214 protein-coding genes, 3 pseudogenes and 2 riboswitches (2 of these 219 cut by a window edge) are annotated in these 225404 nt (G+C 69.8%); of the genes and pseudogenes, 94 read left to right on the forward strand and 123 right to left on the reverse strand.

The features are described 5' to 3' along the window. Together AC5Y2S_RS11460 and AC5Y2S_RS11465 are read left to right on the forward strand one after the other, a co-directional pair. Window positions 1-1075: the 3' portion of a GMC family oxidoreductase gene (locus AC5Y2S_RS11460; RefSeq protein WP_499956265.1), read on the forward strand. The gene continues 785 nt to the left of window position 1, outside the view; only the last 1075 of its 1860 coding nucleotides appear in the window; its start codon lies off the left edge, out of view; the stop codon is at window positions 1073-1075. A gap of 120 nt (window positions 1076-1195) precedes the next feature. Then, window positions 1196-1453 (forward strand): annotated as a pseudogene (locus AC5Y2S_RS11465) (NUDIX hydrolase); the annotation flags it as partial. On the opposite strand, the gene regX reads toward AC5Y2S_RS11465, so the two are convergent. The 6 genes from regX to AC5Y2S_RS11495 all read right to left on the reverse strand — a co-directional run bounded on the left by regX (window position 1450) and on the right by AC5Y2S_RS11495 (window position 7486). Further along, on the reverse strand, window positions 1450-2133 hold the full coding sequence (regX, locus tag AC5Y2S_RS11470; RefSeq protein ID WP_046187060.1) for a two-component sensory transduction protein RegX: 684 nt from the start codon (window positions 2131-2133) through the stop codon (window positions 1450-1452). The pseudogene AC5Y2S_RS11465 and the gene regX sit on opposite strands and share 4 nt — an antisense overlap. Next, window positions 2130-3350, reverse strand: coding sequence for a sensor histidine kinase (locus AC5Y2S_RS11475; protein WP_499956266.1), 1221 nt, complete (start codon window positions 3348-3350; stop codon window positions 2130-2132). Before AC5Y2S_RS11475 ends, regX begins: the two co-directional genes overlap by 4 nt. A gap of 149 nt (window positions 3351-3499) precedes the next feature. Continuing rightward, on the reverse strand, window positions 3500-4249 hold the full coding sequence (locus tag AC5Y2S_RS11480; protein WP_499903157.1) for a phosphoglyceromutase: 750 nt from the start codon (window positions 4247-4249) through the stop codon (window positions 3500-3502). Window positions 4250-4275: 26 nt separating this feature from the next. Next, window positions 4276-4794, reverse strand: a complete 519-nt coding sequence (locus AC5Y2S_RS11485; protein ID WP_499956267.1) for a type III secretion system chaperone family protein — start codon at window positions 4792-4794, stop codon at window positions 4276-4278. Then, window positions 4791-6122, reverse strand: coding sequence for a D-inositol-3-phosphate glycosyltransferase (gene mshA, locus AC5Y2S_RS11490; protein WP_499956268.1), 1332 nt, complete (start codon window positions 6120-6122; stop codon window positions 4791-4793). Before mshA ends, AC5Y2S_RS11485 begins: the two co-directional genes overlap by 4 nt. 53 nt (window positions 6123-6175) lie before the next feature. After that, the gene (locus AC5Y2S_RS11495; RefSeq protein WP_499956269.1) at window positions 6176-7486 is read right to left on the reverse strand and encodes an ROK family protein; all 1311 of its coding nucleotides are present in this window, start codon (window positions 7484-7486) and stop codon (window positions 6176-6178) included. Between the two features lie 173 nt (window positions 7487-7659). Here AC5Y2S_RS11495 and AC5Y2S_RS11500 point away from each other — a divergent pair, with 173 nt between their 5' ends. Further along, entirely contained in the window at window positions 7660-8409 is a 750-nt protein-coding gene (locus AC5Y2S_RS11500; RefSeq protein WP_499956270.1) for an SDR family oxidoreductase, read from the forward strand. Here AC5Y2S_RS11500 and AC5Y2S_RS11505 read toward each other — a convergent pair. Continuing rightward, complete coding sequence (locus tag AC5Y2S_RS11505) at window positions 8393-9751, reverse strand: L,D-transpeptidase (protein ID WP_499956271.1); 1359 nt, start codon at window positions 9749-9751, stop codon at window positions 8393-8395. The genes AC5Y2S_RS11500 and AC5Y2S_RS11505 overlap by 17 nt on opposite strands. Before the next feature lie 40 nt (window positions 9752-9791). After that, entirely contained in the window at window positions 9792-10889 is a 1098-nt protein-coding gene (locus tag AC5Y2S_RS11510) for a UDP-N-acetylmuramate dehydrogenase (protein WP_499956272.1), read from the reverse strand. Between the two features lie 26 nt (window positions 10890-10915). Between AC5Y2S_RS11510 and AC5Y2S_RS11515 the strand changes: the two genes are divergently transcribed. From AC5Y2S_RS11515 to AC5Y2S_RS11525, 3 genes are read left to right on the forward strand one after another with little or no spacing between them, the layout of a single operon-like run. After that, window positions 10916-11440 (forward strand): DUF2505 domain-containing protein, encoded by a 525-nt coding sequence (locus AC5Y2S_RS11515; RefSeq protein ID WP_499903150.1) that lies wholly within the window; start codon window positions 10916-10918, stop codon window positions 11438-11440. A 21-nt stretch (window positions 11441-11461) separates the two neighbouring features. Further along, entirely contained in the window at window positions 11462-12304 is an 843-nt protein-coding gene (locus tag AC5Y2S_RS11520) for a carbon-nitrogen hydrolase family protein (RefSeq protein ID WP_499956273.1), read from the forward strand. Further along, window positions 12301-13341, forward strand: a complete 1041-nt coding sequence (locus tag AC5Y2S_RS11525) for an LmeA family phospholipid-binding protein (RefSeq protein WP_499956274.1) — start codon at window positions 12301-12303, stop codon at window positions 13339-13341. Before AC5Y2S_RS11520 ends, AC5Y2S_RS11525 begins: the two co-directional genes overlap by 4 nt. Before the next feature lie 2 nt (window positions 13342-13343). Here AC5Y2S_RS11525 and deoC read toward each other — a convergent pair whose 3' ends face one another. The 6 genes from deoC to AC5Y2S_RS11555 form a co-directional block, all read right to left on the reverse strand. After that, on the reverse strand, window positions 13344-14027 hold the full coding sequence (deoC, locus tag AC5Y2S_RS11530; RefSeq protein ID WP_499956275.1) for a deoxyribose-phosphate aldolase: 684 nt from the start codon (window positions 14025-14027) through the stop codon (window positions 13344-13346). After that, the gene (locus tag AC5Y2S_RS11535) at window positions 14028-14447 is read right to left on the reverse strand and encodes a DUF2599 domain-containing protein (protein ID WP_499956276.1); all 420 of its coding nucleotides are present in this window, start codon (window positions 14445-14447) and stop codon (window positions 14028-14030) included. Window positions 14448-14451: 4 nt separating this feature from the next. Next, window positions 14452-14715 (reverse strand): DUF2516 family protein, encoded by a 264-nt coding sequence (locus AC5Y2S_RS11540; protein ID WP_499956531.1) that lies wholly within the window; start codon window positions 14713-14715, stop codon window positions 14452-14454. Window positions 14716-14816: 101 nt separating this feature from the next. After that, the gene (hbhA, locus tag AC5Y2S_RS11545; RefSeq protein ID WP_499956277.1) at window positions 14817-15410 is read right to left on the reverse strand and encodes a heparin-binding hemagglutinin HbhA; all 594 of its coding nucleotides are present in this window, start codon (window positions 15408-15410) and stop codon (window positions 14817-14819) included. Window positions 15411-15688: 278 nt separating this feature from the next. Further along, window positions 15689-16108: a helix-turn-helix domain-containing protein gene (locus AC5Y2S_RS11550; protein WP_499903143.1), complete on the reverse strand. Its 420-nt coding sequence runs from the start codon at window positions 16106-16108 to the stop codon at window positions 15689-15691. Window positions 16109-16191: 83 nt separating this feature from the next. Next, window positions 16192-17529, reverse strand: a complete 1338-nt coding sequence (locus tag AC5Y2S_RS11555) for a DUF445 domain-containing protein (RefSeq protein ID WP_499956278.1) — start codon at window positions 17527-17529, stop codon at window positions 16192-16194. A 133-nt stretch (window positions 17530-17662) separates the two neighbouring features. Between AC5Y2S_RS11555 and AC5Y2S_RS11560 the strand changes: the two genes are divergently transcribed. The 3 genes from AC5Y2S_RS11560 (at window position 17663) to pcaA (ending at window position 20397) form a co-directional block, all read left to right on the forward strand. Then, on the forward strand, window positions 17663-18364 hold the full coding sequence (locus tag AC5Y2S_RS11560; protein WP_499903141.1) for a TetR/AcrR family transcriptional regulator: 702 nt from the start codon (window positions 17663-17665) through the stop codon (window positions 18362-18364). Window positions 18365-18376: 12 nt separating this feature from the next. After that, window positions 18377-19390 (forward strand): prenyltransferase, encoded by a 1014-nt coding sequence (locus AC5Y2S_RS11565; protein WP_499956279.1) that lies wholly within the window; start codon window positions 18377-18379, stop codon window positions 19388-19390. Window positions 19391-19533: 143 nt separating this feature from the next. After that, window positions 19534-20397, forward strand: a complete 864-nt coding sequence (pcaA, locus tag AC5Y2S_RS11570; RefSeq protein WP_499956280.1) for a cyclopropane mycolic acid synthase PcaA — start codon at window positions 19534-19536, stop codon at window positions 20395-20397. Between the two features lie 49 nt (window positions 20398-20446). Here pcaA and AC5Y2S_RS11575 read toward each other — a convergent pair whose 3' ends face one another. The 4 genes from AC5Y2S_RS11575 to AC5Y2S_RS11590 form a co-directional block, all read right to left on the reverse strand. Beyond that, window positions 20447-21307 carry a cyclopropane mycolic acid synthase family methyltransferase gene (locus tag AC5Y2S_RS11575; RefSeq protein ID WP_499956281.1) on the reverse strand — a complete coding sequence of 287 codons (861 nt, stop codon included), beginning with the start codon at window positions 21305-21307 and terminating at the stop codon, window positions 20447-20449. 85 nt (window positions 21308-21392) lie between these two features. Beyond that, entirely contained in the window at window positions 21393-22256 is an 864-nt protein-coding gene (locus AC5Y2S_RS11580; protein ID WP_499956282.1) for a 3-hydroxybutyryl-CoA dehydrogenase, read from the reverse strand. A gap of 158 nt (window positions 22257-22414) precedes the next feature. Next, window positions 22415-23701 (reverse strand): isocitrate lyase, encoded by a 1287-nt coding sequence (gene aceA, locus AC5Y2S_RS11585; protein ID WP_499956283.1) that lies wholly within the window; start codon window positions 23699-23701, stop codon window positions 22415-22417. Between the two features lie 285 nt (window positions 23702-23986). Next, a complete protein-coding gene (locus AC5Y2S_RS11590; protein ID WP_499956284.1) occupies window positions 23987-24781 on the reverse strand; it encodes an acyl-ACP thioesterase domain-containing protein in 795 nt (264 codons plus the stop codon). Window positions 24782-24936: 155 nt separating this feature from the next. Between AC5Y2S_RS11590 and ramB the strand changes: the two genes are divergently transcribed. Together ramB and AC5Y2S_RS11600 are read left to right on the forward strand one after the other, a co-directional pair. Continuing rightward, the gene (gene ramB, locus AC5Y2S_RS11595; RefSeq protein ID WP_499956285.1) at window positions 24937-26352 is read left to right on the forward strand and encodes an acetate metabolism transcriptional regulator RamB; all 1416 of its coding nucleotides are present in this window, start codon (window positions 24937-24939) and stop codon (window positions 26350-26352) included. Next, the gene (locus AC5Y2S_RS11600; protein ID WP_499956286.1) at window positions 26349-26906 is read left to right on the forward strand and encodes a carboxymuconolactone decarboxylase family protein; all 558 of its coding nucleotides are present in this window, start codon (window positions 26349-26351) and stop codon (window positions 26904-26906) included. Before ramB ends, AC5Y2S_RS11600 begins: the two co-directional genes overlap by 4 nt. On the opposite strand, the gene AC5Y2S_RS11605 is transcribed toward AC5Y2S_RS11600, so the two are convergent. From AC5Y2S_RS11605 to adh, 6 genes are read right to left on the reverse strand one after another with little or no spacing between them, the layout of a single operon-like run. After that, window positions 26903-27178: a hypothetical protein gene (locus AC5Y2S_RS11605; protein ID WP_499956287.1), complete on the reverse strand. Its 276-nt coding sequence runs from the start codon at window positions 27176-27178 to the stop codon at window positions 26903-26905. The two genes, AC5Y2S_RS11600 and AC5Y2S_RS11605, sit on opposite strands and share 4 nt — an antisense overlap. Window positions 27179-27186: 8 nt before the next feature. Continuing rightward, on the reverse strand, window positions 27187-28593 hold the full coding sequence (lpdA, locus tag AC5Y2S_RS11610; RefSeq protein WP_499956288.1) for a dihydrolipoyl dehydrogenase: 1407 nt from the start codon (window positions 28591-28593) through the stop codon (window positions 27187-27189). An 18-nt stretch (window positions 28594-28611) separates the two neighbouring features. After that, a complete protein-coding gene (locus AC5Y2S_RS11615) occupies window positions 28612-29127 on the reverse strand; it encodes a hypothetical protein (protein WP_499956289.1) in 516 nt (171 codons plus the stop codon). Then, entirely contained in the window at window positions 29120-29398 is a 279-nt protein-coding gene (locus AC5Y2S_RS11620; protein ID WP_499956290.1) for a putative holin, read from the reverse strand. Before AC5Y2S_RS11620 ends, AC5Y2S_RS11615 begins: the two co-directional genes overlap by 8 nt. Window positions 29399-29417: 19 nt before the next feature. Continuing rightward, window positions 29418-29864, reverse strand: a complete 447-nt coding sequence (locus AC5Y2S_RS11625) for a DUF779 domain-containing protein (protein WP_499956291.1) — start codon at window positions 29862-29864, stop codon at window positions 29418-29420. Further along, window positions 29864-31387 (reverse strand): aldehyde dehydrogenase, encoded by a 1524-nt coding sequence (gene adh / locus AC5Y2S_RS11630; protein WP_499956292.1) that lies wholly within the window; start codon window positions 31385-31387, stop codon window positions 29864-29866. The genes AC5Y2S_RS11625 and adh overlap by 1 nt, the downstream gene beginning before the upstream one ends. 57 nt (window positions 31388-31444) lie before the next feature. Here adh and AC5Y2S_RS11635 point away from each other — a divergent pair, with 57 nt between their 5' ends. Beyond that, window positions 31445-33481 carry a prolyl oligopeptidase family serine peptidase gene (locus AC5Y2S_RS11635; RefSeq protein ID WP_499956293.1) on the forward strand — a complete coding sequence of 679 codons (2037 nt, stop codon included), beginning with the start codon at window positions 31445-31447 and terminating at the stop codon, window positions 33479-33481. Window positions 33482-33508: 27 nt separating this feature from the next. Then, window positions 33509-33751, forward strand: a complete 243-nt coding sequence (locus AC5Y2S_RS11640) for a hypothetical protein (protein WP_499878862.1) — start codon at window positions 33509-33511, stop codon at window positions 33749-33751. Here the strand turns inward: AC5Y2S_RS11640 and AC5Y2S_RS11645 are convergent. Then, window positions 33748-34995 (reverse strand): hypothetical protein, encoded by a 1248-nt coding sequence (locus tag AC5Y2S_RS11645; RefSeq protein ID WP_499956294.1) that lies wholly within the window; start codon window positions 34993-34995, stop codon window positions 33748-33750. The two genes, AC5Y2S_RS11640 and AC5Y2S_RS11645, sit on opposite strands and share 4 nt — an antisense overlap. Before the next feature lie 157 nt (window positions 34996-35152). Here AC5Y2S_RS11645 and AC5Y2S_RS11650 point away from each other — a divergent pair, with 157 nt between their 5' ends. From AC5Y2S_RS11650 to AC5Y2S_RS11665, 4 genes are all read left to right on the forward strand, one after another. After that, window positions 35153-35479: a hypothetical protein gene (locus tag AC5Y2S_RS11650; protein ID WP_499956295.1), complete on the forward strand. Its 327-nt coding sequence runs from the start codon at window positions 35153-35155 to the stop codon at window positions 35477-35479. Window positions 35480-35493: 14 nt separating this feature from the next. Then, window positions 35494-36408 carry a crotonase/enoyl-CoA hydratase family protein gene (locus AC5Y2S_RS11655; protein WP_499956296.1) on the forward strand — a complete coding sequence of 305 codons (915 nt, stop codon included), beginning with the start codon at window positions 35494-35496 and terminating at the stop codon, window positions 36406-36408. Window positions 36409-36473: 65 nt separating this feature from the next. After that, window positions 36474-36932, forward strand: coding sequence for a DUF5078 domain-containing protein (locus AC5Y2S_RS11660; RefSeq protein WP_067009291.1), 459 nt, complete (start codon window positions 36474-36476; stop codon window positions 36930-36932). 171 nt (window positions 36933-37103) lie between these two features. Continuing rightward, the gene (locus tag AC5Y2S_RS11665) at window positions 37104-37457 is read left to right on the forward strand and encodes a hypothetical protein (RefSeq protein WP_499956297.1); all 354 of its coding nucleotides are present in this window, start codon (window positions 37104-37106) and stop codon (window positions 37455-37457) included. Between the two features lie 57 nt (window positions 37458-37514). On the opposite strand, the gene AC5Y2S_RS11670 is transcribed toward AC5Y2S_RS11665, so the two are convergent. The 3 genes from AC5Y2S_RS11670 to AC5Y2S_RS11680 form a co-directional block, all read right to left on the reverse strand. Next, window positions 37515-40445 carry an MMPL/RND family transporter gene (locus AC5Y2S_RS11670; protein WP_499956298.1) on the reverse strand — a complete coding sequence of 977 codons (2931 nt, stop codon included), beginning with the start codon at window positions 40443-40445 and terminating at the stop codon, window positions 37515-37517. Continuing rightward, the gene (locus AC5Y2S_RS11675; protein ID WP_499956299.1) at window positions 40442-40957 is read right to left on the reverse strand and encodes an MmpS family transport accessory protein; all 516 of its coding nucleotides are present in this window, start codon (window positions 40955-40957) and stop codon (window positions 40442-40444) included. The genes AC5Y2S_RS11670 and AC5Y2S_RS11675 overlap by 4 nt, the downstream gene beginning before the upstream one ends. An 86-nt stretch (window positions 40958-41043) precedes the next feature. Then, the gene (locus AC5Y2S_RS11680; protein ID WP_499956300.1) at window positions 41044-41748 is read right to left on the reverse strand and encodes a TetR/AcrR family transcriptional regulator; all 705 of its coding nucleotides are present in this window, start codon (window positions 41746-41748) and stop codon (window positions 41044-41046) included. A gap of 286 nt (window positions 41749-42034) precedes the next feature. Between AC5Y2S_RS11680 and AC5Y2S_RS11685 the strand changes: the two genes are divergently transcribed. The 9 genes from AC5Y2S_RS11685 to AC5Y2S_RS11725 are packed head-to-tail and all read left to right on the forward strand — an operon-like array spanning window position 42035 to window position 52492. Further along, window positions 42035-42457, forward strand: a complete 423-nt coding sequence (locus tag AC5Y2S_RS11685; RefSeq protein WP_499956301.1) for an MmpS family transport accessory protein — start codon at window positions 42035-42037, stop codon at window positions 42455-42457. Further along, window positions 42454-45342, forward strand: coding sequence for an MMPL/RND family transporter (locus AC5Y2S_RS11690; protein WP_499956302.1), 2889 nt, complete (start codon window positions 42454-42456; stop codon window positions 45340-45342). Before AC5Y2S_RS11685 ends, AC5Y2S_RS11690 begins: the two co-directional genes overlap by 4 nt. A 31-nt stretch (window positions 45343-45373) precedes the next feature. Then, window positions 45374-47077, forward strand: a complete 1704-nt coding sequence (locus AC5Y2S_RS11695; RefSeq protein ID WP_499956303.1) for a cytochrome c biogenesis protein DipZ — start codon at window positions 45374-45376, stop codon at window positions 47075-47077. Between the two features lie 36 nt (window positions 47078-47113). After that, window positions 47114-48412: an NAD(P)/FAD-dependent oxidoreductase gene (locus AC5Y2S_RS11700; RefSeq protein WP_499956304.1), complete on the forward strand. Its 1299-nt coding sequence runs from the start codon at window positions 47114-47116 to the stop codon at window positions 48410-48412. Beyond that, complete coding sequence (locus tag AC5Y2S_RS11705; protein WP_499956305.1) at window positions 48406-49113, forward strand: DUF1365 domain-containing protein; 708 nt, start codon at window positions 48406-48408, stop codon at window positions 49111-49113. The genes AC5Y2S_RS11700 and AC5Y2S_RS11705 overlap by 7 nt, the downstream gene beginning before the upstream one ends. Next, a complete protein-coding gene (locus AC5Y2S_RS11710; RefSeq protein WP_499956306.1) occupies window positions 49110-50381 on the forward strand; it encodes a class I SAM-dependent methyltransferase in 1272 nt (423 codons plus the stop codon). The genes AC5Y2S_RS11705 and AC5Y2S_RS11710 overlap by 4 nt, the downstream gene beginning before the upstream one ends. Further along, on the forward strand, window positions 50378-51166 hold the full coding sequence (locus tag AC5Y2S_RS11715; RefSeq protein ID WP_499956307.1) for a DUF1295 domain-containing protein: 789 nt from the start codon (window positions 50378-50380) through the stop codon (window positions 51164-51166). Before AC5Y2S_RS11710 ends, AC5Y2S_RS11715 begins: the two co-directional genes overlap by 4 nt. Before the next feature lie 33 nt (window positions 51167-51199). Then, window positions 51200-51745, forward strand: coding sequence for a sigma-70 family RNA polymerase sigma factor (locus tag AC5Y2S_RS11720; RefSeq protein WP_499956308.1), 546 nt, complete (start codon window positions 51200-51202; stop codon window positions 51743-51745). Window positions 51746-51793: 48 nt separating this feature from the next. After that, a complete protein-coding gene (locus AC5Y2S_RS11725; RefSeq protein ID WP_499956309.1) occupies window positions 51794-52492 on the forward strand; it encodes an anti-sigma factor in 699 nt (232 codons plus the stop codon). Here AC5Y2S_RS11725 and AC5Y2S_RS11730 read toward each other — a convergent pair. The 3 genes from AC5Y2S_RS11730 to AC5Y2S_RS11740 are packed head-to-tail and all read right to left on the reverse strand — an operon-like array spanning window position 52489 to window position 54236. Beyond that, on the reverse strand, window positions 52489-53331 hold the full coding sequence (locus AC5Y2S_RS11730; RefSeq protein ID WP_499956310.1) for a hypothetical protein: 843 nt from the start codon (window positions 53329-53331) through the stop codon (window positions 52489-52491). The two genes, AC5Y2S_RS11725 and AC5Y2S_RS11730, sit on opposite strands and share 4 nt — an antisense overlap. Before the next feature lie 10 nt (window positions 53332-53341). Continuing rightward, complete coding sequence (locus AC5Y2S_RS11735) at window positions 53342-53857, reverse strand: mycothiol transferase (protein WP_499956311.1); 516 nt, start codon at window positions 53855-53857, stop codon at window positions 53342-53344. Between the two features lie 10 nt (window positions 53858-53867). Continuing rightward, window positions 53868-54236 (reverse strand): VOC family protein, encoded by a 369-nt coding sequence (locus AC5Y2S_RS11740; protein ID WP_499956312.1) that lies wholly within the window; start codon window positions 54234-54236, stop codon window positions 53868-53870. Window positions 54237-54283: 47 nt separating this feature from the next. Here AC5Y2S_RS11740 and AC5Y2S_RS11745 point away from each other — a divergent pair, with 47 nt between their 5' ends. The 3 genes from AC5Y2S_RS11745 to AC5Y2S_RS11755 are packed head-to-tail and all read left to right on the forward strand — an operon-like array spanning window position 54284 to window position 57870. Next, window positions 54284-56026 carry an N-acyl-D-amino-acid deacylase family protein gene (locus AC5Y2S_RS11745; protein ID WP_499956313.1) on the forward strand — a complete coding sequence of 581 codons (1743 nt, stop codon included), beginning with the start codon at window positions 54284-54286 and terminating at the stop codon, window positions 56024-56026. 38 nt (window positions 56027-56064) lie between these two features. Continuing rightward, window positions 56065-57453 carry a PPE family protein gene (locus AC5Y2S_RS11750; protein WP_499956314.1) on the forward strand — a complete coding sequence of 463 codons (1389 nt, stop codon included), beginning with the start codon at window positions 56065-56067 and terminating at the stop codon, window positions 57451-57453. Window positions 57454-57471: 18 nt separating this feature from the next. Continuing rightward, window positions 57472-57870, forward strand: coding sequence for a pyridoxamine 5'-phosphate oxidase family protein (locus AC5Y2S_RS11755; RefSeq protein ID WP_499956315.1), 399 nt, complete (start codon window positions 57472-57474; stop codon window positions 57868-57870). Between the two features lie 172 nt (window positions 57871-58042). Here the strand turns inward: AC5Y2S_RS11755 and groL are convergent, their stop codons facing one another. Both groL and AC5Y2S_RS11765 read right to left on the reverse strand, forming a co-directional pair. Then, window positions 58043-59668: a chaperonin GroEL gene (gene groL, locus AC5Y2S_RS11760; RefSeq protein ID WP_499956316.1), complete on the reverse strand. Its 1626-nt coding sequence runs from the start codon at window positions 59666-59668 to the stop codon at window positions 58043-58045. A 166-nt stretch (window positions 59669-59834) separates the two neighbouring features. After that, a complete protein-coding gene (locus AC5Y2S_RS11765) occupies window positions 59835-60401 on the reverse strand; it encodes a TetR/AcrR family transcriptional regulator (RefSeq protein ID WP_499903103.1) in 567 nt (188 codons plus the stop codon). Between the two features lie 104 nt (window positions 60402-60505). Between AC5Y2S_RS11765 and AC5Y2S_RS11770 the strand changes: the two genes are divergently transcribed. Then, a complete protein-coding gene (locus AC5Y2S_RS11770) occupies window positions 60506-61420 on the forward strand; it encodes an SDR family NAD(P)-dependent oxidoreductase (protein WP_499956317.1) in 915 nt (304 codons plus the stop codon). 18 nt (window positions 61421-61438) lie between these two features. Next, window positions 61439-61942 (forward strand): cupin domain-containing protein, encoded by a 504-nt coding sequence (locus tag AC5Y2S_RS11775; RefSeq protein WP_499956318.1) that lies wholly within the window; start codon window positions 61439-61441, stop codon window positions 61940-61942. On the opposite strand, the gene AC5Y2S_RS11780 is transcribed toward AC5Y2S_RS11775, so the two are convergent. The 3 genes from AC5Y2S_RS11780 to AC5Y2S_RS11790 form a co-directional block, all read right to left on the reverse strand. Beyond that, window positions 61939-62106, reverse strand: coding sequence for a hypothetical protein (locus tag AC5Y2S_RS11780; protein ID WP_499956319.1), 168 nt, complete (start codon window positions 62104-62106; stop codon window positions 61939-61941). The genes AC5Y2S_RS11775 and AC5Y2S_RS11780 overlap by 4 nt on opposite strands. Before the next feature lie 128 nt (window positions 62107-62234). Further along, a complete protein-coding gene (locus tag AC5Y2S_RS11785; RefSeq protein ID WP_499956320.1) occupies window positions 62235-63677 on the reverse strand; it encodes a flavin-containing monooxygenase in 1443 nt (480 codons plus the stop codon). Then, window positions 63668-64144 carry a VOC family protein gene (locus tag AC5Y2S_RS11790; protein WP_499956321.1) on the reverse strand — a complete coding sequence of 159 codons (477 nt, stop codon included), beginning with the start codon at window positions 64142-64144 and terminating at the stop codon, window positions 63668-63670. Before AC5Y2S_RS11790 ends, AC5Y2S_RS11785 begins: the two co-directional genes overlap by 10 nt. Before the next feature lie 53 nt (window positions 64145-64197). Between AC5Y2S_RS11790 and moeA the strand changes: the two genes are divergently transcribed. Genes moeA through AC5Y2S_RS11810 form a run of 4 tightly spaced genes read left to right on the forward strand, consistent with a single transcriptional unit; the run spans window position 64198 to window position 69176 of the window. Continuing rightward, complete coding sequence (gene moeA, locus AC5Y2S_RS11795) at window positions 64198-65403, forward strand: molybdopterin molybdotransferase MoeA (protein WP_499956322.1); 1206 nt, start codon at window positions 64198-64200, stop codon at window positions 65401-65403. Between the two features lie 25 nt (window positions 65404-65428). After that, window positions 65429-66151, forward strand: coding sequence for a phosphatidylserine decarboxylase (locus tag AC5Y2S_RS11800; protein WP_499903096.1), 723 nt, complete (start codon window positions 65429-65431; stop codon window positions 66149-66151). Then, a complete protein-coding gene (pssA, locus tag AC5Y2S_RS11805; protein WP_499903095.1) occupies window positions 66148-67011 on the forward strand; it encodes a CDP-diacylglycerol--serine O-phosphatidyltransferase in 864 nt (287 codons plus the stop codon). The genes AC5Y2S_RS11800 and pssA overlap by 4 nt, the downstream gene beginning before the upstream one ends. Then, window positions 67011-69176, forward strand: coding sequence for an AAA family ATPase (locus tag AC5Y2S_RS11810; protein ID WP_499956323.1), 2166 nt, complete (start codon window positions 67011-67013; stop codon window positions 69174-69176). Before pssA ends, AC5Y2S_RS11810 begins: the two co-directional genes overlap by 1 nt. On the opposite strand, the gene AC5Y2S_RS11815 is transcribed toward AC5Y2S_RS11810, so the two are convergent. Next, complete coding sequence (locus AC5Y2S_RS11815; protein WP_499956324.1) at window positions 69150-69746, reverse strand: TetR/AcrR family transcriptional regulator; 597 nt, start codon at window positions 69744-69746, stop codon at window positions 69150-69152. The two genes, AC5Y2S_RS11810 and AC5Y2S_RS11815, sit on opposite strands and share 27 nt — an antisense overlap. A gap of 21 nt (window positions 69747-69767) precedes the next feature. Between AC5Y2S_RS11815 and AC5Y2S_RS11820 the strand changes: the two genes are divergently transcribed. The 3 genes from AC5Y2S_RS11820 (at window position 69768) to AC5Y2S_RS11830 (ending at window position 73000) form a co-directional block, all read left to right on the forward strand. Next, window positions 69768-70550 (forward strand): DUF2867 domain-containing protein, encoded by a 783-nt coding sequence (locus tag AC5Y2S_RS11820; RefSeq protein ID WP_499956325.1) that lies wholly within the window; start codon window positions 69768-69770, stop codon window positions 70548-70550. 93 nt (window positions 70551-70643) lie between these two features. Then, on the forward strand, window positions 70644-72050 hold the full coding sequence (locus tag AC5Y2S_RS11825; RefSeq protein WP_499956326.1) for an MFS transporter: 1407 nt from the start codon (window positions 70644-70646) through the stop codon (window positions 72048-72050). Window positions 72051-72067: 17 nt separating this feature from the next. Next, window positions 72068-73000, forward strand: a complete 933-nt coding sequence (locus AC5Y2S_RS11830; protein ID WP_499956327.1) for an SDR family NAD(P)-dependent oxidoreductase — start codon at window positions 72068-72070, stop codon at window positions 72998-73000. A gap of 103 nt (window positions 73001-73103) precedes the next feature. Here AC5Y2S_RS11830 and AC5Y2S_RS11835 read toward each other — a convergent pair whose 3' ends face one another. Genes AC5Y2S_RS11835 through napA form a run of 6 tightly spaced genes read right to left on the reverse strand, consistent with a single transcriptional unit; the run spans window position 73104 to window position 77239 of the window. Next, window positions 73104-73922: an enoyl-CoA hydratase-related protein gene (locus tag AC5Y2S_RS11835; protein ID WP_499956328.1), complete on the reverse strand. Its 819-nt coding sequence runs from the start codon at window positions 73920-73922 to the stop codon at window positions 73104-73106. A gap of 11 nt (window positions 73923-73933) precedes the next feature. Further along, window positions 73934-74575, reverse strand: coding sequence for an LON peptidase substrate-binding domain-containing protein (locus AC5Y2S_RS11840; RefSeq protein WP_499956329.1), 642 nt, complete (start codon window positions 74573-74575; stop codon window positions 73934-73936). Continuing rightward, entirely contained in the window at window positions 74575-75705 is a 1131-nt protein-coding gene (locus AC5Y2S_RS11845) for a glutamate--cysteine ligase (RefSeq protein WP_499956330.1), read from the reverse strand. Before AC5Y2S_RS11845 ends, AC5Y2S_RS11840 begins: the two co-directional genes overlap by 1 nt. Next, window positions 75695-76387, reverse strand: coding sequence for a superoxide dismutase[Cu-Zn] (gene sodC, locus AC5Y2S_RS11850; RefSeq protein WP_499956331.1), 693 nt, complete (start codon window positions 76385-76387; stop codon window positions 75695-75697). Before sodC ends, AC5Y2S_RS11845 begins: the two co-directional genes overlap by 11 nt. A 47-nt stretch (window positions 76388-76434) precedes the next feature. Continuing rightward, window positions 76435-76911 (reverse strand): LytR C-terminal domain-containing protein, encoded by a 477-nt coding sequence (locus AC5Y2S_RS11855; protein ID WP_499956332.1) that lies wholly within the window; start codon window positions 76909-76911, stop codon window positions 76435-76437. 19 nt (window positions 76912-76930) lie between these two features. Continuing rightward, window positions 76931-77239: a nucleoid-associated protein NapA gene (gene napA / locus AC5Y2S_RS11860; RefSeq protein WP_066931013.1), complete on the reverse strand. Its 309-nt coding sequence runs from the start codon at window positions 77237-77239 to the stop codon at window positions 76931-76933. A gap of 205 nt (window positions 77240-77444) precedes the next feature. On the opposite strand from napA, the gene AC5Y2S_RS11865 reads away from it, so the two are divergent. The 5 genes and pseudogenes from AC5Y2S_RS11865 to AC5Y2S_RS11885 form a co-directional block, all read left to right on the forward strand. Continuing rightward, window positions 77445-78038 carry a peptide deformylase gene (locus tag AC5Y2S_RS11865; RefSeq protein WP_499956333.1) on the forward strand — a complete coding sequence of 198 codons (594 nt, stop codon included), beginning with the start codon at window positions 77445-77447 and terminating at the stop codon, window positions 78036-78038. Next, window positions 78038-78796 carry a GNAT family N-acetyltransferase, cg3035/Rv0428c family gene (locus AC5Y2S_RS11870; protein WP_499956334.1) on the forward strand — a complete coding sequence of 253 codons (759 nt, stop codon included), beginning with the start codon at window positions 78038-78040 and terminating at the stop codon, window positions 78794-78796. The genes AC5Y2S_RS11865 and AC5Y2S_RS11870 overlap by 1 nt, the downstream gene beginning before the upstream one ends. A gap of 17 nt (window positions 78797-78813) precedes the next feature. After that, window positions 78814-79620, forward strand: a complete 807-nt coding sequence (locus tag AC5Y2S_RS11875; RefSeq protein WP_499956532.1) for an exodeoxyribonuclease III — start codon at window positions 78814-78816, stop codon at window positions 79618-79620. Window positions 79621-79796: 176 nt separating this feature from the next. Next, window positions 79797-80237, forward strand: coding sequence for a hypothetical protein (locus AC5Y2S_RS11880; protein ID WP_499956335.1), 441 nt, complete (start codon window positions 79797-79799; stop codon window positions 80235-80237). Window positions 80238-82058: 1821 nt separating this feature from the next. Next, window positions 82059-84428: pseudogene (locus AC5Y2S_RS11885) on the forward strand (cation-translocating P-type ATPase); the annotation flags it as partial. Here the strand turns inward: AC5Y2S_RS11885 and AC5Y2S_RS11890 are convergent. Next, on the reverse strand, window positions 84394-84690 hold the full coding sequence (locus AC5Y2S_RS11890; protein ID WP_499956533.1) for an Rv1535 domain-containing protein: 297 nt from the start codon (window positions 84688-84690) through the stop codon (window positions 84394-84396). The pseudogene AC5Y2S_RS11885 and the gene AC5Y2S_RS11890 sit on opposite strands and share 35 nt — an antisense overlap. Before the next feature lie 63 nt (window positions 84691-84753). Here AC5Y2S_RS11890 and AC5Y2S_RS11895 point away from each other — a divergent pair, with 63 nt between their 5' ends. After that, on the forward strand, window positions 84754-85029 hold the full coding sequence (locus tag AC5Y2S_RS11895) for a hypothetical protein (protein WP_499956336.1): 276 nt from the start codon (window positions 84754-84756) through the stop codon (window positions 85027-85029). On the opposite strand, the gene AC5Y2S_RS11900 is transcribed toward AC5Y2S_RS11895, so the two are convergent. The 3 genes from AC5Y2S_RS11900 to AC5Y2S_RS11910 all read right to left on the reverse strand — a co-directional run bounded on the left by AC5Y2S_RS11900 (window position 85026) and on the right by AC5Y2S_RS11910 (window position 89934). Next, window positions 85026-88832: a SpoIIE family protein phosphatase gene (locus AC5Y2S_RS11900; RefSeq protein WP_499956337.1), complete on the reverse strand. Its 3807-nt coding sequence runs from the start codon at window positions 88830-88832 to the stop codon at window positions 85026-85028. The genes AC5Y2S_RS11895 and AC5Y2S_RS11900 overlap by 4 nt on opposite strands. After that, the gene (locus AC5Y2S_RS11905) at window positions 88829-89191 is read right to left on the reverse strand and encodes an STAS domain-containing protein (protein ID WP_499956534.1); all 363 of its coding nucleotides are present in this window, start codon (window positions 89189-89191) and stop codon (window positions 88829-88831) included. The genes AC5Y2S_RS11900 and AC5Y2S_RS11905 overlap by 4 nt, the downstream gene beginning before the upstream one ends. 101 nt (window positions 89192-89292) lie before the next feature. After that, complete coding sequence (locus tag AC5Y2S_RS11910; protein ID WP_499956535.1) at window positions 89293-89934, reverse strand: PAS and ANTAR domain-containing protein; 642 nt, start codon at window positions 89932-89934, stop codon at window positions 89293-89295. Window positions 89935-90041: 107 nt separating this feature from the next. Beyond that, window positions 90042-90152: riboswitch (TPP riboswitch) on the forward strand. Between AC5Y2S_RS11910 and thiC the strand changes: the two genes are divergently transcribed. From thiC to AC5Y2S_RS11935, 5 genes are all read left to right on the forward strand, one after another. After that, complete coding sequence (gene thiC / locus AC5Y2S_RS11915; RefSeq protein ID WP_499903076.1) at window positions 90143-91759, forward strand: phosphomethylpyrimidine synthase ThiC; 1617 nt, start codon at window positions 90143-90145, stop codon at window positions 91757-91759. (Overlaps the previous riboswitch by 10 nt.) After that, complete coding sequence (thiD, locus tag AC5Y2S_RS11920) at window positions 91756-92583, forward strand: bifunctional hydroxymethylpyrimidine kinase/phosphomethylpyrimidine kinase (protein ID WP_499956338.1); 828 nt, start codon at window positions 91756-91758, stop codon at window positions 92581-92583. The genes thiC and thiD overlap by 4 nt, the downstream gene beginning before the upstream one ends. Next, the gene (locus AC5Y2S_RS11925) at window positions 92580-93203 is read left to right on the forward strand and encodes an alpha/beta hydrolase family protein (protein ID WP_499956339.1); all 624 of its coding nucleotides are present in this window, start codon (window positions 92580-92582) and stop codon (window positions 93201-93203) included. Before thiD ends, AC5Y2S_RS11925 begins: the two co-directional genes overlap by 4 nt. Before the next feature lie 122 nt (window positions 93204-93325). Continuing rightward, window positions 93326-93760 carry a MarR family transcriptional regulator gene (locus tag AC5Y2S_RS11930; RefSeq protein WP_499956340.1) on the forward strand — a complete coding sequence of 145 codons (435 nt, stop codon included), beginning with the start codon at window positions 93326-93328 and terminating at the stop codon, window positions 93758-93760. A 20-nt stretch (window positions 93761-93780) separates the two neighbouring features. Continuing rightward, the gene (locus AC5Y2S_RS11935) at window positions 93781-94650 is read left to right on the forward strand and encodes an LLM class F420-dependent oxidoreductase (protein ID WP_499956341.1); all 870 of its coding nucleotides are present in this window, start codon (window positions 93781-93783) and stop codon (window positions 94648-94650) included. Between the two features lie 2 nt (window positions 94651-94652). On the opposite strand, the gene AC5Y2S_RS11940 is transcribed toward AC5Y2S_RS11935, so the two are convergent. From AC5Y2S_RS11940 to AC5Y2S_RS11965, 6 genes are all read right to left on the reverse strand, one after another. Beyond that, window positions 94653-96122: a neutral zinc metallopeptidase gene (locus AC5Y2S_RS11940; RefSeq protein WP_499956342.1), complete on the reverse strand. Its 1470-nt coding sequence runs from the start codon at window positions 96120-96122 to the stop codon at window positions 94653-94655. Between the two features lie 125 nt (window positions 96123-96247). Further along, complete coding sequence (locus AC5Y2S_RS11945; protein ID WP_499956343.1) at window positions 96248-97708, reverse strand: HNH endonuclease signature motif containing protein; 1461 nt, start codon at window positions 97706-97708, stop codon at window positions 96248-96250. 42 nt (window positions 97709-97750) lie between these two features. Beyond that, on the reverse strand, window positions 97751-99217 hold the full coding sequence (locus AC5Y2S_RS11950; protein ID WP_499956344.1) for a M28 family peptidase: 1467 nt from the start codon (window positions 99215-99217) through the stop codon (window positions 97751-97753). Continuing rightward, window positions 99214-100701: a M28 family metallopeptidase gene (locus AC5Y2S_RS11955; RefSeq protein WP_499956345.1), complete on the reverse strand. Its 1488-nt coding sequence runs from the start codon at window positions 100699-100701 to the stop codon at window positions 99214-99216. Before AC5Y2S_RS11955 ends, AC5Y2S_RS11950 begins: the two co-directional genes overlap by 4 nt. Beyond that, window positions 100694-101119 carry a DUF2752 domain-containing protein gene (locus AC5Y2S_RS11960; RefSeq protein ID WP_499956346.1) on the reverse strand — a complete coding sequence of 142 codons (426 nt, stop codon included), beginning with the start codon at window positions 101117-101119 and terminating at the stop codon, window positions 100694-100696. The genes AC5Y2S_RS11955 and AC5Y2S_RS11960 overlap by 8 nt, the downstream gene beginning before the upstream one ends. A gap of 15 nt (window positions 101120-101134) precedes the next feature. Further along, a complete protein-coding gene (locus AC5Y2S_RS11965; protein WP_499903066.1) occupies window positions 101135-101458 on the reverse strand; it encodes a CD225/dispanin family protein in 324 nt (107 codons plus the stop codon). A gap of 345 nt (window positions 101459-101803) precedes the next feature. Here AC5Y2S_RS11965 and AC5Y2S_RS11970 point away from each other — a divergent pair, with 345 nt between their 5' ends. Both AC5Y2S_RS11970 and AC5Y2S_RS11975 read left to right on the forward strand, forming a co-directional pair. After that, window positions 101804-102331, forward strand: a complete 528-nt coding sequence (locus AC5Y2S_RS11970; RefSeq protein WP_499956347.1) for a serine/threonine protein kinase — start codon at window positions 101804-101806, stop codon at window positions 102329-102331. 53 nt (window positions 102332-102384) lie between these two features. Beyond that, window positions 102385-102909, forward strand: a complete 525-nt coding sequence (locus tag AC5Y2S_RS11975; RefSeq protein WP_499956348.1) for a serine/threonine protein kinase — start codon at window positions 102385-102387, stop codon at window positions 102907-102909. Window positions 102910-102913: 4 nt separating this feature from the next. On the opposite strand, the gene AC5Y2S_RS11980 is transcribed toward AC5Y2S_RS11975, so the two are convergent. The 4 genes from AC5Y2S_RS11980 to thiO all read right to left on the reverse strand — a co-directional run bounded on the left by AC5Y2S_RS11980 (window position 102914) and on the right by thiO (window position 105630). Then, the gene (locus AC5Y2S_RS11980) at window positions 102914-103681 is read right to left on the reverse strand and encodes an SGNH/GDSL hydrolase family protein (RefSeq protein WP_499956349.1); all 768 of its coding nucleotides are present in this window, start codon (window positions 103679-103681) and stop codon (window positions 102914-102916) included. Continuing rightward, window positions 103678-104436, reverse strand: a complete 759-nt coding sequence (locus AC5Y2S_RS11985) for a thiazole synthase (protein ID WP_499956350.1) — start codon at window positions 104434-104436, stop codon at window positions 103678-103680. The genes AC5Y2S_RS11980 and AC5Y2S_RS11985 overlap by 4 nt, the downstream gene beginning before the upstream one ends. Beyond that, window positions 104429-104626 (reverse strand): sulfur carrier protein ThiS, encoded by a 198-nt coding sequence (gene thiS, locus AC5Y2S_RS11990; protein WP_499956351.1) that lies wholly within the window; start codon window positions 104624-104626, stop codon window positions 104429-104431. Before thiS ends, AC5Y2S_RS11985 begins: the two co-directional genes overlap by 8 nt. Next, window positions 104623-105630, reverse strand: a complete 1008-nt coding sequence (thiO, locus tag AC5Y2S_RS11995) for a glycine oxidase ThiO (protein WP_499956352.1) — start codon at window positions 105628-105630, stop codon at window positions 104623-104625. The genes thiS and thiO overlap by 4 nt, the downstream gene beginning before the upstream one ends. After that, window positions 105621-105731, reverse strand: a riboswitch (TPP riboswitch). (Overlaps the previous gene by 10 nt.) 28 nt (window positions 105732-105759) lie before the next feature. Here thiO and thiE point away from each other — a divergent pair. Next, window positions 105760-106428, forward strand: coding sequence for a thiamine phosphate synthase (thiE, locus tag AC5Y2S_RS12000; protein ID WP_499956353.1), 669 nt, complete (start codon window positions 105760-105762; stop codon window positions 106426-106428). On the opposite strand, the gene AC5Y2S_RS12005 is transcribed toward thiE, so the two are convergent. Further along, the gene (locus tag AC5Y2S_RS12005; RefSeq protein WP_499956354.1) at window positions 106400-107032 is read right to left on the reverse strand and encodes an NUDIX hydrolase; all 633 of its coding nucleotides are present in this window, start codon (window positions 107030-107032) and stop codon (window positions 106400-106402) included. The two genes, thiE and AC5Y2S_RS12005, sit on opposite strands and share 29 nt — an antisense overlap. 118 nt (window positions 107033-107150) lie before the next feature. On the opposite strand from AC5Y2S_RS12005, the gene glnX reads away from it, so the two are divergent. From glnX to AC5Y2S_RS12020, 3 genes are read left to right on the forward strand one after another with little or no spacing between them, the layout of a single operon-like run. Next, the gene (glnX, locus tag AC5Y2S_RS12010) at window positions 107151-108470 is read left to right on the forward strand and encodes a protein kinase G-activating protein GlnX (RefSeq protein ID WP_499903057.1); all 1320 of its coding nucleotides are present in this window, start codon (window positions 107151-107153) and stop codon (window positions 108468-108470) included. Then, on the forward strand, window positions 108467-109429 hold the full coding sequence (locus AC5Y2S_RS12015) for a glutamate ABC transporter substrate-binding protein (RefSeq protein WP_499956355.1): 963 nt from the start codon (window positions 108467-108469) through the stop codon (window positions 109427-109429). Before glnX ends, AC5Y2S_RS12015 begins: the two co-directional genes overlap by 4 nt. Then, window positions 109429-111681, forward strand: coding sequence for a serine/threonine-protein kinase PknG (locus AC5Y2S_RS12020; RefSeq protein ID WP_499956356.1), 2253 nt, complete (start codon window positions 109429-109431; stop codon window positions 111679-111681). The genes AC5Y2S_RS12015 and AC5Y2S_RS12020 overlap by 1 nt, the downstream gene beginning before the upstream one ends. Before the next feature lie 232 nt (window positions 111682-111913). On the opposite strand, the gene AC5Y2S_RS12025 is transcribed toward AC5Y2S_RS12020, so the two are convergent. Then, window positions 111914-112771, reverse strand: coding sequence for an endonuclease domain-containing protein (locus AC5Y2S_RS12025; RefSeq protein WP_499956357.1), 858 nt, complete (start codon window positions 112769-112771; stop codon window positions 111914-111916). A gap of 183 nt (window positions 112772-112954) precedes the next feature. Between AC5Y2S_RS12025 and AC5Y2S_RS12030 the strand changes: the two genes are divergently transcribed. After that, on the forward strand, window positions 112955-114271 hold the full coding sequence (locus AC5Y2S_RS12030) for a DUF1800 domain-containing protein (protein ID WP_499956358.1): 1317 nt from the start codon (window positions 112955-112957) through the stop codon (window positions 114269-114271). A gap of 8 nt (window positions 114272-114279) precedes the next feature. Further along, window positions 114280-115473, forward strand: coding sequence for a DUF1501 domain-containing protein (locus AC5Y2S_RS12035; protein WP_499956359.1), 1194 nt, complete (start codon window positions 114280-114282; stop codon window positions 115471-115473). Here AC5Y2S_RS12035 and AC5Y2S_RS12040 read toward each other — a convergent pair. Genes AC5Y2S_RS12040 through fgd form a run of 3 tightly spaced genes read right to left on the reverse strand, consistent with a single transcriptional unit; the run spans window position 115462 to window position 119687 of the window. Further along, window positions 115462-116619 (reverse strand): acetate kinase, encoded by a 1158-nt coding sequence (locus AC5Y2S_RS12040; protein ID WP_499956360.1) that lies wholly within the window; start codon window positions 116617-116619, stop codon window positions 115462-115464. The genes AC5Y2S_RS12035 and AC5Y2S_RS12040 overlap by 12 nt on opposite strands. Beyond that, window positions 116612-118684, reverse strand: coding sequence for a phosphate acetyltransferase (pta, locus tag AC5Y2S_RS12045; RefSeq protein ID WP_499956361.1), 2073 nt, complete (start codon window positions 118682-118684; stop codon window positions 116612-116614). The genes AC5Y2S_RS12040 and pta overlap by 8 nt, the downstream gene beginning before the upstream one ends. Then, window positions 118677-119687: a glucose-6-phosphate dehydrogenase (coenzyme-F420) gene (gene fgd / locus AC5Y2S_RS12050; RefSeq protein ID WP_499903047.1), complete on the reverse strand. Its 1011-nt coding sequence runs from the start codon at window positions 119685-119687 to the stop codon at window positions 118677-118679. The genes pta and fgd overlap by 8 nt, the downstream gene beginning before the upstream one ends. A gap of 29 nt (window positions 119688-119716) precedes the next feature. On the opposite strand from fgd, the gene AC5Y2S_RS12055 reads away from it, so the two are divergent. After that, complete coding sequence (locus AC5Y2S_RS12055) at window positions 119717-120454, forward strand: MBL fold metallo-hydrolase (protein WP_499956362.1); 738 nt, start codon at window positions 119717-119719, stop codon at window positions 120452-120454. A 16-nt stretch (window positions 120455-120470) separates the two neighbouring features. Here AC5Y2S_RS12055 and AC5Y2S_RS12060 read toward each other — a convergent pair whose 3' ends face one another. Continuing rightward, window positions 120471-121661, reverse strand: a complete 1191-nt coding sequence (locus tag AC5Y2S_RS12060) for an FAD-binding domain (RefSeq protein WP_499956363.1) — start codon at window positions 121659-121661, stop codon at window positions 120471-120473. A gap of 123 nt (window positions 121662-121784) precedes the next feature. On the opposite strand from AC5Y2S_RS12060, the gene AC5Y2S_RS12065 reads away from it, so the two are divergent. Next, window positions 121785-122210 (forward strand): nuclear transport factor 2 family protein, encoded by a 426-nt coding sequence (locus AC5Y2S_RS12065; RefSeq protein WP_499956364.1) that lies wholly within the window; start codon window positions 121785-121787, stop codon window positions 122208-122210. A gap of 6 nt (window positions 122211-122216) precedes the next feature. Here AC5Y2S_RS12065 and AC5Y2S_RS12070 read toward each other — a convergent pair whose 3' ends face one another. From AC5Y2S_RS12070 to AC5Y2S_RS12100, 7 genes are all read right to left on the reverse strand, one after another. After that, complete coding sequence (locus tag AC5Y2S_RS12070; protein ID WP_499956365.1) at window positions 122217-123551, reverse strand: NtaA/DmoA family FMN-dependent monooxygenase; 1335 nt, start codon at window positions 123549-123551, stop codon at window positions 122217-122219. Then, window positions 123548-124669 carry an LLM class flavin-dependent oxidoreductase gene (locus tag AC5Y2S_RS12075; protein WP_499956366.1) on the reverse strand — a complete coding sequence of 374 codons (1122 nt, stop codon included), beginning with the start codon at window positions 124667-124669 and terminating at the stop codon, window positions 123548-123550. The genes AC5Y2S_RS12070 and AC5Y2S_RS12075 overlap by 4 nt, the downstream gene beginning before the upstream one ends. Then, window positions 124666-125757, reverse strand: a complete 1092-nt coding sequence (locus AC5Y2S_RS12080; RefSeq protein ID WP_499956367.1) for an LLM class flavin-dependent oxidoreductase — start codon at window positions 125755-125757, stop codon at window positions 124666-124668. Before AC5Y2S_RS12080 ends, AC5Y2S_RS12075 begins: the two co-directional genes overlap by 4 nt. Further along, window positions 125754-126242: a GNAT family N-acetyltransferase gene (locus AC5Y2S_RS12085; RefSeq protein ID WP_499956368.1), complete on the reverse strand. Its 489-nt coding sequence runs from the start codon at window positions 126240-126242 to the stop codon at window positions 125754-125756. The genes AC5Y2S_RS12080 and AC5Y2S_RS12085 overlap by 4 nt, the downstream gene beginning before the upstream one ends. A 57-nt stretch (window positions 126243-126299) precedes the next feature. Then, window positions 126300-126890, reverse strand: a complete 591-nt coding sequence (locus AC5Y2S_RS12090) for a fasciclin domain-containing protein (protein WP_499956369.1) — start codon at window positions 126888-126890, stop codon at window positions 126300-126302. Window positions 126891-127019: 129 nt separating this feature from the next. Then, entirely contained in the window at window positions 127020-127913 is an 894-nt protein-coding gene (locus AC5Y2S_RS12095) for an SAM-dependent methyltransferase (RefSeq protein WP_499956370.1), read from the reverse strand. 7 nt (window positions 127914-127920) lie between these two features. After that, window positions 127921-128283, reverse strand: a complete 363-nt coding sequence (locus tag AC5Y2S_RS12100; protein ID WP_499956371.1) for a DUF3054 domain-containing protein — start codon at window positions 128281-128283, stop codon at window positions 127921-127923. 34 nt (window positions 128284-128317) lie between these two features. On the opposite strand from AC5Y2S_RS12100, the gene AC5Y2S_RS12105 reads away from it, so the two are divergent. Continuing rightward, window positions 128318-129502: an acyl-CoA dehydrogenase gene (locus tag AC5Y2S_RS12105; RefSeq protein WP_499956372.1), complete on the forward strand. Its 1185-nt coding sequence runs from the start codon at window positions 128318-128320 to the stop codon at window positions 129500-129502. Window positions 129503-129516: 14 nt separating this feature from the next. Continuing rightward, window positions 129517-130131, forward strand: coding sequence for a hypothetical protein (locus AC5Y2S_RS12110; protein ID WP_499956373.1), 615 nt, complete (start codon window positions 129517-129519; stop codon window positions 130129-130131). 8 nt (window positions 130132-130139) lie between these two features. On the opposite strand, the gene AC5Y2S_RS12115 is transcribed toward AC5Y2S_RS12110, so the two are convergent. Then, entirely contained in the window at window positions 130140-131516 is a 1377-nt protein-coding gene (locus AC5Y2S_RS12115) for an HNH endonuclease signature motif containing protein (protein ID WP_499956374.1), read from the reverse strand. A 76-nt stretch (window positions 131517-131592) separates the two neighbouring features. On the opposite strand from AC5Y2S_RS12115, the gene AC5Y2S_RS12120 reads away from it, so the two are divergent. Together AC5Y2S_RS12120 and AC5Y2S_RS12125 are read left to right on the forward strand one after the other, a co-directional pair. Continuing rightward, complete coding sequence (locus tag AC5Y2S_RS12120; protein WP_499956375.1) at window positions 131593-132972, forward strand: NAD(P)/FAD-dependent oxidoreductase; 1380 nt, start codon at window positions 131593-131595, stop codon at window positions 132970-132972. 117 nt (window positions 132973-133089) lie between these two features. Then, window positions 133090-134160, forward strand: a complete 1071-nt coding sequence (locus AC5Y2S_RS12125; protein ID WP_499956376.1) for a PE family protein — start codon at window positions 133090-133092, stop codon at window positions 134158-134160. On the opposite strand, the gene AC5Y2S_RS12130 is transcribed toward AC5Y2S_RS12125, so the two are convergent. From AC5Y2S_RS12130 to AC5Y2S_RS12150, 5 genes are read right to left on the reverse strand one after another with little or no spacing between them, the layout of a single operon-like run. Further along, window positions 134157-135377 carry an O-succinylhomoserine sulfhydrylase gene (locus tag AC5Y2S_RS12130; protein WP_499956377.1) on the reverse strand — a complete coding sequence of 407 codons (1221 nt, stop codon included), beginning with the start codon at window positions 135375-135377 and terminating at the stop codon, window positions 134157-134159. The two genes, AC5Y2S_RS12125 and AC5Y2S_RS12130, sit on opposite strands and share 4 nt — an antisense overlap. Next, the gene (locus AC5Y2S_RS12135; protein WP_499956378.1) at window positions 135374-135790 is read right to left on the reverse strand and encodes a rhodanese-like domain-containing protein; all 417 of its coding nucleotides are present in this window, start codon (window positions 135788-135790) and stop codon (window positions 135374-135376) included. The genes AC5Y2S_RS12130 and AC5Y2S_RS12135 overlap by 4 nt, the downstream gene beginning before the upstream one ends. Continuing rightward, window positions 135787-136968 carry a formate-dependent phosphoribosylglycinamide formyltransferase gene (gene purT, locus AC5Y2S_RS12140; protein ID WP_499956379.1) on the reverse strand — a complete coding sequence of 394 codons (1182 nt, stop codon included), beginning with the start codon at window positions 136966-136968 and terminating at the stop codon, window positions 135787-135789. The genes AC5Y2S_RS12135 and purT overlap by 4 nt, the downstream gene beginning before the upstream one ends. Before the next feature lie 29 nt (window positions 136969-136997). Further along, complete coding sequence (locus AC5Y2S_RS12145; RefSeq protein WP_499956380.1) at window positions 136998-137636, reverse strand: PaaI family thioesterase; 639 nt, start codon at window positions 137634-137636, stop codon at window positions 136998-137000. Continuing rightward, complete coding sequence (locus AC5Y2S_RS12150) at window positions 137633-138931, reverse strand: adenylosuccinate synthase (RefSeq protein WP_499956381.1); 1299 nt, start codon at window positions 138929-138931, stop codon at window positions 137633-137635. The genes AC5Y2S_RS12145 and AC5Y2S_RS12150 overlap by 4 nt, the downstream gene beginning before the upstream one ends. An 82-nt stretch (window positions 138932-139013) precedes the next feature. On the opposite strand from AC5Y2S_RS12150, the gene AC5Y2S_RS12155 reads away from it, so the two are divergent. Continuing rightward, a complete protein-coding gene (locus tag AC5Y2S_RS12155; RefSeq protein ID WP_499956382.1) occupies window positions 139014-139628 on the forward strand; it encodes a peptidase M50 in 615 nt (204 codons plus the stop codon). A 12-nt stretch (window positions 139629-139640) separates the two neighbouring features. On the opposite strand, the gene AC5Y2S_RS12160 is transcribed toward AC5Y2S_RS12155, so the two are convergent. Continuing rightward, a complete protein-coding gene (locus AC5Y2S_RS12160) occupies window positions 139641-139973 on the reverse strand; it encodes a hypothetical protein (protein ID WP_499956383.1) in 333 nt (110 codons plus the stop codon). 108 nt (window positions 139974-140081) lie between these two features. Between AC5Y2S_RS12160 and AC5Y2S_RS12165 the strand changes: the two genes are divergently transcribed. Further along, on the forward strand, window positions 140082-140858 hold the full coding sequence (locus AC5Y2S_RS12165) for a site-2 protease family protein (protein ID WP_499956384.1): 777 nt from the start codon (window positions 140082-140084) through the stop codon (window positions 140856-140858). Window positions 140859-140898: 40 nt separating this feature from the next. Next, complete coding sequence (locus AC5Y2S_RS12170; protein ID WP_499956385.1) at window positions 140899-141798, forward strand: cation diffusion facilitator family transporter; 900 nt, start codon at window positions 140899-140901, stop codon at window positions 141796-141798. On the opposite strand, the gene AC5Y2S_RS12175 is transcribed toward AC5Y2S_RS12170, so the two are convergent. Next, complete coding sequence (locus AC5Y2S_RS12175; protein WP_499878763.1) at window positions 141795-142208, reverse strand: DUF3151 domain-containing protein; 414 nt, start codon at window positions 142206-142208, stop codon at window positions 141795-141797. The two genes, AC5Y2S_RS12170 and AC5Y2S_RS12175, sit on opposite strands and share 4 nt — an antisense overlap. Before the next feature lie 47 nt (window positions 142209-142255). Between AC5Y2S_RS12175 and AC5Y2S_RS12180 the strand changes: the two genes are divergently transcribed. Next, window positions 142256-143029 carry an Rv0361 family membrane protein gene (locus AC5Y2S_RS12180; RefSeq protein ID WP_499956386.1) on the forward strand — a complete coding sequence of 258 codons (774 nt, stop codon included), beginning with the start codon at window positions 142256-142258 and terminating at the stop codon, window positions 143027-143029. 1 nt (window position 143030) lies between these two features. Here the strand turns inward: AC5Y2S_RS12180 and fbaA are convergent, their stop codons facing one another. Continuing rightward, window positions 143031-144062, reverse strand: a complete 1032-nt coding sequence (fbaA, locus tag AC5Y2S_RS12185; protein WP_499956387.1) for a class II fructose-bisphosphate aldolase — start codon at window positions 144060-144062, stop codon at window positions 143031-143033. Window positions 144063-144120: 58 nt separating this feature from the next. On the opposite strand from fbaA, the gene AC5Y2S_RS12190 reads away from it, so the two are divergent. Next, window positions 144121-144825 (forward strand): DedA family protein, encoded by a 705-nt coding sequence (locus AC5Y2S_RS12190; protein WP_499956388.1) that lies wholly within the window; start codon window positions 144121-144123, stop codon window positions 144823-144825. Here AC5Y2S_RS12190 and AC5Y2S_RS12195 read toward each other — a convergent pair. Further along, a complete protein-coding gene (locus AC5Y2S_RS12195; protein WP_499956389.1) occupies window positions 144784-146736 on the reverse strand; it encodes an acetoacetate--CoA ligase in 1953 nt (650 codons plus the stop codon). The genes AC5Y2S_RS12190 and AC5Y2S_RS12195 overlap by 42 nt on opposite strands. Then, window positions 146733-147854, reverse strand: coding sequence for a glycoside hydrolase family 76 protein (locus AC5Y2S_RS12200; RefSeq protein ID WP_499956390.1), 1122 nt, complete (start codon window positions 147852-147854; stop codon window positions 146733-146735). Before AC5Y2S_RS12200 ends, AC5Y2S_RS12195 begins: the two co-directional genes overlap by 4 nt. Before the next feature lie 46 nt (window positions 147855-147900). Here AC5Y2S_RS12200 and AC5Y2S_RS12205 point away from each other — a divergent pair, with 46 nt between their 5' ends. Continuing rightward, the gene (locus tag AC5Y2S_RS12205; protein WP_499956391.1) at window positions 147901-148374 is read left to right on the forward strand and encodes a (2Fe-2S)-binding protein; all 474 of its coding nucleotides are present in this window, start codon (window positions 147901-147903) and stop codon (window positions 148372-148374) included. After that, window positions 148367-150481, forward strand: coding sequence for a xanthine dehydrogenase family protein molybdopterin-binding subunit (locus AC5Y2S_RS12210; RefSeq protein ID WP_499956392.1), 2115 nt, complete (start codon window positions 148367-148369; stop codon window positions 150479-150481). Before AC5Y2S_RS12205 ends, AC5Y2S_RS12210 begins: the two co-directional genes overlap by 8 nt. On the opposite strand, the gene AC5Y2S_RS12215 is transcribed toward AC5Y2S_RS12210, so the two are convergent. Genes AC5Y2S_RS12215 through AC5Y2S_RS12255 form a run of 9 tightly spaced genes read right to left on the reverse strand, consistent with a single transcriptional unit; the run spans window position 150459 to window position 159604 of the window. Then, on the reverse strand, window positions 150459-151664 hold the full coding sequence (locus AC5Y2S_RS12215; RefSeq protein ID WP_499956393.1) for a vWA domain-containing protein: 1206 nt from the start codon (window positions 151662-151664) through the stop codon (window positions 150459-150461). The two genes, AC5Y2S_RS12210 and AC5Y2S_RS12215, sit on opposite strands and share 23 nt — an antisense overlap. Before the next feature lie 7 nt (window positions 151665-151671). Next, a complete protein-coding gene (locus AC5Y2S_RS12220) occupies window positions 151672-152313 on the reverse strand; it encodes an SRPBCC family protein (RefSeq protein WP_499956394.1) in 642 nt (213 codons plus the stop codon). Between the two features lie 13 nt (window positions 152314-152326). Then, window positions 152327-153196, reverse strand: a complete 870-nt coding sequence (locus AC5Y2S_RS12225) for an AAA family ATPase (protein WP_499956395.1) — start codon at window positions 153194-153196, stop codon at window positions 152327-152329. Further along, window positions 153193-153777 carry a nucleotidyltransferase family protein gene (locus AC5Y2S_RS12230; protein WP_499956396.1) on the reverse strand — a complete coding sequence of 195 codons (585 nt, stop codon included), beginning with the start codon at window positions 153775-153777 and terminating at the stop codon, window positions 153193-153195. The genes AC5Y2S_RS12225 and AC5Y2S_RS12230 overlap by 4 nt, the downstream gene beginning before the upstream one ends. After that, on the reverse strand, window positions 153774-154649 hold the full coding sequence (locus tag AC5Y2S_RS12235) for an XdhC family protein (RefSeq protein ID WP_499956397.1): 876 nt from the start codon (window positions 154647-154649) through the stop codon (window positions 153774-153776). The genes AC5Y2S_RS12230 and AC5Y2S_RS12235 overlap by 4 nt, the downstream gene beginning before the upstream one ends. Beyond that, window positions 154649-157048: an aerobic carbon-monoxide dehydrogenase large subunit gene (locus AC5Y2S_RS12240; RefSeq protein ID WP_499956398.1), complete on the reverse strand. Its 2400-nt coding sequence runs from the start codon at window positions 157046-157048 to the stop codon at window positions 154649-154651. Before AC5Y2S_RS12240 ends, AC5Y2S_RS12235 begins: the two co-directional genes overlap by 1 nt. After that, a complete protein-coding gene (locus AC5Y2S_RS12245) occupies window positions 157045-157521 on the reverse strand; it encodes a (2Fe-2S)-binding protein (RefSeq protein ID WP_499956399.1) in 477 nt (158 codons plus the stop codon). Before AC5Y2S_RS12245 ends, AC5Y2S_RS12240 begins: the two co-directional genes overlap by 4 nt. A 6-nt stretch (window positions 157522-157527) precedes the next feature. Continuing rightward, entirely contained in the window at window positions 157528-158403 is an 876-nt protein-coding gene (locus AC5Y2S_RS12250) for an FAD binding domain-containing protein (protein WP_499956400.1), read from the reverse strand. Between the two features lie 31 nt (window positions 158404-158434). Further along, window positions 158435-159604 (reverse strand): XdhC family protein, encoded by a 1170-nt coding sequence (locus tag AC5Y2S_RS12255; RefSeq protein ID WP_499956401.1) that lies wholly within the window; start codon window positions 159602-159604, stop codon window positions 158435-158437. Between the two features lie 22 nt (window positions 159605-159626). Between AC5Y2S_RS12255 and AC5Y2S_RS12260 the strand changes: the two genes are divergently transcribed. Then, entirely contained in the window at window positions 159627-160592 is a 966-nt protein-coding gene (locus AC5Y2S_RS12260; protein WP_499956402.1) for a LysR family transcriptional regulator, read from the forward strand. 81 nt (window positions 160593-160673) lie between these two features. On the opposite strand, the gene AC5Y2S_RS12265 is transcribed toward AC5Y2S_RS12260, so the two are convergent. From AC5Y2S_RS12265 to clpB, 6 genes are all read right to left on the reverse strand, one after another. Continuing rightward, window positions 160674-161318, reverse strand: coding sequence for a TrmH family RNA methyltransferase (locus AC5Y2S_RS12265; protein ID WP_499956403.1), 645 nt, complete (start codon window positions 161316-161318; stop codon window positions 160674-160676). Beyond that, window positions 161315-162214 carry a hypothetical protein gene (locus AC5Y2S_RS12270; protein WP_499956404.1) on the reverse strand — a complete coding sequence of 300 codons (900 nt, stop codon included), beginning with the start codon at window positions 162212-162214 and terminating at the stop codon, window positions 161315-161317. The genes AC5Y2S_RS12265 and AC5Y2S_RS12270 overlap by 4 nt, the downstream gene beginning before the upstream one ends. Before the next feature lie 12 nt (window positions 162215-162226). Beyond that, a complete protein-coding gene (gene pyrE, locus AC5Y2S_RS12275; RefSeq protein ID WP_499956405.1) occupies window positions 162227-162766 on the reverse strand; it encodes an orotate phosphoribosyltransferase in 540 nt (179 codons plus the stop codon). After that, a complete protein-coding gene (locus AC5Y2S_RS12280) occupies window positions 162753-163523 on the reverse strand; it encodes an SDR family NAD(P)-dependent oxidoreductase (RefSeq protein ID WP_499956406.1) in 771 nt (256 codons plus the stop codon). Before AC5Y2S_RS12280 ends, pyrE begins: the two co-directional genes overlap by 14 nt. Before the next feature lie 34 nt (window positions 163524-163557). Beyond that, window positions 163558-164406 (reverse strand): trehalose monomycolate transport factor TtfA, encoded by an 849-nt coding sequence (ttfA, locus tag AC5Y2S_RS12285; RefSeq protein ID WP_499903001.1) that lies wholly within the window; start codon window positions 164404-164406, stop codon window positions 163558-163560. A 155-nt stretch (window positions 164407-164561) separates the two neighbouring features. Further along, the gene (gene clpB, locus AC5Y2S_RS12290; RefSeq protein WP_499956407.1) at window positions 164562-167108 is read right to left on the reverse strand and encodes an ATP-dependent chaperone ClpB; all 2547 of its coding nucleotides are present in this window, start codon (window positions 167106-167108) and stop codon (window positions 164562-164564) included. A 144-nt stretch (window positions 167109-167252) separates the two neighbouring features. Here clpB and AC5Y2S_RS12295 point away from each other — a divergent pair, with 144 nt between their 5' ends. Beyond that, complete coding sequence (locus AC5Y2S_RS12295) at window positions 167253-168413, forward strand: FAD-binding oxidoreductase (protein WP_499956408.1); 1161 nt, start codon at window positions 167253-167255, stop codon at window positions 168411-168413. 13 nt (window positions 168414-168426) lie between these two features. After that, window positions 168427-169317 (forward strand): aldose 1-epimerase, encoded by an 891-nt coding sequence (locus tag AC5Y2S_RS12300; RefSeq protein WP_499956409.1) that lies wholly within the window; start codon window positions 168427-168429, stop codon window positions 169315-169317. Window positions 169318-169328: 11 nt separating this feature from the next. Here AC5Y2S_RS12300 and AC5Y2S_RS12305 read toward each other — a convergent pair whose 3' ends face one another. The 7 genes from AC5Y2S_RS12305 to AC5Y2S_RS12335 form a co-directional block, all read right to left on the reverse strand. After that, window positions 169329-169850 (reverse strand): hypothetical protein, encoded by a 522-nt coding sequence (locus AC5Y2S_RS12305; protein ID WP_499956410.1) that lies wholly within the window; start codon window positions 169848-169850, stop codon window positions 169329-169331. Window positions 169851-169873: 23 nt separating this feature from the next. Continuing rightward, entirely contained in the window at window positions 169874-171040 is a 1167-nt protein-coding gene (locus AC5Y2S_RS12310) for a PE family protein (protein WP_499956411.1), read from the reverse strand. Between the two features lie 76 nt (window positions 171041-171116). Continuing rightward, a complete protein-coding gene (locus AC5Y2S_RS12315; RefSeq protein WP_499902995.1) occupies window positions 171117-171509 on the reverse strand; it encodes a heat shock protein transcriptional repressor HspR in 393 nt (130 codons plus the stop codon). Next, the gene (dnaJ, locus tag AC5Y2S_RS12320; RefSeq protein ID WP_499902994.1) at window positions 171509-172690 is read right to left on the reverse strand and encodes a molecular chaperone DnaJ; all 1182 of its coding nucleotides are present in this window, start codon (window positions 172688-172690) and stop codon (window positions 171509-171511) included. Before dnaJ ends, AC5Y2S_RS12315 begins: the two co-directional genes overlap by 1 nt. 71 nt (window positions 172691-172761) lie before the next feature. Beyond that, window positions 172762-173415, reverse strand: coding sequence for a nucleotide exchange factor GrpE (gene grpE, locus AC5Y2S_RS12325; protein ID WP_499956412.1), 654 nt, complete (start codon window positions 173413-173415; stop codon window positions 172762-172764). Next, complete coding sequence (dnaK, locus tag AC5Y2S_RS12330; RefSeq protein WP_499956413.1) at window positions 173412-175286, reverse strand: molecular chaperone DnaK; 1875 nt, start codon at window positions 175284-175286, stop codon at window positions 173412-173414. Before dnaK ends, grpE begins: the two co-directional genes overlap by 4 nt. Window positions 175287-175539: 253 nt before the next feature. Beyond that, window positions 175540-176451 carry a LysR family transcriptional regulator gene (locus AC5Y2S_RS12335; protein WP_499956414.1) on the reverse strand — a complete coding sequence of 304 codons (912 nt, stop codon included), beginning with the start codon at window positions 176449-176451 and terminating at the stop codon, window positions 175540-175542. Window positions 176452-176579: 128 nt separating this feature from the next. Here AC5Y2S_RS12335 and AC5Y2S_RS12340 point away from each other — a divergent pair, with 128 nt between their 5' ends. From AC5Y2S_RS12340 to AC5Y2S_RS12350, 3 genes are all read left to right on the forward strand, one after another. Further along, a complete protein-coding gene (locus AC5Y2S_RS12340) occupies window positions 176580-178070 on the forward strand; it encodes an aldehyde dehydrogenase family protein (protein ID WP_499956415.1) in 1491 nt (496 codons plus the stop codon). Further along, window positions 178070-179020: an amidohydrolase family protein gene (locus AC5Y2S_RS12345; protein WP_499956416.1), complete on the forward strand. Its 951-nt coding sequence runs from the start codon at window positions 178070-178072 to the stop codon at window positions 179018-179020. Before AC5Y2S_RS12340 ends, AC5Y2S_RS12345 begins: the two co-directional genes overlap by 1 nt. A gap of 81 nt (window positions 179021-179101) precedes the next feature. Beyond that, window positions 179102-180556 carry an amino acid permease gene (locus AC5Y2S_RS12350; RefSeq protein WP_499956417.1) on the forward strand — a complete coding sequence of 485 codons (1455 nt, stop codon included), beginning with the start codon at window positions 179102-179104 and terminating at the stop codon, window positions 180554-180556. Here AC5Y2S_RS12350 and AC5Y2S_RS12355 read toward each other — a convergent pair. Continuing rightward, window positions 180535-181083, reverse strand: coding sequence for a nucleotidyltransferase family protein (locus AC5Y2S_RS12355; RefSeq protein WP_499956418.1), 549 nt, complete (start codon window positions 181081-181083; stop codon window positions 180535-180537). The genes AC5Y2S_RS12350 and AC5Y2S_RS12355 overlap by 22 nt on opposite strands. A gap of 52 nt (window positions 181084-181135) precedes the next feature. Between AC5Y2S_RS12355 and AC5Y2S_RS12360 the strand changes: the two genes are divergently transcribed. From AC5Y2S_RS12360 to lipY, 6 genes are all read left to right on the forward strand, one after another. After that, window positions 181136-183472 carry a xanthine dehydrogenase family protein molybdopterin-binding subunit gene (locus AC5Y2S_RS12360; protein ID WP_499956419.1) on the forward strand — a complete coding sequence of 779 codons (2337 nt, stop codon included), beginning with the start codon at window positions 181136-181138 and terminating at the stop codon, window positions 183470-183472. After that, on the forward strand, window positions 183469-184356 hold the full coding sequence (locus AC5Y2S_RS12365; protein ID WP_499956420.1) for an FAD binding domain-containing protein: 888 nt from the start codon (window positions 183469-183471) through the stop codon (window positions 184354-184356). Before AC5Y2S_RS12360 ends, AC5Y2S_RS12365 begins: the two co-directional genes overlap by 4 nt. Beyond that, entirely contained in the window at window positions 184349-184834 is a 486-nt protein-coding gene (locus AC5Y2S_RS12370) for a (2Fe-2S)-binding protein (RefSeq protein ID WP_499956421.1), read from the forward strand. Before AC5Y2S_RS12365 ends, AC5Y2S_RS12370 begins: the two co-directional genes overlap by 8 nt. A 134-nt stretch (window positions 184835-184968) precedes the next feature. Then, entirely contained in the window at window positions 184969-185541 is a 573-nt protein-coding gene (locus AC5Y2S_RS12375) for a hypothetical protein (RefSeq protein WP_499903288.1), read from the forward strand. Window positions 185542-185929: 388 nt separating this feature from the next. Continuing rightward, complete coding sequence (locus tag AC5Y2S_RS12380) at window positions 185930-187552, forward strand: hypothetical protein (RefSeq protein WP_499956422.1); 1623 nt, start codon at window positions 185930-185932, stop codon at window positions 187550-187552. Between the two features lie 186 nt (window positions 187553-187738). Further along, window positions 187739-189328, forward strand: coding sequence for a triacylglycerol lipase LipY (lipY, locus tag AC5Y2S_RS12385; protein ID WP_499956423.1), 1590 nt, complete (start codon window positions 187739-187741; stop codon window positions 189326-189328). Here lipY and AC5Y2S_RS12390 read toward each other — a convergent pair. Then, window positions 189325-189648 (reverse strand): WhiB family transcriptional regulator, encoded by a 324-nt coding sequence (locus AC5Y2S_RS12390; RefSeq protein WP_499956424.1) that lies wholly within the window; start codon window positions 189646-189648, stop codon window positions 189325-189327. The genes lipY and AC5Y2S_RS12390 overlap by 4 nt on opposite strands. Window positions 189649-189795: 147 nt before the next feature. Here AC5Y2S_RS12390 and AC5Y2S_RS12395 point away from each other — a divergent pair, with 147 nt between their 5' ends. The 4 genes from AC5Y2S_RS12395 (at window position 189796) to AC5Y2S_RS12410 (ending at window position 193919) form a co-directional block, all read left to right on the forward strand. Next, window positions 189796-190449: a response regulator gene (locus AC5Y2S_RS12395; protein WP_499956425.1), complete on the forward strand. Its 654-nt coding sequence runs from the start codon at window positions 189796-189798 to the stop codon at window positions 190447-190449. Between the two features lies 1 nt (window position 190450). Then, window positions 190451-191638, forward strand: coding sequence for a sensor histidine kinase (locus AC5Y2S_RS12400; RefSeq protein ID WP_499956426.1), 1188 nt, complete (start codon window positions 190451-190453; stop codon window positions 191636-191638). 69 nt (window positions 191639-191707) lie between these two features. Continuing rightward, window positions 191708-192238: a hypothetical protein gene (locus AC5Y2S_RS12405; protein ID WP_499956427.1), complete on the forward strand. Its 531-nt coding sequence runs from the start codon at window positions 191708-191710 to the stop codon at window positions 192236-192238. 10 nt (window positions 192239-192248) lie between these two features. After that, complete coding sequence (locus tag AC5Y2S_RS12410) at window positions 192249-193919, forward strand: Hsp70 family protein (RefSeq protein ID WP_499956428.1); 1671 nt, start codon at window positions 192249-192251, stop codon at window positions 193917-193919. Here AC5Y2S_RS12410 and iniC read toward each other — a convergent pair. The 3 genes from iniC to AC5Y2S_RS12425 all read right to left on the reverse strand — a co-directional run bounded on the left by iniC (window position 193916) and on the right by AC5Y2S_RS12425 (window position 198282). After that, window positions 193916-195430, reverse strand: coding sequence for an isoniazid-induced dynamin-like GTPase IniC (gene iniC, locus AC5Y2S_RS12415; RefSeq protein ID WP_499956429.1), 1515 nt, complete (start codon window positions 195428-195430; stop codon window positions 193916-193918). The two genes, AC5Y2S_RS12410 and iniC, sit on opposite strands and share 4 nt — an antisense overlap. Beyond that, entirely contained in the window at window positions 195427-197268 is a 1842-nt protein-coding gene (locus tag AC5Y2S_RS12420; protein WP_499956430.1) for a dynamin family protein, read from the reverse strand. The genes iniC and AC5Y2S_RS12420 overlap by 4 nt, the downstream gene beginning before the upstream one ends. A 105-nt stretch (window positions 197269-197373) precedes the next feature. Next, window positions 197374-198282, reverse strand: coding sequence for a hypothetical protein (locus AC5Y2S_RS12425; protein WP_499956541.1), 909 nt, complete (start codon window positions 198280-198282; stop codon window positions 197374-197376). A gap of 6 nt (window positions 198283-198288) precedes the next feature. On the opposite strand from AC5Y2S_RS12425, the gene AC5Y2S_RS12430 reads away from it, so the two are divergent. Further along, complete coding sequence (locus AC5Y2S_RS12430; protein WP_499956542.1) at window positions 198289-199200, forward strand: hypothetical protein; 912 nt, start codon at window positions 198289-198291, stop codon at window positions 199198-199200. A 92-nt stretch (window positions 199201-199292) separates the two neighbouring features. On the opposite strand, the gene AC5Y2S_RS12435 is transcribed toward AC5Y2S_RS12430, so the two are convergent. From AC5Y2S_RS12435 to AC5Y2S_RS12445, 3 genes and pseudogenes are all read right to left on the reverse strand, one after another. Beyond that, window positions 199293-199571, reverse strand: coding sequence for a hypothetical protein (locus tag AC5Y2S_RS12435; protein ID WP_499956543.1), 279 nt, complete (start codon window positions 199569-199571; stop codon window positions 199293-199295). A gap of 730 nt (window positions 199572-200301) precedes the next feature. Continuing rightward, window positions 200302-200514 (reverse strand): annotated as a pseudogene (locus tag AC5Y2S_RS12440) (IniB N-terminal domain-containing protein); the annotation flags it as partial. A 264-nt stretch (window positions 200515-200778) separates the two neighbouring features. Then, entirely contained in the window at window positions 200779-201318 is a 540-nt protein-coding gene (locus tag AC5Y2S_RS12445; RefSeq protein ID WP_499956431.1) for an Rv0340 family IniB-related protein, read from the reverse strand. 172 nt (window positions 201319-201490) lie between these two features. On the opposite strand from AC5Y2S_RS12445, the gene iniR reads away from it, so the two are divergent. Together iniR and AC5Y2S_RS12455 are read left to right on the forward strand one after the other, a co-directional pair. Further along, window positions 201491-203872, forward strand: coding sequence for an isoniazid response ATPase/transcriptional regulator IniR (iniR, locus tag AC5Y2S_RS12450; protein ID WP_499956432.1), 2382 nt, complete (start codon window positions 201491-201493; stop codon window positions 203870-203872). A gap of 124 nt (window positions 203873-203996) precedes the next feature. Then, on the forward strand, window positions 203997-206888 hold the full coding sequence (locus AC5Y2S_RS12455) for a heterodisulfide reductase-related iron-sulfur binding cluster (RefSeq protein ID WP_499956433.1): 2892 nt from the start codon (window positions 203997-203999) through the stop codon (window positions 206886-206888). An 8-nt stretch (window positions 206889-206896) separates the two neighbouring features. On the opposite strand, the gene AC5Y2S_RS12460 is transcribed toward AC5Y2S_RS12455, so the two are convergent. Together AC5Y2S_RS12460 and AC5Y2S_RS12465 are read right to left on the reverse strand one after the other, a co-directional pair. Next, a complete protein-coding gene (locus AC5Y2S_RS12460) occupies window positions 206897-207220 on the reverse strand; it encodes a type II toxin-antitoxin system PemK/MazF family toxin (protein ID WP_499956434.1) in 324 nt (107 codons plus the stop codon). Further along, a complete protein-coding gene (locus tag AC5Y2S_RS12465) occupies window positions 207217-207441 on the reverse strand; it encodes an antitoxin MazE-like protein (RefSeq protein WP_499956435.1) in 225 nt (74 codons plus the stop codon). Before AC5Y2S_RS12465 ends, AC5Y2S_RS12460 begins: the two co-directional genes overlap by 4 nt. Window positions 207442-207502: 61 nt before the next feature. Here AC5Y2S_RS12465 and AC5Y2S_RS12470 point away from each other — a divergent pair, with 61 nt between their 5' ends. The 3 genes from AC5Y2S_RS12470 to AC5Y2S_RS12480 all read left to right on the forward strand — a co-directional run bounded on the left by AC5Y2S_RS12470 (window position 207503) and on the right by AC5Y2S_RS12480 (window position 211876). Beyond that, complete coding sequence (locus tag AC5Y2S_RS12470) at window positions 207503-208792, forward strand: pyridoxal phosphate-dependent aminotransferase (protein ID WP_499956436.1); 1290 nt, start codon at window positions 207503-207505, stop codon at window positions 208790-208792. 156 nt (window positions 208793-208948) lie between these two features. Further along, complete coding sequence (locus AC5Y2S_RS12475) at window positions 208949-210544, forward strand: PE family protein (protein ID WP_499956437.1); 1596 nt, start codon at window positions 208949-208951, stop codon at window positions 210542-210544. 57 nt (window positions 210545-210601) lie between these two features. Beyond that, window positions 210602-211876 carry a YibE/F family protein gene (locus AC5Y2S_RS12480; protein WP_499956438.1) on the forward strand — a complete coding sequence of 425 codons (1275 nt, stop codon included), beginning with the start codon at window positions 210602-210604 and terminating at the stop codon, window positions 211874-211876. Here the strand turns inward: AC5Y2S_RS12480 and rfbA are convergent. The 3 genes from rfbA to AC5Y2S_RS12495 are packed head-to-tail and all read right to left on the reverse strand — an operon-like array spanning window position 211824 to window position 213869. Continuing rightward, entirely contained in the window at window positions 211824-212693 is an 870-nt protein-coding gene (gene rfbA / locus AC5Y2S_RS12485; protein ID WP_499956439.1) for a glucose-1-phosphate thymidylyltransferase RfbA, read from the reverse strand. The genes AC5Y2S_RS12480 and rfbA overlap by 53 nt on opposite strands. A gap of 23 nt (window positions 212694-212716) precedes the next feature. Continuing rightward, entirely contained in the window at window positions 212717-213085 is a 369-nt protein-coding gene (locus AC5Y2S_RS12490; RefSeq protein WP_499956440.1) for a nuclear transport factor 2 family protein, read from the reverse strand. Window positions 213086-213113: 28 nt separating this feature from the next. Next, entirely contained in the window at window positions 213114-213869 is a 756-nt protein-coding gene (locus tag AC5Y2S_RS12495; protein ID WP_499956441.1) for a maleylpyruvate isomerase family mycothiol-dependent enzyme, read from the reverse strand. Window positions 213870-213970: 101 nt separating this feature from the next. Here AC5Y2S_RS12495 and AC5Y2S_RS12500 point away from each other — a divergent pair, with 101 nt between their 5' ends. After that, window positions 213971-215566: a PE family protein gene (locus AC5Y2S_RS12500; protein ID WP_499956442.1), complete on the forward strand. Its 1596-nt coding sequence runs from the start codon at window positions 213971-213973 to the stop codon at window positions 215564-215566. A 7-nt stretch (window positions 215567-215573) separates the two neighbouring features. Here AC5Y2S_RS12500 and AC5Y2S_RS12505 read toward each other — a convergent pair whose 3' ends face one another. From AC5Y2S_RS12505 to AC5Y2S_RS12535, 7 genes are all read right to left on the reverse strand, one after another. Continuing rightward, a complete protein-coding gene (locus tag AC5Y2S_RS12505; protein ID WP_499956443.1) occupies window positions 215574-216899 on the reverse strand; it encodes a UDP-glucose dehydrogenase family protein in 1326 nt (441 codons plus the stop codon). Between the two features lie 89 nt (window positions 216900-216988). Further along, complete coding sequence (locus tag AC5Y2S_RS12510; protein WP_499956444.1) at window positions 216989-218464, reverse strand: DUF7159 family protein; 1476 nt, start codon at window positions 218462-218464, stop codon at window positions 216989-216991. A gap of 145 nt (window positions 218465-218609) precedes the next feature. Beyond that, the gene (locus tag AC5Y2S_RS12515; protein ID WP_499956445.1) at window positions 218610-219731 is read right to left on the reverse strand and encodes a DUF7159 family protein; all 1122 of its coding nucleotides are present in this window, start codon (window positions 219729-219731) and stop codon (window positions 218610-218612) included. A gap of 101 nt (window positions 219732-219832) precedes the next feature. Continuing rightward, window positions 219833-221281 (reverse strand): DUF7159 family protein, encoded by a 1449-nt coding sequence (locus AC5Y2S_RS12520; protein ID WP_499956446.1) that lies wholly within the window; start codon window positions 221279-221281, stop codon window positions 219833-219835. 269 nt (window positions 221282-221550) lie between these two features. After that, window positions 221551-223440, reverse strand: a complete 1890-nt coding sequence (locus AC5Y2S_RS12525) for a DUF7159 family protein (protein ID WP_499956536.1) — start codon at window positions 223438-223440, stop codon at window positions 221551-221553. Window positions 223441-223571: 131 nt separating this feature from the next. Further along, window positions 223572-224144: a dCTP deaminase gene (gene dcd / locus AC5Y2S_RS12530; RefSeq protein ID WP_499956447.1), complete on the reverse strand. Its 573-nt coding sequence runs from the start codon at window positions 224142-224144 to the stop codon at window positions 223572-223574. 41 nt (window positions 224145-224185) lie between these two features. Continuing rightward, window positions 224186-224821 (reverse strand): VldE C-terminal domain-containing protein, encoded by a 636-nt coding sequence (locus AC5Y2S_RS12535; RefSeq protein ID WP_499956448.1) that lies wholly within the window; start codon window positions 224819-224821, stop codon window positions 224186-224188. A 289-nt stretch (window positions 224822-225110) separates the two neighbouring features. Here AC5Y2S_RS12535 and AC5Y2S_RS12540 point away from each other — a divergent pair, with 289 nt between their 5' ends. Beyond that, on the forward strand, window positions 225111-225404 hold the 5' portion of the coding sequence (locus tag AC5Y2S_RS12540) for a DUF732 domain-containing protein (RefSeq protein WP_499902955.1). Its footprint extends 12 nt past the window's final position; 294 of the gene's 306 nt are visible here — the first part of the coding sequence; its start codon is at window positions 225111-225113; its stop codon lies off the right edge, out of view.

Consider the following 225404-nt stretch of genomic DNA (forward strand, 5'->3'; position numbering starts at 1 on the left):
GGCGCCGGTGCCGCTGGAGATCATGGGCCGCAACGGGCGTCTGCTGCTGGATTCCGCCGCGGCGCTGGGGTGGCGCGCGGCGCCCATCCCGCGCAACGCGCCGGGCTGCGAGGGCTGCTGCCAGTGCGCAATCGGCTGCCCGCGCAACGCCAAGTTCGGCGTGCACCTCAACGCGTTGCCGCAGGCGTGCGCGGCGGGGGCGCGGATCATCTCAGAGGCCCGCGTCGAGCGGGTGCTGCATCGGCAAGGGCGCGCTCGCGGGGTGCGCGCCCGCCGGCCCGACGGCACCGCGATCGATGTTCTTGCGGACACTGTGATCATCGCCGCAGGCGCCACCGAGACGCCGGGGCTGTTGCGGCGCAGCGGTTTTGGCGCGCATCCCCGCCTCGGGAGAAATCTCGCACTGCATCCGGCGATGATGCTGGCCGGGCGTTTCGACGACGATGTCGTCGCGTGGCACGGGGTGCTGCAAAGCGCGGCCGTCCACGAGTTCCACGAGTCCCATGGCGTGCTGATCGAAGCGACCTCCACGCCGCCGGGGATGGGCTCGATGGTCTATCCGGGCTACGGCGCCGAGCTGCTCGGCTGGCTGGACCGCGCGCCCCAGGTCGCGACGTTCGGCGCCATGGTGGCCGATCGGGGCGTCGGCTCGGTGTCCTCGGTGCGCGGCGAGACGCTGGTGCGCTACAACCTCGCCCGGACCGACGCGGCCAAGCTGATGGTCGCGATCGAGGCCATGGGCCGGCTGCTGTTCGCGGCGGGCGCCGTCGAGGTGCTGACGGGCCTGCCCGCCGCGCCGACGGTGACGTCGCTGCCCGCGCTGCGCGATGCGCTGGGCCGAAGCGACGCTCGCAGCCTGCACCTGGCCGCCTTTCACCCCACGGGTACCGCGGCCGCGGGCGCCGACGAGCAGCTGTGTCCGGTCGACGAAACGGGGCGCCTGCGCGGCGTGGATGGCGTGTGGGTCGCCGACGCGTCGATCCTGCCCAGCTGCCCGGAGGTGAACCCGCAGCTGTCGATCATGGGGCTGGCGCTGGGAGTTGCCGACGAGGTGGTCGGCGCCCGTGACAGTTGAGAGTGAACCCTGGGCTTCCATTGTGCGCGTACGGCTTTGACTGTGAAGATACGGCGGGATCCGGGCGATATATGCGCCCAGGATTCACACGCAAAGCCGAGGATTCACACACCCACACTCGGCGCGAGGGCAATCCGGCTCGCGTGGGTGCACGTGACCCGGCCAGCCGTGCACGCTAACGGCGACCTAGCCCAGTACCTGGATCACGTTTTCCGGATGCGCTGGCTAGCCGGCGAGCCGTAGGCCGCCGATGACGAGACCACCGAAGCGGGCTGGTTCGACCTCGACGAGCTGCCGCCGATGAGGGAGGACATGCGTCGGCGGATCACGCTGAGCGCAAGCGACGACGCCCCAACCGTTTTCGAGGCGGGCGGCTAGCCTTCGAGCTTGTATCCCAACCCGCGCACCGTGACCAGGTGCACCGGGTTGGCGGGGTCGGCCTCGATCTTCGAGCGCAGGCGCTTGACGTGCACGTCGAGTGTCTTGGTGTCACCAACGTAATCCGCACCCCACACCCGGTCGATCAACTGGCCTCGGGTCAGCACCCGCCCGCTGTTGCGCATCAGGTATTCGAGCAGGTCGAATTCCTTGAGCGGCAACGTGATCGTGTCACCGTTGACGGAGACGACGTGGCGCTCGACGTCCATGCGGACCGGCCCGGACTCCAGCACGCCATCGCTGATTTCGGAGTCGTCGTCGCCGCCACGGCGCAGCACCGCGCGGATCCGGGCGATCAACTCGCGCGCCGAATAGGGCTTCGTGACATAGTCATCCGCGCCCAACTCGAGGCCGACGACCTTGTCGATCTCGCTGTCCCGCGCCGTCACCATGATCACCGGCACGCTGGAACGGGCGCGCAGCTGCTTGCACACGTCGGTGCCGGACATGCCCGGCAGCATCAGATCGAGCAGCACGATGTCGGCGCCGCCGCGATCGAACTCGGCGAGCGCCGCGGGGCCGTCGGTTACCACGGTGGCCTCGAAGCCCTCCTTGCGCAGGAGGAATGCCAGAGGATCGGCCAGCGACTCCTCGTCCTCCACGATCAGCACACTGGTCATCGACTTAGTTCTTCCTCTCGTTGTGACCTGTTGGGCCGCACCTCGCGGCCCCGCGGTTGCTCGGGTTCCTCGTCGCCGTCTTTGTAGGCCGGAATCGAAAGCGTGAACGTCGATCCGGTTCCCGGCTTGCTCCACACGCCGATGCTGCCGTTGTGGTTGGCCGCAACGTGTTTGACGATCGCGAGCCCAAGCCCGCTGCCGCCGGTGGCCCGTGAACGCGCCTTGTCCCCCCGGAAGAACCGCTCGAAGACCCGTTCCTGGTCTTCCAGCGCGATCCCGATCCCGCGGTCGGTCACGGCGATCTCGATGTTGTCGCCACGGCGCCGACGGCTGATGGACACCGGCGAACCCGGGGGCGAATAGGCGATCGCGTTGGACACCAGGTTGGCCAGCGCGGTCACCAGCAGCGCTTCGTCGCCCAGCACCCGCAGGCCGCTGGGCGCGTCGGTCCGCACCTCGATATCGGCGTTTTCGGCGGCCACCTTGTGACGCGAAATCGCCTCCGACACAACGGTATCCACCTCGACGTCGGTGACGTTGGGCAACGGGTCGGCCCCTTGCAGCCGGGACAGCTCGATCAGCTCGGCGACCATGTCCCCCAACCGGTTGGCTTCCACCAGCACCTTTTCGGCGAAACGGCGAACCGTTTCGGAGTCGTCCGCGGAGGCCAGCAGGGCCTCGGCGAGCAGCGCCATGGCGCCCACCGGGGTCTTGAGCTCGTGGCTGACGTTGGCCACGAAATCGCGCCTGGTGGCCTCCATCCGGGCGTAGTCGGACTGGTCGTGGACGAAAACGACGGCGAACCGGCGGTCCTCTTCGCTCAGCAACCGTGCCTGCCCGTGCACCGACAGCCCGGAGCGGCCCGCCGCGCGTTTGGCCGGCCGCAGGTCGAACTCCACGTCGACGCCGGTGAGCGCCTGCTGCGCGGCCTGCCAGGCCTGGTCGTCGAGCTGCCGGTCGCGCACCAGGCCCAATTCCCTGGCCCGGTCGTTGAGATAGACGACGTCGCGGTGCGAATCCACCACCGCGGCTCCCAGCGGCATCAGCGCGACGATGCGTTGCAGCATCTGCGCGACGGTGATGCCCGTCCATTCGGTGGAGGATTGCTGACGGCGTTCGACCGCCCGCGGCGCCAGCCGGACCCCGGCCGCCACACCCACGGCCAGTGCCAGCACTGACAAGACCCCGGCCAGCAACAGCGCCGAGAACACACTCACAACAAAATCCTACAAATTTGGTGAACGCCGCCCTAGCGGAGCGCGGCCAAAATCGGACAAGTCACACCCTACGCATTAGGTGTTCCGCTTCCGTTTACGCGATGTTTGGCAAACAGGCCTTTAAAAGCTGCTGGTGGGCCCGGTGAAATTCAGCCGCGCCCCTGGCTGGCAACGGCGGCGGCCCCGGCTGCGGCCGCCTCCGGGTCCAGATAAGTTCCGCCCGGCAGCACCGGGCGCATGTCGGCGTCCAGGTCGTAGCGCAGCGGAATCCCGGTGGGGATGTTCAGCCCGACGATCTCGTCGTCGGACATTCCGTCCAGGTATTTGACCAGGGCGCGCAGCGAGTTGCCGTGCGCGACGATCAGCACCGTCTTGCCGGTCCGCAGGTCCGGGACGATGACGTCGGTGAAGTACGGCAGGAAACGGGCCACCACGTCGGCGAGGCATTCGGTCAGCGGCCCGCCGCCGATGTTGGCGTAGCGGGGGTCGGTGTCCTGGCTGAATTTGCTGCCCCGCTCGATCGGCGGCGGCGGCGTGTCGTAGCTGCGCCGCCAGGTCATGAACTGCTCCTCGCCGTAGCGCTCCTTGGTCTCGGCCTTGTTCAGGCCCTGCAGGGCGCCGTAGTGGCGTTCGTTGAGGCGCCAGCTGCGCCGCACCGGGATCCACAGCCGGTCGGCGGTGTCCAGGGCCAGGTGCGCGGTGGTGATCGCGCGACGCAGCAGCGAGGTGTAGAGCACGTCGGGCAGCAGCCCGTGTTCGGTCATCAGCTCGCCGCTGCGCACCGCCTCGGCCCGGCCCTTCTCGGTCAGCCCGACGTCGACCCAGCCCGTGAACAGGTTGAGGGCATTCCAGTCGCTCTCGCCGTGGCGGAGCAGCACCAGCGTGGCAGTGTCTCCCATGCCGGAAAGTCTCTCACGCGGCCGCCTCAGTCGTCGGAGTCGTCGTCTTCGTCAATCAAGTGGGCGAACGCGTGCAGGTTCTTCAGCGACTCCCCGCGCGACACCCGCCACTCCCACTCTTTCTGAATTGACGAGCGAAAACCCAGCTCCAGCAACGTATTAAAGTCCGAGTCCACCGCCTCGAGCACCTGGCCCAGCACGCGGTCGATCTCGTCGGCGTCGACCGACGCCAGCGACATGCGGCCCACCAGGTAGATGTCGCCGACGTTGTCGAGCGTGTACGCGACGCCGTAGAGTCGGCGATTGCGCCGGAGCAGGAACCGGTACACGCCCTCGTGGTTCTCGTCCGGCTTGCGGCACACGAACGCCTCAACGCGCACCGAATGCTCGCCGATGCTCAGGATGGTGTTGGTCTTGAGCTTGCGCTCCCCGGGCAGCTCCACCACCAGGCCCGGCAGCCCGCCGTGCGCCCCGGGGAATTCCGAGTAGGTCAGCCCGCTCGACCGCAGCGTGTGCTCGATCACGGCCTGCACGGTCGTGTTCATGCGTCCACCCCGCGGCGCGTGGTCCAGCGGCGGGGCTTGCGCATCGCCGCCCGGTCCCGGAATCGGCGCTGCCGCAGGGCGGTGAAGTCGCCGATCGCGCGCCGATAGCTGGCCAGCAGCGCGTCGGTGGTGTTCTCCCAGGAGAAGGTGGCCGCGTGCGCGGCGGCCGCGCGGCCCATCTCCTGCGCCCGCGGCATGGGCAGGCGCAGCAGGCGATCGAGGGCATCCGCCCAGTCACCGACGTCGTGCCCGGACACCAGGGCCCCGGAGATCCCGTCGCGCACCGCCACCGGCAGACCGCCGACGGCGGCGGCCACCACCGGAGTGCCGCACGCCTGCGCCTCGACGGCTACGAGCCCGAACGACTCCGAATAACTCGGCACCGCAACAAGATTCGCGGCCTGGAACAACGTGGCGAGGTCTGTGCGGGACTGCGGCGGCAGGAACGTCACCCGGTCGGTGATGCCGAGCTCGTCGGCCAGCCGAACCAGGCCGTCCGGGGAGGCCATCCCGCTGCCCGACGGGCCGCCGGCCACCACGATGCGCACCCCGGGCAGTTTCGCGGCGGCGCGCAGCACGATGTCGGGCGCCTTCAGCGGCTGGATCCGCCCGACGAAGGCCACCACGTCCTCGTCGAGCGGTAGGCCGAGCGCGGCCCGCGCGGCGCGGCGCTCCCCCGGCCGGAACACGTCCAGATCCACCCCGGGGTGGACCACGTCGATGCGCGCCGGATCGGCGTGATGAATCGAAATCAACTGCCGCGCTTCGTCTTCGGTGTTGACGATCAGCCGGTCCGCCTCGTCGACCACCTGCTGCTCGCCCACCGTGCGCAACGGCGGCTCGGGCGCATCCCCGTCCGCCAGGGCCGCGTTTTTCACCGCGGCGAGTGTGTGCGCGGTGTGCACCAGCGGCACCGCCCAGCGGTCCCGGGCCAGCCAGCCGACCTGCCCGGACAGCCAGTAGTGGGAGTGCACGATGTCGTAATAACCCGGCTCGTGCGACGCCTCGGCGCGCAGCACCGCGGCCGCGAACGCGCACAGCTGGGTCGGCAGGTCGTACTTGTCCAGGCCCTCGAACGGCCCCGCCACCACGTTGCGGACCAGCACGCCGGGCGCCACGTGGGCGACCGGCGGATCGGCCGACGCGGTGGCCCGGGTGAAGATCTCCACCTCGATGCCGCGGCGGGCCAGGTGCAGCGCGGTTTGCAGCACGTAGACGTTCATGCCGCCGGCGTCGCCGGTGCCCGGCTGGGCCAGCGGTGAGGTGTGCACCGCCAACACCGCAACCCGGCGCGGGCCGCTGCACCGGAGGACGTCGTCGTGCCGCACTCTCTCATCTTTACAGGACGGGCCCCCGCTCGACCCCAAGGGCGCTGTTCGCGCTAAGCGGACGACTCGTCCGCGGCGACCTCCCGCAGCCGGGAGTCCAGCGCCCCGGCGCGCCGCATCGCGCCGAGCGGGTCGGCGTACAACCCGCCCAGCGACACCGTCCCGGCCCCGGCCTCCTGCACCCGGTTGCCGAAGGCGGTGACGCGGATATCGCGCGGCGCCAGGACCGAGCTGGCGGCGAACGCCGCCGCCACGTGCTCCATCGCCTCGGGGTATTCGGTGAAGGCCTGGCCGCCGACCACCAGCTCGTCGGGGTTGAGCATGTCGCGCAGCAGGGCGACCGCCTCGCCGAGCACGCGGGCCCGCTCCGCCAGCAGCTCCCTGGCCTGCTGATTGCCGGCGCGGGCCACCCGCAGCAGGTCGGTCATCGCGGACGCGGACCCGCTGATGCGGGTCGCCGGGGCGACGCCGGGAAGGATCTTCAGCCGGCGGGCGGCGGCCAGGACCGCTTCGTCGCTCACGGTGGACTCCAGCTGGCCGGCGCCGCCGAGCAACTCGGAGTGGGCGGGCAGGGCCGCGATGGTGCCGGGCCCGCTGGTCGGGCAGTGCACCCGCCCACCGATCACCAACGCATAGCCCACCGTCTCGCGGGCGTAGACGTACAGGCTGGTCGGCGAGCTCGGCGCGAATCGCCGCAGGCCGAGCAGCAGCTCGGCGCCGGCCATGGCATCGACGTGCGAGGCCACCGAGACCGGCAGGCCGAGCGCGTCGGCCAGCACGGGCCCCACCGGCGCCTGCCGCCAGCCCAGTCTCGGGTGGTCGACGTGGCCGGTACCGCTGTCGACGGTGCCACCGATCGCCACCCCAACCCACAGCGCGCGGCGCCGGTGCCAGCGTCGCAGGTAGCGGCTGGCGCTCTCGGCCAGCGACGCGAGCGCGGGCCCGGCGGCGCTGAGCGGGGTCGGGGTCTCGACGGTGTCCAGCGTGCGGCCGAACAGGTCGGTCGCCACGATGCTGGTGGTGCGCGCGCCGATGTGGATGCCGAGCGTCACGAACGGCTCGTGGTTGATCTCCACCGGCACCCGTGGGCGTCCGATGGCGCCGGAGACGGCCAGGTCGGCGCGCTCGCGCAGCAGGCCGGCGTCGAGCAGCGCGATGACCTGCCGGTTAACCGTGGCGATGCTCAGCGATGTGACGCCGGCGATGACGTCACGGCCGACCGGCCCGCGCAGCCGGACGGCCCGGAAGACCGAAGCCGCGGCCGAATCGGAGATGTGCAGCGCCGGGGGCAGGATCTGGCGGTGCAACCGCAGGGGGGCCTTACGGCTGGGGGAATGTGTGTGGGTGAGAGTTGTCGAGCGCACGAGCGTCCTTTGTCCGAGTTCGAATGGCCGGCTTCGGCCACGCCTGAAAAGTCAGGAGCGGCAAAGTGCGCGGCAACAACACGCACTCGCCGCGCAAAGACACGCGGCGGTGTTGTCGAACAGGGCGCTGAGGTGCACTCCGAGAATTTAGCACGTTTATTAGAGTTATTCCGATGAACGGCAAAGGGGGGCAAAAACGGGTCGCGGTGGTCACCGGTGCGAGCTCCGGCATCGGCGAGGCAACCGCCAAAGTCCTTGCCGCCCTTGGCTTTCACGTGGTCGCCGTGGCACGCCGCGCGGAGCGGATCAACGCGCTGGCCGACGAGATCGGTGGGACGGGCATTGTGGCCGACGTCACAGACGGCGCCGCGGTGCAAGCGCTGGCGGACCGGCTCGGCCGGGTCGACGTGTTGATCAACAACGCCGGTGGCGCCCGGGGCCTCGAACCCGTCGCCGACGCCGACCTCGAGCACTGGCGGTGGATGTGGGAGACCAACGTGTTGGGCACGCTGCGGGTCACCCGCGCGCTGCTGCCCAAGCTGGTCGACTCCGGCGACGCCCTGATCGTCACAGTCACCTCGGTCGCGGCGCTGGAGACCTACGACGGCGGCGCCGGCTACACGGCGGCCAAACACGCCCAGGGTGCGCTGCACCGGACGCTGCGCGGTGAGTTACTCGGAAAACCGGTGCGGCTCACCGAGATTGCCCCGGGAGCGGTCGAAACCGAGTTCTCGCTGGTCCGTTTCGACGGCGACGAACAGCGCGCGGACGCGGTGTACACCGGGATAACGCCGCTGACGGCCGCCGACGTCGCCGAGGTGATCGGGTTCGTCGCCTCGCGCCCCTCCCACGTGGACCTGGACCTGATCGTGATGAAGCCGCGCGACCAGGCCAGCGCGACGCGGTTTAACCGCCGGGGCTAGGCGAGGTGGTGGTGGTCGTCGGCGTGCCCGACAGCGTCGGGGCGTTCGACGGGGTCACCGGCGCAGTCACCGGAATCTGAGTGGCCGGCGGGTGCGCCGTCGGGGGCGGCAGCGCCGACATCGCCACCCAGGTGTCCCAGTCCACGGCCCAGTCCCAGATGTCGCCGTCGGAGTAGGACAGCTGGATCGAGCTGCCGGTCACCTCGACCGGGTCGCCGTACATCGCGGTCGGGTAATACTCCGCGGCGTCCGCGGTCGACAGGTTGATGCAGCCGTTGGTGACGTTGCTGTTGCCCTGCGCGCCCGCGCTCGACGGGTTGGCGTGGATGAACTCGCCGTTGTTGGAGATCCGCACCGCCCAGCGCTCGTGGGCGTTGGTGTAGCCGGCCGCCGGGTTGGACATGTAGAAGTCGGCGTACTTCTCGGTGACCACGTGAATGCCGTTGCGGGTGACGTTGCGGGCCTTGTCGGCCTCGCCGTAGCTGCACGGGAAGTCCATGATGACGCCGGCGTCGGTGACGACCTGGATGCGGTGCGAGGAGACCTCGGCCTTGACGACCTGCTTGCGGCCGATCTGGAAGTGCAGCGAGATGTCGTCGGCGCCGAACGCGCCGTCCCCGAACGGCCGTCCGTAGAGCTTGGCGTCGACGTTGACGGTGGTGCCCGCCGGGTAGTACTCGCGGGGGCGCCAGTGTGCGCGCGCCCCCTGCGCCTCGTCGGGCAGCCAGGCCCAGCTGCCCTCGACCGGCGGCGTGGTGGTCACGGTGAGCGCCTTCTCGACGGAGGCCTTGTCGCTGATCGGCGCGTCGAACTGGATGATGATGGGCGCCGCGACCCCGACGGTCTGGCCGTCGGCCAGCTGGAAGGCCCCGCCGATCTTCTTGCTCGGCGCCACGGTGGTGAACTTGCCGCTCAGCGGGACCGCCTTGCCGTTGTGGCCGACGGCCGAACCGCTCCAGGTGTAGGTCGCGTCGTAGCCCAGCGGCTCGGTGGTCGTGTAGACCGTGCGGTCGGAGTTGAAGGACCCGGCGACCACCTTGCCCGACGAGTTCGTCAGCGCCACCTTCTGGAACCAGCCGTCGGTCACCTGGACGCTGATCGGCGAGATCGGAACCACGTCGGCGGCGGCGTCCGCCGGCTGGAACTTCAGCTGGGGCGCCGGCGGCTCCTTCTTGCTCTCGGCTTGCTTGGCCACGGTGCCGGCGCAGGCGGCCAACACGCTGGGGGCGAACACGCCGAGCCCGAGGGCCGCCAGGGCCAGGCGCCGGTTAACCGGCGGCGGGGAACTGGATGTGCTCACGACACCTAAAGATACCGGGAGAATAGACACCAACGGCGCCACGGCAATTCGGCGCCGACGTGCAGTGGCGGGAGATTAGCCGCTATAGCCTGCAGCCAAGCAGGACAGGCTCGGGTTTCAGTGTGATGCCAAACACAGCATGGACTCCGTCACGCACGGTTCGGGCCAGTGCGATGACGTCCTCCGCGGTGGCCCCGCCGCGGTTGGTCAGGGCGAGCGCGTGCTTGGTCGAAAGCCGGCAACGGGCCCCTTCATCCTGCGGATAGCCCTTGCCGAAGCCCGCCCGCTCCACCAGCCAACCGGCCGCCAGCTTGACCCCATCCGGCGCCGGATAGTGCGGAACCGGCCCCTCGACATCGCCGGCCAGCCGCTCGTAGGCCTCCGGTGCCACCACGGGGTTGGTGAAGAACGAACCCACGCTCCAGGTGTCGTGGTCGTTCGCATCGAGCACCATCCCCTTGCGTGACCGCAGCGTCAGCACCGCCTCGCGCACGGCGCCGGGGTCGGCGCGCTCGCCGCTGGCGACGTTCAACGCGGCCGTCAGCTCGCCGTAGCGCAACGGCGCGCTGCGGCCCGACGGATCCAGCGTGAACTCGACTTCCAGTGCCACCCAACGGATTTCGCCTCCCCGCTGGGAAGCCTTCTTGAAGACGCTGGTGCGGTACCCGAAGCCGAGCTCGTCGCCGGGCACCCAGCGCACCTCGCCGCTTTCGCGATCGAGTACCCGGACCCGGGTGATCGTGTCGGACACCTCCGCCCCGTAGGCGCCGACGTTCTGCACGGGCGTGGCGCCGGCCGACCCGGGGATGCCCGACAGGCACTCCAGGCCGCCCAAGCCGTGCTCGATCGACTTGACCACCACGTCGTCCCACACCGCACCGGCCTCGGCGCGGACCACGTTGCCGTCCACGGTGATGCCGTCGCCCGCCAGGCGCACCGCGGTCAGATCGGTCAACGTATCGGCGATGACCAGGTTGGACCCGCCAGCAAACACCAGCACCGGGGTCGCCCGGGCGTCCGAGTCCAACTGCCGCAATACCGCGACCGCCTGCTCGGTGCTGGCGCAGGTGATCAGGCGTCGCGCGACCGGCCCAACCCGCAAGGTGGTCAGCGGCGCCAGCGGCACCGTCTCATCGACACGCGCGCCGGCGAAGAGCGAACCGGCACCGCTCGTTTTCATGGCCCGTAACGGTAGCCTGGCCAGCTATGCCGCATTCATTCGAGTTGTCGGCCGAGTACGAGGAAAGCGTCGAAGAGGTGCATCGGGCTTTCCAGGAGGAGGGCTACTGGCGGGCCAGGCTGGCCGACATTCCCGTGGACGAAGCAAAGCTGGAGTCGATGCGGGTCGGCGGCGAGTCCGGACGGGACGGCACCGTCGAGGTGGTCACGCTGCAGGTGGTGCGCAGCCACAACCTGCACGCCGTCGTCAAGCAGCTGCACCGGGGCGACATCCGTATCAGGCGCAGGGAAACCTGGGGACCCCTCGTCGACGGCACCGCCATGGGCTCGATCGCGGTCAGCATCCTCGACACCCCGGTGCAGGTGTCCGGCCCGGGGGAACTGGCGCCGCTCGCCGACTCCGGCGGCGCCCGGCTGACCTGCCAAGTCACCGTCCAGGTGCGGATCCCGATCATCGGCGGCAAGGTGGAGCGGCTCATCGGCGCTCAGCTGGACGAGCTGGTCAGCCGGGAACAACGGTTGACCGCGGAGTGGATCGCCAAGAGCGCCTGAGCCGGGCCTAAGCTGGCGCCCATGCGAATCGCGCTGGCGCAGATCCTCAGTGGCAGCGACCCGGCGGCGAACCTCGAGCTGGTCCGCGAGCACACCCGCCGCGCCGCCGACGCCGGCGCGCGGCTGGTGGCTTTTCCCGAGGCGACCATGTGCCGATTCGGCGTCCCCCTGGCCCCGATCGCCGAGCCCGTCGACGGGCCCTGGGCGAACGGTGTGCGCGGGATCGCGACCGAGACCGGGATCACCGTGATCGCGGGCATGTTCAGCCCGGCCGGCGACGGACGCGTGAAGAACACGCTGATCGTGGCCGGGCCCGGCGCCCCCAACCGGCCGGACACCCACTACGACAAGATCCACCTGTACGACGCGTTCGGCTTCACCGAGTCGCGCACCGTCGCACCGGGCCACGACCCGGTGGTGGTCGAGGTCGACGACGTCCGGGTGGGATTGAGCGTTTGCTACGACGTCCGCTTCCCCGCGCTCTACACCGAGCTGGCCCGCCGCGGCGCCCAGCTGATCGTCGTCTGCGCGTCCTGGGGCTCCGGGCCGGGCAAGCTCGACCAGTGGACGCTGCTGGCCCGGGCCCGCGCGCTGGACTCGATGAGCTACGTCGCCGCGGTCGGTCAGGCCGATCCCGGCGAGGCCCTGACCAAGTCCGGGTCGGGCGCGGGCGCGCCGCTGGGGGTGGGCGGCAGCCTCGTCGTCTCACCGCTGGGCGAGGTGGTCGCCTCGGCCGGCGACGGCCCCCAGCTCGTGGTCGCCGACATCGACGTCGACCGGGTCGCCGCGGCCCGGGACAGCATCGCGGTGCTGCGCAACCGCTCCGACTTTGCTCAGGTGGATAGGGCAGAATCGGTTGGGTGACGAACCCACAGGGCCCACCAGGACCACCGAACGAGGGCCCGTCGACATGGGCGCGACCCGGCAACCAGGGCCCCTTCGGCCAACCCCCGACTGAGCGGCCGACCGAACGCATCAGCACCGGCGGCCCGGCGCAGCAGGCGCCGCCGCCGACCGCCGCGGGTCAGCAGACCGAGCAGTTGGCCGTCCCGCACCAGAACCCGCCGCGACCCCCCTACCCGCCGCCGCCCGTCCCGCCCGCGGGCCCGACGGAGAAGCTCGCCACCCCCGACGAAGAGCCGGCACCGGTGAAGAGAAAACGACGCCTCCTTCGCGACCCGCTGTCCATCGCGCTGATCTGCATCATCGTTTTCGCGCTCCTCATCGCCGCGCTGATCGGGGGCGAGCTGTACGTCCGTCACGAGGCGAACTCCAAAGTCGCCCAGGCGGTGGCGTGCGAGGTCAAGGACCAGGCCACCGCCTCCTTCGGCGTGACACCGCTGATGCTGTGGCAACACGCCACGAAGCACTACACCAACATCTCGGTGCAGACGGCCGGCAACAACATCCGCGACGCCAAGGGCATGAAGCTCAACCTCAACATCCGCGACGTCCGGCTCCAGTCGAGCGCCAACTCGAAAGGCACCATCGGCTCGCTGGACGCCAACATCACCTGGACCAATGACGGCATCAAGCAGTCGGTGCAGAACGCGATCCCGGTCCTGGGTCCGTTCGTCACCAACAGCGTGACCACTCACCCGGCCGACGGCACCATCGAGCTGAAGGGCATGCTCGACAACATCACGGCCAAGCCGGTGGTGTCCGGCACCGGGCTGCAATTGCAGATCGTCAGCTTCAACGCGCTGGGCTTCACCATGCCGAAGGAATCGGTGCAGTCGACGCTGGACGACTTCACCGCGCAATTCACCAAGAACTACCCGCTGGGCATCCACGCCGACAGTGTGCAGGTGACCGATACCGGTGTGACGGCCCACTTTTCGACGCAGAACGCCAGCATCCCGAACGACAACACCACCGACCCCTGTTTCGCCAACCTCTGAGGCTAGGCCCCGGCGAGCCCGTCGAGCACCGCGCGGGTTCCCGATAGACCGAGGCGGGTCGCGCCGGCCTCCAGCATCGCTAGCGCGTCGGCGGCGGTGCGAATGCCGCCGCTGGCCTTGACGCCCAGCCGCCCACCGACGGTCTCGGCCATCACGGCGACGGCATGCACCGACGCCCCGCCCGCCGGGTGAAAGCCGGTCGAGGTCTTGACGAAGTCGGCGCCGGCGTCCTCGGCGGCGCGGCACACGTCCGCCAGCGTGCCCACACCCGCCCGGGCCAGCAGCACCGCCGACTCGACGATGACTTTGAGCACCGCTAGCGGCACCGCGGCGCGCACCGCCTCGATATCGGATCGCACGGCGGCGACGTCGCCGGCCAGCGCGGCGCCCACGTCGATGACCATGTCGATCTCACCGGCGCCGGCCGCCACGGCGAGCGCGGCCTCGTGCGCCTTGACCGCCGGCACGTGCTTGCCCGACGGAAAGCCCGCCACCGCCGCCACCCGGACGCCGGGACCGGCGGCCTGCGACGCCACCGCGACCATCGACGGCGAGACACACACCGCGTAGACCCCGAGGTCGCCCGCCTCCGCGACCAGCGCGGCCACGTCGGCGCGGGTGGCCTCGGGTTTGAGCAAGGTGTGGTCGATCAGGGCCGCCAGCTGGGCCCGCGAGGGTCTCGCCACCTAGAAGCCTTCTTCCGGACCGCCGGGATTGCAGCCGGTGGCGAACATTTCGGCGTCGTCGACCACCGGGCGCCACGGCTCCAGGTTCCAGCTCGTCTTGCCCGGTTGTAAGAACTCGGCGAGCTGCCAGTGGCAGACGAACTGTGCGCGCATGCCGGGGGTGTCGGAGTCCGGCGACAGCGCGAGCACCTCGGCCCAGGCCTCGTCGGCCTGCGCCGCGGTGCCCGGTTGCCTGGCGGCCAGCCGCCCGGATGGGGTCGGGAAAACCCGCAGGCTGGACAGGCCCTGCCAGCGGGACCACTGGGTGTGGTCGACGAAAGGGGGTGACGGGGTGGCGTCGGCTCGAGCGACGGGCGCGGGGGCCGGCGGGACCAGCAAGGCGACCGAGACCAGTGCGGGGGCGGCCAGCAGGGCTCTCATCCCGCTAGCGCGACTTGCCCTGAATCTCGAGGAGTTTCGGCCGCACATCGACCAGATACACGCCGGCGGCGCAGGCGGAGATCGCCATGCCCAGCACGCCGAACACGAAGCTCAAGACGGACGAAAGTGCCACTGCCACGCCGAGGATCACCAACCACACCGGCTTGGTCAGCTTGTCTGCGGCGGTATAGGCGTCGGTTCGCTGCAGCGCGGCGTGCACGAAGGCGTACACCGCCGTCAGCGCGACGGCGATCTGCAGGACGAACATGACGATGCTCACGGCGTGGGTCACGCATCAAGGGTATGCGGGCACCGTCCAAAACGTCGACTCCGAGTTGTCCGGGGACAACTCGGAGTCGCGCGTGGAGGCTACTTCTGGGTGACCTTCTTGGCCGAGGCCTTCTTGGCCGGAGCCTTCTTGGCCGCAGCCTTCTTGGCGGGCGCCTTCTTGGCCGGGGCCTTCTTGGCCGATTCGGCCTTCTTGGGAAGGTCGATGCCGACCAGCTTGGCGGCGCGCTCGCCGACCGCGCGGGTCTGCGTCGCGACGGTGCCGAGCGCCTCCTGGGTCAGCTCGACGGCCTGGTCGACGTAACCCTCGGCGCGCGCCGAGGCGTCCTCGAAGGGCCGCTGGCTGCGCAGGCGCTCCAGGGCGGCCTCGCCGCGGTCGACCAGCTCGTTGTAGCGGCTGGTCGCGGCCTCCAGGTAGCCCTCGGCGGCCTTGCGCAGCTCGTCGGAGGTGAAGCGCTCCCGCAGCTCGGTGAACTGCTCGGGCAGGTCCTCCTGAAGCTTGGACAGGCGGGCGCGGCGCTCCTCGACCCGGCTGCGGGTCTCGGTGCGGGTCTCTTCGGCCCGCTCGCGCAGGTTGGTGATCAGGTCGTTGACGGTGGCCAGCGCCAGGTCGGCCGCGCCGAGCGCCGCCAGCAACGGGGCCCGCAAGTCCTCGACGTTCGGGTTTTCAGCCATGGTGTTTCCTTTCATAATTTGTTTCTTATCGGGGCTACTGCGTGTCTGATCTGGAAGAAGGGCAGGCGGGGACTGGGTCAAGACCCGCGGATTGACGTGGCCCGCATCTTGCCGGGGGAACCTCCTGATTGATCGGGTCGGCTGATCGAGTTCGCAGCGTGGGCCGGGCATCCGGACTTGGTGGGCCTGGCGTCAAACCCCTTCCCTTCGGGTAACCAAGCGGCTTGGCATCTATGCGTCACCAAGTCATCGGTGTCACTGGCGCGACTGCGAATGCCTCACTCGTCGCTGTCGGATTCGCTGGGACTCTCCTCGAAATTGGATTCGTTCTGCTCGGCGAATGACGCGTAGATGTCGAGCAGGATCTGCTTCTGGCGCTCGGTGATCGCCGTGTCGGTGATGATGGCGTCGCGCACCTGGTTCTTGTCGCTGGGCTCGAGAATCCCGGCCCGCACGTAGAGCACTTCGGCGGAGATCCGCAACGCCTTCGCGATCTGGCTCAGGACGTCGGCGGACGGCTTGCGCAGTCCGCGCTCCACCTGGCTCAGGTACGGATTGCTGACGCCGGACCGCTCGGCCAGCTGCCGCACCGAGACTTGCGCGTTCTCACGCAGGTCGCGGATGAAGCTGCCGAGGTCGGAGGCCATATCGGAGGCCGCCGTCGACACCTTGGCGGAGAGCTTCTCCTCCTGCGGCATCGCTACTCCTCGGATCGGTTGGCGTGACTTATGGCCCCAGCCTACGACCCAGTGCTTGCTTTTGCAAGCACTTGTTAGCACCCCTAGAAAAGCAGCTGCGCGACGGCGTAGATGATCAGCCCGGCCAGCGACCCGACCACGGTGCCGTTGATCCGGATGAATTGCAGGTCACGGCCCACGTGCAGCTCGATGCGCCGGCTGGCCTCCTCCGCGTCCCAGCGCTCGATCGTGTCGGTGATGATCGCGGTGATTTCCACCCCGTACTCCGAGACCAGGTGCTGGGCCGCCCGCACGATCCAGTTGTCGACCTTGTCGCGCAACTCGGCGTCGTCGCGCAGCGACTCGCCGATCTGGACCACGGTGTCGGCGATGCGGGTCCGCAGGGTGCTGGAGGGGTCGTCGACGCCCTCGAGCACCAGCCTCTTCAGCGTCTTCCACGCCGTCGCCGCGGCGTTGGCGATCTCGTCGCGCGCCATCAGCTGTTCCTTGACGGCGTCGGCGCGCGCGATGGTCTCCGCGTCGTTCTGCAGGTCGTCGGCGAACTCGAACAGGAAGCGCGTCGCCGAACGGCGCAACTCGTGGTCGGCGTTGCGGCGCACCTTGTCGGTGAAGTCCATCAACTCGCGGTGGATCCGGTCGCCGACGAGGTGGTCGATGAACCGCGGCGACCAGCTCGGTGAGTCACGCTCGACCACGCGCTGGATCACCTCCCCGGCGTTCAGCGACCACTGGAACGCCCGGTCGGCCAGCAGCTGGATCAACGCCTCCTGGCGGTTCTCGGCCAGCAGGGTCGCCAGCACCCGGCCCACCGGCGGGCCCCATTGCGGTTCGGCGATGCGACGCACGATCATCCGGTCGATCACCTGCTGGACGTCCTCGTCGCGCAACAGCTCCACCAGCACCCGCAGCACCGTCGCCGTCTCGCCGGCCACCCGCTCGGCGTGCGCGGCCTCCGAGAGCCATTTACCGAGCCGGCTGGGCACCTGGGCGTCGCGCAGCTTGGTCTCGACGACGGGCGGCGACAGGAAGTTCTCCCGCACGAAGGTTCCCAGGCCCTCCCCGAGTTGGTCCTTCTTGCGCTTGATGATCGCGGTGTGCGGAATGGGTATGCCCAGCGGGTGCTTGAACAGCGCCGTGACCGCGAACCAGTCGGCCAGCGCGCCCACCATGCCGGCCTCCGCGGCCGCACCGACGTAGCCGACCCAGGTCGCCGTGATGGCGTGGGCCTGCGCCCACCGGCAGGCCAGGAACAGGCCCGTGGCGCCGACCAGGAAGCTCAGGGCAACCATCTTCATGCGGCGCAGCGCCACCCGCCGCTGGGCGTCGGCCTCCGGATCCGCCCCGGCGAAGGATTCCGCCAGGGAGGTGCGGAGCTGCCCGGCCGGTGCGTCGCCGCCGGGTGAGGCTCGGTGTGCCACCACACCATCATGTATCCCCGCCGCCAGTTAGTGTTACCGCGCTGCTGGGACGGCCCGCGCACGCCCGGCCCATCCGCCAAAACGGCCCGCGCAAGCCGTAGTATCGGGGGCGTCTGATGAGTGGGAAGCGGCGAGATTGGCAGAGCGGATCCCGGCTGTGGCCGTGAAGACGGATGGTCGCAAAAGGCGCTGGCACCAACATAAGGTGGAGCGCCGCAACGAGCTGGTCGACGGCACGATCGTGGCGATCCGCCGGCACGGCCGCTTCCTGAGCATGGACGAGATCGCGGCGGAGATCGGTGTCTCCAAGACCGTGCTGTACCGCTACTTCGTCGACAAGAACGACCTGACCACCGCGGTGCTGATGCGCTTCGCGCAGTCGACGCTGATCCCCAACATGGCGGGCGCGCTGACCTCCAACCTGGACGGCTTCGACCTGACCCGCGAGATCATCCGGGTGTATGTCGAGACCGTCGCCGACGAGCCGGAGCCCTATCGGTTCGTGATGGCCAACAGCTCGCCGACCAAGAGCAAGGTGATCGCCGACTCGGAGCGAATCATCGCCCGAATGCTCGCCATGATGTTGCGGCGCCGCATGCAGGAGGCCGGGATGGACACGGGCGGCGTGGAGACGTGGTCCTACATCATGGTCGGCGGCGTGCAGCTGGCCACCCACTCCTGGATCTCCGACCCGCGGATGAGCGCCGACGAGCTGATCGACTACCTGACCATGCTGAGCTGGAGCGCGATCTGTGGGATCGTCGAGGCGGGTGGGTCGCTGGAGAAGTTCCGCGGGCAGCCGCACCCCTCGCCGATCCTGCCCCCGCGAGAGTCATGAGATGGGCGCCCGATGACTGACGTGAGCGCGGGCTCGCGCCTGCGGTCGTGGGCGTACGCGCTTCGCACCACCAACCCACCCCCGGATGGGCCGGTCGACGCCGTCACGCGGTGGCTCGTGGTGACCCGGGCGGCGGTGCTGCCGATGACCCTGGTCGCCGGCCTGGTGGCGGCCCTGCTGGCGGTCGGCAAGCCCGGGCTGGACTGGCGCTGGCTGGCCGTTGCCGTGCTGGGCATCACGCTGGCGCACACCGCCAACAACCTGATGAACGACCTCTACGACACCCAGGTCGGCACCGACAGCGCCACCTACCCGCGCGCGCTGTACGCCCCGCACCCGGTGCTCTCAGGGCTGATCAGCCGCCGCACCCTCGTCCTGGCGATCCTCGTGGTCAACGTCGCGGATCTGGCCATCCTGGTGACGCTTGCCTGGGCGCGGGGGTGGCCGGTGGTGGCGTTCGCGCTCGGCGGGTTCGCCCTCAGCGTCGCCTACACGGCGCCACCGCTGCGGCTGAAGAAGCGCGGCCTCGGGGAACCGGACGTCTTCGTCGTGTGGGGCCCGCTGATGGTGTGCGGCACCTACTACTCCGCGGTGGGCACGGTCGGTTGGGACGTCGTCGTGGCATCGCTGCCCTACGGCTTGCTGTGCACGACGGTGCTGATGGGCAAGCACATCGACAAGATTCCCTACGACGAGCCGCTGGGCATCCGGACCGTGCCCGTGCTGCTCGGCGAGGCGCGGGCCCGGACCGTCACCCTGGGCATGATGGTCGGCTTCTATGTGCTGGTGGCCGTCGCCGTCGCGGTGGGGGCGATGCCGTGGCCCGCGCTGATCGTCGCGTTGGCGCTGCCGCGGCTGGCGAAGGTGTGGCCGTATTTCCGCCGCCCGAGGCCCGACGAGCCGCCACCGAATTTTCCGGTGTGGCCGCTGTGGTACGCGGCGCTGGCCTGGGTGCACGTGCGCCAGGCGGGTGCGCTGCTGGTCCTGGGGCTTGCGGCGGGCGCCGTGTTGCACACCGCTTTGTGACCCACGTGTGACGCAAAGCCGACTTCGGCGATGCGACTTGTACGGCCTTAACGGCTAGCATGCAGGGGATGCATCGGGGGTGAACCCGGGGCGCCTGGTCGCCAGGACGCCCGGAACCCGAGATACAGAAAGGCTTACTGCTCATGTCTGTGCAGCTCACGCCGCATTTTGGGAACGTGCAAGCGCACTACGATCTGTCCGACGACTTCTTCCGGTTGTTCCTCGACCCCACCCAGACCTACAGCTGCGCCTACTTCGAGCGGGACGACATGACGCTCGAGGAGGCGCAGATCGCCAAGATCGACCTGTCGCTGGGCAAGCTCGGGCTCGAGCCGGGAATGACGCTGCTCGACGTCGGTTGCGGCTGGGGCGCCACGTTGCGGCGCGCCATCGAGAAGTACGACGTCAACGTCGTGGGCCTGACGCTGTCGGAGAACCAGGCCGAGCACGTTCAGCAGACGTTCGACCAGCTGGACACGAAGCGCTCGACGCAGGTGTTGCTGGAGGGCTGGGAGAAGTTCGACGAGCCCGTCGACCGCATCGTTTCCATCGGCGCGTTCGAGCACTTCGGCCGCCAGCGTTGGGGCCACTTCTTCAAGATGGCCTACCGGGTGCTGCCGGCCGACGGCGTCATGATGATGCACACCATCACCCGTCCGACCTTCAAGGAGGCCAGGGCGCAGGGCACTCCGTTGACCCATGAGGTCGTTCACTTCACCCAGTTCATCCTGGCCGAGATCTTCCCCGGCGGATGGCTGCCGACGATCCCGTCGGTCGAAGAGCACGCGACCGACGCCGGTTTCAAGGTGAGCCGGATCCAGTCGTTGCAGCTGCACTACGCGAGGACGCTGGAAATTTGGGCCGCGGCGCTCGAGTCCAACAAGGACGAGGCCATCGCGATCCAGTCGGAGCAGGTCTACGACCGGTACATGAAGTACCTGACCGGCTGCGCCAAGCTGTTCCGCCAGGGCTACACCGACGTCAACCAGTTCACCTGCGAGAAGTGACCGACGGCGCCGGCCGGGGCCGGCGCCGCCCGGTAGGTGACCGCGGACGCTACTTGGTCAGGGTGAACTGGCCGACGTTGCTGATGCCTTTGCGGAAGAAGTCCTCGCAGCCCGTCAAATAGTGCATATAGCGCTCGTAGACCTCTTCGGACTGGATGGCGATCGCCTTTTCCTTGTTCGCCTCCAGATTGGCCGCCCAGATATTCAGCGTCCGTTCATAATGCTCACGCAGTAATTGCACTCTTTCGACGGAAAATCCTGCCGCCGGCGCCAGCGCTTCAATGTCTTCCTGCGCCGGCAACTGACCGCCCGGGAAAATTTCGGTGTAGATAAATCGCGTGAATCGCACGTCGCTCATCGTCAGCGCGATACCCCGCTCGTGCATCTGCTTCTGTGAATGCGCCAAGATTGTGTGCAGGAGCATCCGGCCGTCATCGGGAAGGACGTCATAGGCGCGGTCGAAAAACGCGGGCCAACGCTCCGCCTTGAACGCTTCGAATGCCCCGATGCTGACGATCCGGTCAACCTTGTCGTCGAACTCTTCCCAGCCCTGCAGCCGCACTTCGACGTTGCGCTCGGTCGGGATTCCCGCCAGCCTGGCCTTGCTGTACTCGAACTGGTTGCGGCTGAGCGTAATTCCGATCACGTTGACATCGAATTTCTCGACCGCCCGGTGCAGCGCGCCGCCCCAGCCGCAGCCGACGTCGAGCAGCGTCATCCCGGGCTCGAGGTTCAGCTTTCCCAGCGCCAGGTCGAACTTCGCATTCTGAGCTTCCTCGAGGGTCATATCGTCTCGCTCGAAGTAAGCGCAGGTATAGCCCATTGTTGGGTCTAGGAATAGCGCAAAAAACTCGTCCGATACATCATAGATAGATTGCGACTCTTCGTAATACGGCTCCAACGAAGTCATGGTTGCCCGATACGCCTCTCGTTTGTTTGACCCGGAGGATAATATCGGATGCGCAGATCGGCCGCTACATGGCCGCCCGGCCGCGTCAGTAAATATAAAAACCTTGACCGGATTTTTTCCCCAGCCGACCGGCCTCCACCATGCGCAGCAGCAACGGCGGCGGACCGTATTGCGGTTCTTTGAATTCTTCGAACATTTTATCCGCGATGAGTTTGAGGGTGTCGAGGCCGACGAGGTCGGACAGCCGCAGCGGGCCCATCGGGTGCGACAGCCCGGCGACGACGGCCTTGTCCACGTCCTCGACGCTGGCGAAGCCGGCCTCCACCATCCGGATCGCCGACAGCAGGTAGGGCACCAGCAGCGCGTTGACCACGAAGCCGGACCGGTCCGAGCAGCGCACCACCTGCTTGCCCAGCACCGCGCCGGCGAACTGCTCGGTGCGGGCGGCGGCGGCCTCGTCGGTGACCAGCGTGCTCACCAACTCGACCAGCGGCAGCACCGGGACCGGGTTGAAGAAGTGCAGACCCAGCACGCGCTGGGGGTTCTTGGTGGCTGCGGCGACCTTCATGATCGGGATGCTGGAGGTGTTCGACGCCAGCACGGCGTCGGGATCGGTGACGACCCGGTCCAGTTCGGCGAAGAGCTCGGCCTTGACGGCCTCGTCCTCGACGATGGCCTCGATCACCAGTTGGCGGTCGGCCAGGTCTTTCAGATCGGTCGTGAAGGTCAGCTTGCCGAGCGCGCGGTCCCGCTCCCGCTCGGTCACCTTGCCGGCGCTGACGCCCCGCTCCAGCGACTTGACGATGCGGTTGCGCCCCGCCGTGATCAGGGCCTCGGTCGGCTCGTACACCGTTACGTCGACTCCCGCGCGGACGGAGACCTCGGCGATGCCCGAGCCCATCTGCCCGGCACCGACAACCCCGACCCGCTGGATCGCTGCGTCGCTCACTTGTTGTCTCTCTCCCGAGTCGTATTGTCATGCACCGCAATAGGCCCCGCCCAGCGTGGCCGGGCGGGGCCTATGCTACTTCAGCCGCGAGCAGACGCAGACTCGCATGATCTCAATCGCAAACGTGCGATTCTGCGTCTGCTGGCCGGCAGACTAACTCAGTGGAACTGGCCCTCTTCGGTCGAGCCGGTCAGCGCCGTGGTCGACGAGGTGGGGTCCACCGTGGTCGCGATCCGGTCGAAGTAACCGGCACCGACCTCGCGCTGGTGCTTGGTGGCGGTGTAGCCACGCTCCTCGGCGGCGAACTCGCGCTCCTGCAGCTCCACGTAGGCGCTCATCTGGTTGCGGGCGTAGCCGTAGGCCAGATCGAACATCGAGTAGTTCAGCGCGTGGAAGCCGGCCAGCGTGATGAACTGGAACTTGAATCCCATTGCGGCAAGCTCCTTCTGGAACTTCGCGATGGTGCCGTCGTCCAGGTGCTTGCGCCAGTTGAACGAGGGTGAGCAGTTGTACGCCAGCATCTGGTCGGGGAACTCCGCCTTCACCGACTCGGAGAACTTGCGCGCCAGCTCGAGGTCCGGGGTGCCGGTCTCCATCCAGATCAGGTCGGCGAACGGAGCGTAGGCCTTCGCCCGCGCGATGCAGGGCTCGATGCCGTTCTTGGTCCGGTAGAAACCCTCGCGGGTGCGCTCGCCCGTGATGAACGGCTGGTCGCGCTCGTCGACGTCGGACGTGATGAGCGTCGCCGCCTCGGCGTCGGTCCGGGCGATCACCACGGTCGGAACGTCGCAGACGTCGGCGGCCAGCCGGGCCGAGGTGAGCGTGCGGATGTGCTGCTGGGTCGGGATCAGCACCTTGCCGCCCAGGTGACCGCACTTCTTCTCCGAGGCCAGCTGGTCCTCCCAGTGCGAACCCGCGACACCGGCGGCGATCATGGCCTTCTGCAGCTCGAAGACGTTGAGCGCGCCGCCGAAGCCGGCCTCGCCGTCCGCCACGATCGGGGCCAGCCAGTTCTCCACCGACCGGTCGCCCTCAACCTTGGCGATCTGGTCGGCGCGCAGCAGCGCGTTGTTGATCCGGCGGACCACCTGCGGCACCGAGTTGGCCGGGTACAGGCTCTGGTCGGGGTAGGTGTGACCGGACAGGTTGGCGTCACCGGCGACCTGCCACCCGGACAGGTAGATGGCCTTCAGGCCGGCGCGCACCTGCTGTACGGCCTGGTTGCCGGTCAGCGCACCCAGCGCGTTGACCCACTCCAGGTCGTGCAGCTCTTCCCACAACACCTCCGCGCCGCGGCGGGCCAGGGTGTTCTCCTCGACGACGCTGCCTTGTAGCGCGACGACGTCCTCGGCGGTGTAGGTGCGCGTGACGCCCTTCCACCGGGGGTTCGTGTCCCAGTCGTGCTGGATCTGCTCGGCGCTCTTGGGGGTGCCAACGACAGACATTGGGCTTACTCCTTAAACGGTCATCATTACTGAGTTAACGCTGAACGGTCCACGCCAACCGGCTTGCGACGGTAGCTATGGCTCAACTTCACTGGCGTGCTAACTCGAAGATGGCACACCTCGTTCCTGCAGGTCCACCCGTTTCATTTGCGAATTTCCGCCACAAGATCGTGCGAGTTTGCAAACCTTGCGAAGATGAACGCTAACTGAACCGTTACAGAAGCTACCGGTCGGTAACCATATTTCAGCAGGTCAGAACGGGAATTGATGAGACCGGAGGTACCGCTACAAAGCGAAGATCGCGGCGACGGCTTTCGTCTCGTCTCCGACGGCGTATGTGAGCGTTGTAACAGCGCGATCGGCCAAGTTGGGACCGAATTGATCGGTCGAGCCGGCCGGGTGGACGTGCGAGATGATCTCCAGCTTGTCGCCCAGCGCGACCGGCGCCTCGTGCTCGATCGTGGTGCGCAACGGCCACCGCAGCAGCTCGGGGTGCGACGCCAGGTAGTCCTCGACGACGCTCCAATACACCGAGTTGTTCATGTGGTCGAACAGGTCGATGTCGGTCACCCGGACCGGGAACTCGTGGATCTCGGTCGCGTCGTCGCGGCTGCCGGGCTTGAGGTAGCCCTTCCACTTCAGGCGATTCACGGAGGTGGTCTTGTGCAGGCCCGCCAGGAAGTCGTCGGCGATGCGCGACGGCATCTGGGTCTCCCGGTTGATGTTGATCCAGAACGCCTCGGATTCGATCAGGCCTCCCTTGCGTCCGTCGACGCGGACCCGCATCTCGCACCAGCGGTTCGAGGTTCCCGAACACCAGCGCCGGCACCGCAGCATGTCCTGGAACTCGATCGGGCGGATCAGGTCGACCATGGTGCGCCGGACGATCCACAGCGGATGGGTCTCCTCGAAGCCCATCTCGCGCAGCTGGTCCTGGCCGATGTCCTGGATGTGGCGGGCGGCCGCGTCCAACCGCAGCCGGCCGGTGCGGTCGATGTCGCCGACCCGCAGCGGCCACTCGCGACCGAACACGTCGGGATGGCCGTCGGGAACCGGCATCAGTTCTTTGTCCAGGCTCACGGCGTCCCTCCCTCCAGATCGCTAACCCAGGTTAGCCCCCATACCCGACGCGAATAATGCCAAATCGCAACTCGGGATCACCAATCATGACCCGAAGGCGCCGCGGTGCCAACTCTGCGAACCGGGCCTTCGCAGCGCCGGGTACGCTTCGTTAGGTGGCCAAAACTTTCGTCGGCTCCCGCGTTCGGCAACTCCGCAACGAGCGCGGGTTTTCCCAGGCCGCGCTGGCCCAGATGCTGGAGATCTCGCCCAGCTACCTCAACCAGATCGAGCACGACGTTCGCCCGCTGACGGTGGCCGTGCTGCTGCGGATCACCGAGGTGTTCGGGGTGGACGCGACCTTCTTCGCCTCCCAGGACGACACCCGGCTGGTCGCCGAGCTGCGCGAGGTGACCATGGACCGCGACCTGGACATCGACGTCGACCCGACCGAAGTCGCCGAGATGGTCAGCGCCCATCCCGGGCTGGCCCGCGCGGTGGTCAACCTGCACCGGCGCTACCGGATCACCACCGCGCAGCTGGCCGCGGCCACCGAGGAGCGGTACTCCGACGGCAGCGGCAGCGGGTCGATCACCATGCCCCACGAAGAGGTGCGCGACTACTTCTACCAACGCCAGAACTACCTGCACGAGCTGGACACCGCCGCCGAGGACCTCACCATCAAGATGCGGTTGCACCACGGCGACCTGGCCCGCGAGCTGACGCGCCGGCTCACCGAGGTGCACGGGGTGCACATCGTCAGGCGCATCGATCTCGGCGACACCGTCCTGCACCGCTTCGACCCCGGCACCAAGACGCTGGAGATCAGCAATCACCTCTCCCCGGGTCAGCAGGTGTTCAAGTTGGCCGCCGAATTGGCCTACCTGGAGTTCGGTGACCTGATCGACAGCCTGGTCGCCGAGGGCAAGTTCACCAGCGAGGAGTCGCACACTCTGCTGCGGCTGGGGCTGGCCAACTACTTCGCGGCGGCCGCGGTGCTCCCCTACCGCCAATTCCACGACGTCGCAGAGAATTTCCGCTACGACGTCGAGCGGCTGTCATCGTTCTACTCGGCCAGTTACGAGACCATCGCGCACCGGCTTTCGACGCTGCAACGGCCGACGATGCGGGGCGTGCCGTTCTCGTTCGTCCGGGTGGACCGCGCCGGCAACATGTCAAAACGGCAGTCGGCCACCGGTTTTCACTTCTCCTCCAGCGGCGGGACGTGCCCGCTGTGGAATGTCTACGAGACCTTCGCCAACCCCGGCAAGATCCTGGTGCAGATCGCCCAGATGCCCGACGGGCGCAACTACATGTGGGTGGCTCGCACCGTGGAGCGCCGCGCAGCGAGGTATGGTCAGCCCGGTAAGACCTTCGCGATCGGGCTGGGTTGCGAGCTCCGCCACGCGCACCGGCTCGCCTACTCGGAAGGACTCGACTTGTCGGGTGATATCGCCACACCGATCGGCGCGGGCTGCCGGGTGTGCGAGCGCGACAACTGCCCGCAGCGGGCGTTCCCGGCGTTGGGCCGCGCGCTGGATCTGGACGAGCACCGCAGCACCGTGTCGCCGTACCTGGTGAAGCAGCCGTGACCGCGCCGGCAGGCCGGATCCCGTCGGGCCGGTTCCGCGAGCTGGGGCCCATCAACTGGGTGATGGCCAAGGCGGCCGCGCGCCGGATGGGGGTGCCGGAGATGCACCTGTTCACCACCCTGGGACAGCGCCGCGCGCTGTTCTGGACCTGGTCGATGTACAGCGGACGCCTGCTGCGGGGCCGGCTGCCGGCGATCGACACCGAGTTGGTGATCCTGCGGGTCGCGCACGTGCGTGGCTGCGAATACGAGCTGCAGCACCACCGCGGGATGGCCCGCCATCAGGGCCTGGACGACGACCTGCAGGCCGCCATCTTCGCCTGGCCCGAGAAGCTGGACCGGGTCGAGGCGCGCCTGACGGTGCGGCAGCAGGCGCTGCTGGCGGCCACCGACGAGTTCGTCAAGGATCGCACGGTCACCGAGGACACCTGGCGGCAGCTGGCGACCCACCTGGATCGGCGCCAGCTCATCGAATTCTGCTTGCTGGCAAGCCAATACGACGGGCTGGCCGCGACGATGTCGGCCCTGGCCATCCCGTTGGACAAGCCCAGCTAGAAGTACACGTCGGCCAGCACCGCCAGCGTCAGCGCCAGCGGCGCGACCGGTAGGCCGAAGCCGAAGCCCGACCACGCGTATTTCCCGCGGCGGCGTTGCACGAGTCCCCACAGCACTGCGCCGACCGCGAGCGCGGCCGAGCCGAGCAGCACCGTCGGGGCCCACTGGCCCACCGCCGCGTTGTCGTCGGCTAGCGAAAAGGCCACCAACCACAGGGCATAACCCGCGGCGACGCCGCCGATGACGCCAATCACGGTGTCGCTGCGGATCATTGGCAAGCTCAGAAGTTGATCATGTGGCCGGTCAAGCCGTGGAAGCATTCCTGCAGCGCCTCCGACATGGTCGGATGGGTGTGCACGTTGCGGGCCAGCTCGGTGGCGGTGAGGTCCCACTTCTGGGCCAGTGTCAGCTCGGGCAGCAACTCGGACACGTCGTGGCCGATCAGGTGTCCGCCCAGCAGCTCGCCGTACTTGCTGTCGGCGACCAGCTTGACGAAGCCGCTGGGGTCGCCCACCCCGTGCGCCTTGGCGTTGGCGGTGAACGGGAACTTGGCGACCACGACGTCGTAGCCTTCGTCGCGGGCCTGCTCCTCGGTGAGCCCGAAGCTCGCGACGTTGGGCTGGCAGAAGGTCGCGCGCGGCAGCATGCGGTAGTCGCCGAGGGCCAAAGTCTCGGCGCCGGCGATGGTTTCGGCCGCAACCACGCCCATGGCCTCGGCGACGTGGGCGAGCATCAGCTTGCCGGTCACGTCGCCGATGGCGTAGATGTGGTCGACGTTGGTGCGCATGTAGTCGGTGATGCCGATCGCCTTGCGGTCGGTCAGCGCGACGCCGGCCGCCTCCAGGCCGTAGCCCTCGACGTTGGGCGCGAAACCGATGGCCTGCAACACCTTTTCGGCCTTGAGGTCCTCGGACTTGCCGTCCTTGCTGACGGTGACGGTGACCACCGAGCCGTCGTCGTTGATGGCCTCCACCAAGGTTGCGGTCAAGACCTTGACGCCCAGCTTCTTGAACTGCTTCTCGATCTCCTTGGACACCTCGGCGTCCTCGTTGGGCAGCGCGCGGGGCAGGAACTCGACGATGGTGACGTCGACGCCGTAGTTCTTCAGCACGTAGCCGAACTCCATGCCGATGGCCCCCGCGCCGGCGATGACGATCGACTGCGGGAGCTCCCGCGTCAGGATCAGTTCCTCGTAGGTGACCACGTTTTCCGACAGCGACGTTCCCGGGACCAGCCGGGTGCTGCTGCCGGTGGCGATGATGACGTTGTCGAACGTGACCGTCGCTGGATTTTCAGCGCCGCCTTCATTCAATTCGACGGACAGCGTGTGCGCGTCGGTGAACCGGCCGTACCCGTGGATCTCGGTGATCTTGTTCTTCTTCATCAGGAAGTGCACGCCGGCGACGCGGCCCTCGGCCACCTTGCGGCTGCGGTCGAAGGCGACGCCATAGTCGAAGGTCGCCTCGCCGCCGATGCCGAAGGTCTGGGCCTCCTTGGTGAAGATGTGCGCGAGTTCGGCGTTGCGCAGCAACGCCTTGGACGGGATGCAGCCGACGTTGAGGCAGACTCCGCCCCAGTACTTCGGCTCGATGATCGCGGTGTTCAAGCCGAGCTGCGCGGCGCGAATGGCCGCGACATATCCGCCGGGACCGGCCCCGAGGACGACGACGTCATAGTGGGAAGTCACGAGCCCTACCCTAATGGGCTAGTACGGGATGATGCCGATCAGGCAGTGGCCGGTGTGGGCGCAGTAGTAGTAGCCGTACAGGGGCGCCGCGGCGGCGACCGAGGCGAACGGCCCCGACATCACCGCGAGCGACAGCGCGGAGACCAGCGGCCTGCCCTCCGCCATCGCCAGCAGCACGCCGCCCACCGCGCAGGCCACGACGTACACCAGGACCGTGAACACCGCGGGCGTCTTGTCGATCGAGTGATACCACCAGTAGAAGAGCCCGAGCCCGACCACGCCCGCCACGATCCACCCGCCGAAAAGCACCAGAACCAGGTGCCACCACCGCAGGTATTGGTAGCGGCCGGGGACGGTGACCGGTTGCACCGGCAGGCCGCCGCCATCGGCCCCGGCATCCTCCTCGGCGGCCTCCTCCTTGACGTCCGGGGCGGGCTCGGCCTCCTCGGCCGGCCGCGGACCGGTCGCATCGTCATCGTCGTCGGAGAAGTCCGGCACCCACGATTGCGTGCCGGTGTCCTCGTCGTCAGCCACCGGAGGTCACCCGCAGCGCGACGAGCACGCCGAACCAGCCCGGCCCGAGCGACAGGATGAACGCACCCAGCGCGGTGACCCAGCGGCGCCCCGAGAACAGGACCGTCAGCAGGCCGAGCGCGGCGGGAGCCCCGAGCACCAGCGCGATGACGACGTCGGGCCGGATCCTCGCATGGACCGACACGGTGAGCGCGACCCCGGCCAGCACGCCGACCGCGCAGCCCATCAGCATGGCGCCGGCCAGCGGCCGGGGGCGCGGGAGCGGGATCACGCTGACGAGGGTAGCGCCGTCATCCGGCGTCGACGGCCACCACGCGCCCGCGCGCCGCCGGGCGTTCGCCGCGCTCGTAGGCGGCGCCCGTGATGACGGGTTCGGCCGCCAGCTCGGCCTGCTCTTCGTCGGTGAACACGCGCCCACGCGACAGGAATCGCACGCCCTCGGGCGCCTCCAGGCTGAACCCGCCGCCGCGTCCCGGGACGACGTCGATGACCAGCTGGGTGTGCTTCCAGGTCTGGTACTGCGGGCCCGAGATCCACACCGGCACGCCGTCCCCGACGTCGAGCACACCGAGCAACACGTCGCGGTCGCCGACCAGGAAATCTCCGCACGGGTAGCACATCGGCGACGACCCGTCGCAGCAGCCGCCGGACTGGTGGAACATGACCGGGCCGTGCCGCTCCTGCAGGCGCGCCAGCAGGTCCGCGGCCCCGGCGGTGATCACCGCACCGCAGGCCATCAGAAGAATCCCTGCGCCTTTTCGGAGTACGACACCAGCATGTTCTTGGTCTGCTGGTAGTGGTCGAGCATCATCTTGTGGTTCTCCCGGCCGATGCCGGACTGCTTGTAGCCGCCGAACGCGGCGTGCGCCGGGTAAACGTGGTAGCAGTTGACCCACACGCGGCCGGCCTGGATGTCGCGTCCGGCCCGGTAGGCGGTATTGCCGTCGCGGCTCCACACGCCGGCGCCCAGGCCGTAGAGGGTGTCGTTGGCGATCGAGATCGCGTCGTCGTAGTCGGTGAACGACGTCACCGCCACCACCGGCCCGAAGATCTCCTCCTGGAAGATCCGCATCTTGTTGTTGCCGGCGAAGATCGTCGGCTGCATGTAGTAGCCGCCCGCGAGGTCGCCGCCCAGCTCGGCACGCTCGCCGCCGCAAATGACCTGCGCGCCTTCGTTTTTGCCGATTTCGATGTAGGACAGGATCTTTTCCATCTGGTCGTTGGACGCCTGCGAGCCCAGCATCGTCTCGCTGTCCAGCGGGTCGCCCTGCCGGACCGCCTTGGTGCGGATCGCGGCCAGCTCCAGGAACTCGTCGTAGATGTCGGCCTGGATCAGGCTGCGCGACGGGCAGGTGCACACCTCGCCCTGGTTGAGGGCGAACATGGTGAAGCCCTCCAGCGCCTTGTCCTGGAAGTCGTCGCCCTTGGCCATGACGTCGGAGAAGAAGATGTTGGGGCTCTTGCCGCCGAGCTCCAGGGTGACCGGGATCAGGTTCTGCGAGGCGTACTGCATGATCAGCCGCCCGGTGGTGGTTTCGCCGGTGAACGCGACCTTGGCGATCCGGTTGCTCGACGCCAGCGGCTTGCCCGCCTCGGCGCCGAAGCCGTTGACGACGTTGAGCACGCCGGCCGGCAACAGGTCACCGATCAGCGACATCAGGTAGAGCACCGAAACCGGCGTCTGCTCCGCGGGTTTGAGCACCACCGCGTTGCCGGCGGCCAGCGCCGGCGCCATCTTCCACGCGGCCATCAGGATGGGGAAGTTCCACGGAATGATCTGTCCCACCACCCCGAGCGGCTCGTGGAAGTGGTAGGCGACGGTGTCCTCGTCGATCTGCGACAGCGAACCCTCCTGCGCGCGCAGGGCCGCCGCGAAATACCGGAAGTGGTCGGCCGCCAGCGGGATGTCGGCGGCCAGCGCCTCGCGGACCGGTTTGCCGTTGTCCCAGACTTCGGCCACCGCCAGCGCGGCCGTGTTCTCCTCGATGCGGTCGGCGATCTTGTTCAGGATCGCCGCCCGCTCGGCGGGCGCGGTCTTGCCCCACGCCGGGGCCGCCGCGTGCGCGGCGTCCAGCGCCTTGTCGATGTCGGCCTCGTCGGAGCGGGCGACCTCGCAGAAGGTCTGGCCGGTCACCGGCGTCGGGTTTTCGAAATAGCGGCCGCCCGCGGGGGCCACCCACTGGCCCCCGATGAAGTTCTCGTACCGGCTTTCGTACGACATCAACGCTCCGGCGGCGCCCGGACGTGCGAAAACAGTCATCTGCCCGCTCCTCGTTCGACCCTGTGTAACACACCTCACACTACCGCCGGGACCAGAATGGCTGCCATGACGAGCTCCCAAGACCCCTACCTCTGGCTCGAGGACGTGACCGGCGACGACGCGCTGGCCTGGGTACGCGCGCGCAACGAGCCCACCCTGGCCGAGTTTTGCGACGCGGAGTTCGAGCGGATGCGCGGCGAGGCCCTCGAGGTGCTCGACACCGATGCCCGCATCCCGTATGTGGTCCGCCGCGGCGAACACCTCTACAACTTCTGGCGCGACGCCGCCAACCCGCGCGGGCTGTGGCGCCGCACCACGCTGGACAGCTACCGCACCTCTTCGCCGGAGTGGGACGTGCTCATCGACGTCGACGAGCTGGGCCGCACCGACGACACGAAATGGGTGTGGGCGGGCGCCGGTGTCATCGAACCCGACCACACCCGGGCGCTGGTCGGCCTGTCCCGCGGCGGCTCGGACGCGTCGGTCGTGCGCGAATTCGACATGCTCACACGCGAATTCGTTCCCGACGGGTTCGAACTGCCCGAGGCCAAGTCGCAGGTCGCCTGGGCCGACATCGACACCGTGCTGGTGGGCACCGACTTCGGTGCCGACTCGCTCACCGAGTCCGGCTACCCGCGCGTGATCAAGCGATGGCGGCGCGGCACCGGTCTGGCCGAGGCGCAGACCGTCTTCGAGGGCGCCCGCTCCGACGTCCGGGTGTCCGCCTCGGTGGACCGGACGCCGGGCTTCGAGCGCACCTTCCTGAGCCGGGCGCTCGACTTCTGGAACGAAGAGGTCTACGAGCTGCGCGGCCCGGAGCTGATCCGCATCGACGCGCCCACCGATGCGGGCCTGTCGATGCACCGCGAGTGGATCCTCATCGAGCTGCGCACCGACTGGTACCTCGGCGACGCGACGTACGCCGCGGGTTCGCTGCTGGCGGCCGACTACGACGAATTCCTCGCGGGCACAGCGCAATTGCACGTGGTATTCGAGCCCGACGAGCACACCGCGCTGAACCACTACGCCTGGACGAAGGACCGCCTGCTGATGGTCACGCTGGCCGACGTGGCCAGCCGGGTGGAAATCGTCACCCCGCGCGACTGGCGCCGCGAGCCGGTCGCGGACATCCCGGCGGCGACCAACACCGTCGTCGTCGCGGCCGACGACAAGGGCGACGAGTTCTTCCTCGATTCCAGCGGGTTCCTCGCGCCGTCGCGCCTGATGCGGGGCACCGGCGAGGGGCCGCTCGACCCGATCAAGTCGGCCCCGGCGTTCTTCGACGCCGAAAACCTGTCCGTGTCACAGCATTTCGTCGCGTCGGAGGACGGCACCTCGATCCCGTACTTCGTCGTGCGGCGCAGCGATGCCGACGGGCCCGGTCCCACGCTGCTGAGCGGGTACGGCGGATTCGAGACCGCCAACACGCCGGCCTACAGCGGCGTGCTGGGCCGGCTGTGGCTGGCCCGCGGCGGCAGCTACGTGTTGGCCAACATCCGCGGCGGCGGGGAGTACGGGCCCGGCTGGCACACCCAGGCGATGCGCGAGAACCGGCACAAGGTCGCCGAGGACTTCGCCGCGGTGGCAACCGATTTGGTGGACCGCGGCGTCACAACCGTCGGGCAGCTGGGCGCCCGGGGCGGCAGCAACGGCGGGCTGCTGATGGGCATCATGCTGACCCAATACCCGGAGCGGTTCGGCGCGCTGGTCTGCGACGTGCCGCTGCTGGACATGAAGCGCTACCACCTGCTGCTGGCCGGGGCGTCGTGGATGGCCGAATACGGCGACCCGGACAATCCCGACGATTGGGCGTTCATCTCCGGTTACTCGCCGTACCAGAACATTTCGCAGGCCCGCGACTACCCACCGGTGCTGATGACCACGTCCACCCGCGACGATCGGGTGCACCCCGGCCACGCCCGCAAGATGACGGCCGCCCTGCAGGCCGCGGGCCACCCGGTCTGGTACTACGAGAACATCGAGGGCGGGCATGCCGGCGCCGCCGACAACGAACAGGTCGCGTTCAAGTCGGCGCTCAGCTTCTCCTTCCTGTGGCGCACGCTGTCGGCCGGACTAAGATCTAAGGTGATCTAACTGATTTTGTCGAGGAAGGCGTGCATCATGCGAGCACTGAGGTTCATCGGCGTGGCGACGTTGACGGCCGTCGCTCCCATCGCGATCCTCCTGGGAAGTGGCCCGGCGCACGCCGATACCGACCTTGGGAAGCCATGCGCGCCGGAGGGCGCGAAAGTGTGGGGCAATCCCGGCCCGATCTACTGCGAGCGCCAGGCGGACGGGCAAACGCAATGGGTGTCCATTCCCGTCTCGGCGATGTGCGTGGCGTTCTGCGTTAACCACCCCTAGAGGTCTAGATCCTCGCGCCGGTTCCGGCGACCGATCAGCCAGGCGACAACGACGACTGCCATCGCGAGCCCCCCGTACCTCAGCGCCGACGGCCACCAGGCTTCGGCGTGCTGGGCGGGCGCCTTGAGAGCGGCCAGCGCCACCAGGTAGCTGCCGTTGTCGGTCGGCCCGGCGCCCGGTAGCGACTGGGTCCTGGTCACCCTGATCTGGGCCGGGCTGCTGGGATCGTTCACCTGACCCCAGGCCAGGGTCGAGTCGTCGAGCAGGAAGGTGTCCTGGCTGCCCGCGGGCTGGCCGGCGTCGTGCCCCAGCACCACCACTTGACCGACCGCCACGGTCTGGTTGGCCGCGACGACATCGGCGGCGACGTCTTGGTACACCTCCGGGGGCGCCGGCGGCTGGTAGCTCGGCGGCGGCGGGCCGCTCGACCCCGACGGCGGTATCCAGGCCCCGCCGTAGAAGCTGCCCGACGCGACGTGGCTGTAGCCGACCGCGGTGAACGGGACCACGCCGGCCGCGGCGGCGTCGAGCACGATCCGGCCCCCGGCCGGCACGAACGCCTCCCGATAGGCGCCGTCGTAGAAGTAACGGAAGGTCATCGCCTCGCTGAGCGGGTTGAACAGGGCCGGGCGGTGGTCGTCGTCGTAGTCGACGTAGTCCCAATGCCGGGGGCGCACCAACTCCCGGTTGTCGGCCTTGATCAGGTCGACGTTGCCGCCGTGGGCGTCGACCACGTTCTGCACCTGGCGATTGAAGTCGTACACCTGGCTCGGCGGCTCCAGGGGGCTGGCGGGGTTGATCCGCGTCGCCGGGGCGGCCTTGGCGTCCGTGACCGCGTTCGGCGGCGCGTCCAGGCCCTTCGGCGGCGCCACCACCGAGGCGTTGCCCGCCGCGCCGGGCGGCAGTTTCGGGGTCTGCACCGCAACCGGGGTGGGGGTCGAGGGGCTCGGCGGAACGGCGCGGGGCGGTTGCACCGGCGGCGCGGGTTCCAGCGGAAGCGGCTCCGGCGTCCACACCGGCACCCTGCTCGGGGGCGGCTGGGCGGAGCGGGGCGGCGCGGCGGCGTAGCAGACGTTCGCGGTGTGGTACTCCTCCACGTACGCCAAGCAGTTCTGGCAGGACGCGGGGTTCGACCCATCGCCGGCGCACGGAGCCGCTTGTGCCACGCCGGGCGAGGTGGCCGGCACGGTCAACGGCGCCAGCGCCAACACGACGGCCGCCGCCGTCGCGATCACCTTGCCCATTGCTCCCTGGCCGATCAACCTGGGCAGCCGGTTACGTTCGAACGCCGCCCCGCCCACTGGCCGACCTTCCCACCCCCACCTGGTTGGACATGCTAGCGGCCCGGGCTGTGGGGGCGGGTTCGGGGCGGCGCGCCTCGGCCGGCCATAGGATCGTCGCGTGGCGGCCACCGAACGCATCGAACTCACCCTGCTGGCGACCGGTTTGATCTTCATCGTGGTGGGGGCCGCGCAGGCGCGCTACCGATTCATCAAGGAACGCCGCCCCGCTCGCCGGTTCTACTGGGCCACCTCGATCATCGGCATCGTCTCGTTCGCGGCCGGGGTGGGCAAATTCTGGCCCAACGCCGTCGTCGTGGCGGTCATCTTTTCCGCGGTCGTTGCCTTCTCGGCGTACCTGACGACGCCGTACCTGAAGATCGGCGGGCGAATTTACGCTTCGTCGCCGGAAAACCGGCAGCCCGACCCTCCGGTCGAGGAGCGCTAGCCCACACTTGGGCCATGCCGACACCCAATTTCGAAACCCTGCTGTACAGGACGGCCGGCCCCGTCGCCACCATCACGCTGAACCGCCCCGAGCACCTCAACACGATCGTCCCGCCCATGCCCGACGAGATCGAGGCGGCCATCGGGCTGGCCGAACGCGACCACGAGATCAAGGTCATCGTGCTGCGCGGCGCCGGTCGCGCGTTCTCCGGCGGCTACGACTTCGGCGGCGGCTTTGCGCACTGGGGCGACGCGATGATGACCGACGGCCAGTGGGATCCCGGCAAGGACTTCGCGATGGTCAGCGCGCGCGAGACCGGGCCGACGCAGAAGTTCATGGCCATCTGGCGCGCCTCCAAACCGGTGATCGCGCAGGTGCACGGCTGGTGCGTCGGCGGGGCCAGCGACTACGCGCTGTGCGCCGACATCGTGATCGCCAGCGAGGACGCGGTGATCGGCACTCCGTACAGCCGGATGTGGGGCGCGTATCTGACCGGCATGTGGCTCTACCGGCTGAGCCTGGCCAAGGCCAAGTGGCACTCGCTGACCGGCAGGCCGCTGACCGGCGTCCAGGCCGCCGAGGTCGAGCTGATCAACGAGGCGGTGCCGTTCGAGCGGCTCGAGGCGCGCGTCGCCGAGATCGCCGCCGAGCTGGCACGAATCCCGTTGTCGCAGTTGCGGGCGCAGAAGCTCGTGGTCAACCAGGCCTACGAGAACATGGGCCTGGCCTCCACACAGATGCTGGGCGGCATCCTCGACGGCCTGATGCGCAACACCCCCGAGGCGCTCGAATTCATCGAGACGGCCAAGACGCAGGGCGTGCGCGCGGCGGTCGAGCGCCGCGACGGCCCGTTCGGCGATTACAGCCAGGCCCCGCCGGAGCTGCGGCCGGATCCCCGCCACGTCATCGTGCCTGATCGCGACCGATAGTGAGATGAACTACGAATATGGCCCGGGCCCCCCATCGGCCCCGTGAAAGTGCTACCGTAACGACTATGTCTCGGCTGAGTTCCGGCCTGCGCGCAGGCGTCGTTTTTGTTGCTTTCCTGGTAGCCATGAGCATCGCGGCTGCGACGTTCCCGAAGACGGCCGCGGCCGATTCCACCGAGGACTTCCCCGTTCCCCGCAGGCAGATCGCGACCACCTGCGACGCGGAGCAGTACCTGGCGGCCGTGCGGGACACCAGCCCGGTGTACTACCAGCGGTACATGATCGACTTCAACAACCACGCCAACCTTCAGCAGGCAGTGATTGACAAAGCGCACTGGTTTTACTCGCTGTCGCCAGAGGACCGCAGGACTTATTCCGAAAACTTCTACAACGGCGACCCGCTGACCTTCGCCTGGGTCAATCACATGAAGATCTTCTTCAACAACAAGGGCGTCGTCGCCAAGGCCACCGACGTGTGCAACCAATACCCACCCGGCGACATGTCGGTATGGAACTGGTCCTAGATCCACTCTGGCCTTTATTCACGCGCCGGTTTAAACTCGGCGACTGTCGGGAATCGTTTATTTCCCCGCTTTTGGGGACAAATCAATAGTTCTTGACTGGTATTCCGCGCAATTGGGGACACCGGTCCGCTCGACCACCTTTTACAGGATTGACAACATGCGCATGCCGGGATGCTGCGACCCCTCGGGGACGCGATGAGCGCGGTAGACCCCCAGTCGGACGCGCTGGCGACGCTGGACTGGCAGGAGATCACCTGCCAGGCCGAGGGCGGCTGCGCCAACCGCGCGACGCACATCGTGTACCGGCACGCCGTGGACCAATGCAACCGGCCGAATCTCGACCCGTCCGGCAACATCGTCGAGATCCTGTGCATCGGTTGCCTGCGCCGGCTCAAGACCCAGGTGCTGGCGCAGGTCGACCGGATCAACCGCTGCCCGGGCGGCTACTGCCTGACGTGCGGGGCGCCGGTGCACAAGCTCTCCGACGTCATGCGCAAGATGGTGCAGCTGCGCACCTACGCCTGAGCCCGCTTCAGCAGCGTGAAATGCCTTCCGGCCTAACGGGATCCCTTCATGGGAGAGTCAGCGCGGTTGTACCACTCCACCCGCCGGGCGCTCCTCGACGCCGCTGAGGATCAGCTCGCGCACGGCGGGACGCGGTCCGTATGGCCGCAGCATGGTGCTGGCCGGCCGTGGGCGCACGTGCTGCGGCCACCAGAACCAGCGGCCGAGCAAGGTGGCCAGCGACGGTGTCATGAACGACCGCACGATCAAGGTGTCGAACAACAAACCCAGCGCGATCGTCGTACCCACCTGGGCCATCACCAGCAGCGGGCTGAACATGAACGTGGCCATGGTGGCGGCAAACACCAGACCGGCGGAGGTAACCACCGAGCCCGAACCGGCCATCGCGCGGATCGTCCCCGTCTTCAGCCCGGCGTGGATTTCCTCCTTGAACCGCGATATCAGCAGCAGGTTGTAGTCCGAGCCGACCGCCAGCAGCAGGATGATCGCCATCGCCAGCACCATCCAGTGCAACTTCATGCCCAGGATGTACTGCCATAGGAGCACGGAGAGTCCGAATGAGGCGCCCAATGACAGCAACACCGTACCGACGATCACAACGGCCGCCACGACGCTTCGGGTGATCACCAGCATGATGATGAAAATCAGTGTGGCTGCGGCAATTGCGGCGATCAGCAGGTCGATGTCAGAGCCGTCGTGCATGTCCTTGTACGTCGCGGCGGTACCGCCGAGGTACACCTTGGAGCCCTCCCAGGGCGTGCCCTTGATCGCCTCGTGCACGGCCTGCTTGATCGGTTCGATGTGGCTGATGCCTTCGGGACTCGCCGGGTCGCCTTCATGGGAGATGATCAAGCGCACGGCGTGCCCATCCGGCGAGATGAAGTTCTTCAGACCCCGCGCGAAATCCGGGCTCTTGAACGCCTCCGGCGGAAGGTAGAAGGTGTCGTCGTTCTTGGCCTTATCGAAGGCATCGCCCTGGGCGGTGGCGTTGTCGGACTGCGCTTTCGCCTGTTCGTTGAGACCCGTCGTGGTCGCGTAGTTCGACATGACGGTGTCGAGGTTGCGCTGCTGGCTCTCGATCTGTGGCGGTATCAGCGCCACCAGCTTCGGCTGAATCTTGTCCAGCTTGTCCAGGTTCGCGCTGAGGTTCACGATGTTCTGCGCCACCTGGTCGATGCCATCGAGCGCGTTGAAGATCGACCGGATCGCCCAGCAGGCCGGAATGTCGTAGCAGTGCCTCTCCCAGTAGAAGTAACTGCGAATTGGCCGGAAGAAATCGTCGAAGTTGGCGATGTCGTCGCGCAACGACTCGGTGATCTGCACGGTTTCCCTGGTGAGCCTGGTGGTTTCGTGCGTGGTGTTGCTCAGGTCCTGGGTGACCTGCATCTGCTCATGCAGCGTCGCCATCGTCTTGCGTAGCTCGTCCGCCTGCTTGAGCAGGTTTGCCGCCTGCTCTTCCTGATAGTGCTGGGTCTGGATCCGCCCTGCGGCCTGTGCACCCATCTGGAAACCGAGGGTGCTGTGGTCGAGCGGCGTGCCCAACGGTCGGGTGATGGTCTGCACCCGTCCGATGCCGGGGATGTGGAACACCGCCTTGGCAACCTTGTCCAGGATCAGGAAGTCGGCCGGGTTACGCAGGTCGTGATCGGTCTGGATCATCAACAGCTCGGGATTGAGTCGAGCCTGGTCGAAGTGCCGGTCGGCCGCGGCATAGCCGAAATTGGCCGGGGTGTCCGCCGGCAGGAAGTGGCGGTTGTCGTAGTCCGTCTTGTAACCGGGCAGGGCGAGCAGACCAACCAATGCGATCCCGATGGTCACCGCGAGAACCGGCGCGGGCCAGCGGACGACCGCGGTGCCGATGCGACGCCAGCCCCGGGTCGCCAGCTTGCGCTTCGGATCCATGAGCTTGAAGAACGACGCCACGGTCAGCACTGCAGGGCCCAGCGTCAACGCCGCGAGCACCGCTACCAACATGCCGATGGCGCACGGTGCGCCCAATGACTGGAAATACGGCAATCGGCAGAAGCTCAGGCAGTACATCGCGCCGGCGATGGTCAGGCCCGACCCGAGCACGACATGCGCGGTGCTATGGAACATGGTGTAGAAGGCTTGTTCGCGGGTCTCGCCGAGACCGCGGGCCTCGTGGTAGCGGCCGACCACGAAAATCGCGTAGTCCGTTCCGGCGGCGATCGCCATCAACACCAACAAGTTGTTGGCGAACGTGGAGAGTCCGATGATTTCGTTGTTCGCCAGCAAGGCAACGACGCCCCGAGCCGCGGCCAACTCGATGAACACCATCGCCAGCATGATCAGCATGGTGGTGACCGAGCGGTAGACGAACAGCAGCATCACCACGATCACCAAAAAAGTGACAAGAGTGACGAGCGCGACGCCCTTCTCGCCCGCGTGGGACTGGTCGGCGAAAAGCGGACCCGGGCCGGTGACGTACGCCTTGATTCCCGGCGGCGCGGGCACCGAGTCCACGATCTTGCGCAGCGCCAGGGCAGACTCGCTGGCCTGCCCGCTACCCATGTTGCCGGTGAGGTAGACCTGGACGTACGCGGCCTTTTGATCGTGGCTCTGGGAACCCGCCGCCGTCAGCGGATCACTCCAGAAATCCTGGACGTGCTGAACGTGTTGCTTGTCTTGCTCGGCGCGCCTGACGATCTCGTCGTAGTAGCGATGGGCTTCTGCCCCGAGGGGCTTGTCGCCCTCCAGCAAGATCATGGCGGAGTTGTCGGAGTTGAATTCTTTGAACGTCGATCCGACCTTCATCGTCGACTGAAAGGATGTCGCGTCAGTCGGGCTCATCGAAACCGAGTGGGTCTTGGAGACGGCCTCCAGCTGCGGGGCCGCAGTGTTGGTAATGAAGACGATGCCCAGCCACACCAGGACGATCGGCAGGGCGAGCCGGTGGATCATCCGCGGCAGGAACGGCGGGATCAGCGGCTGATCGACGCGCGGCGGTGCCTGGCCTGGCTCGCTCATGCCGACTTGTCCAGGCAGTAGACGAAGGGGTTCACGGTTTCGTTGGCGTCCGAGCGATTCGGGGCCTTGATGACGTCACCGTGCCCGTCGTGGTTGTTCACCACGAATTGGCAGGCGATCCAACTGCCGTCGCCTTGCGCCACCAGGTTTGCCGGGATGCCGGGCTTTGTTGAACTCAATATTTTGCTCCAGGGCAAGGGCACGTTGAGGGCCTGCTGCGGATGGGAGTTTTCGTCGAGGTAGTTGATGGTTGCCGTGCTGCCCGGTGAGCCCCACACCTCGAGCGTGATCGTCTTGGCGTTGAACTCGTCGAGGACCTCGCCCGAGGTGCCGCCACCGAACGAACCCTTGTGAACGCCGAAGACGCCGTGCAATCGGAACACCACGAATCCCGACACCGCGACCACGGCCACGATCGTGAGCACCAGCCAGAAACGGCCCAGCAGCCCCTTCTTCTTGGCGCGCTTCGGGGCGACCTTGTTGCCCTCGTTGCCGGCGGAGCCCTGTTTCATCAGCGGCTCCGTCCTCGGCTCCGGCGCCGAGCGGTCGGACAGCTCGGCATCGTTCGCACCGGTTGCAGTTCGCCAAGCCATGGCGCTCATGCCTCCCTGTCTGGTCGTGGTGACTCGGTGACGAGGCCGATGCACGTTGCCGTGAGCACCCGGGTGAGCGCCGACGGGAATTCAATGTTCCACTCGGGCACCAGCACCTCCGGCTCGTCGGCGTAGGCGTTGGTGAGCCGCTCCGGCGGATTGGCGATGTGCCAGAAGGCGGCGGCCAGCGAGTAGGCGGCGATCAAGATGTCGAAGGAGCCGGACCGGCCGAGCGCCGGCAGCGCGCGTTCGATCGCGTCGGCGAGCGCGACGGCGGCCGCGGAAATGGTGCGCCTGATGTCGACGACCCGCTCGACCTCCACCTCGTGCTCGAGGTGCAGATGCAGGTTGGCGAGCAGGTCGCAGAACAGCGGGTCGGCCCCCAGCCCGTTGGCCAACGTCTCGGCGACCCGCGCCGGTGACATCGGACCGGGCTCGCCGAGCTGCTCGCACACCGTGTTCGACCAGCGCACCCAGCCTTCGGCGGCGAGGTGCAGCAGGACCTCCTTGTGCGAGGTGAAGTAGCGGCGCACCGCGGAATAGTGGATTCCGGCGCGTCCGGCGACGGCGGTCAAGGTGACCGACGCGACGCCCGTCTCCAGCGCGAGTGACCGTGCGGCTTCGACGAGTGCCGCCGCACGCTGGCGCTTGTTCTCCTCCGTGCGGGCGCGCTGGAAGGTCAGTTGCGCCATCGGGCGAGGATAACGCACATTGCGTGATTTGTATAACGCACGCCGTGTGATTTGTCCCCGGCCACAGCTCGCAGTCGATTTCCGGTTACGCACGTGATATGCGTTACACTCCAGGGCGCGAGGGGAAGGAGTCAACGGTCCCGGACCGGGCGGCAATTCGGCCGTGATTTACTTAGGTAAGCCTTGGCTGTTCTCACCGGGATCGGCGGACGGGCGCAGCGCGGCGATCCGTAGTTGACCACGTTCGGCGGCGACGGACCGCACGCAGAACTACCGACCGCTGAAAGGGATTCCAATTTTCAAGGTGCTGTCCCGAACGTGGATTCCACTGGTCATCGTGGCGGTCGTGATGGTCGGTGGCTTCATCGTGTATCGGGTCCACGGCTACTTCGGCTCGGAAAAGCGCGAATCGTATGCCGACAGCAACCTGCAGAATCCCAAGCCGTTCAACCCGAAACGGATCGTCTACGAGGTGTTCGGGCCGCCCGGAACGCTCGCCGACATCAGCTATTTCGACGTGAACGCCGACCCGCAGCGCATCGACGGGGCGCCACTGCCGTGGACGCTGCGCGTCACCACCGACAAGGCGGCCATGATGGGAAACCTCACGGCGCGGGGCGATAGCGACAACATCGGCTGCCGCATCACGGTGGACGACGTGGTAAAGGCCGAGCGTATTTCCAACGGGGTCCACGCCTTCACCTTCTGCGTGGTGAAGTCCGCGTGACCACTCGATTCGCCGGATTCGCCGGCGACACCCACACCGAGCGGCCGTTCATCGCGCGGACCATCCACACCCTCGCGGTGCCGATCATCCTGTTCTGGGTGGGCGTCGCCATCGTCCTGAGCCTGTTCGTCCCGTCGCTGGAAGTGGTCGGCCAGGAGCGGTCGGTATCGCTAAGCCCAAAGGACGCACCGTCTTTCGTGGCGATGAAACAGATCGGCCACGCGTTCAACGAAGGCGAGACCGACAGCTCGGCGATGATCGTGCTGGAGGGCAGCCAGCCCCTCGGCGACGACGCCCACCGGTACTACGACACCATCATCCGCAAGTTGCGCGACGACAAGGCGCACGTCCTGAGCATCCAGGACTTCTGGGGCGATCCGCTCACGGCGGCGGGCGCGCAGAGCAACGACGGCAAGGCCGTGACCGTGCAGGTCAATCTCGCCGGTAATCAGGGCGAGCCGCTGGCCAACGAATCCGTCGAATCCGTCCGCAAGATCGTGAACAGCGTGCCCGCGCCGCCCGGGATCAAGGCGTACGTCACCGGGGTCTCGGCGATGGCCGCGGATCTGCATCACAGCGGCGACAAGTCCATGGTCAGGATCACGCTGACGACGGTCGCGGTGATTTTGATCGTGTTGCTGTTCGTCTACCGGTCGATCCTCACCGTGATCCTGTTGCTGATCACGGTGGGCTTCGAATTGACCGCGGCGCGCGGGGCCGTCGCCGTGATGGGGCACCTCGGGCTCGTCGGGCTCTCCACCTTCGCGGTCAGCCTGCTCACTTCGCTGGCGATCGCGGCCGGCACCGACTACGGCATCTTCATCGTCGGCCGCTATCAGGAGGCACGCCATGCCGGCGAAGACCGTGAATCGGCCTTCTACACCATGTACCGCGGGACGGCCCACGTCATCCTGGGCTCCGGCCTGACCATCGCCGGGGCGATGTTCTGCCTCAGCTTCGCGCGGATGCCGTATTTCCAGACCCTCGGCATTCCATGTGCGGTGGGGATGCTGCTCGCGGTGCTCGTCGCACTCACGCTCGGCCCCGCGATCCTCACCGTCGGCAGCCGGTTCGGCGTCTTCGACCCCAAGCGCAAGCTCGGGGTGCGTGGCTGGCGCCGGGTCGGCACCGCGGTGGTCCGCTGGCCGCTGCCCATCCTCGCCGTCACGTGCGCCGTCGCCCTCGTCGGTCTGCTGACCCTGCCCGGCTACCGGGCCAACTACAACGACCGCGAGTACCTGCCCAGCACCATCCCCGCCAACGCGGGCCTGACCGCCGCGGATCGCCACTTCTCCCAGGCCCGGATGAAGCCGGAGATCTTGATGATCCAGGCGAACCACGACATGCGTAACCCGACCGACTTCCTGGTGCTGGATAGGTTGGCAAAGGGCATCTTTCGGGTCCCGGGGATCTCCCGCGTTCAGGCCATCACCCGGCCCGACGGGACGACGATGGACCACACGTCGATCCCGTTCCAGATGAGCATGCAGAACGCCGCTCAGACGCAGACCATGAAATACCAGCGCGATCAGATGGACAACATGGTCAAGCAGGCCGACGAGATGACCAAGACGATCGCCAACATGCAGCGGATGTACGACTTGATGACGCAGCTCGTCGGCACCACCCACCGCATGGTCGGCGACACCGAACAGATGCAGCAGATCACCAACGAGCTCCGGGACCGCATCTCGGACTTCGACGATTTCTGGCGGCCGATCCGAAGCTACTTCTATTGGGAGAGGCACTGTTTCGACATTCCGATCTGCTGGTCGATTCGCTCGATATTCGACGCGCTGGACGGCCTGGACCAGATCGACGAGAAACTCAACACGCTGGTGGGTGACATCAAGGACCTGGATCGGCTGATGCCGCAGATGGTCGCCCAGTTTCCGCCGATGATCCAGACCATGGTCAACATGCGAACCATGATGCTGGACATGCACAGCACCATGTCCGGGATCTTCGACCAGATGGACGAGATGAGCGACAACGCGACGGCGATGGGCCACGCCTTCGACGCATCCAAGAACGACGACTCGTTCTATCTGCCGCCAGAAGTGTTCAAGAACAAAGACTTTCAGCGCGCCATGAAGAACTTCCTGTCCCCCGACGGGCGCGCGGCGCGCATGATCATCCTGCATCGCGGCGATCCCGCGTCGGCCGAGGGCATCGCCAGCATTGACAAGATACGCACCGCGGCCGAGGAGTCGCTCAAGGGAACCCCGTTGGAGGACGCGAAGATCTACGTGGCCGGCACGGGGGCCGTCTTCAAGGACATCGCCGAGGGCGCCAAATGGGACCTGGTGATCGCCGGAGTTTCCTCCCTGTGCCTGATTTTCATCATCATGCTGATCCTGACCCGCGCGCTGGTCGCCGCCGCGGTAATCGTTGGCACGGTGGCGGTTTCGCTGGGCGCCTCGTTTGGGCTGTCGGTGCTCGTCTGGCAGCACATCCTCGGCATCGATTTGCACTGGATGGTGCTGGCGATGTCCGTGATCGTCTTGTTGGCCGTGGGCTCCGACTACAACCTGTTGTTGGTCTCCAGGTTCAAGCAGGAAATTCATGCCGGCCTGAACACGGGCATCATCCGGTCGATGGGCGGCACCGGCAAGGTGGTGACCAACGCGGGCCTGGTGTTCGCGTTCACGATGGCGTCCATGGTCGTCAGCGACGTGCGGATCGTCGGTCAGGTGGGCACCACGATCGGGCTGGGCCTGATGTTCGACACGCTGATCATCCGCGCGTTCATGACCCCGTCCATCGCCGCGCTGCTGGGCCGCTGGTTCTGGTGGCCGATGCGGGTGCGCTCCCGGCCGCTGCGGTTCCCGTCGCAGCCGGTGCAGCCCCATCCGCCGGACCGCTCCCTGGCCTACAGCGACTGATCCGTAGCCGCATCATCTCCGAATAACAGCCATGCCCACCGTCGCGTTGATCGGATTCCTCGGCGGCCTGATCACCGGCGTCTCGCCGTGCATCCTGCCGGTGCTTCCGGTGGTGTTCTTCTCCGGGGCCGGCAGCACCCGTGACAGCAGCCCGGCGGCCCGGCCGTACCTGGTGATCGCCGGGCTGGTCTGCAGCTTCAGCGCGGTCACCCTGGCCGGCTCGGCTTTGCTGTCTGCGCTGCACCTGCCGCAGGACGCGATCCGCTGGGCCGCGCTGGTGACGCTGACGCTCATCGGCCTCGGATTGATCTTCCCGCCGCTGGCGCACCTGATCGAGCGCCCCTTCGCCCGCATCCCGCTGCCTGCGCTCGGCCCGAATAGCCTGAGCCGAAACGGTTTTGGGCTGGGCCTGACGTTGGGCGCGCTGTACGTGCCGTGCGCCGGGCCCGTGCTGGCGGCCATCGTCGTCGCCGGCGGCACCGCGTCCATCGGGCCGCCGGTGCTGCTGTTGACGGCGGCGTTCGCGATCGGCACCGCGCTGCCGCTGCTGGTTTTTGCGCTGGCCGGGCGGCGCCTGGCCGAGCGCGTCGCCGCATTCCGCCGCCGGCAACACGTGATCCGGGTCGCCGGCGGAATCACCATGATCGTGCTGGCCGTGGCGCTGGTCTTCAACCTGCCCGCCACGCTGCAGCGCGCCGTCCCCGACTACACAACGGCGATGCAAAGGCGCGTAGGCGCCGCGGACATCCAGGCAATTCGGCGCCAGCTGGGCGAGGCGGTGCAGGGCCAGCTGGCCGACTGCGGCGGCGATTTTGGCGGCGCCGCCGCCGAACTGCAGCAATGCGGGCCGGCACCCGCCGTCACGGGGATCACCGAGTGGCTCAACACCCCGGGCGGCGCGCCGGTCGACCTGGGCTCGCTGCGCGGCAAGGTGGTCCTGATCGACTTCTGGGCGTACTCATGCATCAACTGCCAGCGCGCCATCCCGCACGCGGTGGGTTGGTACGACCGGTATCGCGACGCGGGTCTGGTCGTCATCGGGGTGCACACGCCCGAGTACGCGTTCGAGCGGGTTCCCGCCAACGTGGCCAGCGGCGCCGCCGCGCTGCACATCGCCTACCCCGTCGCGCTGGACAACGACTACGCGACGTGGAACGCCTACCAGAACCTGTATTGGCCGGCCGAGTACCTCATCGACGCCAACGGGACGATCCGCCACACCAAGTTCGGCGAGGGCGACTACGACACGACCGAAAAGCTGATCCGCGAGTTGCTCAGCGCCGCCAACCCGGACGTCAAATTGCCCGCCCCGACGAACGCGGTGGATGCCACCCCGCGGACCAGGCTCACGCCGGAGACCTACCTGGGCGCCGGCAAGGCCGTCAACTACGGCGGCGCCGGCGACTACCGGGCGGGCACCGCCACGTTCGCCTACCCGGCGACGCTGCCCGACGACAGGTTCGCGCTGCGCGGCCGCTGGACGCTGGACGACCAGGGCGCCACCGCCGAGAGCGACGACGCCGCCATCCGGCTCAACTACACCGGCAAGAGCGTCTATGTGGTCGTGGGCGGCACCGGCACCATCACCGTGACCCGGGGCGGCCAGACGACCGCGACGCCGATCGGCGGGCCGCCCACCCTGCACCAGATCGTCTCCGACGACACCGCGCACCGCGACGAGCTGGACATGCGGGTCGGTAAAGGCCTGCAGGTGTTTTCGTTCACATTCGGTTGAGCCCGTCCGGCGCGCCGGTGGCTCCGAATAACGGGTGTGGATCAGCCAGAAAGCCGCTCCGTCGCGGTGATCGGCAGCGGCGTCGCCGGCCTCACCGCCGCCTACGTCCTGTCCGGACGCGACCGGGTCACCCTGTACGAGGCCGACGCGCGACTCGGCGGCCACGCGCACACCCACTATGTGGACGACGGTGACGGCCGGGTCGTAGCGGTCGACTCGGCGTTCCTGGTGCACAACGACCGGACCTACCCCACGCTGTGCCGATTGTTCACCGAGCTCGGCGTCGCGACCCAGGAGTCCGACATGTCGATGTCGGTGCGCGCCGACGACATCGGGCTCGAATACGCCGGCGCCCTTGGTGTTCGGGGCCTGTTCGCCTGCCGGCAGTCGCTGCGGCCCCGCCATCTGCTGATGCTCGCCGAGATCCTCCGCTTCCACCGCGCCGCGACCGGCCTGCTGCAAGACCCCGCCCAGGACGACCTGGAGACCCTGGCGGCCTTCCTGAACCGGCACCGCTTCTCCCCGCACTTCGTCGACTACTTCATCACCCCGTTGGTTGCCGCGGTGTGGTCCTGCGCCGCGGGCGACGCCCTGCATTATCCGGCCCGGTACCTGTTCGTCTTCCTCGCCCACCACGGCATGCTGTCGGTCTTCGGCTCCCCGACGTGGCGGACCGTCACGGGCGGCTCGGCGAATTACGTGCGGGCCATCGCTTCCCGCCTGCATCGGGTGTCTACCGGGACGCCGGTGCACTCGCTGCGCCGGCTGACCCACGGGGTGCTGGTGCGCGCGGGCGGGGAGGCGCCGCGGATCTTCGACGCCGTCGTCGTCGCGGTGCACCCCGATCAGGCGCTGCTGCTGCTCGACGGCGCGACCCCGCGGGAGCGCGCCGTCCTGGGCGCCATCGGTTATTCGACCAACCGGGCGCAGCTGCACACCGACGAGTCGGTGTTGCCCCGCCACCGCCGCGCCCGCGCCTCGTGGAACTACCTGGTGACACCCGGAACGGACCACGTGGTGGTCAGCTATGACATCAGCCGGCTGATGCGGCTGGACGCCAAGCGCCGCTATCTGGTCACCCTGGGCGGCCGGGACCGGGTCGACCCCTCCTCGGTGATCGCCGAGATGACCTATAGCCACCCGCTCTACACACCGGAATCCGTTGCCGCCCAAGCCAAACTGGCCAGCCTCGACGACGATCGGGTGGTGTACGCGGGCGCCTACCACGGCTGGGGATTCCACGAGGACGGCGCCGCGTCCGGGCTGCGCGCGGCTCGCCGGCTCGGCGCCGATTGGCCCGCCGCAGCCCGGCGCGAGGCGGTGGCCTCGTGCTGACGCCCGCGATCTACCGCACCACCATCACCCATTCGCGGCGGGCACCGGTGCACCACTCCTTCGAATACCGAAGCTACAGCTGGTATGTCGACATCGACGACCTTCCCCGCCTGCCCTGGTGGCTGCGGCCGTTCGCGCGATTCCATGCCGAAGACCACTTTTCGGGCGATTCGAGCGGCTCGCTGCGCGAAAGGCTCGGCGCCTTCTTCGCCGGCCACGGGCTGCCGCCGCCCGAGGGCCGCGTCACCGCCCTGCTGCAGCCGCGCGTCGCCGGCTACGTCTTCAACCCGCTGAGCATCTTCTGGTGCCACGATCGGGACGGCCGACTGTGCCATGTGATCGCCGAGGTGCACAACACCTACGGCGAGCGGCACGCCTACCTGTTGCCACCGGCCGATCTGCCCGTCGTGACGGCGAAGAACTTCTACGTCTCGCCGTTCAATCAAGTCGACGGCTACTACTTGGTGCGGGCGCCGAGACCGGGCGACGAGGTGGACGTCACCGTGGACCTGCACCGAGACCGCCGCCCGGCGTGCCCGGTCTTCACCGCCAGCCTGCGCGGGCTCCGCCGGCCGGCCACCACGAGACAGGTCGCCGTCATGCAGTTCATCGCGCCGCTGGCACCGCTGACGGTGTCCGCACGGATCCGGATACAGGGGATCAAGTTGTGGTTGCGTCGAGTTCCGGTGGTATCGCGATGAGCGTCGCGACCGTCGAAACACCCACGGCGGCAATCGATCCGGTCCGCTGGCCCGCGGTCGTGCGCGTGCCGTCGGGCCCGCTTGCCGCGGCGTCGGGCGTCGTCGCCGGCCGGCTGCTGCGGCGCGCCGCGGCCCGCCTGCCGCTGCGCCTGGTCTACCCCGACTCCACGGTCGTCGGCGCGGCCGACCCGACGGCGCCGACCCTGTTCATCCACCGGCCCGCGGCGCTGGCGCGCCGCATCGGGCGGTACGGCCTGGTCGGCTTCGGCGAGTCCTACATGGCCGGCGAATGGTCGTCGAACGACCTCACCGGCGCCCTGACGGTGTTGGCCGCCTCGGTGGCCGACCTGGTGCCGGCCACCCTGCAGTGGCTGCGGCCGCTCGCTCCCGCGTTCCGGCCCCGTTGGCGCGCCCCCAGCCGGGAGCGGGCCCGGCGCAACGTCGCCGAGCACTACGACCTGTCGAACGAGTTGTTCGCCGAATTCCTCGACGAGACAATGACATACTCGACCGCGCTGTTCGACCGGCTGCCGGCCGCGCCGGAGGACCTGGCCGCCGCGCAACGCCGCAAGATCGACCGGCTGCTCGACGCGGCCGGGGTGCGACGCGGCAGTCACGTCCTCGAGATCGGCACCGGCTGGGGCGAGTTGTGCATCCGGGCGGCCGCCCGAGGCGCGCGCGTCCGCTCGGTCACCCTGTCGGTCGAGCAGCAGCGGCTGGCGCGGCTGCGGGTCGACGCGGCGGGCCTGTCGGACCTGGTGGAAATCGAGCTGTGCGACTACCGCGACGTCACCGGCAGCTACGACGCGGTCGTCTCAGTCGAGATGATCGAGGCTATCGGATACCGTTCGTGGCCAACGTATTTCACCGCGGTCGAGCGTCTGGTGCGGCCCGGCGGGCGCGTCGCGATCCAGGTGATCACGATGCCGCACGACCGGATGCTGGCCACCCGCAACACGCACACCTGGATCCAGAAGTACATCTTTCCCGGCGGGCTGCTGCCGTCCCCGGAGGCAATCTCCGCTATCACCGGGCGGCACACCGGATTACGCACCGTCGAGGCGACCTCGCTGCGCGCGCACTACGCCGAGACGCTGCGGCTCTGGCGCGAACGGTTCGTGGCGCGGCGAGATGCGCTGGCGTGCCTGGGTTTCGACGAGGTGTTCGCCCGCATGTGGGAGCTGTACCTGGCGTACTCGGAGGCCGGGTTCCGGTCGGGCTACCTTGATGTGTATCAGTGGACGTTCACCCGGGAGGGCGGCCGATGAACGCATCGAACCTCGTCAATCTCCTGCAGGTCAGCGCCGCCTCGCTGCTGGCGCTGGCCGCCGTGCACACGGTTGCCTTCGCCGTCGGCAGGCGGATCGGGCGCTACAACGTCGTCGACGTGGCGTGGGGCGTGGGCTTCGTCGCCATCGCGGCCGTCGCCGCCGCGCTCGGCCACGGCGACGCGACCCGGCGGTGGCTGCTGCTGGCGCTGGTGGCGATCTGGGGGCTGCGGTTGAGCTGGCACATCCAGCGCAAGACCGCAGGCAAGGGCGAGGACCCCCGCTACGCCGCCCTGCTCCGGGGCGCCACCCTCGCCCAGATCGTCCGCAAGGTCTTTGTGCTGCAAGCCCTGATCACCTGGTTCGTCTCGGTGCCGCTGCAGCTGTCGTCGGTGACCGGTCCCACGGTGGGACCGTTCAGAGCGGTCATGGCGGCGGGGGTGGCGGTGTGGCTGGTGGGATTCGCGTTCGAAGCCGTCGGCGATCAGCAGCTGCGGACCTTCAAGTCCGACCCGGCGAACCGCGGCGCGGTGATGGATCGCGGCCTGTGGGCCTGGACGCGTCACCCCAACTACTTCGGTGACGCGGCGGTGTGGTGGGGATTGTGGCTGATCACCATCAACGGCTGGTTGCCTCTGGTCACGGTCGGCTCGCCGCTGCTCATGACGTACTTCCTGGTGCATGTGAGCGGCGCGCGGCTGACCGAGAAGTTGATGGCCGGGCGCCCCGGATTCGACGAATACCGGGAACGGACGGCGTATTTCTTTCCCCGGCCACCGGGATAGGCGGACCGATGGCGGGCGTTAGGCTACCGATCGATGAGCAACGAGCTGGACGCCCTGCTGCGCCAGGTCGCGCGCGGGGACGGCGCCGCCTTCGCGACGGTCTACGACCTCACCAAAGCTCGGGTGTATGGACTGGTGACGCGGGTGGTGCGTGATCCCGGCTACGGCGAGGAAACCACCCAGGAGGTCTACCTCGAGGTGTGGCGCACCGCCGCGCAGTACGACCCCGCGAAGGGGTCACCCCTGGCCTGGCTGCTGACCATCGCGCACCGGCGGGCCGTGGACCGGGTGCGCGCCGAGCAGGCCGGCAGCAACCGCGAATCCCGCTACGGCGCGGCCAGCGCGGAGCCCGCCGCCGACGTCGTCGCGGACTCGGCGATCGCCGGTGACGAGCGCCGCCGGGTGACCCAATGCCTGGAGGGGTTGAGCGACGCGCAGCGGCAGTGCATCGAGCTGGCCTACTACCAGGGGCTGACGTACAGCGAAGTGTCTCAGCGGCTGGCCGCCAACTTGTCGACGATCAAATCGCGCATCCGCGACGCGCTGCGCGGCCTGCGTAATTGCCTGGATGTGGCATGACCGCGCCGACGACGATGCAGAGCGCAGCGATGCTGAGGAGCGGCGCTGATGACTGAGTCGACCGAATTCGAGCTACTCGAGCTGGCCACGCCGTATGCCCTGCACGCGGTGTCGGAGGCGGAGCGCGCCGAGATCGAGCGCCGGGTCGCCGCGGCGCCGCCGCCGGTGGCCCAGGCCTTCAACGACGAGGTCCGTGCCGTCCGCGAGACGATGGCCGTGGTGTCGGCGGCGACCGCGAACGAACCGCCGCCGCGCCTGCGCGCGACCACCCTGTCGGCCGTCGCACCGGACAATGTCCGCCAGATGCCTTGGCGCAGAACGATACTGGCTTCCGCGGCGGCGGCCGTCGTGGTGGGCGCCGCGGCGTTCGGCGCCGGGGTGCTGATGCGTCCCCCGGCGAAGCACACGGTCGCCGAACAGGTTCTGTCGGCCCCGGACGTCCAGACGGTCTCGCGTCCGCTGGCCAACGGGACCGCGACGGTGATGTTCTCCCGCGACCGCAACGCGGCGGTGCTGGTGATGAACAACGTGCCGCCCCCGTCCCCCGGCACCGTCTATCAGATGTGGCTGATCTCGGCCAACGGCCCGACCTCGGCCGGAACGATGGACGCGGCGGCGGTGTCGCCGTCGACGAAAGACACCCTCACCAACATCGGCGCCTCCACCGAACTCGCGTTCACCGTCGAGCCCGGCAAAGGTTCGCCGCAGCCGACCACCCCGATCCTGGCCGAGCTGCCGCTCAGCTAGGCCTTCCTGATGAGGCCGCCCAGGATCGCGACGAGCACACCCGCGGCGACCAGCCCGGCGCCGGCGACCAGCGTCAGGTCGAGCCAGTCGCGCAGGCCGGACTCCGCGTGGGCCACCATCGCCTCGGCGATCTGGCGGATGTTCCCGGTGGTGCGATTGAGCGCGTCGTCGACGTAGCGGCCGCCGGCCTCGATGCCCGCCCAGCCCGCCCCGCCGACGAGCAGCGCCGAAACGCCCAGGCTGGTCAGGGCCTTGCCGCGGCGGCGCGCGGCGGCCAGCGTCAACAGCGCACACAGGCCGCTCAGGGCCGCCGCCCCGGCGCTGATCCACGGCCCCCACCTGGCCAGCGGGCTCAGCTGCCCCGCCCGCACCGAGGAGGGCATCGACTCCGTGAGCGGAACCGTCAGGTTGGCCGGCACCGTCACGTGGTGTCGGGCCAGCACCTGCTGCATGGCGGCGTCCTTGAGCATCGGCGCCACGTCGATCGCCCATTGGGCAGACCCGTCGGCCGTGAACAGGTAGCGATGCGCCGCCCGGTTCGCATCGGCGAACAGCGGCGGGAATCCCGGCCCGGCCGTGAAGGCGGCGGCCACACCGTGCACCTCCGCGCCGTCCACGGGGAAATGCCCCCCGCCGTGCGCCGTGATCAGCGCCATGGCCCGGGTGGTGAGCTCGGCCGCCATGGCCGACTGCAAGGCGGGATCGCCGGCCGCGCGCTGCGCCAGCGCGGCGTAGCCGTCCTCGCTGACGAGGTTGCGCTGCGCCCAGGACGCCGGGATCGTTACGGCCAGCGCGAGCGTGGCGGCCAGCCACAGCACCAGGGTCGCGGCGAATCGCACGCCCTAGAACCTACTGAATCCCCCGCACATAGGCGGCCTGCCCGAGGTGCTGGGCGCAGTCGTCGATGATGCTCACCAGCCGCGCGCTCGCCGTCACCGGCGGGTCCCAGTTGGTGTCGACGACGCGGGACAGCTCGTCGGCGGTCACGCTGGCGATGTATTCCAGGGTCAGCTTGTGCACAGCGTGGTAGTAGCCCCTCAGCAGCTCGGCCGGCGCCTTGACCTTCGCCACCTCGTCGGGGCCGTGCCCGTAGCCGGTGTCGTTGCGCGGCAGGTCCAGCCCGAACCGGTCCACCCAGCCGTCGCGGGTCCACACCTGCTCGACGCCGGCCACATGGGCGAGCTGGATGTCCTGCACCCGTGCGCTGTGCCAGATCAGCCAGGCGATGCTGTTGGCGTTCGGCGTCGGGCGGTAGTCGGACACCTCATCGGTCAGCCCTTCGGCGAGCTCGTCGACGTGCTCGATCAACCGGGTGAACGCGTCGCGAAGCAACTCTTGTGTGGCGGCGTCACTTTCAGCTCCCATGCGCCCGACCCTACGCGCCGTGCCAGACCGCCTCGACGTTGTTGCCGTCGGGGTCGCGCACGAAGGCGCCGAAATAGCCGGGGTGATATTCGGGCCACAGCCGCGGCTCGTGCAACGACTCGGCGCCCCGTTCCACGGCCGCCCGGTGGAAGGCGCGCACCGCGTCGTCGTCGGCGGCCTCGAAGGCCACGTGGACCTCGCGGTTGGGGCCCATGCCCGCCCCGTCCGCGATCCAGAACGACGGCTTGCCGTCCCGGCCGTACCCGATGGCCGGGCCGACGTCCATCTGCCGCGAGAATCCGAGGACCGCCAGCACGTGGTCGTAAAAATCCTGCGATTTCGGATAATCGGCGCAATTGATTCCGAAGTGATCGATCACAGAAGAGATCCTGGCACGACGCACCGACGCGGTCGTAGATTATTTAGATGACCTACGACCTGATCATCCGCAATGGCACCATCATCGACGGGCTGGGCGGGGAGCCGTATGTCGGCGACGTGGCGGTGCGCGACGGGGTGATCGCGGCGGTCGGGTCGGTGAACGGGGACGGCGCGACGCGGGAGATCGACGCCGCCGGCCTGCTGGTCACGCCGGGTTTCGTCGACCTGCACACCCACTACGACGGCCAGTCCATCTGGTCGGAGCGGCTGACGCCGTCGTCGGCGCACGGGGTGACCACGGTGGTGATGGGCAACTGCGGGGTCGGCTTCGCGCCGTGCCGCCGGGCGGACCACGACGTGCTCGTCGACGTGATGGCCGGCGTCGAGGACATTCCCGGCGTCGTCATGACCGACGGCCTGCCGTGGAACTGGGAGACCTTCCCCGAGTACATGGACGCGCTGGACGCGGGCAAGCGCGATATCGACGTGGCCGCCTACCTGCCGCACTCCCCGCTGCGGGTGTACGTGATGGGTCAGCGCGGCGCGGACCGCGAGCCGGCCACCGCCGAAGACCTCGCCAGGATGCGGGCGCTGGCCAAGGAGGCGATCGAGGTCGGCGCGCTGGGCTTCGCGTCGTCGCGGCTGACCATCCACAAGACCGAAAGCGGTTCGCCCATACCGAGTTACGACGCCGCCCGCGAGGAGATCGAAGAGATCGCCCGGGGTGTGGTCGACGGCGGCGGCGGGCTGCTCCAGTTCGTGCCGGACATCCCGGCCGGCGGCTACCAGCCCGTGCTGCAGACGGTGTTCGATGTGGCCGAGGACGTCGGGTTGCCGGTCACCTTCACCCTGGTCGTCGCCAACGCCGGCGACCCGACGTGGCCGGACGCCATCACCATGATCGAGAAGGCCAATTCACGGGTGGGCGGCGATGACCCCCAGGTGACCGCGCAGCTGCTGCCGCGCCCGATCGGGCTGATCATCGGGCTGCAACTGTCCGCCAACCCGTTCGTGCTCTACCCCAGCTACCGCGAGATCGCGCACCTGCCGCTGGCCGAGCGGGTCGCCGAGATGCGCAAGCCGGAGGTCCGGGCCCGCATCCTGGCCGACAAGCCCGGCGTCGGTCACCCGATTCTGTACGTGGCCCAGATGTGGGACTGGATCTTCCCGCTGGGCGACGACCCCGACTACGAGCCCGACCCGTCGACAAGCGTCGGGGCGCGCGCCCGGGCCCGCGGGGTCGACCCGATGGAGGAGGCCTACGACCGGCTGCTCGACGACGAGGGCCGCGCCATGCTGTTGGTCGCGACCAGCAACCTGCAGGGCAACACGCTGGACACCGTCGGGGAGCTGCTGCACCGCGACGACGTGGTGCTGGGGCTCGGCGACGGCGGCGCGCACTATGGGATGATCTGCGACGCCAGCTACACGACGTACTTCCTGGCCCACTGGGCGCGCGACCGCAAGTCCGGGCGGTTCACCGTGTCGGAGGCCGTGCGCGAGCTGACCTCCGTGCCGGCCCGCGTCGCCGGGCTGGGCGATCGCGGCCGCATCGCCGTCGGCTACAAGGCCGACCTCAACGTCATCGACCACGCCGCCCTGCGGCTGCACAAGCCCGTCATCCGGCACGACCTACCCGCCGGGGGCCGAAGACTGGACCAGACCGCCGAAGGATATGTGACAACGGTCGTTTCCGGTGAAATAATTGCCGAAAATGGCGTTCCGACCGCCGCGCGGCCAGGGAAGTTGGTCCGGGGCCGAAAGCCCATTCCGGTACCTGGTCGATAACGCCACGAAGGGCCCCCCATCCCGGTTAAGTTGGGTCAGTGACAAGCCCGCATTTTGCGTGGTTGCCGCCAGAAATCAACTCGGCACTTATCTTCGCCGGTCCCGGGGCGGCGCCGCTGCTCGCTGCGGCCGCCGCGTGGGACGGGTTGGCCGAGGATCTGGCGTCTTCGGCTTCGTCATTCTTCTCGGTGACAAACGATCTGGCCAACGGTTCGTGGCAGGGTGCGTCGGCGGCCGCGATGATGACCGTGGCGACGCAGTATGTGAGCTGGCTCAGCGCGGCGGCGGCGCAGGCCGAGGCGGCATCGAGCCAGGCCGCGGCCATCGCGGCCGCGTTCGAGACGGCGGTGGCGGCCACCGTGCAGCCCGCGGTGGTCGCGGCAAACCGCTCCCTGGTGAAGGCCCTGGCGTCCACGAACTGGTTCGGGTTCAACATCCCGGCGATCATGGACACCGAGGCGGCCTACGAGGCGATGTGGGCCGCCGACGTGGCCGCGATGTTCGGCTACCACGCCGACGCGACGGAGGCGGTCGCACAATTGGCGCCCTGGCAGCAGGTCCTGCAGAAGCTCGGTTTCAGCTTCGCCAACGGCCGAATGAGTTTCGGTCCCATAACGATGGGCAATTCGAACCTCGGTTTCGGAAACAGCGGCAGCCTGAATGTCGGCTCCGGAAATTCGGGTAACAACAACTTCGGCCTCGGCAACCTCGGAAATAACAACTTCGGCTTCGGCAACAGCGGCAGCAACGACTTCGGGATCGGGCTGACCGGGAGCAACCAGATCGGCTTCGGCGGCTTCAACTCGGGCAGTGGCAATATCGGGTTGTTCAACTCCGGCACCGGCAACGTCGGCTTTTTCAACTCCGGTAGCGGAAACTTGGGCATCGGGAACTCGGGCGTCTCGAATACCGGTTTCCTGAATTCGGGTTCGGTCAATGCCGGCATTTTGAACGCCGGGACCGCCAACACCGGTGTCTTCCAAGGCGAAGGGCTGGGCAGCGCGGAGGCGGCCAATTCCAGCCATTACATGACGGGCGGCGTCAGCGCGGCCAACCTCAGCTCGGGGCTGCTCAACTCGGTCAGCGCGTCGACCGGCAGCCTGGGTCCGGCCGCGGCCGGATCGAGCCTGCTCAGCAACGCCGGCTTCTCCGCGCCGGCCGACGCCTCCGCCCTTGCCAGCGGCCTCGAAGCGGGCCACGCGAATTCCGCGGTCAGCGCGGCGAGTGGTCCCACCGCCACCCCGCCGGCCCTGCGAACCACGACGGGCGCCCCGTCGGGGTTCTTCGCCGCCGGCAACGGCGAACCCGGCGTCCGCAGCCTGCCCGGCCGCGAGTCGAACATCCCCAGCTCCGGCTTCTTCAACAAGGCCGAGCGCGGCCCCGACGCTCCCGCCCCTGGGACCAGGGAGCCGCTGCTAACCGACTAGCGGCCTATCCTCGAAGCCATGCGCACGAAGAAAAAGGTCGACGTCGAGCGGCTGGCCGCGGCGCTCAGCGACTTCCCGTTCGCGTATCTGATCACCGTCGGCGAGGACTATCGCGTCCACACCGTGACGGTCGAGCCGCGGCTGCGCGACCGCGCCGTCCTCGACGTGGGGCTTATCGGCGGGCGCACCCGCGAAAACCTCGCCCACTGCCGCGACGTCACCCTGCTGTGGCCCCCGCGCGAGCCCGGGGGCTATTCGCTGATCGTCGACGGCAGCGCGCAGGTGACCGAGTCAGCCGACGACACGGTCCGCCTGGGCGTGGTGCCCGAGCGCGCGCTGCTGCACCGCGAGGCCGACTCCCCCAGCGCGGCCAAAGGCTGCCTGCACGACTGCGTGGTGTTCTCGCTGCCGGCCTAGCGTTTGGCGCCGCGGCATTGAATGTGAGCTGAGGGCGTTGAGTGCCACGCTACGGCGGAAAAATCGCCGGAATCCCGCCCTGGCTTCACACGGAAAGCCGTAGGTTCAAACTCACCGGAAACACGAAAAGGCCCGGCCCCCGAAGGGACCGGGCTTCTTCGTAGCTGCGGACTTAGAAGTCCATGCCGCCCATGCCGCCGGTCGGGTCGCCCGCGGGAGCGGCCGCCTTCTCCGGCTTGTCGGCCACGACGGCCTCGGTCGTCAGGAACAGCCCCGCGATGGACGCTGCGTTCTGCAGCGCCGAACGGGTCACCTTCACCGGGTCGGCAACGCCGGCCTTGAGCAGGTCCTCGTACTCATTGGTGGCGGCGTTCAGCCCCGTACCGGCCTTCGAGTTCCGGACCTTCTCGGCGACCACGCCGGGCTCCAGCCCGGAGTTGAAGGCGATCTGCTTCAGCGGAGCCTCCAGCGCCACCTTGACGATGTTGACGCCGGTGGCCTCGTCGCCGGCGAGCTTCAGCTCGTCCAGCGCCGGTGCCGCCTGCAGCAGGGCCACGCCGCCACCGGCGACGATGCCCTCCTCGACGGCCGCCTTGGCGTTGCGGACCGCGTCCTCGATGCGGTGCTTGCGCTCCTTGAGCTCCACCTCGGTGGCAGCTCCGGCCTTGATCACCGCAACACCGCCGGCCAGCTTGGCCAGGCGCTCCTGCAGCTTCTCGCGGTCGTAGTCGGAGTCGCTGTTCTCGATCTCGGTGCGGATCTGGGCCACCCGGCCGGCGATGGCGTCCGGGTCACCGGCGCCCTCGACGATGGTGGTCTCGTCCTTGGTGATGACCACCTTGCGGGCCTTGCCCAGCAGCGAGATGTCGGCGGTCTCGAGCGACAGACCGACCTCCTCGCTGATGACCTGACCACCGGTGAGGATGGCCATGTCCTGCAGCATCGCCTTGCGGCGGTCACCGAAGCCGGGGGCCTTGACGGCCACCGACTTGAAGGTGCCGCGGATCTTGTTGACCACCAGGGTGCTCAGGGCCTCGCCCTCGACGTCCTCGGCGATGATCAGCAGCGGCTTACCGCCCTGGATGACCTTCTCCAGCAGCGGGAGCAGGTCCTTGACGGTCGACACCTTGGAGCTGACCAGCAGGATGTAGGGGTCCTCCAGGACCGCTTCCTGACGCTCGGCGTCGGTGACGAAGTAGCCCGAGATGTAGCCCTTGTCGAACCGCATGCCCTCGGTGAGCTCGAGCTGCAGGCCGAAGGTGTTGGACTCCTCGACGGTGATGACGCCCTCGTTGCCGACCTTGTCCATCGCCTCGGCGATCAGGTCGCCGATCGACTGGTCGCCCGCGGAGATGGCCGCGGTGGCCGCGATCTGCTCCTTGGTCTCGACGTCCTTGGCCGACTTCAGCAGGGTCTCGGTGATCTTCTCGACCGCCTTCTCGATGCCGCGCTTGAGAGCCAGCGGGTTGGCGCCGGCCGCGACGTTGCGCAGGCCCTCTTTCACCAGCGCCTGGGCCAGCACCGTGGCCGTCGTCGTGCCGTCACCGGCGACGTCGTCGGTCTTCTTGGCGACTTCCTTGACCAGCTCGGCGCCGATCTTCTCGTACGGGTCCTCCAGCTCGATCTCCTTGGCGATGGACACGCCATCGTTGGTGATCGTGGGGGCACCCCACTTCTTCTCCAGGACGACGTTGCGGCCCTTGGGGCCCAACGTCACCTTTACCGCGTCGGCGAGGGCATTGAGGCCCCGCTCGAGGCCGCGACGGGCCTCTTCGTCGTACGCAATTGTCTTGGCCATTGCGAAGTGATTCCTCCGGATTGGGGATGACTACGTTCTGGCCGGGCGCAGTGCCCGCGACGGACGACCAAACTGGTCTCACCGTCCCGACCTAGCACTCACCGGTGGCGAGTGCCAAAGTCATTCTTAGCACTCGCCTATGCCGAGTGCAAGAACGGCCCGGGCGTTATCGCTGCGCGCGTAAACCGTCGACGACGACGTCGGTCACCCGCCCGGCCAGCGCGGGGTCGTAGGCCTCCATCGCCTGGCATCCGACCAGGATCGCCTTCAGATCCCGCATCTCGACGTCCCGGCGCGCGGCGCCCGCTTCCTGCGCGGCGTGCAGCAGCTCGCCGAGCATGGCCTTGAACGCGTCCTCGGCCTCGGGAGCGGCGCAGGCGATGTCGATTCCGTACCCGGCCAGGGCGTCGACCAGTCCGCGGTCGGCCGCGCCCCACTGCAGCACCATGGAGCGCAGGAAGGCGAAGAGCGCTTCCCCCGGGCCCTCGGACTCCAACAGGGCGCGCCCGTCATCGACGAGGCGATGCATCCGGTCCTCGATCACCGCCCGAAAGAGCGCCTCCTTCGTGGGGAAGTGCCGGTAGACCGTGCCGGCCCCGACGCCGGCGCGCCGGGCGATCTCGTCGATCGGCACGGTCAGGCCCTCGGCGGCGAAGGTGTCGTAGGCGACGTCCAGCACGCGCGCACGGTTGCGCGCCGCATCGGCGCGCAGCGGCCGTGCGGGTTGCGCCACAAGTTCACCTCGGATCGGTTGACAAAGCGGGGCGGGCGTTCCGTATAGTGTGCAAGCAACCGGAGCGCTCGCCCCGTTTACCTTACTAGTTTTAGGAGCTTCCCATGGCCAAGTGGGCCGCCGCGGACATTCCCGACCAGACCGGTCGCGTCGCCGTCGTCACCGGGGCCAACACCGGCCTTGGCTACGAGACCGCCCAGGCGCTCGCCGACCACGGCGCCCACGTGGTGCTCGCGGTGCGCAACCTGGAGAAGGGCAAGGACGCCGCGGCCCGGATCGCCGCCAAGAGCCCCCACGCCGACGTCGCGCTGCAGGAGCTGGACCTGACGTCACTGGACTCGGTCCGCGCCGCGGCCGAGCAGCTGCGCTCCGCCCACGACCGCATCGACCTGCTGATCAACAACGCGGGCGTCATGTACACGCCGAAGGAAACCACCGAGGACGGCTTCGAGATGCAGTTCGGCACCAACCACCTCGGCCACTTTGCGCTCACCGGCCTGCTGCTGGACCGGCTGCTGCCCGTCGCCGGCTCCCGGGTCGTCACCGTCAGCAGCATGGGCCATCGCATCCTCGCCGACATCCACTTCGACGACCTGCAGTGGGAGCGGCGCTACAACCGCGTGGCGGCGTACGGACAGGCCAAGCTGGCCAACCTGCTGTTCACCTACGAGCTGCAGCGCCGGCTCGCCCCGCATGGCACGACGATCGCCGCCGCCGCCCATCCCGGCGGGTCGAACACCGAGCTGGGCCGCTACACGCCCGCGGCGTTCCGGCCGCTCGTCAACGTGTTCTTCAGCGTGATTGCGCAGGACGCGGCCATGGGCGCGCTCCCGACGCTGCGCGCCGCGACCGACCCCGGCGTGCTCGGCGGCCAGTACTACGGCCCCGACGGGTTCGCCGAAACCCGCGGCTACCCGAAAGTCGTCGCGTCCAGCCGGAAGTCGCACGACGCCGAGTTGCAGCGGCGGTTGTGGGAGGTCTCGGAGCAGCTCACCGGCGTGGTCTACCGGTTCGACTGAGGGGGTAACACTGGAGGCATGTCCCTCGCCGTTCCGCCCTACCCACCGCCCCGCTACACCAAGGACGAACCGGAGGTCAGCGCGTGGCTCAAGCGTGCCGACGAGCCGCCCGACCACGAGACCTTCGGGACGAAGTACCACTACCTGGCCAACCAGCAGGCCACCGACGGCGACTACGGCCTGTACCGGGTCGACATCGCCCCGGCCGGCGGCGGCCCGCCGGCGCACTATCACCGGGCGATGTCCGAGGCGTTCTTCGTCCTGTCCGGGACGATGAAGCTCTTCGACGGCAACGAGTGGGTCGACGGCCACCAGGGCGACTTCCTCTACGTCCCACCCGGTGGCGTGCACGGATTCCGCAACGAGGCGGACGCGCCCGCATCGGTCCTGATGCTGTTCGCGCCCGGCGCGCCGCGGGAGGCGTACTTCGAAGGCTTCGCGGCGCTGGCCGACATGACCGACGACGAACGCCGGGAGTGGTTCATCCGCCACGACAACTATTGGGTGCAAGAGCCGGGTTAATGCTCGGCGAACATTCGGTGTTGAGCGGTAATGACCGGCCGCGCCGCGACGTAGGGTTTGGCCGTGCAGGCCAAGAAGCCGCAGTCGAAGCGGGAAGCGGCGTGGGCGCGGACCAAAATCGAGATGGCGCGCAGCGCCCCGATCAGGGCCGCGGAGCGGGTCAAGCGGGTGAGGCAGGGCAGCCGGCCGCCATCGCCAACTGCCTTGCGGCAAGCCGAAATTGGGGCGCCGGCCCGGCACCGGGGCGAGCGCGGGGTGCGCATCGTTCACCGCCACCGCGCCGCGCCGGCCGCTAACCAGCGAATCGGTAATCGCCGTCGACCAGCTCGCGGGTCCGCTCGAAGAACGTCCGGCCGCTGTAGGGCAACTGGGTGACGACCTTGCCGCTGGGGTGCCGGAAGTAGTTGGTGCAGGCGAGCCAGACCTTGCCCGTCATCGCGGCCTGGATCTCGTCGTTGTAGCGGCGCTGCGCCGCGGGCGTGACCTCGATCGTGCGCGCGCCGCGGTCGCCCATGACGTCGAGAATGTGGCGGACGAACGTCGTCTGCGCCTCGTGGATGTACAGGATTGAGTTGACGCCGTTGGTGTTCGGGCCGTACAGCGTGAAGAAGTTCGGATACCCGGCGATCAGGGTGCCGAGGTAGGCCTCCGCGCCCCCGCTCCACTCGTCGCGGAGGTGGCGACCGCCCGACCCGTACACGTCGATGCTCGCCAGGTAGTCGGCGGCCTTGAACCCGGTGCCGTAGATGACGGTGTCGACGCGGTGCTCGACGCCGTCGACGGTGCGCACCCCGCGCTCGGTCAGCTCGGCGATGGCGGTCGTCTCCAGGCTCACGTTGGGCAGGGCGAACGTCGGGTACCACTCGCGCGACATCAGGGGTCGCTTGCAGCCGACGGGATAGTCCGGCGTCAGCTTCGCGCGCAGCTCGGGATCGGCGACCTTGCGCATCAAATAGCTGCGGGCCAGCTCGGTCGCCTCGCGCGTCTGCGTGGCGTCGACGTCGAAGTCGGACGACTCGTAGGCGTCGAACGCCTCGTCGCGCAGCTTGCGCGCCATCTCGGGGTGGCGCTCGAACTCCGCGTGCTGCTCGGGCGTGAACGGGAAGTCGAACCGCGGCGCGATCCAGATCGGGGTCCGCTGAAACACGGTGAGGTGCGCGGTCTCTCGCGCGATCGCGGGCACATACTGAATCGCGCTGGCGCCCGTTCCGATGGACGCGACCCGCTCCCCGGCCGTCGGCTTGCTGTGATCCCAACGCGCCGAATGGAATTGGCGTCCGCGGAACCGGCGCGCGCCGGGGATGCCGGGGACGTTCGGCACGTCGAGCATCCCGACGGCGCTGACGACGACGTCGAAGTGGTGCTCGGCGCCGTCGTCGGTGCGCAGCTTCCAGCGCCGCTCCCGGTCCGACCAGCGCACCGTGTCGATCGCGGCGTGGGGGCGCAACCGCGACGCCAGCTGGTGGTCGGCGGCGACCTTCTCGAGATAGGCCAGGATCTCGGGCTGGTTGGCGTAGGTCTTGCTCCAGCGCGGGTTGGGCGCGAACGAATACGAGTAGAGGTGCGACGGCACGTCGCAGGCCGCGCCCGGAAACGTGTTGTGCCGCCAGGTCCCGCCGAAGCCGTCGGCCCGGTCGAAGATGGTGAAGTCGTAGCCGCCCTCGGCCAGCTGGATGCCCATCGCGATGCCGCCGGCCCCCGCGCCGATGATCCCGACGCGCGGCTTCACCCCCATTGCGCGAAATACGGTCGCTCGGGGCGGCTCTTTTCCACCAGGATGAACACCACGCCGAAGGGGTCGACGAACCAGGTGGTGCGCACCCGCGCGACGTCGGCGATCCCGCTGACCAGGAAGCGCACTCCTTTGCCCTCCAGTTCGGCGCGCGTGGCGTCGAGGTCCTCACAGATCAGCCCCACGTGCGAGAGCCCGGGGTCGGTCAGGGCCCGACCGGCACCGGCCGAGCCGTCGACGTTGAGGTATTCGATCACCTCGAGCACCCGGTCGCCGTCGTCGCCGAAACCGACGATGGCCGCCTTCATGCTCGGGTCACCGACCAGCTCGCCCATGTCCTCGCGAATGGCATTACCGCTCATGACATACGGCGGCGAGAGCACACGCAGGCCCAATACGTCCCGGTAGTACGCCACCGCAGCCTCGCAGTCGCGTACGCACACCCCGGTGTGGGCCAACCCGGTAATCACGTTCTCAACCTTACGTCGGAGGCCGCCGATCGGGGAGGGCCGATAATGGCCGGGTGCGGTCAGTCGAAGAGCATCAGCGAGTCGTTGCGGAGATGATCGGCGCCCGCCCGGCGGTCGCGGTCGCGCTGGCCGAGGCCCAGGGCATGGTGCTGGCCGAGGACGTGGTCGCGTCGCTGGCGCTGCCGGTGTTCGACAACTCCGCGATGGACGGATACGCGGTGCGCGCCGAGGACGTCGCGGGCGCCACGCCCGAGCACCCGGTGGTGCTGGAAGTGGCCGAGGACATTCCGGCCGGCCGCATCGACGAGCTGGCCCTGCAACCGAAAACCGCGCACCGCATCATGACGGGCGCGCCCCTGCCGGCCGGCGCGACGGCCGTGGTGCCGGTCGAGGACACCGACGGCGGCGTCGAATCCGTGGCGATCCGGGCGCCGCGCCCGGTAGGCGCCCACATCCGGCGGGCCGGCGAGGACGTCGCGCCCGGCACCACCGTCCTGCGCGCGGGCCAGGTGGTCACGCCGGCGGTGCTCGGCCTGGCGTCGGCGCTGGGCATGGCGGAGCTGAAAGTCATTCCGCGCCAACGGGTCCTGGTGATGTCCACCGGCTCGGAGCTGGTGGCGCCGGGGGCGCCGCTGCGGCCCGGGCAGATCTACGAGTCCAACTCGATCATGCTGGCCGGGGCGGTGCGCGAGGCGGGCGCCGAGGTGATCGCCGTCGCGACCGCCGAAGACGATGTCGCGCAGTTCAGTTCGATCCTCGACCGCCACGCGGCCGGCTGCGACCTGATCATCACCAGCGGCGGCGTCAGCGCCGGCGCCTACGAGGTCGTCAAGGACGCGTTCGGGCGGGACGGCGACCAGGGGGTGGAGTTCGTCAAGGTGGCGATGCAGCCGGGCATGCCGCAGGGCATCGGGCGGGTGGCGGGCGCGACGATCGTGACGCTGCCCGGCAACCCGGTCAGCGCGCTGGTGTCCTTCGAGGTCTTCATCCGTCCCGCGCTGCGCCGGGCGATGGGCCTGCCCGACCCGGAGCGACCGCACCGGCCCGCGGTCCTGGCCGAATCGCTGACCTCGCCGCGCGGCAAACGCCAGTTCCGGCGGGCGATACTCGACCGCGAATCCGGCAGCGTCACCAGCTACGGTCCGCCGGCCTCCCACCATCTGCGGTGGCTGGCGTCGGCGAACGCGCTGCTGGACATCCCGGAGGACGTCGTCGAGGTGTCCGCGGGGACCGAGCTCCAGGTCTGGGATCTGAGTTAACCCCCGGGCTCCGTAAGATGGCCGCGTGGCAAGACGCCCCCCCACCGTCGGCCCGACCGCCGAGGACCCGGCCTTCAGCCCGCAGCACGCCCTCGAGTTGATGCGCTCCGCCATTCCGCCGGTTCACCCGGCCGGGCGGCCGTTCATCGCCGCCGGCCTGGGCGCGGCGCTTCTTGGGCGCAACCACCGATGGCTGCGCCGGGCGGGCCTGCTGGCCGCCGGCGCCTGCGCGGGGTTCTTCCGCCATCCCCCGCGGGTGCCGCCCTCGCGGCCCGGCGCCGTCGTCGCCCCGGCCGACGGCGAGATCTGCGTGATCGACGCGGCCGCCCCGCCGGCCGAGCTCGGCATGGGCGACGCGCCGCTGCCGCGGGTCAGCATCTTCCTGTCGCTGCTGGACGCCCACGTGCAGCGCGCCCCGGTGAGCGGCGAGGTGATCGCCGTGCAACACCGGCCGGGCCGCTTCGGCTCGGCCGACCTGGCCGCGGCGAGCACCGAGAACGAGCGCACCAGCCTGCGGATCCGGACCGACGCCGGCGCCGACGTGGTGGCGGTCCAGATCGCCGGGCTGCTCGCGCGCCGCATCATCTGCGACGCCCGCGTCGGGGACAAGCTGTCGATCGGCGAGACCTACGGCCTGATCCGGTTCGGCTCCCGGCTGGACACCTACCTCCCGCCCGGGACGGAGCCGCTGGTGAAGGTGGGCCAGCGCGCGGTCGGCGGCGAGACCGTCCTGGCCGAACTGCGATGACCGACAAGCGCCGGGATAGGCGAACCGCCAGCCTGCAACTTTTGCCCAGCGCGATGACGGTGCTGTCCATCTGCGCGGGCATGACGTCGATCAAGTTCGCCCTCGACGGCAAGCCCATACCCGCGATGGCGCTGATCGCCGCGGCGGCGATCCTGGACGCGCTCGACGGACGAGTGGCCCGCATCCTGGGCGCCCAGTCGCGGCTCGGCGCCGAGATCGATTCGCTGGCCGACGCGGTGAACTTCGGGGTGACACCCGCGCTGGTGGTCTACGTGATGCTGCTGTCGAAGTGGCCGGTCGGCTGGGCGGTGGTGCTGCTCTACGCGGTGTGCGTCGTGCTACGACTGGCGCGGTACAACGCGCAGCAGGACGACGAAACCCAGCTCGCCTACCAGCATGAATTCTTCGTCGGGATGCCCGCTCCGGCGGGCGCGGTCTCCATGATCGGCACAATCGGCCTCAAGTTGCAGTTCGGCGAGGGCTGGTGGACGTCGGTGTGGTTCCTCGCGATCTGGATCACCGGGACGTCGATGCTGATGGTCAGCGCGATCCCGATGAAGAAGCTGCACACCGTGGCGATTCCGCCGAACTGGGCGGTTCCCCTGCTGGCGGTGCTCGCGGCCGTCGCGGCCGCCGCGGTGCTGGAGCCCTACATCCTGATCTGGGTGATCATCATCGCCTACCTGTGCCACGTGCCGTTCGCCGTACGCACCAAGCGCTGGCTCGACAAGCACCCGGAGGTCTGGGACGACCAGCCCAAGCAGCGCCGCGCAGTGCGGCGCGCGAACCGCCGGTTGCAGCCGAGCCGCCGGTCGACGACGCGGCTGGGGCTGCGGAAGCCGGGCGGGCGCCTGCGATGATGCCCGACGGCGGCGCCCGTCAGCTCACCCTCACCGCCAGGCTGAACACCTCAGCCGTCGACTCACGCCGCGGCGTCGTCCGCATACACCCGAACGCCGTTGCGGCCCTTGGTATCCGGGAGTGGGACGCGGTTTCGCTGACCGGGTCGCGGACCACCGCGGCCGTCGTCGGCCTCGCCGGCCCGGACACCCCGGTCGGCATCGTGCTGCTCGACGACGTGACGCTGTCCAACGCCGGGCTGCGCGAGGGCACCGCGGTGATCGTCAGCGCGGTCACCGTCTACGGCGCGCGGTCGGTGACACTGTCCGGCTCGTCGATGGCCGCCACCTCGATCACGCCGGTCACCCTGCGGCAGGCGTTGCTGGGCAAGGTGATGACCGTCGGCGACGCCGTGTCGCTGCTGCCGCGCGACCTGGGTCCGCCGTTCTCGACCTCCGAGGCCACCCGGGCGCTGGCCTCCTCGGTCGGGATCAGCTGGACCTCGGAACTGCTGACCGTCACCGACGTCGACCCGCAGGGACCGGTCAGCGTGCAGCCGAACTCGTTGGTCAGCTGGGGAACCGGGGTCCCGGCCGTGGCCGGGCCGCGCGAAGAGCTGCCCACCGGCACCCCGGAGATCCTCGTCGAGGAGCTCAAGGGCTCGCAGCCGCAGGCCGCCAAGCTCGCCGAATGGCTGAAGCTCTCGCTCGACGAGCCACACCTGCTCGAGAGCCTGGGCGCGACCACCAACCTCGGTGTGCTGGTGTCGGGCCCGGCCGGCGTGGGCAAGGTGACGCTGGTGCGCGCGGTGTGCGACGGCCGCAGGCTGGTCGAGCTCGACGGGCCCGAGGTGGGCGCGCTGGCCGCCGACGACCGGCTGAAAACCGTTGCCGCGGCCGTGAAGAGGGTTCGCGACGGGGGCGGCGTCCTGCTGATCGCCGACGTCGACGCGCTGCTGCCGGCCACCGCCGAGCCGGTGGCCGCCCTGATCCTCGGCGAGCTGCGCGCCGCCGTCGCCACCGGCGGCGTCGCGTTGGTCGCCACCTCCGCGCACCCCGACCAGCTCGACGCCCGGCTGCGCGCCCCCGACCTGTGCGACCGCGAGCTGGGCCTGCCGCTGCCCGACGCCGCCACCCGCGAGGCGCTGCTGGAGGCGCTGCTCAAACCGGTGCCGACCGGCGCTCTGAACCTCGACGAGATCGCCGGCCGCACGCCGGGTTTCGTCGTCGCCGACCTCGCCGCGCTGGTGCGTGAGGCCGCGCTGCGGGCGGCCTCGCGGGCCAGCGCCGACGGGCAACCGCCGAAGCTGACCCAGGACGACCTCGTCGGCGCGCTGACCGTCATCCGGCCGCTGTCCCGCTCGGCCAGCGAGGAGCTGACCGTCGGCAACGTGACGCTGGACGACGTCGGCGACATGGCCGAGGCCCGCCAGGCCCTGACCGAAGCGGTGTTGTGGCCGCTGCAGCATCCCGACACCTTCGCCCGGCTCGGCGTGGATCCCCCGCGCGGCGTGCTGCTCTACGGGCCGCCCGGCTGCGGCAAGACGTTCGTCGTCCGCGCCCTGGCCAGCACGGGGCAGCTGTCCGTGCACGCGGTCAAGGGTTCCGAGCTGATGGACAAGTGGGTGGGCAGCTCGGAAAAGGCGGTGCGCGAACTGTTTCGGCGGGCCCGCGATTCGGCGCCGTCGCTGGTCTTCCTCGACGAGGTGGACGCGCTGGCGCCCCGGCGCGGGCAGAGCTTCGACTCCGGCGTGACCGACCGGGTGGTCGCCGCGCTGCTGACCGAGCTCGACGGCATCGACCCGCTGCGCGACGTCGTGGTGCTGGGCGCCACCAACCGGCCCGACCTGATCGACCCCGCTCTGCTGCGCCCGGGCCGGCTGGAACGGCTGGTGTTCGTCGAACCGCCCGACGCCGCGGCCCGCGGCGAAATCCTGCGCACCGCGGGCAAATCCATCCCGCTGAGCGACGACGTCGACCTCGACGAGGTCGCCGCCTCGCTCGACGGCTACAGCGCCGCCGACTGCGTCGCGCTGCTCCGGGAGGCCGCGCTCACGGCCATGCGGCGCTCCCTCGACGCCTCCGACGTGACGGCCGCCGACCTCGCCACCGCCCGCAAGACCGTGCGCCCCTCGCTGGACCCCGCGCAGGTGGAGTCCTTACGCGCGTTCGGCAAAACTCTCTAGCACCGCGCGGGCCGACGCCGCGACGTCGGCCTCGAGCCAGGGCGGCATCGGCTCGTCATGCGCGTGGCGACGGACGACGGCATACGGCAGGTCGGCCACCGCGCGCGCGACGGCGTCGACCGATCGCCGGTCGCGTCTTCCGTACAGTTGCTTCGCCAGGACCGAAAGCCGTTCGGTCAGAGGCGCATTCATCGCGGCGAGCGTCTCCCGGAACGCCGCGTCGGGCTCGTCGTCGAGCAGGTCGGTGGGCCGGATGGTCAACAACAGCCGGGCGTCCTCAGGGAGCTCACGGGCGAAGCCGACGGCGGCCACGGCCATCGCCACCGCCGCGTCGACGGCCGTCTCGCCCTCGGCGCCCAGCGCCCGCGCCTGGAAACGTTCGAGCGCCCGCAGCCACGCCGCTGTCAGGATGCCGTCGCGGTTGCCGAACCGGTGATACAGCGTGCCGGCGGGTGCGCCGCTCGCCTGCGAGATCGCCGCGACGCTCGCCGCCCGCGGTCCCCCGTCGAGCACCAGTGCGCGGGCTGCGTCGAGGATCACATCGGTTTCGTGCTTCCGCGGTGGCGCCATGATCTAGTACATTCCTTCTATATGGAACGATTACCCTATATCGATGAGCATGCCATAACCGTGAACGCGAATCGCGACGACACGTGGTCGGCGCTGCTGCGGGTGATGTGCCGGGACCCGCGCGACCCGTCGACCGTGCCGCCGGGCTTCGTCCTGGACCGGGCGCAGCGCCCGGAGCTGTTCGCGCTCAAGGGCCGCCACCCGTTCGCGGTCTACCGGCTGGTGTTCGAACTGGACGCCGAGTCGGCGGATCGCACCAGGCTGCGCGCGCTGACGTGGGCGGCCTTCCCCGGTGTTCACGGCAAGGCCTATCGCGCGCTGGTCATCGGAACCGGCGGACACCGGATCGCGGTGCGCGCGATGCTGAGACGCGTTGCGGCGGCGGCGCTCGCCGGCAGCGGGGACGACTACACGGACGTCTTCGAAGTCCCCATCCCCCAAGGCGATTCGCGCACAGCGGAACGGGCGCTGCGCGACGCGGTCGGGCGCAAACCGGGCCCGGGTGGAAGCCTGGTGCTGTGGGTCCACCGCCACGTGCTGCGGCTTCGCCTGGGCCCGTACTCCTCGCCGGATCACATCATCGGCTGGCCGATCACCCGTTCGGATGACGACGAGATCGTGCTGACGTCGGGCGGGCCGCTGATACGGGGCCGGCTGACGCTGCGGCGCCGAAATGGTCGCACCATGCTCATCACCGGCGTGCACTACAACCGGATCGCCGCCCGAACGGTGTGGGCCGTGGTCGGCCCCGTGCACCGGGCCGTGGCACCGGGGCTCGTGAAACGCATTGCGGCACACGCGTGAACCGTTCGGCTCGCCGGCTCGTGAGGAACTGCTGTAACCCCGTTGGCTACTAACCAGCATCCGAGATTCACCGAGCAGAGCAGGACCGGTTTCGTGAAGTTCCCTGATGTCGCCCCGACGACGCGGGTCATGACGGTGGCGATCATGGTCTCGATGGTCGTGTTCCTCGACGGCACCGTCGTGAACCTGGCCTTGCCGGCCACGGAACGCGACATCGGCGGGGGCATGTGCACCCAGCAGTGGGTCGTCGACGGCTACCTGCTGGCCGTGGCGGCCATGGTCCTGCCCGGCGGCGCCATCTCCGACCTGTTCGGGCGGATACCGGTGATGCGCTTCGGGCTGGCGGCCTTCGGGTTGGGCTCGGCGCTGGCGGCGACCGCGGGCACCCCGTCGATGCTGATCACCGGGCGCCTCGTCCAGGGATTGGGCGGCGCCTTCCTGGTGCCCGGTTCGCTGGCCCTGATCAACTCGACGTTCGCGCCCGGCGACCGGGCCGCCGCGATCGGATCCTGGACGGCCTGGACCGGCACCGCCTTCGCGGTGGGGCCGCTGCTGGGCGGGCTGGCCGTCGACTTCCTGGGCTGGCGCTGGATCTACGTCCTGTCGGCGCTCCCCATGGCCGTCGGTTTTGCGCTGACGTATTGGCTGCGCGGGCTCCCCGGACCGTCCGGACACGCCCGGCTCGACGTCGTCGGCGCCGCGCTGTCGGCGGTCGGGCTGGCCGCCACGGTGTACGCCCTGATCGAACAGGGCCGGCGGGGCTGGGCCGACGCGCTGGTCCGGGCGGCGCTGGCGGTGGGCATCGCGGCGCTGCTCGCGTTCGTGGCATGGCAGCGCCGCGCGCCCCACCCGATGGTGCCGCTGAGCCTGTTCGCCGCGCGCAATTTCGCCGGGGCCAACCTCGTCACCGCGTTCGTCTACGGCGGCATCACGATGGGTTCGCTGGCGATCGCGCTGTACCTGCAGGAGGTCGCGGGGTACTCGGCCACCGCCTCGGGCCTGATCACGCTGCCCAGCCCGATCATGTCGTTGCTGTTCGCCCGCGGCGTCGGCGGCTTGGCCGCCTGGATCGGCCCGCGCATCTTCCTGATGGCGGGTCCCGCGGTGGCCGGGCTCGGGCTGCTGCTCATCCGCCCCACCGCGCACGGACTGCACGCAATCACCGACGTGTTGCCGGGCCGGATCGTGCTGGCCGTCGGCATGGTCCTTGCCGTCACGCCCCTGACCGTGGTCAATCTGTCCGCCGTCAAGTCCGCGCACAGCGGGATCGCCGCCGCGATCCAGAACGCGACGGGGCGCACCTCCGCGCTGGTCGCGGTGGCCTGCGTCGGGGTGATCACCGCCAACCGGCTCACGGATGCCAGCTTTACCCGGCTCATCGTCGTCAGCGCGGCGCTGTTCTTCGTCGGCGCCGCCGTCGGCGGCCTGGCCATCCGGAACGGGCACGCGTCGGCCGAGCCCGCCACCGACCTCCCGATGGAGCTCAACCCCGCGCGCTAGCACTACTGTCGTCGAGCATGACCGAACGTCGCACCGCCCTGCAGGTCGTCGAGGGAATCGACCTGTCCGGCAAGACATGTGTGATCACGGGTGCGTCGTCCGGGCTGGGCCGCGAGTCCGCACGCGCGCTCGCCTCCGCGGGCGCGCACGTCGTCCTGGCCGCCCGCAACCCCGACGCCCTGGCGCAGACGGCCCGGTGGGTGACGGCCGAGGTGCCCGGCGCCCGGGCCTCGACGGTGGCGCTCGACCTCACGACGCTGGCCGGCGTCCGCGCGGCGGCGGGCGCGATCCGCGACATCGCGCCGGCGATCGACGTCTTGATGAACAACGCCGGTGTCATGTTCACGCCGTTCGGCCGGACCGCCGACGGCTTCGAAACGCAAATCGGGACAAACCATCTCGGGCACTTCGAACTCACCAGGCTGCTCGTCCCGCAACTGGCGGCCGCCGGGCAGGCCCGCATCGTCACCCTGTCCTCCGGCGGCCACGTCATGGGCGACGTCGACTTCGACGACCCCAACTGGGAGGCCCGACAGTACGACAAGTTCGTCGCCTACGGCGCGTCCAAGACGGCGAACATCCTGCACGCGGTGGAAGCGGACCGGCGGCTGCGCGGCTCGGGCATCCGCGCCTACGCCGTCCATCCGGGCACCGTCGCCACCTCCCTGGCGCGCTACATGTCCCGCGCGGACTTCACCCAGCTACGCACAATGGTCGCCGCCCGCGCCGCCACGCGCGGCGAACCGAGCGACGGCGCTCTGGACCTCGCCACGCCCGAACAGGGCGCGGCCACCCAGGTGTGGGCCGCGGTCGGCCCGGAGCTGGCCGACAAGGGCGCGCTGTACTTGGAAGACTGCCGGATCAGCGACGCGGCCGCCTCCTACGCGCGCGACGGCCGGCGCGCGGCGGACTGGTGGCTACTCTCCGAGACGCTGTGTGACAGAGCGTAATTCCGTGTGCATCCAGACATTTGTGTGTGCGCCAGGGGCGGTGTTTCGGCCAAATTTCCGCCCTGGATGCACACGCGAGTGCGCCAATGCACACTCGGCTCGCTCACGGCTCCGGCAGCGGCGTCCAGTCGGCAGACAGCCGTGAGCGAAACCGCGGCGCGCGGCGATCCAGGAAGGCGCTGACCCCCTCGCGGGCGTCGGCAGTGCCCATTACGCGGTGGTGCAGCCGGGTTTCCAGCGACGCCACCTGTCGCGGGGTGTAGTTGTGGATTGCGGCATCCCACAGCAGTCGCTTGCACAACGCCGCGGACATCGGGGCGACGTGGGCCGCGATGTCGCGGGCCATCTCCACCGCGTGGCCGAGCACCCGCTCGGCGGGCAGCGCCCGATTGGCGACGCCCAGCGCCACCGCCTCGGCGCCCGTGAAGGTGCGCCCCGTCAGCAGCACCTCGGCGGCCACCCCCAGGGTGGCCAGATGCGCCAGCGTCCAGTGCGACATGCAGTCGGGTATCACGCCCCGGCGCACTTGCACCACACCGTATTTGGCGTCCTCGGCAACCAAGCGGATGTCGGCCTGCAGTGCGATCGTCAGGCCGATCCCGATCGCGTGACCGTTGAGCGCGGCGATCACCGGCTTGCGCAACTCGAACGCGGGCGGGTCGATCGGCGACGCCGAGAACGCGCTGGCGTCCGCCGGCGCGTCGAACGGCGAAATGTTGCCCGAGAAATCCGCCCCGACGCAAAAGGCGCTGCCCGCTCCGGTTACCACGATGGCGCGGACGTCGTCGTCACCGTCGCAGTCGCGGTACGCCCGGCTCAGCAGGGCGCCCATCTCGGCGGTGTAGGCGTTGAGATGTTCGGGGCGATTCAGCGTCAGCACCGCCACGCCCTCGTCGATGTCGATCGTCACGTCGGCGCTCATCGCATTGCCCCCTATTCGGACAGCTGGAACTCCACCAGGTCGGCAAGTGCGTCCACGGCCTCGCGCAGCGCGGTGAAGCGATCGGCGGCCGACGGCGCCGACAGCACGGAGTACCGGTCGGCGGCGCCGATCGGGATGCGAGAAGCCAACGCGAACAGGCGTTGTCCGGGATCCGTTTCGCGCGGGCCCAGCAGGACCTCGCGCTCCGGCAGCCGGACATCGCGCGCCTGCGCGATCCGTTCGAACACGGCGATCACCCGATCCTCGAGGTCGAGCAGCTGCGCGCCGGTGACCGGATCGCCCGGTTCGTCGGGCCAGAGCGTCACGGTCGCACGCGGGTACGGGTCGTCGGGCAGCCACTCGCGCACCCGGATCCGCTCGCCGGTGCGACAGCGCAGCGCGTAGCGGCCGGCACCGAGGTCGGCGTGTTCGTCGATCCGCGACAGGACGCCGACGTCGCAACGCGCGTCGCCGCCGCCGACCTCGCGGCCCTGCGCGATCAGCACGACACCGAACGGCTCGTCGCGGTCGAGGCAGCGCCGCACCAGCGCGCCGTAGCGCGGCTCGAAGATGCGCAGCGGCAGCTCCTGCCCGGGCAGCTGCGCCGACTCGAGCGGAAACATCGCCCGCTCAAGGGGTTCGGTGTCACCCATCAGATGTCCAGCTCGGCCACCAGCGCGTCGACGACCGCGCGCAGGTCGCCGTCGTGCTCCTCGGCCACCCGTCGCTGCCGCTGATACGACGCGCCGCCGTGGTAGATGTCCGAGACCGCGGCCAGTTCGTCGACGCAATGCAACGACTTGGCGATCGGTTCCAGCCGGGTCAGCACGTCGTCGAGGTCCTCGGTGACCAGCCGCTCGTTGCTCTCGGCGTCCAGGATGATCACCGCGTCCAGGCCGTATCGCGCTGCGCGCCACTTGTTTTCCTGGACATGCCAGGGCGGCATGATCGGCAACGGGTCGCCGGCGTCCAGCCGGCGGTCCAGGTCCACGACCAGGCAATGCGTCAGGGCGACCAGCGCGCCGAGCTCACGCAGGTTGGGCACGCCGTCGCACACCCGCACCTCGAGCGTGCCCAGGTGCGGCGACGGCCTGATGTCCCAACGGATCTCGTCCATGTGGTCGATGATGCCGGTCTTCTTCTGGTCGTAGACGAAGCCTTCGAACTCCGCCCAGGTCTGAAAGTGAAACGGCAGCCCGGCGGTCGGCAGCTGTTGAAACATCATCGCGCGATTGCTGGCGTACCCGGTGTCCTCTCCGGCCCACCACGGCGACGACGCCGACAGCGCCAGCAGGTGCGGGTAGTAGTTGAGCAGCGACGTCATGATCGGCATCACCTTGTTGGCCGACGAGATGCCCACGTGCACATGCACTCCCCAGATCAGCATCTGCCGGCCCCACCACTGGGTGCGCTTGATCAGCTCGGCGTAGCGCGGCGCGTCGGTGAGCTTCTGCGCGGACCATTTGGCGAACGGGTGCGTGCCGGCGCAGAACAGCTCCATGCCGCGGTCCCGGACGATCCTGCGCGCGGGCCCCAGGGTCTCGCGCAGGTCCTCCATCGCTTCCGCGGCACAGTCACAGATGCCGCTGACCACCTCGACGGTGTTGCGCAGCAATTCCTTGTGCACGCGCGGGTTTTGGCCGATCTCGGCGATCACCGCGGGGGCTTCGTTGCTCAGGTCGCGGGTCTTGGCGTCGATGAGCGCGAACTCCCACTCCACGCCGATCGTCGGCCGCGGCGAGCGGGCGAAGTCGATGTGGGCGCGGGCCCTGCTAGCCGGCACCGATGACACCGCACGCCACCCGCTTGCCGGCGTCACCGGTCGTCATCGTCATCTGGTCGGGGCCCGGCGTTCCGTTGGTCTGGTTGTAGCGCTCTGACGGGATGTTGGCGAAGTTGTCGGCGCCGGCGTGGATGACGATCGCGGTCTTCTCGCCGGTCAGCAGGTCCTCCATCGCGAAGGCGTCCGTGGAGGTCACCAGCATGCCGACCCCGTCCTTGCGAACCTGAAGCGAGGTCAGGTCGCCGCTGGCGGGCTCGGTGGAGTGCCCGGGCGCCTGGAAGTGCCCGCCGGCGGACAGAAAGTCGCCGGGCGCCCCGCCGGTCGGGGCCGTCGAATTGGCCTCGCACTTGCCGACCTTGTGGATGTGCACGCCGTGGAAGCCGGGCGCGAGGTGGCCGGGGCCGCTCGTCGCGATCGTGATGGTGGCATAACCGTTGCTGAAATCGAACTTCGCGGTCGCCACCTCGACCCCGTCGGGCCCCTTCAGTTGGGTGGTGATGCTCCGCCCCGCGGGCTGCTGTTGATCGCCCTCGGTGCCCGCGCTCGCCGTCGGCGCGCTCGACCCGGTCCACACCGCGGGCGTGGTGCCGGGGACGGTCGAGGCGTGTTGGGGCGATGCGCACCCCGCCACCAATGCGATTGCGGACACGGCGGCGGCAGCGGCATTGCGGTGCTTGGACATAGCGAGCAGCCTATCCCGAGCACTCCCAGATTTCCGAGCAGCGGTCCTCAGCCCGTCACCAGGACGATGACCCCGGGCGGCTGGTCCTTGAGCGCCGGAATCCGCGGCTGGACGGGCGCTCCCAGCTTCTGACCCACCGCGTCCGCGGTGGCGTGCTCGCCCTCGGCATCGGTGTAGTACACGGTCGTGGCGGTGACGTCGGGGATCGTCAGGTTTCCGACGTCGGTCACCTTGAACCCGGCGCCCGTCAGCTGATCCTTCGTCTTTGCGGCCACGCCCTCTTTGGACGAGATGTTGTAGACGTGCACCTCGGCCTGGTTCGCTGGGGCGGCGCTGGTGGTCGTGGCCGGCGCGCTGGTGGTGTTGGTGACGCTGGTCGCCGCCGACGACGACTCGTCATCGGACTTGCCGGAGGAACTGAGCGCCTGCCACCCGAGCAGCAGGAAGATGACGCCCAGGAACAACAGCACCATCACCATGGCCCGAAGGGGAAGGCCCGTGGAGTCGGGCACACGCTCTTTCATCGAGCCCCACTGTAGCGAGTCAGGTCACCTCGAAGCCGAGTCGGCGGGCGGCCCGCGCCTTCTGCCGGCTCGCTCGCAGCCGCCGCAGCCGCTTCACCAGCATCGGGTCGGCGGCCAGCGCCTCGGGCCGATCGACCAGCGCGTTGAGCACCTGGTAGTACCGTGTCGCCGACATCGAGAACAGTTCCTTGATGGCGTCCTCTTTGACCCCGGCGTATTTCCACCACTGGCGCTCGAACGCCAGGATGTCGTGTTCGCGACGGGTGAGGCCATCGGCGATTTCAGCGTCGTCCCCCGATCGATTTGCCCGCGCCATGGCGCTGTCCATATCCGCTTCCCCTGGACCCTTCCGGCGATTCTCAACGTGCTCGAATGACATGACTTACATAGGCGTTTCAAGGGCATGTTGCGCGCGAATATTGAACCACGCCGCGAACCCTCAAGCCGTAATCCAGACCCGCGAGTCGGCCGATTGGCTGCGATTGCCCGGCTCCCCCGGAGGCCGCGGCGGGTCACGAATAAGCTAGCCGATCATGGCAGTCGTACCCATACGCATCGTCGGAGATCCCGTCCTGCACGCTCCGACGACGCCGGTGGCCGTCGCCGCCGATGGCTCGCTGCCGGCCGACCTGCCCGAGCTGATCGCCACCATGTACGACACCATGGACGCCGCGCACGGCGTCGGGCTCGCCGCCAACCAGATCGGCTATGGCCTGCGGCTGTTCGTCTACGACTGCTCCGAGGACCGCGGCCTGACCGACCGCCGCCGCGGCGTCGTCATCAACCCGGTCCTGGAAACCTCCGAGATTCCCGAGACCATGCCCGACCCGGGCGACGACGACGAGGGCTGCCTGTCGGTTCCCGGCGAGTCGTTCCCCACCGGCCGGGCGAAGTGGGCGCGGGTGACCGGACTCGACGCCGACGGCAGCCCGATCACCATCGAGGGCACCGGCCTGTTCGCGCGGATGCTGCAGCACGAGACCGGGCACCTGGACGGCTTCCTGTACCTGGATCACCTCATCGGCCGGCACGCGCGCGCCGCGAAACGGGCCGTGAAGTCACACGGCTGGGGCGTTCCGGGACTGTCGTGGCTGCCGGGCGAGGGGCCGGACCCGTTCGGTCACTGATGGTCTCGTGGCCGGACCTGGGGACGCGGGTGACGGTTCGCTACCGGCTCCCGGCCGGATCGGTCCCGCCGCTGACCGACGCGGTCGGACACCTGCTGGCGGTCGATCCGCTGGTGCGGGTGCGCACGAAAACGGGCGCGGTGGTGCAGTTCGCGCCCGCCGACGTCGTCGCGCTGCGGGCGCTGACCGACGCGCCGGTGCGCACCTCCGACATCCGGGCGCTCGAGCACGCGGCCGCGGCGGCCTGGCCCGGCGCCGAACGGGCCTGGGTCGACGGCTGGCTGCTGCGGGCCGAGCCGGGAGCCGGGCTCGACACCAATTCGGCTGTGCCACTTGATATTTCGGCTCACGTTTCCGCCGTCCCGGCGATCGTCGACTGGTATCGGCAGCGGGACCTGGAACCTTGGCTGGCCGTCCCCGATCGCCTGCTGAGGATCCCGCCCGGGGTGCCCTGCGAACGCGCCGACCGAATCCTCGTGCGTGACCTCGCGGGTGTCACGCCGGGACGGCGGCGCGGCGTCAGCTGGCGCGCGGCGGTGTCCGAAGCGCCCGACGGCACCCGGTGGCTGTGCCTTTCGGCCGACGGACCGGCGCATCGCGATTGCGAGACGCTCTTGGCCTGGGGCGCCGGTCGCGGCGCCACCCGCGGTTACCTGCGGGTCGGCGACGACGACGCCGACAACCTCGCGCTCGCCGCGACCCTCGGCTTCCGGCCGCACCACCGCCGCAGCTACATCCGCGCGATCGATACCGTCTAGCCATGCCCGACGGCACGGTGCGCCTCGCCACCTGGAACGTGAATTCGATTCGCACGCGCCTGGACCGCGTCCTCGACTGGCTGGCCCGCGCCGACGTCGACGTGCTCGCGATGCAGGAAACCAAGTGCGCCGACGGCCAGTTCCCCAGCCTGCCGTTCTTCGAACTCGGCTACGAGGTCGCCCACGTCGGCTTCAACCAGTGGAACGGCGTGGCCATCGCCTCACGCGTCGGCCTCGACGACATCGCGATCGGCTTCGACGGCCAGCCCACCTGGACGTCCAAACCGGAGGTCGCCGCCACGGCGGAAGCCCGCGCGCTGGGCGCCACCTGCGGTGGCGTGCGGGTGTGGAGCCTGTACGTGCCCAACGGCCGCGCCGTCGGCGACCCGCATTACACCTACAAGCTGAATTGGCTTGCCGCGCTGCGGGATGCGGCGCAAGGCTGGCTGCGCGACGACCCCGCGGCACCGATCGCGCTGGTCGGGGACTGGAACATCGCCCCGACGGACGAAGACGTGTGGAGCACCGAATTCTATGCCGGCGCCACCCACGTCTCCGAGCCGGAGCGCCGCGCGTTCGACGCGATCGTCGACGCGCAATTCACCGACGTGGTAAGGCCTTTCACGCCGGGCCCGGCCGTCTACACCTACTGGGACTACACCCAGCTGCGGTTCCCGAAGAACCGGGGCATGCGCATCGATTTCATCCTCGCGTCGCCGGCGCTGGCCGCCCGCGTGACCGCCGCGCAGATCGTCCGCGACGAACGCAAGGGCAAGGCCCCGAGCGATCACGCACCGGTGCTGATCGATGTGAGCCACGTTTAAGATCCATGTGACCCCGGTTGAAGAAGTTGCTCGTTGTACGCGCGTTTGTAACGTGGCAGGCTTTCGCCCTATAGATGCAGAGAACAATTTCGTTGTTGCTGTTAACCTCGCGTTCAACGGATACACGGGTTGCCACGCGGTTCCCAGTGAGAGCGATGAGATACCAGGGAGTGATCATGGGTGTCGTCGGTGGGGCAGTACGCAGCGTGGGCAAAACGGTGGGTCGCGCGGCCGACGCGACCACGGCGGCCGCGGGCGCCGTGGGGGGCGCCGCGGTCAACGGAATCGTCGGCGGTGTCACGGGAGCCGCTGAGGGCGTCAAGCGCGGCATCAGTAGCGGCAGTCACTCGACGCCGGCCGCCGCCCTGGCGCTCGGCGCGATCGGCGTCGCCGGTCTGGTCGAATGGCCGGTGCTGCTGGCCGTCGGGGGCGGGGCGCTCCTGTTGCACCGGATGAATCGCAAGCCCGGCAACGGCGCGGCGCCGAAGGCGAACCTCAAGCCGGTGCCCTCCGAGCCGTCGAAAAAGGCGGTGCCGCAAAAGGCCGCCAGCAAGCCCGCGGCCAAGAAGGCGGCCGGGCGTCGCGCCGGTTCCGCCGAATTGCGCAGCACCAACTAAGAATCGTCCGGGGAGCCCTTGAGCATCGTCACGTCGTTACCACGATCGACGCCGCTGCGGGCTCTGACCGGACTGGCACAAGAGGCCCTTCACATCGCGGCGATTCCGCTGCGCGAGGGCGCCAGGGCGCTCACCGGCGACCTTCCCGCCGAAACGCTGAGCCGGCGCTGTTGGCGCGGGAAGGACCGGGCCTGGATCGAGGTGCGCGGCCTCGAAGACGCGAGCTCGGATGAGTTGGGCCGGGCCGTGCTCGACGGCCTGCGCGACCACGCCGGCGTGACGTCGGCCAGCCTGAACCATCCGTTGTCGCGCGTCGTCGTCACCATCGGCGACCCGGACACCTCGCTGCGTGACCTGTGCCGCGTCGTCGACGACGCCGAAAAACGTTGCCGCTCAACCAACAACGCGCCCGCGACGGCTTTGCCGGGCGACGGCGTGGTGGCGGCGACCCGGGCCGTGACCGTGGCCGCCAACGCGGCCGGGCTCGGCATCGCACTGGCCGGCCGCGCGCTGCATTGGCCGCGGTTGCCGGTCGGCGTCCAGGCGCCCATCGTGGCGATCGACTACCAGCCCTGGCTGCGGCGCCTGCTCGAGGACCGCATCGGCGGCCCCGCGACGGACACCGTGCTGACGCTGGCCATGGCGGCCGCCGAAACCGTCACCCTCGCGCCGGCGTCGCTGTCGGTGGGCCTGCTCATGCAATCGATGAAAGCCGCCGAATGCCGCGCCGAGGCCCGGGCCTGGCGCCGGCACGAACCCGAGCTGGCCCGCCACGCCGACCAGCCGCCCACCGACGCGTCGTCGCCGAGGCCACCGCGGGCGCGGGTGGTGGAGCGCGGCGCAGCCGGCCGCTTCGCGCTCGTCCAGGCGCTCGGCGCGGGACTGGTCGCCGTGACCACCCGCAACCCGAACATGGCCGCCACCGCGGTGCTGGTGACCGCCCCCAAGGCCAGCCGCACCACCCCGGAGGCGTTCGCCGCCGCCCTGGGACGCGGGTTGGCCGACCGGCACGCCGTCCTGTCGCTGCGGCCGGACGCGCTGCGCCGCCTCGACCGCGTCGACGCGATCGTCATCGACCCCCGGGTGTTGTGCACCACCGGCATGCGGGTGGCCCGCATCCGCGGCGCCGACGACCGCGAGCTGTCCGCGGCGTGGAACCGCGCCCAGCTGGTGCTGCAGAACAACGGCCAACGGCCCGGCTGGCACCGGGTGCCCGGGATGCCGGCCAGCGAGCCGCACGCGGCGGTCGAGGCGCTTTTCCGCCCCACCCACGACCCGTTGGCGTCGGCCGTGGTCGCCGAGGCGCACCGCACCGGGGCGGACCTGGTGTCGGTCGACGTCGATTCGCTGGGCGAGCTGCGGCCCGCCTTCGACGAAATCACCCCGCTCGGCAACGGCTCGATCGACGACGCCCTCGCCCACGCCGTCGTCGAGCTGCAACGGGCGGGTCGCACGGTTGCCGTGCTGTCATCGGCTGGCGCGCGGGCGCTTTCGGCCGCGGACGTGTCGCTGGGCGTGCTGCCGCAGCCCGGCGGCGGGGCGCCGCCCTGGTGCGCGGACCTGCTGCTGCCCGACCTGGCGGCCGCCTGGCGGGTCCTGCACGCGCTGCCGGCCGCCAAGGCCGCCACGCAGCGCGGGATCGGGATATCGGCCGGCGCGACGGCCATGGGATCGCTGCTGATGATCCCGGGCGTCCGCGGCCTCGGGCCCGGCCCGGTCACCACCGGCGCCGCGGCCGGCGCGCTGTCCGGCTACCTGCTGGCGCGCGGGATCATGACCGCGGACACGCCGCGGCCGGCCGCCGTTCACGAATGGCACGCGATGTCGGTCGAGCAGGTGCGCAGGGCCCTGCCACCGCCCCCGTCGGAGGTGGACGCCTCGCCCGCAGGGCAGGCCCAGGCCCCGCCCAACGCGGTCTGGCAGCTCCTCAAGGCCGTCCGCGCCGAGCTGACCGACCCGCTGACCCCGGTGCTGGCGCTCGGGTCGGCGGCCAGCGCGGTGCTCGGGTCGCCCGTCGACGCGGTCCTGGTGTTTTCGGTGCTGACCGGCAACTCCATCCTGGCGGCCAGCCAGCGGCTGCGCGCCGAGAACCGCCTCGACCGCCTGCTGGCGCAGCAGGTCCCGCCGGCCCGCCGGGTCGACACCGGTCCGGACGGCGAGCGGACCTACACCGACGTCATCGCGGCGCAGTTGCGCCCCGGCGACGTCATCGAAATCCGGACGCACGAGGTGGTGCCCGCCGACGCCCGGATCCTCGAGGAGGTCGACGTCGAGGTCGACGAGTCGACGCTGACCGGCGAGTCGCTGTCGGTGGAGAAGCAGGTCGACGCCACGCCGGGCGCCGAGCTCGCCGAGCGCCGTTGCATGCTGTACGCCGGGACCACCGTCGTCGCGGGCACCGCGGTCGCCGTGGTGACCGCGGTCGGGGCCGACACCCAGGAGCGCCGCGCCGCCGAGCTGGTGTCCGGCGACACCTCGTCCGACATCGGCCTGCAGCACCAGCTCAGCCAGCTCACCAACCGGGCGTTCCCCGTCAGCGTTACCGGCGGCGCGCTGGTCGGCGGGCTGGGGCTGCTGCGCGGCACCGGCCTGCGCCAGGCGGTGGCCAGCGGCATCGCCATCGCCGTCGCCGCGGTCCCCGAAGGAATGCCGCTGGTGGCGACGCTGGCGCAGTCGGCGTCCGCGCGGCGGCTGACCAAGTTCGGCGCGCTGGTCCGCGTTCCGCGCTCGGTGGAGGCGCTCGGCCGCATCGACGTGGTCTGCTTCGACAAGACCGGCACGCTCAGCGAGAACCGCCTGCGGGTGGCGGAGGTCCGCCCGGCGCCGGGGCAGACGCCCGAGGAGGTGCTGCGCCACGCCGCGCACGCCGCCCCGGCCGCCAACGGCAGCCCGCACGCGCACGCCACCGACGCCGCCATCGTCGAGGCGGCGCTGCGTTCGCTCGACGGCTCGGCGCCCAGCGGGGAAGCGGACGCGCACCTGCCCTTCCGCTCCGGGCGGTCGTTCTCCGCCTCGGTCACCGGGACCGAGCTGACCGTCAAGGGCGCGCCCGAAGTGGTGCTGGCGGGCTGCGAGAACACCGGCTCGAAGATCCAGAAAGTGGTCGGCGAACTGGCCGCCGGCGGCCTGCGGGTGATCGCGGTGGCGCAGCGTCGGCTGACGGCGAAACAGGCCGAGGCGATCCGGGACGACCCGGACGACATCGCGGACTTCTGCCACGACGGGCTGACGCTGACGGGCTTCCTCGGCCTGTCCGACACCCCGCGCGCCGAGGCCGTCGGCCTGCTGGCGAACCTGCGCCGGCAGGGTGTCGGCGTCAAGCTGATCACCGGCGACCACCCCATCACCGCGCTGGCGATCGCCCGGGAACTGGGCCTGTCCGTGACCGACGAGCAGGTGATCAGCGGTTCTGAGTGGGATGCGCTGTCGCGCAAGGACCAGGAGCGCGTCGTGACCGAGCGGGTGATCTTCGCGCGGATGACACCCGAGAACAAGGTCCAGGTCGTCCAGACGCTGGAGGGTGCCGGCGTGCTGTGCGCGATGGTCGGCGACGGCTCCAACGACGCCGCCGCCATCCGGGCCGCCACCGTCGGCATCGGCGTGGTGTCCGGCGGCAGCGACCCGGCCCACATGGCGGCCGACGTGGTGCTGGTCGACGCCCGGATCGAGGCGCTGGTGCAGGCCATCGAGGAGGGACGCCAGCTCTGGCAGCGGGTGCAGGCGGCGGTGTCCGTGCTGCTCGGCGGCAACGCCGGCGAGGTTCTGTTCGCCGTCATCGGCGCCGCGATCACCGGCACGTCGCCCCTGAACACCCGGCAGCTGCTGCTGGTGAACATGATGACCGATGCGCTGCCGGCGGCCGCCCTGGCGGTCAGCGAGCCGAGCACGCCGATCGACCCGGGCATCCGAGGCCCCGACCAGCCCGCGCTGTGGCGCGCGGTTGCCATCCGCGGCGTCACGACCGCCGCGGCGACGACGGTGGCGTGGGCGATGGCCAGCGTCACCGGGCGCCCGCAGCGGGCCTCGACCGTGGCGCTGGTCGCGCTGGTCGGCGCGGAGCTGGGCCAGACGTTGCTGGATTCTCACGCCCCGCTGGTGGTGCTGACGGCGGTGGGCTCGCTCGGCGCGATGGGAACGCTGATCAGCATCCCGGTGGTCAGCCAGTTGCTCGGCTGCACACCGCTTGGTCCCGTCGGCTGGGGACAGGCTCTGGGGGCAGCCGCCGGGGCGACCGTCGCGATAGCCGTTCTGAACCGGGTTTCGGATGGTTGGGGCAGCCCGCACACGCTGCCACCAGGACCTGACTCGACGAACGGCGAGCCGGCCGATCGGACTGCCGAATCTCGACCACCCCGACCCGCCACAGCAGCGCATAGAGTTGCACCACGGGCACCTTCAGCACCAAAGCGATCGACGAAACCAGGGGGTCGGACACGGAGTCGGTCGTCGACATAAGTCCGACGTTGGTCTCAGTACCGGGCGGGGCGGCAAACCCTTCGTTACCGAAAGGCGAATCATGGCCGAAAAGAAAACGCGCAAGGGAACCTCGCAGCGCGAAGCCGTGGAGAAGATCCGCGAGGGTGAAACGTTCGTGGTGAACGTGCCGGTGGTGGGCCAGGTCGAGATCCCGCGCCCGGAGCAACTGGCCTACTACGGCGGCCTGGCCGCCCTGGCGGCATTCGAACTCATCGACTGGCCCGTCGCGCTGGTCATCGCCGCCGGCCACGTGCTGGCGAGCAACCACCACAACCGGCTCCTCGAGGAGCTCGGCGAGGCCATGGAAGAGGCCTAGGCACTCCCCGCGCCGTCGAACTCCAGCGTGACCCGGGTGCCTCCCGGGGTGCGAACGGTGGCGACGCGGTCGGCTAGCCCGCCGATCAGGGTGAGGCCCCGCCCGCGCCGGCGGCTGCGCAGGCTGGCCGACGAATCGCCGACCCAGCTCCCGGTGTCGCTGACGGTGACCGCGACGGTGTCCCCGCGCACGAAGGCCTCGACGGAGACCGTCCGCCGCGGCTCGCCGCGGCTGCCGTGTTCGATGGCGTTGGTGACCACCTCCCCCGTCGCCAGCAGGACGTCCTCCTCGCGGCGCGGCACGGTGGCGATGCTGTCCAGCCACCCCCGCAGCTGCCGGCGCGCGACGGGGATCTGCGCCGGCACCGCCGGCAGCACGGTGGCGAAGCTGCGCGCCGCCGTGTGGCTCGGGCGCAGGGCGAGCACCACCACGTCGTCGCGATAGCCCGCCGGCGGGGTCATCCGCGCCAGGAGCTCGGCACACACCGATTCGACCGGCAGATCGGCGCAAAGGGCGGCCGCGGCCTTCAGGCGGGCGAACCCGTCGTCCAGCGTCTCCCCGGCGCGCTCGATGAGTCCGTCGGTATAGAGCAGGATCAGGCTGCCCGGCGCCAGCTCGGCCGTCGCGGCGTCGTGGGCGGACGGGTTGTCCGAGCCGTTGTCCGCGACGGCCACCGGGGGCCGCCGACCCGACTCGAGGTACACCGGATCACCGTCGGGGGGAACGAGCAACGGGTACGGGTGCCCGGCGCAGCTGTAGCTGACGGTGGCGCCGCCCGCGCCGATATCGACCAGTGCGTAGGCCACCGTCGCGCAGCGGGCGCCGGTGACGCTGGCGGCGTAGCGGTCCAGCGCGCCCAGCACCGCGACCGGCTCGGCCGCGCTGAGCGCCGAGGCCGCCACCGCGGCGCGCAGCCTGCTCATCACGATCGCGGCGGCCAGGCCGTGCCCGACGACGTCGCCCACCGATATGCCGATCTGGCCGGCGCGGCCCAGCGGGGTGACCGAGTACCAGTCGCCGCCGACGCGCATCGCCTCCCCGGCCGGCTGGTAGACGGCCGCCACGACGGCCGCGGTCGAGCCGCGATCCAAGTCGAGCAGGTGCTCCTGGAAGTCGACGGCGATCCGGTGCTCGCGCGCCATGACGCGCACCCGGTCCACCGCCGACTGGGTGAGCGCGGCCACCCGGCGGAACGTGTCGAGTTCCGCCGCATCGAATTGGCGCGGCGTCGGCCACAGCAGGGCCAGCACGCCGATAACGCGACCTCCGTTGTCCCGCAACGGATGAGCGACGCACGCGCGGACGCTTGCGGCGGTGTCGCGCACCGCGTGCTCATAGCGCGGGGGCAGGTCGAAGGTGTCCATGACGACCATCGGCTCTCCGGTGTTCACCACGTCGACCCCGAGCAGCGGGGCGTCGAGCGCGGCGACGTGGTAGCGGTCCCGCACCTCGGCGGGCACGTCACCGGCGTACTCGAACCGGACGTGGCGCTCGCCGTCGAACAACCCGATCGTCACGGCGGGGGGATCCGCCGAACCGGGGCCCGCGTCGATCAGCGCGCGCAATATTCCGGCCACCGAGTCGGTCGCCTGCAGCGCGGAGTCGAGCGGCGCCAGGTCGAGCGGCGCCTCGCGCCGCAGGCGATCGCGCTCGCGGGTGACCGCGGACAGCCGCGACGCCACCCGGTCCACCAGCTCCTGCGACCGGAACGGCTTGGGCAGGTAGTCGTCGGCACCCGCGGCGAAGCCCTCGTCGACGGCCTCCGCGCCGGCCCGCGCCGACAGCATCAGGACCGGCGTCGCCGCCAAGTCCGGATCCGCGCGAAGCGCCGCGACCACATCGAAGCCGCTGAGGCCCGGCATCATGATGTCGGTCACGATCGCGTCGGGGCGCAGCTCCCTGGCCGCGGCCAGCGCCGACCGACCGTCGGCGACCAAAACCGTTTGCCAACGGGGCGATAACACGCGCTCGAGGTGGGCTCGCATGTCGGCGTTGTCGTCGGCGACAAGCACCAATTGGCGCGGCCCGTCAAGCGCGGCGGCCGCCGCGCCCGGGTCCGCGACGGGAGTCAGCCACTGACGCGCCTCGGCCACGTACGGGTTGCTCACGTCCCGCGCCCCCACGGGGGACTGGGGCGCGCCCGCGACCGATCGCGGCAGCCGGATGGTGACCGTGGTGCCGCGATCCGGTTCGCTCTCGATCTCCACCGTTCCGCGTTGCAGCTCGACGAGGCCGCGCACCAGCGACAGCCCGATGCCGGCGCCCTCCACGCTGCGGCCGCGGATGTTGTCGGCCCGGTAAAAGCGCTCGAACAGGCGGTCCAGGTCCTTCGGGCCGATCCCGACCCCGGTGTCTCGCAACGTGATTCGGCAATCCGCTGCCTCGGCGCGCACCTCGACCGTGATCGAGCCGCGCAGCGTGTACTTGACGGCGTTGGAAAGCAGGTTGAGCACGATGGTTTCCCACATGCCCGGGTCGACGTCGGCAAGCGCCGGGCCGCAGTCCAACACGAGGTCCAGGCCGGCCCGCTGGCACAGCTCGGTGAACGACGACGCGATGTGCTCGGTGAGCGCGCCGACGTCGGTGCACACCAGTTTCGCGTTCGCCCGGCCCGCCTCGATGCGCGAGAAATCGAGCAACGAGTCGACCAGGCGCTGCAGGCGCCGCGCGTTGCGGGCCGCCGTGGTCAGTCGATCCTCCAGCGCGCTTTCCGGCGGTGCATCGGACAGCGCGTCCTCCAGCGGGCCGAGCAAAAGCGTTAGCGGCGTGCGAAATTCGTGGCTGACGTTGGTTAAAAACGCCGTCTTGGCGCGGTCCAATTCGGCGAGCGCGTCGGCCCGCAGCCGCTGCTGTTCGTAGGAGTTGATCCGCGCGAATGTCGCCGACAGCTGGTCGGCCAGCAGCTGGCAGAAGCCGCGGTACTGCTCGTCGAGCGGGCAGCGCGGGTTGATGCCGACCACCAGCGCCCCGGCGGTGGTGCCCTCGCCCAGCGGCAACACCAGCGCCCGCTCCGGACAGTCGCCACCGAGGATCGCCTCGATCCCGGGAACCGCCGCAGTTACGTTGCCGATCTCCGACTTCGACCCGGAATCGGCCAGCGCCGGAAGCGATCGCGGCAGGACCGGCAGCACCGACGCCGTCGCGCCCCGCAGGGCGAGCTCGCCGTCCGCGTCGGCGACGTAGGCGGCGATGAACGGCACGTCCGCGGGCTGGGCCGCACACACCGCCGCGGCCGCGGCCACCGCGTCGTCGATGGTCTGGGTGCCCATGGCGGCGGAGGCCACGTCGTTGAGCAGGTGCAGGCGCCGCTCCCCCATCACCCGCTCGGTCGTTTCGTTGACCGCGCAGAAAATCCCGGAGACGTCGCCGCCGTCGCCCATCAGCGGGCCGTAGGTGAAGGTGAAATACCGGTCCAGCCGCCGGCCTTCGACCACCATCGTCAGCAGCAGGTCGTCGGACCAGGTGGCCTTGCCCGTCGCGATGACGCTCGCCAGCATGGGGCTGATCGAATCCCAGATGTCCCACCACACTTCCCGGCCGGGCCGGCCCAGCGCGGACGGGTGCTTGTCGGACAGCGCCGAGATGTACGCGTCGTTGTAAACCAGGAACAGATCCTGCGACCCCAGCCACAGCACGATCGGGAACCGCGACGTCAGCGCCGTCACCGTTGCCGCCCGGAACTCGGCCGGCCACCCCTGCGGCGATCCCAAAGGGTGTGCGGCCCAGTCGAACTCGGCAAACCGGCGGCCCATCTCGCCACCCAGGGCGACCGCGGCCGCGAGGTCGGCCGGCAGCGGGTTCATTGCCGGCGTTCGCGTTGCAGCGCGTCGGAAAGCGTCGGATAGACCTCGAGGATGCGATCGAGCTCCGTGACCTGGATCGGCCGCAGAACCTGGTCGTTGTCAGCCACCAGTCGCACCGACGTGCCGGCTTCCTTCCCGCTCTCGTGGCAATCGAGCACCGCGTTCAACGCCGCGCTCCCGAAGAAGGTCACCGGTTGCAGGTCGACGATCACCAACCGGGCCGGGTGCTTCGCGGCCACCTGCAGCGCGGCGATCAGATGGGGGGTGAGCTGGTCGACGGTGCTGGAATCGACATCGCCTTTGACGCGAACGAGTACGGCGTCCTCCCGGGCCTCGTGGTCAACCGCCAACAATTCCATGCCTTCCACCACCTCGAGCAAGCCGAAGTCCTTCCCTGGGCGTCGCCGCGACGCCCCGAATCAGCAGCATGCCCAGGAAAGAATGTTTCGAAGCCTAGCGATTACCCGGAAGTCTCCGGCGGAATGCGTTCGTGCACCGTCAGCAGCAGGTGGTCGAACTGACTTTGGACGGCGGCGCTGGGGGCGGGCAGCGTCGTGACGTCGGCGAGCAATTGCTTTGCCAGCGAGCGCAGCTTCACATTGGTCTCCTGCGAGCGCCACTGCAGTACGCGGAAGGCTTGCTCGGCGCTGACGCGGTACACGTACATCAGCACGCCCTTGGCCTGTTCGATGGCCGCGCGGTTCTCGAACAGGTCCGGCAGCGCCTCGTCGAGCACTTCCTGGCGCGCCTCGTCGAAGGTGTCGGTGAGGTCGATGTAATACCCGGCCGTGCCCACCACGGCGCCGGAATCGTTCAGCATGCGGTCGGCCACCACGATCGCGTCGTGCACGTTGCCCGCGGTGTCGAGAAAGCGGTGGCGGCTGGAAAACGACTCCTCGGACCGCAGGGCGTAGTCCAGCAGGTCCTGGACGTGGGCCCGATCCTCGGGATGCTTGTGCGACAGCAGCAGTTCGGTCGTCGGCGCCACTTGGCCGGGTTCGTAACCGTGCATCCTGGCCACCTCGTCGGACCATTCCCAGCGCTGACCGACGAACCAGAAGCGGAAGGCGCCGACGTTCAGGTACCTGGTCGCGGCCTCGATTGCACCGGTCGGCTGCGTCGGGCTCTCGGCGGGTTGCACGTTTGCATCCTCCCACCAGGTGGGTACTCGCGGCTACCGCCAAGGGGGTAACGTCGCGGACGGACCAATCCATTAGACGCGGGAGCGCACGCCGAGTGCGCTGAGAGGACGGCTCGGGGCCGTCGACCGTACGAACCTGACCGGGTAATGCCGGCGTAGGGAGATGAGAATGACCACCACTATCGAGCCGTCCGTCACCACCGGACCCATCTGGGGCAGCAGCAAGGCCTACCGCGAGCTCGACGGCGGCGCGCGGGTGCCCTTCCGCAGGGTCAACCTGTCCACCGGGGACCACTTCGACCTCTACGACACGTCCGGGCCCTATACCGACCCGGACGCGGCGATCGACCTGGCGGCCGGGCTGCCGGCGCGGCCCGGCGTGGTCCGCGACCGCGGCACCCAACTGCAGCGGGCCCGCGCCGGGGAGATCACCGCCGAGATGGCGTTCATCGCGGCCCGCGAGGGCATGCCCGCCGAACTGGTGCGCGACGAGGTGGCCCGCGGCCGCGCGGTGATCCCGGCCAACCACAACCACCCCGAGAGCGAGCCGATGATCATCGGCAAGGCGTTCGCGGTCAAGGTCAACGCCAACATCGGCAATTCGGCGGTGACGTCGTCGATCGCCGAGGAGGTCGACAAGATGGTGTGGGCCACCCGCTGGGGCGCCGACACCATCATGGACCTGTCCACCGGCAAGAACATTCACGAGACCCGCGAGTGGATCCTGCGCAATTCGCCGGTGCCGGTGGGCACCGTGCCGATCTACCAGGCGCTGGAGAAGGTCAACGGCGATCCGACCGAGCTCACCTGGGAGATCTACCGCGACACCGTGATCGAACAATGTGAGCAGGGCGTGGACTACATGACCGTGCACGCCGGCGTGCTGCTGCGGTATGTGCCGCTGACCGCCAAGCGCGTCACCGGCATCGTGTCCCGCGGCGGGTCGATCATGGCGGCCTGGTGCCTGGCTCATCACCAGGAATCGTTCCTGTACACCAACTTTGCCGAACTGTGCGACATCTTCGCGCGCTACGACGTCACCTTCTCGCTCGGCGACGGGCTGCGGCCGGGCTCCATCGCCGACGCCAACGACGCCGCCCAGTTCGCCGAGCTGCGCACCCTGGGCGAGCTGACCAAGATCGCGAAAGCCCATGGCGCACAGGTGATGATCGAGGGCCCCGGGCACGTCCCGATGCACAAGATCGTCGAGAACGTGCGGCTGGAAGAGGAGCTCTGCGAGGAGGCCCCGTTCTACACGCTGGGCCCGCTGGCCACCGACATCGCGCCGGCCTACGACCACATCACGTCGGCGATCGGCGCGGCGATCATCGCCCAGGCCGGCACCGCGATGCTGTGCTACGTGACGCCCAAGGAGCACCTGGGGCTGCCGGACCGCAAGGACGTCAAGGACGGGGTGATCGCCTACAAGATCGCCGCCCACTCGGCCGACCTGGCCAAGGGGCACCCCCGCGCCCAGGAGCGCGACAACGCGTTGAGCACTGCACGTTTCGAGTTCCGCTGGAACGACCAGTTCGCGCTGTCGCTGGACCCCGACACCGCGCGGGAGTTCCACGACGAGACGCTGCCGGCCGAACCCGCCAAGACCGCGCACTTCTGCTCGATGTGCGGTCCCAAGTTCTGCTCGATGCGCATCACCCAGGATGTCCGCGACTACGCGGCCGCGCACGGCCTCGACAGCGAGGAAGCCATCGAGGCGGCCATGGCCGAAAAGTCCCAGGAGTTCGCCGAGCACGGCAATCGGGTGTATCTGCCGATCACCCAGTGAATTTCCTGCCCTTAGCCGCACCGGGCGCCACGCCGTTGCGCGTGCTGACCGTCGCCGGCTCGGACTCGGGCGGCGGCGCGGGCATCCAGGCCGACATGCGCACCATGGCGCTGCTTGGCGTGCACGCCTGCGTCGCGGTCACCGCGGTCACCGTGCAGAACACGTTGGGGGTCAAGAGCTTTCACGAGGTTCCCGACGACGTCGTCGCCGACCAGATCGAGGCCGTGGTCACCGACATCGGCATCCAGGCCGCCAAGACCGGGATGCTGGCGTCGTCGTCCATCATCGCGGCGGTGGCCGCAACCTGGCGCCGGCTCGGGTTGACGGTGCCGCTCGTCGTCGACCCGGTCTGCGCGTCCATGCACGGCGACGCGCTGATGGCGTCCTCAGCCCTGGATTCGCTGCGCGGCCAGCTGTTTCCGCTCGCCACGCTGGTGACACCGAACCTCGACGAGGTGCGGCTGCTGGTGGACATCGAGGTGACCGACGCCGCGTCGCAGCGCGCGGCGGCCAAGGCGCTGCACGCGCTGGGCCCGCACTGGGTGCTGGTCAAGGGCGGCCACCTGCGCTCCTCGGAGCGCAGCTGCGACCTGCTCTATGACGGCGCCGACTTCCACGAGTTCGACTCGCCGCGGTTGCCCACCGGCAACGACCACGGCGGCGGCGACACGCTCGCGGCCGCGGTCGCGTGCGCGCTGGCGCACGGGTTCACCGTGCCCGACGCGGTCGAGTTCGGCAAGCGCTGGGTCACCGAATCCCTGCGCGCGTCCTATCCGTTGGGCGGTGGCCACGGCCCCGTCTCGCCCCTGTTCAGGCTCTCGTGAACCTGGACGGGATCGCGGGCGTCGCGCATGAACCGGACGGGCCACCCGCCGGTGTCGTGGTGTTGACCCACGGAGCCGGTGGCGACCGGGAATCGCCCCTGCTGCAACAGGTTTGCGACGAGTGGGCCCGGCGCGGCTGGCTCGCGGTGCGCTACAACCTGCCGTACCGCCGGCGCCGGCCCAAGGGCCCGCCGTCCGGTTCGGCGGCCGGCGACCGCGAGGGAATCGTCGAGGCGATCACGTTGTGCCGCGGCCTTTCCGCCGGCCCGCTGATCGCCGGCGGGCACTCCTACGGCGGCCGGCAGACGTCCATGGTGGTGGCAGCCGGCGAGGCCGCGGTGGACGTCTTGACACTGTTCTCGTATCCGCTCCACCCCCCGGGCAAGCCGGAGCGCCCGCGCACCGAACACCTTCGGAACATCCGGGTGCCCACCGTCTTCACCCACGGGACGTCCGATCCGTTCGGCACGCCCGACGAACTGCGCGCCGCCGCCGCGCTGATCGCCGCGGCGACCGAGGTCGTCGAAATCACCGGCGCGCGCCACGACCTGCGCTCGAAGACCCTCGACGTGCCCGCCCTCGCGGTCGAGGCCGCGCTGCGACTGGTCCGCTCAACATGACCTTCGAACCATGCAGGAAAAACTTCGTGTCGTGGCCGGTCCTGATCTTCGCCAACATCTGCATGACGTGATTTAGACAGTTAAAACTGGACAGTTTCAACTGTCTAATTTAGGATCGGGTCATGGACGGCATCACCGACTCGGCCGTGGCGGCCGCCCGCGATCTGCGGGTGCTGTTCAGCCGGCTGCGGCGCCGGCTGCGGAGTCTGGGGGTCGACGAGGACCTCACGCCGTCCCAGACCGCGGTACTCACCCGCCTCTGGAAAGAGGGAGCGTCGTCGGCCAGCGCGCTGGCCGGTGCCGAAGGGGTGCGGCCGCAGTCGATGGCCACGATCGTGGCCGCGCTCGAGCAACGCGGGCTCATCGACCGCACGCCCGACCCCGAAGACGGCCGCCGCCAGGTGGTTTCGCTGACCGCCAAGGGCCGGCGGCGCGCCGAGAGCGATCGCCGGTTGCGGGAGGAATGGCTGGCGCGCGCCATGGAGGAGCGGTATTCCGAACGGGAACGCCGCATCATCCTCGACGCGCTGTCGCTGCTCGAGCGTCTGACCGAGTGACGAGACGAGGAGATACCGCAATGGAATTGGGCGTTCACTTCATCGATTTTCTGCCGGGGGATCCGGCGAAGCTAGGCCCGACGCTGGCCGGCGCGGCCAAGGCCGCCGAGCAGGGCGGGGCCACGCTGTTCACTCTGGCCGACCACTTCTTCCAGATGGAAGCCGTTGGGCGAGCAGAGGATCCGTTCCTCGAGGGCTACACGTCGCTGGGATTCCTGGCCGGGCAGACGACGACCATCGACCTGGCCCTGCTGGTCACCGGGGTCACCTACCGCTACCCGGGCGTGCTGGCCAAGACGGTGACGACGCTGGACGTGCTATCGGCGGGCCGGTCCATGCTCGGCCTCGGCGCGGCATGGTACGACCGCGAACACGCCGGCCTCGGGGTTCCGTACCCGCCGCTCGGCGCGCGGTTCGAGATGCTGGAAGAGGCGCTGCAGGTCTGCCTTCAGATGTGGAGCGACAACGATGGGCCCTACAACGGCAAGCATTATCGGCTGGCCGAGACGATCTGTGTGCCGCAACCGATTCGGCGACCGCCGATCCTGATCGGCGGCGACGGCGAGAAGAAGACGCTGCGGTTGGTCGCCCAGTACGCCGACGTCTGGAACAGCACGACGAACGACGTCGAGGCGCTCAAGCACAAGGTCGACGTGCTGAACCGACACTGCGACGCGGTGGGCAGGGATCCCGCCGAGATCCGCAAGACCGTCGGCTTTTTCGACGATCCCTTCACCGACACCGACGCGTACCTGAAGACGGTCGAGCGTTATGCCTCGCTCGGGGTCGAGATGATCAACACCGGTCCCGTGCCCGGCAACCCCGACCCGGTCGGTTTCATTCGCCGGCTCGGCGACGAGGTGGTTCCCCGGATCGCCGAAATCGCCTGAGCCTAGCCGGGATAGCGCGAGTAGCAGGCGTCCATGTTGCCGGCCACGCCGCCGCGGAACGCCGCGATCCGGGTGAAGCCGGCCGGCACGCTGGTGCCGTCGGCGTCGCTGGCGACCAGGTGGTTGATCAGCAGGCCGGAGACGGCCTCGTCGAGATCGCCGGCCGTCAGCACCAGCTGCTTCTGGGACGGCAGCTCGATGGGTTCGGCCATCTTGCGATGCACGACGCCGGTCAGGCACGCCGTGCGCAGCGCCGTCCACGGGCTCTGCATCGCCAGGCCGCGTTCGTGCTGCACCGCCAGCGCGTACCTCGACATCACCATCGACAGCGCGGTGTCGTCCCCCTGCGGCAGGGTGCGCTCGTTCTCGGCGGCGACCTTGCCCGCCTTCGCCAGCCCGGGCAGGTCGATCACGATGGTGTTGGTCGCCGGACAGTACGACGCCGGCGGGCTGGCCTTGGCGTCGGGGCAATCGGCCGGCTTGTAGGACAGCGTCGGCGGGCTCTTGGGGGAGAAGATCTTCCCCAGCAGCTCCATCAGCGTGGACAACGTGTCCTCGTTGATCGGGACCTCCCCGGTCTCGGGGTCGCCGCTGGTGTCGGTCCGCAGGGCGGTCGGCAGGTCGCCGCGGCGCTGTGCGATTTCCTGCTTGTTGATCCCCGCGCACGCCGAGGCGCCGTCGATGAAACCCATCTGGAAGGCGCTGATCCGGTCCAGGGCGGAACCGTGTTCGTCGTCGTTGCTGGTGTCGGTGTCCAGGACCGGGTCGCGGGTGGTGATGATTCCGGCCAGCACATGGTCGAGCCCGTCGGCGGTGCTCAGCGTGAAGCGCGGCGACTTGCCGTCGGCCACCCAGAACAGGTACACGCCCGCGAAGCAATCGGCCTGCTGTTCGCGGACGATGGTCGGGTCCGTTCTGGTGACCAATTTCGCCATCTGCTGCAAGGCGTGCCCGAATTCGTGCGCCAACACGCCGTTCACGGACATGTCACCGAAATAGCGTTGCGCGATGGCCATGAACACGCCGCGGTCCCAGGCGATCAGGTTGCAGCGCGAGGTGAAAAAGGCGTTGACGAGCTTATAGGTCTCGCTATGGCAAACGATCGGGCTGCTCGGATCGTCGGAGTCATAGGACACCATCTTGGCGACCGGGATGAAAGTCCCTTTCAGCGATTCGCTGTACACCGACTTCCAGTAGTCCTCGATGTCGTTGATGGAGAGCAGGGACAGCTTGTCGATCGGCCCGTTGTCGGTGTTGACCACCGTGCCGGTGGGCGCGGGTGCGTTCGCGCGGATCCCGCTGGGGCCGCTGGTCGCGGGCAGGCCGCCCACCCGGAAGGGGTCGTTGAGCATGGACAGGGCGCGCCCGTCGACGAACGTGGAGCAGCCCGCCACCACGAGTACCGCCCCCGCGCAGGCGATTGCCGCCCTCAGACGTCGACTCGGCCCGCGCACATTCATGACAAACCTCATCCCGACCGGGCTGCAAGGCAGCATCAAAGGGATCTCATTCTAGATGGCCCGGCTAACTATGCCAGCCCAAATTTCAACGGGCCAGGCGGTATTCATCCCCTAAATTCGGGTCCTCCGACCACGCCTTAAAAGGGCGGCGGTTCGTCGTCCTCATTGGGCGGGGCGGGTCCCGGGTAGCTCCAGGTTTCGGCCTGGCGGGCGGTGCGGGCCTCGCGGTTGTGTCGGCGTTCGGTGGCCACGTAGCGGGCCCGGTTTTGGGCGCGGGTCCTGGTGCGCGACGGCATCTTCGCGGTGCGCCCGCCGCCGCGCTCGGCGGATGCGCCCCGGCGGCATGCCGGGGTGGGCGCGCACAGGCCGGGAAACAGCAGCGCGCTGCCGGGGAAGGTGACATAGGTGTGTCCGCCGGGCAGCCACCAGATGACGGTGCCATCGGGCAGCTGTTGATCGCGCCAGCCCCAGAAGGTCTTCAGCAAATGATGAAGCCGGCACAGGCATTTCAGGTTCGAGGCGTGCGTGGCACCCCCGTCGGCATAGGGAATCGTATGGTCCACATCGCAGTCGATGGCCGGGCGGTCACAGCCCGGCGCTCGGCACGTCAGATCCCGGCAGCGCACGAAATCGGCAAGCTTGGTCGACGGGGTGTAGCCGGGCTCCGGATCGGTCGGGGCGAAAAGTGGCCTCAGCGTGGCGGTTTTGGCCAGTTCCGCGACCAGCTCGGCGGGAATCAGCTCCTCGCCGCCCAGGATGGCCGCCGGCGTCGACCCACGACCCTCGATGGCGGCCCGCTCGGCGACGACATGGATCACCACCGGACTAGGGGCACGCCCACCCGCGGCGCAGTCGGGCGTCCCGCACCGGCAGCCCAGCCGATCGGCCCCGGCGGCCAATGCCCCGAGCGCGTCGGCGCGCCGCTGATCACGCGTGCGCGGATCGGCCTCGCACACGCTGGCGGCCAGGGCATCCAGGCGCTGCTCGAGCGCGTTGGCGTCGGTGCTGAACAACCGGCCGTAGATCTCCGACATCCCCGGCTCGGTTTCCCAGATCGACACCTCGCGCCGCTGGAGGCGGTCCTTGTTGCGGCGCACCGCATCCGGGTCCGCGGCCGCGACCACCCGATCGATCTCGCCGGCCAGCCGGCCCCGCGTCATCGACGGCCACCGCGGCGCACACACCGCGAACTGGGCATCCACCCGGGACAACACCTGCGGGTCGGTGATCAGATCGGTGCGATACACCAGCGTCTGAAACAACCGGTAATCGATGTCGCCGGCCCGAAACACCGCGGCCACCGCCGGCAGCCGCTGCCGCATCGCCAAGGCGTAGCGCAGGTAACTGCCCGCCATCGCCAGGCTGGTCCGAAACGCCGCGGCCACTTCGGCACCCACCGCCGCCCAGGTATCCACCGCCCAATCGGCTTCTTCCCCGCGCTGGGCGCGGCGCAGCTCGAACAACTCCCCGATCGCATCCAACCGATCCGCCGCCGCCCGCGCCTCGGCCCGCCCTGCCCCACACATCCGCCCAATCAGCGCCGCAGAACCCTCCGTGACCGGGGGCTCCCAATAATCGTGCAGGCGAGTGTCGAACATATGTTCGAGTATGCCACGGCCGTCCGACAACCTCGCCGGCAGCTACGGCACCCGCGTGCGATGCCGCTTGTCGTGCGGCGGGACGCCGTTGACGCCGCCGATCGACTCCGCGTAGGTGCCCACCGCGAACGCCACGCCGGAACCCATGACCGCCAACGCGTCCCGGTTGACGGCGTCGACGGTGTCCCGCGGGCTCTGGAAGTTGGGGTCGAACGGGACGCCCGCCTGACCGCCCCACAGGCGCGCCTGCACCGTGGTCTTCAGCTGCGTGGCGCCGGCGGTCAGACCGCCGACCGGCACGCCCGCGACCATGAAGGGGTGGTAGTCCGTCATGGTGCCCAGCGGCATGTCGGCGGGCCGCTTGCCGGCCAGGTTGAGGTAGCCGCCCAGGGTGCGCTCGATGCCCGCCGAGCCCTCGGGCACGTCGCCGAATGCGATGCCGGGCGTGGGCGGACCGGACTGGTCGCCGTCGTCGGTGAAGAAGCCGGCGTTCGGCGAACCAAGCATGGTGAAGTCGAGGTACATCGCGATGTCGTTGAGCTGATCGCGGTCCATCCCGAAGACGTAGTCCATCACGCCATTCAGGCCGTCCTCGTCGGCGCCCCAGAACACGAACCGCACCGCGTTGTTCACCGCCGCCAGCGGCCCCAGCTGCAGCGCCGTTTCCAGCACCGCGGCCACGCCGGTCCCGTCGTCGTTGATCCCCGGACCGTCGCGCGGCCCGTCCAGATGCGCGCCGACCACGATCGCCTCATGCGGGGAGCCGGTTTCGGTCTGCGCCAACACGTTTCGCGACGAGATGGTGCGGTTCTCGGCGTCCAGCACCAGGCGCACCGGCGCGCTGTCGTGGGCGAGCGCAGCGGCGCCGTTGGGGCCGACGACGGCGACCGGCACGGTCAGCTGCTTGAAATAGCCGGGGCCGAACAGCGTCGGCGGGGCGCCCTGCCCATTGGGCGCGCTGAGCACGATCAGCCCCGCCGCGCCCTTGGCCACGGCGCTGTTCTGCTTGTCGACCACCGAGCAGCCGGCGTCGTCGACGACGGCGATCGCGCCGGCGGGCAGGGCGGCGGGGTAATCGCCGACGGCGCAGCCCGACGGCCGCGCCGGGTGAACCGGCGGCCCGGTCAGGCCGCCGGGCGGCGTACGGACCAGCATCGACGCCTGGTCGACCTGATAGGTGCGGCCGGCCACCGTCAGCGTCGGCTTACCCGGTGAGACGTTGTAGAGCCGGTCGAATTGCGGGGTCATGACCTTAAAGCCCCTGTCCCGCAACGCCTTCGCCACGTAGTCGACGCTGGCGTCGAACCCCGGGGTGCCGTCGGCGCGGTTTCCGCGGTTGGTGTTGGCGACGGCCTGCAGCGCGCGCAGGTGCACGAGCATCCGGTCCGCGGTCACCTTTGCCGCCAGTCCCCGGGCCAGATCCGGAGCCGCCTGCGGCGCGGGTCGCGACGGCGAGCACCCCGCTACCAAGCCGATCAGCGTCAGCGCCGCGGCCAGCCGGCGGATCATGGCTTGTTGAGCGTGTGGCGGGTGCGATCGGCCAGCACCGGCACGCCATTCCGGCCGCCGAGGTCCTGCGCGTAGAAGGCCACCGCGTAGGCCACACCGCCGCCGTTGATGCCCAGCGAGGTGCGGTCGATGTGGTCGAGGATGTCGGTCTTCTGGTGGTAGTTGGGATCAAAGGGCTGGTCGGCGGTCCCGCCCCAGAGCTTGGCCTGATCGGCGGACATCTTGGTCTCGGCGCCCGAGAAGAGGCCGCCCGACGGGATGCCGGCCAGCGTGAATCCGTCGTAGTCCGAACGCCCATCGAACGACGTGTCCTGGGCGGTCTTGCCCGCCGACTTCAGGTAGGCGACCAGGGTGCGCTCGATTCCGGCCGAGCCTTCCGGCACCACCGGCTGGCCGCGGGCGTCCGCCGGCAGCGACTGGTCCCCGTCATAGGTGAAGTAGCCGGGATTCGGCGATGCGAGCATGTCGAAGTTCAGGTACAACGCAATGTCTTTGAGCCCGTCGAGATTCAGCGACTCGACGTAGTTGCGCGACCCGATCGTTCCGAGTTCCTCCGCACCCCAGAAGGCGAACCGCACCGCGTTGTGCACCGGCGGCGAGTTCCCAAGCTGCACCGCGGTTTCCAGAACGGCGGCCACTCCAGACCCATTGTCGTTGATGCCCGGACCCTCGGGCACGCTGTCCAGGTGCGCGCCCGCCATCACCACGTCGGTAGTCGACCCGGTCTTGGTCTGCGCGATGATGTTGCGGGCCTTGACGTTTTGGACGCTGGCGTTGAGCTTGATGGTCGTCGGCCCGGGCTGACCGCGCAGCTGCAATCCGGTGGACTTGGTGACACTCACCACCGGGATCTTCACGTCGGTGTCGGGTCCGAGGGTGCCGCCCATCTGCTGCTCGTCGACGTTGTCGGCGACGATCATCGCCACGGCGCCGCGCTGCGCCGCGACATCTTCCTTCTGCGCGAACGGGCAGGTGCCGCGGTCGACCAGCACCACCGCGCCCTGCACCCGAAGCCCGTCGAAGTCGACAGGCTTGCAGCCCGGGTCGTGCTCCGGGGGCACCGCCACCAGCGGCCCGCTCACCCCGTCGGGCGGGGTGCCGCGGCTGAACTCCAGCGCGCGCGCCTCCACGGCCGCGCCGCCGACCGTCACCTCGGGCTTGTCGCCGTGAAACACCCGCGCCGAGAACTCGGGCGTCTGGACGTCAAAGCCGCTCTTGCGCAACGTATCCACCACGTAGTCGACGCTGGCTTCGTAGCCGGGAGTGCCCACCGCGCGGGTGCCGTTGTTGGCGTTGGCGATGTCCTGGAGCTTCGTCAGATGCGCCATCATCGCGTCGGCCGCGACCTTTTTGTGCAGGGCGTCGGCGAAATCGGCCGCGGCGGGGTCACCGGTGGCCTGCTGCGAGCTGTCGCGGTGATGATGGCAGCCGGTCAGAGAGGCGGTCAGGGCGACGACGGCGAGCACCGCCCTGAGGCTAGACATACAGCGCGGTGAATGGCGCAAAGGGCAGATTGCGCACCACAAACCAGGCCGTGACCAGCGCCAGCGTCACCGCCGCCGCCCAGCGCTGGTGCTGCCAGCCCCGGACCGGCCGGCCCGTCACCCGGCCGTAGGTCCAGGCCGCATACGCCCACACCAGCAACACCAGCGCGACCAGGCCCAGCGCGTTGAACCTGGCGGCCGCCGACACGTTGCCGTGCATAAGGGAATACAACATTCGCGCGCTGCCGCAGCCCGGGCAGTCGATGCCCAACAGGGCCTTGGTGGGGCACACCGGCAGCGGCCCGCCCGGGGTCGTCGGATCACCCACCCAGGTGGCGGCGCAGACCAGCGTGGTGGACGCCGCCACCAGGAGCGGCGCACCCAGACCGAGGCGCGCCGACCCGGGGCGGGTCACCATGATCGCAACGCCGGCTTAGAACATCGCGGCAAGCGCCGCATTGGTGTTGGTGTTCAGCGCACCAACCGCCATCAGGATGGCGTAGATGACACCGACAACCACACCGACGACCACCGACCAGATCACCCATTTCTTGGCGCTGTCGGCGGACGCCTGAGCCTCGGCGTAACGCCCCTGCGCCCACAAACCATTGACCTGGCTGGATTTGACGATCGCCACAATCCCGAAGGGCAGACAGCAGAACAGCGTCACCAGAATCGACCACACCAAGTAGTTGTTCGGCGCTTGCCCGGCAGGTTGCTGTGGCGGGTATCCGGGCGGAGGGGGCGGCTGTGTCATGGATTCTCCAGTCGAGGCGAGTTAGCTGGCGTCGAGCGGTGCTTACCATACCGGAGCGGCGCCGCGAGGGCACTATCTCCGCGAAATTCGCTATTTCCGGCGGCGCCGTGACGGATCCGCCGGCCGCGTCGGCGTTGCCACCCGCCGCGTCGACCGGGCCCCGGGGGTTCGAAAGTCACACACTTTCAACCGCTTTCCCGATCACATACCTTTGGCCGCCGGTGCCGTCAATGATGACCAGACAGATAATTTCCAGCGGAATGTATTGCATGGACAGGACATAGCCCTACGATCCCTTTAGCGGAAGCACTATTTCCGGTGACGACGCACCGTTAGGAGCCAAAGATGTCTCATCTCAGCAAGGCGCTGCGTGCCGCGGCGGCCACCCTGACCGCGGGCGGTTGCGCGATCGCCGGTGCCGCCACGGCGGCCGGGGACCCGACCAATACCGGTAGCTCCTCGGACATCAACACGCTGGCCGCCGTGCTGTCGAAGGGCTACGGCCTCAACAACTGCACCGCGGGAAACCTCGACGCCGGTGAACTCGCCGTGCTCACGTGCGGGCAGAGCCCCGACCCCGGCGGCCCGATCCAGGCCAGGTACATCCTGTTCAACAACGCCGACAACCTGGCCGGCTCGTTCAAGACCAGCATCAAGGACGACGTGCTGACCGCCTGCGGGGACGCCGGCCAGTCGCCCACGACCTGGCATCAGGGCAGCAACAACGCCAACTCCGGATCGGTGGCATGCGGGACCTATCAGAATGCCGCAGAGATCATCTGGACCACGGACGCGAAAAACGTCCTGAGCCTCATTCGTGGCTCGAACAACGATGTCCCGGCGCTTTACCAGTGGTGGCGCGCGAACGGCTGACGCCCGAAAGATGCTCGGTTGCTTGGTTTTCCAACTCAACGAAGGAGTTCAGAATGTCCCCTCTCACCAAGGCGCTGCGGGCGGCGTCGGCCGCGGCGCTCATGGGCGCCTCGGTCATCGTCGGCACCGCCACGGCGACCGCGGACCCCGGCACGGGTAGCTCGGCGGACATCAACACGCTGGCCGCCAATCTGTCGAAGGGCTACGGCCTCAACAATTGCCAGCCGGCCCCGCTCTCCGGCCCGATCCTGGCCGAGCTCGACTGCGGGCAAAGCCCCGACCCCAACGGCCCGGCCGCCGGCGTCTACCAGCTTTACAGCAACGGCAGCGACCTGGCCGCCGCGTTCACCGGCGGCATCAACGGCGTGTCGCTGAGCCCGTGCGGGGACAACGGCCAATCGCCGGGCACCTGGCACACGGGCAGTACCGGCGCGACGGCGGGACAGGTGGCGTGCGGAACCTACAAGAGCGCCGCGGTCATCACCTGGACCACCGACGCCAAGAACGTGTTGAGCCACATCCGCGCGTCCAACACCGACGTCAACGCGCTCTACCAGTGGTGGCGCACCAACGGCTGACCTTCTACAGTTGCGCGGCAAGTAATTCCGCGACCGCGCGCATCCCGGCGCCATTGGGGTGCAGCGGGGCCGGCCGGCCCGGCAGCGACACGACGTAGCGCGCCGGGGTGGTCGTCCACGGCTCGGCCGACCAGGCGTGGTGCTCACGGCTGGCCGCGGCGGCGCCGACGACCTCGCAGCCGGTCGCCGCACCCGCGTCGGCGGTGAGGCGTTCGAGGGTCGCGGCCACGTGCCGCCCGAGGTCGGCGTCCGCCTCCGACAGCGGCGGGGCCGGCGTACCCGCGGGCGGCAGGATGGTCAGGTAGTCGACGAAAACGATCCGGGCCTTCGGCGCGCGCTGCCGCAACGCCGTCCCCACCGCACACAACGAATCGAACGCGCCGGCCAGCGCCCGGTCGCGCGTGTCGCGGTCCAGCAGTTCGGATATCAGCCCGCCGAGCAGCGGCAGGCGCCGCGCGGCGGGCGGCAGGGAGGCGGCCATCAACAGCGGAACGTAGCCGACGTCGTTGCCGCCGACCGTCACCGTGACCAGGGCCTCGGAGCCGTCCAGCGCGGTGATCTGCGGCGGCCGGCCGTGCTGGCGCTCGGCGAGCACGTGGGCGGTGGTGGCGCCGGAAAAGGTGACGTCAACCAGTTCCAGGCTCAACCGTTCGGCGACCAGGTGCGCATAGTTGCGGGCCGATCGGCCCGAGAACCGCGGGGCGTCGGCGGCCCGGGGCCGGATGCCGGGGCCGGCAGCCATCGAACTGCCCAGCGCGACATAACGTTTCATCGTTCGGGCGAGGACGCCTGCGCCCAGAATCGTTTGGGGATCCGCCCGGCCCGCCGCGCCAGGTATCCGGCGGTGACGGCCCCGGCCATGGCGGCGGCCATCGCGGGCGGGTCGGCGGCGCGGGTCACCGCGGTGGCCAACAGCACGGCGTCGCAGCCCAGTTCCATCGCGAGCGCGGCGTCGCTCGCGGTGCCGATGCCGGCGTCCAGCACCACCGGGACGCCGGCCCGCGCGACGATCATCTCGATGTTGTGCGGGTTGGTGATGCCCAGGCCGGTGCCGATGGGGGCGCCCAGCGGCATCACCGCCGCGCAACCGGCGTCTTCGAGCCGGCGCGCCAGCGCCGGGTCGTCGTTGGTGTAGGGCAGCACGACGAACCCGTCATCGACCAATTGCTCTGCCGCGCGGACCAATTCGACGGCGTCGGGCAATAGCGTGCGTTCGTCGGCGATCACCTCGAGCTTGACCCAGTTGGTGTCCAGCGCCTCGCGGGCAAGCTGCGCGGTGAGCACCGCCTCGGCCGCGCCGCGGCAGCCCGCGGTGTTGGGCAGCGGCGTGATGCCCAGCCGGTTGAGCAGGTCCAGCAGTCCGGTGCCGCCCTCGGCGTCGACGCGGCGGATCGCCACGGTGGTCAGCTCGGTGCCCGACGCGATCAGCGCCTCTTCCAGCACCGCCAGGTTCGTCGCCCCGCCGGTGCCCATGATGAGCCGCGAGGCAAAGCTGCGATCCGCGATCGTCAGTTTCGAATCAGCCACCTTGCACCGCCGTCACCACCTCGAGTCGGGCACCATCGAAAAGCGTTGCGGCCCAGTCGGATCGCGGGAGCACCGCGTCGTCCATCGCCACCGCGATGCCGCGGCCGGGAAAGCCCAGCGATTCCAGCAGCGCGGCGACGGTGGTCCGCTCGTCGACCTCGACCGGTTTCTCGTTGACCGTGACGATCATGGCCGGGCTCCGACCGGGAGCAGCTCGGCCACAACCTGTTCGGCGGTCCACGGCGCCAGCAGGAACCCGGACCTGCCGTGGCCCGCCGCCACCAGGGTTCGCTCGTCCACGCGTGCCACGATGGGCAGGTTATCGGGTGTCATCGGGCGCAGCCCGGCCGCGCACTCGGCCAGCTCGTACTCGCCGAGCGCCGGCAGCACCGCACACGCGTCGTCGAGCAGGTCACGCACCCCCGACACCGCCGGCGCCGTGTCACGCCCGTGCTCGTATTGGGTGGCGCCGACGACCACCCCGTCCGGGCGCGGCACCAGGTACACCTGCCGCCCGTGCACCCGGGCGCGAATCACCCGCTGCGGCAACGGCATACATCCCTTTCGCCAGCGCAGGCGCAGCACCTCGCCCTTCACCGGCCGCACCGGCAGGCCCGGCAACAGCGCGGGCACGTCGATGCCGTTGGCGACCACCACCGCGTCGGCCTCGACCCGGGCGAGGTCGCTCACCGGCCCCGCCAACCGCACCCCGAGGCGTTCGCAGTCGCGGCCCAGCGCGTCGAGGACGGCGCGGTTGTCCACCGCCAGCTCGGTGGGCGCCCGAAAGCCATGCCGGATGCCTTGGGCCAGCAGCGGTTCCACGTCGCGGGCGGCCGGCTCCCACACCACCGGATGGCCTTGCCCGGACAACCAGTCGGCGACGGTGCGCAGGTCCGCGACGTCGGCGCGGTCGACGGCCACCACCAGCGACTCGCGGGCGGTGATCACCTCCGGCGGCCAGCCGTCGGTGAAGCCGCCCTCGCGCCACAGCCGCAGCGAGTCCAGGCCCAGCCGCAGCAGCCGCTCCTCGCCGGGCCAGCCCTCGCTGTGCGGGGCGAGCATGCCGCCCGCCACCCAGGACGCGCCCGGCTCGCCGGTGTGGTGCACCACCACCGACCATCCGGCCCGCGCCGCGCGGCGCGCCACCGACAGCCCGATGACGCCGCCGCCGACGACGGCCAGTAAGTCCGGCATCCTTTGCTCCCTTCGCCGGCATGACCCGGATCAGGTGTGACGGTAAGGGCGCGCGCGCCCACTCTCAGCCCCCGGTCGCTGGGACTCCCGTGCTCTTCGGGTTCCACGCTAGCGCGCTAGCGTCGCGGTGTGCACCAACCGTCCGCTCGTCTCGCGTCGGCGAGGCTGTATCTGTGTACCGACGCGCGCCGGGAGCGCGGCGACCTGGCCGAGTTCGTCGACGCCGCCCTGGCCGGTGGGGTCGACATCGTCCAGCTGCGCGACAAGGGGTCGGCGGGTGAACGGCGGTTCGGTCCGCTGGAGGCCCGCGGCGAGCTGGCCGCGTGCGAGATCCTCGCCGACGCGGCCCGCCGGCACGGCGCCCTGTTCGCGGTCAACGACCGCGCCGACATCGCCCGCGCGGCCGGCGCCGACGTGCTGCACCTGGGCCAGGGCGACCTGCCGCCGGCCGTGGCCCGCGACATCGTCGGGCCGGAGGTGCTGATCGGCCTGTCCAGCCACGACCGGGACGAGGCCGCCGCTGCCGCCGCCGAGGGCGATTACTTCTGCGTCGGGCCCTGCTGGCCCACCCCGACCAAGCCGGGCCGCCCGGCGCCCGGTCTGGACCTGGTGCGTGCCGCGGCCGAACTGTCCGGGGACACGCCGTGGTTTGCGATCGGCGGCATCGACGCGCAGCGGCTGCCCGAGGTGCTCGGCGCCGGCGCGCGCCGCGTCGTCGTGGTGCGGGCGATCACCGCGGCGCAGGATCCGCGGGCTGCGGCCGCGGCGCTCAGGTCGGCGCTTGCAGCAGCGAGCTGATCAAGCGGCTCAGCTGCGACGGCTCCTCGTCGGCGGCACCCGGCATGCACCACACGAAGACGCCGGCCTCGACCTCGAGGGTGCGCGGCAGGTGATGGCGCCGCTCGTCGCCGTGGTCCAGCGGCAACAGGGCCGGCTCCGTACGCAGCCGCTGCCAGCTGGCGGCGAAGCCGGGGTGCAGCGGCAGGTCGGCCACCTTGCTCTCGGCGACCCAGCGCATCTCGGCGCTTTCCCGGTTGGGCACGGTGTCCAGCAGCTCGGGCGCGTCGGCGACGACGGTGGTGTAGGTCCAGGCGGTGCCGCCGAGCCCGGCCACCTCGGCGGTGACGACCGTGGCGCGCACGGCGAGCCGCTCGGCCGGCAGGCCCGCCTCCTCGTGCGCCTCGCGGACGGCGGTTTGCTCCGGCGTCTCGTGGCTGTCCCGGGCCCCGCCCGGCAGACCCCACGTCCCGCCCTGATGGCTCCACACGGCCCGGTGCTGCAGCAGCACCGCGGGCGTGCCGTCGGGCCGCGGCGCGCGCAACAGCAGGCCGGCCGCGCCGAAGCGGCCCCAGTAGTGGGCGCCACTATCGGAGACCACCCATCCGTCACCGTCGCCGTGCACGTGATCAGGATATGCAGGCGACCCCGGCGGTCAATTGACTCGCCTCCCCCCATCCGCCGGAACATTCTCTTAGAATTCCTTTATCCCGTGGGCCGAAAGTTATGAGGGCTGATCAGACGTGACGGTTGAGCTGGCGCACCCGTCGACCGAACCGAAGGGGTCGCGGTCGCCGGCCGAACCGGCCCATCCCCGCTGGTGGTTCATCTCCACCACGCCGGGGCGCATCCTGACGATCGGGATCGTGCTGGCGGCCCTCGGCGTCTCCAGCGCCTTCGCCACGTCGACGACGATCAACCACCGCCAGCAGGTGCTGTCGACCGTGCTCAACCACACCGAGCCGCTGTCGTTCGCCGCGGGACGGCTCTACACCACGCTGTCGGTGGCCGACGCCGCGGCGGCCACCGCGTTCATCGCGCAGGCCGAGCCGCGCCCGGTCCGGCAGCGCTACGAGCAGGCCATCACCGACGCCGCGGTGGCCGTGACGAGGGCGTCGAGCGGGCTGACCGACGAACCGCTGGTGCAGTTGCTCGGCCGGATCAACGCCGAGTTGGCCGTCTACACCGGGCTGATCGAGATCGCGCGGACCAACAACCGGGAGGGCAATCCCGTCGGGTCGTCGTACCTGTCGGAGGCCTCCGGGCTGATGCAGTCGCGCATCCTGCCCGACGCGGCACAGCTGTACCAGGCGACCACCGATCGGGTGGACAGCGAAACCACCGCGTCCACTCACTTCCCGGCCCCGGTGATCCTCGTCGTCGCCAGCACGGTGGTCTTCGGCGCGTTCTCGCATCGCTGGCTGGCGCGCCGCACCCGGCGCCGAATCAACCCAGGGCTGGTCGTCGGCGCCCTCGGTATCCTCGTCATGGTGGTATGGGTGGGAACCGCGCTGACCATCTCGACGGCCGCGAGTCGCAGCGCCAAGGACACCGCCGCGGAGTCCCTGCGGACCGTCACCAACGTCGCCATCACCGCGCAGCAGGCGCGGGCCGACGAGACGCTGTCGCTGATCCGCCGCGGCGACGAGGAGATGCGCAAGCAGTCGTTCTACCAGCGCATCGACTCGATGCACGAGCAGCTCGACCAGTACATGTCGCGCAGCGACGCCGTCGACAAGCCCGACCTGCAGGGCGCCGATCAGCTGCTGTTGCGCTGGCGGCAGGCTAACGACCGGATCAACTCCTACATCTCGGTCGGCAACTACCGCGCCGCCACCCAGGTCGCGCTGGGCAGCGGCGAGGACGACTCCACCCCGGCGTTCGACAAGCTCGAGGACCAACTCGGCAAGGCGATGGACCAGAGCCGCACCCACCTGCGCAACGACGTGCTCAACGCGCGCAGCGGGCTGTCCGGCGCCCAGGTCGGCGGCGTGGTGCTGTCCCTCGGCGCGGCCATCGCCGTCGCGCTGGGCCTGTGGCCGCGGCTCAAGGAGTACCGGTGATCCGGCGCTGCCTGGGGGCGCTCGCCGCGGTCGGCCTGCTCGCGGGCTGCGGCCACACCGAGTCGCTGACCGTGGCCACCGCGCCGACCCTGCCGCCGCCCACGCCGGTCGGCATGCAGCAGCTGCCCCCAGAGCCGCCGCTGCCGCCGGACGACCCGAGTCAGGGCTGTGACCTGACGGCGAGCCTGCGCCCCTTCCCCAACAAGGCCGAGGCCGACGCCGCCGTCGCCGACATCCGCGCCCGCGGCAGGCTGATCGTCGGGCTCGACATCGGCAGCAACCTGTTCAGCTTCCGCGACCCGATCACCGGCGAGATCACCGGCTTCGACGTCGACATCGCCGGCGAGATCGCGCGCGACATCTTCGGCGCCCCCTCGCACGTCGAGTACCGCATCCTGTCGTCGGACGAACGGGTCACCGCGCTGCAGCGCTCGGAGGTCGATGTCGTCGTCAAGACCATGACCATCACCTGTGAGCGGCGCAAGCTGGTGAACTTCTCCACCGTCTACCTCGACACCAACCAGCGCATCCTGGCCCCGCGCGACTCGCCGATCGTCAGGGCGGCCGACCTTTCCGGCAAGCGGGTCTGCGTGGCCCGGGGCACCACGTCGCTGCACCGGATCCAGCAGATCGACCCGGCGCCGGTCATCGTGTCGGTGGTCAACTGGGCCGACTGCCTGGTGGCCATGCAGCAGCGTGAGATCGACGCCGTCAGCACCGACGACTCGATCCTGGCCGGGCTGGTGGAGGAAGACCCGTACCTGCACATCGTCGGGCCGAACATGGCGACCCAGCCCTACGGCATCGGCGTCAACCTGAACAACCCGGGCTTGGTCCGGTTCGTCAACGGCACGCTGGAACGCATCCGCCGCGATGGGACGTGGAACACGTTGTACCGCAAGTGGTTGACGGTCTTGGGGCCGGCGCCCGCCCCGCCCACGCCGAGGTACGTGGACTGATGGCCGAGCCGATGGATGCCGAAGAATCCCGGGCGCCGGACGTGCAGACGGGCGCGGCCGCGGAATCGCGGCCGCAGGCCACCCAGGCGCTGTTCCGTCCCGACTTCGACGACGATGACGACGACGACTTCCTCATCCCCGGCATAGACACCGAGGCGCCGGAGCGGGTGACGGTGGCCACGCGGGTGCTGCCGCCGACCCGGCAGCTGGGCGGCGGGCTGGTCGAGATCCCGCGCGTGCGCGACATCGATCCGCTCGAGGCGCTGATGACCAATCCGGTGGTGCCGGAGGCCAAGCGCTTCTGCTGGAACTGCGGAAAGCCCGTCGGCCGCTCCGGCTCCGAGGGCAAAGGCGCGTCGGAGGGCTGGTGCCCCGCCTGCGGGAGCCCGTATTCGTTTCTGCCGCAGCTGAATCCGGGCGACACCGTCGCGGGCCAGTACGAGGTGAAGGGCTGCATCGCGCACGGCGGGCTGGGCTGGGTCTACCTGGCCGTCGACCACAACGTCAACGACCGCCCGGTGGTGCTCAAGGGCCTGGTGCATTCCGGCGACGCCGAGGCGCAGGCGATCGCGATGGCCGAGCGGCAGTTCCTCGCCGAGGTGGTGCACCCGCAGATCGTGCAGATCTTCAACTTCGTGGAGCACACCGACCGGCAAGGGGAGCCGGTCGGATACATCGTCATGGAGTACATCGGCGGGCAGTCACTGCGGCGCAATCTCAAACACGGGAAATCCGAGAAGCTTCCGGTCTCCGAGGCCATCGCCTACCTGCTCGAGATCATGCCCGCACTGAGCTACCTGCATTCCATCGGCCTGGTCTACAACGACCTCAAGCCGGAGAACATCATGCTCACCGAGGAGCAGCTCAAGCTGATCGACCTGGGCGCGGTGTCACGGATCAATTCGTTCGGATACCTTTACGGCACACCGGGTTTCCAAGCGCCTGAGATCGTGCGGACGGGCCCGACGGTGGCCACCGACATCTACACGGTCGGGCGCACGCTGGCGGCGCTGACGTTGAACCTGCGCACCCGCAACGGCCGCTACGTGGACGGGCTGCCGGACGACGACCCCGTGCTGAAGAACTACGACTCGTTCGGCCGGCTGCTGCGCCGCGCCACCGACCCGGATCCGCGGCGCCGGTTCTCCACCGCCGAGGAGATGTCGGCCCAGTTGATGGGCGTGCTGCGGGAGGTGGTCGCCCAGGACACCCGGATCCCGCGGCCCGGCCTGTCGACGATCTTTTCCCCGAGCCGTTCGACGTTCGGGGTCGACCTGCTGGTCGCGCACACCGACGTGTACCTGGACGGCCAGGTCCATTCGGAGAAGCTGACCGCCCGGGAGATCGTCACCGCCCTGCCGGTCCCGCTGGTGGATCCGGCCGACGTCGCCGCCCCGGTGCTACAGGCGACGGTGCTGTCCCAACCGGTGCAGACGCTGGACTCGTTGCGCGCGGCGCGGCACGGTTCGCTGGACGCCGACGGCATCGAGGTGGCCGAGTCGATCGAGCTGCCGCTGATGGAGGTCCGCGCGCTGCTGGACCTGGGCGACGTGGCCAAGGCCACCCGCAAGCTCGACGACCTGGCCGAGCGGGTCGGCTGGCGGTGGCGGTTGGTGTGGTACCGGGCCGTCTCCGAACTGCTGACCGGCGACTACGAGTCGGCCACAAAGCATTTCACCGAGGTGCTGGACACCTTCCCCGGCGAGCTCGCGCCCAAGCTGGCGCTGGCCGCCACCGCCGAGCTGGCCGGTAGCACCGATGTGCACAAGTTCTACGAGACGGTGTGGAAAACCAACGACGGCGTGATCTCGGCCGCTTTCGGGCTGGCCAGATCCCTTTCGGCCGAAGGCAATCGCGAGGACGCGGTGAACACGCTGGACGAGGTGCCGCCCACCTCAAGGCATTTCACCACCGCGCGGCTGACCAGCGCGGTGACGCTGATGTCCGGCCGCTCCGCCGGCGAGATCACCGAGGCGCAGATCCGCGACGCGGCCCGACGCGTCGAGGCGCTGCCGCCCACCGAGCCGCGGGTGCTGCAGATCCGCGCCCTGGTGCTGGGCGGAGCGATGGACTGGCTGCAGGACAACGAGGCCAGCACCAATCACATCCTCGGCTTCCCGTTCACCGAACACGGCCTGCGGCTGGGCGTCGAGGCGTCACTGCGCAGCCTGGCCCGCGTCGCCCCCACGCAGCGGCACCGCTACACGCTGGTCGACATGGCGAACAAGGTGCGTCCCACGAGCACGTTCTAGGTTTGTTGCGCTCACCGGCTTCGCGTGTGAATCCTGGGCGCTGCGTGTGAATCGTGGGCGGGAAAATCGCCCAGATCCCGCCACCGGCTCACACTCAAAGCCGTCAGTTCACACGCGACGGCCGATGAGTTCGCGTGTGAATCCTGGGTTTTCGGTGTGAATCGTGGGCGTAAAAATCGCCCAAATCCCGCCACTGACCCACCCCCAAAACCGTCAGTTCACACGCGACGAGTCAGCATGCAGCCCAACCGCGTTCGCTCATCGCCGCGCGGACTCGGCGCACAATATTCGCGCGGTGGTCCTCGGCGACGACCCGGACGATGATCCAGCCCATTCGCTCGAGCGTCTCCAGGCGCTGGATGTCGTAGACGTACCGCCGACGGTCGGTCTGGTGTTGATCACCCTCGTATTCAATCCCCACCAGGTACTCCTCCCAGCCCAGGTCGATGTGAGCGACTGGCATGCCGTCCACGCCGAGCACCGGGATCTGGGTCTGCGGCCGAGGCAATCCGGCATCGATGAGCAGCAGCCGCAGATAGCTTTCCCTCGGCGACGCGGAGCCGGGGTCGACCAGCTCCAGCGCGGTCTCCAGCCGCCGGAGCCCGGGCGTTTGGGAATGGCATTTCGCGATGCGCAGCACGTCGTCGACCTTAAAACCCGTTGCGCGCGCTAGGTCGTCGAGCCGAACGACCGCCGAGCGGATGGCGCCCCGCCGGCCGATGTCGAAGGCGGTGCGCTCGGGTGTGGTGACCCTGCGCCCGTCCATCACCTGCGTCTCGCAGTCCAACAGCGCATCGCGCCGCGTCAGCACGCCGCGCGGCGGGCGGGTGTTGGACTGGTTCAGCTCGATGGGCACATTGTCGGGAATCCACTTGGAGCCGTGCAGCGCCGCGGCGGCCGCCCCCACGATCGTCGCCTTCCCGCCAGACCACAGCCAGGCGGCGGAGATCCGGCGCTCGAGCGAAAGCTGAGCGCCGTTGGACAGGTAGACGTTCGGGAAGACCGCACGATAACGGGTCCGCAGTTGGTGCCGGCTCAACGCCCCGGATGACAACGCCTTGCTGCCGATAAACGGTTTCCCCGATTCCATGCCGGAACGGTCGCACGCCGATGGGTAACGGCGTTTACAGCTATCCACAGGGCGGGTGTGAAATGGTGGCTTTCCGTGTGATTCGAGGGCGGGAAACTGGCCGCGATCCCGCCACCCGTTCACACGCAAAGCCGTGGGCGCACGCACAGCCCAGGCATAGGTTCGTGCCGCACAGTTATGGGCATGCCGGGGCAGTCCACGCGGTGGATCACCACGGCCCGCGCGCTGCGCCGGGCCGGGTTCGGCGTGACGGGGCCCGAGGTCGACGCCGTCGCCGCCCGGGACTGGCCGGAATACGTCGACGCCATCCTGGCCGCCGACCCCGACGCGGACCCCGGCGCGGCGGCAACCCCGATGCCCGCCCTGGAGGCGCCGCGTGCGCCCGGAAAGGGCGCGCCACAGGCGGCCCGCAAGCAATACAACGCCGCGCTGTCCGAGCAGCAGCGCGCGCTGTCCGATTGGTGGCTGGGCCGCATGGTCAACGTCGGGCAGCCGATCCACGAGAAGCTGACCCTGTTGTGGCACAACCACTTCGCCACTTCCGCGCAGAAGGTTCGGGTGGCCGCGTATATGGCCGCGCAAAATCAGAAGCTGCGTACCGGGGCGCTGGGCGATTTCCGCTCGCTGGCCTACGCGATGCTGACCGACGCCGCGATGTTGCGCTGGCTCGACGGGCAGGCCAGCACGGCCAAGGCACCCAACGAAAACCTGGCCCGCGAATTCATGGAGCTGTTCGCGCTGGGCCATGGCAACGGCTACACCGAGGACGACGTGCGGGCCGGCGCGCGGGCGCTGACGGGGTGGGTGATCGGCGCCGGCGGCCAAACCGCGGTGGTGCCCAAACGCCATGACCCGACGGCCAAGACGCTGTTCGGGTCCTCCGGCAACTTCGACGCCGCCGCGTTCTGCGACGCGGTGCTGGCGCAGCCCAAGTCGGCGGAGTACGTCGCGGGTCGCCTGTGGCAGCAGCTGGCCTCTGACGACCCGCCGTCGCGCGGGGCGCTCGACCGCCTCGTCGGCGCATACGGCCCACGGCGCGACCTGCGGGCGCTGACCCGGGCGATCCTCACCGACGCCGAGTTCACCGGCGTGCGAGCCACGCGAGTCAACACCCCGGTCGAATGGCTCGTCGGCGTGCTGCGGGCGCTGCGCGTGCCGATCGGAAATCCCGCGCAGCGCAAGCTCGCCGACGCGACGCTGCGGGCGCTGGGACAACGCCCGTTCTACCCGCCGAGCGTCGGCGGCTGGCCCCGCGGCCAGGTGTGGCTGTCCACCGCCAGCGCCGGGGCACGCCTGCGCGCCGCGACGCAGTTGGCGCACTCGGGCGACCTGTCGACCGTCGAAAGCGCCGCCCCCGCCGACCGCATCGACGCGGTCGGCTACCTGATCGGCGTCGGCGACTGGTCGGACCGGACCGCCGACGCGCTGGCCCCCCTGGTGCGCACGCCTCCGCAGTTGGTCGCGGCCGCGGTCAACACGCCCGAATACCTGACGTCGTGAGACCGACCATGCCCGAAATCAATCGCCGCAAATTCCTGATCGCCAGCGCGGGCGTCGGCGCGGCCGGCCTCCTCTCGACGGCGGTGGCCGTCGAATGGCCCGACCTGATGCGCGCGGCCCGCGACCGGCCGCTGCCCGAGGGCGCCGGCGTGCTGGTGCTCGTCACGCTGTACGGCGGCAACGACGGCATCAACACCCTGATTCCCTACGGGGACAACGCCTATCACGACGCGCGCCCCGAACTCGCGTACGCCCCGGGCGACGTGATCCACCTCGACGAGCGGCTCGGGCTGAACCCGGCGATGAAGGGGCTGGCGGGGCTGTGGAGCCGGCGCCAACTGGCCATCGTGCGCGGCGTCGGCTACCCCAAGCCCGACCACAGCCACTTCCGTTCCATGGACATCTGGCAGACGGCGTCGCCGGCCGAGCCGGTCGCGACCGGCTGGATCGGCCGCTGGCTCGACGCCACCGGCGACGATCCGCTGCGTGCCGTCAACGTCGGGCCCGTCCTGCCGCCGCTGGCGGTCGGCGAAAAGTGCACGGCAGCGGCGCTTTCCCCGGGCGGGATGCCGGGCAAGGCCCAGCAATTCGACGGCATCATGGCCGCGCTGGGCGCCGACGACCCCGAGGACACTCCGGCGATGGCCGCGGTGCGCAAGGCCTACCGCGCCGCGCGGACCGCCAACGGCGCGTTTGAGTCGGTGAAACCCGCCGCCAAGGGCCGCAATTCGCTGGCCGCGCAGCTGGGCGTGGTCGCCGGCGCGGTCAAGGCCCGCGTCCCGACCCGCGTCTACACGGTGCAACTGGGCGGCTTCGACACCCACGCCGACGAACGCGAAACCCAGCAGCGGCTGCTGCAGACGTTCGACGAGGCGGTCGCGCCGTTCCTGCAGCAGGTGGGCGATCCGAATGTGGTCGTGATGGCGTACTCCGAGTTCGGCCGCCGCGTCCACGCCAACGCGTCCCAGGGCACCGACCACGGCACCGCCGGCCCCGTCTTCGTCGCGGGGGCGCCCGGCGGGCCTGTTAAAGGCGGCTTCTACGGCGAGGAACCCAGCCTCACCGACCTCGACGATGGGGACCTGAAGTACACCACCGACTTTCGCGACGTCTACCACGAACTGCTGACCCGAACCGTCGGGACCGACCCCACGCCGTCGGTCGGGGCGGGACGAAACAGCCTGGGCTTCCTAACCGCTTAGCGCGCGCACGCAGTCGCGGGCGATGGCCAGCTCCTCGTTGGTCGGTATCACCAGCACGGCGATCGGCGACGATTCCGCGGAGATCTGCCGCGCGCCCCGGCCGCCGCTGAGGTTGCGGCGCTCGTCGAGCACGACGCCCAGCTCCTCCAGGCCCGCCACGGCGTCGCGGCGCACCGCCGGGTCGTTCTCGCCGATCCCGGCGGTGAAGCTGATGACGTCGGTGTGGCCCAGCACCGCCAGGTAGGCGCCGATGTACTTGCGCAGCCGGTGAATGAACACGCTGTAGGCCAATTGCGCGGCGCCGTCGCCGGATTCGATCATGGCCCGCAGCCGCCGGAAGTCGCGCTCGCCGGCCAGGCCGAGCACCCCGGACCGCTCGTTGAGCATGGCCTCGATGTCGTCGACGCCCATGTTCGCCCGGTGCCACAGGTAGCTGACGATGCTGGGGTCGATGTCGCCGCTGCGGGTGCCCATCACCAGGCCCTCCAGCGGCGTCAGGCCCATCGAGGTGTCGATCGGCCGGGTGCCGGCGATCGCGGACGCCGAGGACCCGTTACCCAGGTGCAGCACAATCTGTTTCAGGCCGCCGAGCGGCCGGCCCAGGAAGGCGGCGGCCTGTTCGCTGACGTAGCGGTGCGACGTGCCGTGGAACCCGTAGCGGCGGATCTGCCACCGTTCGGCCACCTCGCGGTCGATCGCGTAGGTCGCCGCCGCGGGGGGCATGTCGTGGAAGAACGCCGTGTCGAACACGGCCACGTGGGGGAAGTCGGGCAGCAGCTTGCGCGCCACCTCGATTCCCTTGAGCGCGGGCGGATTGTGCAGCGGGGCCAATTCGGACAGCTTCTCCAGTGCGGCTAGCCGCGCGTCGTCCATCAGCGTCGGCCGATAGAACTCGTTGCCGCCGTGCACAACCCGGTGCCCCACCGCCATCAGCCCGCAGGTCCGCAGGTCGATGCCGTCGGATGCCAGGGTGTCGAAGGCACGCTGCAGCGCGGCCTCGTGGTCGGGAACGCCGGATCCGTCCTCGCCGATCCGCTCGATGTGGCCCGACGACCGCGCCGCGCCCGAGTCCGGCTCCGCCAGTTGGTACTTCAACGACGACGAGCCGGAGTTGATCACCAGCACCAGCCGGCTGCCGCTAGCCATGGGTGGCCTGCGCCTGGATCGCCGTGATCGCCACGGTGTTCACGATGTCTTCGACCAGCGCGCCGCGGGACAGGTCGTTGACCGGCTTGCGCAGCCCCTGCAGCACCGGGCCGATCGCGATGGCCCCGGCGCTGCGCTGCACCGCCTTGTAGGTGTTGTTACCGGTGTTGAGGTCCGGAAAGATCAGCACGGTGGCGTGCCCGGCCACCGGCGAATCGCGCAGCTTGGTCGCCGCCACCGACGGCTCTATCGCGGCGTCGTACTGGATGGGCCCCTCGACCAGCAACTCGGGATCGCGCCGTCGCACCAGATCCGTTGCCGTCCTGACCTTCTCGACGTCCGCGCCGGTGCCGGAGTCGCCGGTCGAGTAGGACAGCATGGCCACCCGCGGCTCGATGCCGAACTGCGCGGCGGTGCGCGCGGAGCTGATCGCGATGTCGGCGAGCTGCTCGGACGTCGGGTTCGGGATGATCGCGCAGTCGCCGTACACCAGCACCCGGTCGGGCAGGCACATGAAGAAGACGCTGGACACGGTGGAGACGTCGGGAACGGTCTTGATGATCTCGAACGCCGGCCGGACGGTGTGCGCGGTGGTGTGGGCGGCGCCCGACACCATGCCGTCGACGGCGCCGTTATACACCAGCATGGTCCCGAAATACGTTGCGTCGCGCATGATCTCACGGGCGTGCTCGACGGTGATGCCCTTCGCCTTGCGCAGCTCCGCGTACTGGTCGGCGAACTGGTCAAGCAACTCGCTCGCCAGCGGGTCGATGACGTGCGCGCCGTCGAGGTCCACACCGAGTTCGGCCGACCGCAGCCGGATCCGCGCCTCGTCGCCCAGGATGGTCAGGTCGGCGACGCCGCGCTGCAGCAGGCGGCCGGCCGAGCGCAGGATGCGGTCGTCGTCGCCCTCGGGCAGGACGATGTGCCTGCGATCCGCCCGGGCCCGCAGCCGCAGCTGGTAGGTGAACATCTGCGGGGTGACCACGGTCGGTACCGAAATAGCAAGCTGGGTAAGTAGATCCGCGATGTCGACGTGTCGGTCCATCAGCTCGAGCGCGGTGTCGATCTTGCGCTGCGACATCGCGGTGACCCGGCCGCGGGCCGAGGCGGCCGCGCTGGCGGTGTCGTAGGTGCCCAGCGCGGTGGCGATGATGGGCAGGCGCAGCCGCAGGCCGCTCACCAGCGCGGCGATCGACGGATGCAGTTCGAACCCGCCGTTGAGCACCAGGCACGACAGCGACGGAAACCCTTCCGCCGCATGGGCGCTGGCGACGGCGAGCACCACGTCGGAACGGTCGCCGGGGGTGATGACCGCCATGCCGTCGCGCAACCGTTCCAGCACGTGATCGGCGGTCATCCCGGCGACCAGCACGTCGGTGACCTCGCGGTCCCGCAGCGACGCCTCGCCGCTGACCGGAGTCCCGCCCACGGCCCTCTCCAGCTCGGCCACCGTCGGCGCGCACAGCAGCGGCGCCTCGGGCAGCACATAGCTGCGCTGGGCGAAGGTCTCCAGCGCCTCGGCGACCTCGCTCAATCGCGCCGGGTCGCACCGGTTGGCCACCACCGCCGCGGTGTGGGCGTGCTGGGCGATGAGCTCGGCCAGGCACACCTCGACGACGCCGGCGACCTCCTTCGGGGTCCGGCCCTTGCCGCTGACCGTCAGCAGCACCGGCGCGCCGAGGTTGGCCGCGATGCGCGCGTTGACCGAGAGCTCGGCCGGCCGGGTGACGTCGGTGTAGTCGCTGCCGACGATCACCACCACGTCACAGGACTGCGCCATCGCGTGAAAGGCGTCGACGACGGCGGCGATCGCGGCGTCGCCGTCGGCGTGCAGCTGCTGGTAGGTCACCCCGACGCACTGCTCGTAGGACAGGCCGGCGGTGGTGTGCTCCAGCAGCAGCTCGAGGATGTAGTCGCGGTCCTCGCCGAGGCGCGTGATGGGCCGGAACACGCCCACCCGGGCGACGGTCGCGGTCAGCCGGTGCAGCAGCCCCAGCGCGATCGTCGACTTGCCGGTCTCCGGCTCGGGTGCGGCGATGTATATCGCCGAACTTTCAGCCAAGTCGGCGCAGCCTGGGCGCCAGGTCCTTTTCGAAGAGCTCCAGGAACCGGCGCTGGTCGTGACCCGGCGCGTGGAACACCAGGTGGTTGAGGCCCCATTCGACGTATTGCCCGACCTTTTCGACGGCCTCGTCGGGATCCGACGCGACGATCCAGCGCTTGGTGATCTGCTCGATCGGAAGCGCGTCGGCAGCCTTCTCCATCTCGATCGGGTCGTCGATGCTGTGCTTCTGCTCGGCGGTCAGCGAGAGCGGCGCCCAGAACCGGGTGTTCTCCCGGGCCAGTTCCGGGTCGGTGTCGTAGGAGATCTTGATCTCGATCATCCGGTCGATGTCGTCGGCGTTCTTGCCCGCCGCCTCGGCGCCCTCCCGCATCGCGGGGATCAGCTTGTCCTTGTAGAGCTCTTCGCCCTTGCCGGAGGTGCAGATGAACCCGTCGCCGGCGCGCCCGGCGTACTTGGCCACCTGCGGTCCGCCCGCGGCGATGTAGATCGGGATACCGCCCTCGGGCACGTCGTAGATCGAGGCGCCCTTGGTCTTGTAGTACTCGCCCTGGAAGTCGACGCGGTCGCCGAGCCACAGTTCGCGCATCAGCCGCACCGACTCGCGCAGTCGCGCGTAGCGCTCCTTGAACTCCGGCCACTCGCCCTCGTATCCGGTCGCGATCTCGTTGAGGGCCTCGCCGGTGCCGACGCCGAGGAAGATCCGGTTCGGGTACAGGCAGCCCATGGTGGCGAAGGCCTGGGCGATGACGGCGGGGTTGTACCGGAAGGTCGGGGTGAGCACCGAGGTGCCCAGCACGATCCGCTCGGTGCGTTCGCCGACGGCGGTCATCCAGGCCAGCGAGAACGGCGCGTGCCCGCCCTTGTGCCGCCACGGTTGGAAGTGGTCGCTGACGGTTGCGCTGTCCATGCCGTGCGCTTCGGCGGCGACGGCCAGTTCGACGAGCTCGCGGGGTGCGAATTGTTCGGCGGACGCCTTGTATCCGAGTTTGAGTTCAGCCACGGGTTATTTCTACTCCTACACTCGCGGGCATGGCGCAGCTAGTTCAGGTCACCGATACCGTCTACCTCGCCCGGGGCCACGCCGTGAACTGGACCCTGGTCGTCGACGGCACCGGCGTGCTGCTGATCGACGCGGGTTACCCCGGGGATCGCGAGGACGTGCTGGCGTCGCTGCGCCAGCTGGGTTACGCGCCGGGCGACGTGCGCGCCATCCTGTTGACCCACGCGCACATCGACCACCTGGGCTCGGCGATCTGGTTCGCCCGCGAGCACGCCACCCCGGTGTACTGCCACGCCGACGAGGTCGGGCACGCCAAGCGGGAGTACCTGGAGCAGGTGTCCATTTTCGATGTGGCACTGCGCATTTGGCGGCCGCGCTGGGCGGTGTGGGGAGTTCATGTGGTGCGCAACGGCGGGCTGATCCGCGACGGCATCCCGTCGACGCGGCCGCTGACCGCCGAGGTGGCGGCGGGCCTGCCCGGCAACCCGACGGCCGTCGCGACGCCGGGGCACACCGGCGGGCACTGCTCGTACGTCGTCGACGGCGTGCTGGCCAGCGGCGACGCCCTGATCACCGGCCATCCCCTGCTGCGTCGCGGCGGCCCGCAGCTGCTGCCGGCGGTGTTCAGCCACGACCAGGCCAACTGCCTGCGCAGCCTGGAGGCGCTGGCCGCGCTGGACACCGAGGTGCTGCTGCCCGGTCACGGCGACGTGTGGCGCGGCCCGATCCGCGAGGCGACGGAGGCGGCGCTCAAGCGGGCGCAATGACGAACTGGTCGGCGAGCTAGCGCGCAGCGACGTACTCGGGCAAGGCGATGTCGTCGCGGAATTCACTCCTGATGAGCCGGTCGGCGACCCACGGGATGTCCAGCAATTTGGATGCCTGATTCCGGGTCCACAATCCGAGCGCCGTCTTCGGCGCGAACATCGAGGCGAACGCGCGCGCCGACCGCTGCCTGGCCTCGACGATCGGACGCAGCCGGCGTTCATAGCGCAGAAACGCCTCGCGGTGATCGGCATCGGCGCGGCTGAGTTCACCGGCCAGCACGTAGCCCTGCACCATCGCCAGACCCGTCCCCTCCCCCGCCAACAGCGAGACCGCGGCCGCGGCGTCGCCGATGAGCGCCACCCGCCCCTGCGACCAGCGGTCCATGACGATTTGGCTCACCCGGTCGAAATACACGTCGGGGGCGCCGTCGAGTTCGCGCAGGATCTCGGGGCATTCCCACCCGGTGTCGCCGAAGACTTGACGCAGTGCGGTCCTGACCTCCGGCAAGTCCCGCGGGTCGGGGCCGCGCATGTGCTCGGCGGTGAAAACGAAGAGAAATAAAGTCTTTTCGCCGCGCATCGCGAACCGGGCGATCATTCGCCCGGGTGTGGTGTAGGCGAGGTAGACGAGTTCGTCACGCGGCTGGTAGCCCTCGACCTCGAAGGCGGCCACGCGGTAGCCCAGGTCGGCCTCGAACCGAGATTGCGGCCCGAACACCAAGCCCCGCACCGGCGAATGGATGCCACCGGCGCCGACGACCAGGTCGAACCGCCTCGACTTTCCGCCCGCGAACGTGACCCGGACCCCTGCGCCGTCTTGCGTGATGGCCGAAACGCTTTCGCCGAACAGGGTTTCGACATGCGGGTCCATCGAGCGGTGGATCATGGCGGCCAGATCACCGCGCGGCACGGTGACGAAGCGGCCATCGAGGTTGCGCTGGAACGACTCCGCCGAAAAGCCGCCCACCTTCCGTGAATTCCGGTCCACCAGGCGTAGCTCCCGGACCACGTAACCGGCGGCGTGCAATTCGGGGGTAAGCCCCATCCGCTCGGCGACGGAATAGCCGCCACCCCAGAAATCCACCACGTAGCCGCCCGTGCGCAGCCGCGGCGCCTTTTCTATCAGGGTCGGCTCGTGGCCGTAACGCCAAAGCCAGTACGCGAGCGTTGGGCCGGCGATGCCGGCTCCGACGATGGCGACCTTCATGCGCACACCCCTCTCCTGCGCATCGCCAACCACTATAGCATAGTGCAACAGTTGCATGTAGAAATTAAGCGGAGCCGTGGTCGAATCGCGATGACACCCGGGCCAACCGGGTACCCGTTGGGCATGCCAGCTAACGAAACTTTCCAGCAAGCGGCCGAACGCATTTACCACGACTGGGACAAGGCACTCAGCGAAGACGACGTCGACGCGCTCCTGGCGCTCTACGCCCCCGACGCCGTGCTGGAGAGCCCGGCGGTTCCGCTGACATTGGGCACCGAAACCGGAATAGTCCACGGGCGCAGCGAATTGCGACCGCTGCTCGAGCGGGTCGCGGCCCGCAAACCGCCGTTGCGGACCTACCACCGGACCGGCTACCTGACCGACGGTGCGCGGACGATGATGTTCGAATACCCGCGCGACTCGCCCGACGGGGAGCAGATGGATTTTGTCGAGGTCATGGAGATCGCCGACGGGCTCATCCAGCGCCATTGCGTCTACTGGGGCTGGCGCGGGGTGAAGGTCATCCAGGACGACGCGTACCACAAGTAGGGCGCGTTACAGCCCCAGGTGCTCCCGCAGCGTCTCGCCGGCGTACTCGGTGCGGAACGCGCCGCGCTCCTGCAGCACCGGCACCACCCGGTCGACGAACTCGTCCAGGCCGTGCGGCGTCAGGTGCGGCACCAGGATGAAACCGTCGCAGGCGTCGGCCTGGATGTAGGTGTCGATGGCATCGGCAATGTGACTCGGCGTGCCGACGAACTGCTCGCGGCTGGTGACGGCGATGACGAGCTCGCGGATCGACAGGTCCTCGGCCTCGGCGCGTTCGCGGTACCGGCGCGCGACGGCGACCGGGTCGCCGTGCCGGACCCGGCCCTGGGTGATGGCGCTGTCGACGACGGGATCGAAATCGGGCAGCGGGCCGTCCGGGTCGTGGTCGGACAGCTCGCGGCCCCACACCTGTTCGAGCATCGCGATCGCCGTCGCGCCGCTGACCTGTTGGTGGCGGATGTGCCGCGCCCGGTCCTGCGCCTCGGCATCCGTGTCGCCGATGACGAACGTCGCCGCGGGAAAGACCTTGAGCCGGTTGGGATCCCGGCCGCAAGACGCGGCGCGGCCCTTGACGTCGGCGTAGTAGCGCTGACCGTCCTGAAGCGACCCGTGCAGCGTGAACAGCGCGTCGGCGTTGCGGGCGCCGAACGCGCGGCCGTCGTCGGAGTCGCCGGCCTGCAGCAGTATCGGGTGGCCCTGCGGCCCCGCGGGCAGCGTGGCGAACCCGCGCACGTCGAACTGGGGGCCACGGTGCGCGACGCTTCGGATCCGGTCGGGATCGACATAGACCCCGGCCCCGACGTCGGCCAGCACGGCGTCGGGCGCCCAGCTGTCCCAGAACTGGCGGGCCACCGACAGGAACTCCTCGGCCCGCTGGTAGCGGTCGGCGTGGTCGAGGAAGCCGCCGCGGCGGAAGTTGGCGCCGGTGAAGGCGTCCGACGAGGTCACCATGTTCCAGCCGGCGCGCCCACCGGACAGGTGGTCCAGCGACGCGAATTGCCTTGCCACCTCGAAGGGTTCGTTGAACGTGGTGTTGATGGTTCCGGTCAGCCCGATCCGGTCGGTGACGCCCGCGAGCGCGGCCAGCACGGTGAAGGTGTCCGGGCGGCCCACCACGTCGAGGTCGTAGATGCGGCCGCGGTGCTCCCGCAGGCGCAGCCCCTCGGCCAGGAAGAAGAAATCGAACAATCCCCGTTCGGCGGTGCGGGCCAGGTGCACGAACGACTCGAACTCGATCTGGCTGCCCGAGCGCGGATCGGTCCACACCGTGGTGTTGTTGACGCCCGGGAAGTGGGCGGCCAGGTGAATCGGCTTGCGCTGCTTGCCCTCCCGCACGCTCATCCGGTGAGCCCCCAGCGCTTGGCGATCAGTTCGTGCGAGCGCAGCCGGTCCTCGTGGCGGTGGGTGACGGAGGTGATGACGAGCTCGTCGGCGCCGGTGGCGCGTTGCAGCGTTTCCAGCCGCTCGGCGACCTCGTCCGGGTTGCCGACGAATTGCGTTGCTATGCGGTCGATCACGACCTCCAGCTGCTCGTCGGTCAGGGGCTCGCACTGGCCGGGATCGGGATAGGGGATGGCGCCGCCGCCGGCGCGGATCGAATACACCCAGTGGCCGTAGCTGGACGCCAAATGCTTTGCGGTGGCGGTGTCGTCGGCGACCACGATGTCGGCCGACACCACGACGTAGGGTCGCGGCAGGCATTTCGACGGGACGAACGCGTCCCGGTAGGCGTCGATGGCGTCCAGCGCGGTCGCCGGCGTGAGGTGGTAGCTGGCCACGAACGGCAGCCCCCGCGCGCCCGCCGCCTGGGCGCTGCGTCCCTTGCTGCTGCCGAAGATCCACGGCGTCAGGGCGGAGCCCTCGCCGGGCACGGCGTGCACGTCGAACCCGTCGACCTCGTAGGTGCCGGCCAGCATCGCGATGATGTCCCCCAGCTGTTCTTCGAAGTCGGGCGCGACGGCCTCGGGCTGCTGCAGGATCGCCTGGGTCGCCTGCACCCGTCCGCTGCCCAGCAGCTTGCGCAGGTCGAACGGTGGCGGGATGACGACGCCGTCGACCTCGCGCCACTCTCGGGACGGTTCGGGTCGGGGCGGCTTCGGGGTTCGCGGCTTGGTGATCCGCCGCTGCGCCGAGCGGCCCAGGCCCAGGTCGATGCGCCCGGGATGGAACGCGTCGAGCATGCCGAAGCTCTCCACCACCGCGGCGGCCGTGGTGTGGCTGAGCTGCACGGCCGCCGAACCGACACGAATCGTGTTGGTGGCGGCCGCGATCTGGCCGATCAGCACGGCCGGTGCCGCGCTGGCGACGGCGACGAAGTGGTGTTCGGCGATCCAGAACCGGCGAAAGCCCCACCGCTCGGCGTGCTGGGCCAGCTCGACGGTGTTGCGCAGGGCGGTCGCGGCATCGCCGCCCGAGCTGATCGGCGACAGGTCCAGGATCGACAGCGGAACCGGGGTCATCGGTGCACCGCCGCATACCGATTGGGCGCCACGGGCAGGCCCAGGCGCGCGCGCAGGGTCTCGCCCTCGCGATAGCCGGTGCGGAAGAGCCCGGCCCGCTGCAGCAGCGGTACCACCTCGTCGACGATCACCGGCAGGTCGGTGGCGTTGACGGCCGGGCGCAGGCGCGCCCCGTCAATGCCCAGCCGCCGCCAGTCCAGCAGCAAATCCACCAATTCCGTTGCGGTGCCGCCGAAGACGAGCGCATCGGAACGGAAGTCGCCCGCGCCGTCGAACGAAACCACCACGTCGGCAAGGGCTTTCAGGTGCGAGCCGCCCGCCGCGCGCAGCTCGGCGAGGATGCTTTGCACCGAGTCGCCGTCGGTGGGCGTGATGAAGACGACGTCGGCGCCGGCAGCGGCGAATTCGTAGGCGGGGCCGGCGTGCGCCAGCGCGGCCACCACGGGCTGACCCTGGGGTGGCCGCGGCGTGATCGAGGGCCCTTTCACCGAGAAGTATTTCCCGGTGAAGTCGACGTAGTGCAGCTTGGTCACGTCGACGTAGCGCCCCGTGCTCGCGTCGCGGATGATGGCGTCGTCCTCCCAGCTGTCCCATAACCGGCGCACCACGTCGACGTACTCGCCGGCCTCGTCGAACAGGGGAACCCCGGAGACGTCGCGGCGGCCGAACAGGGCCGCCTCGTGCGTGGTGGCGCTCACCCGCGGCTGCCAACCGGCCCGGCCGTGCGACACGAAGTCAAGGGTCGCAATGGATTTGGAGACGTGGAAGGGCTCGGTGTGGGTGACCGTGGCCACCGGGATCAGCCCGATGTGCCGCGTGACGGGGGCGATCCGCGCCGCGACCAGCACGGCGTCGGCGCGCCCGGTCAGCCGATCCGGATGAAGCCGCGCGCTTCGCCCGATCTGCGGCATCAGGGTGTCGTCGATGGTCAGGAAGTCCAGCAGCCCGCGTTCGGCCGTGGCCGCCAGCCCGGCCCAACACCGACCGTCCAGCACCGACGGCGCTCCGGCGGCCAAGGCCGCCCGCCACGCCTGGGGGTGCCACCCGTATCCGTCTAGCGCGACGCCCAGATGAAACTGGCCGCTCATCGCAACCACTTCTCGAAGGCGATCGGGAGGAACGGGCCCCAGTCCGGCAGCGGATCGGGGGCGATGCGGGTATAGCCCGTCGCGTCGTAGAGCGCCGCGGCCTCGGGTTGCCGGTTGCCGGTGATCAGGTAGAGCCGGCGGTACCCGCGCGCGGCGGCCTCGGCTTCCAGCGCCGCCAGCAGCGCCCGGGCGTAACCGCGGCGCCGATGCGCGCTGTCGGTCCAGATCCGCTTGAGCTCGGCGGTGTCGGCGTCGTAGCGCCGAAACGCCCCGCCGGTCACGGGCGCGCCGTTCACCACCCCGATGAGCAGGCCGCCGTCGGGCGCCGCCAGCTCGTCCGCCGGCACGGGCAGCCAGGCCAGGTGCGCGTCGGGTGTGCCGCCGTATCGCTGCGTGTACTCGACGGCCAGCTCGGCCAGCAGCGGCCGCGCCAACGGGTCGTCGTGCGTGGCCGCGACGAACCGGAGCTGGGCGGTGGGCGTCACGTAATCATCTAACGTTTCCGACGCCCACCCATTCCACCCAGCCCGGACGGATCCGTCTTACTGGCCGGGGGGCATCAGCACCGTGTCGATCATGTACACCGTCGCGTTGGACGTGTGCACGCCGCCGCAGACCAGGCCCGCGTTGTTGACCCGCAGGTCGTTGCCCTGACCGGCCACGGTCAGCGGCGCACCCTGCAGCGTCGGGTGCACACCGCCGACCGTCCCCGGGCTCAACTGACCCTGCACCACGTGGTAGGTCAGGATGCCGGTCAGCAGCTGCGAGTCCGTCTTCAGCTTGTCGATGGTGCCCGCCGGCAGCTTGTCGAACGCGGCGTTGGTGGGCGCGAACACCGTGTACTGGCCGTTGTTGAGGGTCGAGACCAGGTTCACGTTCGGATTCAGCTTCCCCGACAGCGCCGATGTCAGCGTGGTCAACATCGGGTTGTTCGACGCCGCCGTCGCCACCGGGTCGCGCGACATTCCCAGCACGGACCCCGGACCGCTCGGATTCTGCTTGGCATAGTCCGCGCAACCCGTTCCGATCAGATCATTCGGGTTGTCGGCGGTGGCCGTAACCGTCGGCATCGCGGCAACGGCGATGGCCGCGAGACCCGCCGCGGCAAGTGTTTTCGCACCCCTGCTCATCATTTGCTTTCGACTCCTTCGTCACAGGCGGCCCTGCGCCGCCGTCTTCTGATGGAACACAGGTCATTCGGAGCGGCGGCACCGGCGGATGGGGCGCAACGAAAAATTTCAGGAAATGAACCGTTAAGTTCATTAACGAGTAGCGGTGACGTATCCCGGCATGAGATTCACGTCCCGGGGGCGGCCGCGCCAGGAATCGCTCAAGCCGAGGCCGGCGAACAACTCGACGACGTTGCGCTGGATTGTCTCCCAGCCGTGCGCCGCCAGATACTGGGGGACGTAACGGTATTCGCCCGGGTGCGTCAGGCTGGCCAGGTCGACGTCGAGGCCGTGCAGTCGCCAGCCCTCGACGAAGGCCTGCCGCGCCGCCTGCCGTTCCGGCGTCCAGGTGGCCATGTGATCGGCAGAGAAGCGGCTGCCGGGCGCGCTCGCCTCGCTGACGCCCAGCAGCAACCGGTGCTGCGCGTCCGGCGGCAGGTAACCGACGAGCAGTTGCTCGGCGATCCAGGCCGTCGGCGTCGCGGCGTCAAAACCGGCCCGCCGCAGCGCCGCCAGCCAATCCTGACGAAGGTCGACGCCGATCTCGCGCCAGTGCGCGGCCGGCCGCGCGTGCAACCCCCGCAGCACCTCGCCCTTGAAATCGAGGACGTCCGGCCGATCGATCTCGTACACCGTGGTCCCCGATGGCCACCACAGCCGATACGGCCGGGTGTCGAGGCCGGACCCCAGGATCACCACCTGGCGAATGCCGGAGCGGCCCGCGTCGGCGAGAAACTCGTCCAGGAACCTGCCATAGGCCGCCTGGACGTTGATGAGCCCCGTCGTGATCGGGTGGCCGCCGTCGTCGGCGGCGTACCGCTCGTCGTCGATCACCTGGGTGAAATATGGCACTCCCGCGGCGCGCACCAGCGGCTCGGCGAACGGGTCATCGAGCAGGCCCTTGTTCGTGGCCACGGCCCTGACGACCGCGTCGAACGTGGTGGTCAGGCCATCCCCGGAGGCCGGGTTCCAGCTGGCGGGCGCCATGGTCTGCTCAGGCGTCGGATCGGCGCCGCAGGGCCAGGCCCACGGCGGCCCGCCAGCCGAGCAACAGGACCGCGGTGACCGACGCGGCGACCACCACGAAGCTCGCCGCCACGCCCGCCGAGCTGGCTTTGCGCAGCAGCATGCCGACAACCACGGTGGACAGCCAGACAATCACACCGGTGGGGGCGACGGCGGTGGGTCGCCGCCAGCCGCGGGACAGCAGCCACCCAAGGACGGTCCCGGTCAGAAACGGCCAGGCGGTGGTGGCGAGGCCGCCGATGGTCAGCCCTTCGGCGTGGCTGCGGCGGCCGGCGGCGCAGAACACCAGCACGGCGACGACGTCGACGAGCAGGTAGGCCATCCGTCGCATGCCGCGAGACTACCGGGGTGGCAGGCTGGCAGCTATGAGCACTGATGCACCGCCCGCCTTCGACCGGGACGACCCGCTGGGCCTGGACGCCTCCCTGTCCGGCGACGAGCTCGCCGTGCGCGACACCGTGCGAAAGTTTTGCGCCGAGCACGTCCTCCCCTACGTCGGCGAGTGGTTCGAGATCGGGGACCTTCCGGTCCGCCAGCTGGCCAAGCAGTTCGGCCAGCTCGGACTGCTCGGGATGCATCTGCACGGCTACGGCTGTGGCGGCGCGTCGGCCGTGCACTACGGCCTGGCCTGCACCGAGCTGGAGGCGGCCGACTCCGGCATCCGGTCGATGGTCTCCGTGCAGGGCTCTTTGGCGATGTTCGCGATCTGGAAGTTCGGGTCGGAGGAGCAGAAGCAGCAGTGGCTGCCCGGCATGGCCGCCGGCGAACTGCTGGGCTGCTTCGGGCTGACCGAACCCGACGTCGGAAGCGATCCTGCGGCGATGAAAACCCGTGCACGCCAAGATGGTTCGGACTGGGTGATCAACGGCCGCAAGTTGTGGATCACCAACGGCTCGGTCGCCGACGTGGCGATCGTGTGGGCGGCCACCGACGAGGGGATCCGCGGCTTCGTCGTACCGACCAAGACCGCGGGCTTCACCGCCAACACCATCCACCACAAGCTGTCGCTGCGGGCCTCGATCACCAGCGAGCTGGTGCTCGACGACGTGCGCCTGCCCGCCGACGCGATGCTGCCCGGAGCGACGGGTTTGCGCGGCCCGCTGTCGTGCCTGTCGGAGGCGCGGTACGGGATCATCTGGGGATCGATGGGCGCCGCGCGGTCGGCCTGGCAGGCCGCGCTCGACTACGCCACGCAGCGCACCCAGTTCGGCCGTCCCATCGCCGGGTTCCAACTGACGCAGGCCAAGCTCGTCGACATGGCGGTCGAACTGCACAAGGGGCAGCTGCTGTCGCTGCACCTCGGCCGCCTCAAGGACGGCGTCGGGCTGCGCCCCGAGCAGGTCAGCTTCGGCAAGCTCAACAACACCCGCGAGGCCATCAAGATCTGCCGGACCGCCCGAACCATATTGGGCGGCAACGGGATATCGCTGGAGTACCCCGTCATCCGGCACATGGTCAACCTGGAATCGGTGCTGACCTACGAGGGCACGCCGGAGATGCACCAGCTCGTCCTCGGCCAGGCCTTCACCGGCAGCGACGCGTTCCGCTGATAGGAGAACCGCTCATGAGATCTGTCGTAAATCGGATCGGCGTTGTGTTCGCCGCGTGCGGGCTGGCGCTGTCGGTTCCCGTCGCGACCGCCGATCCCGTCACCCTGCCGCCGATGACGTCCGGCGGCGGCGGGTCGATCATCGGCGGGGGCAACAACTCCGGGATTGCGCAGCAGTTGACGGGCCTCGGCAACCCGAACGTGCAGGAGGTTGACGGCTCGGACGCGGCCCAGTTCATCACGGCCGCCGCCGCGGTCAGCAATCCCCAGCTCGCAGCACCCTTCGGGCTGCTCAAGCGGGCGCTGGCGTGCCAGACCAACAACGCCGGATTCGGGGCGCGCGCCTACCGGCGCAACGACGGGCTGTGGGGCGGCGCGATGCTGGTCGCCTCAAAGAGCACCACACCAAACGTCGACGCCCTGAATGCCTGCGCCAAGACCAATTGGCGCAAGCCCACCACGGGTTCGGACACGGCGATGTGCAACAGCGGCTGGACCACGCCCAACTCCTTCGACAGCCGCCGCAGCAACGCGGAGGCCTATTACATCTTCCTGGCCGGCACCAACGACGACTTCTGCAACCAGCTCAACGGGAAGTACAAGACCAACGCCGCGGCGTGGCCGTTCTAGGCGTTGCGCTAGAAGGGCGGTGGATCGGCCGCCATGCGGGCTTCGTTGATGCCGCGTTCCCAGCTGACGCGGGCGGCGCGGTCCTGGGCGCGGGTTCGTTGCCGGGTCGGCATCATCAGTCCGCGCCGATCCTGCGGCTGCGTCTGGTTGGGAAGCGTCAGCTTTCCCGTCGGGACGGCTAGAGCCGGAAAGTACAGGGCCCCAACGGGTTTGGTGACGTAGGTATGCCCAGTCGGGGATGTCCAGACCAGCGTGCCGTCGGGCCGCTGACGATCACCCCACCCGGGGAAGAAGGTCTTCAGCAGATGGTGATACCGGCACAGCAGCTTGAGGTTGGACGGGTGCGTGGGCCCCAGCGGAAACGGCACGGTGTGGTCGATGTCGCAGACCTCGGCCGGGGCGTCGCAACCGGGAAATCGGCAGGTCAAGTCCCGCAACCTGACGAACTCGGCCAATGCCGCTGACGGCCGGTACCTGGACTCGGCGCCACCCTGCGGGACGACGAGGGGCTTCACCTTGGCGGCACCGGCCAAGTCGCGCAGCACCGTCGCGGGCACCGGGCCAAACCCGGGCAGGAATCCCGGCGCTTCCGAATCTCCTGTGACGGAGGACTGTTCGGCGAGGACGTGGATCATCACATTGGTCGCGGCCCGCCGCGCCGCGTCGCACTCCGGCTGTCCGCACTGGCAACGCAGCACCTCCAGGCCGGCGGCCAGGGCGCCGAGGGAATCGGCGCGGCGCTGGGCCTTGGTCCGCGGATCCTGACGGCACACCGAGGCGGCCATCGCGTCGAGCTTGCGCTCCAGCGCGGCGCCGTCGGTGGCGTGCAGCTGCGCCCACACGTTGGTCAACCCGGGAGCGGTGGGGGCGACCTCGACGTATCGATCCTCTTCGCGCTGCCCGGGCACCCGCCGACCCGCCGGGTCGAAGCGGACCACCCACATGTCGATGCGCTCGGTCAATTTGCGCTCCGACAGCCGCATCCACCACTTGACATGCTTGGCCACCGCGGCGTCCAGCCCAGCGATCAGCTCCGGATCCTCGACCAGATCGGTGCGCCACACCACCGCGGCCACCAGCCGGAAATCGATCTCGCCGCGCGCGAACACCTCGGCCATCCGGGGCAGCCGCTCGCGCAACGCGATCGCATACCGCAATCGCCCGGCGGCCCGACCACGGCTGATCCCCAACGCCGCGGCCACCTCGGCGACCACATTTTCATGTCCGTCGATGGCCCAATTGCGCCGATCGATGTCGTCCTCCGGCGCCCGACGCGCATACAACTCACCGATGGCCGCGAACTCCCGCGCCCACATAGCGTTCTTCTCGCGCGCCGCGGTCGTCAGGGCGTCCACCACGCCGGCGTCATTCATCGAGTCGAACATACATTCGATTATACAAGCGTCCCCGACAACATAGGGTGGTGATGGGCTGCGGGGACCACGACACGAAGGGGTAGGCATGTCGCGCCATCACGTCGTCATCGTCGGAAGCGGATTCGGTGGCCTGAACGCGGCGCGGTCGCTCAAACGGGCCGACGTCGACGTCACCCTGATCTCGAGGACGACCACTCACCTTTTCCAGCCGCTGCTCTACCAGGTGGCCACCGGGATCCTGTCCGAGGGCGACATCGCGCCCACCACCAGGCTGATCCTGCGCAAGCAGAAGAACGTCCGGGTGTTATGGGGCGACGTGGAGGCGATCGACCTGACGGCGCAGACGGTTACGTCGCACCTGATGGGGATGCAGACCGTCACGCATTACGACAGCCTCATCGTGGCGTCCGGCGCCCAGCAGTCCTATTTCGGCAACGACGACTACGCCGCGTTCGCGCCCGGCATGAAGTCCATCGACGACGCCCTGGAGCTACGCGGCCGCATCCTCGGCGCCTTCGAGGCCGCCGAGGTCGCCACCGATCCGGCCGAGCGGGAGCGGCGCCTGACGTTCGTGGTCGTCGGCGCCGGCCCGACGGGCGTCGAGCTGGCCGGCGAGATCGTTCAACTCGCCGAGCGCACCCTGGCCGGCGCCTTCCGGACCATCACGCCCAGCGATTGCCGGGTCATCCTGCTCGACGCGGCGCCCGCGGTGTTGCCGCCGATGGGCGCCAACCTGGGCCTCAAGGCGCAGCGCCGGCTGGAGAAGATGGACGTCGAGGTCCAGCTCAACGCGAAGGTGACCGCGGTGGACTACATGGGCATCACGATCGAAGAAAAGGACGGCGGCCACCGCCGCATCGAATGCGCGTGCAAGGTATGGGCGGCCGGCGTGCAGGCCAGCCCGCTCGGCAAGATGATCGCCGACCAGTCCGACGGCACCGAAACCGACCGCGCCGGAAGGGTTGTCGTCGAACCCGACCTCTCCGTCAAGGGTCACCCGTACGTCTTCGTCGTCGGCGACCTGATGTCGGTGCCCGGCGTGCCGGGCATGGCCCAGGGCGCGATCCAGGGCGCGCACTACGCGACGGCGCTCATCAAGCTTTCCCTGAAGGGACACGACGACCCCGCCACCCGGAAACCGTTCAAGTACTTCGACAAGGGCAGCATGGCCCTCATCTCCCGCTACAGCGCCGTCGCGAAGGTCGGCAAGCTGGAGTTCGGGGGCTTCATCGCGTGGTTGGCGTGGCTGGGACTGCACCTGTACTACCTTGTGGGCCACCGCAACCGGATCGCCGCCATGTTCTCCTGGGGCATTTCCTTCCTGGGTCGTACGCGCGGCCAGATGGCCATCACCAGTCAGATGATGTACGCGCGACCGGTGGTGGACTGGGTGGAGAAGCAGGCGCAGGAGGGGACGCTGGCCGCGGTCGAGCGCATCGAAGCTGCCGAGAAGGCAGCGGGTTAGTCGAACAAGCCCTGCGATTCCGCATCCAGCTCATTAGGATCTCGTTCAATCGCTTCGCGACCCATTTTCAACCGACTTCGCCGAACTCGATGTCCGATCGAGCTTTAGGAGCTTGACATGTCCTTTCTCAGCGCGGCCACCGAAGAACTGGCAGCAGCCGCCGGCAGCCTCTCGAATATTGGCTCCGGCATCAACACGGCTACCGCCGCGGCGGAGGCGCCCACCGCGAGTGTGTTGGCCGCGGGCGCTGACGAAGTATCCGCTGCGCTCGCCCAGCTGTTCTCTGGTCACGCGGCGGCCTATCAGGCCTTGGCCGCGCAGGCGTCGAACTTCCACAATCAGTTCGTACAACTACTCTCCGGCAGCGGCGCGCAGTACGCGACCGCCGAGTCCACCAACGCGCAGGCCGCCGCCCTGAACGCGATCAACGCCCCGGCGGAATCGTTTTTCGGCCGGCCGCTGATCGGCAACGGCGCCAACGGCGCCACACCGGGCGCCAACGGACAGGACGGCGGCCTCTTGTGGGGCAACGGCGGTAACGGCGCGGCCGGCAATGCCGGCCAGAACGGCGGCAGAGGCGGGTCCGGCGGGATCCTGTTCGGCAACGGCGGCATCGGCGGCGCGGGCGGCGCGGGAGGCCTCGGTGGCAACGGCGGGTCGGGCGGGCTCTTGTTCGGCGACGGCGGCAACGGCGGCGGCGGTGGGGGTGCCGGTGGCGGGATCGGCGGGACAGCCGGCTTGCTCGTCGGCAACGGCGGTAGCGGAGGCAACGACTTCACCACCACTGGCGGCCACGGTGGCACGGCCGGGAGGGCCGGATTCCTCATCGGCAACGGAGGTAACGGGGGCGGGGGCGGGGCCAGCGGGCAGGCAGCCGGCGCCAACGGTGGGTTCCTTTACGGCAACGGCGGTGACGGCGGAGCCAGCGCTACCGGAGACGGGGGTGCTGGGGGATCCGCCTGGTTGATCGGCGACGGTGGGGCCGGAGCACTGGGCGAAGGTGGCCTCGGCGGTGTCGGCGGTAACGGCGGACTGCTGTACGGCAACGGAGGCGACGGAGGTCGCGGGATCCACGGCGGCGCGGGCGGATCGGCGTTCCTGCTGGGCAACGGCGGGAACGGCGGCAATCCGGACGGCGCCGCCGGCCGTGCCGGGTTGCTGTACGGAACCCCTGGGCAACCCGGCTAACTCAACGCCTGATCGATATCGGCGATCAGGTCGTCGGGGCCCTCCAGCCCGACGGAGATGCGAACCACGTTGTCGCCCAGCCCGATCGCGGCGCGACCCTCCGGACCCATGGCGCGGTGCGTCGTGGTCGCCGGATGGGTGATCAGGGATTTCGCGTCGCCCAGGTTGTTGGAGATGTCGATCAGCCGCAGCTTGTCCAGCACCTCGAAAGCCCTTTGCTTGGCTGCGCTTTCGGCACAGTCGAGCGCGAAGGTGATCACCGTTCCGCCGCCGGTCATCTGGCGCTTGGCCAGGTCGTATTGCGGGTGCGACGTCAGGTAGGGGTAGCGCACCCAGCTCACCGCCGGGTGGGTCTCGAGGAACTCCGCGATGCGGTGCGCGGACGCGTTGCAATGTTCGACCCGAACCGCCAGCGTCTCAAGGCCTTTCAGCAACACCCAGGCGTTGAAGGCACTCAGCGCGGGGCCGGTGTGCCGCATCAGCTTCTGCACCGGGCCGTCGATGTACTCCTTGTCGCCGAGGATGGCGCCGCCCAGCACCCGGCCTTGCCCGTCGATGTGCTTGGTCCCGGAGTACACCACTACGTCCACGCCGAGCGGGAAGCCCTGCTGCAGCAGCGGTGTGGCAAAGACGTTGTCCAGCACCACTTTCGCGCCGGCGGCGTGGGAAAGCTCGGTCACCGCGGCGATGTCGACCAGCGACTGCATGGGATTGGACGGGGTCTCGAAGAACACCGCCTGCGTGGGCACCGACAGGGCCCGCTCCCACTGCGCGAGGTCGTCGCCGTCGACGAAGACGGTCTCTACCCCCCATCGCGGCAGAATCTCGTTGCACACAACGAAGCAGGAGCCGAACAGGCTGCGCGCCGCGACCAGTCGGTCGCCGGCGCCCAGCAGCGCGCCCAGCGAGGTGAAGACCGCGGCCATGCCGCTCGCGGTGGCGAACGCCGCGGGCGCCCCCTCGATCAGGCGCAACCGCTCCTCGAACATCGTCACGGTCGGGTTGCCGTAGCGCGAGTAGACGAAGTGGTCCAGCTCGCCGGTGAACGACCGCTCCGCCACCGCCGCCGACTCGTAGACGTAGCCCGACGTCAGGAACATCGCCTCGGCGGTCTCTTCGAAACCGGATCGCAGCAGGCCGCCGCGCACGCCGATGGTGGCCTGGCTGACGCCGTCGGGCAGCGCCTTGGGCGTGCGGACAGAGTCGCCTTCGATCACCCTTGTCTCCAGGGCAATCCGACTGCGCGCCAACCGTTCTCACCGCGATGCCCGCTGGCCGAAAGCTGGCCCTCGAAACCGTCCAGCACGTTGTAGGCCGGGGTGAGGCCCAACTGGGTGGCGACCTCGGCGGCGCCGATTGAGCGGTTGCCCGAGCGGCACAGGAAGATCACGGGCCGCTCTTCGTCGGCCGGCGGGACGCGACCCTTCAGCTCGGCGGCGAAGTTCGCGTTGGGCATGCCGTTGCCGGTAACCCATTCGATGTACACCACGTCGCGGCCCAGGCTCGACAGGTCGGGCACGCCGACGAACCGCCATTCGGCGTCGGTGCGCACGTCGACCAGCACGGCGTTGGGGTTGTCGCTCAGTAGCTTCCACGCCTGTTCCGGGGTGATGTCTCCTGCGTAGCTCATCCGCGTGAGTCTCGCATATTCAGGGCGCTCGCCACCTGTCGGGCACGGTCGCGCGCAACCGAGACGTCCGGTGCGGTGGCCAGCGCCACGCCGCGCCCGGTGGCGAAGACGCGTAGGTCGCTTTCCGGCACCCGCAGCGCGCGGGTCAACGCCTCGGTGGCCGACGCGCCGCCGTCGGGGCCGGGATCGATGGCGTGGGCGGCGGCCGGCGACATCATCATGGTGTCCACCGGCAGGCCCAGGATGGCGCGGGCCTGCAGTTCGAACGCCGAAAGGCGCTGGCTGCGCAGGGTCACCCAGACGCTCGGGTGCGGGCGGGCGGTGACGTCGGCGAAGTACACCTCGTCGCCCTTGATCATCAACTCGACGGCGAAGACGCCGCGCCCGCCGAGCGCCTTGACGATTCGCGCGGCGATCGACTTGGCCGCGTCGACGGCGGGCTCGCCCATTTGCTGGGGCTGCCAGGATTCCAGCACGGCGCCGTCGACGTCGCGGTGGCCGATGGGCGAGCAGAACTCGATCAGCGGACCGTTCGGACCCTCGGCGCGCACGACGAGCAGGGTGACGTCGAAGTCGACCTCGACCACGGTCTCGGCCAGCACCCGACCGGTCGAATTCCCCTGCGCGCGTTGCCAGGCCGGCTCGATGTCGTCGGGCCCGGAGACCACCGAATGTCCCCGCCCCGACCCCGGCTTCACCAGCAACGGATACCCGGCGTGGCCGGCCACCGCCCGCAGCTCGCCGACCGAGCCGACGAACCAGAACGGTGCGGTGGGCAACCCCAACTCGTCGGCGGCCATCCGGCGCAGCGCCTCCCGGTCGGAGGTGAGCCGGACGGTCCGGGCGTTGGGCACCAGTTCGGTGCGCTCGCCGTCGGGACCACCGGCCAGCGCATCGAGGGCTTGCGTGGCGACCTCGTCGGTCGCCGTCACCACGAAGTCGGGCTGCTGCTGTCGAATCGCCTTCGAGAGCTCGCCCACGTCGGTCAAGCGCTCTTCGGCCTCGATCACCCGCGCGCCCAGGTTGCGCAGCGCGACCGCCAGCTCCCGGCCGAGCTCGCCGGAGCCGAGCAGCATCACCGTCGTCCTGCCGTCGTCGGGCGGTCGAGGGGCAGCCTGCGGCGACACGGCGAGCGCCGTCGTCTTCTCGTCCTGTCCTTGGCTCAAGCCGTCAGTCACCGCTCAAGGATAGGTCGGTTCGCCAATCCCTAGGGCTGGCCCGGAAGCAAGCGCACCATCAGGCCGTTGGCCTCGGCCAGCAAGGCGTCGTCACCGTCGAGGAGCTCCGCAGAAACGAACGCCTTGCGGCCCTCGGTGCGGGTGACGCGGCCGCGCACCAGCAACGGCGTCTCGATCGGCGTGACCTTGCGGTAGTCGACGTGTAGGAAGGCCGTGCGGCTGATCGGCCGCCCCGCGGCGTGCGAGACCATCCCGAACATGTGGTCGAACAGCAGCGGCAGCACGCCGCCGTGCACGGCGTGGTTGCCGCCGACGTGAAACCGGCTGAAATACCCGGTCATTTCGACGCCGTCGGGGGCGTACCGGGTCAACGTCCAGGGCGGCAGCAGCAGGCTGCCCATGCCGGGCACGTCGGGCGTCCGCCCGGCCGGCGCCTTGCCCTCCTCGGCCTGGAAGGGGCCCAGCACCTCCACCAGCGCGGCGGCGCGGTCGGCCGCGTCGTCCCAGACGTCGTCGCCCGGGTCGGCGGACACCGCGAGGTCCTGCAGCCGGCGCATGGCCTCCACGAACCGGCCGAATCCGGGGCCGGGGCTGGCCGGGCCGTATTCGGGGAAACCGCCGTGGTGTTCGTACTCCGGGTCGAGTTCTTTGGGGTCGAGTTCCGTCACGGGCGGGCCGCCAGGACGTCGCGGCGCACGATCGTCTGATCGCGTCCGGGACCGACGCCGATGCACGAAACATGTGCTCCCGCAAGCTCTTCCAGACGCAACACGTAATCACGCGCCTTGGCGGGCAGGTCGTCGAACTCCCGCGCGTCCGAGATGTCCTCCCACCAGCCGGGCAGCTCCTCGTAGATCGGTTCGGCGCGGGCGAGGTCGCTCTGGGTCATCGGCATGTCGTTGATGCTCGCCCCGTCGATCCGGTAGCCGACGCACACCGGCACCGTTTCCAGGCTGGACAGCACGTCGAGCTTGGTCAGGAAGAAGTCGGTGATGCCGTTGACCCGGGTGGCGTAGCGGGCGATCACGGCGTCGAACCAGCCGCAGCGCCGGCGCCGGCCCGTGGTGACACCGAATTCGCCGCCGGTCTTGGACAGGTATTCGCCGTTCTCGTCGAAGAGCTCGGTGGGGAACGGGCCCGAGCCGACGCGGGTGGTGTAGGCCTTGAGGATCCCGAGCACGGCGGTGATCCGGGTCGGCCCGATCCCGGAGCCGACGGCAGCGCCGCCCGCGGTCGGGTTCGACGACGTGACGTAGGGGTAGGTGCCGTGGTCGACGTCGAGCAGGGTGCCCTGCGAGCCCTCCAGCAGGACCGTTTCGCCGTCTTCGAGCGCGGTGTTGAGCAGCCGCCGGGTGTCGGCGATGCGGTGCCGGAACCCCTCGGCCTGCTCCAGCAGCGCGTCGACCACCTGGTGCGGGTCGAGCGCCTTGCGGTTGTAGATCTTGACCAGGATCTGGTTCTTGAGTTCCAGCGCGCCCTCGATCTTGTGGGTGAGCGCGTCGGGGTCGAGCACGTCGGCCACCCGGATCCCCTGCCGGGCGATCTTGTCCTGGTAGCACGGGCCGATGCCGCGGCCGGTGGTGCCGATCTTCTTGTTGCCCATGTAGCGCTCGGTGACCTTGTCGATGGCCACGTGGTAGGGCAACAGCAGGTGGGCGTCGGCGGAGATCAGCAGCCGGGAGGTGTCGACGCCGCGGTCCTCGAGGCCCTTCAGCTCGTCGAGCAGCACGCCGGGATCCACCACCACGCCGTTGCCGATGACGTTGGTGACCCCGGGCGTCAGCACCCCCGACGGGATGAGGTGCAGGGCGAAGTGTTCGCCGGTGGGCAGGACGACGGTGTGCCCGGCATTGTTGCCACCCTGATAGCGCACCACCCACTGCACGCGCTCGCCGAGCAGGTCAGTGGCCTTACCTTTGCCCTCGTCGCCCCATTGGGCGCCGATGAGGACGATTGCCGGCATGACGTTTGCTCCAACCTGATCTCGCCTGCTTATTGTGGTCCAGCCGGTGACACACCCTATCCCAGGAGCTTGCGAGCGACGCATGAATAACGTGGGGGTGTTGGTCTTCGGCGAGCGCCCGGTGCCGCGCGCGCTGACCGGCCTGCCGGTCCATGCGTCCGATATCGACGCCGCGGTCGGGCCATACCGACGGCTGGTGGTCGTCGGCGCCGACGCCGACCTGGCCGCGGTGCTGACCCGGCTGTTGCGCGCCGAACGGCTCGACGTCGAGGTGGCCTACGTGCCGCCCCGCCGCACCCCGGCCACCCGGGCCTACCGCGTCCCGGCCGGGCGTCGCGCGGCGCGGCGCGCGCGGCGCGGCTCGGCCCGACGGGTGACCCTGATCCGCGACGAGACCGGGTCGGTGATCGTGGGCCGGGCGCGCTGGCAGCCGCCCGACGGCCGGCGGGCCATCACCGGCGAGGCCGTCGTCGACGACACCACGCTGTTCGACGGCGAGGTCGCCGCCGTGCGGATCGAGCCGACGCTGGCCATGCCGGGCCTGCGGGCCCGGGTGAAGCGCCGGTGGGTGGCCGGCCGCGCGGCCCAGCTGGGCAGCACCGGAGTCACCGTCGTGCGGGACGGCGTCGCGGCGCCGCGCGCGGCGCGACGGTCGACGTTCTACCGCAATGTCGAGGGCTGGCTGCTGGTCCGCTAGCCGCCGTCGGCGCTACGGCAACACCTCTCCGGCACCGGCCTCGAGCGTGTCGTACGCGTCGACCGCCAAGTCGACGTTCGGGTCCGATTCGTGGTGCTCTGCCGGCCGGAAGCGGCGCGCCGTCTCCGCGGGACCATCGTGGCCGTCAACCTCGACCTGCCACTCGCCGGCCGGCTCGTAGCCTTCGTCGATGAAGTAGCCGGTCATCTCGCGTTGCGCGCCGCGCATTGACAGCGAGTCCACGTCCAGCTCGTAGGTGCTCTCGTCGTCGCGGACGACCGTGCACACGATCTCCCCATCGTCCTGGCGCAGCCATACCTCGAGCGAACCGCTTGCATTCGTCATGGTCTTGGGACGGTAGCGGCCGGCCGCCGCCACCCGACGCAAACGCGGGTTTTCGCGTCCTGGCGCTGCGCCCCGCAGCGGCGGCGGGCGTCGAGGTAACTTCGAGCGGTGAACTTCCCCGCCCGGCAACACGAATCGGTGCGGCCCAGCCCGCTCTTCCTCGCCCTGGTCGCGTTGACGGCGACCGGCGGCGTGCTGGCGTGGCTGGCCGGGTCGAGCGTGCGGCCGCTGTCGTACGCCGGGGTGTTCGTCTTCGTGCTCGCCGGCTGGCTGGTGTCGCTGTGCCTGCACGAATTCGGGCACGCCGTGACCGCCTGGCGATTCGGCGATCACGACGTCGCGGTGCGCGGATATCTGACCCTGGACCCGCGCCGCTACAGCCACCCCGCGCTCTCGCTGCTGCTGCCGGTGGTGGTCATCCTGCTCGGCGGGATCGGCCTGCCCGGGGCCGCGGTGTACGTGCGGACGTGGTTCATGACGCCGGCCCGCCGGACCATGGTCAGCCTGGCCGGTCCGGCGGCCAACCTCGTGCTGGCGGTGCTGCTGCTGGCACTGACCCGGTTCTTTTACGACCCGGACCACGCGGTGCTGTGGTCGGGCGTGGCCTTCCTGGGGTTCCTCCAAGTCACCGCCCTGTTGCTGAACCTGCTGCCGATCCCGGGCCTCGACGGGTACGACGCGCTCGAGCCGCACCTGAGCCCCGAGACGCAGCGCGCGCTGGCACCCGCCAAGCAGTGGGGCTTCTTCATCCTGCTGTTCCTGATCCTGGCGGCCAGCCGGTGGTTCTTCGGGCTGGTGCTCTATTTGTTCGATTTCTCCGGGGTGCCGCACGTGCTGGTGGCCTGGGGCAACTCGCTGACCCGGTTCTGGAGCGCCTGGTTCTGACCCTTGCAATATATGCGTTGTTACGCATATATTGCTGGCTATGGGCGCCGGCCATAACCACACCCCCGCCGAGAGCGATTCGTCGCGGATGATCCCCCGCATGATCGCCGCGGCGGCGATCCTGGCGGTGTTCTTCGTCGTAGAACTGACCACCTCGCTGCTGATCAACTCGATCGCGCTGCTGGCCGACGCCGGACACATGCTGACCGACGTCGTCGCGGTGTTCATGGGGCTGGCCGCCGTGACGCTCGCGAAGCGCGGCAGCTCGTCGCCCGCGCGCACCTACGGCTGGCACCGCGCCGAGGTGTTCACCGCCGTCGCCAACGCCGGGCTGCTGCTGGGGGTGGCCCTGTTCATCCTGTGGGAGGCGATCCAGCGGCTCAAGGAAACCCCGTCGATCCCCGGCGTGCCGATGATCGTCGTCGCGCTGGCCGGGCTGCTGGCCAACCTCGTGGTCGCGCTGATGCTGCGAGCGCATTCGGAGGGCAGCCTGGCCGTCAAGGGCGCCTACATGGAGGTGGTCGCCGACAGCGTCGGCAGCCTGGGCGTGCTGATCGCCGGCATCGTCACCGTGACGACCCGCTGGCCGTACGCCGACGTCGTGGTCGCGGTGCTGGTCGCGCTGTGGGTGCTGCCGCGGGCCATCTCGCTGGCCCGCGACGCGCTGCGGATCCTGTCCGAGTCGTCGCCGACCCACATCGACGTGGACGAGCTGCGCGGCGCGCTGGGCGCCGTCGACGGCGTGACCGAAGTGCACGACCTGCACGTGTGGACGCTCTCGCCCGGCAAGGACATGTGCACCGCGCACCTCACCAGCGACGGCGACTCCGCGAGGGTGCTGGCCGACGCGCGCGCGGTGCTGTCCGCGCGGGGTCTGGACCACGCCACCGTCCAGATCGAGCCGCCGGAGGTGCACGGCGACTGCACGGACGGCTTTTAGAGGCCCAGCGCCTGGCGCGCCGCGGGGTCGCAATCGTCGAGCAGGTCCAGGCAGCGCAGGTATTCGTCGGTCTCGCCGATGGTGTCGGCCGCCTTCGCCAGCGCCGCCACGCAACGCAGGAAGCCGCGGTTGGGCTCGTGCGCGTACGGCACCGGGCCGAAGCCCTTCCAGCCATTTCGCCGCAGCTGGTCCAGGCCGCGGTGGTAACCGGTGCGCGCGTACGCGTAGGCGGTGACGGCCTTGTCCTCCGCCAGCGCTCCTTCGGCAAGCGCGGCCCAGGCCACCGACGCCGACGGGTGCGCGGCCGCGACCGCGGTCGGGTTCTCGTTGGCCAGCAGCTCCGCCTCGGCGTCGCTATCGGCGGGCAGCAGAATCGGATCGGGTCCGAGGAGATCTCCCATCGACGTCATGGCGTCTATTTTGCCGTTCCCCCGCGGCGGGTCGCTAAGCTCCCTCTATGCCCAATCCACCCGAACCCGAAGGGGCAGCCGAGGACCAGCCGCTGGTGCCCGTCGACCCCGAGACCGAGACCGTGGTGATCAACAAGGGCGATCAGGACAGCGACGCCGAGGCCGCGGACGGCCAGCAGCGCGAGCGTCGTTTCACCGCACCCGGCTTCGATGCGAAGGAAACCCAGGTCATCGCGACTTCCCCGGAGCCGGCCACCGAGGTCTTCGCGTCGCCGCCGCCCGCCGAAGGCGCGACGACGCAGCTGGGCGTTCCTCCGAAAGCCGCTGTGCCACAATCGATTCCGCCCCGACTGGGGGCGAAGCTGCGCACCACGCGGCAGTTCAACTGGGGTTGGGTGCTGGCGCTGGTGCTGATCGTGCTGGCGCTGGCGGCGATCGCGATCCTGGGCACCGTGCTGCTGACCCGCGGCAAACACACGAAAGTCTCTGAGGAAGACCAGGTTCGGCACACCATCCAGCAGTACGACATCGCGGTGCAGCGGGGCGACCTGACCGCGCTGCGCACCGTCACGTGCGGGACCGTCCGCGACGGATACGTGGACTACGACGAACACGCGTGGCAGGAAACCTATCAGCGGGTCTCGGCGGCCAAGCAGTATCCGGTGATCGCCAGCATCGACCAGGTCGTCGTCAACGGCCAGCACGCCGAGGCGAACATCACCACGTTCATGGCGTACGACCCGTCGCTGCGTTCGACGCGCAGCCTCGACCTGCAGTACCGCGACGATCAGTGGAAGATCTGCCAGTCCCCCAGCGGTTAGCTCAGCTCAGGGACTTCCCGGCGCAGTGCAGGTCGTTGCAGGCCTCCACGACCCGCTCGCTCATGCCGGCCTCGGCCTTCTTGAGGTAGCTGCGCGGGTCGTAGACCTTCTTGACGCCCACCTCGCCGTCGACCTTGAGCACGCCGTCGTAGTTGGTGAACATGTGGCCCGCGATCGGGCGGGTGAACGCGTACTGGGTGTCGGTGTCGACGTTCATCTTCACCACGCCGTAGCGCAGCGCCTCCTCGATCTCCGACTTCAGCGAGCCCGAACCGCCGTGGAACACGAAGTCGAAGGGCTTGGCGTCGGCGGCCAGGCCCAGTTTGGCCGCCGCGACCTGCTGCCCCAGCGCCAGCACGTCGGGGCGCAGCTTGACGTTGCCGGGCTTGTACACGCCGTGCACGTTGCCGAACGTCGCGGCCAACAGGTACTTGCCGTGCTCACCGTGGCCCAGCGCGTCGACCGTCCGCTCGAAATCCTCCGGAGTGGAGTAGAGCTTGTCGTTGATCTCGTGGGCGACGCCGTCCTCCTCGCCGCCCACCACGCCGATCTCGACCTCGAGGATGATCTTGGCGGCCGCGGCCTCCTTGAGCAGTTCCTGCGCGATGGCGAGGTTCTCCTCGACCGGCACCGCCGAGCCGTCCCACATGTGCGATCCGAACAGCGGGTCCTGGCCGGCCGCCACTCTTTCGGCCGAGATCGCCAGCAGCGGCCGCACGTAGCTGTCCAGCTTGTCCTTGGGGCAGTGGTCGGTGTGCAGCGCGACGTTGATCGGGTATCTGGCCGCGATGCTGCGGGTGAATTCGGCCAGCGCGACGGCGCCGGCCACCATGTCCTTGACCCCAAGTCCGGACGCGAACTCCGCACCGCCCGTGGAGAACTGGATGATGCCGTCGCTGCCGGCGTCGGCGAAGCCCTTGATCGCGGCGTTGACCGTCTCCGACGACGTGCAGTTGATGGCGGGGAAGGCGTACGCGTTCTCCTTGGCGCGTGCCAGCATCTCGGCGTAGACCTCGGGCGTGGCGATGGGCATGGGCTCCTCCTGGCGGCTGGGTCCGTCAAGTATCGCAAGACCGGTATGTTGAAGCATCGTGAGCACCGTGGTGACGGCCCTGCCGAACATCCTCGACCCGATGTACTGGCTGGGCTCGGGCGGCGTCTTCGGCAAAGCGGTGCTGCCCGGGATCCTGGTCATCGTCTTCATCGAGACCGGGCTGCTGTTTCCGCTGCTGCCCGGTGAATCGCTGTTGTTCACCGGCGGGCTGCTGACCGCGCACCCGAACCCACCGACAAGCATCTGGGTGCTGGCGCCGTCCGTCGCGCTGGTCGCGGTGCTGGGCGATCAGTGCGGATACTTCATCGGGCGGCGGATCGGGCCGGCGCTGTTCAAGAAGGAAGATTCCCGGTTTTTCAAGAAGCACTACGTCACGGAGTCGCACGCGTTCTTCGAGAAGTACGGGCCCTGGGCGGTCATCCTCGCCCGCTTCGCGCCGTTCGTCCGCACGTTCGTCCCGGTGATCGCCGGGGTGTCGTACATGCGCTACCCGGTGTACCTCGGCTTCGACATCGTCGGCGGCATCACCTGGGGCGGCGGCGTCACGCTGGCGGGCTACTTCCTGGGCACCGTGCCGTTCGTGCACCAGAACCTGGAAAAGATCATCCTGGGCATCCTGTTCGTGTCGCTGATCCCCGCCTTCATCGCCGCCTGGCGCGGCTACCGGGGGCGACGCCGCGCGACCGCCGAGGAGCCGGACTCAGGACACCCGACTTCTGCGGTACGCAACGAAAGCCTCTAGCAGGTCCGGCCGGTCGATCGAACTCTGCTGCACGGCCTGGTCCGGCGCGGCCCCCAGCAGGATCCGCTTGATCGGGATCTCCAGCCGCTTGCCGGTCAGGGTCCGCGGAATGCCCGGCACGTCCAGGATGTCGTCGGGCACGTGCCGCGGCGAGGCGTGCTGACGGATTTCCGCGGCGATCCTCGACCGCAGCGCCTCGTCGAGCTCCACGCCGTCGGCCAGCGAAACGAACAGCGGCATCCAGTAGCCGCCGTCGTCCTGTTCGACGCCGACCACGAGGCAGTCCCGCACCTCGGGCATGCGTTCGACCGCCGTGTAGATCTCGGCGCTGCCCATCCGCACCCCCATCCGGTTCAGGGTCGCGTCCGAACGGCCGTGCACCACAACGGATCCCCGCTCGGTGATGGTGATCCAGTCACCGTGGCACCACACCCCGGGGTACTTGTCGAAGTAGGCGGCGCGGTAGCGGCTGCCGTCGTCGTCGTTCCAGAAGAACACCGGCATGGACGGCATCGGCTTGGTCACCACCAGCTCGCCCTCCTCGCCAATGACGGGGCGCCCCTGGCCATTCCACGCCTCGATGGCCACGCCGAGGCAGACGCACGACAGCTCGCCGGCCACCACGGGCACGATCGAGCAGCCGCCGATGAAGGCGGTGCACACGTCGGTGCCGCCGCTCATGGAGATCACCGGAAGGGGGCGGCCGAGCCCCTCCTGCACCCAGCGGAATCCGGACGCCGGCAGTGGGGAACCGGTGGATCCCACGGCGCGCACCCCGTCCAGCGGGTACGCCTCGCCCGGCTTCAATTCCTGTTTGGCGCAAGCCAACAGGTAGCCCGCGCCGGCGCCCAGGAATGTGACGCCGGCGTCGGCGGCGACCCGCCAGAGGCCATCGGTGCCGGGATGCGTCGGGCTGCCGTCGTAGAGCACGATGGTCGTGTCGACCAGCAGCCCGGACACCAGGAAGTTCCACATCATCCAGCTGGTCGACGAGTACCACAGGAAACGGTCGTCCGGGCGCAAATCCAGTTGCAGGGTAAGGTATTTCAGGTGCTCGACCAGCACGCCGCCGTGCCCGTGCACGATGCCCTTCGGCTTGCCCGTCGTTCCCGACGAGAACATCACCCACAGGGGGTGCGCGAACGGGACCGGCGTGATCTCCAGGGGCGCGTCCGCTGCGACCGCCGTGGCCCACGGCACGGCGTCGTCGCCGATCTCGAGCCCGAGCCGCGGCACCACGACGGTGGCCTTCAGCGTCGGCATGGCGGCGCGGATGGTGGCCAGCTCCGCGCGCCGATCGATGCGCTTGCCGCCGTACACCGACCCGTCGGTGGCCACCAGCACGGCTGGCTGCACCTGACCGAGACGGGCGATCACACCGTCGACGGCCACGTCCTGGTTGCACACCGCCCAGATCGCGCCGACGCCGGCCGCGGCCAGGGCCGCGACGACGGCCTCGCCGACGTTCGGGAGGTACCCGACGACGGCGTCGCCGGGCTTGACGCCGAGGTTGCGCAGATAGGCCGCGAACGCCGCCGTCTCGCGCTGCAGCCGCGCCCACGACCATTCGGTCGAGCTGTCCTCGCCGACGGCGATGAGGGCCGGGCGCGCGTCGGTGGCGTGCCGGAACACCTCGGTGGCGTAGTTGAGCGTGGCGCCGGGAAACCACTCGGCGCCCGGCATGGAACGGTTGCCCAGCACGGCGGTCGGGGGGCTGTCCGCCTGGATGTCGAAGAAATTCCAGACGGCCTCCCAGAACCATTCGATGTCGTCGACCGAGTTGCGCAGGAGCTCGTGGTAGTCGCCGTACTCGCCGCGACCGGTCTCGGCGAGCCAGGCCATGAAGCGGGTGAGGTTGGCGTCGGCAAGCGTTGCCTCGTCGGGGATCCAGTCGCCGTTGAGTTTGCTCATGACTCGCTCACGGCGGTGACGTTACCTGCGGCCTCCATCAGCATCCAGCCGGATAGCTGAACGGACAGATCCCGCTCGGCGATCTCGGAGGCGTTGACCGCGCCCTCGACGAATTGCGCCTCCTCGCCGCCCGCCTCGGGCAGCTCGGCGTCGCGGTCCCAGAACACGCCGAACAGCGGCAGCCCCTCGACCGTTTGCCGGTACTCCCAGGCCGATTTCGCCGACGACAGCACGATGGTGCGCGCGGCGTCGCGGGCCATGGCGTCGTCCGCGGAGTCGCCGGGCAGCGTGGTGGCGACCAGCGCGAGGTATCGGGCGGTGATGCCGGCGAACAGGCCGCCGTCGCCGCCGCCGGCGCCCCGCAGCACACCCGAGGGCGCCATGTGTTCGCCGACCGCCGCGACCAGCCGATGCACCCGCGCCCGGTGCCGGGCCCTGGCTTCCGCGCCGGTCCGCGCGGCCAGCTCGGTCTCCAGGCCCAGCACCACGCCCTGGCAATAGGAGTACTGGGCGCGGACCAGCGAGCCGTCCTTGATGCCGTCGAACACCAGGTGCGTCTCGGGGTCGATCAGCGTGCCGTCGATCCAGTCGCCCATCTGCTCGGCCCGCTTCAGGTGGTCGCCGTAGCGGGCGAGGAAGATGCCCGCCGGGCCGTTGGCCGGGGCGTTGAAGAACTTGTCCTGCTTGCGCCACGGGATGCCGCCGCCGTCCTCGGGCGCCCACGCCCTGACGAACTGGTCGGCCAGCTTGGGCAGCGCGCGATGGCGCTCGACGCCGGCGATCCGGGCTGCGCGTTCCAGCGCCAGCGCCAGCCAGGCCATGTCGTCGTAATAGCTGTTGACCCACCTCAGGTTGTTGCGCAGCCGGTGCGAGCGGACCTGCCGGTTGATCATCGTGCGCCGGTGCGGTTGCGGGTCGCGCAGCTGCGCGTCGATGAGGCAGTCCAGCAGGTGCGCCTGCCACCAGTAGTGCCAGGTGCCGAACAGCCGGTCGCGCCGGGCCGCCGGCCAGGCCACCACCCCCAGCTGGGTTCCCGGCAGCCCCCACAACCGTTTCAGGTGGCGTTGCGCGACAGCGGCTTCGGAGCTGGCAGCCCGGTTGGCCCATAGCTGTTCCATACCTGTCGATCCTGCCCTAGCGCCGCGGCGGAGGATGCTGGAGCCCATGCGAATTCTTACGGTCAATGGGCGGCGCCACGAGGTCGACGCCGAGGACGACACACCGCTGCTGTACGTGTTGCGCAACCACCTGGGCTTGAAGGGAACGCGGTTCGGTTGCGGGGTGGGGTTGTGCGGCGCCTGTTTTGTCCTGGCCGACGGCCGTCCCATCTACTCGTGCGACACCCCGCTGTGGTCGGTGGGCGACCGGTCGATCCGCACGGTCGAGGGGCTCGGCGACGACGGCGAGCCGCACCCGGTTTCGCGCGCTCTGATCGCGCGGCAGGCGGCGCAGTGCGGGTATTGCATGTCGGGCATCGTGGTAGCGGCCGCGGCGCTGCTGGCCGACAACCCCGACCCCACGGAGGCCGAGGTGCGCGCGGCGCTGGACCCCAACCTGTGTCGCTGCGGCTCGCACAACCGGGTGGTGGCGGCGGTGCTGAGCGCCGGGGCCGAGCTGCGGGGGTCTTTGGATGGATGACCTGCCGGAGTCGCTGTCGTCCAATCCCGTTCTCGGCGAATGGGTTCGGATCGGCCCGGACGGCGTCGTGGAGGTGCGCTCCGGCAAGGTCGAGCTGGGTCAGGGCGTGCTGACGGCGCTGGCGCAGATCGCCGCCGAGGAACTCGACGTCGACATCGCCCGCGTGCGGATGACCGCCGCGGCCACCGATCGCAGCCCCGACGAGGGCTTCACCGCCGGCAGCCGCTCGATCCAGCAGTCGGGCGCGGCGCTGCGCCAGGCGTGCGCCGAGGCGCGGGCGATCTATCTTGACGTCGCGGCGGCCAAGCTGGCCGTGGCGCCTGACGAGTTGGACGTCGCCGACGGCGAGATCACCGGCCCCCACGGTGTAGCGACGAGTTACTGGGAGCTCGCCGACGATGCGCTGCTGGATCGCGCGGCCACCGGCGCGGCGGCGCCCAAGCCGGAGTCGGCCTACGCGGTGGTGGGCACCGACGTCGCGCGGCTGGATCTGCCGGACAAGCTGACCGGGCGGCCGCGCTACCTGCACGACCTCGTCCTGGAGGGGCAGTTGTACGGCCGGGTGGTTCGCCCGCCGTCGCGCGGGGCGACGCTGCGTGACGTCGACACCGGCCCGGCCCTGGCGATGCCGGGCGTGCTCACCGTGGTGCGCGACGGCGAGTTCCTGGGGGTGATCGCGGAACGGGAGGAGGTCGCGGTGCGCGCCGCCGAGCGGCTGCGCAGCGACGCCACGTGGGATCGGCGGGCGACGCTGCCCGACGAGGACGACCTGCCGTCGTTCCTGGTGTCGGCGGCGGCCGAGACGTCGGTGCTGGCGTCGAAAGAGGCTGGGGTGCAGGTTAGTTCGGCGCGTTCGCATTCGGCGCGCTACCACCGCCCGTACCTGGCGCACGGGTCGATCGGCCCGTCGTCGGCGGCGGCGCTGTCTCACCCGGACGGCCAGCTGGAGGTCTGGTCGCACAGCCAGGGCGTCCACGTGTTGCGCCGGGAATTGGCGTCGGCGCTCGGCCTTTCGGTCGACCGGGTGGTGGTGCGCCACGTCGAGGGGGCCGGGTGCTACGGGCACAACGGCGCCGACGACGCCGCCATGGACGCCGCGCTGCTGGCTCAAGGGGTGCAGGGGCGGCCGGTGCACGTGGTCTGGTCGCGCGCCGACGAATTGGCCTGGGCGCCTTTCGGTCCCGCGGCCGTGGTGGAGATCACCGCCGACTGCGGCGACGACGGCGGCGTGGTGGACTGGCGCCACGAAATCTGGAGCGGCAGCTACATGGGCCGCCCGGGGACGACGCCGACGCCGGCGTTGCTGGCGGCGAGCGAGCGCGCCGGTGGCGAGCCGATCCGCGCGGGCGGCGAGCCGCCGGTCGAGTGGGGAGGCGGCACCGGGCGCAACTCGGTGCCGGGCTACGACTTTGCGTCCTACCGGGTGATCAACCACCTACTGACCGAGATGCCGCTGCGCACCTCGGCGCTGCGTTCGCTGGGCGCGTTCGTCAATGTCTTTGCCGCGGAGTCGTTCATGGACGAGCTGGCCGCCGCTGCGGGCCGCGATCCCGTCGAGTTCCGGTTGGCGCACCTGTCGGATCCGCGCGGGCGGACGGTGCTGCGGGCCGCGGCTTTGCGCGCCGGCTGGGAATCGTGGGCGCCGCGGGAGGCCGTCGGTCGCGGCATCGGCTATGCGCGGTACAAGAATTCGGCGGCCTACTGCGCGGTGGTGGCCGAGGTCGAGGCGGTCGAGGAGGTCCGGGTGCGCCGGCTGGTGATCGCGGTGGATGCCGGGCTGATCATCAACCCCGACGGCGCGGCCAACCAGATCGAGGGCGGCGCGATCCAGGCCACCAGCTGGACTCTCAAGGAGCGGGTGCGGTTCGACGAGTTCAATGTCACCAGCGACACCTGGGAGACCTATCCCATCCTGCGGTTCTCCGAGGTGCCCGCGGTCGACGTCGAATTGGTTGCCGGACAAGGGACTCCACCGTTGGGGATCGGCGAGTGCGCCCAGGGGCCGACGGCCGCCGCGATCGCCAACGCAGTGTACGACGCGCTCGGCGTGCGGGTGCGCTCGCTGCCGCTGACGGCCGAGCAGCTCATCGCCGCGATGGCGGGCTAGCCAGGGCCAGCAGGAATTCGCGCAGCCCGGTCAGCGAGTGCGCCGGCAGGAACAGGTCGCAATAGGGCAGGGCCGCGGCCATCGACCCGGCCAGCGGCTGGAATTCGCCTTGCGCCGCACGGGGATTGAGCCACACCAGCGTCGCGGCCCGGCGGCGCAGCCTGGCCATCGCGTGGGCGAGCACGTCGGGCGGATCGGCGTCCCAGCCGTCGGAGGCGATGATCACCACCGCGCCGCGCAGCGCGTTGCCGTGGGGTGGCGCCAGCAAGGCGCCCAGGCTGCGGCCGATGAACGTGCCGCCGTAGCGGTCGGTGACCTTTGCGTTGGCCTTCCGCAGCGCCACCTCGGCCGAGCGGTGCGACAGCACCGACGTGAGCCGGGTCAGCGACGTCGAGAACGCGAACACCTCGGGGTGGATGCGCGCCTGGCGCAGCGCGGCCGCCCGCATCAAATGCAGGTAGACCGCGGCGTAGGGCTGCATCGAGCGGCTTACGTCGCAGACGAGGACGACCCGCCGGGGCCGCCGGCGGGGCCGCGTGCGCGCCAGGATCACGGATTCCCAGCCCGTCGCGCGCGACGCGTTCATGGTGGCCCGCAGGTCGATCCGCTTGCCGCCGGCGCTGGGCTCGAAGCGCATGCTGCGGCGCCGCGGCCAGCGCGCGACCGTCGCCTCCAGCCAGGAGCCGAGCAGGCGAAGGTCCTGCGCGTCGAAACGGTCAAACGGTTCGTCGGCGCGCGCGGCGATACGGCTGGGCAGGAGATCCGGCAGGAGGACGCTCGCCGCTCCGTCGTCGCGGGCCACCGTCCTTGCGGCCCACGGCAATCCGTGGGCGCCGCCACCCGATCCGCTTGCCGCCGGATGCAGCGTGCCGGCCCCGGGTGCCTTCGGCCCCGGGAGGGGCAGGACCGATTCGGGGCGCGGCGCGGCTTCGGCGCGGGCGGCGCCGAACACCGCCTCGAACACGGCATCGAAGCCGACCAGGTCTTCCATCCGGTTGACCAACGTCAGCCTGGCCGCCCAATACAGCGCCGACGTGGTGTCCGGCACCAACCGGCGCAGCGCCTGCACGAAGTCGGCCTGCCCATTGGCCGACACCAGCACCCCCGCGCCGCGCAGGCGCGCCACCAGGGCGGCGGCGAACGCCGCCAGGTCGACGCCCCGCAACAGCAGTGGGGTGCTCACGAGCCCGCTAACCCCGGCGGCGCAGCACCCAGATCAGCACCAGCACGGCCAGCACGACGGCCGCCGCGGCGCCGTACTTCTTGAGCTGGTCGCCGCCGGCGAGGTCGAGCAGGTCGATGGGCTCGGGCTCGACGGCCGCGTGGCGCGGCCCGGGAGCGGGTTCGGTCGCGGCGTGCCCGTTGACGCTCGCCGGGGCCGGCGCGTTCTTCGCGGCCAGTTCGGCCTCCAGCGATTCCACGAACTGGCCCAGCAGCTTCTCCGAAACCTGCTGCAGCATGCCGCTGCCGAACTGGGCAAGCTTGCCGACGATCTTGAGATCGGTGTCGACGGTGACGCTGGTGCGGTCGCCGTCCTCATGTAACTGGGCGGTGACGGTGGCGGCGGCATTGCCGGTGCCGCGCGCTTCCTTGCCCTTGCCGTCGATGACCGCGCGGTGGGCGTCGCGGTCCAGCTCGACGAAGCGCACCTTGCCGCTGAACTCGCTGGTGACCGGGCCGACCTTGACCTTGACCTTGCCCAGGTAGTCCTCGCCCTCGTGGCCGGTCAGCTGCGCGCCCGGCATCAGCGGGATCACCTGTTCCAGGTCGCACAGCACGTCCCAGGCCTGCTCGATGGGCGCGCTGACGGTGAACTGGTTGGCGATCTTCATGCGGTGGGTCCTCTCAGGTGCGGCTGTATTCGGCGAACGCGTCGCGAATCAGAGTACGGTCGTCCGGTGTCTTGGCCAGCGCCCCCAGGCTGACCGCGGCGCCCTCGTCGACCAGGTCGGCCACGCCCAGGGACACCAGGGCGGCGACCCAGTCGATGGTCTCGGCCACGCCGGGCGGCTTGTCCAGGTCGAGTTCGCGGGTGCGCCCGACGAACTGCGTCGCGTGCTCGATCAGCGGCGCGGTCGCCCCGGGCACCGTCCGCCGGACGATGGCGGCGGCCCGGGCCGGCTCCGGGTAGTCGATCCAGTGGTACAGGCAGCGCCGGCGCAGCGCGTCATGCAGGTCGCGGCTGCGGTTGGAGGTCAGCACCGCGATCGGCGGGCGCTCCGCGACGAAGGTGCCCAGCTCGGGGACGGTGACAGCGGATTCGCCGAGGAACTCCAGCAGCAGGGCCTCGAATTCGTCGTCGGCGCGGTCGATTTCGTCGATCAGCAGGACCGGCGGCGCCGGGCCGCGGTGTCGCACGCACCGCAGGATGGGCCGATCGACGAGGTAGGCCTCGGTGTAGAGGTCAGCCTCCTCGATGCCCCTGCCGCTGGCCTCGGCCACCCGGATGGACAGCAGCTGGCGTTGGTAGTTCCAGTCGTACAGCGCCTCGCTGGCGGTCAACCCCTCGTAGCATTGCAGCCGGACCAGCGGGGTATCCAGCACCGCCGCAAGGGTTTTGGCCGCCGTGGTCTTGCCGACGCCCGGTTCGCCCTCCAGCAGCAGCGGGCGGCCGAGCGTGATAGCCAGGTAGATCGCCGAGGCCGTTCCCGTGTCGAGCAGGTAGTCGTGCGCGTCGAATCGGGCGACGACGTCGTCGACATCGGTGAACGTCATGACCGCACCAGCCGGCGGTAGTCGTCCCACGTGTCGACGTCGAGCGGGATAGGACCATCTATCGCCAGTTCGCGCACCTGGTACCGGCCCGAGTCGATGAGCTTCCACACTCCCTTGTCACCGTGCAGTTCGCGGAGTTCGCCGAACAGCGCACGGCCGAGCCAGAACGGGTGCCCGATCCCGTTGTCGTAGCGGCACATGGTGATGTCGGCTGTCGCGCATTCGGCCGCGAGCCGCCGCAGCGTTGCCGGATCGATCCCGGGCTGATCGCCGAGCATCAGCACGATGCCGGCGGCGCGGGGGTCCACCCGCTCGAGCGCGGCGCGCAGCGAGGCCGCGCACCCGGTCCCGAAGTCGTCGACCTCCACCACGTCGGCCCCCTCGAGGGAGACCGCGTCGCGCACCTGTTGGGCGGCACCGCCGAGCGTGACGATGAGCTGGTCGAACCCGGCGCCGCGGGCCGTCCGCAGGGTGGCGCCGAGCAGGGTGGTATCCCGGTAGGGCAGCAGCTGTTTGGGCGAGCCCAGCCTGCGCGAACCGCCGGCCGCCAGCACGACGCCGGTGACGGGCGGCGCGGTCATGCGCCGGCTGGCCGGTTGGCGAACGCGGCGCGGCATCCCGCGCCGCAGAACCAATAGTCCGCGCCGGCCACGTGCAGGTGCTCGGTGGCGGGACCGATCGTCACCGTCATGCCGCACACCGGATCGACCGCCTCGGCCGGGCGGTCCGACACGGGTGCGCGGCGCAGGCCGCCGCGGATGCCGGCGATGAGTTCGGCCGCGATCGCGACCGCGATCTCGGCGGGGGTCTTGGCGCCGATGGCCAGCCCGACCGGGGTGTGCACCCGGGCCCGCTCCTCCGGGGAGAGGTCGAGCGAGTCCAGCACCGCGGCGCCGCGAACCTTGCTGGCCACCAGGCCGATGTATCCGACGCCGTGATCCAGTGCGGCCCTGATGGTTTCGGCTTCCGGACCGCCGTGGCTGGCGATCACGACGGCCGTGGCTGTTTCCCCCGAGGCCAGGTCGCCGTCGCGGCGGGCGTCGTAACCGAGCACGGCGCACACCTGGGCCAGCGCGTCGGCGATCGGCGTCGCGCCGTAGACCCGGATCAGCGGGGCCGGCAGCTGCGGCGTCAGGAAGATCTCCAGCGACCCGCCGGACAGGCACGGGTTCACCACGACGCAGGCGCCGGGGGCCTCGGGGAAGTGCACGTCGCCGTCGGGAAGCACCCGCAACAGCACGCTTTCGCCGGCCTGCAGCGCGCCCATCGCCGCCTTGCGGACGGAGTTCTGGGCGCACTGGCCGCCGACGAAACCCTCGATCGTGCCGTCCGCCAACAGGATTGCCTCGTCCCCGGGGTAGGAGGACGTGGGCGGCTGGGCGCGCACCACGGTCGCGTGCACGAACGGCGTCCGTGCCGCCAACAACTGCCGCGCCCGCTCGCTGATGGTCATCAAATCGGGGGCCTCGCTCTGCCCTGCATGGCCTCCCAGACCCGGGACGGCGTCAGCGGCATGTCGGCGTGGCGAACCCCGAACGGCGCCAACGCATCCACCACCGCGTTCACCACGGCCGGGGGCGATCCGACGGTGGCCGACTCGCCGATGCCCTTCGCGCCGATCGGGTGGTGCGGCGACGGCGTCACCGTGAAACCGGTCTCCAGGTGCGGCACCTCGACCGCGGTCGGGATCAGGTAGTCCATCAGCGATCCGCCGAGGCAGTTGCCCTCCTCGTCGAAGGCGATCATCTCCATCAACGCCATGCCGATGCCGTCGACGATGCCGCCGTGCACCTGGCCCTCGATGATCATCGGGTTGATGCGGGTGCCGCAGTCGTCCACCGCGAGGAAACGGCGCACCTTGACCACGGCGGTGCCCGGATCGACGTCCACCACACAGAAATACGCGCCGTAGGGGTAGGTGAGGTTCGACGGGTTGTAGCAGACCTCGGCGTCCAGGCCGCCCTCGATGCCGTCGGGCAGGTCGCCGGCGCCGTGCGCGCGCATCGCGATGTCCTGGATGGTCACCGCCGCCGACGGGTCGCCCTTGACGTGGAATGAGCCCTTCTCCCACTCCAAGTCGGCGACGGAAACCTCGAGCATGCCCGATGCGATGATCTTCGCCTTATCGCGCACCTTGCGCGCCACCAGCGCCGCCGCCCCGCCGGACACCGGTGTCGACCGGCTGCCGTAGGTGCCGAGCCCGAACGGGGTCTGATCGGTGTCGCCGTGCACCACCTCGATGTCGTCGGGCGGGATGCCGAGCTCCTCGGCGACTATCTGCGCGAACGTCGTCTCGTGGCCCTGCCCCTGGCTCTGAACCGAAAGCCGCACAACGGCTTTACCGGTCGGGTGCACGCGCAGCTCGCACCCGTCGGCCATGCCGAGGCCGAGGATGTCCATGTCTTTGCGCGGGCCGGCGCCGACGGCCTCGGTGAAGAATGCCATCCCGATGCCCATCAGCTCGCCGCGCGCCCGCCGCTCCTTCTGTTCGGCGCGCAGCGCGTCGTAGCCGATCATGTCCATGGCCTTGCGCATGGTAGCCTCGTAGTCGCCCGAGTCGTACGTCCACCCGGTCTTGCTCTGGTACGGAAATTGCTCCGGCCGCAACAGGTTTCGCAGCCGCAGCTCGGCCGGGTCCATCTTGAGCTCGAACGCCAGGCAGTCGACGAGCCGTTCGACGAAGTACACTGCTTCGGTGATCCGGAACGAGCACGCGTAGGCCACCCCGCCGGGCGCCTTGTTGGTGTACACCGCGGTCATGTGGCAATAAGCGGCCTCGAGGTCGTAGCTGCCGGTGAACACGCCGAAGAAGCCGGCCGGGTATTTCGTCGGCGCCGCCTGGCCGTTGAACGCGCCGTGGTCGGCCAGCACGTTGGACCGCAGCGCCAGGATCTTGCCGTCGCTGGTGGCGGCGATCTCGCCGACCATGATGTAGTCGCGGGCGAAGCTCGTGGACGTCAGGTTCTCGCTGCGGTCCTCCATCCACTTCACCGGCTTGCCCAGCAGCAGCGAGCCGACGATCGCGCACACGTAACCGGGATAGATCGGCACCTTGTTGCCGAAGCCGCCGCCGATGTCGGGCGAGATCACCCGGATCTTGTGTTCGGGCAGGCCGGCGACCAACGCGTACAGCGTGCGGTGCGCGTGCGGCGCCTGCGAGGTGGTCCACAGGGTGAGCTTGCCGGTCACCGGGTCCAAATCGGCCACCGCGCCGCAGGTTTCCATCGGCGCGGGGTGCACCCGCGGGTAGACGATCTCCTGCTTGACGACGACGTCGGCGTGCGCGAACGCCGCGTCGGTGGCGGCGGCGTCGCCCGTCTCCCAGTCGAAGATGTGGTTGTCTTTTTTGTTCTCGAGGTCGGTGCGGATGACGGGCGCCGATGGGTCGAGCGCCTTTCGCACGTCGACGACGGCGTCAAGCGGGTCGTAGTCGACGTCGATCAGCTCCAGCGCGTCGCGGGCCGAGTACCGGTCCTCGGCGACGACGAACGCCACCTCCTGGCCCTGGAATCGCACCTTGTCGGTGGCGAGGACGGCCTGCACGTCGTTGGACAGCGTCGGCATCCAGGCCAGGCCCTTCTCGGCCAGGTCCGCACCCGTCACCACCGCCTTTACCTTCGGATGTGCTTGCGCCGCAGTGGTATCGATGCCGGCGATGCGGGCGTGCGCGTACGGCGAGCGCAGGATCGCCAGGTGCAGCATGCCGGGCAGCGCGACGTCGTCGACGTAGGTGCCGCGGCCGCGGATGAAGCGCGGATCCTCCTTGCGCAGCATCCGGCCGTGGCCGCAAGGCTTTTGGTCGTTGTCGGCGGTGTCTTCGGGCGAGGGCGGGCGGAACTCGATGGTGGTCATGACTCGGCCTTCACGGTGGAGTTGTTCGCAGCCCACTGGATGGAGCGCACGATCGTCGTGTATCCGGTGCAGCGGCAGATCTGCCCGGAGATCGCCTCCCGGATGGTCTCCTCGTCGGGGTTGGGATCGCGGTCCAGCAGGGCGCGGGCGGTGATCATCATTCCCGGTGTGCAGAAGCCGCACTGCAGCCCGTGGCAACGCATGAAGCCTTCCTGGATCGGATCGAGCTGGCCGTCGACCGCCAGCCCCTCGACGGTCCGCACGCTGTGACCGGACGCCATCACGGCCAGCATCGTGCAGGACTTCACCGGCACGCCGTCCACGTCGACCACGCACGTCCCGCAGTTGCTGGTGTCGCAGCCCCAGTGGGTTCCGGTGAGCCGCAACTGATCCCGCAGGAAGTGCACCAGCAGCGTCCGGGGTTCGACCTCGGCGGTCACCTGCTCGCCGTTGACGGTCATGTTGACTTGCATGGTTGGCTAGCTCCCTTCGCGCACGCGTTGGGCCGCGGTGCGCAACGTGCGAACGGTCAGCTCGGAGGCCAGGTGGCGCTTGTAGTCGGCGGTGCCGCGAACATCGGTCACCGGCTCGCAGGCCGCGGCGGCCAGGCGACCCGCCTCGGCGAACGTCTCGTCGGTGGCCGGCCGACCGACCAGCGCCACCGAGATCTCGGCCAGCGCGGCCGGGTCGGGGTTCACCGCGGTCAGGCCCACCCGGGCCGCCACGATGTCGGTGCCGTCGAGCGTGACGGCCGCCCCGGCCGCCGTCACCGCCCAGTCCCCCACGCGCCGTTCCACCTTCGCGTATGCACTGGACATCTTGTGCCGCAAGGGGATTCGCACCTCGATCAGGATCTCGTTCGGGGCGACCGCCGTCTCGTACGGGCCGACGATGAAGTCGTCCATCGCGATCTCGCGTTCCCCCGACGGTCCACGCACCAGGCACACCGCGCCGAGCACTGTGCACACCGTCGAGAGATCCTCGGCCGGGTCCGCCTGGCACAGCGAGCCGCCGAGAGTGCCGCGGTTGCGGACCACCGGGTCGGCGATCACGCGTTCCGCGTCGCGGAAGATCGGGCACACGGCGGCCAGGGTGTCGGACTCCAGGATCTCGCGGTGGCGGGTCATGGCGCCGACGCGCACCAGGGTCGGATCGGTGATCACGTATCCGAGCTCGGGCGCCAGGTCGTTGATGTCGACGAGGTATTCGGGGTTGGCGATGCGCAGCTTCATCATCGGCAGCAGGCTGTGCCCGCCGGCGATCACGCGCGCCCCCTCCCCCAACCGGTCCAGCAGTCCGACGGCGTGGTCGACGCTGGTCGCGCGTTCGTATTCGAAGGGCCCAGGTACTTGCATGGGAGCAGTGTGGGCCGCGTCACACCGGGCGTCAATGGCGAGTTAAGTGATCGCTGAACTCGCCCGCTACCTGCGGCTCCGGGGCGTCGTGGTGGATTCGGCCGGCGGTGTCGGTCAGCGGGCGGCCCCCGCCGCCCCAGCGCTTGGCGATGATGTCGGCGGCGATCGACACCGCCGTCTCCTCCGGGGTGCGGGCGCCGAGGTCCAGCCCGATCGGGCTGGACAACCGGGCGAGCTCGGCGTCGGTCAGCCCCGCGGCCCGCAGCCGGTTCATCCGGTCGTCGTGGGTGCGGCGCGATCCCATCGCCCCCACATAGCCGACCTGGGGGAGCCGCAGCGCCACCTCCAGCACCGGGACGTCGAATTTCGGGTCGTGGGTGAGCACGCAGATCACCGTGCTGCCGTCGATGGCGCCCGCCTCCGCCTGGGCGGCGAGGTAGCGGTGGGGCCAATCGACGACGACCTGGTCGGCGGTCGGGAAGCGCACGGGCGTGGCGAACAGCTCGCGGGCGTCGCACACGGTGACGCGGTAGCCGAGGAACGATCCCTGTTGCGCCAGGGCCGCGGCGAAGTCGATGGCGCCGAACACCAGCATCCGCGGGCGCGGCGCGTGACAGGCGACGAACACCTCCATGCCCTCGCCGCGGCGTTGCCCGTCGGGCCCGTACTTGAGGACGTCGCTGCGGCCCACCGCCAGCAGGCCGCGCGCGTCGTCGGCCACCGCGTCGTCGGCGCGCGGCGACCCGAGCGAACCCGCGACCGCGTCGGGCCGCACCACGACCCGCCGCCCGACCCATTGCGCGTCGGGGTGCGCGATGACGGTCGCGACCGCCACCGGGCGGTGCTCGCCGATGTCGTCGGCCACCGCGCCGAGGTCGGGGAACGTCGATCGCGACACCGGCTCGACGAAGATGTCGATGATGCCGCCGCACGTCAGCCCTACCGCGAACGCGTCGTCGTCGCTGACCCCGTAGCGCTCCAGCCGCGGCGTCCCGGACCTGGCCACCTCGCCGGCCAGTTCGTAGACCGCGCCCTCCACGCAGCCGCCCGACACCGAGCCCGTCACCGAACCGTCCGGCGCCACCACCATCGAGGCGCCCGGCGGGCGCGGCGCCGACCGGAAGGTGCGCACCACCGTGCCCAGCCCCGCGGTATCGCCGGCGCGCCAGATCGACATCAGCTCGGCAAGGACGTCACGCACGCATTAAACGTAAGCTCATGGCGTGACTCCGGCTCAACTTCGGGCCTATTCGGCGGTGGTGCGGCTGGGTTCGGTGCGCGCCGCCGCCGCGGAGTTGGGCGTTTCCGACGCCGGCGTTTCGATGCTGGTGGCGGCGCTGCGCAAGGAGCTCGACGACCCGCTGTTCACCAGGACGGGCGCCGGTCTGGCGTTCACGCCCGGCGGGCTGCGGCTGGCCAGCCGCGCCGTGGAAATCCTGGGGCTGCAGCAGCAAACCGCGATCGAGGTCACCGAGGCCGCCCACGGGCGCCGGCTGCTGCGGATCGCCGCGTCCACCGCGTTCGCCGAGCACGCGGCGCCCGGGCTGATCGAGCTGTTCTCGTCGCGGGCCGACGACCTGTCGGTGGAGCTGAGCGTGCATCCGACGAGCCGGTTCCGCGATCTGATCTGCTCGCGCGCCGTCGACATCGCGATCGGGCCGGCAGGCGAGGCTTCGCTCGGTCCGGGCGACGCGCTCTTCGTGCGGCCGTTCCTGAAATACCAGATCATCACCGTCGTGCCGCCCAACAGCCCACTGGCCGTTGGCGTTCCGACTGCCGCGCTGCTGCGCCAGCAGCAGTGGATGCTCGGCCCGTCCGCGGGCGGAGCGGACGGTGAGGTCGCAAAGATGTTGCGGGACTTGGGTATTCCGGAATCGAATCAGCGGATCTTTCAGAGCGACGCCGCCGCGCTCGAGGAGGTGCAGCGGGTCGGCGGTTTGTCGCTGACGATCGGTTTCGCCGTCGCCAAGGACCTCGCGGCCGGGCGGTTGACCCGGGTGACCGGTCCCGGCCTGGACCGGTCAGGAGAGTGGTGTGCGGCGACGCTGGGGCCGTCGGTGCGGCAACCCGCCGTGTCCGAGCTCGTCCGCTTCATCACCACGCCGCGCTGCACCCAGGCGATGATCCGCGGCAGCGGCGTCGGGGTGACCCGCTTCCGCCCCAAAGTGCATGTTACGCTGTGGAGTTGAGTGTGAATCCTGGGCGACGACACGCCGATGAGCTTCGCCGCCGGTTCACACTGAAAGACCGAGGATGCACATTGAAGGCGCCTACCACGCGCGCGACAGGTCCGCGTGCTGGCGAATCCAGGCATGCATCGCGATCCCGGCGGCGACGCCGGCGTTGATGCTGCGCGTCGAGCCGAACTGGGCGATCGACACCGTGACCGCCGCGCCGGCACGGATGTCGTCGGTGATGCCCGGGCCTTCCTCGCCGAACACCATCAGGCAATCCCGCGGCAGCGACGTATCCTCCAGGCGCCGCGCGCCCGGGACGTTGTCGACGGCGACCACGGTCAGACCGGCGCCCGCCGCGAACTCCAGCAGCCCGGCCGTGCTGTCGTGGTGGCACAGCCGCTGATAGCGGTCGGTCACCATGGCGCCCCGGCGATTCCAGCGCCGCCGCCCGACGATGTGCACGGTGTCCACCGCGAAGGCGTTGGCGGTGCGCACCACCGAGCCGATGTTGGCGTCGTAGCCGAAGTTCTCGATCGCCACGTGCAGCGGGTGCCGGCGCGTGTCGATGTCGGCGATGATCGCGTCGCGGGTCCAGTACCGGTAGGCGTCGACGACATTTCGGGTGTCGCCTTCTCGCAACAGGTTTGGGTCATACCGCGGGTCGGTGGGGGGGTCGCCCCGCCACGGCCCGACGCCGCCGGTCGTCGTTCCCCATTCGGTGGGCCCCGGATCGCTCATCGCTGCGTCCACACCCCGGCGTGGGTGCCGTCGACGGCCACCGTCGCGTACAGGAGCGCCTCGTTGATCTCGCCCTGGGTGCACAGCGAGGCGTTGACGCGCACCGAGTCCAGCGACGCGTCGGGCAGGATCAGCACCGATGACCCGTACGCCGCGCAGGCCGGGTTCAGGCCCCGCCCCGGCAGGGTCGGCGACGCCAGCAGCATCAGCGGGCCGCCGCGCTTGGCGGAGTCGTCGCGGTACCGGTCCGCGAGCCCGGTGGCCTCCAGACCCAGCAGCATGTAGCCGTTGCCGTTGAACGCGGCGGGGTCGCCGAGTTGCTCTTTCGTCACCGGGGCGCCGTCGGCGCGCCAGCCCGTCAGGCTGACGGTCTTGACGGTCAGGCCGGTGTCGTTGGCGTTGGTCGGCGGCAACCCCACCGGAAACGCGGCCGGGTAGGCGGCCGACGTGTTCGGGATGCGGTCACGCGGCGAGTAGCCGTACACGCCGCGGACCTGGCTCCGATCCTTAAGCGGCCCAAGGCAAACCGTGCCGGTGAGCCGGTTCGGGGGCGCCGACAGCGGGTGCTGGATGTCGTGCACGCTGGTGGCCGCGTCGTCGCAGCCGCCCAGAGCGGCCGACTCCAACGGGTGCGCCAGCGCGCCGTAGAGCCCGAAGCGCATGTCCTCGGGTTTGGCGTGCGGCGCCTTCGGGTCGGTGGGCGACGCGTCGACGTCGACCAGCACGTAATCGCCGTCCCAGCGCAGGTTCGAAACCGACATGTTCCAGCCCAGCAGCGCGAGCGATTCGCCGAGCCGCGCGGCCTGCGCGCCGTAGGCCCGGGCCGGATGGCCGGAACCCGAACAGCCCATTAGTGATACGGCCACGCAGGCCAGTAGGGCGATGAGGCGGCGCATCCGGTTCGCGGCCTAGCCCAGCCCAAGATCGGCAAGGCCCAGCACGCTGCGGTAGGGAATTCCCTCTGCTTCGATGGCCTCGGCCGCGCCGGTGGCGCGGTCCACCACGGTGGCCACCCCGATCACGTCGCCGCCCGCGTCTTGCACGGCATGCACCGCCGTCAGCGCGGAGTTGCCGGTGGTGCTGGTGTCCTCCACCACCAGAACCCGGCGGCCGGATACCTCGGAGCCCTCGATAAGGCGTTGCAGCCCATGGGTTTTCGCCGACTTGCGCACCACGAACGCGTCGATGGGGCGCCCGGGCGCGTGCATGACGGCGGTCGCGACCGGATCGGCGCCCAGGGTCAGGCCGCCGACGACGGCGTAGTCCCAGTCGGCGGTAAGTTCGCGCATCAGCGTGCCGATCAGCGCGGCGGCGCGGTGATGCAGGGTGGCGCGGCGCAGGTCGACGTAGTAGTCGGCCTCCTTGCCCGACGACAGCGTCACCCGGCCGTGCACCACCGCCAGCCGGCGCACCAGGTCGGCCAGCTCCACGCGGTCAGCTTCGGTCACGGCCGCCGACCCGTTTCGTCGCGGCGCGCACCAACCCGCGGGGCAGCAGCCGCCCGGCGCCGACGATCGCCTTGTACTGCAGGCCCGGAATGCTGATCACCTTGCCGGCGGCGACGTCGGCCAGGCTTGCCGCGACCACGTCGTCGACCTCGAGCCACAGGAACGGCGGCAGCTTGGCCATGTCCATTCCGGCCCGGGCGTGAAATTCGGTGTGCACGAACCCCGGGCAGACCGCGTGCACGCCGACCCCGGTTCCGTCCAGCGCGCCGGCCAGGCCCTCGCTGAACGAGATCACCCACGCCTTGGACGCCGAATAGGTTGACGACCTTCCGTTCACCAGCCCCGCGACGCTGGCGACGTTGATGACGGTCCCGGCGCCGGCGTCGATCATGGCGGGCACCGCGGCGCGGGTGAGCTGCAGGACCGCGGTCACGTTGACGTCGAGTTGCGCCTGCAGCAGCGCGGGATCGGCCGTCCAGAATTCGCCGGACGTGCCGAAGCCGGCGTTGTTGACCAGGACCCGCACGCCCGCGGCGAGCCGCTCGGCGACCTTGTCGCGGCCGGCCGCGTCGGCCAGGTCCGCGGGCAGGATCTCGACGCGGCCGCCGTGGCCCTCCAGCTCGGCCGCCAGCTTGGTCAGCCGGTCGAGGTCGCGGGCGACCAGAACCAGGTCGTAGCCGTCGCGCGCGAAACGCCGTGCGTAACCCCCGCCGATCCCGGACGTCGGCCCGGTGATCAGGGCTACGGGTCGAGGCATGAGCGACAGTGTAGTGACGCGGGCCTAACCGGCCTCAGCGCTGGTAGTTACTGGCCCCGTGGCCGTTGCGCCCGGTCGGCGGCTGCCGGCCCTCGTCGCGGCGCAGCGGCTCGGTGGCGCGGCGAGTCGCCTGCACATCCGAGCCCAGCAACCCCGACACGTCCGGCTGCGACCGCCGGGACGGCAGCTCCAGGCGACCGGCGGGCGCCAGGGGGCGGCTCGGCGCCGCGTTGCGCAGCGCCGCCGGGGCCCCCGCGTCCTGCGGGGTCTCCTGGGGCACCGGCGGCAACACGCGCAGCAGGTCGTTGAACTGGCGCACGGTGCGCAGGCCCTCGTCCCATTGGGCGCGCGTGCTAGCGATCGGCATGGCGACCAACGTCCAGTTCTGCTCGTTCCACATGATCTCGGCGCAGTCGGGCGCGGTGTGCGCGAAGGTGACCATGCGCCGGTCGCAGGCCCGGCGGGCCGCGTCCAGATTGGTCGAGTACACCATCCGCGGCCCGATCGCGCCCAGCAGCCAAATGTCGCTCTCCCGAGGCTCTTTGAGCCCCTTGAGGCGCAGGTCGACGACGACATTGGTGCCGACCTTGCGGTGCAGCGCGATCACCGTCGCGACTTCCTCGACGTCGAAGATGTAGACCGCCTCGCCGCGGATCTGGCCCAGCACGACGTTGTGGGCGGGGACGTCGCCCGCCGTCGAGATCACCCCGCGCTTCCAGCGCTTGAGGATGTCGGTCGATTCGCGCTCGTAGTCGAAGCCGTGCGACCGCGCCCACGATTTACGGCGCCTGCTACGCCCCCGCTGTCGATCGATGTCGACGTATACCAGCACGCCCGCGCCGACAAAGCACAGCGCGGACAGCGTGAACCAAAGGGGGACCATCCCACACAGGGTATCCGCTGTCGCCCCGGAATAGACAATGCGACCAGGTCACAAGCAAATTAAGGTTTGCTGGTGCGCGCCCGGTGCGCCGAACGTCGACTTGTTGGGCGATTTCGAATGAAATGCCAACAACAAGTCGACGTTCGAGCGGAGGCCTAACCCAGGATCAGCGAGTCGCCATCCGGGCTGACGTTGACCGGAACGGTGTCGCCGTCGTGCACCTCGCCGGCCAGCAACAGCTTCGCCAGCTGGTCGCCGATGGCCTGCTGGACGAGCCGGCGCAACGGCCGCGCGCCGTAGACCGGGTCGAACCCGCGCTGGGCCAGCCACTGCTTGGCCGGCAGCGACACCTCCAGCGTGAGCCGGCGCTGGGCCAGCCGCTTCTGCAGCTGGGCCAGCTGGATGTCGACGATGGACACCAGCTCGCCGGGTTCGAGGCCGTGGAAGATGATCACGTCGTCGAGCCGGTTGATGAACTCCGGCTTGAACGCCGAGCGCACCGCGGCCATCACCTGCTCCTCGCTGCCGCCCGACCCCAGGTTGGACGTCAGGATCAGGATGGTGTTGCGGAAGTCGACTGTGCGGCCCTGGCCGTCGGTGAGCCGGCCCTCGTCGAGCACCTGCAGCAGCACATCGAACACGTCCGGGTGCGCCTTCTCGATCTCGTCGAACAGGATCACCGTGTACGGACGCCGCCGCACCGCCTCGGTCAGCTGGCCGCCCTGGTCGTAGCCGATGTAGCCCGGAGGTGCGCCGACGAGCCGGGCCACCGAGTGCTTCTCGCCGTACTCGCTCATGTCGATGCGGACCATCGCGCGCTCGTCGTCGAACAGGAACTCCGCCAGCGCCTTGGCCAGCTCGGTCTTACCGACACCGGTCGGGCCCAGGAACATGAACGACCCGGTCGGCCGGTTGGGGTCGGCGACACCGGCCCGGCTGCGACGCACCGCGTCGGACACCGCCGTCACCGCCTTCTTCTGGCCGATGACGCGCTTGCCCAGCTCGTCCTCCATGCGCAGCAGCTTGGCGGTCTCGCCCTCGAGCATCCGGCCGGCGGGAATCCCGGTCCACGCCGACACCACGTCGGCGATGTCGTCGGGGCCAACCTCCTCCTTGAGCATCACGTTCTCGCGGGCCTCCGCGTGCGGGAGTGCGGCGTCGAGCTTCTTCTCCAGCTCCGGGATGCGCCCGTAGCGCAGCTCGGCGGCCTTGGCCAGGTCGCCGTCGCGCTCGGCGCGCTCGGACTCCCCGCGTAGGACGTCCAGCTGTTCCTTCAGCTCGCGCACGACGTCGATCGCGCTCTTTTCGTTCTGCCAGCGGGTGGTGAGCTCGGCCAGCTTCTCCTTCTGGTCGGCCAGCTCGGAGCGCAGCTTCTCCAGCCGCTCCTTGGACGCCTCGTCCTCTTCCTTGGCCAGCGCCATCTCCTCGATCTCGAGGCGGCGCACCAGCCGCTCGACCTCGTCGATCTCGACGGGCCGGGAGTCGATCTCCATCTTCAGCCGGCTGGCGGCCTCGTCGACCAGGTCGATGGCCTTGTCCGGCAGGAAGCGGGCGGTGATGTAGCGGTCGGACAGCGTGGCCGCGGCGACCAGGGCCGAGTCGGTGATGCGCACGCCGTGGTGCACCTCGTAGCGGTCCTTGAGCCCGCGCAGGATGCCGACGGTGTCCTCCACCGACGGCTCGCCGACCAGCACCTGCTGGAACCGGCGCTCCAGCGCGGCGTCCTTCTCGATGTACTTGCGGTACTCGTCGAGCGTGGTCGCGCCGACCAGCCGCAGCTCGCCGCGCGCCAGCATCGGCTTGATCATGTTGCCGGCGTCCATCGCGCCCTCGCCGGTCGCGCCGGCGCCGACGATGGTGTGCAGCTCGTCGATGAACGTGATGATCTGACCGGCGGAGTTCTTGATGTCGTCGAGCACGGCCTTCAGCCGCTCCTCGAACTCGCCGCGGTACTTGGCACCGGCCACCATCGAGCCCATATCCAGACTGATGACGGTCTTGTCGCGCAGGCTCTCCGGGACGTCGCCGGCCACGATGCGCTGGGCCAGACCCTCGACGATCGCGGTCTTGCCGACGCCGGGCTCGCCGATGAGCACCGGGTTGTTCTTGGTGCGCCGGCTCAAAACCTGCACCACGCGGCGGATCTCGTTGTCCCGCCCGATGACCGGGTCAAGCTTGCCCTCGCGGGCCCGGGCGGTCAGGTCGGTGGAGTACTTCTCCAGCGCCTGGTAGGTGGCCTCCGGCTCGGGGCTGGTGACCCGCGCGCTGCCGCGGACCTTAACGAACGCCTCGCGCAACGCCTGCGGGGAGGCGCCGTGGCCGGTCAGCAGCTTGGCGACGTCGGAGTCGCCGGTGGCCAGGCCGACCATCAGGTGTTCGGTGGAGACGTATTCGTCGTCCATCTCGGTGGCCAGCTGCTGGGCGGTGGTGATCGCCGCCAGCGATTCGCGCGACAGCTGCGGTTGCGAGCTGGCGCCGCTGGCCTGCGGGAGCTGGTCCAGGATGCGCTGCGCCTCGGCGCGGATGGTGGCGGGCTCGACGCCCACGGCCTCCAGCAGCGGCGCGGCGATCCCGTCGTTCTGCGTCAGCAGCGCCAACAGCAGATGGGCGGGCCGGATCTCCGGATTGCCGGCGGCCGAGGCCGCCTGCAGGGCCGAGGTCAGGGCCGCCTGCGTCTTGGTGGTCGGGTTGAAAGAGTCCACGACACCTCCGTTCGAGTACTTGGGTAAAAATGCTTGTCGGGTATTTCAACGCCGTCAAGGTTGAGTCTGTTCCGCTCAACTCTAGTGGATTTTGCGCATCTTGGAATAGAGGCTTAAGTCGCCAGCCCGTTTAAATTGGGGCCCGTGAGCCTGGAGGACCCCGACGCGTTGCGGGTGCTGCGCGACGCCTTCGCCCCGGGCTCCGACGCACTCGTCCGCCAGTTCTATACCCGCTGGTTCGCCCTCGACGTCTCGGTGCGCGACCTTTTCCCGCCCGAAATGGACGCCCAGCGGACCGCTTTTGCGCACGCCCTGCACTGGGTCTACGGGGAACTGGTCGAGCAGCGCGCGGCCGAGCCGGTGGCCTTCCTGGCCCAGCTCGGACGGGATCACCGCAAATTCGGCGTGCTGCCGAACCATTACGGCACCCTGCGTCGCGCCCTGTACGCGACGCTTCGTGACCGCCTCGGTGACGGGTGGACCGAGCCCGTCGCGGCGGCCGCCGATCAGTCGCTCAACCTGATCACCGGGGTGATGAGCGGGGCCGCCGCCGCCGAGCGGGGGCCGGCCTGGTGGGACGGCACGGTCATCGAGCACATGCGGGTGTCCCGGGACCTGGCCGTCGTGCGGCTGCAGCTCGACCGCCCGATGGACTACTACCCCGGCCAGTACGTCGACGCCCACGTTCCGCAGTGCCCGCGCCGGTGGCGCTACCTGAGCCCGGCGATCCCCGCCGACCCGGGCGGCGGGATCGAGTTCCACGTCCGCCAGGTGCCCGGCGGCCTGGTCAGCACCGCGATCGTCAACGAAACGCGGCCCGGGGACCGGTGGCGGCTGTCCAGCCCGCACGGCGGCCTGCGGGTCGACCGGGACGGCGAGGACGTGCTGATGGTCGCCGGCAGCACCGGGCTGGCGCCGCTGCGGGCGCTGATCATGGACCTGTCCCGCTACGCGGAAAACCCGCGGGTCCACCTCTTCTTCGGCGCCCGCTACCGCTGCGAGCTCTACGACTTGCCCACCCTGTGGCAGGTTGCCCAGCACAATCCGTGGCTGTCCGTCTCCCCGGTCTCGGAATACAGCCTGGACCCGTCATGGGCCGCCGACTATCCCGACGTCACGCCGCCGCGCGGCCTGCATGTGCGCCAGACCGGCCGCCTGCCCGACGTGGTGACAAAATACGGTGGCTGGGGCGACCGGCAGATCCTGATCTGCGGCGGGCCGGACATGGTCCGCGCCACCAAGGCCGCCCTGGTCGCCAAAGGTGCTCCGCCCGAACACATTCAGCACGACCCACTGTCCCGGTGAACCGAGGTAAGCCATGCAGATCGTGACCCTGACCGACCCGTCGTCGCCGGTGGCGGCGCAGTTCGTGCCCGAGGCGGGCATGATCGGCACGTCGCTGACCGACGCGGGCACCGAGCTGCTCGGCCAACGACGCGGCCTGCAGGCGTACGTCGAGGCGGGCAAGACGATGGGCATCCCGATCCTGTACCCGTGGGCAAATCGGTTGGGCGACAACACCTACACGGCCGAGAACGTGACGGTGACGCTGACGCCCGGGGAGAACGGCGTCCGTCCCGACCCCAACGGGTTGCCGATCCACGGCACCCTGGCCGCCTACCCGGGCTGGCGGGTGACGACGGAGTCGGGCAACGAGCTGACTGCCGAGGTGGATTTCGGCGCCGACCCGCGGTTGCTGGCCGGCTTTCCGTTCCCGCATGTGCTCACGGTGGCGGTGCGACTGGCCGACAGGGCGCTGACGGTGCGCACCACCGTCACCGCGACCGGCGACACCGCGGTTCCGCTGTGCTTCGGTTTCCATCCCTACCTGCACCTGCCCGGCGTTGCCCGCGGCGACTGGATGATCGAAACACCGCCGCTGCGGCACTTGCGGCTCGACGAGCGCGGCCTGCCCACCGGAGAATCCGAATCCCAGCCGGTTAGCGGACAACCCTTGGGCGACAAGGCTTTTGACGACGCCTACGACCAGGCCGGCGACGGCGCGGTTTTCGCGGTGTCCGGCGGCGGGCGGCGCGTGGAGGTGCACTTCGAGCGGGGCTATCCGGCGGCGCAGATCTTCGCCCCCCTCGCCAAGGATGTGGTGTGCTTCGAGCCGATGGCGGCGCCGACGGACGCGCTGCGCCGCGGCGGCTACCGGTGCGCGCGACCGGGCGCGCCGGCGGTCACGCAGTTCTCGATTCGGGTGTGAGCGAACATCTTTCACCACCGCAGCATCGGGAAGGGCCGCAGCGGGTGCCCGGCGGCGTAGCGGGTCAGCCCCTTGGCGAGGAACGCGTGGAAGCCACAATAAGGCAACTCGGCGACGACGGACCGGATGTCCGCGCGCCCGATCCCATCACGCAACAAGCCACGGCTCACGTCGATGCGGTCGGCTATCCGAAAGGTCTCGGCCATCCGGTCGTGCGACGGCCGCAGCCGGTGGTGTTCGACGATCAGCGTGCGCACGCCGTCGACGTTGTCGACGCCGAATTCCTCGGCGTGCGCCGCGGCCAGGGCGGCCGAGGGCTCCAGGTAGTCGAATGTGCCCGCGGTCCAGATGCCGAGATCGTGTGTGGCCCAGGCCAGGACGGCGAAATCCGGGACGGGACCGGCGAGCAGCCGTTGGTGATAGTTGATGCCGCGGTAGACGTGGTTGCGGTAGGCGGGCAGGTGCGCGCCCAGCTCGCGCCGGTATCGGTGTAGCAGCGTCTCGACGATCGGGTGCTCGGTGGTCACTTCCATGCCGTGACCGAGTTTAGGTGAACTCAGCCCGGTTGGCCCGGGGCGCCGTCGGCGCCGAACAGCTTCCCGCGAGTTCCCCCGGCACCACCCGCGCCGCCGAACGTGCCACCGTTGCCGCCGGGGCCACCGTTACCGATCCACGACGCGTCACCGCCGTTACCGCCCTGCCCGGCGAACGACCCCCCTGTGCCGATGGCGCCGCCGACGCCACCGGCACCGCCGTTGCCGATCGGCCCGGCCGTCCCGCCCGCGCCGCCGTGTCCGCCGTGACCGTCGTGCCCCGCGGCACCGCCCCCACCGCCGCTCCCGCCGTCACCGAAGAGCAGGCCGCCGTTGCCGCCGCCACCACCGGCGCCGCCGTCGTGGACGCTAGAGGCTGTATTGCCCGCGCCTCCGACGCCGCCGGCGCCGCCGGTGCCGAACAGCCCGGCACTGCCACCGTGGCCACCAGCGCCGCCGTTGCCTGGCGTCGAAATGGTGCTGGGGCCTCCGGCTCCGCCCGCGCCGCCGTTGCCGTAGATCAGCCCGCCCATGCCGCCGGCGCCGCCAGCTCCGCCGCCTATGGAGCCGTTGGGGCCGCCGCCGGCGCCACCCGCGCCGCCGACGCCGAACAGCCCGGCGTTTCCGCCCGCACCGCCGGCGCCGCCGAAACCGCCCGGTCCCCCTGCCCCGCCGTTGCCGATCAGCCCGCCGGCGCCACCATTCCCGCCGGCCACCCCGTTGTTCGTGCTTGCACCCCCGGCGCCGCCGTTGCCCCACAGGATTCCACCCGCGCCGCCGGGTTGCCCGACGCCGCCGACCGTTCCGCCGTTCGCGCCGTTACCGATCAGCGGGCGCCCCAGGAACAGTTGGGTCGGCGCGTTGATCGCGCCCAGCACCTCCTGCTCGATCGTTTGCAGCGGCGACGCGTTCGCGGCCTCGGCACCGGCGTACATGCTCGCCCCGGAGTTCAGCAGTTGGACGAATTGCTGGTGAAACCGTTGCGCCTGGACACCCAGCGCCTGATAGGCCTGCCCGTGCGCGCCGAACAGTGCGGCAATCGCCTCCGACACCTCGTCATTGCCCGCGGCCAGCAGTTGCGACGTCGGCGTCACGGCCGCGGCGTTCGCCGCATGTAGGGCGGAGCCGATGTTGGCCACGTCGGTGGCCGCCGCCGTTACGAATTCCGGGGTTACGAGCACGAGTGACATGGCCCCGACCATAAGGCGCGCGAAGCGGCTGCGAATCAGGGATTTCCCTACTCTTCGCGGCCCCCGCGGCGGTCGCCTAGCGCGGTTTTCGCGGTTGCCAGACCACCAGCGCGGTGCTCTTGGGCACCACCGCCAGGTCGCGGCGCTGGCCGGCGCGCACCTGTGCCAGCTCCTCGGTCAGCTCCTTCACGCGCGACTGCAGCGCCTCCACCTGGTTGGTCAGCTCGATGATGCGCTTGATGCCGGCCAGGTTGACGCCCTCGTCCTGCGACAGCCGCTGCACCTCGCGCAGCAGGTCCACGTCGTGCTCCGAATAACGGCGTCCCCCGCCGGAAGTGCGCCTCGGGCTCACCAGCCCGAGGCGGTCATAGGTGCGCAGCGTCTGCGCGTGCATGCCGGCCAGTTCGGCCGCCACCGAGATCAGGAAGGTCCGGGCCTCCTCCTTGGGGTTGCGAGAACCTCGGGCCATCAGCGATTGCCCGCCCATCCCGCGCGCGGGTCGAAACCACTGGATCGCTCGGCGGCCGCGTAGGCCTCCAGCGCCTCCTGGGCGGCGCCCTCCAGGTTCGGCGGCACGGACACTTTCACGGTGACCAGCAGGTCGCCGTTGCCGCCGCCGCGCTTGGGCACACCGCGTCCGCGTACCCGCAGGATGCGGCCGTCGGCGGTGCCCTTGGGCACCCGCACGCCGACCTTGCCGTCCAGCGTGGGAACCGAAAGCGTTGAGCCCAAAGCCAACTCGGTGAAGCTGACGGGGACGGTCACGGTGAGGTCGTCGCCGTCACGGCCGAACACCTTGTCCGGTCGCACATGCACGGTCACGTACAGGTCGCCCGACGGCGCGCCGCGCAACCCGGCCTCGCCCTGCCCGGGCAGCCGGATCCGCTGTCCGTCCTCGACGCCCGGCGGGATCCGCACGTTGATGGTGCGGGTGCGGGTCGTCACGCCGGTGCCTTTGCACTCGTCGCAGGGGTGCTCGATGATCGAGCCGCTGCCCCGGCAGTCGGCGCAGGGTTCGGAGAAGCCGAACGCTCCCTGGTTGCGGTTGATCACGCCCGCGCCGTTACAGCTGGGGCACACCTTCGGGCTGGTGCCCGGGCGCGCGCCGCTGCCATGGCAATTCGTGCACGGCGCCGGGCTGGTCAGCCGCAGCGGCATCGCCACGCCCTTGGCCGCCTCGACGAAATCGAGCTCGGTCTCGGTCTCCAGGTCGTTGCCGCGCCGCGGCCGGCTGGGACGCGGGCTCGCGCCGCCGCGTCCGAACAAGCCGCCGAACAGGTCGCCGATGTTGGCGCCGCCGCTTCGGCCGGCGGCGTCGAACAGGTCGCTGAGGTTGAACTCCGCGCCGTCGCCACCGACGTTGAAGCTGAAGCCGCTGCCACCGTCGAACCGGCGGCCGCCGAAACCGCCGCCGGCGAACAGGCGGCGGGTTTCGTCGTACTCCTTGCGCTTGGCCGGATCCGACAACACGTTGTGCGCCTCCGACACCGCCTTGAACCGTTCGCCGGCGGCCGGGTTGTCGGGGTTGGCGTCCGGATGCAGGTCGCGCGCCAGCTTGCGATACGCGCGCTTGATCTCTTCCGGGCTGGCGTCAGAGGAGACGCCCAGCTCCTTATAGAAGTCCTTTTCGACCCATTCACGCTGGGCCATGCCGCGTCACCCCCTCACCTTTCTCTATCTATTTGTCGTATGTGGTCGTTTTTCGTATGTGATTGTGGTGCTTACTCACCGGAGCCGTCGGCGTTATCGGCCGTGTCGGACGGGTGCGTTTCGGCGGCGACCGCTTCTTCGCCGTCTCCCGGCCCGGTTTCCGCGACGGTGTCGACGACCCCCACCAGGGCGTGCCGCAGCACCTGGTCGCCCAGTTTGTAGCCCTGCCGCATGACCGTGCCGATCACCGGCTTGGAGCCGTCGGCGCCGTCGCCCTCGTGCTGCACGGCCTCGTGCAGCACCGGGTCGAAGTCCTCGCCCTCCGCGCCGAACGCCGTGAGGCCGAGGCCGGTCAGGGCGCCTTCCAGTTTGTCGGCGACCGACTTCAACGGGCCGGACTCCAGGTCGCCGTGCTTGCGGGCCCGATCGAGATCGTCCAGCACGCCGAGCAATTGGCTGACCACGGCGGCCTTGGCCCGGTCCGCGGCGGCCTGCTGGTCGCGCAGTGCCCGCTTACGGTAGTTGGCGAAGTCGGCCTGTACCCGTTGCAGATCGCCGAGCAGTTCGGCCGCCTTGCCGGCCTCCTCCGGGCTTTCGCCGGCGAACGCCCCCGGCGCCGACCCGCTGGGGGTCGGGCCGGAAGCGCCGTGCCGTACTTCGCCGGTCTCGGGATCGATCCGCCGCTTGTCGGTGACCGTTACCTGTTCCGGGTTGCCCTCCGTCACTTGGCCTCCCGGTCGTCGTCGACCACCTCCGCGTCCACGACGTCATCGGCCGAGCCGGACGCGCCGCCGGGCTCGCCGGGGCCTCCAGGCCCACCGGCCTGGGCAGATTCCGCCTGGGTGGCCTCGTAGATGGCCTGGCCAAGCGCCTGGGACTCCTGGCCCAGCTTCTCCATCGCCGACTTGATCGCGGAGATGTCGGTGCCACCGAGCGCCGACTTGGCCTCGGCCACCGCGGCATCCACCTTGTTCAGCGTGTCCTCGGGGACCTTCGAACCGCCCTCGGCCTCGCGCTGATCCTTGACGAACTTCTCCGTCTGGTAGACCAGCGTCTCGGCCTGGTTGCGGATGTCGGCCTCCTCGCGGCGCTGACGGTCCTCCTCGGCGTGCGCCTCGGCGTCCTTGATCATCCGGTCGATCTCCTCCTTGGACAGGCCGGAGCCCTCCTGGATCTTGATCGTGTTCTCCTTGCCGGTGCCCTTGTCCTTGGCCGTGACGTGCACGATGCCGTTGGCGTCGATGTCGAAGGTGACCTCGATCTGCGGGACGCCGCGCGGGGCCGGCGGGATGCCGGTCAGCTCGAAGGAGCCGAGCAGCTTGTTGTGCGAGGCGATTTCGCGCTCACCCTGGTAGACCTGGATCTGCACGGACGGCTGATTGTCGTCGGCCGTGGTGAAGGTCTCCGACCGCTTCGTCGGGATCGTGGTGTTGCGCTCGATGAGCTTGGTCATCACGCCACCCTTGGTCTCGATACCGAGGCTCAGCGGCGTAACGTCAAGCAGCAGAACGTCTTTCACCTCACCCTTGAGCACACCGGCCTGCAGCGCGGCGCCCACGGCAACCACCTCGTCGGGGTTGACGCCCTTGTTGGGCTCCTTGCCGCCGGTGAGTTCCTTGACCAGCTCGGTCACCGCGGGCATGCGGGTGGAACCGCCCACCAGCACGACGTGGTCGATGTCGGACACCGAGATGCCGGCGTCGGAGATCACCGACTTGAACGGCTGACGGGTGCGGTCCAGCAGGTCCTGGGTGATCTTCTGGAACTCGGCGCGGGTCAGCTGCTCGTCGAGGAACAGCGGGTTCTTGTCCGCGTCGACAGTGATGTAGGGCAGGTTGATCGAGGTGCTCTGCGAGCTCGAGAGCTCGATCTTGGCCTTCTCGGCGGCCTCACGCAGCCGCTGCATCGCCATCTTGTCCTTGGTGAGGTCGATGCCGCTGGTGCCCTTGAACTTGTCGACGAGCCATTCGACGACGCGGTCGTCCCAGTCGTCGCCACCGAGGTGGTTGTCACCGCTGGTGGCGCGGACCTCGACCACGCCCTCGCCGATCTCGAGCAGCGAGACGTCGAAGGTGCCGCCACCGAGGTCGAAGACCAGGATGGTCTGCTCCTTCTCGCCCTTGTCCAGGCCGTAGGCCAGCGCCGCGGCGGTGGGCTCGTTGACGATGCGCAGCACGTTCAGGCCGGCGATCTGGCCGGCCTCCTTGGTCGCCTGGCGCTGGGCGTCGTTGAAGTACGCGGGCACGGTGATGACCGCGTCGGTGATGTCCTCACCGAGGTAGGCCTCCGCGTCGCGCTTCAGCTTCATCAGCACGCGGGCGCTGATCTCCTGCGCCGTGTACTTCTTGTCATCGATCTCCACGGACCAATCGGTGCCCATGTGCCGCTTCACCGAACGGATGGTGCGGTCGACGTTGGTCACCGCCTGGTTCTTGGCGGGCTGGCCGACCAGCACTTCACCGTTGCGCGCGAACGCGACGATCGACGGCGTGGTCCGCGAACCCTCGGAGTTCGCGACGACGACCGGGTCGCCGCCTTCGAGAACCGAGACGACTGAGTTGGTGGTCCCGAGGTCGATACCGACCGCACGAGCCATAGTGATTCCTCCTGATTACGTAGAGCTTCTTTGGTGCCACTATGCTGAGTGAACCCCGCTCAAGCCTGCCCTCGCGGGCATCCTGGTGTCAACCCAGCCTTGAGTCTGTTTCGCTCAACTTGTCGACCATGCTAACGGCGGGCGCGCGCGTCTTGTTCCCGGGGCGGTCGTTGCGTGTGAATTGACGGCTTTGCGTGGTGCGCCAGGGTCGAAAATGCCCCGGATTCCCGCCGTCAGCTCACACCGAAGGCCGTCAGCTCACACTCGGCTCCGGCCCCGGGATCATCTCCTCGATCAGCGAGAACACGGCGCGGGTGGCGGCGCCGGGCGGGCGCAGCGCCGACCTCGCGACATACAGGCGCCAACACAGGTCGTAGCCGGAGATCCGCAGCGTCGCCAGGCCGTCGTCGCCGATCTCGTCGAGGATGAACCGGCTCAAGAAGCCGACGCCGAGGCCGTTGCGGACGTGGGTCGCGGTGGTGGCGATGTCGGCGACCTCGAGGGCGACCGTGCGCTGCACCCCGGCCGCGGCGAAGGCCCGGTCGACCACGGCACGGTTGCCGTAGCCGGGCGGGCCGTCGACGAACGACATCCCGGCCAGCTCGGCCAATGACACCGAATCCCGTCCGGCGAGCGGGTGATCCGCGGGGACGACCAACAGCAGCGGAAACGCGGCGACGAGCCGGGTGTGCAGGTCGGCCGGGGCGCCGTCGGGGAAAACGAGGAGCGCGACGTCGAGGCTGCCGTCGCGGAGCTGCTGCGCCAGGCCCGCCGAACCGGCCCGGGCGAAACGAATTTGGACCAGCACGCCGGGATGCCGAGCACGCAGCTCGGCCAGCAGCGTCGGCAGGTCGATGTTGTTGATCGACATCAACGTCCCCAGCCTCACGGTGCCGCGGACGGCCCCGACCGTGGCGGCGACGGACTCCCTGGCCGCGCGGGCGGCCTCGATGGTGGCGCGGGCGTGGGGCTCCAGCTCGAGTCCCGCCGGGGTGAGCGTCACCCCCGCCGGCCCCCGGACGAACAACTCCGCGCCGAGTTCGCGTTCGAGGGCCTTGATCGTCGCGGACACTCCGGACTGGACGACGTGCAGCCTTTTGGCGGCGCGAGTGAAGCTGAGGGTGTCCGCGACAGCGAGAAAATACTCGAACTGGCGAAGCTCCACCGAGCCATTATCACCGCCGGTGATTGCTCCCATCAGGAATTTTTGTTGGCTTCTGACGGCTGGGCCAATTTACGGTTCGCAATTGGGTCGCGTCGATCCCAACCCCCTTCAATTGGACGGTGCGCTTTATGAGTTTGCAGGGCCCCACCCTGACCAGAACCCGGACCCGGTGGTCCTCGGCGTCCACCGACGACCAGTTCGTCGTGCAGAACCCCGCGACCGGGCAGACAGTGACGGTCGTCCAGGGCGCCGGGCCGGACGAGGTGGACCAGGCCGTCCGCCGCGCGCACGCCGCGCACCTGCGCTGGAAGCAACGCCCCGCGCGCGAGCGCGGCCGATACCTGCGCCAGGTCGCCGACGTGATCCGCGCCCACGCCGACGAGATCGCCGCGCTCGAGACGCTGGAGATGGGCAAGCCGATCACCCAGGCCCGCAACTTCGACGTGGAAGCCGCGATCGCCATCTTCGAGTACTTCGGCGCCATGGTGGAGGCGTTGCCCAGCCAGGCCCGCGACTACGGCCCCGTCCTGGACGTCACCACGCTGGAGCCGTACGGGGTGATCGCGGGCATCGTCCCGTTCAACTGGCCGCCCATCCACACCGCCGGCAAGGTCGCGCCGGCACTGGCGGTCGGCAACGCCGTCGTGCTCAAACCGCCGGAGCAGACGCCCTCGGTGGTGTTGCGGATGGTCGAGCTGATCCAGTCGGTCCTGCCGGACGGTGTGGTGCAGGCCGTGCCGGGCCGGGGCGAGGTGGGCGCCGCGCTGGCCGGGCACCGGTTGGTCGGCAAGGTGTCGTTCACCGGGTCGCCGCGGACGGGCGCGGCGGTGCTGCGCACCGCGGCCGGCAACCTCACCCCGACGCTGATGGAGCTGGGCGGGAAGAACCCGCTGGTGGTTTTCGACGACGCCAACCTGCACGAGGCGCTGCTGGCCGCGGTCGACGGCGGCTTCTTCAATCAGGGCGAGGCGTGCACCGCGGCGTCGCGAATCCTGGTGCACGACAGCGTCTATGCCGAGTTCGAGGCGAAGTTGTGCGCCGCGGTGGGCCGGCTGCGGGTGGGCGACGGCGCCGACCCGGCGACCGATGTCGGCCCGTTGGCCACCCGCAAGCAGCAGAACCAGGTCCTCGACTACCTGCGGATCGGCGTGGCCGAAGGCGCCCACATCGCCGCTCAGGCGCCGCTGCCCGACGATCCCCGATTGGCCGACGGCTTCTACGTCGCGCCAACGGTCCTCACCGGCGTCACCCCCACCATGCGGGTGGCCCGCGACGAGATCTTCGGCCCGGTGGTCACCCTCATGCCGTTCAGCGACGAGGACGAGGCGGTGCGCATCGCCAACGCCACGCCGTTCGGATTGGTCGCGGCGGTGTTCACCCAGGACAGCGACCGGGCGCTGCGGGTGAGCCGGCGGATCCGCGCCGGCGCCGTCTTCGTCAACAACTATCACCGCATCGCCATCGGCACCGGTTTCGGCGGCGTCGGCCACAGCGGGTTCGGACGCGAGCATGCCCGGGAGACCCTGGCGGAGTACGGGTACACCAAGACGATCCGGCTGGCCGCCGACCGCGACGAGCTGACGTACTGGAGTGCCGCGGCCCGGGTGCTGGCCGGCTGATGCGGACGATAGCTCTCGAAGAGCATTACGCCACAACGGAATTCCTGAAGGGGCCGGGCCGCTGGCTGGCGTCGCGCGAAGGCATCGTCGAACCGATCAGCGACCTGGGCGACGGCCGGATCGCGGCGATGGACGACGCCGGCGTCGACGTGGCGGTGCTGTCGCTGGCCGCGCCGGGCGTCGAACAGCTGGACGGGCCGCACGCCGTTCGGCTGGCCCGTGAGTGCAACGACGAGCTCGCAAAGGCGGTGGGGCGGTACCCGGACCGGCTGGCGGGCTTCGCCGCCGTGCCGATCAGCGCACCCGCGGAGGCCGCCGACGAACTCGAGCGGGCCGTACGCGAGCACGGTTTTGTCGGCGCGGTGATCAACGGGCACAGCCAGGGCGTCTACCTGGACGACCTGTTCTTCGACCCGGTCCTGTCGCGCGCGGCCGCGCTGCGGGTGCCGATCTATCTGCACCCGACCATCCCGCCGGCCGGCGTCATCGAGTCCAGCTACGCGGGATTCGCTGACGAGGTCACGTTTGCCCTCGCGACCGTCGGCTGGGGCTGGCACATCAACACGGCAACCCATGTCCTGCGGTTGATTCTCGGCGGCGTGTTCGACCGGTACCCGTCGTTGCAGGTCGTCATCGGGCACATGGGCGAGGCGATCCCGTTCATGCTGCCCCGGTTCGACGCGACGTTGAAACCCCAACTGACCGGCCTGCGGCATCCCGTCAGCACCTATCTCAGGCGAAACCTCAACTACACGTTCGCCAACTTCAACGACGAGGCCACCTACGCCAACCTGGTCGCGCAGGTGGGCATCGGGCGGGTGTGCTTTTCGGCCGACTACCCGTTCGGGTCGATGCGTGCCGCCCGGGACTTCCTCGACGGGCTGCCGCTGGGCGACGACGACCGGGCGCTGATCAGTCACCGCAACGCCGAGCGGTTGCTGGGCCTGTAAAACTTCGCCGATTGTTGGTGGGCACGCGGCGCGCTCATCGGTTAGCCTGAGCGTTCCCGGGGCCACCACGGCAGGAGCTCGATGTCACCGTCAGACAGTGCCGCCGAGCGGCTCGCCCGCGAGGACGAGGGCTATCACAAGAGCCTCAAGAACCGCCAGATTCAGATGATCGCCCTCGGCGGCGCCATCGGCACCGGGCTCTTCCTCGGCGCCGGCGGACGGCTGGCCTCGGCGGGGCCCGGGCTGTTCCTGGTCTACGGGATCTGCGGCATCTTCGTGTTTCTGATCCTGCGCGCGCTCGGCGAGCTCGTGCTGTACCGCCCGTCGTCGGGATCGTTCGTGTCGTACTCCCGCGAATTCTTCGGCGAGAAGCTGGCTTACGTCGCCGGCTGGATGTACGTCCTGAACTGGTCGATGACGGGGATCGTGGACACCACCGCGATCGCGCACTACTGCCACTACTGGGCGATCTTCCACGCCGTCCCGCAATGGACCATCGCGTTGGTCGCGCTGCTGGTGGTGCTGTCGATGAACCTGATCTCGGTCAAGGCCTTCGGCGAGCTGGAGTTCTGGGCGTCGTTGATCAAGGTGCTGGCGCTGGTCACGTTCCTCGTCGTCGGCACGGTCTTTCTGGTCGGGCGCTTCAAGATCGACGGTCACGACGCCGGCACGGGCCTGTGGGACACCCATGGCGGGCTCGTGCCCAAGGGGTTGCTGCCCCTGGTCCTGGTCACCTCGGGAGTGGTATTCGCCTACGCCGCCATCGAACTCGTCGGCATCGCGGCTGGGGAAACGGCCAACCCCGAGAAGGTGATGCCGCGCGCGATCAACTCGGTGGTGTTCCGCATCGCGGTTTTCTACATCGGGTCCACGGTCCTGCTGGGCCTGCTGCTGCCCTACACCGCCTACAAGGCCAACGTCAGCCCGTTCGTCACATTCTTCTCCAAAGCCGGTGTCAGCGGGGCGGGCAGCGTGATGAACGTGGTGGTGCTGACCGCCGCGCTGTCGAGCTTGAACGCCGGACTGTATTCCACCGGCCGCATCCTGCGGTCGATGGCGATCAACGGCAGCGGCCCGAAGTTCACCGCGCCGATGTCGAAGCGTGGCGTGCCGTACCGCGGGATCCTGCTCACCAGCGCCGTGGGTTTGTTGGGCATCGTGCTCAACGCCGTCAAGCCCAGCCAGGCGTTCGAAATCGTGCTGCACATCGCGGCGATCGGCATCGTGTTCGCCTGGGGCACGATCGTGGCGAGCCAGCTGCGGTTCCACTATCTGGCCAAGGCCGGGCTGGTGCAACGGCCCAAGTTCCGGATGCCGCTGTCGCCGTACAGCGGCTACCTCACGCTGGCGTTCCTGGTCGGCGTGGTGGTCCTGATGTTCTTCGACAAGGTGCAGGGCCCCTACCTGATCGGCGCGACCGTCGTCGGCGTTCCCGCGCTCATCGGCGGTTGGTTCCTGGTTCGCCATCGGGTCACGGCCGCCGCGCAAGACACCGCCGTGCCGGCCTCACCCGCTCAGGGTTCGTCGATGTCCTGACCGCCGGCGAGGTCGCCGCAGTCGACGGCCTCGACGTCGGGCCGGCCGCGCAGGTACTCGCCCGCGCCCCGATCCCCCTTTAGTTGCTTGAGCACGCCCGGCCAGTGCCGGCTCGCGATGACCACCGGATGGCCCGGCCGGTCGCCGAACTGAGCGCGGGCCAGGCCACTGCCGGACGCCCGGGCGCGGCCGAGGACGCGTGCCACCACGTCGGGACCGACGTCGGGGGTGTCGACGACGTGCAACACCGCGAAATCCGCGCGCAGGCCGTCCGCCGCGGCCAGGCCGGCGCGCACAGAGGCGCTCAGCCCGTCGCGCCAGTCGGGCGCGACGACCGCGGTCACCCCGGGCCGCCCTGCCACCTCTGCGGCGCCCAAGACCAGGACGACGTCGGCGCAGCCACCGACTTGGAGCGCGTGGACGGCGGCGTCCAGCCAGCCGTCCACCAGCACCTTCGGCCGCCCGTAACGCCGCCCCTCGCCCGCGGCCAGCAGGACGCCGACGGCCCTCGACTGCGATAACGCCACTCTCCTATGATGGCATCGAGGTTCTCGTCAGGCGACAACCGGATGGAGCGCAATGACTCAAGAAGCGCAGGGGGCGACGGCCACGACCCCTCGATACGCCGGCACCCGGGTGCAGCGCGTGGAGGACCTCCGGCTGCTGACCGGCCGCGGCGGGTTCGTCGACGACATCTCGCGGCCCGGGATGCTGCACGCCTGCTTCGTGCGCAGCCCGTTCGCGCGCGCCACGATCAACGGCATCGACGCGTCGGCGGCGCTGGCGCTGCCCGGCGTGCGCGCGGTGTTCACCGCCGCCGACCTCAATCCCGACGTCAAAGAGGCGTGGCACGCCGTGGCGGGCAAGGACGTGCCGGACACCCCACGCCCGCCGCTGGCCGAGGGCGAGGTGAAATTCGTCGGCGACCCGGTCGCGCTGATCGTGGCCGAAAGCCGCTACATCGCCGAGGACGCGCTGGAACTGGTCGACGTCGACTACGAGCCGCTGCCCGCGATCACCGACCTCGCGCGCGCGCAGGCCTCCGATGTGCTGGTGCACGACGCCTACGCGCACAACGTCGCGGGCGGGATGGGCGGCGCGCCGCCGGACGAAGAGGTTTTCGCGGCGGCGGCGTGCGTGGTGAAAGAGAACATCTACCAACAGATTTACGCGCCGGTGCCGATCGAGACCCGCGGGCTGGTGGTCGAGTGGGAGGCCGCGTCCGAGGAGCTCACCCTGTGGGCGTCGACGCAGACCCCGCACGAGTTGCGGGCGTTCTGCGCGCGCCTGTTGGGCATTGCGGCGCAACGGGTTCGGGTCATCATGCGCGACACCGGTGGCGGCTTCGGCCAGAAGGTCGTCCCGATGCGCGAGGACATGTGCATCATGCTGGCCGCCCGCAAGGTGCCGGCGGCGCTGAAGTGGATCGAGGACCGGCGCGAGAACCTGATGTCGGCCGGCCAGGCCCGCCACGTCGACGGCACCGGCCGCATCGCGTTCGACGAAGACGGCAACATCGTCGCGGCCGACATCGACTTCGTCCAGGACGTCGGCGCCTACCCGACGCCGTACCCGGTGCTGACCACGGCCGCCATCGGCATGTTCTTCCCCGGGCCCTACCGGGTGCCCAAGGCCAGCTTCAACTACAAGACCGTGTTCACCAACACCAGCGGGCTGGCCGCCTATCGCGGCCCGTGGCAGTACGAGACGCTGGCGCGCGAAATCCTGCTCGACATCGCCGCGCGCAAGATGGGCATGGACCCGGTCGAACTGCGCCGGCGCAACCTGCTGCGCCGTGACGAGATGCCGTACTTCAACCCCAACGGAATGCCGTATGACCACGTCGCCCCCAGCGAGACGTTCGAGCAGGCGGTGAAACTCCTTGACCACGAAGGGTTTCGCAAGGAGCAGCGCGAGGCGCTGGCGCAGGGCCGCTACCTGGGTCTGGGGTTCTCGGCGTACATCGAGCCGACCGGCGCGGCGACGGGCCACCTGGCCACCGAGGGTTGCACCATCCGGATGGAGCCGACGGGCAAGATCAACGTCTACGTGAACGGCGGCTCCAGCGGAAACAGCTTGGAGACCACCGTCATTCAGCTGACCGCCGACGCGCTGGGGGCCGACATCGACGACGTCGCCACCATCCAGGGCGACACCGCGATCACCCCGTACGGGGCTGGGACGCAGGGCAGCCGCAGCGGCCCGATGACCGCCGGGGCCGTCGCGGAGGCCGGAACCATCCTGCGAGAAAAGATCGTCGCGCTGGCCGCGCACCAGCTGAAGGCGCCCGAATCCGAAGTCGTGCTGGCGAATTCGACCGCGGCCGTGCGGGGCGACCCGTCGAAGCAGGTGACGTTCGGCGAGCTGGCCTACCTTTCGTACTACTCGCCGCAGGCGCTGCCGCCGGAGATGTCGCCCGAGCTGGAGGCCACCGCCCGCTACGTCGCCAAGGCCCCGATCCTGTGGTCCAACGCGACCCACGCCTGCACCTGCGAGGTGGACGTGGCGACGGGCAAGGTCACGCTGCTGCGCTACATCGTCAGCGAGGACGTCGGACCGATGATCAACCCGAACATCGTGGAGGGCCAGATCGCCGGCGGGACGGTGCAGGGCATCGGCGGGGCGCTGATGGAGGACCTCGCCTACGACGACGACGGCAACCCGCTGGCAACGACATTCGTCGACTACCTGCTGCCGACGGCCACCGAGGTCCCGCCGATCGAATTCGGCCACGTCGAGATACCCGGCCCGGGGCCCGGCGGTTACAAGGGCGCCGGTGAGGGCGGGGCCATCGGCTCGGTGCCCGCGGTGATCAACGCGATCAACGACGCGCTCGCGCCGCTGGGCGTGGCGGTCACCCGGCTGCCCGCCAGCCCGGCGTCGATCGCGGCGCTGCTGAGCGAGGTGAACCGGTGAAGCCCGCGTCGTTCGATTACCACCGCCCCGACACCGTCGAGGACGCTGTCGCGCTGCTGTCCGAGCTGGGCGATGACGCGAAGATCATCGCCGGCGGCCAGAGCCTGGTCCCGATGCTGGCGATGCGGCTGGCCTACTTCGACCACCTCATCGACATTTCCCGGCTGGGCGAGCTGCGGGGCATCGAGCGCCGTGGCGACGAACTGTGGATCGGCGCCGGAACCACCGAGTCCACCGTCGGCTCGGATGCCCAAGTGCGCCAAGCTGTTCCGTTGCTGACCAAGGCGACCCCGTTCGTCGGGCACTTCCAGATCCGCAACCGCGGCACCCTCGGCGGGTCGATCGCCCACGCCGACGCCGCGGGCGAATACCCGGCGGCCGCGCTGGCGCTGGACGCGGTGATGGAGGTCCTCTCCCCGCGCGGACGGCGCGAGATCGCCGCCGCGGACTTCTTCGCCGGCCTGTGGGAGACCACTATGGAACCCGACGAGGTGCTGACCGTGGTCCGGTTCCCGGTGTGGAGCGGCAGGTCCGGGTTTTCCGTGCACGAATTCGCGCGCCGCCACGGCGATTTCGCGATCGCGGGCGCGCTGGTGGCCGTCCAGCTCGACGACGCCGACCGGGTGTCCCGCTGCGGGATCGGGCTGCTGGGCCTGGGCCCCACGGTCGGGCGCGCGACGGCGGCCGAGGCCGCGGTCCTCGGCAAGCCGATCGGCGAGCTAGTGCCCGAGGAGATCGGCCGGGCCGCGATGACCGGCCTCGACGAGGTGCCGACCGACCTGCAAGGGTCCGCGTCGTACCGCACCCAGGTGGGCGCCACCATGGTCGGGCGCGCCTGGACCCAAGCCATCGAGGAAGCAGTGGCGGGAGCAAGCAATGCGTGAACAACCGGTTCAGTTGTCGGTCAACGAGACTCCGATCGCGGCCAGCGTCGAACCGCGCATGACGCTGGCGGACTTCCTGCGGGAGCGGTGCGGGCTCACCGGCACCCACCTCGGCTGCGAACACGGCGCGTGCGGCGCGTGCACGGTGCTGGTGGACGGCGACGCCGTGCGCTCGTGCCTGATGTTCGCGGTCCAGGCGGACGGCACGGAGGTGACGACCGTCGAGGGCATCGCGTCGCCCGACGGCACCCTGTCGCCGGTGCAGGCCGCGCTGCGGGAGTGCCACGGGCTGCAATGCGGCTTCTGCACGCCGGGTTTCGTGACCACGCTGACCGCGTTGCTGCGCGACAACCCCAACCCCACCGACGACGAGATCCGCGAGGGCCTGTCTGGGAACTTCTGCCGCTGCACGGGCTACCAGGGCATCGTCGCCGCGGCCCGGCGGGCGGCCGAGATCGAGTCGGTCACGCACAGGTAAACCCGCGCCATCGGCTCTGCATCGATAACGGCCTGGTTGCAGTAACTTTCGCCGCGTCTTGCGTACTCTAAGCGCTGAAATCGAAGACTTTCGGGGAGCGGCGGGTGCAGTTATCGCAAAAGGCGCGGCGAAGGCTGGCCGGCGGCTCACTGCTGTTATCGGCCGTCCTGGCCGCACCCGCGGTGGTGTCGGGCTGCAGCACGCTCGTTGACGGCAAGCCGGTCGCCACCCCCGGGGCCGGGCCGACCGAGCCCACCTTCCCCACGCCGCGGCCGACCACGACGACGCCAGCGCCGACCAGCACCAGCCCGGCCCCGTCGACCAGCCCCACCGGGCCGTCCAGCCCGACCACGCCGCCGGCCGGGGTGATCCCGCTGCCGCCGGACCACAACGGCTACGTCTTCATCGAGACCAAGTCCGGCGTGACCCGTTGCCAGATCAACAAGGAGACCGTCGGCTGCGAGGCTCCGTTCACCAACTCCCCGCTGCAGGACGGTGAACACGCCAACGGTGTGAGCATCAGCGCCGGTGGCAACGTGCAGTGGGTGCTGGGCAACCTGGGCGCCATCCCGACCGTCACGATCGACTACAAGACCTATGCCGCGCAGGGCTGGACGATCGTCGCGACCGAGCAGGGCACCCGGTTCACCAACGACCGCACTAAGCACGGCATGTTCGTCAGCGTCGAGAAGGTCAACACGTTCTGAGCTGGCCGGCGGCGCACGGGAACTATTCCGAGATGGCGTTCGGTTTCGTTCGAGCCTGGTCGATTTGGTCGTATGCGTAGGCCACCATCGCGGCGGTGGTCATCGTCTCGCCCGTGCGGGCAAGCGATTCGTAGGTCGCCTCGCCGAGGACATCGCGCGAGGCGGTCGAGCAGTACCGCGAGAGTTGCCAGGGAGTGTTTCGATATCCGTTGTGGTCGACTGAGCGGGTAACGCATGCCCAGCGCCAATACATTTGGGTGAGAGCTCGGCAGCGAAGCAGAAAATCCCCGGTTTCAGAGTCTCCACGCCCGGTTATCCAGTAATAACTCTCAGCACCGCTCGCGCCAGGCCGATGCGGTCGACGCTACTGCGGGAGCGAGACGAAGCGATGACCGCCACCCAGCCGACCGCATTTGACCCGCCTACGACGAACATCCCTCGTTACTGGCCAGAACCGCGATTGCCGACCGGGGAAAAGACGCCCCTCGTCGCCGGTGCCACGATCGCGAACGGCCGGATTCGGCTACTGGTCTTCTACGGCGAATCGCCGCATCTCCAGTTCTGGCAAGCGGTTGACACGGCGACAGGACAACATCTGGCCGTCACGGTGGTCGACTCCGAGAACGCGCTGCCGACTGCTGCGACTGTCGACGCGATTCTTTCCGACACCCTAAGCCTGCGGGGAATCGACTCCCCGGGCTTGGCGAAAGTGATCGACGCCGGCCGCGATCATTGCGGCGGAGTAGTTGTTTGCGAGTGGATACGTGGTGCCACCTTGAAAGAAGTGGCCGATACGCACCCGTCGCCTCTCGGTGTCGCCGACGCCGTGTTATCCCTGGCCGAGACCGCCGACGTGGTGCACGGGGCCGGGTTGGTGTTGTCAATCGACCATCCCGACCGAATCCGGATCAGCGTTGACCGCCGCGTCGTGTTGGCTTTTCCGGCGACGATGCCGAATACCACGCCGCGAGATGACCTTCGAGGCATCGGCGCGGTGATGTACGGGTTGCTCGTCAACCGTTGGCCCTCGCAAGGCGAGGCCGCGATCAAGGATTGGGCGTGCGTCGCGGTTGATGGGCAAGGACGAATCCAAGAACCCGCCGTACTCGACTCACGAGTTCCATTCCTGATTTCGTCCACCGCCGCAGGGCTAGTGCGCGACGGCGACGGTATCCGGAGTGCTAAGACGATTATGACGTTGCTGCGCGAGGCTAGCGACGAAGCCGCGAGCTACGGGGCGCCCTCCGCCACTCGCGAACTGTTCGTACCTCTGGAGTCGGACCGCTATGCCAGCTTCCGCAATTTCGGGCCGCCCGAGAAGGCCGCATACGCTCGCCGTCAACTTTTGAAAACTTGTCTCGGGACGGCGGCGGCAGTCGCCCTCGTTGTGTTGATGACCTTCGCCAACACGATCAGTCGAATGGTCGACACCGTCGACACCGGCGGAACGATGAAAGTGGACAGGCTGGGGCTTCGGACGACGTCGCCGACACCATCGTCGAACCCTGCTGCGCCGGCGCCGCTCGCATCACCGCCACCTGGCGCTCAAACTCGAAAAGTAAAGCCGCTCAAAGCCTCAGTCTTTTCACCCGGCGGTTCACCAGATAGCCCAGACTCGGCCGGGCTGGCCATCGACGGTAATCCGGGCACAGCGTGGTCGACCGACGCCTACGTGGACCCCCAGCCCTTCCCCAAATTCAAGGACGGTGTCGGGCTGTTGTTGCAGCTGCCCGAGCCAACGTCGCTTAGTGGTGTCACCATCGACCTAGACAGCACCGGCACCGTGGCACAAATACGATCATCGCCGAGCGCGACACCCGCGAAGCTGACAGACACCGCCGAACTCAGCCCACCCACCCCGTTGAGACCTGGGGACAACATCATCCGCGTAAATTCCGCGGTCCCGACAACGTTCGTGCTGGTCTGGATAAGCACTCTCGGCACCGCTGGCGGGAAGAGCCGTTCCGACATTTCCGAGGTCACGCCTTATAGGGCAGTCCAGCCCAGATGATGCGCATAACCATGGCTGAGCGGGTCGACACGTTCTGAGCACGTGAGAGCGCGGGCGAAGTCGGTGGACTGAATTCGGTCCGCCGCGGGTACCCGTTCGCCACCCTGGGCGTTCCGGCGTGTGAGCGGATTGCAGGATGTACGTTGCTGCAGTGGGGTTGATCAGCGTTGATCGAGGGGAGCAGTAATGAGCTTTACGGTGTGGCCGCCCGAGGTGAATTCGATACTGCTGCTTGACGGCCCGGGTCCGGGGCCGATGCTGGAGGCGGCGGCGGCCTGGGACGGCGTCGGCTCCGAATTGAGTTCGGCGGCCACCGCGTTCAGCTCGTTAACCTCCGACCTCGCCGGCCAGGCGTGGCAGGGCCCGGCGTCGGCGTCCATGACGAGCGCGGCCGCCCGCTACGTGAACTGGCTGGGCGGGGCGGCCGCGCAAGCCGAGCAGTCGGCGGCCCAGGCCCGGGCGGCCGCCGTCGCGTACGAATCCGCGCTGGCGACCATCGTGGACCCCGGCATGATAACGGCCAATCGCGGCCAGCTGGTGTCGCTGGTGCTCTCGAACCTGTTCGGTCAGAACGCCCCGGCGATCGCGGCCGCCGAGGCCGAATACGAGCGGATGTGGGCCCAGGACGTCGCCGCGATGGGCGGGTATCACGCCAGCGCGTCGGCGACCGTCGCGCAATTGGGCTCGTGGGAGCAGGCGCTGGAAAGCCTGCCCGGTGAATTCGTCCAGGCAGTCGAAAGCGAATTCAACCATGTGGCCAACACGGTCTTCGGCACCATCTTCGGTGCGCCGGCGAATCCGCCGTTCTCGGCCACGCAAACGGGGACCTACACCGGCGGACCGTCGCTGGCCACCCGATTCGAAGAAGCCGCGCTGTACCCGGTGAAACCGCTGCTGGGCTTCTTCCCCGGGCTGGAAGCCCAGCTTTCGTCGCCCAGTTCCCCGTTCCTGCAGCTGTTCACGGGCGACAACCCGCTACTTGGGATAGGCCTGTCCAACACCCCGCCGCGGTTGCTGCCCTTGCTGCTCGGGGAAACGGTGCAGCACACCACCTATAACGGGATGCCCGTCGTGCAGATCACCCCGGCTCATCCCAACGGCGACTACGTGGTGGCCATCCACGGGGGCGCGTTCATCTTCGCGCCGTCGATCTTCCATTGGCTCGATTACACGGTGATGGCCTACCAGACCGGCGCGACCATCGAGGTGCCGATCTACCCGCTGCTGCAGCAGGGCGGCACCGCCGGCACGGTGGTGCCCAACATGGCCGGCTTCATCAACTCGCAGGTCGCCGCACACCCCGGGCATGTCAGTGTGACCGGCGACTCCGCCGGCGGCAACCTGGCACTTGCGGCCCTCGAATACACGTTGGCCCAGAATCCGAATGCCGCTATGCCAACCTCGATGGTCCTGCTGTCGCCGTGGCTGGATGTCACGTTCAGCAACCCGAACATCGCGTTCGTCCAGGACCCGCTGCTGCCTGTTGCGCCCGGGATACAGATCGGCAAGGAGTGGGCGGGCGGCCTTTCTACGACCAACCCCATGGTGAGCCCGCTGTACGGGAACCTCACCGGGCTCCCGCCGACGTATGTCTACACCGGCAACCTGGATTCGCTGTCCCCCGACGTGCTTGTCCTGCAGCACAACGCCACCCTGGCCAACGCCCCGTTCAACTTCGTGCTGGCCAACGGCCAGATTCACGACTGGATCATCCTCACCCTGGATGGTCCGCAGTACTGGGCGCAGATCGACCAGGAACTCGGCCTGGTCGCCTAGCCCGTCCTGCGGCGCTTACGCCGAGCGAGGAACTCCGACCAGGAGCCCACCTCCGGGTGCTGCCTGAGCAACGCCCGCCGCTGGCGCTCGGTCATGCCGCCCCACACGCCGAACTCCATGTGGTTATCGAGCGCGTCGGCGAGGCACTCGGCGGCAACCGGGCAGTGCCGGCAAATGGCGGCCGCTTTGCGTTGCGCCGCCCCGCGAACGAAGAGCTCGTCGGGATCGGTGGTGCGGCACAGCGCCTTCGACACCCATTCGAGCCGGGCGTCGGACACCCCTGCGACAGAGGCGATGGTTACATCCCTGATGTTGGACACGTGGATCCTTCTGTCGGTTCCACCCCCGCAATGACTATCCCGGGCCGGTTCAGCGATGTCTGTCCGCCGACGGGTCGGCGCGTGGGATGAATCGCGCGTCCCCCGATTGGGGGAAACCGCGGCAACCCGTGTGTGACACTGGGCGGCATGGTCGGCCGGGCAACGACCGGGAAAGTGCGTGTGGTCGTGGGCGACGATCACCCGCTGTTCCGCGACGGCGTGGTGCGCGCACTGACGTCGAGCGGCGAAGTGGACGTGGTGGCCGAGGCCGACGACGGTATCGCCGCCTTGGACCTGATCAAGACGCATCGTCCGGACGTCGCGCTGCTGGACTACCGGATGCCCGGGATGGACGGTGCGAAGGTAGCGGCCGCGGTACGGGGCGACGAGCTACCCACCCGGGTGCTGCTGTTGTCGGCGCACGACGAGTCGGCGATCGTCTTCCAGGCCCTGGCAGAGGGGGCCGCGGGATTCCTGCCCAAAGAATCGACGAAAACCGAGATCGTGAAGGGCGTGCTCGACTGCGCCGACGGCCGAGATGTCGTGCCCGCGGCGCTTGCCGCCGGTCTGGCCGGGGAGATCCGCCGCCGCGGCGAAGCCCAGGCCCCGGCGCTTAGCCCACGCGAGCGCGAGGTGCTGAATTTCATCGCCCAGGGCCTCAGCATTCCCGCGATCGCCGCGGAGCTGTATCTGGCGCCGTCCACGGTCAAGACCCACGTCCAGCGCCTGTACGAGAAACTCGGCGTCAGTGATCGCGCCGCGGCCGTCGCGGCTGCGATGCGGCGCGGGTTGCTGGAATAACATGGGCCGCTCACTGGCTCATCTGGTCGACTTCGTTGCGGCCGAGCCCGTCCGCTTGTCGGCGTTTCTGCGCTTGCCGCTGATCGGTTTGATCGTCCTGTTGGTCTCCGTGTGGGAGGTCGAGCACTGGTTGCCGCTGGCTTACGCGGTAATCCTCGGCGCCTACAGCGTGGCCGCGCTGGTGTGGGTAGTGGTGGTGCTGCGCGGACCGGTGCCACCGTGGGCCGGCTGGGTGTCGACGGGCATCGACGTGCTGACCGTGGTGGCGCTGTGCGTGGTTTCGGGTGGAGCCACCGTGGCGTTGCTACCGGTGTTCTTTCTGCTGCCCATTTCGGTGGCATTCCAGGATCGGCCCGCGCTGGCGGCCACGGTTGGAATCGCCACCGCCGTCGGGTATCTCGGTGTGTGGATCGTCTACTCCAAGCGTGACGACAGCGTCGAACTCCCCAGCGTGGTGTACACCCATTTCGGTTTGCTGTTGTGGTTGGCGGCCGCGATGACCGCCTTGTGCTATTTCCTGACTCGCGCCGCGGCTCGGGTGGCAGCACTGCTTGAGATGCGCCGCACACTTGTCACGGAGTCGATGCGCGCCGACGAGCGCAACGCCCGAGCACTGGCCGAGCACCTGCACGACGGACCGCTGCAAGATCTGCTGGCGGCGCGCCTCGAACTCGAGGAAGCCCGCGAGCGGTACACCGATGCGGGGCTGGAGGCCGCCTACCGGGCGGTGCAGGACACGGCGACCCAGCTGCGCGGCACCGTCACCGCGCTGCATCCGCAGGTGCTCACCGAAGTGGGCCTCACCGCCGCGCTGCGTGAGCTGATTCGCTCCTACGAGCACCGCGGGAACTTCGCCATCGAAGCCGATCTCGAAGAGGTCGGCCGGCCACGGTCGCAGTCCCTGCTTTACCGGGCGGCACGCGAACTGCTCGCCAACGTCAACAAGCACGCGCAGGCGAGCACCGTAAAGGTTCGCCTCGCCCGGGCGGGCGACGCCATAACGCTGAGCGTCGTGGACGACGGAATCGGCTTCGATCCGGCCATCCTGGATCGATGCGTAGCCGACGGGCACATCGGACTTGCCTCGCTCGCGGTCCGCATCGACGCGATGGGCGGATCGATGAGGATCACGTCGACAACGGGCGACGGAACGCGGGCTTCGGTGACCGCGCCCGCCGGAGCCGACTGAACACCGGCGAACGCCGTCTCGCCCGCGCGCCTGAGCTGGCCCGAAAGCGGTGTCAGTACCATCGGTGCCGTGGCATCCAACGGCCCACCGGACGACTTCCACAACCGGCGCACGCAGTATGCGAACTACGGCGCCCTGGGCGGGCCCCCGGCGGCGGGTGAACCGCCGCCCGACCAGCCGGAGCAACCCGAGGCGCTCGATCCCTTCGAACAGGAGCCCGAGCCCACCCCGTGGTACCGGAAACCCGTCGGGATCATCGCCTGGATTGTCGCGGTCCTGATCCTGCTCGCGCTGATCGTCTACGGGCTCATGGAGCTGATCCAGGGCGGCCAGGGCCCCAGCCCCAGCCCGAGCACCACGGGCAGCACCACCGCGACGACGACCACCACGACGACGATGACGCCGACGACCACCGAATCGTCGGCGCCGCCGCCCAGCAGCAGCGCCGGCGAGCCGCCGGCGCAACAGCCGACCCAGCAGCCCACCCACCAGCCGACCCAGCAACAGCCGACGCATCGGCACCACATGCCCCAGCTGCCGTCGGTGATCACCATTCCCGACGGGCCGGTGGTCACGCTGCCGCCGGGCCTCTCCCAGTGAAGTCCGCGTCGTGAGCGAGGCGCTCGGGCTGTCGATCGGCGCGGCCAACCTGGTCGCGGTCCGTTCGGGCGGCGCCCCGGTGGTCCGCAGTTCGGTCTTGACGCTGTTCGAGAACCGGCCCACCGAAATCGGCCTGCCCGAGGAAAACCCGAACCTGTCCGAATCCGGGCTGGTGCTGCGCGGCTTCGTCGAGCGGGTCGGGGACCGGGCTCCGCTGGTGGCGGCCGACGGGACGAAGTACCTCGGCGAGGTGCTGACGGTCGAGGCGATCGAAGCCATGGCGCGCACGGTCGGCTACGGCACGCCCGTCACCGTCGCGGTGCCCGCGTACTGGTCCGAGGCGCAGACCAACGCGCTGCGCGACGAGTTCTTCGCCCAGCCGGACCTGACCCGCGGCGGTGTGGCACCGGCCTTGATCCCCGACGCCACCGCCGCGCTGGCGACGCTGCGTGCCCACCCGGGGTTCCCGGCTGGCGTCGTCGCGGTGTGCGATTTCGGCGCCAGCGGCACCAGCGTCACGTTGATCAACGCGGGGTCGGCCCTTGCGCAGATCGGTGCGTCGGTGCGCTACACCGACTTCTCCGGCGACGGGATCGATCAGCTCATCCTCGACTACGTGCGCTCGGGCGGCTCCGACGCCACCAGCACCGACCTGGCCGCCACCGCGCGCATCGGCGCGCAGGCGCGCCAGCTCGCCGAATGCCGCCGCGCCAAGGAGCAGCTGTCGAGCACCACCACCACCTCCGCCGGCGACGTCCGCCTTTCCCGCGCCGAACTCGAACAGCTCATCTCGCAACCGCTGGACGGATTCGTCAGCACCGTGGAAGACACGTTGCAGCGCAACGGGATTCAACGATCCAACCTGGCGGCCGTCGCGGCCGTCGGTGGGGGCGCCGGCATCCCGCTGATCGCCGCGCGCCTGTCGGACCGCCTGCGGGTGCCCATCCACACCGCGCCGCAGCCCGCGTTCGCCGCCGCCGTCGGTGCCGCGGTCCTGGGCCAGCAGCAGGCCGCGGCGGGCCTCGCGACCGCCGCGAGTCCCGTCGTCGAAAACCCGACCGAACTGGTCGAGACCGCCAAGGTCGTCGACGGCGGCCCCGCCCTGGCGTGGTCGGCGGACGCCGACGACTCCGCCGAGCCGGTGCCTTATGTCGGTCCCGACATGACCGGCGAATACGGCCGGGAGCCAACGGAATTGGGCGACGCCGACAGCCGCCGCGCGGCCGCCGCGACCGCGACGCTGCCGTGGTACAAGCGCACCGCGCTGGTGTTGAGCGTCGTCGGCGCGGCCGCGGCCGTGCTGCTCGCGGTGGTGTTGGCGCTGACCCTGGGCCACCCGAAAACCACTCCGACCAACAACACCCCGCCCACCGAACCGGCACCGCCGCAGACGTCGCAAACGGAGACGATCACGGAGCCCAACGGCACCACCACCGTGACGGTGCTCCCGCCGCCGCCCGCGCCGTCGTCGTCGACGACGACCCAGCCGCCGACGACCACGACCACGACCACGACCACGACCAGCAGCCCGCCGCCCAGCACAACGACGACGGCGCCGACCACCACGAGCGCCCAGCCGACCACGACATCGCAGGCGACCACCACCGCGGCCCCGACGACGACCCGGCAACGGCCGCTGCCGCTGCCGCTGCCCCTGCCGCAACCGCCGTTCGGGCGTTAGCCCGGTTGGGCATTGGACGCGTCGTAACCGCGCGCGGCGAAATCCGCCACCATCGCCTCGGCGCTGCGCACACCGGCGCGGCACGCCTGCGTGGTGAACGTGTCGTTGAGGGGGTGCTCGGCGCGGCGGCGCCAGCGTTGGGCCGCGGCGAAGGCGGCCCGCGGGCCCTCCGGGCCGTGCAGGTCCTCGGGGGGTAGGCCCAACCTGCTGGCCGGGTCCGTGCCCCACCCGCCAATGATGCGGCGCAGCGAAGCGAGCTCGTCGTCGTTCAATGTCGTTGGACGTGAATGCAATTGGCTCAGCAGGCGAAGTTCCTCGAAGGCGTGGGTGTCTGCCAGCAAGGGGTCGATGTCGGCGATGACGTAGGGCGTCGCCACGATCGGAAAGGCCTGGACGAATCGGCGCAGTGACACCAGGGCGGTGTGGGCCTTGAGCATGTCGGAGCGTTGCGCGAATTGTTGGTCGATGACGCGCCGCAGCGCGACCAGCCCGCTGCGCTCCAGCAGTTCGTCGGCCAGCCCCGCCGCGTCGGTGACCCCGGCGGCCAGCACGGCGATCGAAATACGGATGCCGAACATGCCGAACCGCTCCAACAACTGAGCGCGGGTGGCCGCATCGACGGGCAACTGGCTGTCGGCCCGCACGAATCGGTCCGCGCTCAGCATGGCCTTGCTGAGCGTGGCGCTATCGACTCCCGCGAGCTTGCGCAGCGCCGCGAACTCGCTCTGGCGCAACGTGCGTGCCGTCAGCGCGAGCAGGCCGGACACCGGAACCACCGCCTGGCAGATGCCGGTCTCATTCATCTCGCGGGTGAACCGTTTGGCCACGTCGGCCGCCGACAGCATCGCGTCGATGCGGCCGGCGCCGATCTCGTCGGCCCGCGACGCGACGCCGATGATGCCGAGCGCCCCGGCCGAGCCGCCGACGAGTCGACCGATCTGCTTGAGCAGCGCAACGTCCGCCGCGTTGAGGGTGCGCAACAGGAACACCACCGCGTCCACCCGTGGCACCCCGTCGGGCGGTATCAACAGCTGCAGCGTTCGCTCGGAGGCCTCACGCGTCAGCGACGACGTCCCCGGGGTGTCGACGATGGTGGTGTCGGTCAATTCTTCCGCGGGCCATTCGACGTCCAGGTCGACCACGTCCGCGGGGTTGAGCGCCGCGAAGTCGAAGGTCAGGCCCGCACTGCGGTTGATCGGAACGTTTGCGCGCCGCCCGCCCCAATGGTTGGCGGTGACCTTCGGGGTCGGGCCGTGCCGGAACCACGTCACGATCCGGGTGGCCTCCGTGGCGTCCGTCGGGGCGATGTCCTCTCCCACCAAAGCGTTTACCAGAGTCGACTTTCCGGCCTTGAGCGTGCCGGCCAGCGCGATGCGGATGGGCTCGTTCAGGCGCGCGCCGATGCGCTCCAATTCGTAGAAGACGTCGGGACGTTGGCGATACTCCGGTTCGGCCCGGTAGGCCTGGATTGTTCCGCCGAGGATCGCGCGGACCTGATCGCTCGTGCTCACGAACGTCCCACGGCCATCGGCGGTGTCAGCTTGCCCACGTTGTCGATCACCTGCTCGAGGATGTTCAACTGCCGCTCCAGCTCACGAATCTGGGTGTCGCGCTCGGCTTCTTCGATGTGCGCTGCGGTGATCGTGGCTTGCAGCGATTCGTTGATCGAGCGGGTGACCTCGTTGGCGATGTCGCGGTAGTGGTCGCGCAGCGTGCGCTGGATCGCCATGAGTCGATCGCGAGATTCCTTGCCCACCACGAAAGATACGTCGTCGACGAAGCGGCGCACGTTCGTCTTGGCCTCGGCGCGCGCCCGCAACAGCCGGTGTTCCTTGTCCTCCTTGTACGCCATGCGGCCAAGCAGCAGCCCTGCTCCCACGGACAGCGGGTTGAACAGGCCCAGCCCGGCAACCGACGACAGCATGCCGATCATCACCACACCGCCGTAGGAGCCCCGCAATCCGGTGACGACCTTCTGTCCCTTCCCGGCCGGCTTGGATTCCAGCTCCGCCAGCGACTTGAGCCGGCCGAAGTCGCCGCCCATCAGGCGTCCCGTCAGCTCCGGCGACATGACCGAGTCCAGGCCCGCATCGGCGAACGAGCGCGCCACGTTCTCGGCCAACGCCTCGGCCCGCCGGTATGCCCACACGAAGTTGTCCCCGACTGCGGTGGCGACCGCCTCCTCCACGTCGCTGCCGATTTCGGCCCAATGCCGCGTCGGGTCGCACGAATCGATCTGGCGCTCAATGTCTTCGGTGATCGCGCGGAAGCGCGCCCGCATGTCGTGATCGGCATCGGCGAACAGGTCGGTAAATCCGTCGTTGAGCACCTGCTGCCACATCGCCGACTGGTTCAGGGCGTTCTGGGCCTCCCACTTGCGCCGCTCGAGGTCGTCGGCGAGGCGGTCGCGCAGGTCCGGGTCGTCGATGACGGTCAGCTCCGACCCGACCGACATCGCCAGATGCTGAGCGGCCGAACGAATCTCGGACAAGATCTGATCTCGGACGCGATCGGTCTGGCGGGAGAGCACTTTTTCGCTGAGGAACTTGACGATCGACGGGAAGTTGGATTCGTCGTTGAGTTCCTTGTCGTTGAGCGTGACGGCGTGACTGCGCAACAGGGACGAGACCGGCAGGATCGGGATCGGCACCCCCGCGCGCTGCAGGTGCGCCGCGTTGACGTTGACGATGTCGCGCCAGTGCGGGTAGAGGTCCGTCTTGGTCGCCACCAGCACCGCGACCGGGCAGATCTGATACGCCTGGCGGATGAACCGCATTTCCGGTTCGGTCAATTCCTGACTGGTGTCGCTGACCATGAACAGGGCGTCGGCGTCCGGCAGCAACCCGAGCGTCGCCGACAGGTGCGGCTGCCCGTGGCCGCCCACGCCGGGGGTGTCGACGAAGGCAAGCCCGCCCTGCAGCAGCGGGCTGGGCGCCCCGATCTCGACGCGCAGCACTTCGCGGCCGCCGGCCTGCGGCGCGCGGCGCAGGTTGGTGTTGAGGTCGTCGACCGAAATCTCGATGCGTGCGGGCTCGCCGTTGGGACCCGCGGCGACAACCAGCCGCGCCGACGGCGGCTCGCCATAGCCGACGACGGTGATCACCACGGTGGCCTCGTCGTCGCCGACTCGGGCCACCGGCAGATTCAGCAGCGAGTTGAGCAGTTGGCTCTTGCCCTGTTTGAGCTGACCCGCGATCACCACACGGATCTGCGGATCGAGGATGCGCTCCCGGGCCCGGGTGAGCCGCTGCACGAGGTCACCGCGATTGTTGAGCTCGGCGATGGCGGCGGTGTGGTCGATCAATTCGACGATGACGCCGACCCGCCGAGGGTCATCCGGTTGGGTCACCCGTGTTGCCCCACTTTCTCGCTGCGATGCACTGAGATCACGGTATGCGTGAAGCGGCGGCGGGGACCAAACAAGGTCCCCGCCGTCGCCCTTTGTCCCGCAGTGTTACCCGTGTGGCCCGACCGGATGCGCCGACGGCGCCGGGTGCGGGACCGGCGCCGGAGCGTGCACCGGTGCCGGGTCGTGCGGCGTGCCCTGGAACACCGACGGGCTGTGCGGCGCAGGGGCCGGCGAGTGCTCGACGGGTGCCGGCGCGTGCTGGACCGGCGCCGGTGCGTGCTGGACCGGGGCCGGTGCGTGCTGGACTGGCGCGGGCGCATGGTCGACCGGGGCCGGCGAGTGGGGCGGCTGCTGGATGACGGGCGTGTGAGCCGGCTGCTGCGCGGGCTGCTGGATGACCGGTGTGTGAGCCGGCGCCTGCGCCGGCTGCTGGATGACCGGGGAGCCGGTGCCGCCGTGGTTGACCGGATCACCGGCGCCCGGGCTCTGGATCACCGAGCCGGGGTTCGATGGAGGCGTCGCATGGCCGCCGACCGTGCCACCGCCCTGAATGGCCGGGCCTTGCGCGGTAGGGGCGACCGGGGCGTGCTGGGCCGGGACGCCGCCGGCATTGAGGGGACCGCCACCGCCGAGCGTCGCACCTTCCTGGCCGAGGATCTGACCGTGGCCGGCGCCGCCGGGGCCACCGGCCAAGACGCCACCACCAGTCACCGTGCCGCCGGCAGCGGCGGCGGGCCCGTCGGCGATTCCGGGCGCCACGGCGCCGGCGCCGGCGTGTCCGCCCAAGCCCGCCCCACCGGCGATGGCGGGAGCCGCCGCCTGGGGAGTCGGGTGGCTGCCCAGCGCGGCGCTGTCGCCGCTCATGATGGCGCTGCTGCGCTCAGCGCCGATGCCCAATCCAGCGCCGCCCGCCGCGCTGGCGCCCGCCTGACCGCCGACCCCGACGCCGGCCAGCGGACCCGAAACATGCGGTGTCGCAGCACCATTCAGCGCGGCACCTTCGCTGGCAATCAATCCCGCTTGACCAGTCGCGCCGCCGACGAGCGCGACGTTGGCGCCAACGTTGCCGGCACCGGCCAGCCCCCCGCCGGCTGCAAGACCGGCCTGGCCGCTAAGACCCGCTTGCCCCGCAAGACCCGCCTGGCTCGCGAGACTGGCTTGGCTGGCGAGACTAGCTTGGCTGGCGAGACCGGCCTGGCCGACAAGACCCGCTTGGCCCGCAAGACCGGCTTGGCTGGCGAGACCCGCCTGACCCGCAAGACCCGCCTGACCCGCAAGACCCGCCTGACCCGCAAGACCGGCTTGGCTGGCGAGACCCGCCTGGCCCGCAAGACCGGCCTGGCCGCCGAGCCCGCCGGCGGCAGCACCGCCAAAGCCGCCACCCGCCTGGCCACCCGCGCCGAACGCGCCGCCGGCACCAAGGCCACCTTGGCCGGCGAGTGCGGCCTGGCCACCGAGCCCGGCATCCGCGCCCAAACCAGCCTGGCCTCCGGCGCCCACACCGAAGCCACCGCCCGCTTGTCCGCCGAGGCCAACACCTGCTTGGCCACCGGCGCCACCGGCGAAGCCGCCACCCGCCTGGCCGCTAGCACCGAATCCTGCGGCGGCCCGGCCGCCGACCCCACCTGCTGCCTGGCCACCGACCCCCGCTTGAGCGCCGAGACCGGCGCCACCAGCCAAACCAGCGTTGCCAGCCAAACCAGCGTTGCCAGCCAAACCAGCGTTGCCAGCCAACCCGGCACCACCACTGAGCCCGGCACCACCAGCAAGACCGGCACCGCCAACCAAACCAGCGTTCCCAGCCAACCCGGCACCGCCAGCCAAACCAGCGTTCCCAGCCAACCCGGCACCACCGCCAAACCCGGCTCCACCAGCCAACCCAGCGCCGCCGCTCAGCCCGGCCGCACCGCCAAGGCCAGCAGCGCCGTTTAGTCCGGCTGCACCGCCGAGACCCACCTCACCGCCAAGCCCGGCACCCCCAGCAAGACCAGCACCACCACCGAAGCCGGCTTCGCTGGCGAGACCTACACCGCCACGCAGGCCAGCGGTAGCGCCCAATCCGACGCCGCCGCCAACGCCGGCTTCACCACCAAGTCCAGCCTGGCCCGCAAGTGCGACACCGCCGCCGAGACCGGCGCGAGAGCCGAGTCCCGCCTCAGCCCCGAGGCCCGCGACACCGCCGAGGCCAAAACCGCCCCCGACGCCCACACCGGCCCCAGCGCCGAGTCCCAAGCCGCCCCCGAAGCCCGCCTGGCCGCCCAAACCGATACCGGTCTGAGCACCCAGACCAGCCCCGATCCCAAGACCCAAGCCTGCACCGATCTGAGCACCCACACTCGCCTGGCCGCCCAACGCAAACCCGGTCTGACCGCCCACACCGGCCCCAAAGCCAAGGCCCAAGCCAGCACCGATCTCGGCGCCCAAGCCCGCTCCACCGCCAACACCGAAACCAAGATTCAGGCCGGCGCTGACCTCGGCGCCGATCCCTGCACCGAACCCGCCGCCGAGCTGCTCGCCGACGAGGCCACCGGGTCCGAATCCACCCCAACCCGGTTCGCCTCCGGTCCCCCAGCCCGGTCCGGGCTCACCCCAACCAGGGTGGGGACCGCCCCAACCGGGCCCCGGCTCACCCCAACCGGCGTGGGGGCCGCCCCAACCGTGCCGGAACTCACCCCAACGAGGCCCGAAGTCACCCCAACCGGGTTGGAAGGCACCCCAGCCGGGTCCGAAGCCGCCGCCGAGCTCACCGGTGCCGGGTCCGAATCCGCCCCAGCCGGGCTGCCAACCGAACCCGCCCCCGGAGCCGACGAACCCGGCGTCGGCGGCGTTCCACAGCCCAGCGTCGAAGGCGTCGACCAGCCCTGCGCCCAAGCCGCCCACGACGGAGCCGCCGTCGACCAGGGCAGCGTCGGCGCCGTACACGGCGGGGGCAACGGCGTCGCCCACGAGTGCGGCGCCGTCGTCGGCAACCGCAGAAACCAGGCTCGGCGCATAGCCGCCGTAGGGCTCATATCCCCCGTAGGCCGGCGCGTAGGCGTACTGGTCGGTCAGGACTTGCTGCAAGCCACCGACCGGATCGCCGCCGAGGTCCACACCGGGCATCGCGCTGGCCGCGGCCATCGCGAACTGCTGAGGTGTCGCGTTGATGCCCGCCAGGGTCATTGCCTGTTGTGGGCCGTCAAGAAAGGCTTGGGCCGCGTCGGGACTGGTGAACAGCCCCAGGATGTACCGGATCAGCGCGTCCATGTCGATTCCCCTCGATCTCGAAGACTTCGCCGGCCGACCGGCGTTTCGATATACACGCTATGGATTTCCGACCGGCGCGGAATCGGGGCCCGATCCCCCAGCCGCGCGAGCACCCATAGGGATCGAGGCGGTCCCCCCATTAGGGGATTAGGGGGATCCGTTGCTCACGCAACGGCCCACGCCCAAGGCGTCTGTTGCGCCGCATTTGTGCACGTCAATGGATTGCATCGGCTGATTCTCGGCCCGCCGACAACGAGGCGTGAATCAGCCGTGGATCCCGAAGCCGTGATGGTCGGGGTCGCCGGGATGCGGGTGGGCGGCGGGGTGGTCCCAGGCGCTCACGTCGTCGGCCGGGAACAGCCCGTGATCGACCGTATTGCCGGGCGTTTCCAGGCCGGTGAGCAGCACCGATGGCTCGTGCGGGTCGAGACCGACCGGATGTGGATCGGTGGGGGCCTCGGGCACTGCGGGCGTCGCCGGTTGGGTGATCACGCCGCCCGCAGGACCGTGCGGCTGGACGACCGCGGCGGGGGCGTGCGGCGTGAACGCATCGAGCGCGGCCGCGGCGGCGCCGCTTGCCCAAACGTTGCCGTGCTCGGCGATCGGCGCTCCCGAAAGGGAACCGGCGGGCTGGGCCATCGACACCGAGTCGGACACCACCGGGATCAGATTGTTGACATCCGCACTGGTCACACCCGTAAGATGCGCGTCTGCGATCGCCTGCGCCGGGTTGGCGCTGTAGCGCGCCGCGGCGTCGGGATCGCGCACCAGCGAGATCACGAAGTCGAGCAACGAGTTTGCCATGGCGCACCTCCCTGCCGCGGTGAGTCCTTCTGCCGGGCCTTCCGGCCGGATACCAAGAGCGTATCGGCCGCGGCCCCCGCGGTGATCGGTGCGAAACCCGCCTCCCGTAGGGCAGTATTAGGGGGTGCGTCGTTAGGGGAAATGCGGGATCGGATGGAAGGGGGCCGGCGCGATGAGCGAGTCCCCCGTGGACGTCCCACCGGAGGTGCGCGACGCGCTTCGGGTCCTCGCCGACGCCGCGACGACGCCGGTGAAGCTCCTGATCAGCGGCGGCATCGGCACGGGCAAGAGCACTGCTCTTGCCGCCGTCCGCCGCAAACTGCGGGATACCGGGCTCACGGTGCTGGCGCGCCCACCGCGCGCCGGCGACCCGCCGGACGCGACGCTGGTTGTCGACGATGCCCACTTGCTGACCGACGCCGAGCGGCAGACCCTCCTCGAGCGGTTGGCCGACGACGCGACGGTTGTGGTGGCCGCCGAGCCGTGGGACCGGCTGCGGGACGTGGCCCTGGCCATCGAACGGGACGGACGACACATATCCCTCGGCCCACTGCCCGTCGCCGAGCACCTGCTGGAGTGCACCGCCGGAATCCCCTTCCTGGTGCGCGCGGTCACCGACGGGGCGCGGGCCCCAGCACAGGCGGCCACGTATGCGCTGATCGACCGGTTGCGCCGACTCGACGAGCTCACCCTGGACACCCTCCTCATCACGTCGCTGACCCCCGGCTTCGGGGCTGCGGATGTGGCCGCGGCACTGGGGATTTCGATGACACAGGCAAACCAACTCGTCGATCGGGCGCGGGCGAGCGGGCTCGTCGAACCCTCACACGACCCGGGATTCCGGCAGCTGGTTCACGGCGCGGTCGCCCAGCTCGTCGGCAACACGCACCACCGTGAGGTCGAAACCTCGCTCGTGCGTACGCAATTGGACATGTCGACGGTGTCGGCGGCCCTCGCACTCCAACTCGCCGAACACGGCCTCACCGACGACCGGTTGGCGGCCATGCTCGTTCGGCAGGCCGAAGCCGCGCCGGCGGATCCCGTCGGCGCCGCAAGGCTGTACCGCGCGGCGGCGGCCGCCGGTGCCGACGGCGTCGCGCCGCGAATCGCCGGCGCGCTGGCCCGCACCGGAGACTGCGCGTCGGCGGCGGCGCTGGCCGACGGCCTGCTCGCCTCGCCGGATCCCGCCGAACGCGCGGCGGCGGTGCGCATCGCCGCCAGCATCGCCGTCCATGACGGCAAGGCGAGCCAGGCGGCCGAACTGTTCGCCTGGCTTGGCCCGCAGCCCGACGCCGTCGTCGGCGGCGCCGCGGCGCTCGTGCACATCGCGACGGGTGATCTCGCCGCAGCGCGCGCCGCCCTACGCCCCAACGACACCGGCCCGCCGACCATGGCCGCACGCAGCGCGCGCGGTCTCGCCGAAGGGCTGCTGGCGACCATGGATCGCCCGTATCCGGTGGCGATCGCGCAGCTCGGCCAGGCGTTTCCCGCCGGACAACCACCGACCGAGGTGATGCCCGACAGCCCCGCCGCGCTCGTCGCGCTGGCCGCCATCCACGGCGGCGATCCGGTGCGCGCCCGCAGCGTCATCGCCCGCGCCGAGGGCGACGCGCTGTTCGGGCATCGGCACGCGTTGCTGTCGGGCTGGCTCAAGATGCAGGACGGGCAGCTGCCGGCGGCGGGCGAGGACGCGGCCGGGTTGCATCGGCGCGACGCGCTGTGGGCGGCGGCATTGCAGACCGCGATCGCGCGGCGCAGCGGCGACGCGGGTGCGCTGCAAAAACATTGGTATGAGGCCATGGAGGTGCTCGCGGAGTACTCGGTCGACCTGTTCGCGCTGCTGCCGCTGGGGGAATTGTGGGTGGCGGCAGCCCGGATGCGACAGGTCGAACGGCTGCGGCATCCCCTGGATCAGGCGTTCGGGCTGCTCGACGCCCTGGGCAACCCGGCGTTGTGGTCCGCGCCCCTGCATTGGGCCGGTGTGCACGCGGGAATCCTCGCCAACTCACCGGAGCTGGTCGCGCCGCACGGGCAGGCCCTCGGCGCCGCCGCCGGCGAGAGCACCATGGCACGCGCGCTGTCCGCGGCCGGCCGCACCTGGCTGCGGGTGCTCGCCGATCAGGTCGACGTCGACGAGGTCACCGCCGCGGCTCGAGCGTTGTCGAGCGTCGGGCTGACCTCCGACGCCACCCGGCTCGCCGGTCAGGCCGCCCTGCAGGCACCCGACGGGCGGGTGTCCGGTGCCATGCTGCAACTGGCCCGAGACCTCAAGGTGGGCAGCGGGATCGGGGAGGCTCCCGTCGTCGCGGAGCCGGAGGACGCTGGCCGTTCCGCGCCACACCACCCGCCGTCGGGCTCGGCCCTGTCTCAGCGCGAACGCGAAGTCGCCGAACTTCTCCTGTTGGGCATGCCGTATCGCGACATCGGGGGCCGACTGTTCATCTCGGCAAAGACGGTCGAGCATCATGTGGCGCGGATCCGGCGTCGCCTCGGCGCGGACTCGCGCTCGGAGATGCTGTCCATGCTGCGAACGATGCTGGCCCCCGAGGGCTGAACCGCAGGCCACAGGCGCCGCGAAGCGCTGACTTAGGGCAGCCTATCTCGCACCGAAAGCCACCCAGATGTCACTATGGGCAAGCCTCAGTAGGCAAACAAACTAGGAATTGGGGAGACCTTCTGTGACCACGCAAACGCTCATCAGACTGATCATCGGACTGGGCATGACCGTGGTGGTGGGCGCTTTCGCCGCGCGCCGGGTGCTGTGGCTGAACAAGCTGATCATGTCCGGGCAGCCGGCCAGCGGGCGCGCCGACCATGTCGGCGACCGCATCTGGACGGAACTCTCCGAGGTGTTCGGCCAGCGCAAGCTGCTGAAGTGGTCGCTGCCCGGTCTGGCGCACTTCTTCACGATGTGGGGATTCTTCATCCTGCTGACGGTCTACATCGAGGCCTACGGCGTGCTGTTCCAGCCGAACTTCCACATACCGATCATCGGCCGCTGGGATGCACTCGGCGCCCTGCAGGACTTCTTCGCGCTGGCCGTGCTGACCGGCATCGTCACCTTCGCGATCATCCGGCTGCGCACCGAGCCGAAGGAGTACGGCCGCCAGTCCCGCTTCTACGGCTCGCACACCGGCGGCGCGTGGCTGATCCTGTTCATGATCTTCAACGTCATCTGGACGTACGCCATCTTCCGCGGGGCGTCGGTGAACGCGCTCGGCGACGAATTCCCGTACGGCCGCGGCGCTTTCTTCAGCCACTTGATGGGCTCGCTGCTGCAGCCGCTGGGTCACAACACCAACGAGATCGTCGAGACCGTCGCCCTGATGCTGCACATCGGCGTCATGCTGGCCTTCCTGCTGATCGTGTTGCACTCCAAGCACTTACACATCTTCCTGGCGCCCATCAACGTCATCTTCAAGCGCCTGCCCGACGGGCTCGGCCCGCTGCTGCCGATCGAGTCCGACGGCAAGCCGATCGACTTCGAAAACCCGCCCGACGACGCCCAATTCGGCCGCGGCAAGATCGAAGACTTCACCTGGAAGGGCATGCTCGACTTCGCCACCTGCACGGAGTGTGGGCGCTGCCAGTCGCAGTGCCCGGCCTGGAACACCGGAAAGCCGCTGTCGCCCAAGCTCGTCATCATGGACCTGCGCGACCACTGGATGGCCAAGGCGCCATACATCCTGGGCGACAAGGAGACTCCGCTCGAGAACACCCCGGAAGGCGGGGTCGCCGAGAACCTGAGCGGCGAGAAGCACGCCGAGGAGCACCACGTCCCCGAGTCGGGCTTCGGCCGCGTGATGGGCTCCGGTCCGGAGCAGGCGACCCGCCCGCTGGTCGGCACCGCCGAGCAGGGCGGCGTCATCGACCCCGACGTGCTGTGGTCCTGCGTGACGTGCGGCGCCTGCGTCGAGCAGTGCCCGGTGGACATCGAGCACGTCGACCACATCGTCGACATGCGCCGCTACCAGGTGATGATGGAGTCGGAGTTCCCCTCCGAGCTGTCGGTGCTGTTCAAAAACCTTGAGACCAAAGCCAATCCGTGGGGGCAGAACGCCTCGGACCGGACCAACTGGATCGACGAGGTCGACTTCGACGTCCCGGTCTACGGCGAGGACGTCGACAGCTTCGACGGCTACGAGTACCTGTTCTGGGTGGGCTGCGCCGGCGCCTACGACGACAAGGCGAAGAAGACCACCAAGGCCGTCGCCGAGCTGCTGGCCGTCGCCGGCGTCAAGTACCTGGTGCTGGGGACGGGCGAAACCTGCAACGGCGACTCCGCCCGCCGCTCCGGCAACGAGTTCCTGTTCCAGCAGCTGGCCGCCCAGGCCGTCGAGACCCTGGACGGGCTGTTCGAGGGCGTGGAGACCGTCGACCGCAAGATCGTCGTGACGTGCCCGCACTGCTTCAACACCCTGGGCAAGGAGTACCGGCAGCTGGGCTCCAACTACACCGTGTTGCACCACACGCAGCTGCTCAACCGGCTGATCCGTGACAAGAAGCTGGTGCCCGTTACCTCTGTCTCCCAGGAGATCACCTACCACGACCCCTGCTACCTGGGCCGGCACAACAAGGTGTACGAGGCGCCGCGCGAGCTGATCGGCGCCGCCGGGGCCACCCTCACCGAAATGCCGCGCCACGCCGAGCGCAGCTTCTGCTGCGGCGCGGGCGGTGCGCGCATGTGGATGGAAGAACACATCGGCAAGCGGATCAACCACGAACGCGTCGACGAGGCCCTGGCGACAGGCGCCACCACCATCGCCACCGGTTGCCCGTTCTGCCGGGTGATGGTCACCGACGGCGTCAACGACCGGCAGGAAGAAGCCGGCCGCAGCGGCGTCGAGGTGCTCGACGTGGCCCAGGTGCTGCTCGGGTCGATCGAGTACGACAAGGCCACGCTGCCCGAAAAGGGCACGGCCGCCAAGGAGGCCGAGAAGCGGGCCGCCGCGGCACCCAAGGCGTCCGCCCCGGCCGCGCCCGCCAAGGCCGCCGAGCCCGCGCCCGCCAAGGCCGCCGAGCCGGAGCCGGCCAAGGCCGCGGCCCCGGCTCCCGCCGCGCCCGCCAAGGGGTTGGGCATCGCCGGCGGTGCCAAGCGGCCAGGCACCAAGAAAGCCGCGCCCGCGGCGCAAGCAACCGAGGCGCCCGCCGAAGAGGCGGCCGCCCCGGCGGCGCCCGCCGCGCCCGCCGCCCCCGCGAAGGGGCTCGGCCTGGCCGCCGGCGCCAAGCGACCCGGCGCCAAGAAGGCCGCTCCAGCAGCGCCCGCCAAGGCGGCAGCGCCGGCGGCCGAGGCGCCCGCCGAACCGACCGGCGAGACGGAGGCGCCCGCGGCGCCCGCCGCACCGGTGAAGGGGCTCGGCATCGCTGCCGGTGCCAAGCGACCCGGGGCCAAGAAGGTCGCGCCCGCCGCCAAGACCGCCGAAGCCCCGGCCGAGCAACCGGAGGCCAAGGCCGAGCCGGAGCAAAAGCCGGAGCCCTCGGCGCAGCCCGACGGCGACGCGACACCGCCGGCGGCGCCCGTAAAAGGCCTGGGTATCGCGCGCGGCGCCCGCCCGCCCGGGAAGCGTTGACCGCTCGCTCAGGAGGCCAAGCCGAGGAACACCATGAGCGACCGTTCGATGTCTGCCATGAGCGTCGCCGACACGCGCCCGATCCGCGTTCCGAGGTTTGAGCGGCGGACCGTCGTGATCTTGTCGATCATGGCGAAGCTGGGCTGTGCGACGCCGGTCGTCGTCGGGACCGCGATTCGCGCCACCGTCACCCCGGCGACCGTTGTCGCGGTCAGCGGGATGACGACGACCGATTCCGTCGCGGAGAACAGGTCGTCCTGGACGATGATCGCTGGACGAGGCTTGGCCGCGTAGACGCCCCCCGAGACGGTCCACAGCTCGCCGCGGTTCACCCGTCGTCGTCCAGTGAAGTCAGATCGTCCGAGATCGCCTCGACAAAGTCCATGTCGTCGCTGTGCCGGTCGGCTTCGGCCAGCGCCAACGCTTCCCGGTTTGCTTCCGCTGCGAACTGCGCCGACCGGACGTCCGGCACCCACATCTGAACCGGGCGGTAGCCGCGTTCACGCATGCGCCGTCGGTACTCGGCGGCGCGCGAAGTCGAGGTTCTACCCATCCCTCGATGTTGCATGAAACGTGTGTTGCATGCAACGATTCGATGCCGACCAGCAAATTCGGTGGACAACGATGGCACCATAGGTGACGTGAGTACTCACCAGCTGCCCGCGCACGTCACCGGCCATCATCGGCAGCGGTCCTTCGCGCAGTCGTCGAAACTGCAGGACGTCCTGTACGAGATCCGCGGCCCGGTGCACCAGCACGCCGCGCGGCTGGAGGCCGAAGGACACCGCATCCTCAAGCTCAACATCGGCAACCCGGCGCCGTTCGGCTTCGAGGCGCCCGACGTGATCATGCGCGACATGATCCAGGCCCTGCCCTACGCGCAGGGCTACTCCGACTCGCAGGGCATCCTGCCCGCCCGGCGCGCGGTGGTCACCCGCTACGAGCTGGTCGACGGCTTTCCCCGGTTCGACGTCGACGACGTCTACCTGGGCAATGGCTGCTCCGAGCTCATCACGATGACGCTGCAGGCCCTGCTCGACAACGGCGATCAGGTGTTGATCCCGGCGCCGGACTACCCGCTGTGGACCGCGTCGACCTCGCTGGCCGGCGGCACGCCCGTGCACTACCTGTGCGACGAGACCCAGGGCTGGCAGCCCGACATCGCCGACCTGGAATCCAAGATCACCGAGCGCACCAAGGCGCTGGTCGTGATCAACCCGAACAACCCCACCGGCGCCGTCTACAGCCGCGAGATCCTCACCCAGATGGTCGACCTGGCGCGCAAGCATCAGCTGCTGCTGCTGGCCGACGAGATCTACGACAAGATCCTCTACGACGACGCCAAGCACATCAACGTCGCCACGTTGGCGCCCGACATGCTGTGCCTGACCTTCAACGGCCTGTCGAAGGCCTACCGGGTCGCCGGCTACCGGGCCGGCTGGCTGGCGATCACCGGGCCCAAGGAGCACGCCAGCAGCTTCATCGAGGGGATCAGCCTGCTGGCCAACATGCGGCTGTGCCCCAACGTCCCGGCGCAGCACGCGATCCAGGTCGCCCTCGGCGGCCACCAGAGCATCGAGGACCTGGTGCTTCCCGGGGGACGGCTGCTCGAGCAGCGCGACGTCGCCTGGACCAAGCTCAACGAGATTCCCGGGGTGTCCTGCGTCAAACCCGAGGGCGCGCTGTACGCGTTTCCCCGGCTGGATCCCGAGGTCTACGACATCGAGGACGACGAGCAGCTCGTGCTCGAGCTGCTGTTGTCCGAGAAGATCCTGGTCACCCAGGGCACCGGGTTCAATTGGCCGGCGCCGGATCACCTGCGCATCGTGACGCTGCCGTGGTCGCGCGATCTCGCCGCCGCGATCGAGCGGCTGGGAAACTTCCTGGCCGGCTACCGGCAGTAGGCGGCGCCGCGAGTCGTCGCAAAAGGGTGGCGAAAGTCTCGTCGAAACCCAACGACGGCGCGCCTGGAGCGAGACCATGACTCCATATCGATTGGTCGAGATGGCCGACGATCCCGGGCCGACATGACGTCGTCGTGACGAATTGGGAGGTGTCAGATGTCGTTTGTGATCGCGGCGCCTGAGGCGCTGACAGCGGCAGCATCGGACTTAGCCAATATCGAATCGGCGCTGGCCGCCGCCCATGCGGCGGCCCGGGCTCAGACCACGGCGGTGCTGGCGGCCGGCACCGATGAGGTGTCGACGGCCATCGCGGCGCTGTTTTCCGGGCACGCCCAGGGGTATCAGGCGCTCAGCGCGCAGACGGCGACGTTTCACGACGAGTTTGTGCGGGCCCTGGCCGCGGCTGCGGGCTCGTATGCGGGTGCTGAGGCCGCCGCCGCCTCGCCTCTAGCCGCCGCGGCCGCGCCGATCCAGTCGCTTCTCACCGCGATCAATGCGCCCTTCCTGACGCTGACCGGGCGCCCGCTGATCGGCAACGGCGCCAGCGGGGCCCCGGGCAGCGGGGCCAATGGAGGAGCCGGTGGGATCTTGATCGGCAGCGGCGGTAACGGCGGGTCCGGAGGGGTCGGCCAAAACGGCGGCGCCGGCGGTGCCGCCGGGCTGATCGGCACCGGTGGCGCGGGCGGAGCTGGCGGGCCTGGCACCACCACCGGCGGGGCCGGTGGGGCCGGCGGGCTGCTATTCGGGGCCGGCGGCAGCGGCGGTGCCGGCGGATTCAACGCCGCCGGCAACGGCGGGAACGGCGGGGCCGGCGGGGCCGGCGGACTGTTTAGCGCCGGCGGCACCGGCGGTGCCGGCGGCAGCGGCAACGGCGCCACGGGTAACGGTGGCGCTGGCGGTGTGGGCGGAACCGCGGGCCTGTTCGGCACCGCCGGCGCTGGCGGCACCGGCGGGTACACCGACAAGGCCACCGCGGGTCCCGGTGGGGCCGGCGGCTCCGGCGGGCTGTTCGGCACCGGCGGCGCCGGCGGTGTGGGGGGCGCCGGCGGCAGCGCCGGCACCATCAACGGGAATGGCGGGGCCGGCGGCCACGGCGGCGTACTGGGCGGCAGTGGCGGGGCCGGCGGCACCGGCGGCGCCGGCGGCGCAATCAACGGGGATGGCGGGACCGGCGGCACGGCCGGCATGCTCTTCGGCGACGGCGGGGCCGGCGGCGCCGGCGGCGGCGGTGGCGCAATCGCCGGCAATGGCGGGGCCGGCGGCGCGGCCGGCATACTCGCCGGCGCCGGCGGCATTGGCGGCGCCGGCGGCACCGCCAGCGCCGTTGGTGGGAAGGGCGGGGCCGGCGGCCAGGCCGGCATGCTCTTCGGCGCCGGCGGCAGCGGCGGCGGTGGCGGTGCCGCCTCCAACGCCGCAATCGGTGGGGACGGCGGGGCCGGCGGCAAGGCGGGCTTGCTCCTCGGCGACGGCGGGACCGGCGGCGCCGGCGGCACCGCCAACATAATTGGCGGGAATGGCGGGGCCGGCGGTACGGCCGGGCTGATCGGCAACGGCGGTCACGGCGGTGACGGCGGGATCGGCGTCGCCGCGGGCGGCACCGGCGGTAACGGCGGTAAGGGCGGTGACGCGGTCGGGATCGGCAACGGTGGTGACGGCGGCAACGGTGGGACCGGGACGACGCCGGGCAAGGCCGGCGCGGGCGGCACCGGCGGGCTGCTGCTCGGCCTGGACGGGACACCCGGGTTGCCGTAGCAGGCAGAGGCGCTGGCCTGACCGGCACCGGGTCGGCGCCCCTCTACCCTCAACCGGGTGACCCACTCCCACTCGCACAGCCTGTCGTCAGGCGCCTCCGGGCTGGATCCGCTGCCCGCCAAGATCGTCGTCGGGCTGCTGGTCGCCATCGGGGTGGCCGTGATCGCCGGTGCGGCGCTGCTCTGGCCGAGCCGCCAGCACGTCGACATCCCGACGCCGTTCCAGAACGCGGCCGGCGGCGCCGTGAGCACGCAGAAGGGCCACGTGCTGTCCAGCGCGCTGGGTGACTGCGGCAGCCCGTCGGCGGGTCAGGTGCTCACCACCGCGCCGCAATCGGCGGCCCCCGGCGCCGGGCGATGCGTCCAAACGCTGGTCGCCATCGACTCGGGCCCGAACGCCGGCGCCAAGACGCTGCTGGAATCCTCCCCCGGCCCCGGCCAGCCCCACTTCGGGGCCGGCGACCGCATCCGGCTCGTCCGGCAGGTCGACGAGCAGGGCACCACCAGCTATGCGTTTTACGACTTCGAGCGCGGCTGGCCGTTGGTCGGCCTAGCGATCGCGTTCGCGGTGGTGATTGTCGCCGTGGCCCGCTGGCGCGGGCTGCTCGCGCTGGTCGGCATCGGCGTCGCGTTCCTGGTGCTGGTCGTGTTCCTGCTGCCGGCGCTGCGCGACGGCGCCCCCGCCGTCCCCGTCGCGCTGGTGGCCTCCGCCGTCATCCTTTACGCGGTGATCTACCTGGCCCACGGAGTGAGCCTGCGGACCAGCGCCGCCCTGCTGGGCACCCTGTCGGCGTTGCTGCTGGCCGCCGGATTATCTTGGGCGGCAGTCGATTTGGCCCACCTGACCGGCTTGTCGGACGACCAGAACGGCCAGGTCTCGGCGTATCTGGGCAACGTGTCGATCAGCGGGCTGCTGCTCGCCGGATTCATCATCGGGTCACTGGGTGTGCTCAACGACGTGACCGTGACGCAGGCGTCGACGGTCTTCGAGCTGGCCCACCTCGGCGGCTCCAGGCGGGCCATCTTTGTGGGCGCCATCCGGGTGGGCCGCGATCACATCGCCAGCACGGTCTACACGCTGGTGCTGGCATACGCCGGTACCTCGCTCCCGTTGCTGCTGCTGTTCAGCGTGTCCAACCGCTCGCTCGGCGACGTGCTAATCAGCGAGAGCGTGGCCATCGAACTCGCCCGCTCCGCGGTCGGCGGCATCGCGCTGGCGCTGTCGGTGCCGTTGACGACGGCGATCGCGGCCGTGCTGGCGAAACCCGAACCGGCGCCGGTCAGCGCCGTTGTTCCAGCAGCCCCAGCAGGTAGTCGCCATAACCGGACTTGACCAGGGTGCGGGCGCGCTCGGCCAGCTCCTCGTCGCTGATCCATCCCTGCAGCCACGCGATTTCCTCGGGGACGCTGACCTTCAGCCCCTGCCGCCGTTCCAGCGTGCGGACGTAGTCGCTGGCGTCCAGCAGCGAGTCGAAGGTGCCGGTGTCCAGCCATGCCGTCCCGCGGGCCATCACCTCGACCGACAGCCGCCCGCGGTTGAGGTAGATCTGGTTGACCTCGGTGATCTCGTACTCGCCGCGCGCCGATTTCTTCAGGTTCTTGGCGATCTCGATCACGTCGTTGTCGTAGAAGTACAGGCCCGGCACCGCGTACTGGGACTTCGGGGTGGCGGGCTTCTCCTCCAGCGACAGCGCCATGCCGTCGTCGCTGAACTCGACGACGCCGTAGGCCGACGGGTTGGCCACCCAGTAGGCGAAAATCGCTCCGCCGCTTATGTTTTGGAAGCGGCTCAGGCTGGTGCCCAGTCTGGGGCCGTAGAAGATGTTGTCGCCCAACACCAAAGCGGCCGAGTCGTTGCCGAGGTGGTCGGCGCCGAGCACGAAGGCCTGGGCCAGGCCCTCGGGTTCGCGCTGCTGGACGTAGGTCAGGTTGATACCGAATTGCGAACCGTCACCGAGCAGCCGCTCGAAGCCGGCCGCGTCGTGCGGGGTGGTGATCACCAGGATGTCGCGGATGCCGGCCATCATCAGCGTGGACAGCGGGTAGTACACCATCGGCTTGTCGTACACCGGCAACAACTGCTTGCTGATGCCGATCGTGATCGGATGAAGACGGGTGCCCGACCCGCCGGCCAGGATGATGCCGCGCATAACTGCCTCTCTGTTTGGCCCCCCTAATTTACGAAGTCGTCCTCGGTGAGCTCCGTCGCCTCCAGCGCCGCCGCCAAGTCCTCGTGCCGGAACACCGACGTGACGTGATCGCGGACCACCCGGAACGCCGACGCGGCGTTGGTGACCTCCCCGCCTGGGGCGCGGACCTTCTCTTCGACGACGACGATGCCGTCGTGCACGTACATGCGGCCGGGCTCGGCCGTGCCCTCGCGGGTACCGGCCCACCTGCGCAGCGCCGCATGACCCTGTGCGGCCCCGTGGGCGTCGCCGATTTCGATGTCGTCGCTGGACAGGGTCACCAGGGTTTCCAGGTCCGCGGCATTGAGGGCGTCGTGCCACGCCAGGACGGTGGCGATCTCCGATGTGCTCATGGTCAGCAAGCTACCGTGTCCGCCTGAGTTATAGCGGCGTACGGTCCAGCCAGTTCTGCCACACCGTCTCGTCGCCGAACAGCTCGATACCGGTGTCGGCCAGCGCGACCCGGCGCAGGATCGCCAGCAACAGGTCGGTGGCGCCGCCGCGCAGGGCCGCGCTGCCCTTGCCGTGCTCGTGCGACCAGGTGATCGCGCCGCCGTCGACAGCGATCGTCCATTCGCCGGCGTCGCCCAGCCCGGGGTCGGTGGCGTGCAGATGCAGGGTGCTGCCGGTCTCGAGCGGCAGCTGCGCCCCGTCGCTTCCGGCCTGAATCGCCACGCGCTCAAGCCATTCCGTTATCGCGTCGGCCGCGACGTTGGCGTCGAGGGTGAATTCGGCGCCGGTGGCGATGGCGGCGTCGGCGCGGTGCACCGCCGTCTCGTGCAGCCGGCGCCGGACCCACCAGTTCGCCGGGCGGGTCCCGAGGAACGTCCACACCGGCGTTTCCACGCCCGACAGCTCGACGGCGTCAACCAGCCGCTGCGCGCCGCCGTGCAGCCAGGAGATCGCGTCGGCCGGATCCGGTGGCGGCTTGCCGCCCTCGACGGCGCGGGGATCCAGGAATTCCTGCAGCCGGTCGCGCACGATTTGCGCCGCCCACCGATCGCCGCGCCCGACATGGCGCAACAGCTGGGTGACGTTCCAGCCCGGGCACGTCGGTACCGGCGTGGACTCGTCGACACCGCGGAAAAGCTCCGCGAAGGCTCGGTTTTCGTTGAGGAACTCGGCGGCGTAGTCCACGCGGTCAGGCTACTCGCCGGCCCCGAGACGGTTGATCCGGTGCGGCACGCCGCCGATGGCGATAACGTCCGTCGTGGCATCGACTGATGGAAGGCGGGGGCATGTCGTTTGTGATCGCGGTACCGGAGGCGCTGGGGGCGGCGGCTTCGGATCTGGCTCGCATCGGTGCGACAGTGAGTACGGCTAACGCGGCCGCGGCGGCCTCGACGACGCGGGTGGCGGCCGCGGGCGCCGACGAGGTGTCGGCGGCGATCGCGTCGCTGTTTTCCGGTCAGGCGCAGGACTTTCACGCGCTGACCACCCGGGCGGCGGCGTTGCACGACCAGTTCGTGCAGGCCCTGGGCGGGGGCGCGGCCTCGTACGCCGGCGCCGAGGCCGCCAACGTCCAGCAGACCCTGACGAACGCCATCAATGCGCCCACCGAGGCGCTGTTCGGGCGCCCGCTGGTCGGCAACGGTGCCAACGGGGCCCCGGGAACCGGGCAGAACGGCGGCGACGCCGGAATCCTGATCGGCAACGGCGGGGCGGGCGGCTCCGGCGGGGCCAGCCACCCCAACGGCGGCAACGGTGGGGCCGCCGGGCTGCTGGGAGCGGCCGGCGCGGGCGGCGCGGGCTGGTCGGGCACCCTCGGCGGAAACGGCGGCAACGGCGGGGCCGGCGCGCTCTTCGGTGCCGGCGGCGCCGGCGGTGCCGGCGGGTTCTCCACCGGTCCCGGTGTCCACGGCGGGAACGGCGGCAACGGCGGGATGGGCGGGATCTTCGGCGCCGGCGGCGCCGGTGGCGCGGGCGGGCTTTCGGCCAGCGGCGCCGGCGGAAACGGCGGCGCCGGCGGGAACGGCGGGGTGTTCAGCCTGGCCAGCAATGGCGGGATCGGCGGGCCGACCCAGCCGACCGGCGGCGCGGGAGGGGCCGGCGGCACGGGCGTAACAAGCGGGGGTAACGGCGGGGCCGGTGGGAACGGTGGCCTGCTCGGTGCCGGCGGGGTCGGCGGGGCCGGCGGGACCGGCCTCGGGGGACACGGTGGTGACGGCGGCGACGGCGGGGCCGGGGTGGTATGGGGGAACGGCGGCGCTGGGGGTGCCGGCGGCACGGGCAGCACCGGCGATGGCGGTTCCGGCGGCGCCGGCGGCGCCGGCGGCATGTTCGAGGGCTCGGCGGGCTCCGGCGGTGCCGGCGGCACCGGCTCCGTCAACGGCGGCGCCGGCGGCCATGGCGGCACCACGAGGGGCATCTCCGGCAACGGCGGCGACGGCGGCGCCGGCGGCACGGGCCTCACCGGCAACGGGGGCGCCGGCGGTAACGGCGGCAACTCCGGCCCGGTGCAGGGCACCGCCGGACGCGGCGGGAACGGCGGGGTCGGGGGCGCCGGCGCCGGCGGGGCCGGGGGCAGCGGCGGCAGCGCGGCGGGGATCTCGGGCAGCGGCGGCGCGGGCGGGGCCGGCGGTGCCGGTGCGACCACCGGCGGGAACGGCGGCCACGGCGGCAACGCGGCACTGGTCGGCTACGGGGGTGACGGCGGCCCCGGCGGCCAGGGCGTCACGGGCCGCGGCGGTGACGGCGGGAACGGCGGGGGCGCCGTGCTCGTCGGCAACGGCGGTACCGGCGGCAACGCCGGGATCGGTGTGCCGGAAGGCAACGCCGGCACCGGCGGCGCGGGCGGCGTGTTCGGCTCGGCCGGGAACAACGGCCTGACGTAGATCGCCGCTAGGTCCGCGGCGCCCCGAGCCGGAACACTCGCCATCCCGCCTGCTGCCAGCGGGCGGCGTCGAGGCAGTTGCGGCCGTCGACGACGACGCGGGCGCGCACCCGGTCGGCCAGGTCGTTCGGGTCGAGGTCGACGAACTGCCGCCACTCGGTGAGCACCAGCACGGCATCCGCGCGCTCGCAGGCCTCCTCGACCGAGACCGCGTAGTTCAGCGTCGGGAAGAGCCGCTGCGCGTTGTCGAGCGCCTTTGGGTCGTACACGTTGACCGCGGCGCCGTTGAGCTGGAGTTGCCCGGCCACGTTGAGCGCGGGCGAGTCGCGGACGTCGTCGGATTCGGGTTTGAACGCCGCACCCAGCACGGCGACGTTGGCGCCCAGCAGCGAGCCGCCGCACGCGGTGGTGGCCAGCTCGACCATCCGGGTGCGCCGGCGCATGTTGATGCTGTCCACCTCGCGCAGGAACGTCAGCGCCTGGTCGGCGCCCAGCTCACCGGCGCGGGCCATGAACGCGCGGATGTCCTTGGGCAGGCAACCGCCGCCGAAACCCAAACCAGCATTTAGGAATTGGCGCCCGATCCGCGGGTCGTAGCCCAGCGCGTCGGCCAGCACGCTGACGTCGGCGCCCGCCGCCTCGCACACCTCGGAAATGGCGTTGATGAACGAAATCTTGGTCGCCAGAAAGGCATTGGCGGAAACCTTGACCAGCTCGGCGGTCTGCAGATCGGTCACCAGGAAGGGCACCCCGGTGTCCAGCAGCGGACCATACAGCTCGCGGGCCGCCGCCTCCGCGCGCGCCGAGCCCTTTTGGATGCCGAGCACGATGCGATCCGGGTGCAGGGTGTCGTGCACCGCGTAGCCCTCGCGCAAAAACTCCGGATTCCAGGCGATTTCGACGTCGGCCCCGCGCCGCGCCAGCGCGGCCGCGCGTTGGTTGAGCTCGGCCGCCGTGCCCACCGGTACCGTCGACTTGCCGATGAGCACCGACGGCCGCCTCAGCCGGGGCACCAGCGTGTCGATGACCGCGTGGACGTGGGAGAGGTCGGCGCCGTATTCGCCCTTTTTCTGCGGCGTGCCCACCCCCAGGAAATGCACGTCGGCGAACTCGGCCGCCATCTCGTAGTCGGTGGTGAACTGCAGTCGTCCGGCAGCGAGGTTGTCGGTCAACAACTTTCGCAGGCCCGGCTCGTAGAACGGGATGTCGCCGCCGGCCAGCTTGGCCACCTTGCCGGCGTCGATGTCCACGCCGACGACGTCGTGTCCCAGTTCGGCCATCCCCGCTGCGTGCGTGGCACCGAGGTAACCGGTGCCAAAGACGGTGCATCGCATACCACCGTGTGTAGGTGGCCGCGATGAGCTAACTGCATCGCGCCGCTAATCGGGAGGCAAACGGCAGATGACAGGTGGCGGTGAAACGCCTAGTGGTGACCGCCGCCGAAGCCGCCGAAGCCGCCGTGGCCGCCGCCGAAGCCGCCGTGGCCGCCGCCGCCGGGGAAGCCGGGGAATCCGCCACCGCCGCGGGGCCCGTCCTCGCCGCCGCCGCGAGGCCCGAACCCGCCGCCGGGCGGGCCGAACACGCCTCCCCGCGGGCCGCCGATGCCCGGGATGGGCAGCGGGATCGGCACCGGAATGGGCGCGACCACCGGGGGCGGCGCGGGGGCGGGCGCCGGGGCCTCCGGTATCGGGACCGGGGCCGGCGCGGGCGCCTCAGGAATCGGGGCGGGCGCCGGAGCGGCCGGAACCGGGGCGGGAGCCTCGGGAACCGGCGCGGGCGCCGGAGCAGGAGCCGCCTCGGGTGCCGGCGCCGGGGCCGGGGCCGCGGGGGCCGGCGCCGGAGCGGGAGCGGCCGGTGCGGGGGCCGCCTGGGTGGGGGCGACCACGTTGTGGCCGGGGGCGGGCTGTACGCCGGCGGTCGGGCGGATGGCGACGGCCAGCGAGACCACGAGTGCGGTCACCCCGACGACGAAGATCGCCGCCAGTGCGCTGCCCAGCAGCCGGAACGAGCCGCGCTCGCGGCCGCCCGCGCCGACCAGCTGCGTCGCGTGCTCCCCGGTGTAGGCCTCGTCGAAGTCGTCGGCGACGGCGCTGTAGGCCAGCGCGTTGGCGTCGGCGGTGGCCGGTGTGTCGAAGTAGCCGGGGGCCACCGCGAACGGGTCGATCGCGCCGGTGCCCGGGTCCTGTGCGTAGGCCAGCGCCGCGGTGGACGACGCGAACAGCGGCGCGTGGGCCGACGCCAGCGCCGCTCCCCGGGCCAGCGCGGTGTCCGGCTCCTCGGGCGCCGCCAGCGGAAGGGTCGTCGCGGCCTCCAGCGCCGGCTTGATCATCGGGATGTCGATGCCGGAGCCGACGACGAACACGGCGTCGGGTCGCGCCTCCAGCGCCTCGGCCCCGGCGACCATCGAGGCCAACTGGGTCACCGCCGCGTCGTCGTCCTTGGGCAGGGCCTGCCGGTAAACGTCGGTGACCGAGCCGTCCGCGCTGTCGACGACCGCCAGGGTCGCGGTGTCGGGCTCGATGTACAGCAGCGCCGTGCGCGCATAGTTCGTCTGGTTGCCGACCGTCTGGGCCAGCGCGGCCGCGGCAAGGAAGGCCGAGACCAACATCACGTTCTCGACCTTGTGGGCGGCCAGCGCATCACGCAGCGCGGCGGCCTCGATCGGGTCGGTGAACGTGACGCCCGTCGACGCCAGTTGGTAACCGCCCTCGGCGGCGCCCTCGCGGGTCCCCAGGATCGCCGAGACTACCTGGTCAGCTGCGGTAATGGTTGCCGCATCGTCGTCGGCGGCAACGTCGAAATTGTCCTCGTCGACGGTCGCACCGTCGCCATTCTCACCTTCGACCAGCACCATACGGACGGCCGTCGGCGCCATCGACACGCCAAGTACGGTGTCCAAAGCTCCTCCATCGTCGTTTGCTAGCCAGCGCAGGCCGAGGACATGGTCGTCGCGAGCGTCAGCAACTGCGATACGCCCAGCGTCCCCACCCTGCATTCCCCTAGTCCCCCGATTTTACGCGGATTCGCCCCCTTGGCGACCCGGGCTAGGGGCCCAGGATTCCATGCCCCAGGTGGTGGCGGAGCCACGCCCAATGGTCGTCATGATCGTCGTCCCTGGGCAGCGGCGGCAGCCATTGGGGAAGGGGGTTGGACGTTGGCCCCGGGTTCGGGGCGGCCGGCGCGGGCGCGGCCGGTGCGGGAGCCGGCGGAGCCGGCGGCGGGGCTTGGGGTGGCGGGGCCGCCTGGGTCGCCGGGGCGACGACGTTCTTGCCGACATCGGGTCGCTGGTCCACGTGGGGGCGAATGCCGACGGCGAGCGCCACCGTCAGCGCCACGGCGCCGACGACGAACATCGCGGCGGCACCGAGGATCGCCAGCATCTTTCGGCTGCGGCGCTCGCCGTGTTCCCGGTCGTCGCCGGGCGCGGGCTCCGCCTCGGCGCTGTATGCCAGCTCGCGCGCGGGTTCCTGGACGTATGGCATCTCGACCGTGCTCGGCGCTCCCAATTGCTCGTTCGCCGATGCCAGTGCGGCGCCTCGCGCCAGGGCCATCTCGGGTTCCTCGGGGACCGCCACCGACAGCGACGTCGCCGCGTCCAGCGCGGGCTTGATCATCGGGATGTCGACGCCGGCGCCGACGACGAATACACCGTCGGGGCGGGCGCGCATCGATTCGGCACCGGCGACCAGCGCGGCGAGCTCTGCCCGCACCGCACCGTCACCGGGGGGCAGGGGCTTGCGCTGCACGTCGTCGACCGACCCGTCCGACGTGTCGACGACGGCGAGAGTCGCCGTGGCCGGCTCGACGAACAGCAGCGCGGTGCGGGCACAGCTGGTCGCGCTGCCGACCGCCTGAGCCAGCGCCGCCGCGGCCATGAACGCCGAGACCAGCACGACGTTCTCGATCTTGCGCGCCGCCAACGCGTTTCGCAGCGCGGCGGCGGCCGACTGATCGGTCCACGTCACCCCGCTGGACCTCAACCGATAGCCGCTCTCGGCCGCGCTCTCGCGGGTGCCCAGGATGGCCTCGATCACCTGATCGATTGCGGCGGCACCCGGCATTGGAAAGTCGGCCTGATCGACGGTGACGCCGCCGGCACCTTCACCTTCGACGAGCACCATGCGGACCGTCTCGGGCGCCAAAGACACCCCAAGGACGACGTCCACCAATCCCCCCATTCTCCAAACTGGTTCGCTGACAATCCGATTGCCCGCCCCTAGTCCGCCACCCTAGCCGCGGAGCCCGACAAGGGGGCGGCGCCGAACCGTTACCGGCGCCCGAAGCCACCGAAGCCGTGGCCGCCGAAGGGACCATGCCCACCGAACGGACCGTGTCCACCGAACGGCCCGTGCCCGCCGAACAAGCCATGCCCGCCGAATGGGCCGCGGCCGCCACCGAAGGGCCCACGGGGCGCCGGCCCGCCGCCGAACGGGCCGCGGCCACCTTCCAGCCGGGGCACAGGAGGCCCGAGCACCGGCACGCGGGGCACGGGAACGAACACGGGCGGGGGCAGCGCGGGAACCGGGACCGGCGGGGCCGCGGGCACCGGGGCGCCGGCGGGCGGGCCGATGGGATGGGGCGCGGCCACCGGCGCGGGCTCCGAGATTTTCGGCCGGGCCTGGGGCACCGGCGCGGGCGCCGGCGGACGCGTCGGGGCGACGATGTTTTCGTTCGGGCTGGGCCGCAGCGCCACCGTCGGACGGATGCTGATCGCGAGCGCAATCTCAAGCAGCACAACGGCGCTGATGAAGACCACTGCCAGCATGCTGCCGACCAGCGCAATGGATTTGCGCCGCTGCGTGATCTCCTCCAGGCCGATGACGGTGCGCGCATCGGCGTCGTCGTCCGACACAGCGCTGTAGGCGACGTTGGGCTTGCCGCTGGCGTCGGGAGGCTCGGGAACGGTCCGGTATTCGGGCTGGTATCCGGGCAGCAATCCGGGAAACTGGCCGGCCAGCGCCAACGGGTCGACCTCGCCGGTGGCGGGGTCCAGCGCGTAGGCCAGCGCCGCGGTCGACGACGCGAACAACGGCGCGTGGGCCGAGGCCAGCGCCGCACCGCGCGCGAGGGCCATCTCTGGTTCGTCGGGCACCGACAGCTGAAGGGAGGTCGCGGCCTGCAACGCAGGCTTGATCAACGGGATGTCGACGCCGGACCCGACGACGACCACGCCCTCTGGGCGCGTTTCCAGCGCCTCGGCACCCGAGACCAGTTCGACGAGCTCGGCCACCGCCTCGTCTTCGTCCTCGGCCAGAACCCTGCGGTGCACGTCGCAGATCGACCCGTCCGCGCTGTCGACCACCGCCAACGTCGCGGTGTACGGCTCGACGAAGAGCAGCGCGGTGCGCGCGTAGTCGGTCGCATCTCCCACAGCCTGGGTGAGCGCGGCGGCCGCCATGAACGCCGAGACCAGCATCACGTTCTCGACCTTGTGCGCGGCCAGGACGTCGCGCAGCTGGGCGGCCTCGACGTGATCGGTCCAGGTCACTCCCGTCGAGAGCAGCCGGTAGCCGCCCTCGGCCGCGCCCTCGCGGGTTCCGAGGATGGCGGAGACCACCTGGTTGGGCGCCGTGGCCGGATCTCTTAAGCCGGGAGCACCCAGGCCCACGTCGAACTTTTCCTCGTCGACGGTGGCCCCGTCGGCGCCTTCGCCTTCGACCAGCACCATGCGGACGTTCGTCGGCGCCATCGAGACGCCAAGCACGATGCCCACCACGGTTAGAAACTCCCTTGGCTTGTTTGCTGTGCCACGGCGGAAATGCGCCGACGCACAATTAAGTACTTAGCTAGCACGGATTTACGGCCACAGCAGCGCGCGGCCTCGAACATCCGGGATTAGCTGGGCATTATGAAATTCTGATCCAGGGGCGGCGCGGTTTTTCGGCTTGTCCCAACATCTCGACCGTACCCGCCCCACCGCGGGGTGTTAAGCACAAGCCGGCGTGCGTCGACCGTTTTGCAACGCTGAGTAACGCCGGCCGGCGGCTAGTGGTGCCCGCCGCCGCTGTGGCCGCCGCCGAAGCCGCCGCCCCCGCCGAAGCCGCCACCCCCGCCGAAGCCGCCACCCCCGCCGAAGCCGCCACCACCGTGTCCGCCGCCGCCGAATGGCCCACCGCCGCCGCCACCGAACGGTCCACCACCGATCGGACCGCCACCGCCGTGCCCGCCGCCGAACGGACCGCCGCCACCAAACGGCCCGCCGCCACCGAACGGACCACCACCGCCTGGCACACCGCCACCGGCGCCTCCGCCGGGGATGTGGATGGGGCCACCGCCACCAAATGGTCCACCACCGCCACCGAACGGCCCGGGTCCGGCGGGCTCACCGCCGCCGGGGCCTGCGCCGGGGATGTGGATGGGGCCACCGCCACCGCCAAACGGTCCTCGGCCGCCAAACGGTCCACCGCCGGGGCCCGTGCCCGGCTCCGGGATGTGCCCGGTGCCGGGGCCACCCGGGATGGGTAGCGGGTTTTCCCCGGGCAGCTGGTGCGGCGGCGAGTGTGGAACCGCGCCGGTGCCCGGCACCGGCCACTGCGGCTGCGGGACGTGCACCGGCAGTTGGGGCACAACGGGCTGGAGCACCGGCAGGCGCGGCGCCTGGATCACCGGCGGACTGATAACCGGGTTGGGAATGGGCACGCGGACCGGCGGCACCGGGATCGGCGCCACGGGTGGGGCCACGACCGGAACCCGTATCACCGGGTCGATCGGAGGGGCCGCGGGAAGCGGAGGAGCAACCGGCGCCGGGGCCGCGGGCAATGGCGCGGGGGCGGGCGCGTTCAACGGCCTGGGCACCGACATTGGTTGCGGCAGGTTGATCTTCGGCATCGCGGGGGCCGCCTCGACCGGCGCGGGCGCCTGTTGCGTTGGGACGATGAGGTTTTGGGCCGGGGTGGGCCGCAACGCCACGGTCCCCGTCGTGCGGATTCCGACGGCCAGCGCGATCTCCAGCGCCAGCACCGCGCTGATGCCGACCACCGCCAAGCCGCTGCCGATCAGCAGGACCGGCCTGCGGCGCGGTTGCTCTGGTTCCTGGACGAACAGCTTCTCGATGAGGACGGTCGGCGCGTCGGCGTCGTCGTCGCGCACCGCGCTGTAGGCCAGCTCGTCGCCCAGTTCGCCTCCAACGCTGAGGTATTCGGGAAGGGCGTAGTGGTCGACGGCGCCGGTGCCCGGGTCTTGGGCGTAGGCGAGCGCCACGGTCGACGACGCGAACAACGGCGCGTTCGCCGACGCCAGGGCCGCACCGCGGGCCAGCGCGGTCTCGGGCTCCTCCGGCGCGCTCACGTCAAGCGAAGTCGCCGCCTCCAGCGCCGGCTTGATCGGGGCGATGTCGACGCCCGAGCCGACCACGAACAGCCCGTCGGGCGCCAGCGCCGTCTTTTCCAGCCCGGCGATCATCCCGCTGAGTTGGGTGATGGCGTCGTCGTAGGACTCGGCATAGATCGGTTGCTTGTAGACGTCGGCGATGGAACCGTCGGAGGTCTCGACGACGGCCAGGGTTGCGGTGTCGGGCTCGATGTACAGCACCGCGGTGCGCTCGTAACCGACTGCTACGCCCACACTTTGGGCCAGCGCCGCCGCGGCCAGAAACGCCGACACCAGCATGACGTTCTCGATCTTGTGGGCGACCAGCGCGTCACGCAACGCGGCCGCCTCGAGTTGGTCGGTCCACGTCACACCGATCGCCGACAGCTCCAGGCCGGCGTCGGCCGCGCCTTCGCGGGTGCCCAGGATGGCGGCGACTACCTGGTCGGACGCGCTCGTGGTGGCCGCATCGTTGGCCGCGGTGACGTCAAACTCGTCCTCTTCGACCGTTGCGCCGTCGCCGTTTTCGCCTTCCAGGACGACCATCTGGATCGACGCCGGTGCCATTGACACGCCGAGCACGATGTCCAATACAACCCCCTCCAAAGGTATTGCGACCGAAACCATGGTCGAGCGGGGCGGTAACCACGGACCACTACATCTTCGCGTAAATACGCTGTGGCGGAGTGCTGTCTTAGCTATGTAGACCTTATGAAGTTCTGGTACGAGCGCGACGGCGTCGGTCCCCGCTGACCCTGATACTTCGACCCTACGTGGGAGCTGCCGTAGGGGTGCTCCGCCGGACTCGTCAACCGCAGGATGCACAGCTGACCGATCTTCATCCCCGGCCACAGGGTGATCGGCAGGTTCGCGACGTTAGACAGCTCGAGGGTGATGTGCCCGCTGAAGCCCGGATCGATGAAGCCGGCCGTCGAGTGCGTCAGCAGACCCAGCCGGCCCAGCGACGACTTGCCCTCCAGGCGCCCCGCGAGGTCGTCGGGCAGGGTAAAAAGTTCCAGCGTCGAGCCGAGCACGAACTCGCCGGGATGCAGCACGAATGGTTCGCCATCGACGGGCTCCACCAGGCTGGTCAGCTCGTCCTGCTGCTTCGCCGGGTCGATGTGGGTGTAGCGGGTGTTGTTGAACACCCGGAACATGCAGTCGAGGCGGACGTCGATGCTGGACGGCTGCACCAACGTGTCGTCGTACGGGTCGATGCCCAAGCGGCCCGAGTTGATTTCGGACCGAAGATCGCGATCGGAGAGCAGCACCCGCTGAGCCTATCCGCTGCTACCAGGCCGTCGCCCTGGCTTCAGTCCGCGAGGTACTCTTCGCCACCCTTGGGGTAGCCGCCGCCGGTGGTCGTGACGTGGACGTGGTCATAGTGGCCGAGCCTGCTGGCCTGCGCTCCGCCGGGCGTGTAGTAGACGCCGCGCCAGATCGCGTCCTGGATGCCGAAGCGCGACGCGTTCCTCATCACGTAGGCGACGATCGCGTTGCCCAGCGCGATGCCCTCGGAGCTGCCCGGGTCGGGAATCATCACGTCGATGGCCAACCCCATGGGGTGCCAGGGCAGCGGATCCGGTCGCACGCCGCCAATCTGGTGGATCTGCGGGAACGCCACGCTGATGGCCCGTTCGACCAGGATCGTCCGGACCTGCAGGCCCTGCTCCGGCGCGATCCCGACGGGCAGGAAGCGCGACCGCGTGTGGTACCTCGACGCCGCGGCTAGCCGGGTGTCGGGGGCTTTGCCCGACGTATTCGCTGCCACGGTGACGATTTGCAGGCAGCACAGCTCGACATCGCTGATAACGGGCTTTGCCTCTTCGCGCGCCGGTAATGGACGGACGTCACCGGCGGCGGCGAAGAAGATGGTGGCGGGGGCGAGCAGCGCAGCCAGGACTACTGGCGACTTTCGCCGCTTCTTGGCTAACCGATGCCGACCCACGCCGAGCACATTACGGGTAGATCACGGAATAATAAACATCGAATGGCTATTGACCAGGTCAGCGCCAATTGCGGCATTCGCCACATGCTTTGTGTGGCGCATCGGGGCGGGCCGACTGGTCGGGTTTGCTGCGACTGCGCGACCGTCCCACCTTGGACAACTCCGCCGAAACGAAAGATGAACGCTTGGTTGAACTTTGGAACTGGCGAGCAGAAAACCCCCGGCAACGGGAACTACACCACCCAGGGAAGCTCGAAGCGTCATGTGGAGCCTTGGAGGTGGTGGGGAAATGACCAAGAAGATATGCGGATGCATGCTCGGCGCCGCGATGGTCCTATTGCTGGCGCCGGCAGCCGTCGCCAACGCCGACGACAAGGACGCAGAATTTACCAACTATCTGGCGTCGAACGGCATTCACCTGGGTAACGCGTCGCAGACCGGGAGTATGGGGCGCACGATGTGCCAGGATCTGTCGGCCGGGTACAGCCAAAACGATGAGGTCGACCAGCTGAAACTGCGGATGGACCAGAATCAAGCCAGGCTGTTCGTCCTCGCTGCCACCGCGGAATACTGCCCGGAAAAG

The sequence above is a fragment of the Mycobacterium sp. NGS69 genome, from assembly GCF_059812165.1.

What these genes read in the sequence shown, in the direction of transcription:
- regX (WP_046187060.1), bottom strand. Translation starts at nt 2,133, where the DNA reads ATGACCAGTGTGCTGATCGTGGAGGACGAGGAGTCGCTGGCCGATCCT.
- AC5Y2S_RS11480 (WP_499903157.1), bottom strand. Translation starts at nt 4,249, where the DNA reads ATGGGAGACACTGCCACGCTGGTGCTGCTCCGCCACGGCGAGAGCGAC.
- AC5Y2S_RS11485 (WP_499956267.1), bottom strand. Translation starts at nt 4,794, where the DNA reads ATGAACACGACCGTGCAGGCCGTGATCGAGCACACGCTGCGGTCGAGC.
- AC5Y2S_RS11500 (WP_499956270.1), top strand. Translation starts at nt 7,660, where the DNA reads ATGAACGGCAAAGGGGGGCAAAAACGGGTCGCGGTGGTCACCGGTGCG.
- AC5Y2S_RS11510 (WP_499956272.1), bottom strand. Translation starts at nt 10,889, where the DNA reads ATGAAAACGAGCGGTGCCGGTTCGCTCTTCGCCGGCGCGCGTGTCGAT.
- AC5Y2S_RS11515 (WP_499903150.1), top strand. Translation starts at nt 10,916, where the DNA reads ATGCCGCATTCATTCGAGTTGTCGGCCGAGTACGAGGAAAGCGTCGAA.
- AC5Y2S_RS11520 (WP_499956273.1), top strand. Translation starts at nt 11,462, where the DNA reads ATGCGAATCGCGCTGGCGCAGATCCTCAGTGGCAGCGACCCGGCGGCG.
- AC5Y2S_RS11535 (WP_499956276.1), bottom strand. Translation starts at nt 14,447, where the DNA reads ATGAGAGCCCTGCTGGCCGCCCCCGCACTGGTCTCGGTCGCCTTGCTG.
- AC5Y2S_RS11540 (WP_499956531.1), bottom strand. Translation starts at nt 14,715, where the DNA reads ATGTTCGTCCTGCAGATCGCCGTCGCGCTGACGGCGGTGTACGCCTTC.
- hbhA (WP_499956277.1), bottom strand. Translation starts at nt 15,410, where the DNA reads ATGGCTGAAAACCCGAACGTCGAGGACTTGCGGGCCCCGTTGCTGGCG.
- AC5Y2S_RS11550 (WP_499903143.1), bottom strand. Translation starts at nt 16,108, where the DNA reads ATGCCGCAGGAGGAGAAGCTCTCCGCCAAGGTGTCGACGGCGGCCTCC.
- AC5Y2S_RS11565 (WP_499956279.1), top strand. Translation starts at nt 18,377, where the DNA reads ATGACTGACGTGAGCGCGGGCTCGCGCCTGCGGTCGTGGGCGTACGCG.
- pcaA (WP_499956280.1), top strand. Translation starts at nt 19,534, where the DNA reads ATGTCTGTGCAGCTCACGCCGCATTTTGGGAACGTGCAAGCGCACTAC.
- AC5Y2S_RS11575 (WP_499956281.1), bottom strand. Translation starts at nt 21,307, where the DNA reads ATGACTTCGTTGGAGCCGTATTACGAAGAGTCGCAATCTATCTATGAT.
- aceA (WP_499956283.1), bottom strand. Translation starts at nt 23,701, where the DNA reads ATGTCTGTCGTTGGCACCCCCAAGAGCGCCGAGCAGATCCAGCACGAC.
- AC5Y2S_RS11605 (WP_499956287.1), bottom strand. Translation starts at nt 27,178, where the DNA reads ATGATCCGCAGCGACACCGTGATTGGCGTCATCGGCGGCGTCGCCGCG.
- AC5Y2S_RS11625 (WP_499956291.1), bottom strand. Translation starts at nt 29,864, where the DNA reads ATGGCCTGCGGTGCGGTGATCACCGCCGGGGCCGCGGACCTGCTGGCG.
- adh (WP_499956292.1), bottom strand. Translation starts at nt 31,387, where the DNA reads ATGACTGTTTTCGCACGTCCGGGCGCCGCCGGAGCGTTGATGTCGTAC.
- AC5Y2S_RS11635 (WP_499956293.1), top strand. Translation starts at nt 31,445, where the DNA reads ATGGCTGCCATGACGAGCTCCCAAGACCCCTACCTCTGGCTCGAGGAC.
- AC5Y2S_RS11640 (WP_499878862.1), top strand. Translation starts at nt 33,509, where the DNA reads ATGCGAGCACTGAGGTTCATCGGCGTGGCGACGTTGACGGCCGTCGCT.
- AC5Y2S_RS11645 (WP_499956294.1), bottom strand. Translation starts at nt 34,995, where the DNA reads ATGGGCAAGGTGATCGCGACGGCGGCGGCCGTCGTGTTGGCGCTGGCG.
- AC5Y2S_RS11655 (WP_499956296.1), top strand. Translation starts at nt 35,494, where the DNA reads ATGCCGACACCCAATTTCGAAACCCTGCTGTACAGGACGGCCGGCCCC.
- AC5Y2S_RS11660 (WP_067009291.1), top strand. Translation starts at nt 36,474, where the DNA reads ATGTCTCGGCTGAGTTCCGGCCTGCGCGCAGGCGTCGTTTTTGTTGCT.
- AC5Y2S_RS11665 (WP_499956297.1), top strand. Translation starts at nt 37,104, where the DNA reads ATGCTGCGACCCCTCGGGGACGCGATGAGCGCGGTAGACCCCCAGTCG.
- AC5Y2S_RS11670 (WP_499956298.1), bottom strand. Translation starts at nt 40,445, where the DNA reads ATGAGCGAGCCAGGCCAGGCACCGCCGCGCGTCGATCAGCCGCTGATC.
- AC5Y2S_RS11675 (WP_499956299.1), bottom strand. Translation starts at nt 40,957, where the DNA reads ATGAAACAGGGCTCCGCCGGCAACGAGGGCAACAAGGTCGCCCCGAAG.
- AC5Y2S_RS11695 (WP_499956303.1), top strand. Translation starts at nt 45,374, where the DNA reads ATGCCCACCGTCGCGTTGATCGGATTCCTCGGCGGCCTGATCACCGGC.
- AC5Y2S_RS11710 (WP_499956306.1), top strand. Translation starts at nt 49,110, where the DNA reads ATGAGCGTCGCGACCGTCGAAACACCCACGGCGGCAATCGATCCGGTC.
- AC5Y2S_RS11715 (WP_499956307.1), top strand. Translation starts at nt 50,378, where the DNA reads ATGAACGCATCGAACCTCGTCAATCTCCTGCAGGTCAGCGCCGCCTCG.
- AC5Y2S_RS11720 (WP_499956308.1), top strand. Translation starts at nt 51,200, where the DNA reads ATGAGCAACGAGCTGGACGCCCTGCTGCGCCAGGTCGCGCGCGGGGAC.
- AC5Y2S_RS11725 (WP_499956309.1), top strand. Translation starts at nt 51,794, where the DNA reads ATGACTGAGTCGACCGAATTCGAGCTACTCGAGCTGGCCACGCCGTAT.
- AC5Y2S_RS11735 (WP_499956311.1), bottom strand. Translation starts at nt 53,857, where the DNA reads ATGGGAGCTGAAAGTGACGCCGCCACACAAGAGTTGCTTCGCGACGCG.
- AC5Y2S_RS11745 (WP_499956313.1), top strand. Translation starts at nt 54,284, where the DNA reads ATGACCTACGACCTGATCATCCGCAATGGCACCATCATCGACGGGCTG.
- AC5Y2S_RS11755 (WP_499956315.1), top strand. Translation starts at nt 57,472, where the DNA reads ATGCGCACGAAGAAAAAGGTCGACGTCGAGCGGCTGGCCGCGGCGCTC.
- groL (WP_499956316.1), bottom strand. Translation starts at nt 59,668, where the DNA reads ATGGCCAAGACAATTGCGTACGACGAAGAGGCCCGTCGCGGCCTCGAG.
- AC5Y2S_RS11770 (WP_499956317.1), top strand. Translation starts at nt 60,506, where the DNA reads ATGGCCAAGTGGGCCGCCGCGGACATTCCCGACCAGACCGGTCGCGTC.
- AC5Y2S_RS11775 (WP_499956318.1), top strand. Translation starts at nt 61,439, where the DNA reads ATGTCCCTCGCCGTTCCGCCCTACCCACCGCCCCGCTACACCAAGGAC.
- AC5Y2S_RS11785 (WP_499956320.1), bottom strand. Translation starts at nt 63,677, where the DNA reads ATGGGGGTGAAGCCGCGCGTCGGGATCATCGGCGCGGGGGCCGGCGGC.
- pssA (WP_499903095.1), top strand. Translation starts at nt 66,148, where the DNA reads ATGACCGACAAGCGCCGGGATAGGCGAACCGCCAGCCTGCAACTTTTG.
- AC5Y2S_RS11810 (WP_499956323.1), top strand. Translation starts at nt 67,011, where the DNA reads ATGCCCGACGGCGGCGCCCGTCAGCTCACCCTCACCGCCAGGCTGAAC.
- AC5Y2S_RS11815 (WP_499956324.1), bottom strand. Translation starts at nt 69,746, where the DNA reads ATGGCGCCACCGCGGAAGCACGAAACCGATGTGATCCTCGACGCAGCC.
- AC5Y2S_RS11820 (WP_499956325.1), top strand. Translation starts at nt 69,768, where the DNA reads ATGGAACGATTACCCTATATCGATGAGCATGCCATAACCGTGAACGCG.
- AC5Y2S_RS11830 (WP_499956327.1), top strand. Translation starts at nt 72,068, where the DNA reads ATGACCGAACGTCGCACCGCCCTGCAGGTCGTCGAGGGAATCGACCTG.
- AC5Y2S_RS11835 (WP_499956328.1), bottom strand. Translation starts at nt 73,922, where the DNA reads ATGAGCGCCGACGTGACGATCGACATCGACGAGGGCGTGGCGGTGCTG.
- AC5Y2S_RS11840 (WP_499956329.1), bottom strand. Translation starts at nt 74,575, where the DNA reads ATGGGTGACACCGAACCCCTTGAGCGGGCGATGTTTCCGCTCGAGTCG.
- sodC (WP_499956331.1), bottom strand. Translation starts at nt 76,387, where the DNA reads ATGTCCAAGCACCGCAATGCCGCTGCCGCCGCCGTGTCCGCAATCGCA.
- AC5Y2S_RS11855 (WP_499956332.1), bottom strand. Translation starts at nt 76,911, where the DNA reads ATGAAAGAGCGTGTGCCCGACTCCACGGGCCTTCCCCTTCGGGCCATG.
- napA (WP_066931013.1), bottom strand. Translation starts at nt 77,239, where the DNA reads ATGGACAGCGCCATGGCGCGGGCAAATCGATCGGGGGACGACGCTGAA.
- AC5Y2S_RS11865 (WP_499956333.1), top strand. Translation starts at nt 77,445, where the DNA reads ATGGCAGTCGTACCCATACGCATCGTCGGAGATCCCGTCCTGCACGCT.
- AC5Y2S_RS11870 (WP_499956334.1), top strand. Translation starts at nt 78,038, where the DNA reads ATGGTCTCGTGGCCGGACCTGGGGACGCGGGTGACGGTTCGCTACCGG.
- AC5Y2S_RS11880 (WP_499956335.1), top strand. Translation starts at nt 79,797, where the DNA reads ATGGGTGTCGTCGGTGGGGCAGTACGCAGCGTGGGCAAAACGGTGGGT.
- AC5Y2S_RS11890 (WP_499956533.1), bottom strand. Translation starts at nt 84,690, where the DNA reads ATGTCGACGACCGACTCCGTGTCCGACCCCCTGGTTTCGTCGATCGCT.
- AC5Y2S_RS11895 (WP_499956336.1), top strand. Translation starts at nt 84,754, where the DNA reads ATGGCCGAAAAGAAAACGCGCAAGGGAACCTCGCAGCGCGAAGCCGTG.
- AC5Y2S_RS11900 (WP_499956337.1), bottom strand. Translation starts at nt 88,832, where the DNA reads ATGAACCCGCTGCCGGCCGACCTCGCGGCCGCGGTCGCCCTGGGTGGC.
- AC5Y2S_RS11905 (WP_499956534.1), bottom strand. Translation starts at nt 89,191, where the DNA reads ATGGAATTGTTGGCGGTTGACCACGAGGCCCGGGAGGACGCCGTACTC.
- thiC (WP_499903076.1), top strand. Translation starts at nt 90,143, where the DNA reads ATGACCACCACTATCGAGCCGTCCGTCACCACCGGACCCATCTGGGGC.
- AC5Y2S_RS11930 (WP_499956340.1), top strand. Translation starts at nt 93,326, where the DNA reads ATGGACGGCATCACCGACTCGGCCGTGGCGGCCGCCCGCGATCTGCGG.
- AC5Y2S_RS11935 (WP_499956341.1), top strand. Translation starts at nt 93,781, where the DNA reads ATGGAATTGGGCGTTCACTTCATCGATTTTCTGCCGGGGGATCCGGCG.
- AC5Y2S_RS11940 (WP_499956342.1), bottom strand. Translation starts at nt 96,122, where the DNA reads ATGAGGTTTGTCATGAATGTGCGCGGGCCGAGTCGACGTCTGAGGGCG.
- AC5Y2S_RS11945 (WP_499956343.1), bottom strand. Translation starts at nt 97,708, where the DNA reads ATGTTCGACACTCGCCTGCACGATTATTGGGAGCCCCCGGTCACGGAG.
- AC5Y2S_RS11950 (WP_499956344.1), bottom strand. Translation starts at nt 99,217, where the DNA reads ATGATCCGCCGGCTGGCCGCGGCGCTGACGCTGATCGGCTTGGTAGCG.
- AC5Y2S_RS11955 (WP_499956345.1), bottom strand. Translation starts at nt 100,701, where the DNA reads ATGTCTAGCCTCAGGGCGGTGCTCGCCGTCGTCGCCCTGACCGCCTCT.
- AC5Y2S_RS11960 (WP_499956346.1), bottom strand. Translation starts at nt 101,119, where the DNA reads ATGGTGACCCGCCCCGGGTCGGCGCGCCTCGGTCTGGGTGCGCCGCTC.
- AC5Y2S_RS11965 (WP_499903066.1), bottom strand. Translation starts at nt 101,458, where the DNA reads ATGACACAGCCGCCCCCTCCGCCCGGATACCCGCCACAGCAACCTGCC.
- AC5Y2S_RS11970 (WP_499956347.1), top strand. Translation starts at nt 101,804, where the DNA reads ATGTCTCATCTCAGCAAGGCGCTGCGTGCCGCGGCGGCCACCCTGACC.
- AC5Y2S_RS11975 (WP_499956348.1), top strand. Translation starts at nt 102,385, where the DNA reads ATGTCCCCTCTCACCAAGGCGCTGCGGGCGGCGTCGGCCGCGGCGCTC.
- AC5Y2S_RS11980 (WP_499956349.1), bottom strand. Translation starts at nt 103,681, where the DNA reads ATGAAACGTTATGTCGCGCTGGGCAGTTCGATGGCTGCCGGCCCCGGC.
- thiS (WP_499956351.1), bottom strand. Translation starts at nt 104,626, where the DNA reads ATGATCGTCACGGTCAACGAGAAACCGGTCGAGGTCGACGAGCGGACC.
- thiO (WP_499956352.1), bottom strand. Translation starts at nt 105,630, where the DNA reads ATGCCGGACTTACTGGCCGTCGTCGGCGGCGGCGTCATCGGGCTGTCG.
- AC5Y2S_RS12020 (WP_499956356.1), top strand. Translation starts at nt 109,429, where the DNA reads ATGGCCGAGCCGATGGATGCCGAAGAATCCCGGGCGCCGGACGTGCAG.
- AC5Y2S_RS12025 (WP_499956357.1), bottom strand. Translation starts at nt 112,771, where the DNA reads ATGGAATCGGGGAAACCGTTTATCGGCAGCAAGGCGTTGTCATCCGGG.
- AC5Y2S_RS12030 (WP_499956358.1), top strand. Translation starts at nt 112,955, where the DNA reads ATGCCGGGGCAGTCCACGCGGTGGATCACCACGGCCCGCGCGCTGCGC.
- AC5Y2S_RS12035 (WP_499956359.1), top strand. Translation starts at nt 114,280, where the DNA reads ATGCCCGAAATCAATCGCCGCAAATTCCTGATCGCCAGCGCGGGCGTC.
- AC5Y2S_RS12040 (WP_499956360.1), bottom strand. Translation starts at nt 116,619, where the DNA reads ATGGCTAGCGGCAGCCGGCTGGTGCTGGTGATCAACTCCGGCTCGTCG.
- AC5Y2S_RS12055 (WP_499956362.1), top strand. Translation starts at nt 119,717, where the DNA reads ATGGCGCAGCTAGTTCAGGTCACCGATACCGTCTACCTCGCCCGGGGC.
- AC5Y2S_RS12060 (WP_499956363.1), bottom strand. Translation starts at nt 121,661, where the DNA reads ATGAAGGTCGCCATCGTCGGAGCCGGCATCGCCGGCCCAACGCTCGCG.
- AC5Y2S_RS12065 (WP_499956364.1), top strand. Translation starts at nt 121,785, where the DNA reads ATGCCAGCTAACGAAACTTTCCAGCAAGCGGCCGAACGCATTTACCAC.
- AC5Y2S_RS12070 (WP_499956365.1), bottom strand. Translation starts at nt 123,551, where the DNA reads ATGAGCGTGCGGGAGGGCAAGCAGCGCAAGCCGATTCACCTGGCCGCC.
- AC5Y2S_RS12075 (WP_499956366.1), bottom strand. Translation starts at nt 124,669, where the DNA reads ATGACCCCGGTTCCGCTGTCGATCCTGGACCTGTCGCCGATCAGCTCG.
- AC5Y2S_RS12080 (WP_499956367.1), bottom strand. Translation starts at nt 125,757, where the DNA reads ATGAGCGGCCAGTTTCATCTGGGCGTCGCGCTAGACGGATACGGGTGG.
- AC5Y2S_RS12090 (WP_499956369.1), bottom strand. Translation starts at nt 126,890, where the DNA reads ATGATGAGCAGGGGTGCGAAAACACTTGCCGCGGCGGGTCTCGCGGCC.
- AC5Y2S_RS12095 (WP_499956370.1), bottom strand. Translation starts at nt 127,913, where the DNA reads ATGGCGCCCGCCAGCTGGAACCCGGCCTCCGGGGATGGCCTGACCACC.
- AC5Y2S_RS12100 (WP_499956371.1), bottom strand. Translation starts at nt 128,283, where the DNA reads ATGCGACGGATGGCCTACCTGCTCGTCGACGTCGTCGCCGTGCTGGTG.
- AC5Y2S_RS12105 (WP_499956372.1), top strand. Translation starts at nt 128,318, where the DNA reads ATGAGCACTGATGCACCGCCCGCCTTCGACCGGGACGACCCGCTGGGC.
- AC5Y2S_RS12110 (WP_499956373.1), top strand. Translation starts at nt 129,517, where the DNA reads ATGAGATCTGTCGTAAATCGGATCGGCGTTGTGTTCGCCGCGTGCGGG.
- AC5Y2S_RS12115 (WP_499956374.1), bottom strand. Translation starts at nt 131,516, where the DNA reads ATGTTCGACTCGATGAATGACGCCGGCGTGGTGGACGCCCTGACGACC.
- AC5Y2S_RS12120 (WP_499956375.1), top strand. Translation starts at nt 131,593, where the DNA reads ATGTCGCGCCATCACGTCGTCATCGTCGGAAGCGGATTCGGTGGCCTG.
- AC5Y2S_RS12125 (WP_499956376.1), top strand. Translation starts at nt 133,090, where the DNA reads ATGTCCTTTCTCAGCGCGGCCACCGAAGAACTGGCAGCAGCCGCCGGC.
- AC5Y2S_RS12135 (WP_499956378.1), bottom strand. Translation starts at nt 135,790, where the DNA reads ATGAGCTACGCAGGAGACATCACCCCGGAACAGGCGTGGAAGCTACTG.
- AC5Y2S_RS12150 (WP_499956381.1), bottom strand. Translation starts at nt 138,931, where the DNA reads ATGCCGGCAATCGTCCTCATCGGCGCCCAATGGGGCGACGAGGGCAAA.
- AC5Y2S_RS12155 (WP_499956382.1), top strand. Translation starts at nt 139,014, where the DNA reads ATGAATAACGTGGGGGTGTTGGTCTTCGGCGAGCGCCCGGTGCCGCGC.
- AC5Y2S_RS12160 (WP_499956383.1), bottom strand. Translation starts at nt 139,973, where the DNA reads ATGACGAATGCAAGCGGTTCGCTCGAGGTATGGCTGCGCCAGGACGAT.
- AC5Y2S_RS12170 (WP_499956385.1), top strand. Translation starts at nt 140,899, where the DNA reads ATGGGCGCCGGCCATAACCACACCCCCGCCGAGAGCGATTCGTCGCGG.
- AC5Y2S_RS12175 (WP_499878763.1), bottom strand. Translation starts at nt 142,208, where the DNA reads ATGACGTCGATGGGAGATCTCCTCGGACCCGATCCGATTCTGCTGCCC.
- AC5Y2S_RS12180 (WP_499956386.1), top strand. Translation starts at nt 142,256, where the DNA reads ATGCCCAATCCACCCGAACCCGAAGGGGCAGCCGAGGACCAGCCGCTG.
- fbaA (WP_499956387.1), bottom strand. Translation starts at nt 144,062, where the DNA reads ATGCCCATCGCCACGCCCGAGGTCTACGCCGAGATGCTGGCACGCGCC.
- AC5Y2S_RS12195 (WP_499956389.1), bottom strand. Translation starts at nt 146,736, where the DNA reads ATGAGCAAACTCAACGGCGACTGGATCCCCGACGAGGCAACGCTTGCC.
- AC5Y2S_RS12200 (WP_499956390.1), bottom strand. Translation starts at nt 147,854, where the DNA reads ATGGAACAGCTATGGGCCAACCGGGCTGCCAGCTCCGAAGCCGCTGTC.
- AC5Y2S_RS12205 (WP_499956391.1), top strand. Translation starts at nt 147,901, where the DNA reads ATGCGAATTCTTACGGTCAATGGGCGGCGCCACGAGGTCGACGCCGAG.
- AC5Y2S_RS12210 (WP_499956392.1), top strand. Translation starts at nt 148,367, where the DNA reads ATGGATGACCTGCCGGAGTCGCTGTCGTCCAATCCCGTTCTCGGCGAA.
- AC5Y2S_RS12220 (WP_499956394.1), bottom strand. Translation starts at nt 152,313, where the DNA reads ATGAAGATCGCCAACCAGTTCACCGTCAGCGCGCCCATCGAGCAGGCC.
- AC5Y2S_RS12225 (WP_499956395.1), bottom strand. Translation starts at nt 153,196, where the DNA reads ATGACGTTCACCGATGTCGACGACGTCGTCGCCCGATTCGACGCGCAC.
- AC5Y2S_RS12230 (WP_499956396.1), bottom strand. Translation starts at nt 153,777, where the DNA reads ATGACCGCGCCGCCCGTCACCGGCGTCGTGCTGGCGGCCGGCGGTTCG.
- AC5Y2S_RS12235 (WP_499956397.1), bottom strand. Translation starts at nt 154,649, where the DNA reads ATGACCATCAGCGAGCGGGCGCGGCAGTTGTTGGCGGCACGGACGCCG.
- AC5Y2S_RS12240 (WP_499956398.1), bottom strand. Translation starts at nt 157,048, where the DNA reads ATGACCACCATCGAGTTCCGCCCGCCCTCGCCCGAAGACACCGCCGAC.
- AC5Y2S_RS12245 (WP_499956399.1), bottom strand. Translation starts at nt 157,521, where the DNA reads ATGCAAGTCAACATGACCGTCAACGGCGAGCAGGTGACCGCCGAGGTC.
- AC5Y2S_RS12250 (WP_499956400.1), bottom strand. Translation starts at nt 158,403, where the DNA reads ATGCAAGTACCTGGGCCCTTCGAATACGAACGCGCGACCAGCGTCGAC.
- AC5Y2S_RS12265 (WP_499956403.1), bottom strand. Translation starts at nt 161,318, where the DNA reads ATGAGCGATCCGGGGCCCACCGAATGGGGAACGACGACCGGCGGCGTC.
- AC5Y2S_RS12270 (WP_499956404.1), bottom strand. Translation starts at nt 162,214, where the DNA reads ATGCGCCGCCTCATCGCCCTACTGGCCTGCGTGGCCGTATCACTAATG.
- AC5Y2S_RS12280 (WP_499956406.1), bottom strand. Translation starts at nt 163,523, where the DNA reads ATGCCTCGACCCGTAGCCCTGATCACCGGGCCGACGTCCGGGATCGGC.
- ttfA (WP_499903001.1), bottom strand. Translation starts at nt 164,406, where the DNA reads ATGGTCCCCCTTTGGTTCACGCTGTCCGCGCTGTGCTTTGTCGGCGCG.
- AC5Y2S_RS12300 (WP_499956409.1), top strand. Translation starts at nt 168,427, where the DNA reads ATGCAGATCGTGACCCTGACCGACCCGTCGTCGCCGGTGGCGGCGCAG.
- AC5Y2S_RS12305 (WP_499956410.1), bottom strand. Translation starts at nt 169,850, where the DNA reads ATGGAAGTGACCACCGAGCACCCGATCGTCGAGACGCTGCTACACCGA.
- AC5Y2S_RS12310 (WP_499956411.1), bottom strand. Translation starts at nt 171,040, where the DNA reads ATGTCACTCGTGCTCGTAACCCCGGAATTCGTAACGGCGGCGGCCACC.
- AC5Y2S_RS12315 (WP_499902995.1), bottom strand. Translation starts at nt 171,509, where the DNA reads ATGGCCCGAGGTTCTCGCAACCCCAAGGAGGAGGCCCGGACCTTCCTG.
- dnaJ (WP_499902994.1), bottom strand. Translation starts at nt 172,690, where the DNA reads ATGGCCCAGCGTGAATGGGTCGAAAAGGACTTCTATAAGGAGCTGGGC.
- dnaK (WP_499956413.1), bottom strand. Translation starts at nt 175,286, where the DNA reads ATGGCTCGTGCGGTCGGTATCGACCTCGGGACCACCAACTCAGTCGTC.
- AC5Y2S_RS12340 (WP_499956415.1), top strand. Translation starts at nt 176,580, where the DNA reads ATGAGTTTGCAGGGCCCCACCCTGACCAGAACCCGGACCCGGTGGTCC.
- AC5Y2S_RS12345 (WP_499956416.1), top strand. Translation starts at nt 178,070, where the DNA reads ATGCGGACGATAGCTCTCGAAGAGCATTACGCCACAACGGAATTCCTG.
- AC5Y2S_RS12350 (WP_499956417.1), top strand. Translation starts at nt 179,102, where the DNA reads ATGTCACCGTCAGACAGTGCCGCCGAGCGGCTCGCCCGCGAGGACGAG.
- AC5Y2S_RS12360 (WP_499956419.1), top strand. Translation starts at nt 181,136, where the DNA reads ATGACTCAAGAAGCGCAGGGGGCGACGGCCACGACCCCTCGATACGCC.
- AC5Y2S_RS12370 (WP_499956421.1), top strand. Translation starts at nt 184,349, where the DNA reads ATGCGTGAACAACCGGTTCAGTTGTCGGTCAACGAGACTCCGATCGCG.
- AC5Y2S_RS12380 (WP_499956422.1), top strand. Translation starts at nt 185,930, where the DNA reads ATGACCGCCACCCAGCCGACCGCATTTGACCCGCCTACGACGAACATC.
- lipY (WP_499956423.1), top strand. Translation starts at nt 187,739, where the DNA reads ATGAGCTTTACGGTGTGGCCGCCCGAGGTGAATTCGATACTGCTGCTT.
- AC5Y2S_RS12395 (WP_499956425.1), top strand. Translation starts at nt 189,796, where the DNA reads ATGGTCGGCCGGGCAACGACCGGGAAAGTGCGTGTGGTCGTGGGCGAC.
- AC5Y2S_RS12400 (WP_499956426.1), top strand. Translation starts at nt 190,451, where the DNA reads ATGGGCCGCTCACTGGCTCATCTGGTCGACTTCGTTGCGGCCGAGCCC.
- AC5Y2S_RS12445 (WP_499956431.1), bottom strand. Translation starts at nt 201,318, where the DNA reads ATGGCAAACTCGTTGCTCGACTTCGTGATCTCGCTGGTGCGCGATCCC.
- iniR (WP_499956432.1), top strand. Translation starts at nt 201,491, where the DNA reads ATGAGCGAGTCCCCCGTGGACGTCCCACCGGAGGTGCGCGACGCGCTT.
- AC5Y2S_RS12465 (WP_499956435.1), bottom strand. Translation starts at nt 207,441, where the DNA reads ATGGGTAGAACCTCGACTTCGCGCGCCGCCGAGTACCGACGGCGCATG.
- AC5Y2S_RS12475 (WP_499956437.1), top strand. Translation starts at nt 208,949, where the DNA reads ATGTCGTTTGTGATCGCGGCGCCTGAGGCGCTGACAGCGGCAGCATCG.
- rfbA (WP_499956439.1), bottom strand. Translation starts at nt 212,693, where the DNA reads ATGCGCGGCATCATCCTGGCCGGCGGGTCGGGCACCCGTCTTCATCCG.
- AC5Y2S_RS12490 (WP_499956440.1), bottom strand. Translation starts at nt 213,085, where the DNA reads ATGAGCACATCGGAGATCGCCACCGTCCTGGCGTGGCACGACGCCCTC.
- AC5Y2S_RS12500 (WP_499956442.1), top strand. Translation starts at nt 213,971, where the DNA reads ATGTCGTTTGTGATCGCGGTACCGGAGGCGCTGGGGGCGGCGGCTTCG.
- AC5Y2S_RS12505 (WP_499956443.1), bottom strand. Translation starts at nt 216,899, where the DNA reads ATGCGATGCACCGTCTTTGGCACCGGTTACCTCGGTGCCACGCACGCA.
- AC5Y2S_RS12525 (WP_499956536.1), bottom strand. Translation starts at nt 223,440, where the DNA reads ATGGCACCGGCGTCGATCCAGATGGTCGTCCTGGAAGGCGAAAACGGC.